Consider the following 225,613-nt stretch of genomic DNA (forward strand, 5'->3'; position numbering starts at 1 on the left):
CGGTTGGGCGGCGCGTCGTTCAAGTGTGACTGGCTTGGAATGGCGGTGTCGGGGATCAGCGGGGCCGAATATATCGAGTTTTTGTCGTTCTTCCCGGAGTGATGCTTAGGTTACGCCGAGGTGACGCATATCATGCCGCCTTTTGCAGCATCGCGCCATGCCGCGAGGGCCGGTTGCGGCACAAAAACAGCAGCACGGGGCCGGTCACCGGCCGCGGGAGCGGCAAGCCGACCCATTCGCCTTATAATGCCCGCTTTACCTGAAAAGTTTCCCGCCGTCCCCGTGAAAGTCTTCCGCGGCCTGCCCAACGCCGAAAGCCGGGCGCCCTGCGCGCTCACCATCGGCAATTTCGACGGTGTGCATCGCGGCCACCAGTCGCTGCTTGCGCGCGCGCGCGCGGCTGCCGACGCGCGCGGCCTGCCGCTGTGCGTGATGACCTTCGAGCCACATCCGCGCGAATTCTTCACCCCGGACAAGGCCCCCACGCGCATCGCGCTGCTGCGCGACAAGCTGGAAAGCCTGCGCCGCAATGGCGTGGACCGCGTGGTGGTGGAGCATTTCAACGCCCACTTTGCCGGCCAGTCGCCGCAGGAATTCGTGGAGAACGTGCTGTGGCACGGACTGCACGCGCGCTGGGTGCTGGTCGGCGACGATTTCCGCTTCGGCGCCAAGCGCGCCGGCGATGTTGCCTACCTGCAGGAAGCGGGCCGCCGCTACGGCTTCGATGTCGAGCAGATGGGCTCGGTGTCCGAAGGCGGCATCCGCATCTCCAGCTCGGCAGTGCGCCAGGCGCTGGCCGACGGCGACCTGGAGCACGCGCGGCGCCTGCTGGGCCACGGCTATGCCATCAGCGGCCACGTGATCCACGGACGCAAGCTGGGCCGCGACCTGGGCTTCCCGACGCTGAACCTGCGCATCTCGCACAAGCGCCCCGCGGTCAACGGCATCTTTGTCGTGCAGGTGCACGGTATTGCCGAGCACCCGCTGCCGGGCGTGGCCAGCATCGGCGTGCGCCCGACCATCGAGGACGCCGGCCGGGTGCTGCTGGAAGTCCACCTGTTCGACTTCAATGAAAGCCTGTACGGCAAGCTGGTGCGGGTGGAGTTCATGAAGAAGCTGCGCGACGAGGCACGCTTCGACAGCCTGGAAGAACTGACCGCCGCGATCGCCAAGGACAGCGCCGAAGCGCGCGCCTTCTTCGGCCTGACCGCGCCGGGCGCGGCCGAAGGCGCGGGCGGCCGCGACTTCGCCACCTCCGCCACCGACCGAATTAGCTAGCGGCCGGCGCCCGCCCACGCACGCTGTTGCGCGGGCCCCGGTTCGCATGCCGCCTGCCCCAGTCTTCACGCGCGCCCGCCGGCCTGTCGCCGGCCGCGCGCCAACCGAATTGCTCCGAGAATCGAAATGTCCGACGACAAACGCGCCAAGCCCGAGAAGAACAAATACCCCGTCAACCTGCTCGACACGCCCTTCCCGATGCGTGGCGACCTGCCCAAGCGCGAGCCGCAGTGGGTCAAGCAGTGGCAGGACAAGCAGATCTACAAGAAGATCCGCGCGGCGCGCAAGGGTGCGAAGAAGTTCGTGCTGCACGACGGCCCCCCGTATGCCAACGGCGATATCCATATCGGCCACGCCGTCAACAAGGTGCTCAAGGACATGATCATCAAGGCGCGCGGCCTGAACGGGCTCGACGCCGTCTACGTGCCGGGCTGGGACTGCCACGGCATGCCGATCGAGATCCAGATCGAGAAGCAGTTCGGCAAGGGCCTGCCGGTGCAGGAGGTCCAGGCCAAGGCGCGCGCGTACGCGACCGAGCAGATCAAGCGCCAGATGGTGGATTTCGAGCGCCTGGGCGTGCTGGGCGACTGGGACCACCCCTACCTGACCATGAACTACAGCAACGAGGCGGACGAGTTGCGCGCGCTCGGCAAGATCATGGAGAAGGGCTATGTGTTCCGCGGCCTGAAGCCGGTGAACTGGTGCTTCGACTGCGGCTCGGCGCTGGCCGAAGCGGAGGTCGAGTACAAGGACAAGGTCGACCTGTCTATCGACGTGGGCTTCCCGTTCGCGGAAGCCGACAAGCTCGCCCACGCGTTCAAGGTGCCGTTCGACCAGCTCGACGGCAAGGCGGGCTGGATCGTGATCTGGACCACCACGCCGTGGACCATCCCGAGCAACCAGGCGCTGAACGTGCACCCGGAGGTCGAGTACGCGCTGGTCGAGACGCCGCGCGGCTACCTGATCCTGGCCACCGAGCGGGTCGAGGAACAACTGAAGATCTACGGCCTGGAAGGCAAGGTCGTTGCCACCACCACCGGCGCGGCGCTGTCGGAGATCCGCTTCCACCATCCGCTGGCCAAGATGGACACCGGCTATGACCGCCTGTCGCCGGTCTACCTGGGCGACTATGTCACCACCGACACCGGCTCGGGCATCGTGCACTCGGCACCCGCCTACGGCGTGGAAGACTTCCAGTCGTGCAAGGCGCACGGCATGCCCGACTCGGACATCATCAGCCCGGTGATGGGCAACGGCGTCTACGCCGGCACGCTGCCGCTGTTTGGCGGGCTGTCGATCTGGGACGCCAACCCCAAGATCGTCGAAGTGCTGCAGGCCTCGGGCAACCTGTTCAACTCGCACAAGTACACCCACAGCTACATGCACTGCTGGCGCCACAAGACGCCGATCATCTACCGCGCCACCTCGCAGTGGTTCGCCGGCATGGACGTGGACCCGGCCGACAACGGCCCCAGCCTGCGCGAGACCGCGCTGGCCGGCATCGACGCGACCGAGTTCTACCCGGCCTGGGGCAAGCAGCGCCTGCACAACATGATCGCCAACCGCCCGGACTGGACGCTGTCGCGCCAGCGCCAATGGGGCGTGCCGATGGCCTTCTTTGTGCACAAGGAAACCGGTGCGCTGCACCCGCGCACGCCCGAGCTGCTGGAAGAAGTGGCCAGGCGCGTCGAACAACACGGCATCGAGGCCTGGCAGACGCTGGAACCGGCCGAGTTGCTGGGCGACGAGGCCAGCCAGTACGAGAAGAACCGCGACACGCTGGACGTGTGGTTCGACTCCGGCACCACGCACTGGACCGTGGTCCGCGGCTCGCACCGCGACGACCTGTACGACGCGACTGCCGATGAAGCCGACGGCCGCCTGGCGGACTTGTACCTGGAAGGCTCCGACCAGCACCGCGGCTGGTTCCATTCGTCGCTGCTGACCGCTTCGATGCTGTATGGCAAGCCGCCCTACAAGGCGCTGCTGACGCACGGCTTCACCGTCGACGGCGAGGGCCGCAAGATGTCCAAGTCGGTCGGCAACACCGTGGCGCCGCAGGACATCACGAACAAGATGGGCGCCGAGATCATCCGCCTGTGGGTGGCCTCGACCGACTACTCGGGCGAGCTGTCGATCTCGGACGAGATCCTCAAGCGCGTGGTGGAAAGCTACCGCCGCATCCGCAACACGCTGCGCTTCCTGCTGTCGAACCTGTCCGACTACGACCACGCGAAGCACGCGCTGCCGGCCTCCGAATGGCTGGAGATCGACCGCTACGCCGTGGCGCTGACCGATCGACTGCAGAAGGAAGTGCTGTCGCACTACGAGGCCTATGAATTCCACCCGGTGGTGGCCAAGCTGCAGACCTTCTGCTCGGAAGACCTGGGTGGCTTCTACCTGGACGTGCTGAAGGACCGCCTGTACACCACCGCGCTGGATTCGAAGGCCCGCCGCGCGGCGCAGAACGCGCTGTACCACATCACCCAGGCGATGCTGCACTGGATGGCGCCGTTCCTGTCGTTCACCGCCGAGGAAGCGTGGCAGGTGTTCGCCCACGGCACCGAGCACGCCGATACCATCTTCACCAGCACCTACTACACGGTGCCCGAAGTGGACGACGACTCCGACGACCTGCTGCAGAAGTGGCACACGTTGCGCGAAGTGCGCGCGGAAGTGACCAAGCAGCTCGAAGCGGTGCGCGTGGAAGGCGAGATCGGCTCGTCGCTGCAGGCCGAGCTGACGATCCAGGCCGGCGGCCCGGTGCTGGAAGCGCTGCAGAGCCTGGGCGACGACCTGCGCTTCGTGCTGCTGACCTCGTCGGCCAAGGTAACGCACGCGCCCGAGGCCGGCGACCTGCTGGTGACGGTGACCCCGTCGGCGCACGCCAAGTGCGAGCGCTGCTGGCATTACCGCGCCGATGTCGGCCACAACCCGGACCACCCCACCCTTTGCGGGCGCTGCGACAGCAACCTGTTCGGCGCCGGTGAACACAGGAGCCATGCCTGATGGCATCGACCACGTCCCGCTCATCCCGTTCATCCCGGCCGGCGCGCCGCGGCAGCAGCGCCGCCAGCAACACCACCCCGCTGCTGTGGCTGGCCTTCGCGCTGCTGGTGGTGGTGCTCGACCAGTTCTTCAAGATCGTCATCGTGCGCACCTTCACCTATGGTGAATCGCGCCCGGTGACGAGCTTCTTCAACCTGGTGCTGGTCTACAACAAGGGCGCGGCGTTCAGCTTCCTGGCCGATGCCGGTGGCTGGCAGCGCTGGTTCTTTACCGGGCTGGGCATCGTCGTGGGGGCGTTCATCGTGTGGCTGCTGTACCGCCACACCGGGCAGCGGCTGTTCTGCTTCGCGGTATCGCTGATCCTGGGCGGCGCGGTCGGCAACGTGATCGACCGCGTGATCTACGGCCACGTGGTCGACTTCCTGGACTTCTACGTGCGCAACTACCACTGGCCGGCCTTCAACGTGGCCGACTGCGCGATCACGGTCGGCGCGGTGCTGCTGATCGTGGATGAGTTGCGACGGGTGCGGCGGCACTGAGTGCCATCTGACCTTAGCAGGTGACGCCGGGGCCGCGAACGCGGCCCCGGCGTCATCCGCGCCCAGCCGGTATCATGCCGATTCACACCTTTTGACGAGCCTTTCCATGGATTTGCGCGGCAAGCACATCGTTCTCGGCCTGACCGGCGGCATCGCCTGCTACAAGTCGGCCGAACTGGTCCGCCTGCTGACCAAGGCCGGCGCCACCGTGCAGGTGGCGATGACCGAGGCGGCGACGCACTTCATCACGCCGGTCACGATGCAGGCGCTGTCGGGCCGCCCAGTGTTCCTGTCGCAGTGGGACGCCCGCATCGACAACAACATGGCGCATATCGACCTCTCGCGTGAGGCCGACGCCATCGTCATCGCTCCCGCCTCGACCGACTTCATGGCACGCCTGGCCAACGGCCTGTGCGACGACCTGCTGAGCACGCTGTGCATCGCGCGCGACTGCCCGCTGCTGGTGGCGCCTGCGATGAACCGCCAGATGTGGGCCGCGCCCGCCACCCAGCGCAACGCCGCACAGTTGCGCGCCGACGGCGTAATGATCCTGGGTCCCGGCAGCGGCGACCAGGCCTGCGGCGAGGTCGGCGACGGCCGCATGCTGGAGCCGGAAGAGCTGCTCGACGACATCATTGCCTTCTTCCAGCCCAAGCCACTGCAGGGCAAGCGCGTGCTGATCACCGCCGGTCCGACCTTCGAGGCGATCGACCCGGTGCGCGGCATCACCAACCTGTCATCGGGCAAGATGGGCTTCTCGATCGCGCGCGCGGCACGCGAGGCCGGCGCCGAGGTGCTGCTGGTGGCGGGCCCCACCGGCCTGCCGACACCGCGCGGCGTGGTGCGCACCGACGTGCGCAGCGCGCAGCAGATGCATGACACGGTGATCGCGCAGCTGCCCGGCGTGGACATCTTTGTCGCCGTCGCCGCCGTGGCCGACTGGCGCCCGGCCGAGGTCTCGCAGCAGAAGCTGAAGAAGGCCAACGACACCGACACGCCCACGCTGCAGTTCGTGCAGAACCCCGACATCCTCGCCACCGTCGCGGCGCGTGCCGACGCGCCCTACTGCGTCGGCTTTGCCGCCGAGAGCGAGAACCTGGAGCAGTACGGCGAGCAGAAGCGCCAGCGCAAGGGTGTGCCGCTGCTGGTCGGCAATATCGGTCACCATACCTTCGGCCTCGACGACAACGAGATCGTGCTGTTCGACGCCGCCGGCATGACGCGCTTGCCGCGCGCCGACAAGCTGTCGCTGGCGCGCCAACTGGTCGCGGCCATCGGCCAGCGCCTGCCCGGGCGCGCGCGCCCCTGATCGCGGAGGCTGCCATGTCCGGGAACAAACCACGCCTGCGTCTGTCGGTGCTCGACCAGAGCCCGGTGATCGCAGGACACACCGCACGCGATGCGCTGGCGGCCACCGTCGAGCTGGCACAGATGGCCGACGCGCTCGGCTACACCCGCTACTGGTGCGCCGAGCACCACGGCCTGCACGGCGTCTGCAACCCGGCGCCGGAAGTGATGCTGGCCCGCTTGGGCAGCGTCACGCAACGCATCCGGCTGGGCTCGGGCGGCGTGATGCTGCCCTATTACAGCCCGTTCAAGGTGGCGGAGCAGTTCCGCATGCTCGAAGGCCTGTTCCCGAACCGGATCGACCTCGGCGTGGGCCGCGCGCCCGGCGGCGACATGCGCACCGCGCAGGCGGTGGCGATGGGCCAGTACGACCGCGGCGCGCAGTTCGAGGAACAGGTGCGCGACCTGTCCATGCTGCTGCGCGGCGAAGTGCCGCCCGGCCACCTGGCCGAGGGCGTGCTGCTGCAGCCGGTGATCGACACGCAGCCGGAGCTGTGGGTGCTGGGGTCGAGCGACTACGGCGGTGCGCTGGCGGCCCGACTGGGCCTGCGCTTTGCCTTCGCACACTTCATCAACGCGCATACTGGCCACCTGGTGGCGCAGCAATACCGCAACGATTTCACGCCTGGCTACGATGCGCAGCCGTACAGCGCCGCCGCCATCTTCGTGATCTGCGCCGACACCGACGCGGAGGCCGCCGAACTGGAACGCGCGGTTGACCTGCGCCGCCTGCAGATGGCGTACGGCGTCAACGCGCCGATCCCGTCGCTGACGCAGGCCGCCGAGTTCTCGCCCACCGAGCGCGACCGCCTCGTGATCGAACGCGAACGCCCGCGCACCATCTGCGGCACGCCCGAACGCGTGGCCGCGCGCATGGAAGCCTTGCGCGAGCAGTTTGCCGCCGACGAGCTGATCGTGCTGAGCGTCACCGCCAGCTATGCGGCGCGGCTGCGCACCTACGAACTGCTGGCGCAAGCGTTTGCGCTGGACGGCGCGGCCTGAGCCGCGCGTCCGGTATCATGCGCGGCTGCCGACCTGTCTGTTGAACCGAATTCCCGAGATTGCCATGACCCAGCCACTGAACCCGACCGTCGAAATCAAGGTGCTCGACGCACGCCTGAACGAATGGGGCCTGCCCGCCTACCAGAGCGAGATGGCCGCCGCCATCGACCTGCACGCCTGCGTCGACGCGCCCGTGTCGATCGCACCGGGCACCGCCGCGCAACTGGTGCCGGCCGGCATCGCCGTGCATATGGGCAACCCGTACATGGCCGCGACCATCGTGCCGCGCTCGGGGCTGGGCCACAAGAAGGGCCTGGTGCTGGGCAACTCGATCGGCGTGATCGATGCTGACTACCAGGGGCAGATCATGGTCAGCGTGTGGAACCGCAACGCACCCGGCACCGAGCCGATCGTGATCCAGCCGGGCGAGCGCATTGCGCAGATGATGTTCGTGCCGGTACTGCGGCCGGTGTTCTCGACGGTGGAAGAATTCAGCGAGGACAGTGCGCGCGGCGCGGGCGGATTTGGCTCGACGGGCGTGCATCTCGCCAAGGCCGGCGCCTGACGCTGCGCCTCTCGCACGAGAAAAGACTGGCGCCCTCAGGGGCGCCAGTTTGCCTTTCAGCCCTGCTGCTCGAACAGCAGCGCCACGCCACTGGCCGCCTCGGCCGGCACCAGCGTCTCGCGCGGGCCCAGGTCGTGGGTCGGCACACCCTCGGCGCGCCAGCCAGCTCGCGCCGCGGCCAGGTCATCGGTGCGCAGGCGGATTGCCGCATAGCCCGGCCTGTCGCGCCGCACATAGGCGGTCCCGGTGGCAGACGCCAGCGCCTGCGGCGTGCTGACCACCAGCGTGGCGTCGTCCAACGCCAGGCTGCAGACATGCTCGCTGAGCTGCGTCAGTTCGCCGCCGGTCAGTTCCGCATAGGCCCGCGCCGCAGCATCGACCAGTGCGGGCGCCACCACCAGGAACATGGTCGCGATGCTTTGCGCGCCGTTGGCGTGCGCAGTCCACTCGGGCCGCCACAGCAGCTCCGGCGTGCGATGCTCGCAAACGAAGTAGCGCGCGCCCGGCGCATCGTCCAGCGCGGTCACGCGGAAGGTGGCGGGATGCTCGCTGCCATCGTCCAGCCGCACCGGGCGCGAGAACTCGATCGGATCCGAGGTATGCCAGCCGGACCCGCGCAGCCGTGCCGCCGTGGCAAAGGCGTCCGCGCTCTTGCACGACATCGCCGCGCAACCGCCCACGCGCGTCTGCGCATCCCAGTAGTACTGGCGGCTGGGAGTGGGCGCGGTGACGTGCAGCAGCTCGATATAGTCGCGCCGCAGCATGATGCAGTGGTTCTGCGATCCGAGCGTGTGATAGCCGCGCGGCGTCAGCGTAAAGCCGAGCCGGCGCCAGGCTTGCGCTGCGGCATCCAGGTCTGGGCACACCACTACGGCGTGGTCGAACATTTCCGGTTCCGTTGCCATCGACTTCCTTTAAGTCTCTAGCGGCGGCGCGCTTGCGCGCCGGTCGCCGTCATTCGAACTGGATATTGGCCTTGCGCGCCACCGCCTGCCATTTGTCGTGCTCGTGGCGCACCAGGTTGCCGAGCTGGGCCGGGCTGCTGCCCACGATCTCGAAGCCTTGGGCGGCCAGCGCATCGACCACGCGCGGCTGGCGCAGTGATTCCACCAGTGCGTCATGGATGCGCGCGACCGTCTCCGCCGGCAGGCCCGCCGGGCCGAACACGCCGATCCAGGAGTATGCCTCGAAGCGCTTGATGCCCTGCTCGGCCACGGTCGGCACCTGCGGCAGCTGGCGCAAACGGCTGGTACCGGTCACGCCCAGAACCTTGATGGTGCGGGCGGCCACATGCGCCTGCACTGCAGCATAGCTGCTAAAGAAGATATCGACCTCGTTGGACAGCACCGCCTGCACCGCCGGGCCACCGCCCTTGTAGGGCACGTGCAACATGTGCACGCCGGCTTCGGTCGCCAGCGCCTCGGCCGCGAGCTGGTTCAGGCTGCCGATGCCGGACGAGGCATAGCGCACGCCATCGGGCTTGGTCTTGGCCAGCGCCACCAGGTCGCGCACATTGGCCGCTGGCAGCGACGGATGCGCGGCGATCACCAGCGGGAAGCGCACCAGCTGTGAGATCGGCGCAAAATCGCGGAAGGTGTCGTAAGGCAGCTGCTTGTAGGCGAAGGGATTGATCGCGTGCGTGTCGAAGGCCATCAGCAGCGTATTGCCGTCCGCCTTCGCGCGCGCCACGGTGCTCGACGCGATCAGCCCGCCGGCGCCCGGCTTGTTGTCGACCACCACGGTCTGACCCAGCGCCGCCTTCAGGCCGGGCTGCAGCTGCCGGGCGACGATGTCGACACTCCCGCCCGGCGGGAACGGCAACACCATCGCGATCGGGCGGTTGCCCGCCGGCGCCTCGGCCGCGGTGGCGGCAGCGGCGGCATGCAACATCGGGACGGGCATGGCACCCAGCGGCAGGATCTTGAGCAGCAGGCGGCGGCGCCGCGTGCGTTCGGCAGAGGACATCGGGTATTTCAGGCGTTGGCAGCCGCAAACCCGGGCCCGACGGACACGGCCGGCGACCGCCGGGACAAAAGAAAAGGGCGGCATGACTGCCGCCCCCCTATTTTGCCCGATGATCGGCCACGTTGCAGGCAACGCGGCCGATAGCCGGCCAGGCACTTCCGCGGTCAGGCTTCGGCGCGCTGCTCTTCCGGCGCCTCTGGCGGTTCCGGCTCGATCTCGGAGAAATCGAGCTTGATCTGGTTCTGCTCGTCCAGGTCCACCACCACCTTGCCGCCCGAAACCAGCCTGCCGAACAGCAGCTCGTCGGCCAGCGCCTTGCGGATCATGTCCTGGATCAGGCGCTGCATCGGGCGCGCGCCCATCAGCGGATCGAACCCCTTGTGCGCCAGGAACTTGCGCAGCTTCTCGCTGAAGCTGGCTTCCACCTTCTTCTCGTGCAGCTGCTCTTCCAGCTGCATCAGGAACTTGTCGACCACGCGCAGGATGATTTCCTCGTCCAGCGAGCGGAAGCTGATGGTGGCATCCAGCCGGTTGCGGAATTCCGGCGTGAACATGCGCTTGATGTCGGCCATCTCGTCGCCCTGCTCGCGCGAGCCGGTGAAGCCGATGGTGGCGCGGTTCATGGTCTCCGCTCCCGCATTGGTGGTCATGATGATGATCACGTTGCGGAAGTCGGCGCGCCGGCCGTTGTTGTCGGTCAGCGAACCATGGTCCATCACCTGCAGCAGGATATTGAAGATATCCGGATGCGCCTTCTCGATTTCGTCCAGCAGCAGCACGCAGTGCGGCTTCTTGGTGACGGCCTCGGTCAGCAGGCCGCCCTGGTCGAAGCCGACATATCCCGGCGGCGCGCCGATCAGGCGGCTCACCGCGTGGCGTTCCATGTACTCGGACATGTCGAAACGCAGCAACTCGATGCCCATGATGAAGGCCAGCTGCTTGGCGACTTCGGTCTTGCCCACGCCGGTCGGACCGGAGAACAGGAACGAGCCGATCGGCTTGTCGGTCTTGCCAAGCCCGGCACGCGACATCTTGATGGCAGACGACAGCGCCTCGATCGCCGGGTCCTGGCCGAACACCACCGACTTCAGGTCGCGTTCCAGCGTCTGCAGCTTGCTGCGGTCGTCCTGGTTCACGCTCTGCGGCGGGATGCGCGCAATGCGCGAGACGATGTCCTCGATCTCGCCCTTGCCGATGGTCTTCTTCTGCTTGGACTTCGGCAGGATGCGCTGCGCCGCGCCGGCTTCGTCGATCACGTCGATCGCCTTGTCCGGCAGGTGGCGGTCGGTGATGAAGCGGGCCGACAGCTCGGCCGCGGCGGTCAGTGCCGAGGCCGCGTACTTGACGCCATGGTGCTCTTCGAAGCGCGACTTCAGGCCGCGCAGGATCTGCACGGTCTGGTCCACCGAGGGTTCGACCACGTCGATCTTCTGGAAGCGCCGCGACAGTGCCGCGTCCTTCTCGAAGATGCCGCGGTACTCGGTGAAGGTGGTCGCGCCGATGCACTTGAGCTGGCCCGACGACAGCGCCGGCTTGAGCAGGTTGCTGGCGTCCAGCGTCCCGCCCGAGGCGGCGCCCGCGCCGATCAGCGTGTGGATCTCGTCGATGAACAGGATCGCGTTGGGATTGTCCTTGAGCGACTTCAGCACGCCCTTCAGGCGCTGCTCGAAATCACCACGGTACTTGGTGCCGGCCAGCAGCGCGCCCATGTCGAGCGAGTAGACGGTAGCCTTTTCCAGGATGTCCGGCACCTCGTTCTTGGTGATGCGCCACGCCAGGCCCTCGGCGATCGCGGTCTTGCCGACGCCGGCCTCGCCCACCAGCAGCGGGTTGTTCTTGCGCCGGCGGCACAGCACCTGCACCACGCGCTCGACTTCGCTTTCGCGGCCGATCAGCGGGTCGATCTTGCCGGCCTTGGCCAGCGAGTTCAGGTTCTGGGTGTACTGCTCGAGCGGGCTTTCCTTGCCGTCGCCACCCTCGCCCTCGCCAGCCGCATCGCCATGCTTGGCGGGCTCGGACTGGTCCTTGCGGATACCGTGGCTGATGAAATTCACCACGTCCAGGCGCGTCACGCCCTGCTGCTGCAGGTAGTAGACCGCGTGCGAATCCTTCTCGCCGAAGATGGCGACCAGCACGTTGGCACCCGTCACTTCCTTCTTGCCGTTGGAAGTGGACTGGACGTGCATGATCGCGCGCTGGATCACGCGCTGGAAGCCTAGCGTGGGCTGGGTATCGACCTCGTCGGTACCCGGGACCACAGGCGTGTTGTCCGCAATGAAGTTCTTAAGGCTGGTGCGCAGGTCCTCGATATTGGCCGCGCAGGCGCGCAAGACTTCAGCTGCCGTGGGATTGTCGAGCAATGCCAGCAGCAGATGCTCCACGGTTATGAACTCGTGGCGTGCCTGCCTGGCTTCGACGAATGCCATGTGCAGGCTCACTTCCAATTCTTGCGCAATCATGCTTCCTCCATCACGCACTGCAGGGGATGCCCCGCCTGCCGCGCGTGCGTTGACACCAGCTCGACCTTTGTCGCCGCAATATCCCTGGTGTAGATACCGCAGACGCCCTTTCCTTCCCGGTGCACGGTGAGCATGATCTGCGTCGCCGTTTCCCGGTCCCTGCTGAAATACTGCTGCAGGATCATCACTACAAACTCCATCGGAGTGTAGTCGTCATTAAGCAGCACCACCTTGAACATGGCAGGCGGTTTGAGCGCCTGCTCTTTACGCTCCAGGATGGTGCCTGCTTCGCGTTGTGGGACATTCGCAAGCCGTGTAGCCATGGCTTTATTCTAACCCTTACTCGCAACTCTGCAATTTGGGGAAAAGGCGCCGGATTCAAGAGCCGGGTCGCCGGATTCCTGTGGTAAAAAGGCGCAGGCATTTACGCCGGAGCGCGCCGGAGGCATTGAAAAGCACGTCGCGGATGCCGTCGGGACAGCCCGCACGGCTTGCCTGGCGCCAGCCGTCACGGTACCACCAGGCGTCGTCCCATTCCCACCACACCCTGCGCGCAGTGGGGATTCCGCCAGCTTGACAGTATCCGGCTTTGCCAGAAGAATCGATCGCACACCTGCCACCGGCCACCGAGCCAAAGCAACAAGCCAAAGGCAGGTGATCCGTGAGCAGGGAGGCCCACGGCCCGCGGCGGCGAGTCAGCTTCGAGACTGGCCGCCACGCGATTTCACCTCGCCGCGCGTCATCGCCGGCCGCAAGTCAGTACGCGGCCGGTCATGGCGCCGCAGTTCGTGTCATCTGGCTGGCGTGGCTTCCCCGCTTTGAAATCTGCTATTTCGTTGGGGGAGTATATGGCAAGCGGTATCGTCAAATGGTTCAATGACGCCAAGGGTTTCGGGTTCATCAAGCCGGACGAGGGCGAAGAAGAACTGTTTGCGCACTTTTCGGCTATCCAGATGTCCGGCTTCAAGACGCTGAAGGAAGGTCAACGCGTCTCGTTCGAGGTGGTGCAGGGCCCTAAGGGCAAGCAAGCCACCAACATCCAGGACGCCAGCTAAAGCGCGCCGCGACCGCATCCCGGCCGTCAGAGCCGCGAGCGGTCAACCAGGGTGCGGGGGGAGCTCCCCCGGGACGGGATCGCTGCCAGCGTCCGCCTTGCCGCCACCGGCGGCCGGGCAGGCGCTGGCGCGCACCAGCAGCACGCACCGCATCCGACAGAAAGCCCGGCCTCGTGCCGGGCTTTCTGGCTTGGGGCCCTGGCCTTTGCTCCGCGCCGGTCCGCGCCGGCTCAGGCCCAGCCTTCGATCTTCAGCCCGCTGGCCTGCTCGGCCTCTTCCTTTGTGACCTTGCGCACAGTTTGGCCGAAAGTCCAGACATGGCCCTCGGGGTCCCGGGCTGTATAAGACCGGTCGCCGTAGAACTCGTCCTGCGGTTCGCGCACGATCACCGCGCCCGCCGCGCGGGCGCGCGCGCAATGCTGGTCCAGCCCTTCCTGCAGGTGCACATGCACGGTCTGCGTGTTCTTGCCGTCGACCGACGCGGGGCTGGCGGTGAAGTCCGCCCATTCGCTGCCGACCATCAGGTAGCTGTCACCGAAACGCATCTCCGAATGCACCAGCTGCCCCTTCTGGTCGCGGATCACCATGACGCGCCGGAAGCCGAAGGCGTTTTCAAGCCAGTCCAGCGCCTTCACCGGATCCTTGTAGAAGAGGGCCGCGCCAAAGGCGGTACGGCGGAAGGGATCGTCCATGTCAGTCTCCCCGGGCCCCAGGCCCGTCAGTTCAATCCCAGACGTTCTAGGCAAGGCCGGCGCCCGGCGCAAGAAGAAAACCCCGGCGCCTACCAGGCGGCGCCGGGGTTTTCCTTGGCAGGATGCCCGCCACAGCGGGAGTCCGCGCTTACATATTGTCGATCATCACCTGGCCGAAGCCGGAGCACGAGACCTGCGTCGCGCCTTCCAGCAGGCGTGCGAAATCATAGGTGACCTTTTTGGACAGGATCGACTTTTCCATCGACGCGATGATCAGGTCCGCGGCCTCGGTCCAGCCCATGTGGCGCAGCATCATTTCCGCCGACAGGATTTCCGAGCCCGGGTTGACGTAGTCCTTGCCGGCGTACTTGGGCGCGGTGCCGTGGGTGGCTTCGAACATGGCGACCGAGTCGGACATGTTGGCGCCCGGCGCGATGCCGATGCCGCCGACCTGCGCGGCCAGTGCGTCGGAGATGTAGTCGCCGTTCAGGTTCAGCGTGGCGATCACCGAATATTCAGCCGGACGCAGCAGGATCTGCTGCAGGAAGGCGTCGGCAATGGCGTCCTTGACCACGATGTCCTTGCCGGTCTTCGGGTTCTTGAACTTGCACCACGGGCCGCCGTCGATCAGCTCGGCGCCGAATTCCTTTTGCGCCAGCTCGTAGCCCCAGTCACGGAAGCCACCTTCGGTGAACTTCATGATGTTGCCCTTGTGCACCAGCGTCACCGACGGCTTGTCGTTGTCGATGGCGTACTGGATCGCCTTGCGCACCAGGCGCTCGGTGCCCTCGCGCGAGACCGGCTTGATGCCGATGCCCGAGGTCGCCGGAAAGCGGATCTTCTTCACACCCATCTCGTTCTGGAGGAAGTTGATGAGCTTTTTCGCCTGTTCGCTTTCCGCCGCCCACTCGATGCCGGCGTAGATGTCTTCCGAGTTCTCGCGGAAGATCACCATATCGGTCTTTTCCGGCTCGCGCACCGGTGAGGGCACGCCCTTGAAGTAGCGCACCGGGCGCAGGCAGACGTACAGGTCCAGCTGCTGGCGCAGCGCCACATTCAGCGAACGGATGCCGCCGCCCACCGGCGTGGTCAGCGGGCCCTTGATCGAGACCACGTAATCCTTGAGCACGTCCAGGGTTTCGTCCGGCAGCCACACGTCCGGCCCGTAGACCTTGGTCGACTTCTCGCCGGCATAGATCTCCATCCAGGCGATCTTGCGCTTGCCGCCGTAGGCCTTGTCCACGGCCGCGTCGACCACCTTGATCATCACCGGCGTGATATCGAGGCCCGTACCGTCGCCTTCGATGTAAGGAATGATCGGATTGTCCGGGACATTCAGCGAAAAGTCCTGGTTGACCGTGATCTTTTCACCGGCCGGAACCTTGATGTGTTGGTACATGACGTCTCCAGTGCGGAACGGTTGTGACTGCCGCCGGTGCGTGGCCGGGCGGCGAGATTCGGGAGATGGCGCTGGCAATTGTAGCCGGGCATCGTTGCGCGCCCGTGCTGCGCCGCACCACTTCAGCCTTGTTTCAGGCTGGTCTCAGTCTTATATAAGACACAAGACTAATTTCGTATTATGCAGCAATTTTTCATCATCCGCCAATCCTGGCGGGCCGATCCCGCCCGCTGCGGGGCACGGCTGCGGCATACTTGCGCCCCATGACCCTGATCGCCCTGAACAAGCCGTTCGGCACCATGAGCCAGTTTTCGGAACACCCGACGCGCCCGACGCTGGCCGCGTGCGTGACCGTGCCCGGCGTCTACCCCGCCGGGCGGCTCGATGCGGACAGCGAGGGACTGCTGCTGCTGACCGAGGACGGCGCGCTGCAGGCCCGCATCGCCGATCCGCGCCACAAGCTGGAGAAGACTTACCTGGCCCAGGTGGAAGGCATTGCCGACGCGGCCGCCCTCGCCCGCTTACGGGCCGGGGTTGACCTGGGCGACTTCGTGACGCAGCCGGCCACCGTGCGCGCGATCGACGCGCCCGAATGGCTGTGGCCGCGCCATCCGCCGGTGCGTTTTCGCGCCGCGATCCCGACCTCGTGGCTGGAACTGAAGATCCGCGAAGGCAAGAACCGGCAGGTCCGCCGCATGACCGCCGCGGTCGGCTTCCCGACGCTGCGGCTGGTACGGGTCGGCATCGGCCCGCTGGACCTGCGCACTCTCGGACTTGGGCCGGGGGAATCCTGCGAGGTCGATCCCGCCGTGTTGGGGCTGGGCACGCCCGCGGCGCCTCGCTCCCGTCCCGATCCCGCGCGCCGCCCCCATGTATCAACCACCAGACAGGCGAACGCCGCCAAGCGGCGTCCACGTTACAAAAGCTAACAAATCGAACGTCAACGCTGGCGACATCGGCCTCGTTCTTGTCAGGGACACGTCCAATCACGCGTCACAACTTCCGACTGTTCTTATCCTTCGAGGTAATCGTCATGAAAAAACTGATCGCTGCTCTGGTTGTTGGCCTGTTCGCCACCGGAGCCTTCGCCCAGGCTTCGGCACCCGCTGCCGCCGACGCTGCAGCGCCCGCGGCCACCAAGGAAGCACCGAAGACCGCCAAGAAGAAGACCAGCCACAAGAAGCACAGCAGCAAGAAGGCCGCCACCGCTTCGGCGCCGGCCGCGCAGTAAGCTGCGCCCCCCTGCCGGCTGTTCGCATGGCAGGGAGCGAAAAAAAGGCAGGCCGCCGCCAGGCGCCTGCCTTTTTTGTTGCACACGGCGCCCGCCAGGAAAAGCCGCGCGGCACGCATCGGCTTGGCCGGCGTGCGCTATGCTTGCGGCTGCCTTTGTCTGCGCCAGTCACTGCGCCCGTCTGCGCGCCACTTCAGACCGAACACCATGTCCTTCCTGTCCAAGACGCTGTTGTCACGCTGCTTACCTGTTGCCGGCATGCTTGCCGCGCTGAGCGCGGGGATCGCCCATGCGCAGGCCGCACTGCCCGTGGTGCCGCTCACCGCCGGCATGTACGCGATCCAGGCTGAGGTCGCCGCCACGCCGGCGGCACGCGAGCAGGGGCTGATGTACCGCAAGAGCATGGCGCCCAACGCCGGCATGCTGTTCGTGTTCGAGCAGAAAGCGGGCCACTGCTTCTGGATGCGCAATACCGAACTGCCGCTGTCGATCGCCTTCCTGGCCGACGACGGCACCATCGTCAATATCGAGGACATGGCACCGCGCAGCGAGGACAATCATTGCCCGAAGGCGGCAATCCGCTATGCACTGGAGATGAACAAGGGATGGTTCGCGCAGAAGGGCCTCAAGGCCGGCGCGAAGATCGGCGGGCTGCCGCAGCCGCGGCAGTGAGCGATGCCGGCGCGGGCGCCGGCATCGGCGTCGCGCGACTCAGTCGCGGAAGTTGTTGAAGTCCAGCGGCGCCTCGGACACGTCCTTGCGCAGCATCGCGATCACGTTCTGGAGGTCGTCGCGCTTGGTGCCCGACACGCGCACCGCGTCGCCCTGGATGCTGGCCTGCACCTTGATCTTGCTGTCCTTGATCATGCGCACGATCTTCTTGGCCAGGTCGCCGGTCACGCCCTTCTTGATCGTGATTACCTGCTTGAGCTTGTCGCCGCTGATCTTGTCGGTCTTGCCGTAGTCCAGGAAGCGCACGTCCACGTTGCGCTTGGCCATCTTGCTGATCAGCACGTCCTTGACCTGGCCCAGCTTGAAATCGTCGTCGGCAAAGGCGGTCAGTTCGTTTTCCTTTTGCTCGACCCGGGCGTCCGAGCCCTTGAAATCGAAGCGGGTCGAGATTTCCTTGTTGGCCTGCTCGACAGCGTTCTTCACCTCGACCATGTTCGCTTCGCACACTACGTCAAACGACGGCATTGCATTCTCCTTGTGATCCATATGCACGGTGGCGGCCGCTGGCAATGGCGGCACTTCCGTATAATCCAGCCTACCTCGCAGTTCCGGGTCGCCTGCACACCACCAGCGGCGGCCGCGTCACCTTTCCTCTTGCATGGCAGATTTCCACGAATTCTATCCCCTGCGTCGCCACAATACATTCGGATTCGACGCGCGCGCGCGCTTTGCAGTGCACGTGCGCAGCGAGGCCGACCTGACGGCGGCACTGGCCGATCCGCGCGCCGCCGGCCTGCCGCTGGTGGTGCTTGGCGGTGGCAGCAACGTGGTGCTGACGCGCGACCTCGAGGCACTGGTGCTGTTGATGGAAATCCCCGGCTACCAGGGGGAAGATGCCGACGACGCATGGCTGGTCACCGCCGGCGCGGGCGAGAACTGGAACGCGCTGGTCAACCGCACCATCGCCGACGGCATGCCCGGCCTGGAAAACCTGGCGCTGATCCCCGGCACCGCGGGCGCCGCGCCGATCCAGAACATCGGCGCCTACGGGGTCGAGCTGCGCGAGCGCTTCGAAGGCGTACGCGCCTATGACCGCCACACCGGCGCATTCGTGTGGCTGGACCTGCGGGCCTGTGGCTTCGGCTACCGCGACAGCCTGTTCAAGCGCGTCGGCGCCAGCCGCTACATCATCACGGCGGTGACGCTGCGCCTGCGCAAGGCATGGCAGCCGGTGCTGTCGTATGGGGAACTGGCGCGCGAGCTCGACGGACAGGCCGCGCCCGATGCGGCCATGGTGCGCGACGCCGTGGTCGCGATCCGCTCGCGCAAGCTGCCCGACCCCGCGCAAGTCGGCAATGCCGGCAGCTTCTTCAAGAACCCGCTGGTCAGCGCGGCACAGCGCGATGCCCTGTTGCAGGCCCATCCGGACCTGGTCAGCTACGCGCAGCTGGACGGGAGCTACAAGCTGGCTGCTGGCTGGCTGATCGACCGCTGCGGCTTCAAGGGCGTCAGCGACGGCCCGGTCGGTGTCTACGGCAAGCAGGCCCTGGTGCTGGTGCACCACGGCGGCGGTACCGGCGCGATGCTGCTGGCGCTGGCCAATCGCATCGCCGATACCGTCGAGGCCCGTTTCGGCGTACGCATCGAGCCCGAGCCGGTAGTGCTCTGAAGCGCCGCGGCTTCGGCGATCAGTCGCGCGGTCAGGCGCTCAGTCAGAGTCAGGCGAAGTGGCAGACGTAGTCCAGCGTCTCCTGCACCTCGATATCGAAGCTGCTGTTGCCCGGCACGCTGAACTGCTGGCCGGCGCCATAGGTCTGCCAGTCTTCCGAACCGGCCAGGCGCACGCGGCAGGTGCCGGCGTTGATTTCCATGATTTCCGGCGCGCCGGTATTGAAGGTCAGCGCGGCCGGGAAGATCACGCCCAGCGTCTTGCGGGTGCCGTCCGGGAACAGCACAGTGTGGCTCACGCACTTGCCGTCGAAATACAGGTTGGCTTTCTTGACGACCGACACGTTGTCGAACTGGCTCATTTCCATCTCCTGGCTTTGTCTTAAGACGTAAAAAGAGGGGCCATCGCGGCCCCTCCCCTGTTCACCCCGCGCGCGCTCAGTAGCGGCCGCAGAGCAGGTATTCCATCAGCGCCTTCTGCACGTGCAGGCGGTTCTCCGCCTCGTCCCAGACCACGCTCTTGGGGCCGTCGATCACGGCGGCCTCGACTTCCTCGCCGCGGTGCGCTGGCAGGCAGTGCATGAAGAGCGCGTCGGGCTCGGCGCGGTCCATCATCGCGGTGGTGACCATCCAGTCCTTGAAAGCGCGCTTGCGGGCGTCGTTCTCCGCCTCGAAGCCCATGCTGGTCCAGACATCGGTGGTGACCAGGCTCGCGCCCTGGCAGGCGGCGAGCGGATCGTCAAAGACCTTGACCAGCCCGGCGGCGGACGCCGGCACCATGGCCGGATCGAGCTGGTAGCCCGGCGGCGCCGAGAAATGGAAGGTGAAGCCCAGCCGTTCGGCCGCCTGGATCCAGGTGTAGGCCATGTTGTTGGCATCGCCGATCCACGCCACGGTCTTGCCGCGGATGCTGCCACGCTGCTCGATATAGGTGAAGATGTCGGCCAGCACCTGGCACGGGTGGTATTCGTTGGTCAGGCCATTGATCACCGGCACGCGCGAATGCGCGGCAAAGCGGTCGATGATGTCCTGGCCGAAGGTGCGGATCATGATGATGTCGACCATGCGCGAGATCACCTGCGCCGCATCCTCGATCGGCTCGCCGCGGCCCAGTTGCGAGTCGCGCGTGTTCAGGAACACAGCATGACCGCCGAGCTGGTGGATGCCGGCCTCGAACGACAGGCGCGTACGCGTGGAATTCTTCTCGAAGATCATGGCCAGCGTGCGGTCGTGCAGCGGGTGCCAGGTCTCGTAGTTCTTGAACTTGGCCTTCAGGATCCGCGCGCGATCCAGCAGGTACTCGTACTCGTCGGGAGTGAAGTCGCTGAACTGGAGGTAATGCTTGATCGGGGTTGAGCTCATAAAACAAAGAAGGCGGCTCGGTGGGGACGCGCCGTCATGAAGTGTTCATGACCCAAGCGCGCCGCGGAGCCGCCTTTTCGCGTCGCATACGCAATTTAACTGCAGGAATCATAAGGGATTATTTCTGCTTTGGCGAGCCCGGGACAACCCGCCCCGATTGACGCGCCCCGCTCGTTGACAGGTTCCTGACAGGATTTCGCCCTTATGCGCAACTCTTATATAAGATATAATACCTGCTGATTCACGCGGGGCCCGGCATACCCATGCCGCTGCCCGCCGCCGGCATCAAAAGTGCCCCCGCAGAGACCGACGCCCCGCCTTCCCGGCTGGAAAAAGCGCGAACCAAACGCGCACCGGCCGCGTCAAACGGGCGCCCGTTCCGCGGGTTTACCGTCGAGTCTTCAGCCCCACCCGCAGTCTCCAGCCTCATGAACCCCAACGTTCGCGAATACTTTATCCAAGGCATTACCAAGGAAGGCAAGACCTTCCGCCCGAGCGACTGGGCTGAACGGCTGTGCGGCGTGATGGCGCAGTTCCGCCCCGAGGGCGACACCGGCGATCCCCGCCTGACCTACTCCCCCTATGTGCGCCCGATCTTCGCCGGCAACGTCAAGTGCGTGGTGGTGGATGCGCGACTGCGCGACATTGAACCCAAGGCGCTGGACTTCGTGCTGAATTTCGCGCGCGACAACAACCTGCAGATGGTCGAGGCCTGCTCGCTGGAATAAGCAGCACAGCGGAGCAACAGAAAAACAAAAAAGCTCGTCGGATGACGAGCTTTTTTGTTGACTGATGCCTGGGCACCCGCCGGTGCTGGACCGCCTCAGCGGCCCGGAGCAGCTATCAGACAGCCATGGCCTTGATGGCAGCCGACAGGCGCGACTTGTGACGGGCGGCCTTGTTCTTGTGCACGATCTTCTTGTCGGCGATGCTGTCGATCACGGCTTGCGAGTTCTTGAAGATCTCGGCAGCAGCAGCCTTGTCGCCGGCGTCAATGGCCTTGCGGACCGCCTTGACGGCGGTGCGCAGACGCGAGCGCAGGCTGGAGTTGTGAGCGTTCTGTGCAACGGCCTGGCGGGCGCGCTTGCGAGCTTGTGCGGAATTTGCCATTTCGAAAATATCCTGAATTCAGATGCGTGCCGCGGGGGACACAACAATTAAGTCATATCGAGCGACCCGGGATGCACTGACACACGAATCCGGAACGCAACTGTCCTTGTGAATCGGCAATTATACACAGATGCTGACGCGCCACGCAACACCGCCGAGACTTTGCCGCCTCAGGGCGGGCCGGGCGTCGGACCGATCCGTATAATATGCGCCACATCACGCCGGTGCGCGTGGCGCGCGGGCAACTTTGCCGCCCGGCGCGCGTCTGAGAGGCGTCCGCGGCGCCTGACGCGCGGCGCTGCCGCCCTTCTCGGCCCGCCTGCGCCCGACCGGGGCCTGCACCGATCCACCCGTCCCGCATCGACCCTCACCTTGAACCTGCTCAAAGCGCTCGCCACCATCAGCAGCCTGACGATGCTCTCGCGCATCACCGGCCTCGTGCGCGAGATCCTGATCGCCCGCGCCTTCGGCGCGTCGGAGATGACCGACGCGTTCAACGTGGCCTTCCGCATCCCCAACCTGCTGCGCCGCATCTTCGGCGAAGGCGCATTCTCGCAGGCCTTCGTGCCGATCCTGGGCGAGTATCACGCCAAGCGCGGCGACGCGCCGACCAAGGCGCTGATCGACTCGGTCGCCACGGTCATGACCTGGGTGCTGATGGGCGTGTCCCTGCTCGGCGTGATCGGGGCGCCGCTGGTGATGACGGTGGTGGCCACGGGCTTCCGCGGGCAAAGCGAGACCTATACCGCCGCGGTGTTCATGACGCGAGTGATGTTCCCCTATATCGGGCTGATCTCGCTGGTGGCGCTGGCCTCGGGCATCCTCAACACCTGGCGCAAGTTCGCCGTACCGGCGTTCACGCCGGTGCTGCTGAACCTGTGCCTGATCGTCGCGGCGCTGTTCGTCGGCCCGCATATGGACCAGCCCATCTACGCGCAGGCCTGGGGCGTACTGATCGGCGGCGTGCTGCAGCTGGCGATCCAGGTGCCGGCGCTGCGGCGCCTGGGCGTGATGCCGCGCCTTGGCTTCAACCTGCGCGCGGCCTGGTCGGACGAAGGCGTGCGCCGCATTCTGCGCCAGATGGGGCCGGCGCTGCTGGCGGTGTCGGTAGCGCAGGTGAGCCAGATCATCAACACCAATATCGCCTCGCGGCTGGTGGCGGGCAGCGTCTCTTACCTGACGTATGCCGATCGCCTGATGGAGTTCCCGACCGCACTTCTAGGCGTAGCGTTGGGCACGATCCTGCTGCCCAGCCTGTCCAAAGCGAACGCGAGCGGGGATCACGCCGAGTACTCCGGCCTGCTCGACTGGGGCCTGCGGCTGACCTTCCTGCTGGCGGTGCCGTGCGCGGTGGGGCTGTTCGTGTTCGGCGCGCCGCTGACGGCGGTGCTGTTCAATTACGGCAAGTTCGACGCGCACGCGGTCGAGATGACGCGCCAGGCGCTGGTGTCGTATGGCACCGGCCTGCTCGGGCTGATCGCCATCAAGATCCTGGCGCCGGGCTTCTATGCGCGCCAGGACATCCGCACGCCGGTCAAGATCGCGGTGCTGGTGCTGGTCGTCACGCAGGCGTGCAACGTTGCGTTTGTGCCGTGGATCGGCCACGCGGGCCTGGCGCTGTCGATCAGTGCCGGCGCCACCCTCAACGCGCTGCTGCTGTTCTTCGGGCTGCGCCGGCGCGGCCTGTACAAGCCGGCGCCGGGCTGGTGGCTGTTCCTGGCGCAGCTTACGACCTCGGTGCTGCTGCTGTCCGGCATGCTGCTCTGGTTCACGCGCAACTTCGACTGGATCGGCCTGGGCGCCACGCCGCTCTTGCGCATCGCGCTGCTGGCTTCCTGCCTGGTACTTGCAGCGGTGGTCTACTTCGGTACACTGTGGCTCATGGGACTTCGCTTCTCCGCCTTCAGGCGGCGCGCCGGCTAGCCGTGGTGACCCACGCTGCGCGCGGCACCGACGGCTGCACCGGGAAACCGATATGACTTCCACCAAAGTCCTGGATTACTTCGCCAGCCTCGTGGCGGACGAGAACGGCATCCCGCTGACCGAAACCGCGCTGTCCATCGCGCAGGACGCCTACCCCGACCTGGACCTGCAGGCCGAGCTGGCGGCGCTGGACGTGCTGGCGCTGCGCCTGAAACGCCGGATCGCCGAAGGCACCCCCGCGATCCAGCGGCTGCGCCTGCTGAACCATTTCTTCTATCGCGACCTGGGCTTCGGCCCGAACGCGAACGACTACTACGATCCCGACAACTCCTACCTGAACGTGGTGGTGCGCCAGCGGCGCGGCATCCCGATCTCGCTCGCGGTCCTCTTTATTGAGCTGGGCCAGCAGATCGGCCTGCCGCTCAAGGGGGTGTCGTTCCCCAACCACTTCCTGCTGCGCATGACGATCCCGGCCGGCGAAGTGGTGCTGGACCCTCTTACCGGGGAAACCCTGTCGAAGGAACAACTGCAGGAAATGCTGGATCCGTACCTGGAGCGCGAGGGCATCACCGATGCCAGCCAGGTACCGCTGGGCCTGTTCCTGCGCGCGGCCAGCCACCGCGAGATCGTCGCGCGCATGCTGCGCAACCTGAAGGCGATCTACCTGCAGGAGTCGCGCTGGCAGCGGTTGCTGGCAGTGCAGAACCGACTGGTGATCCTGCTGCCGGGATCGATCGAGGAAGTGCGCGACCGGGGGTTGGCGTACGCCAACCTGGAGTGCTTCCGTCCCGCGCTGGCCGACCTGGAAGCCTATGTCCTGGCCCGGCCGGATGCGGCCGATATCGGCCAGATCCGCGAGCGCATGCCCGCGCTGCGGATGATGAGCCGCAGCCTCAACTGAAGAGGCCGCGGCAAGACGGCAACGGTCTCAGCGCTCGACGCGCGAAGGCCGGCGGCGATTGCCGCGCACCAGCTTCCACAGCCCGCCCAGCACCAGCGGCACCACTGCCGCGCCGATGCCGGCCAGCACGATCAGGTTCAGGTACTGGCGGATAAACGGCAGGTTGCCGAAGAAGTAGCCGGCGAACACCAGGCCCACCACCCAGGCCACGGCGCCGACCACGTTGAACATCTGGAAGCGCGCAAAGGTCATCTGCGACACCCCCGCCACGAACGGCGCGAAGGTACGCACGATCGGCACGAAGCGCGCGAGCACCAGCGTCTTGCCACCATGCCGCTCGTAGAAATCATGGGTGCGGCGCAGCGCATCCTGGTCCAGGAAGCGCCACTGGTGCTCGAACACCTTGGGGCCGATCCAGCTCCCCACCATGTAGTTGACGGTATTGCCCGTGATCGCGGCCGTCAGCAGCAGGCCGATCAGCGCCCACTCGTTCATCGCGCCGGTTGCACAGAAGGCGCCCGCGATAAACAGCAGCGAGTCGCCCGGCAGGAACGGCACCACCACCAGCCCGGTTTCCGCGAACACGATCAGGAAAAGGATGGCATAGACCCAGTGGCCGTACTGGTCGATGACCGTGCCCAGGTATTTGTCGACGTGCACCAGCATGTCGATGAGCTGCAAAGCGAGATCCAAGTCGTTCCCCGTTATGTTGGTTAGTGTGGCCGATTCCTTGGCCTGAATCATACAAGAGCCGCCACGCGGATCCGCCACCTTTGGCACCCCTGCGCCACCGACTCTGCGCGGACGGCCACGTATAATCGCCGGATGCCAGACACCGCCTCCCGCACCGACCTTCCCACCGCCTTGCGCACCACCCAGCTGCCGCGCCCGATCCGGCCGCTGCCGGACCAGCTCATCAGCCAGATTGCCGCCGGTGAAGTGGTGGAACGCCCGGCCTCGGTGGTCAAGGAGCTGCTCGAAAACGCACTCGATGCCGGCGCCACGCAGCTTGGCATCCGGCTGGAGGAAGGCGGCGTGCGGCGCATCGTCATCACCGACAACGGCTGCGGCATCCCTGCCGCCGAGTTGCCGGTGGCGCTGATGCGTCACGCCACCAGCAAGATTGCCTCGCTCGATGAGCTGGAATCGGTGCTGACGCTGGGCTTCCGCGGCGAGGCGCTGGCCTCGATCGCGTCGGTTTCCCAGCTGGCGCTGACCAGCCGGACCGCGGCCGATGCCCATGCCACGCAGGTCAGTGCCGATACCGGCACGGTGCAACCCGCTTCCGGCGGGGTCGGCACCACGGTCGACGTGCAGCACCTCTACTTCAACACGCCGGCGCGCCGAAAGTTCCTCAAATCGGAACAAACCGAACTGGGCCATTGCCTGGAGATGGTCCGGCGCGTGGCGCTGGCGCGGCCCGACGTGACCATCTCGGTCCACCACAACGGCAAGCCGCTGGAGCACTGGAACGCCGGCGACGTCGCCACCCGTACCGCGCAGGTGCTGGGCAGCGACTTTGCCAAGGCGCGGCTACCGCTGGACGAGCAGGCCGACACGCTGCACCTGTACGGTTTTGCCGGCCTGCCCACTGCCTCGCGCGGGCGCCCGGACCAGCAGTACTTCTTTGTCAACGGCCGCTTCGTGCGCGACAAGCTGCTCAACCACGCGGTGCGCAGCGCCTACCAGGACGTGCTGCACGGCGACCGCTTCCCCTCCTATGTGGTTTGCCTGGACCTGCCGCCGGAGATGGTCGACGTCAACGTGCACCCGTCCAAGATCGAAGTGCGCTTTCGCGAATCGCGCGCCGTGCACCAGTTTGTCTATCACGCGGTGCAGCGCTGCCTGGCGCGGCAGGCCGGCGAGAACGGCGACAGCTTGCACACCGACAGCGACGGCGAGATAAGCGAGCCGCCGGGCGGTTTCGCTCCTGCCGGCGCACGCGATGCCCGGCCCGGCTACTCGGGCGGTAGCGGTGGCGGCCAGTGGATCAACTACTCGGCGGCACGCCAGACCGAACTCGGCATCGCCCAGCCGCGCCAGGCCTACCTGGGCATGGTGCGCGATGCCACGGCGCCGGCCGCACGTCCGTATGGCGCGTTCCCTGGCGCCTCGGCGCAGCCCCCGGCCTGGCTTGCCGATGCGCAAGCGGCGCGAGCCGACGATCCGCCCAGCCTGCTGGACCGGTTGCCGCCCGCGGGGCGCAGCGATCCGGGCGCGCCGGAAGATGCCCCCGACGACCACCCGCTCGGCTACGCCATCGCCCAGCTGCACGGCATCTACGTGCTGGCGCAGAATGCGCGTGGCCTGGTGCTGGTGGACATGCACGCCGCACACGAACGCATCCTGTACGAGCAGATCAAGGCCGGCCTGGACGCGCGCGACCTGGCCGTGCAGCCGCTGCTGATCCCGGTCACGCTGCCCGCCAGCCCGATCGAGATCGGCGTGGCCGAGGAACACCAGGGGACGCTGACGCTGCTCGGCTTCGATATCGCGCCGGTGTCGCCCACCACGCTGGCGGTTCGCGCCGTGCCCGCGCTGCTGCAACAGGCCGATGCCGAGGCGCTGGCGCGCGACGTGCTGCGCGACCTGCACGCCTTTGGCGGCTCGCGCGTGCTGGCCGAGCGGCGCAATGAGCTGCTGGCCACGCTGGCCTGCCACAGCGCGGTGCGCGCCAACCGCAAGCTCACCGTCGAGGAAATGAACGCGCTGCTGCGCCAGATGGAGCAGACCGAGCGCGCCGACCAGTGCAACCACGGCCGCCCCACCTGGGTGCAACTGACCGTGACCGAGCTGGACCGGCTGTTCCTGCGCGGGCAGTAAGCCGCCTGCCACGCCCTCTCAAACACACCCCATTCGATGTCCGCCGTACCCCAAGATCCCGCCACGCATCCGCCCGTGGTCTGCCTGCTCGGCCCCACCGCCTCCGGCAAGACCGCGGCCGCGCTAGCGCTGGCCGCCGAGGCGCCGGTGGAGATCATCAGCCTGGACTCGGCACTGGTGTATCGCGAGATGGATATCGGCACGGCCAAGCCCACGCGCGAAGAACTGGCCGCCGCGCCGCACCACCTGATCGACATCATCGACCCGGCCAACAGCTACTCGGCCGCGCAATTCGTCACCGATGCCGAACGCCTGATTGGCGAGATCCGCGCCCGCGGCCATGTGCCGCTGATCGTCGGCGGCACCATGCTCTACTACAAAGCGCTGACGCAGGGCCTCAACGACCTGCCGCAGGCCGACGCCGCGCTGCGCGCGGAGCTGGACCAGCTCGCCGCCGAGCGCGGCTGGCCGGCACTGCATGCGATGCTGGCGGAGGTCGACCCGGTCACCGCGGCGCGGCTCGCGCCCAACGATGCGCAGCGCATCCAGCGCGCGCTGGAGATCCACCGCCTGTCGGGCCAGCCGATGTCGGCGCTGCTGGCGCGCCAGGCCGAAGGCCGCACCTTTGCCGGCGCGGCGGACCAGCGCTACCGCGTGATCGCGCTGGAGCCGTCGGACCGGCTGGCGCTGCATGCGCGCATCGCCCAGCGCTATGACGCGATGCTGGCCGGCGGCTTTATCGAAGAAGTCGAGCGGCTGCGCGCCCGCGGCGACCTGCATCCGGGGCTGCCGTCGATCCGCTGCGTGGGCTACCGGCAGGTGTGGGAATACCTGGATGGCGAATCCGACTTTGCCACCATGCGCGAGCGCGGCATCGCCGCCACGCGCCAGCTGTGCAAGCGGCAACTGACGTGGCTGCGCAGCACGCCCGAGCGGCTGGTGGTGGACTGCCTGGCGCCCGGCTACGTGGACCAGGTGCGCAGGCTGGCGGACCTGCATTGACGGCGATGCAAGCCGAGTGATGCTCAGGCGATAATCGCAGTCTGTTCACTGCTGCGCAAACACCGAGCATGTCCAAGCCCGCCTTCACCATCCGCCCCGCCACCGCCGCTGACAGCGAAACGCTGTTCAACCTGATCCTGGCCCTGGCCGAGTACGAGAAGCTGACCCATATCGTCGAAGCCACGCCGCAGAAGATCCAGGACGCGCTCTTCGGCGCCACGCCGCATGCCGAGGCCGTGCTGGTCGACGTCGAGTCCGAAGGCGGCCGCCAGGCGGTGGGCTTCGCCCTCTTCTTCCACAACTTCTCGACCTTCCTGGCCAAGCCCGGCCTGTACCTGGAAGACCTGTACGTCGACCCGGCCTGGCGCGGCCATGGCCTGGGCAAGGCGCTGCTCAAGCACCTGGCCGCGCTGGCGGTCACGCGCGGCTGCGGCCGCTTCGAATGGTCGGTGCTGGACTGGAACCAGCCGTCGATCGACTTCTACCAGGCCATGGGCGCCGACGTGCTGCCCGACTGGCGCATCTGCCGTGTGACGGGCGAAGCGCTGGCGAAGCTGGGCACTGCAAAGTAATACGGCGCGCAGCAACCGGTCCACCGCCGGTGTTATACACTTGACGGCATGCCGCCATACAATAGTGGCACCGAATGTCTTTTTTCCGGGCCGTCAACGCTAACCGCCATGCCACGAACCAAAGCCGACCAACCCGCCGTTGCTGTCTCCGACGGTGCGAATGAAACCGACGCAGACAATGCGCGCGGCGCGTCGGTGGAGGAAATCGCCGACCGCATCCTGACCGCGATCTGGGAGCACCGGCTGCCCCCGGGCACCAAGCTGGTCGAGGAAAAGCTGGGCGGCGTGTTCGGCGTGAGCCGCACCAAGGTACGGCTGGCCTTCGGCAAGCTGGCGCATGAGGGCGTGCTGACGGTGCATCCCAACCGCGGCACCTTCGTCTCCAGCCCGAGCGTGGCCGAAGCGCGCCAGGTGCTGCACTCGCGCCGCCTGCTGGAGCCCGCGCTGGTGCGCGACCTGGCCGGCGCAATCGGCAAGCCCGGGCTGCGCGCGCTGCGCGACACCACGCGCGAGGAAGCGCAGGCGCGCGACAGCAACGACCGGCGCGCCATCATCCGGCTCTCGGGCGAATTCCACTGCCGGCTGGCGGAAATGACGGGCAACCAGTACCTGGGCAAGTACATGCGCGAGCTGTGCTCGCTGACCTGCCTGATCATCGCGCTCTATGACGCGCCGGGCGTGCCGTCATGCCCGCACCATGAACACGACGATATCGTCGATGCGCTGGAGGCCGGCGACGGGGATCGCGCCGCGCAGCTGATGGCCGAGCATCTCGGGCATGTCGAGAGCACGCTGCGGCTGCAGGCGCCGGACGAGGAAAAGGTCGACCTGGAAGCGGTGTTCGCCGCGGTCTGAGCCGCGGCCAGTGGGAAGGCGCTTAGCGGTGCTCGATGCGCGCCGCCAACGCGTCCGGCAAACCCAGCGTGGGCTTGGCATCCGGGCGCCGGAACGTGCCCGCGGTAGCCTTGCGCGGCTGGAGCGCGACCAGCGCCTCGGCCTGCTTGACGGCGGCGGCCATCTGGTCGACCACTGGCACCGGGATGCGGTCGCGCACGCGCGCGGCCAGGCCCGCCAGCGGTGCGCCCGCCAGGATCACCACGTCGGCCTCATCCTCCACCACCGCGCGGTTGGCCAGTTCCACCAGCACCGCCTCCTTCTCCTCCTGCACGTCCGACACTGAGGCAAAGCTGCCGTCGAGCATGCGGATGCCGGCCAGCCGGCCGCGCAGGCCGTGCATGTCCACGCACTCCTCGTACCAGGGCCCGAGCGCCCGCGCGAAGGTGACGATGGCAAAGCGCCGCCCCAGCATGCAGGCCGACAGCATGGCCGCCTCGGCCATGCCTACCACCGGCAGGTCGAACAGTTCGCGCGCGCCCATCAGGCCGGGGTCGCCGAAGGCGGCGATGATGGCGGCGTCGAACTGGCCGTGGTGCTCGGCCAGCATTTCCAGCGCGATGGCGCCGCCGATCTGGGCCTCGGCACGCGTGGCGATATAGGGGACGCCGCGGCTGGCGGTCAGCGGCACCAGTTCGGTACCGGGCGCAGCCACGGCGGTGGCGGCGTGCATCAGCCGATCGGTGATGCCCTCGCTAGTATTGGGGTTGAGAACGAGGATTCGCATATCGGTTATCCGGCAGGATTGAGCAGCGGCGCCAGCAGGCTTTCGGCCAGCCGGGCGGCGGCCAGCACGCTGCGGTCGGCGCCGCGCGGGCCGGCGATCTGCAGGCCCACCGGCAGGCCGTCGCGGCCGCTGCCGCAAGGCACCGAGATCGCCGGTGCCAGCGCGTGGTTGAAGAATGGGGTGAACACCGCGTGGGCGCGCGGTTCCACCGCGACGCCGCCGATGCGTTCCGGCCCGAGCCGGTCGTTGCGCCAGGCCACGCATGGCGTGGTCGGGCACAGCAGCAGGTCGTAGCGGGTAAAGAACCCGGCCACCGTCAGCGCGATCTGGTGGCTGGCTTCGCGGGCACGCGCCACGTCGGCGCCGCTCCAGGCCAGCCCGCGTTCGATCTGGCGCGCGATATCGGGATCGAACACATCGGGGTCGCGGCGCCATGGCTCGCCATAGAGATTGGCCAGGCCCACGTGCTGCAGCGGCATCAGCGCGGCCTCGTCGGCGCCGGCGGGCCATACCGGGTCGGCGCGCTCGACGCTCAGGCCGGCCGCCTGCAGCCGGACCACGGCCTGCTCGAACGCTTGCGCGACATCGTCGTCGACCGGCGTATCCAGGCCCAGGCGCGGGCTGATTGCGATCCTCAGCGTATGCAGCGGCCGCGCGGCGCCCGGCGTGAACCCGAGCGTATCGGGATCGCGCGCATCGGCACCGGCCAGCACCTCGAACATCAGCTTCGCATCGGCCACCGTGCGCGTGATCGGCGCAATCACCTGGATGCCGTTGAAGGCATGGGGAAAGCCGACCGAGTCGGGGATCGCGCCGTAGGAAGGCTTGAAGCCGACCACGCCGGCATGCGCGGGCGGGCGCCGGCTGGAGCCGCCGCCATCGGTGCCCAGCGCCAGCGGCGCCATGCCGGCGGCAACCGCCACCGCGCAGCCGCCCGACGAACCGCCGGCGGTGAGCGTGGCATCGAGCGGATGGTGCGTCAGGCCATAGACCTTGTTGGTGGTCAGGCCCTTGCAGGCGAACTCGGAGGTATTGCCCATGCCGAGCACGATCGCGCCCGCCTGGCGCAGGCGCTCGACGGCAATGGCATCGGCCGGCGCGACAAAGTCGCGGTACAGCTGCGAGCCCTGCGTGACGCGGCGGCCCTGGCTCCAGATCACGTCCTTGACGATCACCGGCACGCCTGCCAGCAGCGGGCGTTCGCCCTGTGCCAGGCGCGCGCGCAGTTGCGCGAGGTCGGCGTCGACCAGGTCCTGGCGTTGTTCGAAGACGGCGTTCAACTGGTCGTTGCGCGCCGCGATGCGGGCCTGGAAGGCAGCAACCACCTCGGCGGGGTCGAGGCGGCCGGCGACAACGCGGCCCGCGATGGTGGCAGCGTCCAGGCGGTTGGTGAGTTCCATATTGGCAGTGTCGGTCAAAGCTTCAGCAAGGCAAAGGCGGTCTTTACAAGCTGCCGCCGGAAGTCCGGTAGCGCGGCCGCGCCATTTCCGGCAACGCGCACGGCAGGAACTGCCCGTGGCCGGCCTCGGCGCGCACCTCGCCCTCGTGCGCCACCACCTTGCCGCGCACTAGCGTGGTCACTGGCCAGCCAGTCACGCGCAGGCCTTCGTAAGGGGTGTAGTCGACCGCATGGTGCAGGTCGGCGTTGCGGATCACCACCTCGCGCTGCGGGTCCCAGATCGCCAGGTCGGCATCGGCGCCGATGGCGATGGTGCCCTTGCGCGGATGCAGGCCGTACAGCTTGGCGGGATTGGTCGAGGTCAGCGCGACAAACTGATTGACCGAAATGCGCCCGCCATTCACCCCGGCGGAGAAAAGCAGCGGCAGCCGCGTTTCCAGCCCCGGGATGCCATTCGGGATGTACTGGAACGGCACCTCCTTGCCGCCGGGCATCTTGCCCTGCGGGTCCTCGTAGCGGAACGGTGCGTGATCGGACGAAAAGATCGTGAACAGGCCATCGCCCAGGCCGTCCCAGATCACCTCCTGGTTGCTGCGGTCGCGCGGCGGCGGGCTGCACACGCACTTGGCGCCGTGGTAGCCGGGCTGGTCGAGGTCGTCGGCGGTCAGGAACAGGTACTGCGGGCAGGTCTCGGCAAAGATCTTCATGCCGCGGTTGCGCGCCCAGCGGATCTGCTCGACCGCTTCCTTGCCTGACACATGCACGATCAGGATCGGCACGTCGACCAGTTCCGAGAAGGTGATGGCACGGTGCGTGGCCTCGCGCTCGATCGCCATCGGCCGGGCCAGCGCGTGGAAACGGGGGGCGGTATTGCCCGCCGACTCCAGCTTTTCGGTCAGCCAGGCGATGCAGTCGGAGTTCTCGGCATGCACCATCACCAGCGCGCCTTCCTGCCGGGCCACCGACAGCACCTCGAGAATCTCGCGGTCGTTCAGCTTGAGGTCGTCGTAGGTCATGTAGACCTTGAACGAGGAATAGCCCTCGCGGATCAGCCCCGGCAACTCGTCGCGCAGCACCGCCTCGGTGGGATCGGCCACGATCAGGTGGAAGGCGTAGTCGACCACCGCCTTGCCGTCGGCGCGGCGGTGGTAGTCGCTGACCGCGGCGCGCAGCGAATGGCCCTTCTCCTGCGCGGCGAACGGGATCACGGTAGTGGTCCCGCCGCACGCCGCCGAGATCGACCCGGTGCGGAAGTCGTCGGCCATCTTGAGGCCGTCCGGCATCGGCTGGTCCAGGTGGCAGTGCGCATCGACGCCGCCCGGCAGCACCAGCTTGCCGCTGGCGTCGATGGTCTGAGCGGCCTCGCCCAGGTCATGGCCGAGCTGCACGATGCGGCCGCCGGCGATGCCGATATCGCACTGCATGGTGTCGCTGGCGGTCACCACGGTGCCGTTGCGGATGATCAGGTCGAACTGTTTCACGATACTGCTCACGAGAGGATTGGTACTACCGCACTCAGCGGTCCGCGTCGGACAGGTGCATGCGATTGGTTTCACGCGCGGCAGCCGCGGCGACTGCGATCAGCGCGCACACCACCGCCAGGTAGATCGCCACCGGCGCAGTGCTGCCAAAGCGGTCGAGCAGGCCGATCGCGATCAGCGGAGCCAGCGCGCCACCGAACACGCCGGCAAACTGGAAGCCGAGCGAGGCACCAGTCACGCGCACCCGGGTGGCGAACAACTCCGGCAGGAACGACGCCAGCGGCGAGAACATGAACGACACCAGCACCATGCCGACGAACGAAGCCAGCATGATCAGCGCCGGGCTGCCCGTCTTGACCAGCGTGAAGAAGACAAAGGCCCACACCGCACCGCCGATGCCGCCGATCATCAGCACCGGGCGGCGCCCGATGCGGTCGGCCAGGAAACCTGCCACCGGGATAAACAGGATCTGCGCCACCGCGCCCAGCAGCACGGCATTGAGCGCGATGCTCTTGGGCAGGCCCAGCTTGGTCGGCACGAAATACAGCAGGAACAGCGTGAACACGTAGAAGGCGATATCGCCGCCCAGCCGCGCGCCGAAGGCGATCAGCAGCTGCTTCTTGTAGTTGCGCAGCACTTCCATGATCGGCGCGCGCGCTTCGGCGTGCGATTCCTCCAGCTTCTCGAACATGCCGGATTCACGCACATTGGAGCGGATGTAGAGGCCGACGCCGACCAGCAGCGCCGACAGCAGGAACGGCACGCGCCAGCCCCAGCTCAGGAACGCTTCTTCCGACACCTGCCAGGTCACCAGCGCGAATACGCCGTTGGCCAGCAGCAGCCCGATTGGCGCCGCCAGCTGCACCAGGCTGCCGAGGATGCCGCGCCGCTTACCTTCAGGGTCTAGCTCGTTGACCATGATCGCGGCCCCGCCCCACTCGCCGCCCAGCGCCAGGCCCTGCACCACGCGCAGCAGCACCAGCAGCACCGGCGCCAGCGCGCCGGCGGCGGCATAGGTCGGCAACAGGCCGATGCCGAAGGTGGCCAGGCCCATCATCAGCAGCGTGATGATGAGGATGGACTTGCGGCCCATCTTGTCGCCGAAGTGGCCGAAGATCGCCGCGCCCAGCGGCCGCGCCACGAAGGCCACGCCGTAGCTGGCAAAGGACAGCAGCGTCGCGGTCAGCGGGTCGCTCTGCGGGAAGAACAGCTTGGGGAAGACCAGCGCGGCGGCCGATCCGTAGATGAAGTGGTCGTAGAACTCGAGCGTGGTGCCGGCGAGGCTCGCCCCGGCAACACGCGCGACGGATTGCTTCTGGGGCGACGCGCCTTTTGCCGCGGCGTCGATGCTGACTGCTTGCATGGTGGATCCTCCAATGGTCCTGGCCTGCCCCTGGCGTGCCGGTGGGTCCCCACGTCGCGCCAAGGCGTTGTCTCCGGACGCGGCATGCGTGTGCCGCGTCTTTGCTCAGTACATTAGGCGATAAACCGCCATACAATCAAGATAAATATTGTTTGTCAGATTTGGTGCAGATGCATGCTGGGTTTTGGTGCGATGCACGAAAACGGGCCTCGCGCGCGGGAAACGGCACATCGATCCCCGATATGCCTTGCAGACGCCGCTTCGGGCACTGGCGTGGGTGTATTGGATCGGGATAAACCCTTAAATGACGGACGATGAACGAAAAAAACGGCGCATGCCCAAGGCATGCGCCGTTCTTGCGGAAAACCGTCGCTACGTCAGACTACGATGGTCTGCGCCTCGCCCTCGGCGCGTTCGCGGATCTCGCCGATCTGCCACACGGCCTCGCCGGCTGCCTGCAGGTGGCGGATGGCGCGTTCTGCGTCTTCCTTCGCCACGATCACCACCATGCCAATGCCGCAGTTGAACACGCGGTGCATTTCATCGTCGGCCACGCGGCCCTGCGCCTGCAGCCACTGGAACAGCGGCGGCAGCGTCCAGGCGTCGCGCTTGAGCACGGCGGTGACGTTCTGCGCCAGCACGCGCGGCACGTTCTCGGTCAGGCCGCCGCCGGTGATATGGGCCATGCCCTTGACCGGCAGCGTCTCGATCAGCGACAGCAGCGGCTTCACGTAGATGCGCGTGGGCGCCATGATGGCGTCCTGCAGGCGCTGGCCGTGGAAGTCGGCGTTCAGGTCCGGCTTGGCCACCTCGATGATCTTGCGCACCAGCGAGTAGCCGTTGGAGTGCGCGCCCGACGAAGCCAGGCCCAGCACCACGTCGCCCGGGGTGATGGTGCTGCCGTCGATGATCTTCTTCTTTTCGACCGCGCCGACCGCAAAGCCGGCCAGGTCGTATTCGCCGTCCGGGTACATGCTCGGCATCTCGGCGGTTTCGCCGCCGATCAGCGCGCAGCCGGCCAGTTCGCAACCGCGGGCGATGCCCTGGATCACGGTGGCGGCGGTGTCCACGTCCAGCTTGCCGCAGGCAAAGTAGTCGAGGAAGAACAGCGGCTCGGCGCCCTGCACCAGGATGTCGTTGACGCTCATCGCGACCAGGTCCTGGCCGACGGTGTCGTGGCGGTTGAGCTGGAAGGCCAGCTTGAGCTTGGTGCCCACGCCGTCGGTGCCGGACACCAGCACCGGCTCCTGGTATTTCTTCGACAGCTCGAACAGCGCACCGAACCCGCCGATGCCCGCCATCACGCCTTCGCGCATGGTGCGCTTGGCGAACGGCTTGATGCGGTCGACCAGCGCGTCGCCGGCATCGATGTCAACACCGGCGTCGCGGTAGGAAAGGCCTGCCTGGCCGGCGGTCGGGGATGCGCTCATGGGAACCTGCTTGTCCTGGAGGAAATAAAGTGAGGAATTCGGCCCTCGGGCCAGCACAGCTTCCGTCGTTTGGCATCGGAAGGCGGGCGCGAGTCCAGTAGAATCGCAATTTTAACGGATAGAGGCCCCCGGCTTCCAGTTTCCGGCCACATTCGCGCCGCAAACCCGCCAAGTCGCCCAGGCACCTCGCCCAAACCCCTATTGATGAATGCCCCGCTGCTGAACCAAGAGACCAAACGCATCCTGCTCTGGATCGCAGTGACCATTGCGCTGTTCGCCGCCATCATCGCGCTGGCGCCGGTGCTGACGCCGTTCCTGTTCGCGTTCATCTTCGCCTATATCCTGAACCCCGGGGTGGACTGGCTGCAACGCCGCCGGATCCCGCGCGCGGTCGGTGTGACGCTGATGATCCTGCTGCTGACGGTGATCTTCGTGATGCTGGTGCTGCTGCTGATCGCGGTACTCCAGCGCGAGATCCCGCAGATCCGCGAACAGTTGCCGATCCTGCTGAAGAAACTCAACTCCGTGGTCTCGCCGCGGCTGGCGGAGTTCGGCGTGCGCATCCGCTTTGACTTCCCGGGCCTGCGCAACATGCTGTCGGACCACTTCTCGGCCAGCCCGGAAGACCTGCTGGTGGTGCTGCTGAACTATGTCAAGATGTCAGGCTCGGCGCTGATTACCGTGGCCGGCATCATCTTTATCGTGCCGATCGTCATGTTCTACCTGATGATGGACTGGCACATGGTGATGCGCCGCATCGAGGGCGTGGTGCCGCGCCGCTGGGTGCCCAAGGTGCGCGAGCTGACCAACGAGACCGACGCGCTGCTGTCGCAATACCTGCGCGGCCAGATCCTGGTGATGGTGATCCTGGCGGCGATCTATTCGATCGGCCTGACCGTTGCCGGCTTCGAAATCGGCGTGCCGGTGGGGGTCTTCACCGGGCTGGCGGTGTTTATCCCGTATATCGGCTTTGGCATCGGGCTGGTCATGGCGATCGTGGCCGCGCTGCTGCAATTCGGAAACTGGTACGGGCTGGCCGCGGTGGCGGTAGTCTATGGCTTCGGCCAGTTTATCGAGAGCTTCTACCTGACGCCGCGCCTGGTGGGCGAGCGCATCGGGCTGCACCCGCTGGTGGTGATCTTCGCGCTGCTTGCCTTCGGCCAGCTGTTCGGCTTCTTCGGCGTGCTGCTGGCACTGCCGACCTGTGCCGTGCTGCTGGTCGGGGCGCGGCAGCTGCGGCGGATTTACCTGGCCAGCGACCTGTACCGAAAATAACGGCTGCCCCGCCCGTCACCCGCAAGTTAGCCATACGTCATGTTCCCGCGTCCCAAGCAACTTTCGCTCGAGCTGGGCAGCCCGCCGCCTTCGACTTTCGAGAATTTCGTGGTGGCGTCCAACCGCGAGTCGGTGCAGCGCCTGCAAGCGCTGCCCGCTGCGGTCGCGCAGGAGCGCGCCACCGACCGGCTGGTCTACCTGTGGGGCGAGGTCGGCTGCGGCCGCACCCACCTGTTGCACGCCGTGTGCGAGGCCGCGCCCCAGCACGGCATCCGCAGCCGCTACCTGAGCCCGCACCATCCGCTGTCCGACTTCCTGTTCGATCCCTGGTGCCAGCTCTATACCGTGGATGACGTCGAGCTGCTGGACGAGGCGCGCCAGATCGCGGTGTTCTCGCTCTACAACGAGGTGCGCGCCCACGTTCGCACCGCGCTGGTGGTCGCCGGCGGGCTGGCCCCCCGCGCGATGCCGGTGCGCGAAGACCTGCGTACGCGCCTGGGCTGGGGCCTGGTGTACCAGGTCGCGCCACTGTCGGACGACGACAAGAAGGCCGCTGTGCTGCAAGCGGCACGCGAACGCGGCCTGCAGCTCTCGCCCGAGATCACCCACTGGCTGGTGACCCGCCACTACCGCGACATGCCGAGCCTGATGGCGCTGCTGGACGCGCTCGATACCTACTCGCTGGAACGCAAGCGGCCGGTCACGCTGCCGCTGCTGCGCGAAATGTTCGCTGAATTCCGGGATTAGCCGGGACTAACCCCTGGCGCCAGGCCCCAAGCCGCGCCCGGGGTTAGTCCTGCCCGACTCCCTTCACGCCTTAAGGTAAAATCGCCGCCCATGAATCTGGCACTCTTTGACCTCGACCACACCCTGATCCCGACCGACAGCGACCATGAATGGGGCCGCTTCCTGGTCCGCCTGGGCGTCGTCGACGAGGAAACCTACCGGCAGAAGAACGACGAGTTCTATGGCCACTACAAGGCCGGCACCCTCGATATCCAGGCCTTCCTGCGCTTTGCGCTGGCGCCGCTGGCGGCCAACCCGAGAGACCGGCTCGACGCCATGCGCGCGCGCTTCATGCACGAGGTGATCGATCCCGTGATCACCCCGCAAGCCCGCGCGCTGGTCTACAAGCACATCGAGGCCGGCGACCTGTGCGCCGTGGTGACCGCCACCAACAGCTTCGTCACCGCGCCGATTACCGCGGCATTCGGCATCAAGCACCTGATCGCCACCGAGCCCGCCACCATCGACGGCAAGCCGGAAAGCCAGTTCACCGGCGAAGTCCACGGCGTGCCCAGCTTCCGCGAAGGCAAGATCACCCGCGTCGAATCCTGGCTGAAGAGCCAGGGCGCGCAGTGGAACCACTTCGAAAAGACCACCTTCTACAGCGACTCGGCCAACGACCTGCCCCTGCTGGAAAAAGTCTCCGAGCCGATCGCCACCAACCCGGACGATCGCCTGCGCCACCACGCCGCCGCGGCAGGCTGGCGCATCATGGATCTGTTCTGACGTGATCAAGAAGCTCATTACCCGGCTGCTGGGCAAACCCGGCCCCAAGCTGCGCCGCACTGGCCGCGCCCATACGCCGCGCATCGTCGGCGCCGACGAACACCAGATCGACCCGACGCTGCTGTCTCGCAATGCCGTCAAGGTCACATCCACGCTGCAGCAGGCCGGCTACCAGGCGTTTATCGTCGGCGGCGCGGTGCGCGACCTGCTGCTCGGCATCAAGCCCAAGGATTTCGACGTGGCGACCAACGCCACGCCCGACCAGGTGCAGGCGCTGTTCCGGCGCTCGCGCATCATCGGCCGCCGCTTCCAGATCGTGCACGTGACCTTCTACGGCGGGCGCGAGCAGGAAATCATCGAAGTCTCGACCTTCCGCGCGCTGGTCGACGCCATCGCCAGCGAAACGCTGCCCGAAGGCCGCCGCCTGAAGCGCGCCGAGCTCGACAGCAAGACCCATGCGATCGACGCCTCGGGCCGCGTGCTGCGCGACAACGTGTGGGGCTCGCAGGCTGAAGACGCGGAACGCCGCGACTTCACCATCAACGCGATGTACTACGACCCGGCCGCGCAGACCGTGCATGACTACCATCACGGCATGGAAGACATCCGCGCGCGCACGCTGCGCATGATCGGCGACCCGGTCACGCGCTACCGTGAAGACCCGATACGGATGCTGCGCGTGGTGCGCTTTGCCGCCAAGACCGGTTTCGACATCGACGAGGCCACGCGCCACCCGATCGCCGGCCTGGCCTCGCTGATCCACAACGTGCCCAGCGCGCGTCTGTTCGACGAGATGCTCAAGCTGCTGATGTCCGGCCACGCCTGGGCCTCGCTGCAGGAGTTGCGCAAGGCGGGCCTGCACAAGGGCCTGCTGCCGCTGCTGGACGTGGCGCTGGAGCAGCCGATGGGCCAGCGCTTTGTGCAGCTGGCGCTGGACAACACCGACCGCCGCGTGCAGGCCGGCAAGCCGGTTTCGCCCGGCTTTCTCTTTGCCGCGCTGCTCTGGCACCACGTGCTGCAGCGCTGGAACAAGCTGCGCGACGAGGGCGAGCACGCCATCGCCGCGCTCAACGCCGCCATGGATTCGGTGTTGGAAAAGCAGACCGGCCAGCTCGCGATCCAGCGCCGCTTTGTCACCGACATGCGCGATATCTGGGGCATGCAGCCGCGCTTCGAGAAGCGCGTGGGCCGCATGCCGTTCCGGCTGCTGGAATCGCCGCGCTTCCGCGCCGGTTTCGACTTCCTGCAGCTGCGCTGCCAGTCTGGCGAGCTGCCGGAAGAGCTGGCCACCTGGTGGCAGGACTTCCAGGACGCCGACCCGGGCGAGCGCGAAGGCCTGATCGAGGCGGCGCGCGGCGCACGCGGCCCGGGTGGCGAGGGCGGCCAGGGTGCCGAGGGCGAGGGCCCTGCGCGCAAGAAGCGCCGCCGACGCAGTCCGCGGAAATCGGATAAAGTTTCTTCCCGGAGCGACTCGGACGCGGGCGAGGCAGCACATGCCGGCCCCGGCCAGCCGGAGGAAACGTAAATGACTCTCGCCTTCATCGGCATCGGCGCCAATCTTGGCGATGCCCGCCAGGCTATCAAGGACGCCATCGTGTGCCTGGCCCAGCAGGTCGGCATCACGGTGTTGGCGCGTTCCTCGCTCTATCGCACCGCGCCGGTCGATGCCGGCGGCGACGACTACTACAACGCGGTGGTCAAGGTGCAGACCTCGTTCACCGCGACGCAGCTGCTGCGCATCTGCCACCACATCGAAGACCAGTTCGGCCGCGAGCGCCCGTTCCGCAACGCGCCGCGCACGCTCGACCTGGACCTGCTGCTGTTCGGCGACGAGCAGCACGACGACGAACACCTGACCGTGCCGCACCCGCGCATGACCGAGCGTGCTTTCACGCTGGTGCCGCTGCTGGAGCTGGACGCCGCGCTGTCCATCCCCGGCCGCGGCCCCGCCGCCGACTTCCTGGCTGGCGTTGGCGCACAGCGCATCGAGAAGGTTTCCACCTGCAAGTGCCTGCGCATGCAGGCCGCCGCCGGCAATGCCGGCACCCCCGGCTGAACGCGCACGGCGGCACCAGCCACCCCCACTAGCCTGAAGCGCCATGCTCGATCACCTGCGCCGCATCGTCGTCGAAGGCCCCGTCGGGTCCGGCAAGACCTCGCTGGCCCAGCGCCTGGCGCGCACGCTGCACGCGGGCGAGCTGCCCGACTGCGCGCGCCGGAGCCCCTTCCTCGAACCCTTCTACCGCGATCCCGCACGCCATGCGCTGGCAATGCAGCTGTGGTGCCTGACACAGCGCGCCGTCCAGCTGCAGCAGTGGCAGGCGGCGCTGCTGGCCGGCCAGCGCATGGTCACCAACTTCCTGATCGCCAGGGACCGGCTGCACGCGGCGCTGACGCTGTCCGAGGACGAGCTGGCACTCTACGACGCCATCGCCGCGCGCTTCAGCCTGCCGCCGCAGCGCGCCGACCTGGTCATCATGCTGCAGGCCACGCCATCGCTCTTGCGCGAGCGCATCGTGCGCCGCGGCGAGCCCGGCGAGGCCGGCATCGATGAAAACTACCTGCAGCGCCTGACTGACGCCTACGGTGAACTGTTCCACCGCTACGACGAGGCGCCCGTGCTGATCGTCGACACCGCCCATTTCAATCCGGTGGACAATGACGACGATTTCCGTACACTACTGTCGCGCATCGAAAATATGCGCGGCCGCAAGGCCTTCCTGAATCTTGCTGCGCCCTGACAGGCCACGCCTGCCAGACACAACACAATAACGACGGCAGTCGTTGCCCTGCAGGGTCGCCCGGCGCCCGCAGCGCAGCAACGGCACAACCAGCCGTCACATTCGGGCACTGCCATGAGCTACCTCCTCGACCCCTCCCGCAAGACCATCACGATTCCCAAACTGCAGGCGATGCGCGACGCCGGCGAGAAAATCGTCATGCTGACCGCCTATGACTCCAGCTTCGCCGCGCTGCTCGACTACTGCGGCGTTGAAATGATCCTGGTCGGCGACTCGCTGGGCAATGTGATGCAGGGCCAGCAGACCACGCTGCCGGTCACGCTGGAACAGATGGCCTACCACACCGAATGCGCGGCGCGCGGCAACCAGACCGCGTTGCTGGTGACCGATCTCCCGTTCGGCACCTACCCGACGGCGGAGACTGCCTTCGCCAGCGCCGTTACGCTGATGAAGGCCGGCGCGCAGATGGTCAAGCTCGAAGGCGGCGACTGGCTCGCGCCGATCGTCAAGTTCCTGGTCGAGCGCAGCATCCCGGTGTGCGCGCATATCGGCCTGACGCCGCAGTCGGTGCATGCGCTCGGCGGCTTCAAGGTGCAGGGCAAGACCGATGCCGGCGCGGCCCAGCTCAAGCGCGACGCGCTGGCGCTGCAGGCCGCCGGTGCCCAGGTGATTTTGATGGAGGCGGTGCCCGCGGTGCTGGCCGGCGAAATCACGCAGCTGCTGAAGGTACCCACCATCGGCATCGGCGCGGGCGTGGACTGCACCGGCCAGGTGCTGGTGCTGCAGGACATGCTCAATATCTACCCGGGCCGCAAGGCCAAGTTCGTGCGCAACTTCATGGAAGGCCAGACCTCGATCGAGGCGGCCGTGCGCGCCTACGTGGCCGCCGTGAAGGACGGCAGCTTCCCCGCCCCCGAGCACACCTTCTCCGCCTGACGCGGTGGAGATCGCATCGGCCACCGCGGATGCGTTCCGCCTGCTGGCCAGCGGCGATGCGGCGCTGTGGTTTATCGTCTGGACCTCGCTGATGGTGGCGGTGCTGGGGCTGGCGATCGCCACGGTGCCCGCCATCGCCGCCGCCTGGCTGATCGCCACGCGGCAGTTCCCGGGGCGGCGCGCGGTGGTGGTGGTGGCGCAGGCCTTCCTGTCATTCCCGACTGTGCTGGTCGGGCTGGTGCTCTACCTGCTGCTGACGCGCCAGGGACCGCTGGGCAGCCTGCAACTGCTGTTCACGCCATCGGGCATGGTGATGGGGCAGGCAGTGATCGGTTTCCCCGTGGTGCTGGCGTTTGCGTTGTCGACCTTGCAGGGCGCCGACGTGCGCCTGCGTGAAACGGCCTGGGTGCTCGGCGCCGGGCGCTGGCGCACCTTTGTCACCGTGATCCGCGAGATGCGTTTTGGCCTGATGGCCGCGGTGGTCGCCGGCTTCGGCCGGGTGATTGCCGAGGTGGGCTCGGCGCTGATGATCGGCGGCAATATCGAAGGCTCGACGCGCACCATCACCACTGCGATCGCGCTGGAAACCAGCAAGGGCGAGTTCGCGCAGGGCATCGCGCTGGGCATCGTGCTGGTGGCGCTGGCGCTGCTGGTCAATATCGGCATGGCGTGGCTGCAGGGCGCCGGAGGATTCCGTCGATGATGCCTGCAGACAGCATTCACGCGCCGCTGCTGACCGTGCGCGGGCTGGCGCGTTCGATCGGCCTGCGCCGGCTCTTTGCCATCGACGATCTGGTGATCCCGCGCGCCACCGCGATCGTGCTGACCGGCATGAATGGCGCCGGCAAGACCACGCTGCTGCGCATGCTGGCCGGGCTGGATCCGGCGCCGGGCGCTATCGCGCAGTGGACCGATGCACAGGGTCAACTGCACACCGCACCGCTGGACCCGCTGCCGCCGGCGTTGCGCCAGCGTATCGCTTACCTGCATCAGCACCCTTACCTGTTCCGCACCTCGGTGCGCGAGAACATCGCCTACGGCCTGCAAGCGCGCGGCATGCCGCGCGACGAGATCGCGCGCCGCGTGGGCGACGCGCTGGGCTGGGCCGGCGTGTCGCACGTGCAGGACACGGCGCCTGAATACCTGTCCGGCGGCGAGATCCAGCGTGTGGCGCTGGCGCGCGCCAAGGTGCTGGAGCCGGAGTTGCTGCTGCTCGACGAACCGACCTCGAGCCTGGACGGCCATGCGCGCGAGCAGGTGATCGCGCTGGTCAGCGACCTGGCCACGGAGGGCCGCACCGTGGTGATGGTCTGCCACGACCGCGAGCTGATCAATTTGCCGGGCGTGGTGCGCTGGAAGCTGGGCGACGGCGTGCTGGACCAGCATCACCCGTAGCGGCTGCATTTACGGTTGCAGCGTCGCCGGCATTGCGCCGCGCAGGGCGTTGACCACCACGATGGCCTCGGCGCGCGCGAGCATGGCGCGGGTCACTACGGCCTCTTCCACGGTTTCGCCGGGCGCGCCCAGCGCCGCCCCGCCCTCTCCCAGCACCACTGCGCGCATCACGCCGGGCAGGATGTCGGCCGACAGCGGCGGCGTCAGCCAGCGGCCATCGATGCGGACGAAGACCGAGCTGCGGCCGCCTTCGAGCAGCTCGCCACGGGTGTTGAAGAAGAGCCGGTCGAAGCCGCCGGCGCGTTCCGCGGCCTGCCAGCCGGCGTCGAAGGCCGCGCGGGCGCTGGTCTTGTGGCGGCGCAGCGGATCGGCATCGGGTAGTGGCTCGGTGGCGATGTCGATCCTGACCGGACCGGCCGGCATCGGTGCCACCGCGCCGCTGGCAAACGCCAGCGCGCCGCGCTTGTCCGCGCTCATGCGCAGGCGCCATGTCCCCGCGCCCAGCTGCGCCACTTGCGCGGCCACCGCGTCGCGTGCCGCATCGGCATCGAAGGCAAAGCCGAACGTGTGCGCCGAGGTGCCAATGCGCGCGATATGCCGCGCGAGGTACAGGCACTCGCCGCCCTGCACGCGCATGGTTTCGAACAGCGTAAAGCCGGGGTCGTGCCGCGTCAGGAAGCGCGCCTTCCAGCCGCATTCGTCGAATTCCTCCGCGGCGACGCTGTCGTGGACGATGCCGCCGCCCACGCCCATTTCACCCGCGCGCAGGCCGTTGTCCGCGAGGGGCGCCAGTACCAGCGTGCGGATTGCCACCGACAGCGCGAACGGTCCCGCGGTGCCTTCAGCAGCTGGCGCATCGATCCAGCCGATCGCGCCGGTGTACAGCCCGCGCGGCGTGCCTTCCAGGTCGGCGATGATCTCCATGGTGCGCCGCTTGGGCGCGCCGGTGATCGAGCCGCACGGGAACAGTGCTGCCATCAGCGCTGCAAAACCGGTGCCGGACTGCGCCGTCGCGGTCACGGTGGAAGTCATCTGGAGCACCGCGCCGAACGGCTGCACGGCGAAGCGCTCGGGCACCGCCACGCTGCCTGGCTGCGCGATGCGGCCGAGGTCGTTGCGCAGCAGGTCGACGATCATCACGTTCTCGGCGCGGTTCTTGGCGTCGGCGGCCAGTGTGGCGGCGGCTTGGGCGTCGCGCGCGGCATCGCCGGAGCGCGGTGCGGTGCCCTTCATCGGCCGGGTCAGCAGGTGACCGTTACCGTCGTGGCGGACGAACAATTCAGGGGACAGCGACAGCACCCAGCTGTCGCCGGGCATCCGCGCCAGCGTGCCGTATGGCACCGGCTGCGCGGCGCGCAGCGCGGCGTACAGCGCTATCGGGTCACCGAAGGCGCCGAAGCGCAGGCGCTGGGTATAGTTGACCTGGTAGGTGTCGCCGGCTTCGATCCACTGGTGGATGCGGGCGATGGCGTCGTTGAAGGCTTCGCGGGGGGTGTCGGAGGCGACGCCCATCATGCCGGCTGGCTTCTGTTCTGCCTTGGACTGGAGCCAGGCGGCGACACCTGCGGCATCGAGCAGGCGCAGGTCGCGGAACCACAGCAGGCGCAACGCGCCGTCGTGGAAAGGCATCGCGTTGCCGGTGTGTACCGGGGCATCGACCAGCGCGCCGCCGAACTCGTACGGGGCGAACAGCGTCGCGTGCCAGCCTGCGCGCCAGCCGTCGGCGAGCATCGAATCAAGCTGCGCAATGTCGCTGCCGGTGGGTAGCATGTCTTCGCGGACGAAGCCGGTGTAGAGGCGCGACGCCGCTTCCACCGCCGGAGCCGTGGCATCGTCAAGAAGAACGAAGACGTCTTCTCTCCCTGGCTGGGTGCTCTCCTCTCCCGCGCGCGGGAGAGGAGCCGGGGGAGAGGGCGGGGGCTGGATACTTGCTACCACGGCGAATTCTTCAGGGAAAAGACAGGACGACCATGCATTATCGCGCGCCGAAAGCTGTGGGAGTCCATTTGGGCGTCATTGGCGATGCCACCGCCTGCCCTCTCCCCCGCCCTTCTCCCGCAAGCGGGAGAGGGGAGCAAACCGGCGGAATGCGGACCGCCCCACGCCGGGCACACGCATGCAGTTTTCTCATTTATGAGAAATCCGCAAACCGCATCCACAAAAAACAAAACCGGCCACGCTCACACGTGGCCGGCCTTATGCCGCTAAGCCAGATCAGCTGAAGAAACTCTTCACCTTATCCAGCCACGACTGCTCCTGCGGGCTGTGGCGCGACCCACCCTCATGCACCGAGCGGTCGAACTGGCGCAGCAGTTCCTTCTGCGCCTCGGTCAGCTTGACCGGCGTCTCCACGTTCACATGCACGTAGAGGTCGCCCGGATAGCCCGAGCGCACGCCCTTGATGCCCTTGCCGCGCAGGCGGAAGGTCTTGCCGGACTGGGTGGCTTCAGGCACCGGGAAGCTGGCCTTGCCGCTCAGCGTCGGCACTTCCAGGTCGCCGCCCAGCGCCGCGGTGGCGAACGAGATCGGCATCTGGCAGTGCAGGTCGTCGCCGTCGCGCTCGAACATCGGGTGCGGCTTGATGTGGACTTCCACATACAGGTCGCCCGGGGGGCCGCCGTTGATGCCCGGCTCGCCGTTGCCGGACGAGCGGATGCGCATGCCTTCGTCGATGCCGGCCGGGATCTTCACTTCCAGCGTCTTCTGCGACTTCAGCTTGCCCTGGCCGTGGCACTTGGTGCACGGCTTGGGAATGTACTTGCCGCTGCCGTGGCACTTCGGGCAGGTCTGCTGCATGGTGAAGAAGCCCTGCGACACGCGCACCTGGCCGGCGCCGTGGCAGGTCGGGCAGGTTTCCACGCTCGAGCCGGGCTCGGCGCCGTTGCCGTGGCAGTGGTCGCAGTCGTCCCAGTGCGGCACGCGGATCTGCGCCTCGTGGCCGTGCGCGGCCTGCTCCAGCGAGATCTCCATGCTGTAGCGCAGGTCGGCGCCGCGATAGGCCTGCGGGCCGCCGCCGCCGCGACGTCCGCCAGCCTGCTGGCCGAAGATGTCGCCGAAGATGTCGCCAAAGGCCTCGGCGAAACCGCCATAGCCCTGCGCACCGCCGAACCCGCCCGCCATGTTGGGGTCGACACCGGCATGGCCATACTGGTCGTAGGCCGCCTTCTTCTCCGGGTCGGAAAGCATCTCGTAGGCCTCTTTGACCTCCTTGAATTTTTCCTCGGCGACCTTGCCGTCCTTGCCCTCCGGATTGCGGTCCGGGTGGTACTTCATCGCGAGCTTGCGATAAGCCTTCTTGATCTCGTCGTCGCTCGCGTTCTTGCCTACCCCGAGCACTTCGTAATAGTCACGTTTTGCCATGGTGGCTCATTACCTTTTGGCCGGCACGCACATGCGGCGCGATACCGGCGAATAGCAAAAAAGCCGAGCGAGGCATCCGACGGCGGTTTCCCGCTGGGTCCGATGGCCGCGCCCGGCGTCGGGACGGGAGCGGTGCCGGCCAGTGCCTGCACCGCCGCCCGCTGTCCCGATTACTTCTTGTCGTTGACTTCCTTGAACTCGGCGTCCACAACGTTGTCGTCCTGCGGTTGCGCCTGCTGGCCACCGGCCGCGCCGGCACCGGCAGCAGCACCGGCCGTGGCACCTTCGCCAGCCTTGGCCTGCATGTCGGCGTAGACCTTCTCGCCCAGCTTCTGGCTGACTTCGGACAGCGCGTTGACCTTGGCATCGATCTCGGCCTTGTCGCCGCCGCGAGCGGCGTCTTCCAGTTCCTTGATCGCGGCTTCGATCTTTTCCTTCTCGCCGCCTTCCAGCTTGTCGCCGTATTCGGTGAGCGCCTTCCTGGTCGAGTGGATCAGCGCGTCGGCCTGGTTGCGGGCGTCAGCCAGCTCGCGGGCCTTCTTGTCTTCCTCGGCGTTGGCCTCGGCGTCCTTGACCATGCGCTGGATCTCGTCTTCCGACAGGCCCGAGTTCGCCTTGATGGTGATCCGGTTTTCCTTGCCAGTCGCCTTGTCCTTGGCGCCCACGTGCAGGATGCCGTTGGCGTCGATGTCGAACGACACTTCGATCTGTGGCGTGCCACGCGCTGCGGGCGGAATGCCTTCCAGGTTGAACTCGCCCAGCAGCTTGTTGCCGGAGGCCATTTCACGCTCGCCCTGGAACACCTTGATGGTCACCGCCGGCTGGTTGTCGTCGGCGGTCGAGAACACCTGCGCATGCTTGGTCGGGATGGTGGTGTTCTTGGTGATCATCTTGGTCATCACGCCACCCAGAGTCTCGATCCCCAGCGACAGCGGCGTCACGTCCAGCAGCAGCACGTCCTTGCGGTCGCCCGACAGCACCGAGCCCTGGATCGCGGCACCGACGGCCACGGCTTCATCCGGGTTCACGTCCTTGCGCGCTTCCTTGCCGAAGAACTCCTTGACCTGTTCCTGCACCTTGGGCATGCGGGTCATGCCGCCGACCAGGATCACGTCGTCGATGTCGCTGACCTTGACGCCCGCGTCCTTGATCGCGGTGCGGCACGGCTCGATGGTGCGCGTGATCAGCTCTTCGACCAGCGATTCCAGCTTGGCGCGGGTCATCTTCAGGTTCAGGTGCTTCGGACCCGAGGCATCGGCCGTGATGTACGGCAGGTTGATCTCGGTCTGCTGCGAGCTCGACAGTTCGATCTTGGCCTTTTCAGCGGCTTCCTTCAGGCGCTGCAGCGCGAGCACGTCCTTGGACAGGTCCACGCCCTGGTCCTTCTTGAACTCGCTGATGATGTAGTCGATGATGCGCTGGTCGAAGTCTTCGCCGCCCAGGAAGGTATCGCCGTTGGTCGACAGCACTTCGAACTGCTTCTCGCCATCCACGTCCGCGATCTCAATGATCGAGATGTCGAAGGTACCGCCGCCGAGGTCATACACGGCGATCTTGCGGTCGCCCTTCTCGTTCTTGTCCAGGCCGAAGGCCAGCGCGGCCGCGGTCGGCTCGTTGATGATGCGCTTGACGTCGAGGCCCGCGATGCGGCCGGCATCCTTGGTAGCCTGGCGCTGCGAGTCGTTGAAGTACGCCGGCACGGTGATCACGGCTTCGGTCACCGGCTCGCCGAGATAGTCCTCGGCCGTCTTCTTCATCTTGCGCAGCACTTCAGCGGAAACCTGCGGCGGGGCCAGCTTCTGGTCGCGCACCGACACCCATGCGTCGCCGTTGTCGGCCTTGACGATGGAGTACGGCATCAGGCCGATGTCCTTCTGGACTTCCTTCTCTTCGAACTTGCGGCCGATCAGGCGCTTGACCGCGTACAGCGTGTTACGCGGGTTGGTGACGGCCTGGCGCTTGGCTGGCGCGCCGACCAGGATCTCGCCGTCTTCCATGTAGGCGATGATCGACGGGGTGGTGCGTGCACCTTCCGAGTTTTCGATGACCTTGGGGGTGTTGCCCTCCATGATCGCGACGCAGCTGTTGGTGGTACCGAGGTCGATACCGATGATCTTACCCATTTATTCTCTCCTCTTGAGCCATCGCTATCCGCGCGACTGCAATTCAACCTGAGGCCGAAATGTGGCCGGCCGGGGTCTTTTCAAGGGCAGAAGCGGCAAATCCGAGTAATTTTCTCAGTTTCTGCACGCTCTCAACGGCATCCGCCGCCGCACCTTGAGCCACCCGCGCGGCTCGCGCGCCATAAGTGAACCTACCATTACATTTTCTGCCGGTTCAGGTGGCCTGCCGATCTCGCTGCCACAGCACGTCCGAGCCGCCGCCGGCCCGGTTCAGCACCCGCGCCAGCACGAACATCAGGTCCGACAGCCGGTTCAGGTACTGGCGCGGCGCCTCGTTGAGCGCCTCGGCCGCGCCCAGCGCCACCAGCGACCGCTCGGCGCGCCGGCACACCGTGCGGCACACGTGGGCCTGCGCCGCGGCGCGGCTGCCGCCGGGCAGGATGAACTCGGCCAGCCGCGGCAGGTTGGCGTTGTAGTCGGCCAGCCAGGTGTCGAGCTGGGCCACCTGCTCGGGCTTGAGCAGCGTATAGCCGGGGATGGAGAGTTCGCCGCCCAGGTCGAACAGGTCGTGCTGGATATGCAGCAGCGCGGCGCGCACGTTGTCCGGCAGCGCCTCGGTCAGCAGCACGCCGACGTGGCAGTTCAGCTCGTCGACGTCGCCGATGGCGGCGATGCGCAGGCTGTCCTTGCCGGTGCGGGTGCCGTCGCCCAGGCCGGTGGTGCCGGCGTCGCCGGTGCGGGTGGCAATCTTGGACAAGCGGTGGCCCATACCGGTCTCCTTCCTTGTATGCGTGGATGCCCCGCGCGGGGCGCGCCGGGGGAAATGGCGCACATTATCGCGCCAGAGCACGCGTATGAGCGAAGGCCTTGTGGTTCTACCCCTTGGGCGGGGTCGCTGTGCGGCTATCGGCCAGTCCCAGGCGCGCAAGGGTGCATGAGCCGCCGCGCGGCGTAGAATGCCTGTATTCGTATATTCGTCGTCCATTCGATAACCGGGTCGCGCCCTGCCTGCCATTCCGGAGATGTTTCCGGACCGCCGCAACAGGCACCACCGCCGCGCCGACCCGCCGGAGACCCGCATGAACCATCCCACGCCTGCCGCAGCGCTCGCCCGCCGTCCCCTGCCCCCCGCCTTCAGCGAAGCCCTCGCGGCGCGCTTCGGCGAGCGCTTCACCACCTCGGCCGGCGTGCGCGAGCACCACGGGCGCGACGAGTCGCCGTTCCCGCCGGCCGCGCCCGATGCGGTCGTCTTCGCCCACAGCACCGAGGAAGTGGCCGACGTGGCGCGCCTGTGCAACCAGCACGGCGTGCCGCTGATCCCCTACGGCGCCGGCTCGTCGCTGGAAGGCCACCTGCTGGCCGTGGCCGGCGGCGTCAGCCTGGACCTGTCCCAGATGAACAAGGTCCTGGCGGTGCAGCCCGAGGACCTCACCGTGACCGTGCAGCCTGGCGTCACGCGCAAGCAGCTGAACCAGGAAATCAAGGACTCCGGCCTGTTCTTCCCGATCGACCCGGGCGCGGACGCCTCGCTGGGCGGCATGTGCGCCACGCGCGCCTCCGGGACCAACGCGGTGCGCTACGGCACCATGCGCGAGAACGTGCTGGCGCTGACGGTGGTGACCGCCGACGGCCGCGTGATCCGCACCGGCACGCACGCGCGCAAGTCGTCGGCGGGCTACGACCTGACCCGGCTCTTTATCGGCAGCGAAGGCACGCTCGGCATCATCACCGAGGTGACGGTGCGGCTCTATCCGCAGCCGGAGGCGATCTCCGCCGCGGTGTGCGCCTTCTCCAGCATGGGCACCGCGGTGCAGGCCGTGATCGAGACCATCCAGCTCGGCGTGCCGGTGGCGCGCGTGGAGTTTGTCGATGCGCTGGCGATCCGCGCGATCAACCGCCACGACAACCTGACCCTGCCCGAAACGCCGCACCTGTTCTTCGAATTCCACGGCACCGAGGCCGGTGTGCGCGAGCAGGCCGAGACCGTGCAGCAGATCACTTCCGAGCACGGCGGCCAGGGCTTCGAATGGGCCACGCGCCCGGAAGACCGCAGCCGGCTGTGGAACGCGCGCCATACTGCGTACTTCGCCATGCTGCAGCTCAAGCCAGGCTGCAGGGCGGTGACCACCGACGTGTGCGTGCCGATCTCGCGCCTCGCCGACTGCGTCACCGAAACCGAGAAGGACCTCAACGCCTCGGCACTACCCTGCCCGATCGTCGGCCATGTCGGCGACGGCAACTTCCACGTCGCGATCCTGGTCGACCCGGACAAGCCCGAGGAAATGGCCGAAGCAGAAACCATCAACCAGCGCATCGTCGAACGCGCGCTGGCGATGGGCGGCACCTGCACTGGCGAGCATGGCGTGGGCCTGCACAAGAAGGGCTTCCTGGTGCAGGAGCACGGCGAGGACGCGCTCGACCTGATGCGCGCGATCAAGGACGCGCTCGACCCCAACCACATCCTGAACCCCGGCAAGATCTTCAGCGCCACGCGCGGCGGCGCGCAGTAAGGCGCCGCGGTCAGGCACACAACGGATGGCCTCCATGTTCAACCGCGTCCCGCCACTGCACCTGCTGATCGCGTTCGAGGCCGCGGCGCGCCTGGGCAGCTTTGCGCGCGCGGCCGAGGAGCTTTCGGTAACGCCCAGCGCGGTGTCGCACCGTATCAAGAACCTCGAGGAGCTGTGGGGCGAGGACCTGTTCGTGCGCGCCAACGCGGCGCTGCGGCTGACCGCGGCCGGCACGCGCTACCTGCGCAATGTGCAGGACGCGCTCAAGTCGCTGAACGAACTGGCGCGGCCCGAGTACAACAAGCTGCGCACGCGGCTGCGCGTGGCGATCCCGCCGACCTTCGGGCGCCAGCACCTGGTGCCGCGTCTGCCGGAGTTCGGCGCGCTGTACCCGCATATCGACCTGGAGCTGCACCTGGCGATCCCGTTCCTCGACGTCAAGGCCGAGGACACCGATGTCGAGATCCGTTACGGCACCGGCCGCTACCCGGACCTGAAGACAACGAAGCTGCTGGTCGAGCCGGTATTCCCGGCGTGCGGGCGCGAGTACTACGAGCGCGTCAACGGCCGCGCCATCACCAAGCCCGAGCACCTGCACGGCCTGGTGTTGCTGCGCAGCCCGCTGGAACCTTGGAAGCCGTGGTTCGAGACCGCCGGGCTGGACTGGCCCGAGCCGCAGACAGGTCCCCAGTTCAACGACATCGGCCTGATGCTGGAGGCGATCGCGTCCAACCAGGGCGTGGCGCTGGTGCGCCAGCGCATGGCGCGGCACTGGCTGTCGCTGGGGCAGATGGTGCGGCTGCTCGATATCGAGTCGGTGTCGCCGCACGGCTACTACATCGTCGAGCGCGAGCAGGCACCGCTCAAGCCGGAGGCGCGCTATTTTGTCGACTGGCTGCTGAGCCTGGACTGGTAGGAGACTGAGCGCATGGAAATCCGCCTGTTGACCCCCGCCGACGCCGCCGCTTTCCAGGCGCTGCGCCTCGAAGGCCTGGCCGAAGCGCCGGAGGCCTTCGCTGCCAGCCTGGAGGAGGAACAGGACCTGCCGCTCGATACCGTCGCGGAGCGCCTGGCCGCCGGCGAAGACAAGGCCGTGTTCGGCGCCTTCGACGGCGCGGCGCTGGCCGGCGTGGTCGGCGTGATGCGCGAGCTGAAGCAAAAGCATCGCCACAAGGCCTTTATCTGGGGCATGTACGTGGCGCCGGGCTGGCGCGACCGCAAGCTGGGCCGCGCACTGATGGACCGTGTCATGCAGCAGGCCGCCGCCATGCCGGGCGTGCGCCAGGTGACGCTGTGCGTCAATGCCGGCAGCACGGGCGCAGTGCGGCTGTACGAGTCGCTCGGCTTCGTAAAGGTGGGGCTGGAGCCGGATGCGTTGTACGTCGCGCCGCACTTCCACGACAAGCTCGACATGGTCTGCCGCCTGCCGCAGGTGCCCGCACGCTGAGCCCTGCGCGAGCCGCCTTCCCTGCACCCGCGCCGCGGTGCTACGCTGGATTTGCAGCCTGGATGGCACGCCCCGGGCGCGCAGCCATGATGAGCATTTTTGATCGGCCTGCCGTGCGGAATTCACGTCCCCCGTGGTCCCCGCGGCAAGTGCCCTGCGCTATAGTCACCCGTCCCCCCGGCGGGCATGCCCTGCACCGCCGCGACCGGCACGCCGCATGATCGGCCTGCCCCACAGGAGTCGTCATGAATGCCCCGAACGAAGCCCAGACGCTAGCCACTGACAGCGCCGGTGCGCACGCAGCCGCTGAAGGCCGCCGCAGCGCGCTGCTGGCCGGCCTGGCGCAGATCCTGCCCGACGCCGCGCTGCTGTGGAAGGCCGAGGACACCGTTCCCTACGAATGCGACGGCCTGGCCGCGTACCGCCAGGTGCCGATGGCCGTGGCCCTGCCCGACACCGAGGAACAGGTCTGCGCGATCCTGCGCCTGTGCCACAAGCTGGGCGTGCCGGTGGTGCCGCGCGGCGCCGGCACCAGCCTGTCGGGCGGCGCGATGCCGATCGCCGAGGGCCTGGTGCTGTCGCTGGCCAAGTTCAAGCGCATCCTGTCGGTCGATCCATATTCGCGCACAGCGGTGGTCCAGCCCGGCGTGCGCAACCTGGCGATCTCCGACGCCGCCGCGCCCCATAACCTGTACTACGCACCGGACCCGTCCTCGCAGATCGCCTGCACCATCGGCGGCAACGTCAGCGAGAACTCCGGCGGCGTGCACTGCCTGAAGTACGGCCTGACCGTGCACAACGTGCTGCGCGTGCGCGCGGTGACGATGGAGGGCGAGGTGGTGGTGTTCGGTTCCGAGGCGCCCGACGCGCCCGGCCTGGACCTGCTGGCCGTAATGATCGGCTCCGAAGGCATGCTGGGCGTGGTCACCGAGGTCACCGTGCGCCTGATCCCCAAGCCGCAGCTGGCGCAGGTCATCATGGCCAGCTTCGATGACGTGGAGAAAGGCGGCAATGCGGTCGCCGACGTGATCGCCGCCGGCATCATCCCGGCCGGGCTGGAGATGATGGACAAGCCCGCCACCGCCGCGGTCGAGGAATTCGTGCGCGCCGGCTACGACCTGGAAGCCGCCGCCATTCTGCTGTGCGAGTCGGATGGCACGCCCGAGGAAGTCGCCGAAGAGATCGAACGCATGAGCGAAGTGCTGCGCGCCTCCGGCGCCACCCGCATCACGGTGTCGCAATCGGAGGCCGAGCGGCTGCGCTTCTGGAGCGGCCGCAAGAACGCCTTCCCCGCCGCCGGCCGGATTTCGCCCGACTACTACTGCATGGACGGCACCATCCCGCGCAAGCATATCGGCACGCTGCTCAAACGCATCGAAGAAATGGAGCGCAAGTACGGCCTGCGCTGCATCAACGTATTCCATGCCGGCGACGGCAACATGCATCCGCTGGTGCTGTTCGATGGTGCGGACCAGGACGAATGGCACCGCGCCGAGCTGTTCGGCGCCGACATCCTGGAAGCCTGCGTGGAGCTGGGCGGCACCGTCACCGGCGAGCACGGCGTGGGCGTGGAGAAGCTCAACTCGATGTGCGTGCAGTTCTCGCCGACCGAGCGCGACGCCTTCTTCGGCGTCAAGGCCGCGTTCGACCCCGCGCGTCTGCTGAACCCCGACAAGGCCATCCCCACGCTGGCGCGCTGTGCCGAGTACGGCAAGATGCACGTGAAGAAGGGCCTGCTGCCGCATCCCGAGCTGCCGCGCTTCTGAGCAACGCCCTGAACCATGCCCGACCCACGCCGACGCCAGCACCAGGAAGCCGTCACCCGCCAAGTGCTGGGCCAGCCCGAGACCGGCTGGCGCCAGCGCTGGTACACCATCATCTTCGAGGCCGATACCCGCGACGGGCGCATCTTCGACGTCGCGCTGCTGATCGCCATCGTCGCCAGCGTGATGGTGGTGATGCTCGACAGCATGGCGGCGGTGAACCAGCGACTGGGCCTGGTGTTCACGGTGCTGGAGTGGACCTTCACGTTGTTCTTCACCGCCGAGTACGTGATGCGCGTCCTGGTGGTGCGCCGTCCGTGGCGCTATGTGTTCAGCTTCTACGGGATCATCGATTTCGTCTCGATCATGCCGACCTGGCTGGCGGTCTTCCTGCCGGAGCTGCATTTCCTGATCGACGTGCGCCTGTTGCGGCTGCTGCGCGTGTTCCGGATCCTGAAGCTGACGGTGTACTTCGAGGAAGCCGAGATCCTGTACCGCGCGCTGGTCAACAGCCGGCGCAAGATCTTCGTGTTCCTCGGTACGGTGTTCATCATCACCGTGATCCTGGGCACGGTGATGTATGTGGTCGAAGGCCCCCAGCATGGCTTCAACAGCATCCCGCTCAGCATGTACTGGGCGGTGGTGACGCTGACCACGACCGGCTTCGGCGACATGGTGCCCAAGACCGCGCTGGGGCAGTTCATCACCTCGCTGACCATCCTGCTGGGCTACGGCATCATCGCCTTCCCCACCGGCATCGTCGGCGCGGAGCTGGCCGCCAGCATCCTGAAGCGGCCGCTGACCACGCGCACCTGCACCCATTGCCTGACCGAGGGCCACGAGCCCAACGCGATGTACTGCAAGCACTGCGGCAACCCGCTGCCCGAATACCAGAACGACAGGCCGGAAGTGCCCGGCGGCCACGACGGCACGCCAGCACGCTGAGCCACGCAACCTCCCCACCGCCAACACATATGCAAGCCACACTCGACGCCTTCCGCGACGCCGTCAGGCAAGCCACCGATACCCGCACCGCGCTGCGGCTGCGCGGCGGCGGCAGCAAGGACTTTTATGGCCAGCCGCCCGAAGGCCAGGTGCTGGACACGCGCGCCTACGCCGGCATCGTCGACTACGACCCGGCCGAGCTGGTGATCACCGCGCGCTGCGGCACGCCGCTGGCCGAGATCGAGGCCGCGCTGGCCGAGAAGCGCCAGACGCTTGCGTTCGAGCCGCCCCACTTCGCGCTGCCCGGCCAGGCCAGCTGCGCGACGCTGGGCGGTGCCGTGGCCGCGGGACTGTCGGGCCCGCGCCGGCAATCGGTGGGCGCGCTGCGCGATTTCGTGCTGGGCGCGCAGTTGATGGACGGACGCGGCGAGGTGATGAACTTCGGCGGCCAGGTGATGAAGAACGTGGCCGGCTATGACGTGTCGCGGCTGCTGGCAGGCTCGCTCGGCACGCTCGGGCTGATCCTTGAGGTCTCGCTGAAGGTGCTGCCGGCACCATTTGACGACGCCACGCTGCGCTTCGAGCTGGCCCAGGCCGAGGCGATCGAGCACCTGAACCAGTGGGGTGGCCAGCCGCTTCCCGTGGCGGCGTCCGCGTGGCATGACGGCTTGCTGCATGTGCGCCTGGCCGGCGCCACCGCTGCGGTGCGCGCCGCGTGCGCGAAGCTGGGCGGCACGCGTGTCGATGGCGCCGAGGCCGCGGCGCTGTGGCAGTCGCTGCGCGAGCAGACGCATCCGTTCTTCGCCCCGGCGCTGGCCGGCCGCGCACTGTGGCGCCTGGCGGTGCCGACCATCGCCGCGCCGCTGGAGCTGCCCGGCACGCAGCTGATCGAATGGGGCGGCGGCCAGCGTTGGTGGCTGCCCGAGGATGGCGCGCACGGCACCGATGCGCAGACCGTGCGAGGGGTGGCGCAGGCCGCCGGCGGCCACGCCACGCTGTTCCGCAACGGCGACAAGTCGGTGGGCGTGTTCACGCCGCTGTCCTCGCCGCTGGTCGCGATCCACCGCCGCCTGAAGGAGACCTTCGACCCGGCCGGCATCTTCAATTCGCAACGCATGTATCCCGGGCTCTGATCCGGCCCACGTTCCCACGCCCAGGCAAACCCTCCCCACACCATGCAAACGACCCTGGCCGATTTTCTCCGCAACACGCCCGAAGGCGAAGAAGCCAAATCCATCGTCGGCAAATGCGTGCATTGCGGCTTCTGCACCGCCACCTGCCCGACCTACCAGTTGCTCGGCGACGAGCTGGACGGGCCGCGCGGGCGCATCTACCTGATGAAGCAGGTGCTCGAAGGCCATGCCATCACCGAAAGCACGCGCCTGCACCTGGACCGCTGCCTGACCTGCCGCAACTGCGAATCGACCTGCCCGTCGGGCGTGCGCTACGGCCGGCTGGTCGATATCGGCCGCAAGCTGGTGGACGACAAGCTGGAGGAAGAAGGCATCCAGCGCCCCGCCAGCCAGCGCATCGCGCGCTGGGCGCTGCGCGAGGGGCTGACGCGCCCGGCGCTGTTCGGCACGGCAATGCGGCTCGGCCAGATGGTGCGCCCGCTGCTGCCGGCCACGCTGCGCAGCAAGGTGCCGGCGCCCAGCCGCACCGCCGCGCCCGGCGCCTGGCCGCGCAACGAGCATGCGCGCAAGATGCTGTTGCTCGACGGTTGCGTGCAGCCGGCGATGTCGCCCAACATCAATGCCGCCACCGCGCGCGTGTTCGACCGTGTCGGCGTACAAATGGTGGTGGCGCGCGAGGCCGGCTGCTGCGGCGCGATCCGCTTCCACACTGGCGACCACGACGGCGGCCTCGACAATATGCGCCGCAATATCGACGCCTGGTGGCCGCATATCGAGGCCGGCGCCGAGGCCATCGTGATGAATGCCTCCGGCTGTGGCGCGATGGTCAAGGACTATGGCCACCTGCTGCGCCTTGATCCCAAATACGCCGAGCGTGCGCGCCGCGTGTCGGCGCTGACGCGCGACCTGTCCGAGATCCTGCCCGACTTTGCGGACGAGCTGCATGAGCTGGCCGGCGCCGTGCCGCGCGACAGCCGACGCGTGGCCTACCACCCGCCGTGCACGCTGCAGCACGGCCAGCAGATCCGCGGCAAGGTCGAGGCGCTCTTGACCGGCCTCGGCGTGGAGGTCAAACTCTGCGCTGACAGCCACCTGTGTTGCGGCTCGGCGGGCACATATTCAGTGCTGCAGCCGGAACTGGCCTACCGCCTGCGCGACGACAAGCTCGCCAAACTGCAGGCCACGCAGCCCGAAGCCATCGTGTCGGCCAATATCGGCTGCATCTCGCACCTGCAGAGCGGCACCGAGACGCCGGTGATGCACTGGATCGAACTGGTCGATCGCATGGTCGGCTAGCGCGGGCCCCGGGGACCGGGGTGATGTGGCTGTCTCCCCTCTCCCATAAATGGGAGAGGGGAGGAACAGCGCAACCCACGACCGCCCCCCATGCTCCAGACCTTTGCCATCCTGCTGGTTTTCCAATCCGTCGGCGAGGTGATCAGCTACGCGCTGCGCCTGCCCGTCCCCGGCCCCGTGCTGGGCATGATCCTGCTGTTCGGCTGGCTAGTCTTCGACGACCGGCTGTTGCCCATCATCCAGGGCACCACCAGCGAACTGCTCAAGCACCTGTCGCTGCTGTTCGTCCCCGCCGGCGTCGGCATCATGGTCCATGCCAACCGCATCGAAGGCGAATGGATGCCGATCCTGGTGGCGCTGGTGGTGTCCACCTGGCTGGCCATCGCAACCACCGCCGTGGTCACACGCATGCTGATGCGCAAGCGCACCGATGCCCCGCACGCCAAGGGGGAGCAGGCATGATGACGCCCCGCCTCAACGAGATCTGGGTCTACCTGGCCGCGAGCCCGCTGGTCGGGTTGACCGCCACGCTGCTGGCCTATGTGTTCGCATTCCGCATCTACGAGAAATCGCGCTTCTCGCCGCTGGCCAATCCGGTGATGATCGCGGTGGCATTGCTGGTCACGGTGCTGACCGTCACCGGCACGCCCTACAAGACCTACTTCGACGGCGCGCAGTTCGTGCACTTCCTGCTCGGGCCCGCCACGGTGGCGCTGGCGGTGCCGCTGTACATGCAGCTGCCCAAGCTGCGCACCCATGTGTTCCCGCTGCTGGTCGGGCTGGTGGCCGGCTCGGTGGTGGCGGTGGTCTCGGCGGTCGGCATCGCCTGGCTGCTGGGCGCATCGCCCGAGACCGTGCGCTCGCTCGCGCCCAAGTCGGTAACGATCCCGATCGCGATGGGCGTGGCCGAGAAGATCGGCGGCCTGCCGTCGCTGACCGCGGTGCTGGTGATGGGCACCGGCATTATCGGTGCGGTCAGCGCCACCGGCTTGCTGAACCTGCTGCGCATCCGCGACTACAGCGTGCGCGGCTTCGCCACCGGCGTGGCGGCGCATGGCATCGGTACCGCGCGCGCCTTCCAGGTCAACCAGGAAGCCGGCGCCTTCGCCGCGCTCGGCATGGGCCTGAACGGCGTTCTGACGGCGATCCTGGTGCCGGTGATGGCGGCCTGGATGCCGCACTGACAAGCTCCTGACAGGACGCTGTCAGCAGGCCCCGCGCATGATTCGAGCTCCCATCCCCCCTTACCAGGAAGCAAGGAGCCCATCATGAGCAACCGCCTGATCAACTGGCTGGAAATCCCCGTGGTCGACATGAACCGTGCCATCGGCTTCTACGAGCAGGTCTTCGATATCCAGCTGCGCCGCGAAACCATGAGCCAGGTCGACATGGCCGTCTTTCCGCACCCGGATCCGGGCGGCGCGCTGGTGGCCGGCGAAGGCTACCGCCCCAGCAACTACTACGGCCCGGTGCCTTACCTGCATGCCCCGCAGCTGGACGCGCTACTGGAGCGCGCCGCGCAGGCCGGCGGCAAGACCGTGTTCGGGCCGCTGCGCCTGCCGGGCGAGATCGGCCGCATCGCCCATATCACGGACAGCGAAGGCAACCGCATCGGGCTGCACGAGCCCGTGGCCGGGTAGCCCTGTGGCCAAGGCTGACCGATGAGCCGCCGCGCCGACCGCCTGTTCCAGATTGTCCAGGTGCTGCGCGGCCGCCGCCTGACCACGGCGGCGCTGCTGGCGCAGCGGCTCGGCGTGTCGGAACGCACTGTCTACCGTGATATCCAGGCGTTGTCGCTGTCAGGCGTGCCGGTCGAAGGCGAGGCCGGCATCGGCTACCGGCTGCGCGCCGACTTTGACGTCCCGCCGCTGATGTTCAGTGCCATGGAAGTGGAAGCGCTGGTGGCCGGCCTGCGGCTGCTGAAGGCCTGGGGCGGCGGCGCGCTGGCCGCCGCGGCCGATCCCGCGCTGGAAAAGCTGATGGCCGCGCTGCCGCCGCCGCGCCGGCTGGCGGCGCAGCAGAGCCGCGTGTTCGCGCCGGAATACGTCAACCAGGCGCAGGTGCGCGAGGCCTTCGACGTGGTACATGGCGCGCTGGGCGAACAGAAGCTGCTGCTACTCGATTACTGCGACGCGCAGCAGCGCATCACCGAGCGCGTGGTGATGCCGCTGGGCCTGTTCTTCTGGGGCAATGCCTGGCTGCTGGCGGCGTGGTGCACCACGCGCGAGGACTACCGCAGCTTCCGGCTCGACCGCTGCCGCGCCATCCGCATGCTGGACGACCATTTCCACGAAACGCCGGACCGCTCGCTCAACGGTTTCCTGCGTGCGGTGCGCGCCAGCGGAGTCTAGTGTAGCGTTCTGTTCTTGATGGAACTTATATGAATTCGGCGTCTCCAATGCCCTACTGCGATACAGCGTGGAGAGAGCGAGTGCGAGTTGCCCCCGAGATCATGTTGACCGACGAGGAGCGAACCAAGTTGACGAGGCTGGTTCGGTCGAAGCTCACGAGCGTGAGGCTGGCGCAGCGCGCGCGCATTGTGCTGCTGGCCGCCAACGGATTGCAGAACAAGGACATCGCCGAGCAGTTGGGAGTCGGACGCGTGCAGGTCTCGCGTTGGCGTGAGCGGTATGCGCAATCGGGGCTGGCCGGTATCGAACGCGACTTGCCGCGCGGTGCGCCGCCGGTGAAGGTGGACACGGCGCGGCTGGTGGAGCTGACCACTCAAACGAAGCCCGTGGCGGCCACGCACTGGAGCACGCGCAAGATGGCCGCCGAGTTGGGCGTGAGCGCCAGCACCGTCATGCGCCATTGGCACGCCCACGGGTTGAAGCCGCACATCGTGCGCGGCTTCAAGGTCTCGCGCGATCCGCGGTTCGTCGAGAAGCTTGAAGACATCGTTGGCCTCTACATGTCGCCACCCGAGCACGCGCTGGTGCTGTGCTGCGATGAGAAGAGCCAGGTGCAGGCGCTGGATCGCACGCAGCCCGGCTTGCCGTTGAAGAAGGGACGTGCGGCCACCATGACGCACGACTACAAGCGCAACGGCACGACCACGCTGTTTGCCGCGCTCAACGTGCTCGATGGCCAGGTCATCGCCCAGTGCCAGCAGCGCCACCGCCATACCGAGTGGCTGAAGTTCCTGCGCAAGATCGACCGCGAGACGCCCAAGGACAAAACGCTGCATCTGATCGCCGACAACTACGCCACCCACAAGCATCCTGCGGTGCAAGACTGGCTGGCCAAGCATCCGCGCATCAACATGCACTTCACGCCCACCTCGGCGTCATGGCTGAACATGGTCGAGCGGTTCTTTCGCGACATCACGACCGAGCGACTTCGCCGCGGCGTATTCACCAGCGTGCCGGAACTGGTCGACGCCATCAACGAGTACATCGCTCACCACAACACCAACCCCAAGCCGTTCATCTGGACCAAGAGCGCTCGCGACATCCTACAGAAGGTCATTCGCGCCAACCGCCGCTTAAGTTCCAAACAGAATGGAACATTGCACTAGCCGGCGTTCACGCGCCGGGGTCGGACAGCAGCTTCTCGATATCGGCGCGCAGTTCTTCCGGCTTGGTGGTCGGCGCGTAGCGCTTGAACACCGTGCCGTCGCGGCGCAGCAGGAACTTGGTGAAGTTCCACTTGATGCCCTGCGTACCGAGTACGCCACGCTTCTCCGTGGTCAGCCACTGGTACAGCGGATGCGCATCGGTGCCGTTCACGTCGATCTTGGCGAACATCGGGAAGCGCACCGCAAAGCGCGATTCGCAGAACTGGCCGATCTGCTGCGCGTCGCCCGGCTCCTGCTTGCCGAACTGGTTGCAGGGGAAACCCAGCACCGCCAGGCCGCGCTCCTTGTATTCGTCATAGACCTTCTGCAGCCCTTCGTACTGCGGGGTGAACCCGCATTCGCTGGCGGTGTTGACGATCAGCATCACCTTGCCCTGGAACTGCGACAGCGGTACCGGCTCGCCGGCCAGCGAGGTGGCTTCAAACTGGTAGACATTGCTCATGGCAGACTCCTTGTGCGTGGCCGAAGCATACCGCCAAGCGCGCCGGCGTGCACTGGTCTGATGGCTCTAGATGACGTTGAGGTGCTCGGTACCGGCACCCAGGTCCGTATCCCGGGCGCGCTTGCTGTGCAGCTTGATCATCAGGCGCAGGTCGTTGAGCGAGTCCGCGTTGCGCAGCGCGTCTTCGTAAGTGATCTTGCCTTCCTCGTGCAGCTCGAAGAGCGCCTGGTCGAACGAGATCATGCCCTGCTCGCGCGATTTCTTGATGACTTCCTTGAGCTCGTGGATCTCGCCCTTGAAGATCAGATCGGCCACCAGCGGCGTGCCGATCATGATTTCCACCGCCGGCACACGGCCCTTGCGGCCGGCGCGCGGCAACAGGCGCTGCGAGACCATCGCCTTCAGGTTCAGCGACAGGTCGATCAGCAACTGCTGGCGCTTTTCCTCGGGGAAGAAGTTGACCACGCGGTCGATCGCCTGGTTGGCGTTGTTGGCGTGCAGCGTGGCCAGGCACAGGTGGCCGGTTTCCGCGTACTGCATCGCGTACTCCATGGTCTCGCGGTCGCGGATTTCGCCGATCAGGATCACATCAGGCGCCTGCCGCAGCGTGTTTTTCAGCGCCACATGCCAGGACTCGGTATCGATGCCGACCTCGCGCTGCGTGACGATGCAGTTCTGGTGCGCATGCACGTACTCGATTGGGTCCTCGATGGTGATGATGTGGCCGTACGAGTGCGCGTTGCGATGGTCCAGCATCGCCGCCAGCGTGGTCGACTTGCCCGAGCCGGTGGCGCCGGTGACGATCACCAGCCCGCGCTTGGACATCACGATCTCATGCAGCGTCGGCGGCAGGTCCAGGTCCGCCACCGAGGGGATGCGCGTGTTGATGGTACGCACCACCATGCCGGCCTTGCCCTGCTGGATAAACGCCGACACGCGGAAACGCCCGGCCTTGGGCGCGGTGATGGCGAAATTGCATTCGCGGCTGGTGTCGAAGTCCTGCACCTGGCGCTCGTTCATCACCGAGCGCACCAGGCCCAGCGCCTGTGTCGGGTTCAGCGGCTGCTGCGACACCGGCGTGATCTTGCCGTCGACCTTGATCGCCGGCGGGAAGTCCGAGGTGATGAACAGGTCCGAGCCGCGGTTGCTGACCATCAGCTCCAGCAGGTCGTTGATGTACTTGGAAGCGGATTCGCGATCGAGCATGGCGGTGTCCTGCGGGAGTGCGGCCGCTGCGCGCGGGCAGCGGCCAGTAGGCATGGCATGGGCCTCAGCCCATGAACGCGTCCGGATTCTTGGCGATGGCGCGCGCGTCGTTGTAGCTGATGACGCTGCGCTTGATCAGGTCCGACAGGCACTGGTCCAGCGTCTGCATGCCCAGCCCGCTGCTGGTCTGCATCATCGAGTACATCTGCGCGATCTTGTTCTCGCGGATCAAGTGGCGGATCGCGGGCGTGGCGATCATGATCTCGTGCGCGGCGGTACGGCCGTTGCCATCGCGGGTCTTCAGCAGCGTCTGCGAGATCACCGCCTCCAGCGATTCCGACAGCATGGTGCGCACCATGTCCTTTTCTTCCGGCGGGAACACATCGACCACACGGTCGATGGTCTTGGCCGCGGAGCTGGTGTGCAGCGTGCCGAAGACCAGGTGGCCGGTCTCGGCCGCGGTCAGCGCCAGGCGGATGGTCTCCAGGTCGCGCAGTTCGCCCACCAGGATCACGTCCGGGTCTTCACGCAGTGCCGAGCGCAGCGCGTTGGCAAAGGAATGCGTGTGCGGGCCCAGCTCGCGCTGGTTGATCAGGCTCTTCTTTGAGTTGTGGACGAATTCGATCGGGTCTTCCACCGTCAGGATGTGACCCATGTCGTTATCATTGCGATGGTCGACCATCGCCGCCAGCGTGGTGGACTTGCCCGAGCCGGTCGGCCCGGTCACCAGCACCAGCCCGCGCGGCTTCATGCACAGGTCGCCGAACACCGCCGGTGCGCGCAGCTCCTCGAGCGTCAGGACCTTGGAGGGAATCGTACGGAACACCGCGGCGGCGCCGCGCTGCGTGTTGTAGGCGTTGACCCGGAAGCGCGACAGGCCGGCGATCTCGAACGAGAAGTCGATCTCGAGCCGTTCTTCGTAGATCTTGCGCTGGGTGTCGCTCATGATGTCGTACACCATGGCGTGGACATCCTTGTGCGCCATCGATGCGACGTTGATCCGGCGCATATCGCCGTGGATCCGCACCATCGGCGGCATGTCCGACGAGAGATGAAGATCGGACGCCTTGTTCTTGACGGCGAAAGCCAATAGCTGCGCGATGTCCATCTATAATGACCCCACCCTGAATAGTTATCAGTACTTTGTCGTACTTCTTTTGTATGTTCGCCGGATTATGTCTGTAATTGCCGCCAACTTGCAAGCCGTGCACCAGCGCATCGCGGCGGCCGCACAACAGGCCGGCAGACAGCCTCAGGATATCGCCCTGCTGGCCGTTTCCAAGACCGTTTCCCCCGACCGTATCCGGGCCGCCTTCGAGGCCGGCCAGCCTGCCTTTGGCGAGAATTACGTCCAGGAAGGCGTGGACAAGGTCGCCGCGCTGGCCGACCTGCGCAGCCGGTTGCAATGGCATTTCATTGGCCCGCTGCAAAGCAACAAGACCCGGCTGGTGGCGGAGTATTTCGATTGGGTGCACGCCATCGACCGGCTCAAGATCGCCGAGCGGCTGTCGGCGCAGCGCCCGGCCGGGATGGCGCCGCTGCAGGTCTGCATCCAGGTCAATATCAGCGGCGAAGCCAGCAAGAGCGGCGTCGCGCCGGCCGAGGTGCCGGCGCTGGCGCGCGCCGTCGCCGCCCTGCCCGGCCTGCGGCTGCGCGGGCTGATGGCAATCCCGGAGCCCGAGGACGATCCCGCCGCCCAGCGCCGCCCGTTTGCCGCCATGCGCGTGCTGCTGGGTACGCTGCGTGAAGACGGGCTGGACGTCGACACCTTGTCGATGGGCATGTCGGGCGACATGGAGGCCGCCATCGCCGAGGGCGCCACCCTGGTGCGGATCGGCACGGCCATTTTCGGCGCACGCGCCTGACCCGCTCCCAAACCAAGACACTACTGAGACAACCATGCTCGACACCCTCACCTTCGGCTTTCTTGGCGGCGGCAATATGGCCACCGCACTGATCGGCGGCCTGATCGCCCGCGGCGTGCCTGCTACCTCGATTCGCGTGGTCGATCCCTTCCCGGAGGCGCAGCAGCGGCTGGTGCGCGACCTCGGCGTGCATGCGTCCGGCGCGCCGGACGCCGCCTTCGGCGACAGCGATGTGCTGGTGCTGGCGGTCAAGCCGCAGCAGTTCCGCGATGCCGCGGCGCAGCTGCTGCCGCACCTGCCGGCCGGCGGCAAGGGCAATCTGGTGATCAGCGTGGCTGCCGGGATCCGGCTGCAGGACATGCAGCGCTGGCTGGGCGGGCGCACCCGCCTGGTGCGGGCGATGCCGAATACGCCGGCGTTGGCGGGGATGGGGATGACGGGGCTGGCGGGGCCGGCTGGGTTGTCGTCGGAGGATCGCGACATTGCCAGCGCGGTGGCGCAGGCGGTCGGCAAATGCGTATGGGTGGAGAGCGACGACCAGATCGACGCGGTCACTGCGATTTCCGGAAGCGGTCCGGCTTATGTCTTCTACTTTGTCGAGGCGATGGAGCGTGCTGCGACCGAGCTCGGCCTGACTGCACAGCAAGGCCGCGAGCTGGCGGTGGAAACCTTCCGCGGCGCCGCGGCGCTGGCCGGGCAGTCGCCGGAACCGGTGTCGACGCTGCGCGAGCGTGTCACGTCCAAGGGCGGTACGACCTATGCGGCGGTGACGGCGATGGAGGCGGCAGGAATCGGTGATGCCTTCGTGCTCGCTATGCATGCGGCGGCGGCGCGGGGTAAGGAGATGGGGGCTGAGTTCGGGAAGGATTGAGGGGCGGGTACGGGGCCTGGGGCTCGTTGCTCGACGGGTCTCGCGGATGACATGTTGTCACTGTTGAACCGAGGGATTCAACAGCTGCAACATGTCATCCGGGGGGTGTCGATCATCGACAAATCGCAAACCAATTCACCGAACCACGTAAGCCACCGCCGTCCCCGCAAACACACAAGCCCCCAGCCAGTTGTTATGCCGGAACGCCGCAAAACAGCGCATACGGTCGCGATCCCGAATCAGCGTGTAGTGGTAACCAGCACACCCCCCCGCCGCCACCAGCCCCACCCAATACGGCCACCCCAGCCCCAGCAGCACGCCAGCCCACGCCATCAGCGCGAGAAACGCGGCATAGCAGATCATGATCGCCGCCACGTCAAACCGCCCAAAGGTAATCGCCGACGTCTTCATCCCAATCAGCAGATCATCATCCCGATCCACCATCGCATACGCCGTGTCATAGGCAACAGCCCAGAAAACATTGGCCAGCAACATCACCCAAGCCACCAGCGGCACCTGGTCCTGGATCGCGGCAAACGCCATCGGAATGCCAAAACCGAACGCAATACCCAGGTAAGCCTGCGGAATCGCAAAGAACCGCTTGAAGAAGGGATAGGTCCCCGCCACCACCGCCGCCACCACCGCCAGCCACTTGGTCAGCGCATTCAAAGGCAGCACCAGCGTGAACGCCACCAGCGCCAGCACGGCCGCCACCGCCAGCGCTTCCCACGCGGCGATCTTGCCTGCGGTCAGCGGCCGCTCCTTGGTGCGCTTGACGTGCTTGTCAAAGTCGCGGTCGGCCCAATCATTGATGGCACACCCAGCCGACCGCATCAGGAACGTCCCCGCCACGAAAATCCAGAACAGCCCCCACGACGGCGGCCCGCCCGCCGCCATCCACATGGCCCACAGCGTCGGCCACAACAGCAGCAGCGTGCCGATCGGCTTGTCGATGCGCACCAGGCGCGCGTAGAGGGAAAGACGTTCAAGCATGGGAGCGGGAGGCAACGACGGGGAGGTATGCACAGCGCAGATCCGGGAAGAGGCGATTCAATGAAAACGCGCCGCAGCCCGGACGGTTGCGACGCGCAGTGCCGGCCGCCACAGAGGAGCAGCCGGGGCAGCCGGAAGTGACCGCAAGGCCCTCAGGCCAGCATCGAGCGCAGCATCCACGCGGTCTTTTCGTGCGTCTGCATGCGCTGGGTCAGCAGGTCGGCCGACGGTTCGTCGCCGGCTGCGTCGACCACCGGGAAGATCGAGCGCGCGGTACGCACCACGGCTTCCTGGCCTTCCACCAGCTTGCGGATCATGTCGGTGGCCTCGGGCACGCCGTCTTCCTCCGCGATCGACGACAGGCGGGCGTACTCCTTGTAGGTGCCCGGTGCCGGGTAGCCCAGCGCGCGGATGCGCTCGGCGATCGAATCCACTGCGAGCGCCAGTTCGTTGTACTGGGTCTCGAACATCAGATGCAGCGTATTGAACATGGGCCCCGTCACGTTCCAGTGGAAGTTATGGGTCTTGAGGTAGAGGGTGTAGGTGTCCGCCAGCAGCTTGGACAGGCCTTCCGCGATCTTTTTGCGGTCCTTGTCGGAAATACCGATATTCACACTCATCTCATTCTTCTTTGCCATGGTAGATACGCTCCGTTCTGGTAAAGCACGAGGAGCGCCGCCGGGCTCACCATGGATCTGGGACCGGGCGGCGCGTTACCCCGCATTATTGCACTAGCCAGCGATCCCGGCCAAACCCCGGGCCACCTCGGCGAACATCACGGCCGCGCCGAGCACGATCACGGCGGCGCCGATCTCCTTGCGCCACAGCTTGTGGCGCAGCCGCGCGGCGTCGGCACGCTCAGGCTGATCATGCCCGTCGTGCCACAGTTGCCGCCACTCGTCGATAAACAGCCGGATCATCGCCATCATCGTTCTCCGCGGCGCGGCAGCCCGTGCGGGCCGCCGCGCCAGATTGCCGCTTACTTCAGGTCAAGCGCGCGCTTCACGCCCTCGCCGTAGGCCGGGTCAGCCCTGGTGAAGTGCTCCAGCTGCACGCGCACGATCTCCGCGGGTACGCCCTGCATCGACGCCGCGATATTGGCGAACAGGCGCTGGCGCTGGCCTTCGTCGAACAGCCGGAACAGCGCGCCCGGCTGGCTGTAGTAGTCCGAGTCCACGCGGTGGTCCCAGCGGTCGGCGGCGCCGTCCAGCGCGAGCGGCGGCTCCATCGCGCGCTCGCTGGCGCCGTAGGCGCTTTCGCGGTTGGGCTCGTAGTTCAGCTTGCCCCCCTGGTTGCCGTCCACGCGCATCGCGCCATCGCGGTGGAAGGTGTTGTGGAACGGGCATATCGGCGCGTTCACCGGGATCTGGTGGTGGTTGATCCCGAGGCGATAGCGCTGCGTGTCGCCATACGAGAACAGCCGCCCTTGCAGCATCTTGTCGGGCGAGAAGCCGATGCCCGGCACGATATTGGCCGGATTCATCGCCACCTGCTCGACCTCGGCAAAGTAGTTGTCGGGGTTGCGGTTGAGCTCGACCACGCCCACGTCGATCAACGGGTAGTCCTTGTGCGGCCACACCTTGGTCAGGTCGAACGGGTTGATGTGGTACCTGGCCGCATCGGCTTCCGGCATGACCTGCACGCGCAGGCTCCAGCGCGGGAAGTTGCCCTGTTCGATGTTCTCGAACAGGTCGCGCTGCGCGCTTTCGCGGTCCGTGGCCACGACCTTGGCCGCTTCTTCATTAGTCCAGCTGGCGATGCCCTGCTGCGACTTGAAGTGGAACTTGACGTAGAAGCGCTCGTTGTTGGCGTTGATGAACGAGTACGTATGCGAGCCGAAGCCGTGGATCTGGCGGTAGTTCTGCGGCAGGCCGCGGTCGCTCATCAGGATGGTGACCTGGTGCAGCGATTCCGGATGGCGCGACCAGAAGTCCCACACCGCGATCGGATCGCGCAGGTTGGTGCGCGGGTTGCGCTTCTGCGTGTGGATAAAGTCGGGGAACTTGAGCGGGTCGCGCACGAAGAACACCGGGGTGTTGTTGCCGACCACGTCCCAGTTGCCTTCGTCGGTATAGAACTTGACCGAGAAGCCGCGCACGTCGCGCTCGGCGTCGGCCGCGCCGCGCTCGCCGGCGACGGTGGAGAAGCGGATAAACAGCGGCGTTTCCTTGCCGATCTCGGCAAACACCGAAGCCTTGCTGTATTGGCTGATGTTGTGCGTGATCTTCAGCGTACCGTACGCGCCGGAGCCCTTGGCATGAACGCGCCGCTCGGGAATGACCTCGCGGTCGAAGTGGGCGAGTTTTTCGAGGAACCACACGTCCTGCAGCAGCATCGGTCCGCGCGGGCCGGCGGTCTGCGAATTCTGGTTATCGGCGACCGGTGCGCCGGCTGCGGTAGTGAGAGTGTCTTTCTTGCTCATCTTGTCCTTCTTGTGGGTAGCTGAACGGAATCGGCGCGTCAGTTCGCGGCCGCGTAGCAGGCAAGACAATCGAGCAGGCAGCGCCCCATGCGGGAAAAAATCGGGCGCTCAGGGATGGTGCCTGGAATGAATCGGGCGCTGCTGCTCATCATCGGTCTCCCTGGCTGATCGACGCGTCGCGCATCGACGAGACCAAGTGTACAAAGAGGCTATCAAGTAGAGAATTTAATTATTTATACCTATGTGTTAGGTCAAATCTATCTCTCTTGCCGACCGCGAGACCAACAAAAAAGGCCGCAGCGGAAGGAATTCCGTGCGGCCTTTTAAGTACCCGGTAAAGCAATCAGGCAGCTTCTGCCAGATCCTTGGCGTCGAGCCTGCGCACGCCCTGCAGGTCGCACGCGGCCACGGCATTGGCCAGCGCTTCCATTGCCGGCAGACGGGTAAAGCTCTTGCGCCAGGCCAGCACCACCCGGCGATCCGGCACGGGATCGGCAAACGGCACATAGGCCAGCATGTCGCCCTTGGCCTTCATGTCAGGCACCGAGGTGCGCGGCAGCACGGTGATGCCGACCCCGCTGGCGACCATATGGCGGATGGTCTCCAGCGACGAGCCCTCGAAGGTCTTCTGGATACCGTCGGCCGCCTGCGAGAAGCGCGACAGCTCGGGGCACACGCCCAGCACATGGTCGCGGAAGCAGTGGCCGCTGCCGAGCAGCAGCATGGTTTGCCGCTTGAGTTCATCCGGGTCGATCGCGCGCGCCTGCGCCAGTTCGTGGCCGCGCGGCACGGCGACGACAAAGGGCTCGTCATAGAGCGGACGCACCGTCAGGCCGGAATCGGCGAACGGCTCGGCCATCACCGCGCAGTCGATCTCGCCCTGCTTGAGCAGCTCGATCAGCTTGTGGGTGTAGTTCTCCTGCAGCATCAGCGGCATCTGCGGCACGGTCTCGATCATCTGCTTGACCAGCGACGGCAACAGGTACGGCCCGATGGTGTAGATCACGCCCACGCGCAGCGGGCCCGCCAGCGGGTCCTTGCCCTGCTTGGCAATCTCGCGGATGGCCATGGTCTGTTCGAGCACACGCTGGGCCTGCGCGACGATCTGCTCGCCGATGGACGTCACCGACACCTCGGAGGTGCCGCGCTCGAAAATCTGCACGTTGAGTTCGTCTTCCAGCTTCTTGATCGCGACCGACAGGGTCGGCTGCGAGACGAAGCAGGCTTCGGCGGCCCGGCCGAAATGGCGCTCTCGCGCCACGGCGACGATGTACTTGAGTTCGGTGAGCGTCATGACTTATCGAGTTGCGGTAGGCGATAGATTTTACCTTCGATTGCCGCTTCTGTCAGAGCGCCAACGCATTGTGTCGACGCATGCGAAGCATCGCGCACCTGGACAGGCGCCGGTCAGGCTTTCAGATAGTGCTCGCGCCCGCCGAGCCAGCGCGAAAGGTGTGCTTCGACCGCTTCCGGAAAGCGCTCCAGCATCAGCTCGGCCGCCTCCTGCGCGTATTCCACCAGCCATGCGTCGGTCTGCAGGTCGGCAAAGCGCAGCATGGCCTCGCCCGACTGGCGTGCGCCCAGGAACTCACCGGGGCCACGGATTTCCAGGTCGCGCCGCGCGATCTCGAAGCCGTCGGTGGTCTCGCGCATGGTCGCCAGCCGTTCGCGCGCGGTCGGCGACAGCGGCGCCTGGTACATCAGCAGGCACACCGATTCGGCGCTGCCCCGCCCCACCCGCCCGCGCAACTGGTGCAGCTGGGCCAGGCCAAAGCGCTCGGCATGCTCGATCACCATCAGCGAGGCATTGGGCACGTCCACGCCCACTTCGATCACGGTCGTGGCCACCAGCACCTGCATGCGGTTGGCGCTGAAGTCGTCCATCACCGACGCTTTCTCCGCCGGCGGCAGGCGGCCGTGCACCAGGCCCACTCGCAGGTCAGGGAGCGCGGCGACCAGCGTCTCGTAGGTCTCCACCGCGGTCTGCAGCTGCAGCGCCTCGCTTTCCTCGATCAGCGGACAGACCCAGTAGACCTGGCGCCCTTCCGCGGCGGCATGGTGCACGCGCGCGATCACCTCGTCGCGGCGCGCATCGTTGACCAGCCGCGTGACGATGGGCGTGCGGCCCGGCGGCAGTTCGTCGATCACCGACACGTCGAGGTCGGCGTAATACGTCATGGCGAGCGTGCGTGGGATCGGCGTGGCCGACATCATCAGCTGGTGCGGCACCGTGTCCGGCGCCGGCACATCGCTGGCACCCGCCTTGCCGCGCAGCGCCAGCCGCTGCGCCACGCCGAAGCGGTGCTGCTCGTCGACCACCGACAGGCCCAGCTTCGCAAAGCGCACGGCGTCCTGGATCAGCGCATGGGTGCCGATCACCAGCTGCGCCTCGCCCGATTCCACGCGCGCGGCGGCCTCGCGCTTCTCGCGCGCCTTCAGGCTGCCGGCCAGCCAGACCACCGGCACGCCCAGTGGCTCCAGCCACGCGGACAGCTTGCGGTAGTGTTGCTCGGCCAGGATTTCGGTGGGCGCCATCAGCGCCGCCTGGTAGCCGGCGTCGATCGCCTGGCACGCCGCCAGCGCGGCGACGATGGTCTTGCCGCTGCCGACATCGCCCTGCAGCAGCCGGTGCATCGGGTGCGGCCGCGTCATGTCGGCGGCAATCTCCGCGACCACGCGTTCCTGCGCGCCGGTCAGCCGGAATGGCAGCGCGGCCAGGAAGCGGGTCAGCAAACCGCCCTCGCGGCGCGACATGGTCGGCGCGGTCTTCTCGCGCCGCGCCGCGTGTGCGCGCCGCAGCGAAATCTGCTGCGCAAGCAGCTCGTCGAACTTGATGCGCTGCCAGGCCGGGTGCGAGCGGTCGGCCAGCGCGGCCTCGCTTTCCTGCGGCGGCGGCGCATGCAGCAGGCGCAGGCAGTCGGCCAGCGGGCGCAGGTGCAGCCGGGCCAGCGGCCCTTGCAGCACCGCCTGCGGCAGCGTCTCGGGCATGGGTGTGCGCGACAGCGCGCCGCCGATGGCCTTGCGCAAGTAGGCCTGTGCGATACCGGCGGTGGATGGATACACGGGTGTCAGGCGGTCCGGCAGCGCTTCGCCGTGCACCACCGGGCGCACCGTCGGGTGCACCATCTCGGCGCCGAAGAAACCGCCGCGGACCTCGCCGCGCACGCGCAGGCGCACGCCCTCGGCCATCTGCTTGGTCTGGCTGCCGTAGAAGTTGAGGAAGCGCAGCGTCAGTTCGCCGCTGTCGTCGGCGATCTTGACCACCAGCTGGCGGCGCGGCCGGAACGTGACTTCATTGGAGATGACCTCGCCTTCGACCTGCGCCGGCTGGCCCGCCCCGGCGCGGCGGATTGCGTCGGCGATCGGTGCCAGCGTGGTCTCGTCCTCGTAGCGCATCGGCAGGTGCAGCACCAGGTCGACGGGACGGCGCAGGCCCAGCTTGGCCAGGCGCGCGGCCGCCGATGATGTGCCCGAAGCTGTAGCCTTGCCCTTTGCCTCGCCAGCCTTGCCACGCGCGGGCGCCGCCGCTTCCTTGGCGGCATCGGCAGGGTCCTGGATCGGGTCGGCGGCGGTTCCGGGCATCGGCAACAAAATTGGCAGCAGTCGCTGCGGTTTCGGCTTGGGCGGCTGGCTCGGGCCGGCAAATAGCGGGTATCACACCCGGCCCGGCGTCTGGCGGGCCCGTGGCCTTACAATATCGGATTCGCCGATTGTACCCATGCCGGCTGTCGCCAAGGGCAGCGGAGTGCCGCTTTGTGCCCCACTTAGCCTCTCCGGCCCGCATGGCTGCCGGCCGCCCCCCGCCGTTTCCACGATGTTGACGCTCTCCGATTTCGATTTTCCGCTGCCGCCCGAACTGATTGCCCAGAGCGCGCTGCCCGACCGCAGTGCCAGCCGGCTGCTGGTGGTCGAACGGCTCGCGCCCGCCGACACCGCCGACGCGGTGCGCCTGGTCGATCGCGCCTTCAGCGATATCGTCGACTACCTGCGTCCCGATGACCTGCTGGTGTTCAACGACACGCGCGTGATCAAGGCGCGCTTCTTCGGCCACAAGCCCAGCGGCGGCAAGATCGAGGTGCTGGTCGAGCGCATCGTCGACAGCCACACCGTGCTGGCCCAGGTGCGCGCCTCCAAGACGCCCGCCGAGGGCAGCACGCTGCATCTGGCCGACGACGCCTTCGCCGTCACCGTGGGGCCGCGCGTGGACCAGTTCTTCACGCTGCGCTTCCCCGAGCCGGCGCTGGACCTGATCGAGCGCTACGGCCGCCTGCCGCTGCCGCCGTATATCACGCACGACCCGGACGCCTACGACGAGACCCGCTACCAGACCGTCTACGCGCGCAGTCCGGGCGCCGTGGCCGCACCCACCGCAGGGCTGCATTTCGACGATGCGCTGTTCGCGCGCCTCGATGCCGCTGGCGTGCGCCGCGCCTTCCTGACGCTGCACGTGGGCGCTGGCACGTTCCAGCCGGTGCGCACCGAGAACCTGGCCGAGCACAAGATGCACTCGGAGTGGTACGCGATCTCCGAGGAACTGGCCCAGGCCGTGCGCGACACCCGCGCCCGCGGCGGCAGCGTGATCGCGGTCGGCACCACCTCGCTGCGCGCGCTGGAATCGGCCGCGCAGGCCGACGGCACGCTCGCCGCCGGCAGCGGCGACACCGATATCTTCATCACGCCCGGCTACCGCTTCCGCCTGGTCGATGCCCTGATCACCAACTTCCACCTGCCCAGGTCGACGCTGCTCATGCTGGTCTCTGCGCTGTCCGGTGTGGAAGCCATCCGCGCCGCCTACCGCCATGCGGTCGAGCAGCGCTACCGTTTCTTCAGCTACGGCGACGCCATGCTGCTGACGCGCCAGCCCGCCGCCGGCCCCGAGGCCTGAACCCAGAACTACCCGCCATGCTCAACTTCGAACTCATCACCACCGACGGCAACGCCCGCCGCGGCCGCGTCACGCTGAACCACGGCGTGGTCGAGACGCCGATCTTCATGCCGGTCGGCACCTACGGCTCGGTCAAGGCCATGTCGCCGCTGGAACTGAACGAGATCGGCGCGCACATCATCCTTGGCAACACCTTCCACCTGTGGCTGCGCCCGGGGCTGGACGTGGTCAAGGCCCACGAGGGCCTACACAAATTTATCGGCTGGGACAAGCCGATCCTGACCGATTCTGGCGGCTTCCAGGTGTTTTCGCTGGGCGATCTGCGCAAGATCACCGAAGATGGCGTCACGTTCGCATCACCGGTCAATGGCGACAAGCTCTTCCTGTCGCCCGAGATCTCGATGCAGATCCAGCGCACGCTGAACTCCGACATCGTGATGCAGTTCGACGAGTGCACGCCCTACGAGATCGACGGGCGCCCCGCCACGCACGAGGAAGCGGCCAAGTCGATGCGCATGAGCCTGCGCTGGGCCAAGCGCTCGCGCGACGAGTTCGAACGCGTGGCCAACCCGAACGCGCTGTTCGGCATCGTCCAGGGCGGCATGTACGAGGACCTGCGCGATGAATCGCTGGCGGGGCTGTCCGAGCTGGATTTCCACGGCTTTGCCATCGGCGGCCTGTCGGTGGGCGAGCCCAAAGAAGACATGATGCGCGTGCTGGAGCACGTGGCGCCGCGCCTGCCGGCCGACAAGCCGCACTACCTGATGGGCGTGGGCACGCCGGAAGATCTGGTGGCCGGTGTGGCCGCGGGCGTCGACATGTTCGATTGCGTGATGCCCACCCGCAACGCGCGCAACGGCTGGCTCTTCACCCGCTACGGCGACGTCAAGATCAAGAACGCGGCGCACCGCAACGACCCGCGCCCGCTCGATGAAAGCTGCGCCTGCTACACCTGCCGCAACTTCTCGCGCGCCTACCTGCACCACCTGCACCGCGTGGGCGAGATCCTGGGCGCGCGCCTGAATACCATTCACAACCTGCACTACTACCTGCAGCTGATGCGCGAGGTGCGCGAATCGATCGAGCAGCACCGTTTCACCGACTTCCGCCGCCAGTTTGCGGCCGATCGCGCGCGCGGCACGCAGTGAAAGCGGGCGCCGGCGCGAACTTTCCCGCCGGCGCCGGTCGAATAGCCCGGGTCATGCACCGGTGAACGTGCGGACAGCGCGCGGAAACTGGCGCCGCCCCGAGTCGCCCCGGAATCACCCCGAACAAACCCGTATTCCGCCCTAGAATGCCTGAGGCGGGCAGAATGCGAATGGTAGAATGCTCGATTAACTGACTGACTTTTGTGACGGAGAACCAACGTGTTGATTTCTAACGCATTTGCCCAGACCGCCGGTGCCGGCGGCGCGGCTGGCGGCCTGATGAGCTTCCTGCCCATCATCCTGATGTTTGCGGTGCTGTGGTTCATCATGATCCGCCCGCAAATGAAGCGCCAGAAGGAATCAAAGGCGATGCTCGAAGCGCTGGCCAAGAACGATGAAGTCGTCACCGCCGGCGGTATCCTGGGCCGCGTGACCAAGGTCACCGACCAGTACGTCGGTCTGGAAATCGCCACGGGCACGGAAATCACCGTGCAGAAGAACGCCGTGACCACGGTGCTGCCGAAGGGCTCGCTGAAGGCGCTCTGATCCGCCGAGCGCCCACGCGACTCCCGCCTTTGTCTTTTCCGGCATGCCCGTTCGCGCATGCCCCGGCAGCCGCCTGATCCAGCCCGACGAAGCCCCGGCGGCTTCCATCCGTGGCTGCCAGGCGGCTGTTTGCCAAACCGGTTCGGCGCCGCCGACGTGGCGCGCCACGCCTGCGCCGGCCCCGCCAACCGCTGAATGACTGGCCCGAGATGAATCGTTATCCGCTTTGGAAGTACATCGTGATCCTGGTGGCCCTGGCCATCGGCATCATCTATACCTTGCCGAACTTCTTCGGCGAGGCGCCCGCCGTGCAGGTGTCTTCGGGCAAGGCCACGGTCAAGGTCGACTTGTCCATGCAGAAGCAGGTCGAAGAGATCCTGGCGCAGAACCAGTTCCGGCCTGACGGCGTGTTCTTCGACATTTCCGGCCAGTCGGGCTCGGTCAAGGCGCGTTTCCGCACCACCGACGAGCAGCTCAAGGCCAAGGACGTGCTGTCGCGCTCGCTCAACCCGGTCCCCGCCGACCCCACCTACGTGGTTGCGCTGAACCTGCTGTCGGGCTCGCCGCACTGGCTGACCGCCATGCACGCGCTGCCGATGTACCTGGGTCTGGACCTGCGCGGCGGCGTGCACTTCCTGCTGCAGGTCGACATGAAGGGCGCCGTCGACAAGAAGCTCGACAGCCTGGCCGGCGACGCGCGCACGCTGCTGCGCGACAAGGGCATCCGCCACGGCGGCATCGACCGCGACGGCGAGCGCCTGACGGTGCGCTTCAACAATGCCGACGAAGCCAACCGCGCCCGTGCCGTGCTGGCCGAGAACCTGCGCGAAGTGGCCTTCGCCATGGACGGCAACAACATCGTCGGCACCTTCACCGAGGCCGCGCGCAAGGCCGTGCAGGACGCCGCGGTCAAGCAGAACATCACCACGCTGCACAACCGCGTGAACGAACTGGGCGTGGCCGAGCCGGTGATCCAGCAGCAAGGCGCCGACCGCATCGTGGTGCAGCTGCCGGGCGTGCAGGACACCGCCAAGGCCAAGGACATCATCGGCCGCACCGCCACGCTGGAAGCGCGCCTGGTCGACAACGACGCGCCGCGCAGCCCGCGCCCGGGCGACCCGGTCCCGTTCGGCAGCGAACTCTTCACGCAAGGCAACGGCGCCCCGGTGGTGCTGAAGAAGCAGGTCATCTTCACCGGCGATCGCATTGAAAGCGCCTCGGCCGGCTTCGACCAGAACCAGCAGCCTTCGGTCAACATCAAGCTCGACGCCCAGGGCGGCCGCGTGCTCCGCGACGTCTCGCGCGAGAACCTGAAGAAGCCGATGGCGATTGTGCTGTTCGAGAAGGGCAAGGGTGAAGTGCTGACGGTGGCGACGATCCAGTCCGAACTGGGCTCGAGCTTCCAGATCACCGGCTCCTATTCGACCGAAGCCGCCAACGACCTGGCCCTGCTGCTGCGCGCCGGCTCGCTGGCCGCGCCGATGGAAATCATCGAAGAGCGCACCATCGGCCCGTCGCTGGGCGCCGACAACATCCAGAAGGGTTTTGACTCGGTCGCCTACGGCTTTGCCGCGATCGGCGTGTTCATGATCCTGTACTACATGCTGTTCGGCGTGTTCTCGGTGCTGGCGCTGGGCGTGAACCTGCTGCTGCTGATCGCCGTGCTGTCGATGCTGCAGGCCACGCTGACGCTGCCGGGCATCGCCGCCATCGCGCTGGTGCTGGGCATGGCCATCGACGCCAACGTGCTGATCAACGAGCGCATCCGCGAGGAACTGCGCGCGGGCGCGTCGCCGCAGATGGCGATCGCGGTCGGCTTCGACCGCGCCTGGGCCACCATCCTGGACTCGAACGTGACCACGCTGATCGCCGGCCTGGCGCTGCTGGCCTTCGGTTCGGGCCCGGTGCGCGGCTTTGCCGTGGTGCACTGCCTGGGCATCCTGACCTCGATGTTCTCGGCGGTGTTCTTCAACCGCGGCCTGGTCAACCTCTGGTACGGCCGCAAGAAGAAGCTGCAGAGCGTGGCCATCGGCCAGATCTGGAAGCCGGGCAACGCCACCGACACGCCGGTCGCCAAGTAAAGCGGGCGGCAGAGCCGATCAGCAACAACTAGCAGTACAGAACAGGATTCAACATGGAATTCTTCCGCATCCGGCGCGACATTCCGTTCATGAAGCACGCGTTGGTCTTCAACGTGATTTCCTTCCTGACGTTTGCCGCCGCCGTGTTCTTCCTCTGGCACAAGGGCCTGCACCTGTCGATCGAATTCACCGGCGGCACGGTGATGGAGGTCAGCTACCAGCAGGCTGCCGACCTGGAAAAGATCCGTGGCCAGGTGGGCAAGCTGGGCTATACCGACGTGCAGGTGCAGAACTTCGGCACCTCGCGAGACGTCATGATCCGCCTGCCGCTGCAGAAGGGTCCGGACGGCAAGCCCGTCACCTCGGCCCAGCAGAGCGAGCAGGTGATGACCGCGCTGCAGGCCGCCTCGCCTGACGTGAAGCTGCAACGGGTGGAGTTCGTCGGCCCGCAGGTGGGCAAGGAACTGGCCACCGACGGCCTGCTGGCCCTCTTGTGCGTGGTGGCCGGCATCGTGATCTACCTGTCGTTCCGCTTTGAGTGGAAGTTCGCGGTGGCGGGCATCATCGCCAACCTGCACGACGTGGTCATCATCCTGGGCTTCTTCGCCTACTTCCAGTGGGAATTCTCGCTGTCGGTGCTGGCGGCGGTGCTGGCGGTGCTGGGCTACTCGGTCAACGAATCGGTGGTGATCTTCGACCGGGTGCGCGAGAACTTCCGCAAGTTCCGCAAGATGACCACCCACGAGATCATCGACAACGCGATCACCAGCACCATCTCGCGCACTATCATCACCCACGGCTCGACCCAGATGATGGTGCTGTCGATGTTCTTCTTCGGCGGCCCCACGCTGCACTACTTCGCGCTCGCGCTGACGGTGGGTATCCTGTTCGGTATCTACTCGTCGGTGTTCGTGGCCGCGGCGCTGGCGATGTGGCTGGGCGTCAAGCGCGAGGACCTGGTCAAGGGCGACAAGAAGTCAGATTCGACCGACCGCAACGACCCCAACTACGGCGCGCAGGCCTGACGGCCCGAACGCAGGCAAAAGAAGCCGGCAAAGAAATGGCGCCCCGCGGGGCGCCATTTTCATTGCGTGAAGCGATCCGGAGATCAGACTTGCTCGGCGAAGCGCTCGATCCACGCCGCCAGCCGGTCGGCCGCGAAGCTCTCGCTGCGTGGGCCCGTGCGGCACACGATGGTGTCACCGTCGCGCGCGAACTTCACCGCGCCGCCGACCTCCTCCAGCCATAGCAGGCTCGCCAGCCAGGCCGCGTGCGGCGCCGACACGGGCTTGCCCACCGGCTGCGCCAGGAACTCGGCCAGCGTGGCCGGTGCGGTCCACACCACGGTGTCGCCGTCGCGGCGCACCACCTCGCTGCCGAGCGCGTCGGCGATCACCGTCGGGGCATCGGCCGCGCCCTTGCCCGCGTTGGCGCTACGCAGTTCCGCCAGGCGCGTGCCCACGGCATGGCCGAAGCTGCCGCTACGCTCGGATTCCGCGCGTACCAGGTCGGCGTAGTCCATGCGCTGCCAGTCCGGCTCGGCGTTGCGCGCGCCGGCCAGGTCGACCGCCGCCAGGTAGGTTTCCACCGGCTGGAAGCGGCCGGGGCCGATGAGGCTGGCGCACAGTGCGTGCAGCATGCCGATGCGGGTGGCCACGGTCTGGGTCTGCAGCACGGCCAGCTTCTCGCGCACCAGCTGGTCGCGTTCCTTGCGCAGGCCGGACAGCTCCAGCGCCTGCTTCAGTTCCATGCGCAGCGCCGTGATGTCCCACGGCTTCTTGATATAGCGGTGGATCTGGCCCTCGTTGACCGCTGCGACGGTCTGGTCGAGCTCCGAATACGCCGTGGTCAGGATGCGCACGATATGCGGGTAGCGCTCGCGCGCATAGCGCAGCAGTTCGTTGCCGTACTCGCCCGGCATGCGCTGGTCAGACACCAGCACGGCCAGGCTGTCGGCGTGGGCATCGAGCAGCGCCTTGCCCTCTTCCACCGAGCCGCCGGTCACCACCGGCGCCAGCGCACCGATGGCGCGCTGGAAGTACTTCACGGCGGTCGCCTCGTCATCGACGAACAGAATCGCCGGGGGTGGTGCCTGGGTGGCAATCAGTTCGCTCATCGGTCACTCCTAATCATTCGATGCTTGTAATTTGGAAAGTCCAGCGTCACCGTGGTCCCGGCTCCGGACGCGGACGCGATCCGGATGCCGCCGCCGAAGGATTGCATGACGCGGTTGCAGAAAATCATGCCCAGGCCGCTGCCGCCGGCGCTGGCGTGGGTGGTGACGGGATCGACCAGCAGGCGCTCCATCACCTCGGGCGGGATGCCGGGGCCGTTGTCGCAGATGCGGATTTCCTGGCTCGGCTGGGCCACCACCACGAAGCGCAGCGACGGCGCGGCCACGTCGGCCAGTGCGCGCAGCGCGTTGCTCATCACCGACGACAACACCAGCGCCACGCAGTTGGGCAGCGTCTGCACCGGGAAATCGCCGTGCACCTCGACCTGCACCCACTGGCGCTGCTCGCCCGCGAACGGATAGGTATCGAGCAATGACGCTACCAGCGCACCCGCGCTGACTTCGGCCGCCGGCTCCGGCCGGGCCACCGGGCTGCCGGCGCTGCTGCGCACGGACTGCAGGAACGACGACAGCACCGCCAGGCAATACTGCGCATTGTCGTGCATGGCGCTGGCCGCCTGGCCGACCTCGCCCAGACGCTGCTCGCTGTACTCGCCCGCGACGCGGCTCTGGATGCCACGCGCAAAGTTGGCGATGGCCGCCAGCGGCGTGTTCAGCTCATGCGCCAGGAACGCCAGCGTCTCATCGATTGCCATCAGCCGGTGCTGGCGCAGCGCGCGTTCGCGGTGGCGCTCGCCGGCCTGGCGCAGCACCTCGCGCACGTCGGTGACGCTCAGCGGCTTTTCCAGGATGCGGAAGACTTCGCCGGAGTTGACGGTCTGCAGCAGCACATCCTTGTCGGCGTAGGCCGTCACCAGGATCCGCACGATCTGCGGGTAGTCCTGCGCAACCTGGCGCAGCAGGTCGCCGCCGTCGCGCCCCGGCATGCGGAAATCCGTCACCAGGATCGCGATGCGCGCGCTCTCGGCGCCCAGCAACGCCACGCCCTCGTCGGCGCTCGCGGCGAGCAGGACTTCGTATTCGCCGCCGACCGCGCGCGCAAAGTACTTGCGCGCCATGTCCTCGTCATCGACGTAGAGAATGGTCGGCCGCGCTTGCTGGACTTCGCTCATGGTCGCTTACTCCGCGCGTGGCAGGTCGAAGCTGAACGCCGCCCACTGGCCCAGCTCGCTCTCCGCAAAGAGCTGGCCGCCGTGGCGCTCGATCACCGCGTAGCTGATCGACAGTCCAAGCCCCAGCCCCTGCCCCACTTCGCGCGTGGTGAAGAACGGTTCGAACACGCGCGCCAGATGTTCCGCCGCGATGCCGGGGCCGTTGTCGCGCACTGTCACATGCAGCCGTCTCTCGGCCCAGCGCACCGTGGTATGGATCGCGGGTTCCTGCGTGCCGGCCTTGCGCATGGCCAGCGCCGCGTTGGAGAACAGGTTGATCAGCACGCCGATGACGGCGGCTTCGTCGCCCATCACCAGCGTGTCGTCGGGCAGTTCGCGCGTGACCTTGACCCCGCGCAGCTCGTGCGCGGTCAGCCGGATCGACGAATCCAGCGCCTTCTCGAACAGGAACGGCGTGCCTTCGACCTCGGCGCCCGGCTTGCGGTAGGCGAACGTCTTCAGGTCGGACACGATATGCTGGATGCGCTGCATGCCCTGCTTGGCATCGACCAGGCATTCGGTCAGCGACTCGCTTTCCTTGGCCTGCGGCTCTTCCATCGCCACCTCGATCGCCATCAGGCAGAAGTTGACCGGGTTGTTGACCTCGTGCAGCAGCCCCGCCGCCAGCGTACCGATGGCGGCCATCTTCTCCTGCTGCAGCATCTGGCCCTTGATGTCGACCAGCTTGCGGTTGATTACCTCGAGCTCGGCGTTCTTCTCGGCAACCTCGGCCTTCAGCCGGAACAGCATGAAGCGCGCGCGCTCGTTGAAGAAGGTGTAGACCCCGCTGGCCGCCGCGGCGAACAGCAGGAACAGCGAATTGACGATAAAGGTGCCGACCGGCTCGATGCCGCCAGGGTGGAACAGGCACGCCAGCACGTACAGCAGGTACGAGAGCACGCCGAACACCAGGTTCTGCCACAGCCCGAATGGCAGCGCGATGCCGGAGGCGAAGATCGCCAGGTTGAGACCGACATAGTAAGGAGACTGCACCCCTTCGGTCTGCGAGATCATCCACGCGATCATGATCTGCGGCAGCATCAGCCAGGTCAGCGTCAGCCATGGCGCGAAGCGCCGGCCCGCGGCGCTGTACAGCATCACCACGACGCCCGCGATCAGCAGCGACACCACCACCCGCGCCACGGCGAAGGCGAGCTGCTGCTGCGGATACTGGCCATAGTCGAGTCCGACCCCGAGCATGACCAGCACGATTGCGGTGTAGGCGCCGCCCCGGCTGAACGCCAGGCGAAAGTCGGCCAGCTCGGACTGGTAGCCGGCGTAGAGTTGGTTGGTGCTCATGGCGTGGTCCGCAGGGACTGCCTCAGTCAATGGTGGCTTCCGCGAACACGTTGACGCCGGTGGCGTCAACGTAGATGCGGTGCGAATGCGAGTTCTCGGGCAGCAGCTGTGCCATGCCGGGGTCGTCGCGGTAGATCAGGTACCACTCCAGCAGGTGTTCCATGCCGAATTTCTCAGGATTGTTGGCGTGGACGTTGGTCACCAGGATTTGCCCGCCCGGGCGCGAACGCGAGGCGAAATACTGCAGCAGCCGCGCGCACACCTTGTCGGACAGGTAGTCGAACAGGCCCGCGCAGTAGACCGCGTCGAACTCCCGCGCACTGATATCGTCAGGCGAGATGCGCCGCTTGAGCAGTTCGTGCACCGACTGGTGCACCATCTCCACGGAAACCTTGCGCCCGGCGCTGCTGGCAGCGTGCTCGATCGAGCTGCGCGTGTATTCCAGCGTCTCTTCGCTGAAGTCGACCAGCTGGAATGACAGCAGCTCCGGATTAGGATACTCGCGCACGAAGCGCTGGATCTCGAAAGCCGGCCCGCAGCCCACGTTGAGCACGCGGAACGGCCGGCCCTCGGCGCGCGCGCGTTCGGCCTGGCGGGTCAGGAAATCGACCAGCAGGTCGATGCGGTTGCGGTGCGCGGTCGCCACCGCCGCCTTCAGGAAGGCGGTGTTGACGATCTGGAAGTAGGTGGTCGGCCCCTGTTGGGGGTCGCCCAGGATCTGGTTCACCATCTCGTAGTCGCCGGCATAGCCGAGCGGCTTGGTGAAGGTGCGGTACACGAACGGCGCGCGCAGCAGCAGCGGGTGCAGTGCCGACTGGGCATAGGTGCGGTGCACCGGCGCGATCTCCGGGTCGACGCGCTCGGCCTCGCCCTCGAGCCAGTCGAGGTACGTCTTGGTCTTGACCATGATCGGCGTGGAGAGCTCGTAGAACACGTCTTCGCGCAGCTTGCCTTCCTTCTTGGGCAGCGATTCGGTCAGGTCCACCTGCTCGACCCAGCGCGACACTTCAGACAGGAAGGCGCGCATCTCGTTGACCACGATCTGGTAGTCGCGCCGGATATTGAAACGCGTGTCCCAGTCCTGCACGAAGAGCTCGGCTTCGCGCCCCACCGACTTGGGCTCGTTGTTCAGGTCGGACAGCTCGCGCCACTCGTCGATCAGCGTCAGCGACACCACCGCGGTCAGGCCGGTGTTCACCAGGCTCATCACCACGGCCTTGCCGAGATAGGCGTTCTTGGCGCCCATGCGGACGCTGAGCTCGCTCAGCACCTCGCTGACCTGCACGATCGAATACGGGTTGTAGATCTCCATCACCAGAGACTTTCTCTGGAGATTGATGATCGTGCCGCGCACCTGCTCGCCCTGCGAGTTGCGGAAACTAACTACCGGATCGATTTGCGTTTTGGAATACACGGTATTGCCCAGGGAAATCCGAGAAACGCTGCGAAGGCCATACTGCCAGGGCGGAACGGCCGGGTACAGCAGGAGGGGGCGAAGGGGTCGCGGGGACGGCTACCGGTATCGGGACGTGCAGCGAATACTCATAGGGAATGCGCTATAGCCTGTTGGCGGGCCGCGGCACCCCGCCTTGGGAGGGTGCGCCGGCAGCCCTTATCGTCTTGGAATTGCCGCGGCCCATTGTACTGTGGCAATCGCGCCGCGTACACCAAGTGCCCCCTGAGCCCCTCGTACGCGGGGAGAATGGAACAATCGGTCGAACCAGCTGCTGAAAAGCAAAAAAGGCCGGCAAAATGCCGGCCTTCATGGTCACCGCGGCCCTGACGGACCGGGCGATAGCGCTCGCTTGTCCTTACTCTGCGCGCACGCCTTCCACCTGGATGGCGAGCTTCACTTCGGGCTTGAAGCCCATCTTCACGCCGTAGTCCAGGCCGAAGTCGGCGCGGTTGAAGGTACCGACGGCGTCGGCGCCGCAGGCTTCGCGCTTGAGCATCGGGTGCTGGATGCACTTGAACTCGCGGATCTCCAGCTTGACCGGCTTGGACACGCCGCGCAGCGTCAGCACGCCATCGACTTCGGTCGGCACGTCACCCTTGAACTTGGAGAACTTGCCCTTGTAGGTGGCCTCGGGGAAGGCTTCCACGTCGAACATGTCGGGGCCCTTGGCGTGCTGGTTCAGCTTGGCGTTGCCGAAATCGATCGAAGTCGCGTCGATCTTGACCTCGACCGAGCCGTTCTTGGCGGCACGGTCCAGCGTGACCACGCCGCTGGACTTGTCGAACTTGCCGCGCCAGGTCGACAGGCCGCCCAGGTGGTCGGCCTCGAAGCTCGGGTAGGTGTGGGTCGGATCGAGGTTGTACGTCACGGTATTGGCCGAAGCCACGCCGAAGGCGGCGGTTGCGGAAATGGCCGCGACGGCGGCAACGAGGGAACGCAGTTTCATGGAATCTCCCGACAAAAGGTTGGGCGGAACGTCTGTTGGTACGTCGTTAAGTACGTCGTTGGGTACGGCTTGGGTACGCCGGCAAGTGCCGGCCTTGCTCTTACTTCTTCGCGGCCTGCACGATGCGGAACTTGATCTGCACGTCGTCGGCCACCACGGATGTGTCCTTCCACTCGCCGTCGCCGATATTGAACGCGGTGCGCTTGATCGGCAGCGCGCCTTCGAACACCTGGGCCGAGCCCTCCTGGCGATAGGTGGCAGGCACCACCACGTCCACGGTCTTGCCCTTGATGGTCAGCTTGCCGGCCACGTCGTACTTGCCCGGCGTGCCGTTCTTGATGGTGGTCGACTGGAACACGGCCTTCGGGTACTTCGCGGCATCGAACCAGTCCTTGCCCTTCACTTCCTTGGTGGTCTCCGCGTCGCCGATTTCGAAGCTTGCTACATCGATCTCGACCTTGGCCGACGAGGTCTCCAGCTTGGCCGGGTCGAAGTTGACCGCGGCGTCGAATTTCTTGAACTTGCCCTCCATCGGCACGCCGATCTGGCGTGCGACCGCAGTGACCGAACTCTTGGCAGCGTCGACCTGCGCCCAGGCCAGGTTGGCGGCGATGCCGGTGGCAGCCAGGACGGCGGCGATGACAAGCGAGCCGCGGCGGGCATTGCTGCGGGAAGTGCGTTCCATCTCAAATGACTCCTGTCAGGGTCGGCGCAACGCGCCGCGGTACGGAAAATAGTTCGGTTAGCGCAGATCAGCGCAGGAACGGCAGCATCCGGCCCAGCGTGCCGTCGCGGTCGACGAACTGGTGCTTGACCGCCGCCGCCGCATGGACGAAGACCACGGCCGCCATCAGGTAGTTCAGCCAGACATGGGCAAACTTGAGCACTTCCTTCAGTTCGTCGTTCTTCTCCAGCAGTACCGGCATCTTCCACAGGCCCAGGTAGACCACCGGCACGCCGGCGGCCAGGCTGTACAGGTAGCCGGTGATGGGCACCACCAGGATCAGCACGTACAGCAGGTGATGCGCGCCGGTGGCGGCCTTGGCCTGCCAGGCCGGTGTGCCGGGCGCGACAGCCGGCGCCGGGTGCGTTGCACGCCACAGTACGCGCAGCACGGCGATCGCAAAGATGGTCACGCCCAGCCACTTGTGCCACGAGTAGAGCTTGAGCTTGGTCGGCGTCAGCCCCGGAATGCCGGTCATGTACAGGCCGAGCCCGAACGCAGCAAAGATGGCCAGCGCGACCAGCCAGTGCAAGGCGATCGCAGTGGCACCGTAGCCGGTCGGGGCATTGGCGGTAGAACGCATCGGATTCCTCTCGCCCGTGTCACGGGCCTTTCACAATTTTGGGGACGACACCGACGGGAGCCAGCCCGCCCGTGTGCTTAGGATTCTCGCATTATTGCGCTCGGATGTGCGCCGGTGCAGGACAGTCCTTCATTAAGTTATTCAAATGCTTTGAAGCGACATTCAGCCGCAAGCGGCACAAAGCCGCAGCGCGGCCGCGTGCGCTGCCCTGCACGGCGGCCCCGGAAGGCAAAGAGCCATCCTCGCGGATGGCTCTTTGCTTGCGGCTGCGGCCCCAGTGGGGGGCCGGGGGCTTGCGTCAGATGCGCTCGGCCAGCACCACGGCCTTGCCGATATAGCTGGCGGGCGTCATCTCCAGCAGCAGCTTCTTGGCGTCGTCCGGGATCGCCAGGCCGTTGATAAAGGTCTGCAGCGCCTCGCGCGAGATGCCCTTGCCGCGGGTCAGCTCCTTGAGCTGCTCATACGGGTTGGGCACGCCAAAGCGGCGCATCACGGTCTGCACCGGCTCGGCCAGCACTTCCCAGCAGTTGTCGAGGTCTTCGTCCAGGCGCTCGGGATTGGTTTCCAGCTTGCCCAGGCCGCGCAGGCAGGCCTCGTACGCCAGCAGGCTGTAGCCGAAGGCCACGCCGATATTGCGCAGCACGGTCGAGTCGGTCAGGTCGCGCTGCCAGCGCGACACCGGCAGCTTCTCCGACAGGTGGCGCAGCACGGCGTTGGCCAGGCCCAGGTTGCCTTCAGAGTTTTCGAAGTCGATCGGGTTGACCTTGTGCGGCATGGTCGACGAGCCGATTTCGCCGGCCTTGGTCTTCTGCTTGAAGTAGCCCAGCGAGATATAGCCCCAGACGTCGCGGTTCAGGTCGAGCAGGATGGTGTTGGCGCGGGCGACCGCGTCGAACAGCTCGGCCATGTAGTCGTGCGGCTCGATCTGGATGGTGTACGGGTTGAAGGTCAGGCCCAGGCGGGTCTCGATCACCTGCTTGGAGAACGCTTCCCAGTCGAAGGTCGGGTAGGCCGACAGGTGCGCGTTGTAGTTGCCCACCGCGCCGTTCATCTTGCCCAGCAGCTCGACCTGCTCGATGCGCTGGATCGCGCGCGCCAGGCGCGCGGCCACGTTGGCCATTTCCTTGCCCAGCGTGGTCGGGCTGGCCGGCTGGCCGTGGGTGCGCGACAGCATCGGCTGCGTTGCATTGAGCTTGGCCAACTCAACCAGGCGGGCGTGCACGCGCTTGAGCGCCGGCACCACCACGGCCTCGCGAGCGCCCTTGAGCATCATGCCGTGCGAGGTGTTGTTGATGTCTTCCGAGGTGCAGGCGAAGTGGATGAACTCGCTGGCGGCTTCCAGCTCGGCATTGCCCTTGACCTGTTCCTTGAGCCAGTACTCGACGGCCTTCACGTCATGATTGGTGACGGCTTCGATTTCCTTGATGCGAGCGGCGTCGGCCTCGCTGAACTTGTCCACCAGCGCCAGCAGCGCGGCCTCGGAGGCGGCCGAGAACTTCGGCATGTCGGGCAGGCCGGCCTGCGCCAGCGCGATCAGCCAGTGCACCTCGACCTTGACGCGGTTGCGCATGAAGGCCGCCTCGGACAGCCATTCGCGCAGCGCGTCGGCCTTGGCGGCGTAGCGGCCATCGATCGGAGACAGGGCGGTGAGCGGCGAAAGCGAAGAGGAGGTCATGCTGGAAACCGGGAAAGGGAGGAAAAAGGGGACGTACGGGTCGCGCCGCGGGGGCTGGCGCGCTGCAAGCGTTGAATCGGAAGGGGATCGGAAAAGCGCCCGATGCGCCGCACGGAGCGGACCGCCGGCGCTGCGCAACGCGGGATTTTACCACCCCCGCCCCCACTCCGGGGCAGCGGTCAAGTGCCGCCTTGGGGCATCGGTGCGCGAGCCCGCATTCGCCTTGCGCCGCGGGTATACTCGCGCTCGCCGTTCCATTAGCCTGTTATGAAGTGCATCGGGCCAGCAGGCGCGCCCCGCCGCCGCTGCCACGGAGCGACGATGCACTTCATAACACGCTCAAGGGGAGAACATGAAGCTGTATGCGTCCCGAACCAGTCCCTACGCGCGCAAGGTGCGCGTGGTGATGGCGGAAAAGAAAATTGACTACCAGATGATCGAAGAGGACGTCTGGTCGCCCGAGACGAAGATCGGCCAATTCAACCCGCTCGGCAAGGTGCCGTGCCTGGTCATGGAAGACGGCGGCGCGATCTTCGATTCGCGCGTGATCGTCGAGTATGTCGATACGCTGACGCCGGTCAGCCGCATGATTCCGCAAGGCGGGCGCGAGCGGCTGGAAGTGCGCTGCTGGGAAGCGCTGGCCGACGGCCTGCTCGACGCCGCGCTGCTGGTGCGCCTGGAGGCAACCCAGCGCGAGGCGCACGAGCGCAGCGAGCGCTGGGTGCAGCGCCAGCGCGGCAAGATCGAGGCGGCGCTGGTGGCGATGGCCAACGGCCTGGCCGACAAGCCCTTCTGCACGGGCACGCATTATTCGCTGGCCGATGTGGCGGTGGGCTGCGCGCTGTCCTACCTGGACTTCCGCTTCCCCGAGATCGCCTGGCGCGAGCGTCATGCAAACCTGGCGGCGCTGGAAGAAAAGCTGTCCAAGCGGCAGTCCTTCATCGATACGGAACCGCCGCGCGGCTGAGGCGCAACGGTTCACGAAAAAACACCCGCTACGTGCTCCCGGTACGTGCGGGTGTTTTTCTTTCTTCGGCCAGCGGTTACTGGATGATGCCGCCGCCCAGGCACACGTCGCCGTCGTACAGCACCGCGGACTGGCCGGGCGTCACCGCCCACTGCGCCTCGGCAAATCCGAGCGTCAGCGCATCGCCCTCCACCGCCCGCACCGTGCAGGCCGCATCGCTCTGGCGGTAGCGCGTCTTGGCCGCCATCGCCGCACCTGCCGCCGGCGGCTCGCCTGCCACCCACGACAGGTCCGACGCATTCAGCACCGGCGTCAGCAGCCACGGATGGTCGTGGCCCTGCACCACGTAAAGCGTATTGTTCGCCATATCCTTGCGCGCCACGTACCAGGCGTCGCCATTGCCGTCGCGGCTGCCGCCCAGCCCGATGCCCTTGCGCTGGCCCAGCGTGTAGAACGCCAGCCCGATATGCTCGCCCACGACCTTGCCGTCCGGCGTCTCCATCGGGCCCGGCCTGGTCGGCAGGTAGCGGTTCAGGAAATCGCGGAACGGGCGCTCGCCGATAAAGCAGATACCGGTGGAGTCTTTCTTCTTCGCGTTGGGCAGGCCGATTTCGGCAGCGATCTCGCGCACGCGCGTCTTAGGGATCTCGCCCAGCGGGAACAGCGTGCGCGACAGCTGCGCCTGGTTCAGCCGGTGCAGGAAATAGCTTTGGTCCTTGGTGTGGTCCAGTGCCTTGAGCAGCTCAAACTTGCCCGCCGCATTCTGGCGCACGCGCGCATAGTGGCCGGTGGCGATGGTTTCCGCGCCGAGCGACATCGCATGGTCGAGGAAGGCCTTGAACTTGATCTCGGCATTGCACAGCACGTCTGGATTGGGCGTGCGCCCGGCGGAGTACTCGCGCAAGAAATCGGCAAAGACGCGGTCCTTGTACTCGGCGGCGAAGTTGACCGCCTCCACGTCGACGCCGATCAGGTCGGCCACCGACACCACGTCGAGCCAGTCCTGGCGCGTGGAGCAGTACTCGCTGTCGTCATCGTCCTCCCAGTTCTTCATGAACAGGCCGATGACCTCGTAGCCCTGCTGCTTGAGCAGCCACGCGGTGACCGACGAATCGACCCCGCCCGACATGCCGACGACAACGCGCTTTTCCTTCCCGCTCACGGCTGCGCTCCAACTTCCAGCACCGACGGATGCGTGTACAGCGCGTCCAGCGCATAGCGCTTGCCGGCCAGGTAGTCGTCGACGCAGGCCATCACCAGCGGCGAACGGTGGCGTTCCTGGCAGGCGCGCAGTTCCTCCGCGCTCATCCACACTGTGCGCACGATGCCGGTATCGAGTTGGCGGCCCGCGTCGAGCGAGCCCAGGTCGCCGGTAAAGGCAAAGCGCACATAGGTCACGTCCGAGCCGGTGCGCGACGACAGCGATCGGCCCATATAGCAGCCCAGCAGCGCGCGCGGCTCGAAGGTGTGCGCGGTTTCTTCCAGCGTTTCGCGGATGACGGCGCGGATCAGGCTTTCACCCGGGTCCAGGTGGCCGGCGGGCTGGTTCAGCCGCAGCCCGTCCGCGGTTTCCTCTTCCACCAGCAGGAAACGGCCGCCGCGCTCGATCACGGCGGCAACGGTCACGCTGGCATTCCAATCACTTGACATGATGCTCAATTTTTAGGCAATCCCGCATTCTACCGGTTGCCGGCCTATCCTGCAGCGCCGCGAACCCCGCAACCTGCGCCACATCAGGCACCCTGCGGGCGCCGAAACGCCCGCTTGGCGCCACCCTCAAAACCCGACCGGCCGGTCACCATTGAACGTCAGAATCCTGTAAGCTGCGAAAAAATTGTGCGCTGCGGATGAGCCATTGCGACGCGCAATGGGCCAGACGTCGGCCCGCCCAACCAGATACGACGCCAGCTAAAGGAGAAATTGACGATGTACATCGGCATCCCGCAGGAGACGCGGGCCGGCGAGACTCGTGTCGCCGCCACCCCGGAGACCGTCAAGAAATACGTCGCCCAGGGCCACAAGGTCGTGGTCCAGGCCGGCGCTGGCGTGCGCGCCAGCCAGCCGGACGGCGCGTATGAGGCGGTCGGCGCCACCATCGGCACCGCCGCCGAGGCACTCGGCGCGCAGCTGGTGCTCAAGGTGCGCGCACCCGAAGCGGCCGAACTGGCGCAGATGAAGCCGGGCGCCGTGCTGGTCGGCATGCTCAATCCCTTCGATGCCGAGAACAACGCGCGCATGTCCGCCGCGAACATCACCGCCTTTGCCCTGGAAGCCGCCCCCCGCACCACGCGCGCGCAGAGCATGGACGTGCTGTCGTCGCAGGCCAACATTGCCGGCTACAAGGCCGTGCTGGTGGCCGCGCACCACTACCAGCGCTTCATGCCGATGCTGATGACCGCCGCGGGCACCGTCAAGGCGGCGCGCGTGCTGATCCTCGGCGCCGGCGTGGCTGGCCTGCAGGCCATCGCCACCGCCAAGCGGCTGGGCGCGGTCATCGAAGCCTCCGACGTGCGCCCCGCGGTCAAGGAACAGATCGAATCGCTCGGCGGCAAGTTCCTCGACGTCCCCTTCCTCACCGACGAAGAGCGCGAGATTGCGCAGGGCGTGGGCGGCTATGCGCGCCCGATGCCGCCGGACTGGATGAAGCGCCAGGCCGAACTGGTGCACCAGCGCGCGATCCAGGCCGACATCGTCATCACCACCGCACTGATCCCCGGCCGCAAGGCGCCGGTGCTGCTGCAGGAAGCGACCGTGCAACAGATGAAGCCGGGCTCGGTGGTGGTCGACCTGGCCGCCGCGCAAGGCGGCAACTGCCCGCTGACGGTGGCCGACGAAGTGGTCGAACGCCACGGCGTCGTGCTGATCGGACACACCAACCTCGCCAGCATGGTCGGGGCGGACGCCTCGGCGCTGTACGCGCGCAACGTGCTGGACTTCCTCAAGCTGGTCATCGACAAGGACGGCCAGTACACGCTGAACCTTGAGGACGACATCGTCGCCGCTTGCCTGATGTGCAGGGACGGCCAGGTCGTGCGAGAGGCGGCGTGATTTCACGGGGCGCCGGGCGCGCCCACCAGCTTTCGCTTTACATATAAGGACGTATCACCCATGCAACGCATCATGCTCCGCGCCAAGCTCCACCGCGTCACCGTGACGCAGGCGGACCTCAACTACGAGGGTTCGTGCGGCATCGACCAGGACCTGCTGGACGCTGCCGACATGAAGGAGTTCGAGAAGATCGAGCTGTACAACGTGAACAACGGCGAGCGCTTCTCCACCTACATCATCAAGGGCGAGCGCGGCAGCGGCGAGATCTCGCTGAATGGCGCCGCGGCGCGCCGTGCGCACCTGGGCGACCAGCTGATCATCTGCACCTACGCGCCGATGACCGACGAGGAAATCGCCACGTACAAGCCCAAGGTCATCCTGGTGAACGAGAAGAACGGCATCAAGGAAATCAAGAAAGTCTGAGGTTTTCTCCCCTCTCCCGCAAGCGGGAGAGGGGGCACGAAATGGGTCATTCAGAGCCAATGATCCTTGGCACCCGCTGACAGCGGGGCGCCATCCTGGTCGTTCGCAATACAGCAATAAGAATTCAGTAAAACGCGCGGCATCCCGGATTCAAAGCAACGGAGGAGAAGTCGATGGAGATGGTGAACCACACGGTGATCAACCTGATCATCTTCGTGCTGGCGATCTACGTGGGTTACCACGTGGTCTGGACGGTCACGCCGGCCCTGCATACACCCCTGATGGCGGTGACCAACGCGATCTCGGCCATCATCATTGTCGGCGCGATGCTCGCCGCGGGCCTGACCGAAGGCGGGGTCGGGCGCGTGATGGGCACGCTGGCGGTGGCACTGGCCGCGGTCAATGTGTTCGGCGGCTTCCTGGTCACCCAGCGCATGCTGGAGATGTTCAAGAAGAAAGAGCCGAAGGCCAAGGCCCCTGAGGCCAAGCAGGCGCTGGCCAGGGAGGGTGCGTGATGACCGGTCTCGTCAGCATGAACCTCGTCACCCTGCTCTACCTGGTGGCCTCGGTCTGCTTTATCCAGGCGCTCAAGGGCCTGTCCCACCCGGCTTCGGCGCGCAAGGGCAATGCCTTCGGCATGATCGGCATGGCGATTGCGGTGGTGACCACGCTGGTCCTGATTATCAAGCTCAAGAATGATTTTCTGGCGGCCGGCACGGCCCAGTCGTCGGTGGGCACGGGCCTCGCGCTGATTTTCGCCGCGCTGGTGGTGGGCGGCGGCATCGGCGCCTACGTAGCCAGGAAGGTCCAGATGACCAAGATGCCGGAACTGGTCGCGGCGATGCACTCGCTGATCGGTCTGGCCGCGGTCTTCATCGCCGTGGCGGCGGTGGCCGAGCCGGCCGCGTTCGGCATCGCGCCGGCGGGCTCGCACCTGATCCCGCTGGGCAACCGCATCGAGCTCTTCATCGGCTGCTTTGTCGGCGCCATCACCTTCTCGGGCTCGGTGATCGCCTTCGGCAAGCTGGCCGGACGCTACAAGTTCCGCCTGTTCCAGGGCGCGCCGGTGGTGTTTGCCGGCCAGCACTGGCTGAACCTGCTGCTGGCGGTGGCGATGGTCGGCTTCGGCATCATCTTCTTCATGTCGCAGGCGTGGCTGCCGTTCCTGATCATGCTGGCGATCGCCTTCGTGCTGGGCGTGACCATCATCATCCCGATCGGCGGCGCCGACATGCCGGTGGTGGTGTCGATGCTGAACTCGTACTCGGGCTGGGCGGCGGCGGGCATCGGCTTCTCGCTGAACAACCCGATGCTGATCATCGCTGGCTCACTGGTGGGTTCCTCCGGCGCGATCCTGTCATACATCATGTGCCGGGCGATGAACCGCTCGTTCTTCAACGTGCTGCTGGGCGGCTTCGGCGGCGACGCGTCGGCTGGGGCAGCCGCCGGCACGCAGGCGCAGCGCAACGTGAAGTCCGGTTCGGCCGACGATGCCGCCTTCCTGATGGGCAACGCCGAAACGGTCATCATCGTGCCGGGCTACGGCCTGGCCGTTGCGCGCGCCCAACACGCGCTCAAGGAACTGACCGAGAAGCTGGCGGAAAAGGGCGTGACCGTGAAATACGCGATCCACCCGGTGGCGGGCCGCATGCCGGGCCATATGAACGTGCTGCTGGCCGAGGCCGAGGTGCCGTACGACCAGGTCTTCGAAATGGAAGACATCAACAGCGAGTTCGGCCAGGCCGACGTGGTGCTGGTGCTGGGCGCCAACGACGTGGTCAACCCGGCGGCCAAGAACGACCCCAAGTCACCGATCGCCGGCATGCCGATCCTGGAGGCGTACAAGGCCAAGACCATCATCGTCAACAAGCGCTCGATGGCGGCCGGCTATGCCGGGCTGGACAACGAGCTGTTCTACATGGACAAGACCATGATGGTGTTCGGCGACGCCAAGAAGGTGGTCGAGGACATGTTCAAGGCGGTCGACTGAGACCGCCCCGCCCGCGGGCGCCGGGGGCCTCCCCGGCCGCCTGCGGCGCCGTGCCTTGCAAGGCAGCCACGGCGCGCTATACTGGCCTGCGAATGCGCACACAGGCTTGCCGTTTGCGCCGAACCCTGCCCGCCGGCCCCGAGGCCAACGCACCATGACCTTCAACCCGCACGACAGGAATCTGTCGGTCTTCCATCACCCGGTGCTGACCGTCCTGGTCGATGACAGCAAATCGTTCATCGACAGCCTGGCGTTCCAGATGGATGCCTCGCGCGCGGTCATCACCTTCACCGACCCGCGCGAAGCGCTGCAATGGATCCGGGAGGCCTACGCCACCCGCTTCCCGGGCTTCCTGCCGGTGCGCGTCACCCACGACGACCTGACCTTCCTGACCGAGCGCCGCACGGTGCAGCTCGACATCGACCGCATCTACCGCCAGATCCACGACGTCAACCGCTTCCTGCAACCGGGCGTGATCGTGGTCGACTATTCGATGCCGCAGATGGACGGGCTGGAGTTCTGCCAGGCGTTGCAGGACCTGCCGTGCAAGACCATCCTGCTGACCGGCACCGCGGACGAGAGCATCGCCGTGCAGGGCTTCAACCACGGGCTGATCGACCGCTACGTGAAGAAGCACGACAGCAATATGGTGGAGCGGCTGGACCAGGAAATCGATGCAATGCAGCACGCGTACTTCGCCACGCTGTCGCGCACGCTGCGCGAGCTGCTGACGCGGCATTCGTTCTCGTTCCTGTCCGACCCCGCCATGACCGAGCGCGTGCGCCAGATCACCGCGCGCTATGGCTTTGTCGAGTATTACCTGTACCCCAACCCGGCCGGCATCCTGATGCTGACCGCGCAGGGCCATGCCACGCTGATGGTGATCGAGACCCGCGCGGGACTGATGACCCAGGTGGAATCGGCCGAGGCCTACGACGCCCCAGCCGCGCTGATCGAAGGCCTGCGCGAAGGCCGGCTGGTGCCGTTCTTCTGGCCGGGCAACGGCATGTACACGCCGGCCTGCATCGACTGGGAGCAATATTGCCTGCCAGCCGAGCACTGCGAAGGCAACGAAGAGTTCTTCTACGCACTGTTCGACCTGCCGCGCCACCTGCTGCAGGAGCCGGTGGTCAGCCTGCAAGGCTTCCTGGCCGACCTGGCGCGCAACCCTGAGGCGATGACGGGGCGCAAGCGCCCCTGACGGCGGCCCCGCCGCTCAGTCCGCCTGCGGCGCCCGGTTGGCGCCGCGCACCATGTCAAAGCGGAACAGCCGACATTCGATATTGCCGTTGTACAGCGGCGTGCGGCGCGATTCCTTGAGCCGCAGCCGGCGCGGGAAATTCAGGTCGCCGGTAAAGACCCACGCCTGCCAGCCCGCGAAATGCTGCTTGAGCGTGGTGGCGAATGCGCTGGCGAACTGGTTCGCGGCGGCCTCTTCCACCTCGTCGCGCGGCGCCTCTTCCTCCGGCGTGCGGCGCTGCCCGCGCACCGCGATCCGTTCCCCGTACGGCGGGTTCATCAGCAGCAAACCCGGCTCTTCGTAAGGCGGCTGGATAAAGCGCGCGTCGACCTGCTTGGTGCGCGCCTCGCCCGGCAGGCCTGCGCGTTCCCAGTTGGCGCGCGTGATCGCCAGCATGTCGGTGGAGATGTCCGACCCGACCACCTGCAGTTCATCGGCCGAAGCCAGCATGCGTGCGCGCTGCGCGTCGGTCTTGAGCTTCTGCCAGGCCTTGGTGTCGACGCCCTTGAGCCATTCGAAGGCAAAGCTGCGGCTGCCGCCCGGCGCGATGCCCAGCGCTACCTGCGCGGCTTCGATCAGGAACGTGCCGCTGCCGCACATTGGGTCGTAGAACGGCTGGAAGGTCTGGCCCGGCACCCAGCCCGCCAGGCGCAGGATGCCGGCGGCCAGGTTTTCCTTCAGCGGCGCCTCGCCCTTCTCGGTGCGCCAGCCGCGCTTGAATAGCGGCTCGCCGGTGGTGTCCAGGTACAGCGTGCAGTCGCGCTCGGTCAGGTGGGCATAGATGCGCACATCCGGGCTGACGGTGTCGACGCTCGGGCGCGCCCCCAGGCGTTCGCGCATGGCGTCGCAGACGCCGTCCTTGACCCGCAGCGCGGTGAAATTCAGGCTGCGCAGCGGCGACTTGTGCGAGGTGATATCCACGCGCAGCGACTCATCCGGCGAGAACCACTGCTCCCAGCGCACGCCGCGCGCCAGCGTATAGATGTCGTCCTCATGCCGGTAGCCGCGCGCGGCCACCCGCATCAGCACGCGGCTGGCGATGCGCGAATGCAGGTTGACCGCGTAGGCGGCGGCCATCTCGCCCGAGAAGTTGACCCCGCCGGGCACTTCCTGGTGCACCGTGAACGGCGCCAGCGCGGCCATGCCGGGCCGGACGGCAATCTCGCGCAGTTCTTCGGCGAGCGCGCTCTCCAGGCCGCGCGGGCAAGGGGCAAAGAAGGCTTGGGTCATGTGTGGGTTTCCTGCAAACAAAAACGTCCGCCGTAGCGGACGGGACATATCCGATAGCTTAGATCACGCCGCCGCCAGCGCGCGGTCGAGGAAGTCGAGCCGGTCCTGGCCCCAGTGGGCCAGGCCGTCATATACATACCACGGCGCACCGAACACGCCGGCCGAGATCGCATCCTGCGTGTTCTGCGCATAGGCCGCCTGCACAGACTGCGCCTCGCTGGCCTTGAGCAGGCTGGCGCCGTCCAGGCCGGTCTCGCCGGCGATCTGCGCCAGCGTGGCGGCATCGGCGATATTGCGCTGCTGCGCCCACACCGCCGCGCCGATGGCGCCGGTCAGCTGCATCGCACGCGCGGTGCCGTGCGCGAGCTGCGCCGCGATGAGCAGCTTGCTGGCCGCGTCACCCGACACCGGGAAGAAAGTCGGCTGCGGGTGCAGCGGCACGCCGAGGAATTCGCTCCAGCGCGCCAGTTCCACCAGCCGGTAGGCCTGGCGCTGCGGCGGGCGCTGGGCCAGCGGCACGCCGCCCGAAACGGAAAACACCTTGCCTAGGTCGCACGGCTTCAGGTTCACCTGCGCGCCGTGCCGCTCGGCGATGGCCGTGAAGCGGGCATGGCCCAGGTAGACGAACGGCGACTGCGGCGTCAGGTAGTAGTCGACCAGCTTGCTCATCTCAGTCTCGCAACAATGTTTGGCGATGGTCAGGCTCAGAACGGCTTGACCACCACCAGGATCACCACCGCCAGCAGCACCAGCACCGGCAGCTCGTTGAACCAGCGATAAAACTTGTGGGAGCGCGTATTGCGTCCCGCCTCGAACTTGCGCAGCAGCACGCCGCAGCCGTGGTGGTAGCCGATCAGCACCAGCACCAGCCCCAGCTTGGCGTGCATCCATCCCTGCCCCGCGCCGCGACCGATGCCGTAGCCCAGGTACAGCCACAGCCCGAACACCAGCGCCGGCACCGCCAGCATGGTCATGAAGCGGAACAGCTTGCGCGCCATCAGCAACAGTCGCTGTGTGCTGGCGGCGTCGGTCTCCAGCGCCAGGTTGACGAAGATGCGCGGCAGGTAGAACAGGCCGGCGAACCATGAAACGACGAAGACGATATGCAGCGCTTTAACCCAGAGCATCGGGAGGGAGACGTTCGAGAACGGTTGTTATTGTTGTTGGCGCGCGGTACGCACGTAAGTCAGGTGCGGATTTCGCCGTGCCCGAAGACCACGTACTTCAACGAAGTCAGCCCTTCCAGCCCGACCGGGCCACGCGCGTGCAGCTTGTCGTTGGAGATGCCGATCTCCGCGCCCAGGCCATACTCGAAGCCATCGGCAAAGCGCGTCGAGGCGTTGATCATCACGCTGGCGGAGTCGACTTCGCGGATAAAGCGCATGCCCGTCGAGTAGTTCTCGGTGATGATCGAGTCGGTATGGTGCGAGCCGTATTCGTTGATATGGGCGATGGCCTCGTCCAGTCCCGCCACGGTCTTGATGGCGAGGATCGGCGCGAGGTATTCCAGGCGCCAGTCTTCCTCAGCGGCATCGACCAGGCCGGTGAAGCCAGCGGCTTCCAGCGTGGCGCGGGTGGCCGGGCATACGCGCAGTTCGACGCCCTTGTCCTGGTAGATGCGGCACAGCGGCGGCAGCGCGGCGGCAGCGATGTCCTGCGACACCAGCAGCGTCTCCATGGTGTTGCACGGGGCGTAGCGCTGGGTCTTGGCGTTGTCGCAGACGCGCACGGCCTTGTCGAGGTCGGCATCGGCGTCGATATAGACGTGACAGATGCCATCCAGGTGCTTGATCATCGGCACGCGCGCTTCTTCCATCAGGCGCGCGATCAGGCTCTTGCCGCCGCGCGGCACGATCACGTCGACGTACTCGGTCATGGTGATGAGACGGCCGACGGCGGCGCGGTCGGTGGTCCCGATCACCTGCACGGCCTCGGACGGCAGCCCGGCTTCGGCCAGGCCTTCGGCCACCAGCGCGGCCAGCGCGGTGTTCGATTCGATCGCCTCGGAGCCGCCGCGCAGGATGGTGGCGTTGCCCGACTTCAGGCACAGCGCCGCCGCGTCGATGGTCACGTTGGGGCGCGACTCATAGATGATGCCGATCACGCCCAGCGGCACGCGCATCTGGCCGACCTGGATGCCGGTCGGGCGGAACTTCATGTTCGAGATCTCGCCGATCGGGTCGGCCAGCCCGGCGATCTGCTCCAGGCCCGCGGCCATGGTGGCAATGGCCTTGTCCGACAGCGTCAGGCGGTCGACGAAGGCGGCGTCCTGGCCGTTGGCGCGGGCGCGCTCGACATCGCGCGCGTTGACGGCCTTGAGCTTGTCGGCATCGCGGCGGATAGCGGCAGCGATGGTCAGCAGCGCACGGTTCTTGTCGGCCGTGGAGGCACGCGCCATCGCGCGCGACGCCGCGCGGGCCTGGCGGCCGACGCGGTCCATGTATTGGTTGAGGTCGAGCTCGTTCATGTTCGTGGCCTTGGGGATGGCCGTCAGTGTGTGTGTTCCTCCCCTCTCCCGCACGGCGCGAGAGGGGAACAAACCTTCAGGGGAGCAAACCCTCAGCGTGCGATCATCAGCGCCAGCTGCTGCAGGCCGTCCCATGGCTCGGCCGGCAGCGCGCTGCTGCCCGGTGGCGGCAGGTCGGACAGGCCCTTGACCTGCCGGTCCAGCCGCGCGGCCATGGCCAGCGCCGCTTCCAGCCGTGGCTGCGCCAGCCGCTGCGCGGCCTGCGGCACCAGCCGCTCGCGCGGGCCCCAGACGCGCAGCTCGCGCATCAGTACGCCCGCCGGCTTGCCGGCCGCGAGGCCTTGCCGGACCTTGGATAATACGCGAATTTCCTCGGTCAGCGCCCACAGCACCAGCACCGTGGCCTCGCCCTCGCCGCGCAGCCCTTCGAGCATGCGCACCAGGCGCGGCACATCGCCCGAAAGCATCGCCTCGGACAGCTTGAAGACGTCGTAGCGGGCCACGTTCAGCACCGCGTCCTGGACCTGGTCGAAGCTCAGTTCGCCTGGCGGGTACAGCAGCCCTAGCTTCTGGATTTCCTGGTGCGCGGCCAGCAGGTTGCCTTCCACCTTGTCGGCGATGAACTGCAGCGCGCGCCGCCCGGGCTCGCCGCCCTCGACGCGCTGCTGCTGCAGCGCCAGCCGCTCGCCGACCCAGGCCGGCAGCCGGGTGCGGTCCACCGTGTCGACCTTGATCGACACGCCGGCGCCCTCGAGCGCCTGAAACCACGCGGACTTGGAAGTGGCGAAATCCAGGCGCGGCAGCGTGACGATGAGCACCACGTCGGGCGACGGCTGCGCCGCCACGGCGCGCAGCGCCTCGCCGCCGTCCTTGCCGGGCTTGCCCGAGGGAATGCGCAGCTCGACGATCTTGCGGTCGCCAAACAGCGACATCGACTGCTGCGCCTCGACCAGCTGGCCCCAGTGGAAGCCGCGTTCGGCCGCCAGCACCTCGCGCTCGGAAAAGCCGGCTTCGCGCGCCGCCGCACGCAGGCGGTCGACCGCTTCCAGCACCAGCAGGTGCTCGTCGCCGTACACCACGTACAGCGGCGCCAGGCCCTTGGCCTTGGCCTGCTTCAGGTGTGCGTCGAGCCCGTCGAGCTTGAGTTGCATGCGTTGGTCAGATGGCCTTGACGGCGGCCAGCCGGCGCATCAGCTGCTGCACGATATCGCGTTGCATGTCGCGGTACAGCTGCTGTTCTTCGTAGTCCTTGGCCAGCGTGTTGGCTTCGTTGTAGGTCAGGTCGCGCGTCAGTACCAGCTGCGACGGCGGGATCAGTTCCTTGCCGGCGGCGTCGCGCAGCCGGAAGACGAAGCGCTGTGTCAGGCGGTATTCGCGCACCACGCCTTCGGTCGTAATCGACAGGATCGACTTGGTGCGGCTGTCCTGCAGCACGTCCAGCAGCGCGTCGGCTTCCTTCTGGTCTGCCACCACCTGGGTGTCAGACCCGCCGCGGATGGCGCGACGCAGGTCGGCGCCCATCAGCGAATTGGGCGGAATCCCGATATAGAGCCGCTTGAACGCGAAATCCGCGTTGCCGCGCATGTGGAAGCCGCAGCCGGCCAGCAGGCCCATTGCCGGCACCGCCAGCATTGCCGCGAGCACCTTGCGGCGCCCCATGTTCAGTCGCTTCATTCTTGGCGATTCCTTTCGCGCTTACCGGGCTCCAGGCCCTTACAACACAACGTTGACCAGGCGGCCGGGCACGACCACGATCTTCTTGGGCGCCTTGCCTTCGGCAAACTTGGCCACGGTCTCGCTGGCGGCAGCAACCGCCTCGATGGCGGCGCGGTCGGCGTCGGCCGGCACGGTGATGCTGCCGCGCACCTTGCCATTGACCTGCAGCACCAGTTCGATCTCGCTGCGCACCAGCGCGGCTTCGTCGACCTGCGGCCACGGCGCGTCAAGCAGGTCGCCGGCTTCGGCCACGTAGCCCAGCTGCTCCCACAGGCCGTGGGTAATATGCGGCACCACCGGGTACAGCACGCGCAGCAGGATGCCGAAGCACTCGCGGCGCGCGGCCGGCGAAGCGTTCTTGGCGTCGTCCAGCGCGTTCAGCATCTTCATCGTGGCGGAGACCACGGTGTTGTACTGGATGCGCTGGTAGTCGTAGTTGGCCTGCTTGAGCACGCCGTGGATCTCGCGGCGCAGGTCGGCATCGTCGGCCGTCGGCGCGCTGCCGGCACCGTCGCGCAGCGCGGCAGCGTTGGCATAACCGTAGTTCCACACGCGGCGCAGGAAGCGCGATGCGCCCTCCACGCCCGAACCACTCCACTCGAGCTGCTGCTCGGGCGGCGCGGCGAACATCACAAAGAGGCGCGCGGTATCGGCGCCGTACTGGTCGATCAGCGCCTGCGGGTCGATGCCATTGTTCTTGGACTTCGACATCTTCTCGATGCCGCCGATCACCACCGGCTGGCCGTCGGCCTTCAGCGTGGCGCCCAGCGGGCGGCCACGCTCGTCGGTGCGCAGGTCGACCTCGGCGGGGTTGTACCAGTGCTTCTTGCCCGAGGCGTCCTCGCGATAGTAGGTCTCGTTGAGCACCATGCCCTGCGTCAGCAGGTTGGTAAAGGGCTCGTCGAACTTGACCAGGCCCATGTCGCGCATGACCTTGGTCCAGAAGCGCGCGTACAGCAGGTGCAGGATCGCGTGCTCGATGCCGCCGATGTACTGGTCCATCGGCATCCAGTAGTCGTTGCGGGCATCGACCATGGTGGCCGCGTCCGGGCACGTATAGCGCATGTAGTACCAGCACGAATCGATGAAGGTATCCATCGTGTCGGTCTCGCGGCGCGCCGGCTGGCCGCACGACGGGCAGGCGCACTGCAGGAAGCGCGGATCCTTGGCCAGCGGATTGCCGGTGCCGTCCGGCACCAGGTCTTCGGGCAGCACCACCGGCAGGTCCCGCTCCGGCACCGGCACCACGCCGCAGCTGTCGCAGTGGATCAGCGGGATCGGCGTGCCCCAGTAGCGCTGGCGCGAAATGCCCCAGTCGCGCAGGCGCCAGGTCACCTTCTTCTCGCCCAGGCCCTTGGCGCCCAGGTCGGCGGCGATCGCCTCGACCGCGGCCTGGTAGCCGAGGCCGTCGTACTTGCCGCTATGGATGCAGGTACCGTTTTCCTTGTCGGCGTACCACTCCTGCCAGGCTTCGGTCGAATACGGCTGGCCCTTCACGTCGATGACCTGCCGGATTGGCAGCTTGTACTTGAGCGCGAAAGCAAAGTCGCGCTCGTCGTGCGCCGGCACGCCCATCACGGCGCCGTCACCGTAGCTCATCAGCACGTAGTTGCCGACCCATACGTCGACATTGTCGCCGGTCAGCGGGTGCACGACCTGCAGCCCGGTCGGCATGCCCTTCTTCTCCATGGTCGCCATGTCGGCTTCCATGACCGAGCCGTGCTTGCATTCGTCGATGAAGGCAGCCAGTTCGGGGTTGTTCACGGCAGCGTGCGTGGCCAGCGGGTGCTCGGCAGCGACCGCGCAGAAGGTCACGCCCATGATGGTGTCGGCGCGCGTGGTGAACACGTACAGCTTGCCGTCGTTGATCGGCTTGCCGTCCTCGCCCGGGATGTCATGGGTGAAGGCAAAGCGCACGCCCACGCTCTTGCCGATCCAGTTCTGCTGCATCACCTTGACGCGCTCGGGCCAGCCGAGGCCGTCGAGGTCGCCCAGCAGCTCCTCCGCATAGTCGGTGATGCGCAGGTAGTACATCGGGATCTCGCGCTTTTCCACCACCGCGCCCGAGCGCCAGCCGCGGCCGTCGATGACCTGCTCGTTGGCCAGCACGGTCTGGTCTACCGGATCCCAGTTGACGGTGCCGGTCTTGCGGTAGGCGATGCCCTTTTCCAGCATCTTCAGGAACAGCCACTGGTTCCAGCGGTAATAGTCCGGGCTGCAGGTGGCGACTTCGCGCGACCAGTCGATCGCCAGGCCCATCGACTGCATCTGCTTCTTCATGTAAGCGATGTTGTCGTAGGTCCAGGCCGCCGGTGCCACAGCGTTGTTGAGCGCGGCGTTTTCCGCCGGCATGCCGAAGGCGTCCCAGCCCATCGGCATCAGCACGTTGTTGCCGTTCATGCGCAGGTAGCGCGCCATCACGTCGTTGATGGTGTAGTTGCGTACATGGCCCATATGCAGCTTGCCCGACGGATACGGCAGCATCGAGCAGGCATAGAACTTGGGCTTTTCCTTGCCGTCGGGCCCGGCTGCATGCTCCGACACGCGATAGGCGTCGATGGCTTGCCAGTGCTGCTGGGCGGCTTGTTCAACGGCGGAAGGAAGGTATTTGTCTTGCATGGTCGGGACAACAGTCAGGACAACGTCTGCGCGGCTACTGGCCTGCCGGCATCCGGGGGAATCGTTGGAATGTGGGCAGCGGACGCCAGCTGCGCGGCGCCCGCCAACGTGCAATGCGAAAGCAGTCGATTATAACCGTGGGCGCAGGCCGGCTTGCGGCCCGTGCGCCTCACGGCTGCGCCTTACTTCAGGCCGAGCACGTCCTGCATGTCGAACAGGCCGGTGGGCTTGTCGGCCAGGAAACGGGCGGCGCGCACGGCACCGTCGGCATACGACTGGCGGCTGGACGACTTGTGGCTGATCTCGATGCGCTCGCCGATGCCGGCGAACATCACGGTATGGTCTCCGACGATATCGCCGCCGCGCACGGTGGCAAAGCCGATCGAATTGGGATCGCGCTCGCCGGTATGGCCTTCGCGGGCATAGACGGCGCAGGTCTTCAGGTCGCGCCCGAGCGCATCGGCGATCACTTCGCCCATTTTCAGCGCGGTGCCGGACGGGGCATCGACCTTGAAGCGGTGGTGGGCCTCGATCACCTCGATGTCATAGCCGCTCGACAGCAGCTTGGCCGCCACTTCCAGCAGCTTGAAGGTGGCATTTACGCCCACGCTCATGTTCGCGGCAAAGACGATGCCGACCGACTTCGCGCCCTCGGCCAGCGCGGACTTGCCGGCGTCGTCGAAGCCGGTGGTGCCGATCACCATCTTCACGCCCAGCTTCTTTGCCACTTCCAGGTGCGCCAGCGTGCCTTCGGGACGGGTGAAGTCGATCAGGCAGTCGGCCCCCTTCAGGCAGGCTTCCACGTCGGCGGTGATGGCCACGCCGGTATGGCGGCCCAGCAGCAGGCCCGCGTCCTGGCCCAGCGCCGGCGATCCCGGCACGTCGAGCGCGCCCGCCAGGCTCACGCCCTCGGTGTTCAGCACGTGTTCGATCAGCATGCGGCCCATGCGGCCGGATGCGCCTGCGATGGCGATGTTCATGGTGTCTGGCTCAGCGGAATGTGCGCAATGCGCGGAAAGTGAACGAGCCGGTCATGCCTGACCGGCCCGGAAAACTGGGGCGCGCCGCTGCCGGCGCGCCATGCGGCGGATCAGTTGGCCGGCTTGGCGGCCTCGGCCGGCACGCTGGCCGGTGCCGGGGCGGCGGCTGCCGGTGCGGCAGCTTCAGCCGCCGGAGCCGCTGCCCCCGCGGCCGCTTCCGGCGCAGGCTGCTGTACCTGCCGCGGCACGAAGTTCTCCACCGTGGTCTGCGGCTCGGCCTGGGCGGTCGCCGCGCTGGTGGTGGAGATCTTGCCCGGCGTCTGGTCCTTCAGCGCCTTCTTCATGCCGTCGATTTCGGCGATCAGCTCGTATTCGGAGGGCAGCTCGTCGCCGCCAAACTTGACCAGCCGGTCGCCATCGAAGAACACCGTATAGCGGCGCTGCTGTACCACCGAGGCATTGCCGCGGCGGAACGAAAACACGTAGTCCCAGCGGTTGGCGTGGAACACATCGGTCAGCAGCGGCGTGCCGAGCAGGAACTTGACTTGGTCGCGCGTCATGCCTTCGCGCAACTGCGAGGCGGCTTCGCGCGAGACAAAGTTGCCCTGCACAATATTGATCCGGTACGGCGTGATGGCGTTGGCTACCTTGCGCGAGGTGGAATCGTAGGCCGAACAGGCGCCGGCCAGCAGGGCCGCGGCCAGCAGGGAAACAACCAGCGTCGGGCGCATGGCGGACGAACGGGTATAACGCATGTATCTCGCTTCCGGGGAGGGAAAGGAAAAGTGCCGCGGGCCGGAACAACGCAGGCGCCAGATGCGCCGGTTGCACCACATGCGCACGGGGCGCCTGCCGCGGCAACCACATGGGAAGGCAACGCTGCCTGGCGCGGGATGCCTGGCTCGGACATCACGGCCGCGGGCGACTTTTGCTGCCAAAACCCTTATGATTCAACTATCGAGACATTGTACTCTAGGGAGTCACGCCCATGCCGAGTCCGGCTGACCTCAAGAACATCGGCCTGAAGGCAACCGTGCCCAGGCTGAAGATTCTTGAAATTTTTCAGACCAGCGAACAGCGGCACCTGAGCGCGGAAGACGTCTACCGTATCCTGCTGAACGAGCATATGGATATCGGCCTGGCCACCGTTTACCGCGTGCTGACGCAGTTCGAGCAGGCTGGCCTGCTGTCGCGCAACAACTTCGAATCGGGAAAGGCGATTTTCGAACTCAACGAAGGCAAGCACCATGACCATCTGGTGTGCCTCGACTGCGGCCGTGTTGAGGAATTCTTCGATTCCGAGATCGAGCACCGCCAGCAAAGCATCGCGCGCGAGCGCGGCTTTACCTTGCAGGAACACGCACTTTCGCTGTACGGCAACTGCACCAAAACAAACTGTCCCCACAGACCCAAACGATAAGCCGGCACGCCCCTCGCGGGAGATGACGGCCATAAAAAAACCGGCGCCTGGCGCCGGTTTTTTTATGGCCACGAGCCCCGCTCAGGGCGCCTGCAGGTCCTGCAGATCCTGCTCGGTCACCACGCGCGCCGGACGTGCCGGCGGCAGGCCGACGAACTCACCCACCACCTGGCGGAACAGGCTGCGCGCCCACACCAGCATCGGGTGGGTATTGCGGCTGCGGTGCCAGAACATGTTCAGGCCCAGTGTTGTGTTCAGCTCCGCTGGCAGATGGAAGGCCTTCAGCCCGTAGGTCTCGCAGGCCATGTCCTTGGTCAGCGCGTTGACCGTGAAGATCATGTCGGTCTGCGCGGCCAACTCGGCCTGGGCGCGCCAGGAATGCACGGTCAGCGTCGCGTTGCGCTTGAGCCCGCGCTGCTGCAGCGCGTAGTCGAGCGGGATCAGCGACGGCGCCGGGCGCCCCGCACCACCGGAATGCGCCATGAAGATATGGCCACAATCCAGGTATTGCTCGAGCGTGCAGTGGTTCTTCAGTACTGGATGATTCTTGCGCGCGCAAACCCACAGGTTCAGCGACGTCACCATCTCCTCGACGATTTCCGGATGCCGGGTCGGGAACGGCGAAAATGCCAGGTCGAGCTCATTGGCGCGCATCGAAGCCACGTCGGTTTCCCAGGAATGGGACTCGACCAGCTTGATATGCAGGTCCGGCGCCAGTTGCTTGATGCGCAGCACGAAGCGGTTAAATACGGTATCGCCGAGCTCAGCGGCAAAGCCGATGCTCAGCGTGCCGGTGGCGATGGCCGGATCGAAATTGTCCGCGTCACCCTCGTTAATCGACGACCACAGGTCCAGCATGTCGCGGATCTTGGGGCCCAGCTCGAGCGCGCGCGGCGTCGGCGTAAGGCCGTGCGGAACGCGGATGAAGAGTGGATCGTCAAAGATTTCGCGCAGCCTGCCCAGCGAATGCGACACCGCGGGCGCAGTCATATGCATTTTTTCCGCGACGTAAGTGGCGTTCCGCTTACTCAGCAGCTCGGTGAAGATCACTAAAAGCTTTGTGTCTACGTTCACCATGATCAGGCCCCGGTCAGATTTTTCTTAGCAAAGATGGCCCCACCACTTGCGCTGGCTGCACATCAGATTTCAACGACGTCTTAATAGTGTAAGAGGAAAAAACAAGCTCGGAAAGCAAATTCGGCATTTTCGAAGTGACTGTCGAGGTCATTTTTCTGAAAAATGCGGAAATTTTTAGGGTATTGCCTGCATATAGGGACAATTTCCGGACTCCAGCAACCAATATACGGTGGGGGTATATTGACGATCGGTCTTCCATTTTTATCATTCTTTTCTGACGACATCATGTCCGACCCCGCGCCCGCTCCCGCACATTTCCGCCTTCCCGTCGAACTGCCGAAAGCCTATCGCCTGCTCAATCACGGCCCGACCGTGCTGGTCAGTGCCGCAGCCGGCGGCAAGCGCAATATCATGGCCGCCGCCTGGGCCATGCCGCTGGATTTCTCTCCACCCAAGGTGGCGGTGGTGCTGGACAAGAGCACCTGGACCCGCAAGCTGTTGGAAGAGAGCGGCGAATTCGTGCTGCAGGTGCCTACCGTGAGCCAGGTCGACCTGACCGAGACGCTCGGCTCGAGCTCCGGCCTGGCGCTGATGGAGCAGGATGGTACCGACAAGTTCGACGCTTACGGGCTAGGGACTTTCACTGGCATGACGGTCGGCGCGCCGCTGCTCGAGGGCTGCGCCGCCTGGCTGGAATGCCGGCTGCTGCACGAGCCAGCCACACAGCAGACCTACGACCTGTTCCTCGGCGAGGTCGTCGCCGCACAGGCGGACTCGCGCGTGTTCAGCAACGGGCGCTGGCATTTCGACGGGCATGACGGACTGCGCACCATCCACCACGTGGCCGGCGGCCATTTCCTGGTCGATGGCGCGGCGGTCGATGCGCGGCCGCTGGCGCCCCGCCCGGCCGGCTGATATCCCGCTTGTGCAAAAAGAAAAACGCGCCCGAAGGCGCGTTTTTCATTCCGCAAGACTGCAGGGTTACTTGGCCGCGACGCGAACCATTTCCAGCACCTTGTTCGAGTAGCCCCACTCATTGTCGTACCAGCTCACGACCTTGATGAAGGTGCCGTCCAGCGCGATGCCGGCTTCGGCGTCGAAGATCGAGGTGCGGGCATCGCCGCGGAAGTCCGTGGCAACGACCTTGTCTTCGGTGTAGCCCAGCACGCCCTTCAGCGCGCCCTGGCTCTGGGCCTTCATCTCGGCGCAGATTTCTTCGTACGTGGCCGGCTTTTCCAGCTCGACGGTCAGGTCGACCACCGACACGTCCGAGGTCGGCACGCGGAACGACATGCCGGTCAGCTTCTTGTTCAGTTGCGGGATCACCACGCCCACGGCCTTGGCAGCACCCGTCGACGACGGGATGATGTTTTCCAGGATACCGCGGCCGCCGCGCCAGTCCTTGTTGGACGGGCCGTCAACGGTCTTCTGGGTGGCGGTGGCGGCGTGCACGGTGGTCATCAGGCCGCGCTTGATGCCCCACTTGTCGTTCAGCACCTTGGCGACCGGCGCCAGGCAGTTGGTGGTGCAGCTGGCGTTGGAGATGATCGCCTCGCCCTTGTACGTCTCGTGGTTCACGCCGTACACGAACATCGGGGTGTCGTCCTTGGACGGGGCCGACATGATCACCTTCCTGGCGCCCGCGTCGAGGTGCTTCTGCGCGCCTTCCTTGGTCAGGAAGATGCCGGTCGACTCGACCACCACGTCGGCGCCGATCTCGCCCCACTTCAGCTCGGCCGGATCCTTGACCGCGGTCAGGCGGATCTTCTTGCCGTTGACGACCAGGGTGTTGCCGTCGACCGACACTTCGCCGTCAAAGCGGCCGTGCACCGAGTCGTACTTCAGCATGTACGCCAGGTAGTCGGGTTCCAGCAGGTCGTTGATGCCAACGACTTCGATGTCCTTGAAGTTGGCGACGGCGGCGCGGAACACCATGCGTCCAATGCGGCCGAAGCCGTTGATGCCGATCTTGATGGTCATGACTGTCTCTCCTGAGGATCGATTGAAACCGGCGGGCGCCGCACGGGCCGCGCGGCGCACCACGCGGCTCCAGCGCCCGGATGCTTAGATAAGGGTGTCCTTCACCGTTCGGACAACGTTCTCGACGGTAAAGCCGAAGTGCTTGAACAGCACACCGGCCGGGGCCGATTCACCAAAGGTGTCGATGCCCACCACCGCTTGGACCTGGTACTTCCACCAGAAGTCCGTCACTCCCGCCTCGACGGCCACGCGCGGCACGCCGGCCGGCAGCACGCTGGCCTTGTAGGCGCTGTCCTGCTTGTCGAACACGGTGGTAGCCGGGATCGAGACCACGCGCACGTGCACGCCTTCCGCTGCCAGCTGATCGGCGGTGCCGACGGCCAGGCCGACTTCCGAGCCGGTGGCCAGGACCACGGCGTCCGGACGGCCGGTGTCCGGGTTGACGCTGTCGCGCAGCACGTAGCCGCCGCGTGCGATATTGGCGCGGGTGGCCTCGTCGCGGCGCTGGAACGGCAGGTTCTGGCGGCTGAAGATCAGGCAGCTCGGACCGTTCTCGCGGCGGATCGCCTCGGCCCAGGCCACCGCGGTCTCGGTGGTGTCGGCGGTACGCCAGACGTCCATGTTCGGGATCAGGCGCAGGCTGGCGACGTGCTCGATCGACTGGTGGGTCGGGCCGTCTTCGCCGAGGCCGATCGAGTCATGGGTGAAGACGAACAGCGAGCGGATCTTCATCAGCGCCGCCATGCGCAGCGCATTGCGGCTGTAATCCGAGAAAGTCAGGAAGGTCGCACCGTAGGGGATGTAGCCACCATGCAGCGCAATGCCGTTCATGACGGCGCTCATGCCGAACTCGCGCACGCCGTAGTTGATGTGGTTGCCCCAGCCATCGACGCGCACGGGCTTGGTGCCCGACCAGTTGGTCAGGTTCGAGCCGGTCAGGTCGGCCGAGCCGCCGAGGAACTCGGGCAGCACCGGAGCGACGGCTTCGATGGTGTTCTGGCTGGCCTTCCGGGTGGCGATGGTTTCGGCCTTGTCCTCGCACTTGGCGATAAAGGCTTCCACCGCAGCGTCGAACGAACCGGGCAGCTCGCCCTTCATGCGGCGGCGGAATTCGCCGGCTTCATACGGATGGCGCTCGGCGTAGGCATCGAACAGCGCGTTCCAGGCGCGCTCCAGCGCCTGGCCGTTGGCCTTGGCGTCCCAGGCGTCGTAGACGTCGCCCGGCACTTCGAACGGGGCGTGGGCCCAGCCCAGCGCCTCGCGCGTGGCCAGCACTTCGGCGCCGCCCAGCGGGGCGCCGTGCACGTCGTGGCCGCCTTCCTTGTTCGGGGCGCCCTTGCCGATCTTGGTGCGGCAGCAGATCAGGGTCGGCTTGTCGCTGGCCCTGGCCTGCGAGATGGCCATGTCGACGGCGGTCACGTCATGACCGTCGATGCCGCGGATCACGTTCCAGCCGTAGGCTTCGAAACGCTTCGGGGTATCGTCGGCAAACCAGTGCACCACGTCGCCGTCGATCGAGATGCCGTTGTCGTCCCACAGCGCAATTAGCTTATTAAGCTTCAGCGTGCCGGCCAGCGAGCAGGCCTCATGGCTGATGCCTTCCATCAGGCAGCCATCGCCCAGGAAGACATAGGTGTGGTGGTTGACGATGTCGAAGCCGGGGCGGTTGAATTCTTCACCCAGCAGGCGTTCGGCCAGTGCCATGCCGACCGCGTTGGTGATGCCCTGGCCGAGCGGGCCGGTGGTGGTTTCCACGCCCGGGGTGATGCCATATTCCGGGTGGCCGGCGGTCTTGCTGTGCAGCTGGCGGAAGTTCTTCAGCTCTTCGACCGGCAGGTCATAGCCAGTCAGGTGCAGCAGCGCGTAGATCAGCATCGAGCCGTGGCCGTTGGACAGCACGAAGCGGTCGCGGTCGGCCCAATGCGGATTGGTCGGGTTGTGCTTCAGGTGCCGGCCCCACAGCGCCACGGCGATATCTGCCATGCCCATCGGCGCACCGGGGTGGCCGGAATTGGCTTGCTGGACGGCGTCCATGGCAAGCACGCGGATGGCATCGGCCATCAGCTTGGCGGGCTGGGAAGCAAAAGGACTTGTTGCGGGATGGGCAAGGGCGGACATGCGGGCTGGACGGAGACGGTGAGCGGGCGTGGGCCTGACGGCGGGAAAACCGCAATTTTAGCAGAAGCTAGGTGGTTTTCCGGACCGGCCGGCGCGGCTAACGGGTGGGTGGGACGCTCTACCGCCGGTGCCGGCGATGCCGCTCACCTGCCCCAGCCATCCTGTCGGAACTATCCGAGCGTGAACATGCCTGATACTCCACCTATGCAGCGACGCCCCAGCCGCTGCACCGCACTTCGACAGCGCAAGCCCGCACGCGTAAGATGCACACTCGCACCGCGCGGCGCGCCAGCCGCGCCGGGTTTCCCGCATTCCAGGAGACGATCATGACCAGACCGGCCAACACCCCCTGGCTCACCCCCTACCTGACCGTCGCCAACGGCCGCGTCGCGCTGGACTTCTACAGCCGCGCCTTCGGCTTCACCGCCGGCCATGTGGTCGATGAAAACGGCGTGCCGACCCACGCAGAGATGCACTACCAGGGCCAGTTGGTGGTGATGTTCGCGCCCGAGGGCGCCTGGGGCAGCACCGCGCGCACGCCGCGCTCGCTGGGCGTGGAATGCCCGCAGACCTTCTATGTCTATTGCGACGATGTCGACGCAATGCACCAGCGCGCGATCGACGCCGGCGCGGTCAGCCTGATGGCGCCGGCCGACCAGTTCTGGGGCGACCGCTACTGCATGGTCGAGGATCCCGACGGCTACCGCTGGGGTTTCGGCAAGCCGCTGGAACAATCGGCGGGGCAGGCAGGCTGATGGCTCCGCGTTTCTTCGTCGGCGGCACGGAGGCGGTCCTGGCCGCCGAATCCGACTTTTCTCTTCCCGAACTCGTGGTACGCCACGCCCAGGTGCTGCGCCTGGCGCCGGGCGATGCCATTACGCTGTTCGACGGCCGCGGCGGCAGCCATGCGGCCACGCTGGTCGAACTGGGCAAGCGCCACGCCGTCGCGCGCATCGGCGCGCATGACACCGCCGAGGCCGAACCGCCCTTCCGCGTCACGCTGGCGCAGGGCCTGGCGGGTGGCGACAAGATGGACTGGCTGATCGAGAAGGCAGTCGAGCTTGGCGTCGGTGCGATCCAGCCATTGCAGGCCACACGCTCGGTGGTGCGGCTGTCGGGCGAGCGCGCGCAGAAGCGCCAGGCGCACTGGCAGGCGCTGGTACAGGCCGCGTGCGAGCAATGCGGCCGGAATCGCTTGCCGGAGGTCGCGCCGGTCGCTAACTTTGAGACGTGGCTGGCGCAGTCCGGCGGTGCCGGGGCACGGCTGCTGGTGTCGCCGCGCGCGGAGCAGTCGCTGCCGGCGTTCGTGGCGGACCGGCACGATGCGCTGGTCGCCAACGGCGTCACGCTGCTGATCGGCCCCGAAGGCGGCCTGTCACCGGAAGAGGAACAGGCGGCACGGCAGGCCGGCTTCACCGGCGTGTCGCTCGGCCCGCGCATTCTGCGTACCGAAACCGCGGGGCTGGCGTGCCTGGCGACACTCAACGCCTTGCTTGGCGGATTCTGATGGCAACAGCCACCCCGGCTGGCGCCAACCCTGACTGAAAGGAGTCGACCATGGGACTACTCGATAGCGTGCTGGGCGGCGTGCTCGGACAACTTGGCAACGCCCGCAGCGAGGACGGCAGTGCCGGCGGGCTCAATCCGAAGCTGATGATGGCGCTCGGGCTACTGGCGATGCTGGCGATGCGCAAGCGCGGCGAGGCTGGCGATGCGGGCGCGGCGGGTGATTCGGCGGCGCCGGTCGACGATGGCGTGGGCGGACTGGGCAGCCTCGGCGGCCTGCTGGGCGGCATGCTCGGTGGCGGCGCCGGTGCCGCGCCTGGGAACGCCACCGGCGGGCTTGACCTTGGCTCGCTGCTGGGCGGCCTGCTTGGCGGCCAGGGCGGCGCACCGGCCAACAGCCAGGCACTGGGCGCCGCCGCGGGCGGCATCGGCGCGCTGCAGCAGATCCTGGCGCAGGCCGGGCTGGGCGAGCAGGTCAATTCGTGGATCAGCAGCGGTGCCAACCAGCCGGTCACGCCGTCGGCGCTGAGCAATGCGCTGGGCGATACCGGTGCGCTGGAATCGCTGGCGCAATCGACCGGGATGTCGCAGGATGATGTGGCGGCGCAACTGAGCGACGGGCTGCCGGAGCTGATCGACCGTCTGACGCCGCACGGGCATATCCCGGCGCAGGAATAGCGGTCCGGCGCATCGCCAGAAAGCAAAAAGCCCGCATTTGCGGGCTTTTTTCATGGAACACCGTGCAGCCGATCAGGCGAACGAGTAGAACACCCGGAACTGCACCTTGCGCTCGCCCCAGAACTCGGCGGCGTCGCGGAACACGTCGAGCAGCACCTCTCGCCCTTCCTTGTCGAATTTCTGCGCAAGCGGCAGGCCCTCAAGCACGATCACGAAGCCCGGCTGCGGGCCGGCCTTGTAGATCATGTCGGTCAGGCAATCGGCCAGCGCGTCGAAGTTCTTGCCGAAGTGCTTCGGGAACGTGAACGAGATCGCGATCGTTTCCAGGATCTCCGCCTTGCTGGCGCAATGCGCGCAGTTGGCGTACAGGAAATGCTGGCCGAGATCCGCGGCCGCCTGGGCCAGCTCGGGCACGCGGAAGGCGCGGATCGACTGGACGATGTTCGGACGCACCGTCTTGAACAGGTTCATGGCCCCCTCGCTGGTGCCGTCTGCCCAGCCGGCACCGGTCGGCATGGCCACAGGCGCGGTCGCGGGCGGGAGTTTGTGCGTCAGCTCTTGGCGCGGCATCATCAGCACGTTGTCGTATAGGTTCTGGGCCTGCTGCTGAGCCCGCTGCCAGCCATCTCCGGCGCCGCGCTCTTCGCGGGCGGCAAGGGCGTCGCCCAATCCGAAAATGTCAGTCATCATTTGATTATCCGTTTGAAGCTGTTGTAGTGGTCTTCCGTGTAGTAACAATCGTTGGCAGCGCGTTGTTCCCCGCCGCATACGATCCGCTTGGCTCCCCGGTTCCGGCTTCTGGCACTCTTTACCGTGTATTCGCGGTAATACCCGCGTTCTCTTTGCGGCAGGATGCGTTCGTAGTTGCCGAATCGGGACCCGTCCTTGTCATACAGGAAAGGGCCGCCGGCTTCGATGCGGTCCAGGGTCTGCCGTGCATCGTTGGGCAACTGCTGCACTGCAATGGTTCCCATCCCTTCGGTCTGCGCCTGACGCGCCAGCGTCGGTTGCGCCAGGGCCAGCACCAGCGCCGCGCCCGTCATGGAACGGACGAGCATGCGTGTTGCGTGCCGCATCAGAGGTACTTGGAAACCCACGTTGCTTGTCTTGGTTGAACCGGAAATCGAGCCTGCCGCTGGTTGGGTAGACGATCTGTCCGGGCCACCCTGGCCAGCGCCCTGCGCCACCTGGTCAGGAGCGCGATGGATGCCGGCCGCACCGGGGCGCTCATGGCGAGCGCCTATATCAAAGGCGTAAGGTTACGCGCATGCACGGAATTAATCAATCCCGGTCCACGGGCAGCGCTATTTCTTCAATTGTTTCAATATGTTAAGCGTATGTGTGCGCATACTAACTGTTGGCAGATGGACACAAAAAAAGCCGGGCAAGCCCGGCTTTTCGCCACATTTGTGATGCGACGGATTAACGCTTGGCGGCGGCAGCGTCGACGACGACCAGCGAGGTCATGTTGACGATGCGGCGCACCGTCGCCGACGGCGTCAGGATGTGCACCGGCGCCTTCACGCCCAGCAGGATCGGCCCGATCGCGACGTTATTGCCCGCGGCAACCTTGAGCAGGTTGTACGAGATATTGGCCGCATCGATGTTCGGGCACACCAGCAGGTTGGCTTCGCCCTTGAGCGTGCCGTCCGGCACCAGCTGGTCGCGCAGCTTCTGGTCGAGTGCGCTGTCGCCGTGCATTTCGCCGTCGATCTCAAGCTCCGGGGCGCGATCGCGCAGGATGGCGAGCGTTTCGCGCATCTTGCGGGCCGAAGGCGCCTCGGACGAGCCGAAGTTCGAATGCGACAGCAGCGCGATCTTGGGCTCGATGCCGAAGCGCTTCAGTTCCTCGGCGGCCATCAGCGTGATCTGGGCCAGCTCTTCGGCGGTCGGGTCGACGTTGACGTGCGTATCCACCAGGAAGATCTGGCGGCCCGGCAGCACCAGGCCGTTCATCGCTGCGTAGACCTTGTTGGTGCCGCCCAGCACCTGGTCGATATAGCGCAGGTGCGCCGCGGTGTTGCTGACGGTGCCGCAGATCATGCCGTCGGCCTCGCCCTGCTTGACCAGCATGGCGCCGATCAGCGTGGTGCGGCGGCGCAGCTCCAGCTTGGCGTACTCGGGCGTGATGCCCTCGCGCGCCATCATGCGGTAATAGGCGTCGGAGTAGTCGCGGAAACGCTCATCGTGCTCGGGGTTGACCACGGTGAAGTCCACGCCGGCGCGCAGGCGCAGGCCAAAGCGCTCGATGCGGTGCTGCAGCACGGCCGGGCGGCCAATCAGGATCGGGTTGGCCAGCTTTTCGTCGACGATCACCTGCACCGCTCGCAGCACGCGCTCTTGCTCGCCTTCGGCGAAGACAATGCGCTTCTTGTCCATCTCGACCTTGCGCGCGGCGGCGTAGATCGGCTTCATCAGCGTGCCCGAGTGGTACACGAACTGCTGTAGCTGCAGGCGGTAGGCGTCCATGTCCTCGATCGGACGGGCGGCCACGCCGGACTTCATCGCGGCTTCCGCCACGGCCGGGGCCACCTTGACGATCAGGCGCGGATCGAACGGCTTCGGGATCAGGTACTCAGGGCCGAACGACAGGTCCTGGATGCCATAGGCGGTGGCGACGATGTCGCTCTGCTCCTGGCGTGCCAGTTCGGCCAGCGCGTTGGCCGCAGCGATTTCCATCTCGCGCGTGATGGTGGTGGCGCCGCAATCGAGCGCACCGCGGAAGATGAACGGGAAGCACAGGACGTTGTTGACCTGGTTCGGGTAGTCGGTACGGCCGGTAGCCATCACGGCGTCCGGGCGCACTTCCTTGACCAGTTCCGGCGCGATTTCCGGGTTCGGGTTGGCCAGCGCCAGCACCAGCGGCTTGTCGGCCATGCGCTGGACCATGTCCTGCTTGAGCACGCCCGCGGCGGACAGGCCCAGGAAAATGTCGGCGCCGTCGATCACCTCGGCCAGCTTGCGCTTGTCGGTCTTCTGCGAGAAGCGCGCCTTTTCCGGGTCCATCAGCTCGGTACGGCCTTCATAGACCACGCCGGCCAGGTCCGTCACCCAGATGTTCTCGATGGGCAGGCCGATGTCGACCAGCAGGTCCAGGCAGGCCAGCGCGGCCGCGCCGGCGCCCGAGGCAACCAACTTGACCTTTTTGATGTCCTTGCCGACCACCTTCAGGCCGTTGATGATGGCCGCGGCCACCACGATGGCGGTGCCGTGCTGGTCATCGTGGAAGACGGGGATCTTCATCTTCTCGCGCAGCTTGCGCTCGACGTAGAAGCACTCCGGTGCCTTGATGTCTTCCAGGTTGATGCCGCCGAAGGTCGGCTCCAGCGCAGCGATGATCTGGACCAGCTTCTCGGGGTCCTTCTCGTCGACTTCGATATCGAATACATCAATACCGGCAAACTTCTTGAACAGGCCGGCCTTGCCTTCCATCACCGGCTTGGAGGCCGCGGCACCGATGTCGCCCAGGCCCAGCACGGCGGTGCCGTTGGTGATCACGGCCACCAGGTTGCCGCGCGCGGTGTAGCGGAAGGAGTTGGCCTGATCGACAACGATTTCTTCACAAGCGGCGGCCACGCCCGGCGAGTAAGCCAGGGCCAGGTCGCGCTGGTTCGACAGCGGCTTGGTCGGGGTGACGGAGATCTTGCCGGGGGTCGGAAACTCGTGATACTCGAGCGCCGCTTTGCGCAGCGCCTCACGCTGCTGCTGTTTCAGATCGTCTTGGGACGGGGACTGCTGAGGGCTGGTCATCGGCGCATCTTCCAATCGGTGGAGCCGTCATTGACGTGGCGGGGACGATCGGCGGACCGGCTCCACGTGTCCGCCCTTCTCTTCCTTTGGAACCCCGCATTTTATATAGTGAAATACTATTTCACAATAAGCCTTTTGCTTGGGGCACCTTTGCGTTTCGGTACAATATGCCCCAACCTCGGGGCCAACACCAGCAAGCGTAGCGCCGTCCGGCGGAAGCGGGGTGACCCGCTGCGATCATGGCTGTCATGCGCGGCAGTATCTTGCTGAAACGCCCTTGGCACCCCATCCTGACGCGCTGCGCGCGCCGCGGTCCCCTCAGGCTGCCTCCTGCAACGCCCCGCCACCCCACCTGCTTTCCCGTCCTTGCCGGCCGGGCCACTCCTAGTCCACAGCGATGTCCGACCCTCACCCCGCCCAGCTTTCCGAGTTCGACCTGATCCGCCGTTATTTCACGCGGCCGGTGCGCAAGGCCGCGCTCGGCGTGGGCGACGACTGCGCGCTGATCGAGGGCCGCCCCGGCCACCACCTGGCCATCAGCACCGACATGCTGGTCAGCGGCCGGCATTTCTTCCCGGACGTGGCGCCGCGCGCGCTCGGCCACAAGGCGCTGGCTGTGAACCTGTCCGACCTGGCCGCGATGGGCGCCGAGCCGCGCGCCTTCACGCTGGCCCTGGCGCTGCCCGAGGCCGATCCCGCCTGGCTGGCCGACCTGGCCGAAGGCATGCTGGCGCTGGCGGACGCACATGGCTGCGAACTGGTCGGCGGCGATACCACGCGCGGGCCGCTGACGCTGTCGCTGACGGTGTTCGGCGACGTACCGGTGCGCGCCGCCCTGCGTCGCGATGCCGCACGCCCCGGCGACGATATCTGGATTTCCGGCACGCTCGGCGACGCGCGCCTGGCGCTGGGCGACTGCCGCGGCGAATGGCTGCTGCCCGAGCCTGAGTACAGCCAGGTCCGCCCTCGCATGGACACGCCCACCCCGCGCGTGGCGCTCGGCATGGCGCTGCGCGGCGTGGCGCATGCCGCACTCGATATTTCCGACGGGCTGGTCGGCGACCTCGGCCATATCCTGGCGCGCTCACAGGTCGGCGCGCTGCTGGACGTCGATGCGCTGCCGCGATCGGCGGTGCTGGCCAGCCAGCCGGAGCCGATCCAGCGCGAATGCGTGCTGGCCGGCGGCGACGACTACGAGCTTTGCTTCACGGCCCCGGTGGGCAATCGCGACGCCATCGCCGCGATCAGCGAGCGGCTCGCATTGCCGCTGACACGCGTGGGCACGATCACGCCGGAGCCGGCCCTGCGGCTGGTCGACGGTGCCGGCAACCCGACCCGGTACGAGGGCGCCAGCTTCGACCATTTTGCTTCCCCCTGACACCGGGGCACAGGCGTGTCATGATGCCGGCATCGGCGCGCCGCGCGGGCACGGGAGTCCCGCAACATGCAGCGCAGCCGGCCATAACCATAAGCAGCACCCGCATCACACGAGCCAAATTGATGTCCACCTTGCCTCCCGGGGCCGCGCCGCGCGACCCCGCCCTGACCCTGGAAGCCGGCCAGACCGTCAAGGTCACGCGCCCCACCGCCCGCTTCATGCTGGCGCATCCGGCCCACCTGATCGCGTTCGGCTTCGGCTCCGGCCTGTCGCCCCTCAGCCCCGGCACGGTCGGCACCCTCTATGCCTGGCTGTCGTTCGTGGTGATCTCGCTGTGGCTCGAGCCCACCACCTGGCTGTGGATCATCGGCGGCGGCTTCCTGGTCGGCCTGTGGGCCTGCGCCAAGACCGCGCGCGACATGGGCGTGCACGACCACGGCAGCATGGTCTGGGACGAGATCATTGCCTTCTGGCTGGTGCTGACCTTTGTCACGCCGACCGGGTTCTGGGGCCAGTTCGCCGCCTTCCTGTGGTTCAGGCTGTTCGATATCGCCAAGCCCGCGCCGATCGGCTACTACGACCGCACGCTCAAGGGGCCGGGCCTGCGCGGCGGCTTCGGCGTGATGTTCGACGATATCTTTGCCGCCTTCTACACCCTGCTGGTGTTTGCGCTGTGGCGCTCGTTCTGAGCCAACCCGCCACGATCCGCGCGCATCGCCCACTTATTTCTAATAATTTACCCCCGAGCCCATCATGTCCGTCAGCCGCCTGCTCGACCAGCTCGCCATCCAGGCCGGCGTCGCCCTTGCCGACAAATCGCTGATGCTGGCCACCGCCGAATCCTGCACTGGCGGGCTGGTGGCGGCCGCCATCACCGATGTATCGGGCTCGTCCGGCTGGTTCGAGCGCGGCTTCGTCACCTATTCCAACGAAGCCAAGAGCACCATGCTGGGCGTGCCGGCCAAACTGATCCGCGACCACGGCGCGGTCAGCGAGGAAGTGGCGCATGCCATGGCCGAGGGCGCGCTGCTGAACAGCCGCGCCCAGGTGTCGCTGTCGATCACCGGCGTGGCCGGGCCCAACGGCGGCACGCCGGAAAAGCCGGTGGGGATGGTGTGCTTCGGCTGGAGCAACCGCATTACGACCCTTACCGAAACGCAGCGCTTTCGTGGCGACCGCGGGCAGATCCGCCGCCAGGCGGCGGAGCATGCGATGCGGGGGCTGCTGGAGCTGCTGCGAAACGAGGCCTGACACCGCCGACACCAGCCCCTGCACCACCAAATAAAAAACCGCGCCGTTCCCGGTCGCGGTTTTTTTCTGCCCTGCCACCCGGCCTCAGCCGTGGCGATAGCGGTTGATCGTCTCCCGCGTCTGCAGCGCGACATTGCGCGCCGCCGTGGCAAAGTCCTTCTCGCGGCTGGCGTAGAGAATGGCACGCGACGAATTGATCATCATCCCCGTGCCATCCGCCGTGCGCCCGGCCTTGACCGTGGCCTCGATATCCCCGCCCTGTGCGCCGATCCCCGGAATCAGCAGCGGCATATCGCCTACGATCTGCCGCACCCGCGCGATCTCGTTCGGGAACGTCGCCCCCACCACCAGCCCCATCTGTCCGGTGGTGTTCCAGCGCTCGCGCGCCGCCTCGGCCACCAGCTGGTACAGCGGCTTGCCGTCGACCTGCAGGAACTGCACGTCGGAGCCGCCCGGGTTGGAGGTGCGGCACAGCACGATCACGCCGCGGCCCGGATAGGCCAGGTACGGCTGCATCGAATCGAAACCCATGTACGGACTGACCGTGACCGCGTCGGCCTTGTAGCGCTCAAAGGCCTCCAGCGCATAGTGCTCGGCGGTCGAGCCGATATCGCCGCGCTTGGCGTCCAGGATCACCGGGATGCCGGGGTGGGCATCGTGGATGTAGTGGATCAGCTGTTCGAGCTGGTCCTCGGCGCGCTGTGAATGGAAGTACGCGATCTGTGGCTTGAACGCGCAGACCAGGTCGGCGGTAGCGTCGACGATCTCGCGGCAGAACGAGAAGATGGCGCCGCCCGCCCCGGTCAGGGACAGCGGCAGCTTCTGCGGGTCAGGATCGAGCCCGACGCACAGAAGGGAATCGTTGCGCTGCCAGGCGGCAGCAAGCTGCTCGGTGAAAGTCATGGGTACTCGGTATTCCTGGTGGCGCCGGCGCCCCACAGGATCGGCCGGCGCGGTTGGCTGCAGCGGCGTGAAAACCATTCATCCCTTGCAGCATATGTCGCTTCCGGCGATTTTACCCGCTGCGTGCTATCGTTTTGCGCTTCCTCTCAAAACAAAGAGCGGCATCGCGCACAGCCAGCCGCCCTCCCTCCATGTCTCTCGATCGCCGCGGTATTTTCCTGCTTATCGTCCTTACGCTTGCCTGGGGCATCAACTGGCCCATCATGAAGGTAGGGGTGGCGCACTTCCCGCCCCTTGGTTTCCGGCTGCTGTGCATGGCCGGCGGCCTGCTGGCGCTGGGCCTGGCGCTGCGGCTGCGTGGCGACTCGCTGGCGGTACCGCGCCGCGAATGGGGCACGGTGTTCCGCCTGGCCCTTCCCAACATGGTGGTCTGGCACCTGTTTGCCATCGTCGCGGTCAAGATGCTCTCGTCGGGCCGGGCCGCCATCCTCGGCTACACCATGCCGATCTGGGCGGTGGTGTGGGGCCTGGTGTTCTTTCGCGAGCGCATCAGCGGCTGGGCCTGGTTCGGCATCGGCTGCGCGCTGACCGGCACCGTGCTGCTGCTGTCGGGCGAGATCAGCGCGCTGACCGGCAGCCCCGCCGGCACGCTGCTGATGCTGCTCGCCGCGGCCGGCTGGGGCTTTGGCACCCAGCTGATGAAACGCACCCAGACCAGCGTGCCGATCGGCGCCATGACCTTCTGGATGCTGGCGATCACGCTGCCGTTCCTGCTAGCCGGCTCGCTGCTGCTGGAAGACGGCTGGCGCATGCCCACGGCCGTCGAATGGGGGGCGATCGCCTACAACGCGGTGGTGGTCTTCGCCTTCTGCCACCTGGTCTGGTTCGGGCTGGCGCGCAGCCTGCCGCCGGTGGTGTCGAGCCTGTCGATCATGTTCATCCCGGTGGTCGGGGTGTTCTCGGGCATGTGGCTGCTGGACGAGCAGCCGCACTGGCAGGACTATGCGGCGATCGTGCTGATGTTCCTGGCCTTGTCTTCGGTGATGCTGGCGCCGCTGCTGTGGCGCCGGTTGCGGGGCGCCATGGGGTGACGCCGCGACGACGGGGGCCTAGCACAACGGCAGGCCGCGGACGCGGAGATTTCACTTAACAAGCCACCCTTCGTTGGGCTACACTCGCGGCCATCACAATCCCGGAGAAATTACGTGGGCAGTAGCATCGGGTGTTCGAGTTGCCGCAGCAGCGCTGCGACCTCTGCGAATGCCATGTCACTGCGGGCTGCGTAACGACGACCCGCCCGGAGCACCCGGCTCCGCGCCTCGTCGGCCTCGCCCGCAGCAGAACACTGCGGGCGAGTGTCTTTCCGTGCCACCGGCGGCGCCATCCATGCGCGCCGCATCGTTACGGATCTTCCCTCTCCCGGCTAGCCAGCCAACCCAGGCAAACGCCATCGCCTTGTACCGCTTGTGCCGAACGGCAGGCGCGGCACAGCGCGATCACGCTTGCCCGTGGCCCGGCCATTGCGGCTGCGTTGCAGCATAGCGCAAGGCCATGCAGGGCATGACGGAGCACCTGGGATGCGGCGAGCCGCCTGCGCTTGTCTTCGCGCTTGTCTTTGTTTTTCGTCGCAATCAGTAATAAGGAATCCCGGGGATGATCAACCTGTTCGTCCTGCAGAAAGGCCGGCTCGCCCAGGAGCAGGTCGACGAGCGCAATGAGCTGCTGCAACACAAGCCAATCTGGATCGACGTCGTCAATCCCGACGACGAAGAGCTGAACTGGATCAAGGAAGCCTACGGCGTTGCCCTTCCCGAACTGGAAGACCTCGGCGACCTGGAGGCATCGGCGCGCTACTTCGAGGGCGAGGACGAGAATATCCATATCCGCACCGACTTCCTGCTGGACGAGGAAGAGGTGTCGCGCAACGTGCGCGTGGCCTTCGTGCTGACGCGCGACGTGCTGTTCTCCATCCACGACGAAGACCTGCCGGTGTTCCGGCTGGTGCGGTTGCGCGCGCGCATGCGCCCGGGCTCTGTGCGCAATGCCAAGGACGTGCTGATGGACCTGTACGCGACCGACGCCGAGTACTCCGCGGATTCGATCGAGGAAGTCTACGAACGCCTGGAAGAAGCCAGCCGCCGCGTGCTGGCCGAGAACGTGACCGATGCCGCCGCGGCCGACGTGCTGGAAACCATCGCCCGCGAGGAAGACTTGAACGGGCGCATCCGCCGCAACGTGATGGACACGCGCCGCGCAGTGTCCTTCCTGATGCGCAGCCAGCTGCTGTCGGCCGAACAGCAGGACGAGGCGCGCCAGATCCTGCGCGATATCGACTCGATCGAGAACCACACCGCGTTCCTGTTCGACAAGATCAACTTCCTGATGGACGCGACCGTCGGCTTCATCAACATCAACCAGAACAAGATCATCAAACTGTTCTCGGTGGTGTCGGTGGCGCTGATGCCGCCCACGCTGATCGCCAGTATCTACGGCATGAACTTCAAGTTCATGCCGGAGTTGGACTGGGCCGCAGGGTATCCGTGGGCGATTGCGCTGATGGCGGTGTCGGCGGCGATTCCGCTGGTGTATTTCCGCCGCAAGGGCTGGCTTAGCTGACGCCGGGGGGCGTCAGTCCGGCAAGGTGGCCGCCCCCATCCGCCGCGCGATGATCCCCGCCTTGGCGCGGAAATTCACGCGCACATTAGCGCAGTATTCCTTCTTGTCGAAGCACTTGGGCGCCGGCAGCGCCGCGGCCAGGCGTGCGGACTGGCCCACGCTGAGCTTGTCCGCCGTGGTGCGGAAGTAGTGCTGCGCCGCGGCCTGCGCGCCGAACACGCCCTCGCCCCACTCCACCGAATTGAGGTAAATCTCGTAGATGCGCTGCTTGTCGAGCCAGAACTCGAGCATCCACGTGATCGCCAGCTCCTGGCCTTTGCGCAGGTAGTGCTGCTCGGAGGACAGGAACAGGTTCTTGGCCAGCTGCTGCGTGATGGTCGACCCGCCCCGCACGATGCGCCCGCGCTTCTTGTTGCGCTCCCAGGCGTCGAGCATGGCGTCCAGCTCATAGCCCGGGTGGTTGACGAAGTCGGCGTCCTCGCTGGCGATCACCGCGCGCTTGAGATTGCGCGAGATGCGATCGTACGGTACCCATTGCCGGTCGATGCCGCAGTTCCACACGTTGAGGCCGCACAGCCGCCAGCGCTCGGCGCGCATGAACGTGGTCGTCGACGGGTTGATGTATTGCCAGCTTGCGATCTGCACGAAGAAGAACAACTGCATCGCCACCACGCCCGCCGCCACGCAGCCCAGCAGGTAGCCGAGCCAGCGGACCGGGTTGAGCACCGTCCGTGCAGGGGCTGCGCCGCGGCTGGCGCTGGCCGTGCGGTTGCGGTTGGCCACGGCTGGCGGCGCCCCGGTCAGCCCTTGCGTTCGGCCTGCAGCGCGGCGCGCAGCTCGGCCAGCACGGGGGCGGTGCGGGGGCGCACGCCGCGCCAGATGTAGAAGGCTTCGGCGGCCTGCTCGACCAGCATGCCCAGGCCGTCGCTGGTACGCGCGCCGCAGCCCGCGGCGAACTGCAGGAACACCGTGGGCTCGGCGCCGTACATCATGTCGTAGGCGAGCACGCCTTCGCCCAGCAGCAGCTCGGGCACCGGCGGCACTTCGCCATGCAGGCTGCTGGACGAAGCGTTAATCACGACGTCGCAGGCCTCGTCCTCGGACAGGCCTTCAAGCGCATCGAGCCCGCCGCCCCACAGCTCCACGCCGTACTGGTCGGCGGCTTCGACAAACTCTTCCAGCATGTCGCTGGCGCGCGAGGCGGTGCGGTTGGCCACCACGATGCGCGACGGCCGGCATTCGATCAGCGGCAGCATCGCGCCCATGGCCGCGCCGCCCGCACCCAGCAGCAGCACGCGCTTGCCTTCGATCAGCGTGTCGAGGTTGTCCTGGATATCGCACACCAGGCCGATGCCGTCGGTGTTGTCGCCGTGGATCAAACCCTCTTCGATCCACAGCGTGTTGACCGCGCCGGCGGCTTCGGCGCGCTCGGTCAGGCGGTCGGCCAGGTCATAGGCTTCGAGTTTGAACGGCACGGTCACGTTGCAGCCGTAGCCGCCGTCGGCAAAGAACTTGCGCACGGTGTCGGCAAACCCGTCCAGCGGCGCCTCCAGGCGGTCGTATTGCACGGCCTCGCCGGTCTGGCGCGCAAAGGCGGCGTGGATCGCCGGCGAGCGGCTGTGCGCGACGGGGTTGCCGATCACCACATAGCGATCGGACGTGGGCTGGGAGGAATCAGTGGAAGCAGTGGATGTCATCAGCGTGCCTGCAAGCGGGTTTCCAGCCCGCTGCGCGAAAACTTGAAAGTGGAAATGACTTCGAGGATGTCCTGGCGCGCCGCCATTTCCGCCGTGAACGCGCCGAACGGCGCGGCCGCGCGCACGATCGCCACGGCCTGGCGGTCCAGCGCGGGATCGCCCGAACTCTTGACCACGTCGATGGCATCGACGTTGTAGCCGTCGCGGTTGTAGCCGAGCTTGCCCAGCCGGTTGACGTTGATCACCAGGATCAGCTGGCCGTACAGCGGCTTGCCGTTGCGTTGCGGGAAATCGGTGGTACCGCGCGCCTCGATCTTGCGGCGCAGCCGGTCGTAGTACTGCGCGTAGTCGACCGCCTGCGCGCTGGTGGCGGTGAGCTGGAAGCGCTTGGGCCGCTTGGCGTACTGGTCCAGGTTGCGGCCGATCTCGGCCTCGAGCTTGGCCATCTCGTCGGCCGAGGTGCGCTCGTCCTGGCCGCGCTGCGGGGCGTCCTCGCGCCTCTCGCCGGGCTTGAGCGGCTGGTTGCGCACCGCCGGCGCGGGTTCGCGCGCCTGGGTCAGCAGGCGCTGCTGCTCCTGTTCGAGCTGCTCGACGCGGCGCTGCACCTGGCGCACCAGGTCGCCTTCCTGTGTCACGGTCTGAGCCGGCAGCGGCGTGCTGGCACGCTGCTGGTCATGGTCGCCGCCGCCGTCCAGGTTGGCCTGCGCCAATGCGGTCGGGTTGCGCGGCTTCTGCGCCGATTTGGCGTTGACCAGCACCACGTCCAGCGCGGCATCGCTGCGCTTGATCTCGAACACCTCGGGCGCGGCGATCCGCACCATCAGCAGCACCGCATGTACGGCCAGGGAAACGGCCAGCGCCTTGGCCAGCGTACTGCTGTTGTGCCACCTGGCATGCCACCAGTGGCGGGGAGCGGCGAAAGCGGCGTTCACGATGGATGGATGAGGGCTCGGAGGGCTGGGTGCACGGACTGGCCGGGACGGGAGGGGACCGGCAGGCCATGGCAAACCGGGGCCCGCAGGCCCCGGATCAGACTGGCATTGTAAGTGAGCGCCGTCGATTTCCGAAGGCTTCAGCCCGCCGCCGGGCCGCCGGTGTCGCGCTGGGCCGACGGCTCGCCGTTCTCGTCATTGCCGTCCGCGCCCGCGGGTTCCTCCGGCGCCTCGTCCGACACCCCGGCGGCCTGCTCCGCGGCTTGCTCGGCCGCCAGCTCCGCCGCGGCCTCGGCAGCGGCTTCGGCCGACACTTCAGCGGCTTCCTCGTCGCTTTCCAGCTCTTCCTCGGGCAACTCGCCTTCTCCGGCAAAGACTTCCAGCACGCGGCACGACACCTCCAGCGTGATCTCGTCGGTCTCGCCGATCTCCAGCAGCACCTGGGTGCCGCGCTGCGCCTGGGCCAGCTCGGGCACGCGCGTGACCAGCGGGATCTCGGTGAAGCGCACCGCGCCTTCCTTGAGCACCGAGGCCATCATGCGCTCGCGCTTTTCCTGCTTGAGCCAGCGCAGGCACCAGTAGCGCTCCATGGTCGACTGGTGGTCGGCATAGGCGGCATAGGTGCCTTCGAAGTCGGCCACCGCGGCCAGCAGGTCGGCGTCCTTGGGCTTGAACGGCGCCACCAGCTTGGCGGTCACGCCGTGCTGGGCCACCGCCAGGATCTGCCACTGGTTGACCAGGTCGACATAGCGGCGCAGCGGCGAGGTGCTCCACGCGTACTGCGCCACGCCCAGCCCCTCGTGCGGCGCCGGATAGGTCTGCATGCGGGTGCGGTGCATGCCCCACGCCTTCTGCGTGCGGTAGATGCCCGGCACGCCCTGGTCGGCCAGCAGCTTGCCCCAGGTGCTGTTGGCCAGGATCATCAGCTCGGCCACGATCTTGTCCAGCGGCGAGCCGCGCTTGCGCTGCTCGATGCGCACGCGCTGGCTGCCGTCGGCCTGGTCGTCGAGGTAGAAGTTGAAGTCGGCGCGGTTGTGCGTCTCGGGACGCAGGCCGCTGGCCAGGCGCGCCTTCTGGCGCTCGTCGTACAGGTAGCCGGCAAAGTGCCAGAGCTGCGTCAGCGCGTCGCGGAACGGGTAGTCGCCGGTGCCCTGTGAGAGCGAGGCCTCGGTGATGACGTCGTCCAGCAGGTTGTGGCGCAGGTTGGCGGCGATCGGCACCATCTCGGCGCGGGTCTCGCTGCCGGTGATGAGCCACACGCTCGGGTCCACCGTCACGTACAGCGACAGTGCCGGGCATACGCGGCCTTCCTGCAGCGTGTAGCGCTCCACCACCGGGTCGGGCAGCATGGTGATCTTGTCGCCCGGGAAGTAGACCGTGGACAACCGCTGGCGTGCGATCGCGTCGAGCGGCTCGCTACGGCGGATGCCCAGCGCGGGCGCGGCGATATGGATGCCGATGCGCAGCTTGCCGTCGGCCAGCTTCGTCACCGACAGCGCGTCGTCGATCTCGGTGGTGGTGACGTCGTCGATCGAAAACGCTTCCACCTCCGCCACCGGCAGGTCGGCGGGCGGCTCGGGCACGTCGGTATCCGGGAAGCCGGTGCCCTTGGGGAAGCACTCGGCCAGGAACTTGGCCTCATGCAGCGCGCGCGGGCTGGCCACGCCGCCGGCGGCGACCATCAGCCGCATCGGCGTCATGCCCAGCGCGGTGCAGGCCGCGTCCATGGCCTTGAATTCCAGGCTGTTCTTGTCTGGCTTGAACAGGAGCTGCAGCACCTTGTTGCGGAACGATTCCGGCAACGTCAGCGCCTTGAGCTGGTCTTCGTATTCGGCCTGCACCAGCGCCTGCTGGCGCTTGCGCTCGAGCGCGGCCAGCGCCGCCTTGAGCTGGTCTTCGGGCGCGCGCTGGTAGCGGCCGCGCCCCTTGCGGCGGAAGTACACCGGGTTGCCGTGCAGCGCCATCGCCAGCGCCGCCTGCTGCACCGCGCCGGGTTCGGCGCCGTAGTATTCGGCGGCCAGCTCGGCGAAGCCGAACTCGGCCTCGGGCGCGCATTCCCACAGGAAGTCCAGGTCGATCTCCGCCACCATGTCGCCGGTCTGGCGCACCAGCTCGATCGCCGACGGCTGCGCAAACTGCAGCAGCACGTCGCGGGACTTGACCTTGGTGCGCTTGCCGGCCGGCAGCTCCACCTGGTAGGCCTCGCCCTGCTGGTTCAGCACGGTGCCGGCGCGGATTTCGCCGCCTTCTTCGAACAGCAACTGCATCGATCGGTACTTTCAGAAATGCGCGGAACCGCATCGGGGCCGCCACGGGCGGCGCTGGAGCGGTTCCTGTAGGAGAAATGGTGCGGACGGTGCGGACCGGCGAACGAATACGCGGCTGGTCCGGGCTGGTCCGCGCAGGGCGCGCAAGCTGCGCGCCGGGGCGCCCCCCGTAGCATTACGGGCGTGGCCGCAGACCTGGAATGATACCGCACCCCCGGTCCTGCGCCCGGCCGGCGCCGCTTTGGACGCCCCGCCGGGGCGCATCGGGGAGGCCAGGCCTCAGAGCGACATGCCGCCGCTGGCCTCGATCGCCACGCCGTTGACGTAGCTGGCGTCGTCGCTGGCCAGGAAGGCGTAGATGCTGGCGATCTCGGCCGGCTCGGCCAGGCGGCGCAGCCAGCACGACGACTTCATGCCGTCGAGCACCTTCTCCGGCACGGTCTTCACGATCTCGGTATTGACGAAGCCCGGGCACACCGCGTTGACGCGCACGCCCTTGGGCCCCAGCTCGCGCGCCCAGGTCTTGGTAAAGCCGATCACGCCGAACTTGCTGGCCGCGTAGTTGGTCTGGCCGAAGTTGCCGTACAGGCCGACCACGCTCGACGCGTTCAGGATCACGCCCCGGCCCTGTTCGGTCATGATGGTGGCGACGGCCTGGGCGCAGTTGAACACGCCCTTCAGGTTGACGTCGATCACGGCGTCGAACTGCGCCTCGGTCATCTTGACCAGGCGCGCATCCTTGGTGATGCCGGCGTTGTTGACCAGGATATCGATGCGGCCATGCGCGGCAATCGCCGCCGCGACCATGGCGTCGACCTCGTCGCGCCGGGTCACGTCGACCCGGTAAGCCGACACGGTGGCGCCGGTGGCGGCCAGCTTGTCGGCGGCCTCGCGCACGCGCGCCTCCTGCACGTCGCACAGCACGACGATGGCACCGTCGGCGGCAAAGCGCTGCGCGGTGGCAAACCCGATACCGGCGGCGGCACCGGTGATGATGGCAACCCGTCCCTGCAATCTCATCTTGTTTTATCTCTTCGCTTCGGTAGTGCGTGTGAAAACGGGGCCGCGGTCTTTGATGCGCGCAAGCGCGCCCGCCCCGGTCCCCGGGGATGGCCGCGACAGCAGGTCCGGCAAGAAGACCTCTGTCACGAGCATGACGCCGTCGCCGCGCCGGAATACCGAGCGCCGCGCCGGCAGCATGGGCAACGGCCCCATGGCCGGCAGCACGCGCTGCAGCGCCTGGCGCAGCGGATGGTGCGGCAGCAGCCGCGCAAACTGGAAGGGGTCGCGCTCGACCGCCGGATCGACGAACAGCCGCCCGCCCAGCGGGCGCTCGCCCAGCCCGCGCAGGAACGGCCAGTCGCGGCGCGCATGGCGCTGGCGCACCACGGTGTGGGCAAATACGGCGGGGATATCGTCGCAGATCAGCAGCACCTCACGCGTCAGCGCGGGGGTGCGGTTGCCCTGCCCCAGCGCCTGCCATTCGTCGGCCAGCGGCCGCAGCGGGCGCTGCTGCAGGCGGGCCACGCGAAAGCGCTCCGACGCGGCCACCAGCCGCGCGGTCAGCGAGCCGTCATCGCCGGTCACCCAGCGCCGCAGGTTGGGCGTGATGGCAGCATCGAAAGGCAGGTGCGAACTCCAGCCACAGCGGCGCGCGGACTGCGCGCTCATGCCGGGCTTGCGCTTGCCGGCACCTTGCCGTCCGGGCCATAGCCGCAGAAGGCGAGCACATCGTCGACGTAGTCGGCAAATTCGCTGATGCCGTGGTCGCTGCCGTCGATGACGCGCATCTTCGCGCCGGGGCAGGCGGCCACCATTTCACGGTAGTCCAGCACCTCATCGCCGGTGGCGGCGATGAGGTAATAGCGTTCGGGGCGGGTGATGGTGTCCACGCGCAGGTCCAGCAACTCCCGCAGGTGGCGCCGCTCGACCCTGACCGAGCCGCCGCCATGCCATAGCGGCTGCTCGCCCAGGTATTGCTCCAGGTCGGTCCACGGATGGATAGCCGGGTTGAGCAGCACGGTCTTGCAGCCGTAGCGCTCGCCCAGCCAGCGCGCATAGAAGCCGCCCAGCGACGAGCCGACGATGGCGATTTCCTGGTCGCCGCCGGCCTGCGCGGCGCTCTTCGCGGCACGAATGGCGGCCTCAGCCTGCGCGATGGCCATTTCCGGCGAGACATTGAGCGTGGGGCAGGCGTAGTAGCGCCCCACGCCCCACTCGCGCATGCGCTCCTGCACCAGCCGGGCCTTGAACGACTGCGGCGAGGAGCGGAATCCGTGCAGGTATAGCAGCATGGTGGTCCTTCGCGTCGGTCAGCGCTGGGCCAGCGCGTCCAGCAGCTTCTGGTGCACGCCACCGAAGCCGCCGTTGCTCATTACCAGCACGTGGTCGCCCGGCTGAGCCGCGGCGCGCACGACCTGCACCAGCTCCGCCAAGTCCTGGAATGCGCCGGCCTTGGCGCCAAGCGGCGCCAGCGATTCGGCCAGGTCCCAGCCGAGCGCGTCCTTGCCCGCCGGAGCGCCGTAGCCGAACACCAGGTCGGCCTGCTCCAGGCTGGCCGGCAGCTGGGCCTTCATCACGCCCAGCTTCATGGTATTGGAGCGCGGCTCCAGCACGGCCAGGATGCGGGCATTGCCGACACGGCGGCGCAGTCCTTCCAGCGTGGTCTGGATCGCGGTCGGGTGGTGGGCGAAGTCGTCGTAGACAGTCACGCCATTGACCACGCCGCGCACTTCCATGCGGCGCTTGACGTTGGCGAAGCGCCCGAGCGACTCGATCGCCTGCGCCACCGGCACGCCGACGTGGCGCGCGGCCGCGATCGCCGCCAGCGCATTCATGCGGTTGTGGGTGCCCTGCAGGTCCCACACCACGGTGCCGACGACGGCATTGCCAAACCAGACGTCGAAGGCATCCTTGCCGGGCGCAGCCTTGGCGCCGGCCGCATCGCTCTCGCGCCAGTCGCCTACACCGAACTGCTCGACCTCGCTCCAGCAGCCGCGCTCGAGCACGCGGGCCAGGCTCTCTTCCACGCCGTTGACCACCAGCCGGCCCTGGCCGGGCACGGTGCGCACGAGGTGGTGGAACTGGGTCTCGATCGCCGCCAGATCGGGGAAGATGTCGGCGTGATCGTATTCCAGGTTGTTCAGGATCGCCGTGCGCGAGCGGTAGTGGACGAACTTGCTGCGCTTGTCGAAGAAGGCGGTGTCGTACTCGTCGGCCTCGATCACGAAGAAGTCGGATTCGGTCACGCGCGCTGAAATGCCGAAGTTCTGCGGCACCCCGCCCACCAGGAAGCCCGGGTTGTAGCCGGCATCCTCCAGGATCCAGGCCAGCATCGAGGTGGTGGTGGTCTTGCCGTGCGTGCCGGCCACGGCCAGCACCCACTTGCTTGCCAATACGTGCTCTCCCAGCCATTGCGGGCCGGAGACATAAGGCAGGTTGCGGTCGAGGATGGCTTCCATTAGCGGATTGCCGCGCGAGACCACATTGCCGATCACGAACAGGTCCGGCTCCAGCGACAGCTGGGCGGGGTCGAAACCTTCGATCAGCTCGATCCCTTGCGCCTCGAGCTGGGTGCTCATCGGCGGGTAGACATTGGCATCGCAGCCGGTGACGCGGTGACCGGCCTGCTTGGCCAGCACCGCCAGGCCGCCCATGAAGGTGCCGCAGATGCCAAGGATATGAATATGCATGGGTTCCCGGAAAGACATGAAGCAGGCCGGCGAACTCGGCCTGGGGACTCGGCACCCGGCGGCGCACGCGGCGGTTTTGTGCCGCTGGCGAGGCCGGGCAGGAAGCCCACGATTGTACCCGAGCGCCGGCGGCCCTCGCTGCACTGCGGCAGCATGCGGGCACCTGCCGCGGGGGCGTGCTCCGGTATCATGGGGCATGACCCGACGTACCCAGCTTGACCCCTCCCGCCTGCGCGACGAGATCGCCCAGGCCGCCGCCCGCATGATCGCCGAGGACGGTGCCGACTACGCCACCGCCAAGCGCAAGGCCGCGCGCCAGCTGCTGGGCGAACAGCGCGTGCCCGGCGAATGGCTGCCGGACAACGAACAGATCGAAGCCGAGGTGCGCGCCTACCAGGCGCTGTTCCATGCCGAGACCCAGCCCCGCATCCTGGCGCTGCTGCGCCGGCTGGCGGTACTGGCGATGGAAGACCTGGCGCCGTTCCGGCCCTACCTGGTCGGCGCGGTGCTCAACGGCACCGCCACCGAGCACTCTGATATCTATCTGCAGTGCTTCTGCGACAGCCCCAAGGACGCGACGCTGCACCTGCTTAACGCCGGGGTGGACTTCGAAACCAGCGAGAGCCGCCACTTCGGCGGCCGCGGCGAGGTCGAGACCCTCAGCTTCCTGTGGAAGGGCCAGTGGCCCGACCGCCGCGAGGCCAGGCTGCTGGCCGGCGAAGTGCGCGCGGAACTGGGGGCGCCGGTGGGTATCCATATTGCGCTGTATGATGCCGTCGACGAACGCGGCGCCGTGCGGGCCGACGCCTCCGGGCGCTTGGCACGCGCGGACGTGCAGGCGGTGCGTGCGCTGATGGACAAGGCCGACGAGGCCGAACCGGACTGACGCCGGCCGCTCCAACCATCACCCGACACCATGCGCCCCCGTTGGTGCGCCCAACTAACTCCTTGGTCCAGGCCATCCCATGACTGAAACCGTTTCCTCGCCCGCCCGCCGCTCCCGCCTCTGGCTGTGGATCGGGGTTGCCGTGGTCGCCTGCGTCGCCGGCGCGCTGGCCGGCCATTTCGTGTTCTCGCCCAAGCCCGCCGGCGACCAGGCGGTGGAGACCTTCTTCCAGACCCGCCTGCCTGATGCCGCCGGGGCCGACCTGGACCTGGGCAAGCTGCGCGGCAAGACCGTGGTGGTGAACTTCTGGGCACCATGGTGCGGCCCCTGCGTGGAAGAGATGCCCGAACTGACCGCGCTGCATGAGGAATACAAGAACCGGCAGGTGGAGTTTGTCGGCATCGGCATCGATTCCGCCGCCAACATCCAGCAGTTCACCAGGAAGGTACCGGTGGCCTACCCGCTCGCCGTGGCGGGTTTCGCCGGCACCGAACTGTCGCGCAATTTCGGCAATAGTGCCGGGGGCCTACCCTATACCGTGGTGATCAACCCGGACGGCTCGGTGAAGTACCGCAAGATGGGGCGGGTCACCGCCGAGGAATTGCGGGCAGTCCTGCCGCGCACATGACGACATTCTTCCGTGAACTCCGCTGAATTTCGGATTTCTTCGGCGATTTCTGTCAGCTGGCGCATCAAACCAGGCGAAAGTGCTTAAAACGGCATTGGAGTACGACTGGATGCCGCCCGGCCTTGTATCGCCCGCTAGACAAATCACTCTAAGCTACGGTAATCTCCGCGCAATTTCGTTGATCTGGTCGAGCCGCCGTGACTGCAACCCGCTCCCTCCGTCGCTCAGCCCGCTACCGCAAGGTGCTGGTCCTCCATGGGCCGAACCTCAACCTGCTGGGCACACGCGAGCCGGAGACCTACGGGCACACGACGCTTGCCGATATCGACGCGGCCCTGGCCGAACGTGCCACAAAGGCCGGTATTTCGCTGGCATCGTTCCAGTCCAACCATGAAGGGGCGCTGGTCGACCGCATCCACGCGGCACGCGCGGAAGGCGTCGACTTCATCGTTATCAACCCCGCGGCCTATACGCATACCAGCGTGGCGCTGCGCGATGCGCTGGCCGGCGTGGCGATCCCCTTCGTCGAGGTGCACCTGTCGAACGTGCACCGCCGCGAGAGCTTCCGCCACCACTCCTACTTCTCCGACGTAGCGGTCGGGGTGATCTGCGGACTGGGGTGGCAGGGTTACCTGCTGGCGCTGGACTATGCGCTGGCCCAGGAGCAGCCGCCGCCAGGGAGTTCGGGGAGCTGATCCCCGCCAGATTTATTTGAATACATGCGCGCGCCGCCCGGCGGCCTGCGCCCGTTGCGTGTGCTTCGGCACGGCGGGCGCGGATCCCTGGTGGCCGCCACAACGATTTCTTCCGCCGCGGCCGTTCCCGGCAGCGGCCGGACAACCCGATTCAGGAGGATAAAAAGATGGACCTGCGCAAGCTGAAGACGCTTATCGACCTGGTGGCCGAATCCGGCATCTCCGAGCTGGAAGTCACCGAAGGCGACGGCAAGGTACGCATCGTCAAGCAACCGCCGCAAGTCATCGCCGCGCCGATGGCCATGCCGCAGATGCAGGCGCTGCCGGCCGCCCCGGCCGCAGCCCCGGTCGGCGCTGCGCCGGCTGCCGAGCCGGCTGTCCAGCTGCCCGCCGGCCATGTGGTGACCTCGCCGATGGTGGGCACGTTCTACCGTGCGCCCTCCCCCGGCGCCGCGCCCTTCGTCAACGTCGGCGACACCGTCAAGGAAGGCCAGACCGTCTGCATCATCGAAGCCATGAAGCTGCTCAACGAAATCGAGTGCGACAAGGCCGGTGTCATCAAGGAAATCCTGGTCGAAAACGGCCAGGCAGTGGAATACGGCCAGCCGCTGTTCGTCATCGGCTGATCCCCACCGGGATGCCGCGCCGCATGCTGCCATTGGCCACTCGCGTGGCCACCAGGCAGCACCGGCGCGGTCCGCTAATGGCGTTTCGTGACGCCGGGGACGCTGTAGGCATCGCGGCCCGTTCCGTGCAGTTCCATGCAGTTCCGCGCAGTATTGCGGCCACGACGGCTACCCGCCCTGCGGCCGCGCGCCCGATGTGCCTTGCCGGCACGCAGCGGGACCGCTCCTGTTCTCGCAGAGAGAGACCATGTTTGAAAAAATTCTGATCGCGAACCGCGGCGAAATCGCTCTACGCATCCAGCGCGCCTGCCGCGAACTGGGCATCAAGACGGTCGTGGTGTACTCCGAGGCCGACAAGGAGGCCAAGTACGTGCGCCTGGCCGACGAAGCCGTCTGTATCGGCCCGGCCCCGTCGCCGCTGTCTTACCTCAATATGCCCGCCATCATCTCGGCCGCCGAGGTGACCGACGCGCAGGCCATCCACCCCGGCTACGGCTTCCTGTCGGAGAACTCCGACTTCGCCGAGCGCGTGGAGAAATCCGGCTTCGTCTTTATCGGCCCCACCGCCGACAGCATCCGCCTGATGGGCGACAAGGTCTCGGCCAAGCAGTCCATGATCAAGGCCGGCGTGCCGTGCGTGCCCGGCTCGGACGGCGCCCTGCCCGACGATCCCAAGGAAATCCTGGCGACCGCGCGCCGCGTGGGCTACCCGGTGATCATCAAGGCCGCCGGCGGCGGCGGCGGCCGCGGCATGCGCGTGGTGCACACGGAAGCCGCGCTGATCAACGCCGTCAACATGACGCGCGAAGAGGCCGGCCGCGCCTTCGGCAATCCCGAGGTCTACATGGAGAAGTTCCTCGAGAACCCGCGCCATGTGGAAATCCAGATCCTGGCCGACCAGCACCGCCAGGCAATCTGGCTGGGCGAGCGCGACTGCTCGATGCAGCGCCGCCACCAGAAGGTGATCGAGGAAGCGCCCGCGCCGCACATCCCGCGCCGCCTGATCGAGCGCATCGGCGACCGCTGCGCCGAGGCCTGCAAGAAGATGGGCTACCGCGGCGCCGGCACCTTCGAGTTCCTGTACGAGAACAACGAGTTCTACTTCATCGAGATGAACACGCGCGTGCAGGTCGAGCACCCGGTCACCGAGATGATCACCGGCATCGATATCGTGCAGGAGCAGATCCGCATCGCCTTTGGCGAGAAGCTGCGTTTCCGCCAGAAGGACGTGCAGTTCCGCGGCCACGCGATCGAATGCCGCGTGAACGCCGAGGACCCGTTCAAGTTCACGCCGTCGCCGGGCCGCATCACCGCCTGGCACATGCCCGGCGGCCCGGGTGTGCGGGTCGACTCGCACGCGTATGATGGCTACTTCGTGCCGCCCAACTACGATTCGATGATCGGCAAGATCATCACTTACGGCGCCACGCGCGAGCAGGCTATCGCCCGCATGCGCATCGCGCTGTCCGAAATGGTGGTGGACGGCATCCAGACCAACGTGCCGCTGCACCGCGAGCTGATGATGGACGCCAACTTCGTCGAAGGCGGCACCAGCATCCACTATCTCGAGCATCGCCTGGCGGAGCGCGCGAAGGCCTGACGCAACGTTACCCGCAATACACACCGCAGCAAGCACGTAGGAAGCAAGGAAGCCCGTGGCATTTCAGGAATGTGTGATCGAAGTGGCGCAGGACCAGGCCGAGGCCTGGTCTGACGCCCTGTTCGACCTTGGCGCGCTGTCGGTCTCGGTGGAAGACGCCGATGCCGACACGCCCGACGAGCAGCCGCTCTTTGGCGAGCCCGGGCTGGAACCGAAGCAACTCGCGTGGAACCGCTCGCGCGTGGTGGCGCTGTTTGGCGACGATGCCGATCCGGCCGTGGTGGTGGCGGCTGCCGCCAACCAGCTCGGCATCGACCCGGTGCCGGCGTTCGAACTGCGCGCGGTCGAGGACCAGGACTGGGTGCGGCTGACGCAATCACAGTTCGAGCCGATCCGCATCGGCGAGCGCATCTGGGTGGTGCCGTCGTGGCACGACGCGCCCGAGCCCGACGCCGTGGTGCTGGAGCTGGACCCCGGCCTGGCCTTCGGCACCGGCAGCCACCCCACCACGCGGCTGTGCATGCAATGGCTTGAGCAGAACCTGAAGCCGGGCGAGACCGTGCTCGACTATGGCTGCGGCTCCGGCATCCTGGCGATCGTCGCGCGCAAGCTGGGCGCGGGCGACACCATCGGCATCGATATCGATCCCAACGCCGTGGAAGCGTCGCGCTACAACGCCGAGCGCAACCAGGTGCAAGCATCGTTCGCACTGCCCGAGTCGGTGTCCGACGCAAGCTACGACCTGGTGGTCGCCAATATCCTGTCCAACCCGCTCAAGCTGATGGCGGCCATGCTCAGCGCCCGCGTGCGCCCCGGCGGCCGGCTGGTGCTCTCCGGCGTGCTCGAGCGCCAGGCGGATGAAGTTGCCGCGGCCTACGCGCCCTGGCTGCCGCTGACGGTGTGGCGCAGCGAGGAAGGCTGGGTCTGCCTGCATGGCACCCGCCCCTGACCGGTACTGATGGCCGCCGTCAAGCTCGTCACGCGCTGCCCGGCCTGCCGCACCGCCTTCCGGCTGGTCGCCGACCAGTTGCGCCTGCGCCAGGGGCTGGTGCGTTGCGGCCACTGCGAAACGGTGTTCGACGCGCGCGAACACCTGATCGAGATTCCCTTGCCGGCCGGTGGCGCCACGCCTGCCGCGGCCGCGCCCGTTTCCTCCGCAGCACCAGCCCGCGCTGCTTCCGCCCCGGCATCGGCTGGGGCCGCGCCCGCGCCGATGCCAGCTTCCGCGCCGCTCGCGCCCCTTACGCCCCAGACGCCATTCAAGCCCACCATCGATCCTGGCTATGACGTGCCGGCGCTGGACGCGCCGACCATGATGATGTCGCCGGAAGAGATGGACGCACAGGCGGACGCCTCCGCGGCGGCCCCAGCGCAGGCCGGCATGGACGACGACGAGATCGAGCGTGCGGTGCGCGAAGCCAACGAAGCCGTCGCGCAACGCAATGCGCGCGATGCCGAACGGCAGGCCGCGGCCCCGACGGAGGAACCGGCGCAGCCGCCGGCTGCCGTGGGAGTCGGGGCTGAAGTGGAGCCCGAAGCCGAGTCTGAAGCCGAAGCTGAAGTCGAGCCCGAAGCCGAGTCTGAAGCCGAAGCTGAAGTCGAGCCTGAAGTCAAAGCTGAAGCCGACCTTGAACTCGAGCCCGAGGCCGGCGCCGACGCAGCGCCCGCATCAGCAACCCCTGCCGGCCCGAATCACGTCGAGGACACCCCGGCACAGCCGGCATCCGTGGCCGTCCCCTGGCCGACGCTCGATCATGCCGCGCTGGATATGGCGGAACCGGCGGCGGAAAAGCCGGCTGCATCGGAACCGCAAGCCGCGACCGACAAGCCCGCACCATCGCCCGCCGCACCCGCTGCAGCGATCCCCAGCGCCAGCGAATTCCTGCGCGCGGCGTCCGCCGATGCCGCGCCCGCGCCATCGGCGCAAGAGCTGTCTTTCACGCCTGCCAGCGCCGATCGCTTCGATGACGCTGGCGAGGAGGCCGGCGCACAAGACCTCGCCCCCGACACTGGCAGCCAACCCTCTACCGTCACCGGCGGCGCCGTGGCGCGCGAGCAGACCACGCGCCGCTGGGCCCGCACGGAAGCGCCGGCCGGCCCGGTGTTCGCCCCCGACTTCCTGCGCCACGCGCGCGAGCGTGAACGCGAACGCACGCGCGAGCCCCGCCGCGGCACCCGCGTGCCGCGCTACGCATGGCATGCGGCCGCCGTCGTGCTCGCCCTCGCCGGCGCGGTGCAGGCCGCGTACCTCGCACGCGGCCAGCTCGCCGGCCAGTTCCCCATGCTGCGGCCGGTGCTCGAGGCGGCCTGCGCGCCGCTGGGCTGCGACGTGCCGCCCTGGCGCGACATCGACGCGCTGCGTATCGAGAGCTCGCAACTTCAGCGCCAGGACGAAAGCGGCGACGTCTACCTGCTGACGGTGACGCTGCGCAACCAGGGCCGCGCCAGCACCGTGCTGCCGGCCATCGAACTGGTGATGACCGACCTGCAGGACCAGCTGCTGCTGCGCCGGGTGCTGCAACCGGCGGATTACCTCGATCCGACGCAAAAGGCCTTTGCCGCGCAGGGTCTTCGCGCGGGCATGGAACTGCCGGTTCGGGTACGATTCCGGACGCAGCAGGCGCCAGCCAACTACCGCGTGCTGATTTTTTATCCCTGAATTCCCGGCTCGCCGCCGGACCGAATCCGAGTCCGGCAGCGAACCGCGCCCCCACCCGGGCAATGACCGGCCAGGCGCCGGAAACTGAACCGGAAACCATCCAGACATCAAGGAGTAGACATGAGCAACGTCACCCTCGGCGGCAACCCGATCGAAGTCGCAGGCAAGTTCCCGCAGCCCGGCGACAAGGCGCCCGCCTTCTCGCTGGTCGGCAAGGACCTGAAGGACGTCACGCTGGCCGACTTCGCCGGCAAGCGCAAGGTGCTGAACATCGTCCCGAGCCTGGACACGCCGGTGTGCCAGGCTTCGACCCGCAAGTTCAACGAAGCCGCCAGCGGCCTCGCCAACACCGTGGTGCTGACCATCTCGGCTGACCTGCCGTTCGCGATGGGCCGCTTCTGCACCACCGAAGGCCTGACCAACGTGGTGACGCTGTCGACGATGCGCGGCGCCGAGTTCAAGGGCAACTATGGTGTCGACATCAAGAGCGGCCCGCTCGCAGGCGTGACCGCCCGCGCAGTGGTGGTGCTCGACGAGAACGACACCGTCAAGTACGCGCAGCTGGTGTCGGAAATCAAGACCGAACCGGACTACGACGCCGCCCTGGCCGCACTGAAGTAATCCACGCGACCTGACGGCAGCGGCCGCCCGCAGACCCGGGGCGGCCGCTGCTGCTTTCTGCCTTACCGCTTTCGCAGTAGCCTTCCCGCAAGGGATCCACCCCCCTGACCGACCAACCACCTGGAGAGAGCATGGCCAGCCTGATCTGCGGCTCCGTCGCCTACGACACCATCATGACGTTCGACGGACGTTTCCGAGAACATATCCTGCCGGACCAGATCCACATGCTGAACGTGTCGTTCCTGGTGCCCGGCATGCGGCGCGAGTTCGGCGGGTGCGCCGGCAACATCGCCTACACGCTGAAAATGCTCGGCGGCGACCCCATGGTGATGGCCACCGTCGGCTCCGACGCCGAACCGTACCTGGAATACCTGCGCAAGCTGGAGATCCCCACGCAACACATCCGCGTACTGCCGGAGACGTTCACGGCGCAGGCGATGATCACCACCGACCTGGACAACAACCAGATCACCGCCTTCCACCCTGGCGCAATGAGCCAGTCGCAGTTGAATAACGTCAAGGATGCACTGGGCAGCGCCAGCGCGCCGCGCCTGGGCATCGTCGCGCCCGACAGCCGCGAAGGCATGCTGCACCACGCGCGCCAGTTCGCCGACGCGGGCGTGCCGTTCATCTTTGACCTGGGTCAGGCCATGCCCCTGTTCAACGGGGACGACCTGCGGGAGTTCGTTGAACTCGCCAGTTACGTGACAGTCAATGACTACGAGGCGCAGGTCCTGCTGTCGCGCACCGCGTGGACCAGCGCCGATGTCGCCGCCAAGGTCCGTGCCTTCATCGTCACGCACGGCGAGCGCGGCGCCAGCATCTTTGCCGATGGTAGCCAGTACGCGATCCCGGCCGTCCAGGCCGAGCGCATCGTGGACCCGACCGGCTGTGGCGACGCCTTCCGCGGCGGCCTGCTCTACGGCATTGAAAACGGTTTAGACTGGGAAACGACCGGCCGCCTGGCGTCGCTGATGGGGTCGGTCAAGATCGCACAGCAAGGTCCGCAGAACCACTGGTTGTCGCGCGAAGAAATCGGCAACCGGTTCCAGTCTGCATTCGGGTACCGCTACGCCTGACCTGCGGCCAGAGCGTGGCTTTTTTCGGTAACAAGAGATGAACAACAAGCTCCGTGGCGGCGCCGTTGCCGTCCTTGCCCTCGTCACGCTGGTTGCCGGCTGTGCCACGCAGTCCAACTCCAACAGCGTCTACGGCACGGGCCAGGCGCAGCGCGAACAGACCGTGCGCTACGGCGTGGTCGAAGGCGTGCGCGAAGTCTCCATCCAGGGCGGCCAGACCGGCGCCGGCACGCTCGCGGGTGGTGCCATCGGCGGCATCGCGGCCGGCAGCACCATCGGTGGCGGCAATGGCGCGGTGGCCGCAGGCATTCTCGGCGCGATTCTGGGCGGCATCGCCGGTAGCGCCGCCGAGAACAAGATCAACCAGCGCCGCGGCCTGGAAATCACCGTGCGCCTGGACAACGGCGAGATGCGCGCAATCACGCAGGAGGCCGACGAGGCCTTCCGCCCCGGCGAGCGCGTGCGACTGCTGTCTTCGGGCGGCGTGACGCGCGTCACGCACTGAGCGCAAGCGGCCCGGGAGGGCCGCGGCGACGCTGCATCGCAAGCGCCGCACCCGCAAGGGTCGCGGCGCTTTTTCTTTTGGCGTCGAGGTTGGCCTGAAGCCGGCGCGCGCCCATGAAAAAACCCGCCGGGCGGATGCCATCGGCGGGTCGGCAAGACTGGCGTCTTGCGGACCGGATACGCAGTATCCGGTCATGCTGGCACGCGCTGCGTGCCGGTGTGGTTCCTTGCGGAACGTGCAAGCTCCACGCCGTGGCGGCGCAGCTTACGGACGGTTGCCCGTCGGGAACGGCCAGGCAGCAGCCGGGTTCAGCGCGGTCTTGGCAGCCGAAGCGGGAGCCACGGCAGGGGCAGCGGCAGGCTTGGCAGCAGGCGCCTTCTTGGAAGCGGCCTTCTTGGCAGCCGGCTTCTTGGCGGCAGCCTTCTTGGCCGGGGCCTTCTTGGCGGCTACCTTCTTGGTGGCAGCCTTCTTGGCGGCCGGTGCCTTCTTGGCGGCGACCTTCTTGGTTGCGGCCTTCTTGGCCGGTGCGGCCTTCTTGGCGGCTACCTTCTTGGCGGCTACCTTCTTGGTGGCGACCTTCTTGGCTGCCGGTGCCTTCTTGGCTGCAACCTTCTTGGCTGCAACCTTCTTGGCGGCTACCTTCTTGGTCGCGACCTTCTTGGCGGGGGCCTTCTTGGCCGCTGCCTTCTTGGCGGCCGGCGCCTTCTTCGCGGCTACCTTCTTGGTTGCGGCCTTCTTGGCGGCCGGTGCTGCCTTCTTGGCGGCTACCTTCTTCACAGCAGCCTTCTTGGCCGGAGCGGCCTTCTTGGCGGCCGGCTTGGCGGCCTTCTTAGCCGCCGGCTTTTTCTTTGCAGCAGTTGCCATGGATAACTCCTTCACTAGAGAGTGAATATCGAATGACCTAAGTTGGCGACCCGACCGACCCGAGGCGCAAGACAGCAGCGCAGCCCCAGTCGAGCGAGCGATTCATCGGCGTGCGGCGCATTTGCGGCTGCACGCTAATGAATTCGGTTACAGGCGCACCGCCCCTGGCGGTGACTTGGCGGCCGGAGCGAGCCCGCAAGCGGGTCTCGGGCACGTGCCGCGCCCTGGAATATTCGATCAGCCCACGCCGCCCGTTGAGTCGGCGCGCGGCCAGAAATGAGGAGATATCGGACAGCAGGCCTGCGGTGCGGGCATGGCCTCGCGCACGGCAGGCGGCATTCATCATTCGGTGGTAGCTGGCCCAACCCGTCACTGGGCCAAGGGAGACTGCACGCGTTTTAAGAAGCCGGTCCGGCCTGGTCTGCGTCAAAGTTCTCGTGCTCCTCAGCTACTACCTGCATCACTGCATCGAAGCGCGCATCGCGCTCGTCGTTCCATCTTGCTCTTCCTGCTTCTCTGCAATGAAGTGAGACTCTTGTCAAGGCGAATCATAATTCGTTTGCACCATGATGTTAAGAAAAAAGTGCAAAAAAACTTGCCTGCATGCATCGCTCCAACTAGTTCTCACGCGTGTCGTCACGAAGACGTTGCCAATGGCATCGCCATGCATCGCGCGCACGCATGCGGCGACGCGTGTTTCTCTCTCTTGCACACACGTCGCGACACCCTTTCACACCTTCCACGCACGCAGCTTTTACACACCCGCGCGCGACCCGATTACAAGCCGCGCGATGCGCGTCGCAAGCGCGCGCGTAGGTAGCGTCGCGTCTCATCTCGACTTGCGCAAAGCCGCATGGATAAAGGCTTTGCGGGCGATGCACCGCGGCGCGCGCGGCACGCCGCGAGGCGCGCAAGCAGGTTGGCGAGCGCGCGTGAGACTGGCCGCGCGGCGCGTCCTCTGCATGCGTTACACAGTCGGCCGCGCGCTCGATCGCGCCATGGCACCGGAGCCGCGGCATCGATCCGCGCGCGCGTCGCGCGACACGATGCGCGAACCTCGGCGCGAGTGATGCGCGCGCGCAACGGTTTGCATCGGAGCAACAGCGCGAACGCATCGAAAGCGTTGCGATTGAGCAAAGCGACGACGCGAGCGAAGCATTGCGGCAACACATCGGCGGCGCGTCGCACCACACCATCGCCGTCACCATCGCCCCTCGCGCATCCGTCGGTGCGCTTGCTCCTCGAGGGTGCTGGAGGTTGCCGGTCTCGCTCGCACAGTTGGATCGTCAGTCAGGTCCTCAGTTACGTCATCGCTTGCGCCGCCGGTCGTGCTGCGCATGCCGGCGCGCGTGGCACGCGAGGTGCCCGCGGCGCGTCGTACGTCCGCTTAGAGGATTGCTTCAGCGCCCCCGAGGCGATGCCAATTGCTGCGACACAAAAACCTGCAAACCGCACGTGCAGGCGGCTTTGCGGGTAGCGGGCCGGATCAGCGGCAAGGCTTGCGCGCCGTCGCGCCGGATTGCGGCGACGCGCCCGCGCCAGTAGATTGGCGTGCGCGCCCGCCGCTCGCTGGCTGCCCGGATGACCCGATTCGATCCATTGCGGCAGCCGCCGCGCGGCGCACCGCACCGGCATACTGCCGGTGGCCACGAACCTCAAAGGAGACATCATGCGCATCCATCCCACCCTCGCCTGCACCCGACCGCTGTGGCGCGCCGCCGTGCTCGCCGCCGCCCTGCTCGGCAGCGCCGCGGCGATGGCCCAGGCCACGCCGAGCGGCATGTGGAAGACCATCGACGACAACACCGGCAAGCCGCGCGGCCTGGTGGAGATCACCGAGAGGAACGGCGTCTACAGCGGGCGCCTGGTGAAGTCCTTCGTCGAGAGCGACGGCAAGCCGCGCGTGTGCGACAAGTGCACCGACGCGCGCAAGGACCAGCCCGTGATCGGCATGACCATCCTGTCCGGCCTGCGCAAGACCGGCGAGAACGAGTGGAGCGGCGGCGAGATCCTGGACCCCGAGAACGGCAAGGTCTACAAGAGCAAGATCTCGCTGGCCGAGGATGGCAACAAGCTCAACGTGCGCGGCTTCATCGGCATCAGCCTGATCGGCCGTACCCAGACCTGGGAGCGCGAGCACTGAGCACCGCGGCGCGATGGCATGCCGGCGCGGTGGAGACTCAGGGTTTCTCCGCAGGCGCGCTGTTGCATGTCGCCCGCGGCGACGCACGCAACAGTGAGTGCGGATTGATGGACTTGTTCTTGCGCCGACCTGGTCCACGGCACAGACGGTGACATGCCGTCATACGCTGCCGGTTCAAGAGAAGGTTCAGGCAAAAAAAAACCGGACGGTGTCGAGCCGCCCGGTTTTTCTTGTCCACGATACTGCGCTTTACATCCGGTACCGCAGCGTCGCCATCACGCTGCGCGGAGCGCCCGGCATGTTCAGGTTGGGGCTGGTGCCGTGGGCCGAGACGATATAGCCCTTGTCGAACAGGTTGTACACGTTGAGCTGCGCCTCGAACGCGCCGCGGCGGTACCAGGCCATGGCGTCGGCGGTGACATAGCCGGGCAGCGTCACGGTGTTCTGCGGATCGGCGTAGCGCGAGCCCACCAGGTTCACCCCGACGCCCACGCCGAAGCCGTGGCCGAGGTCCTTGGTCAGCCACGCGTTGCCGGAGTGGCGCGGCGTGATAGTGGCGCGCTTGCCTTGCAGCGCGGCGCTCGACTTGGTGATGGTGGCGTCCAGGTAGGCATAGCCGGCCAGCATGCGCCAGCCGCTGCCGAGTTCGGCCGCGCCGGCGATTTCCACGCCGTCGGTGCGCTGCTCGCCGATCGGCAGCAGCGCCGTGTTGGCGGCGTTGGCCACCTTGATATTGCTGCGCTCCAGGCGGAACACCGAGATGGTCGTGCTGGCCTTGCCGTTCAGCCAGTCGTACTTGGCGCCGATCTCGGTGTTGTTGGTGGTCTCCGGCGACAGGTCGGCATTGTTCGCCGCCAGCGCAAAGGCCTCGCCCGAAGGCTGGAACGACTTGCTCCACGACACGTAGTACGACTGCGCCTTCGACGGCTGCCACACCAGGCCCGCGCGCGGGCTCCAGGCGGTGTCGGTGCGCGACAGGTTGCGCTGGCCGGCGATCCGGTTCTGCGTCTCCTGCTGGAAGTTGTCGTAGCGCACACCCACCAGCGCCTTCCACTGCTCGCTGAAGGTGATCATGTCCTGGGTGTAGAACGCCAGGGTATTGAAGATGCCGAGGTTGGAGGTGGTCGGCGTGCCCGGCGCCTGGCGCGGCAGCGTCAGCAGCACCGGGTTGAACAGGTCGAAGACGGCGGTACGGCCGTCGGCACCCAGCACCGGCTTGGTGTTGTTGACCTGGTCCTTGTTCTGCTGCCCGATCTCCATGCCATACAGCAGCTCGTGCTGCATGCCGAGGAAGGACGCCTTCTGGATCAGATCGGTCTGGTTGAACCAGCCATGCTCCTCGCGGCGGACATTGCCGTGGTTCATGGTCAGGGTGCGGGCCGCCTCGTTGACCGTGTTGGTGAGCGTGTTGTTGCGGTCCAGCGAGTAGTGGTAGTAGCGGGTCGCATTGCGGATCGACCAGTTCTCGTTGAAGCGATGGTTGATCGTGGCGGTACCGGAGAACACCCGCGACTGCGAATAGTCGGCGTCGCGCGCATTGGCCGCGCCGTAGTAGCGCGAGGCCGGCACGTCGACCGGACGGCCCTGGAAGGCCGGGATGCCGAAGTCGGTCACGCGGCGATCTTCCAGATAGTCGGCCTGCAGCAGCACAGTGGTCTCGGGCGCCACGCGCAGCTCCAGCGACGGCGCGATCGCCGAACGGTCCAGGAACTGCTGCGAGCGGTAGCTGTTGGCCTTCTGCACCGCGCCGGTCACGCGGAACGCAGCGGCGCCGTCGGCAAACACGCGGCCGACGTCGGCCTCGGCGCGGCGGTCGGCCCACATGCCGTAGCTGAGCGCGAAGTCGGTGACGTCGATGCCGGGCTTCTTGGTCACGCGGTTGATCAGTCCACCCGCCGAGCCGCGCCCGTACAGCACCGCCGCCGGGCCTTTGATGACCTCGACGCGGTCGACGTTGGACATATCGCGGAAGTACAGCGCGTCGTCGCGGATGCCGTCGACGAACTGGTCGGCGATCGCGGTGAAGCCGCGGATCGACACCTGGTCGCGCTGGCCGTCACCGTGGGAGAACGACACGCCCGGCACGTTCTTCAGCGCGTCCTGCATCGAGGTCGCATGCTGGTCGCGCATCACGTCGGCGGTGACCACGTTGACCGTCTGCGGGATGTCGCGCAGCGGCGCCTCGGTCTTGGTCGCGCTGACCGCGTTGGGCGGGTTATAGCCGGCGCCAAGCTCGCGGCTGGCATCGGCCCTGACCGTGACCTCCGGCAACTGCGCCGAAGCGGCTGGCGCGGTCTGGGCCCATGCCAGCATCGGTTGAAAAACGAAGCTCCCCGCTACCGCGGCACAGATCGGGTGAAGTTTTATTCTCATTTCCCTGCTTATTTTCCTGTATTCGCTTGTAATAATTTTTTGAAAAGCGACGCATTATCAATTATGGAAATGAGAGGGTCAACGAGATTGGGAACAATTCGCATTACGCGATCTAAAGTTGTTGTTTTCAGAACGTGTCGTCTTCTCCCCGCTCGTTGTGCGCGATGAATACTTCCTCAGGCCAGTTGTTCGGCCAGCGCATCGCGGGCCTCGGAAATGAGGGCCGACTCGCCGCGCTTGCCGGGCAGCAGGAAGAACTCCGCCTCAGGCAGGCGCGGCAGGCGCAGGCGGGCTACGGTGGCGGCGTCCAGCGGCGCCACGCCGGGCCCCACTGCCGAAGCGTTCAGGCACGACATGCCCAGCCCCGCCGCCAGCGCCAGGTGCAGCCCCGCCACCCCCGAGGCCGAATGCGCGACCTCGTAGGGCAGCCGCTTGCGCTGCAGCAGCTGGATCACGAACTGGTGCAGCGAGCAGGTGTCGGGCAGCAGCACCAGCGGCAACGTTGCAGGAAGCAGCTCGGCTTCGCTCGGCGCTGCCACCCAGGCCAGCGGCTCGCGCCGCAGCACCGTGCCGCGGGTGCTGGCACCCTGCCCCTTGGTGCCGGGGAGCCGCATGCTCAGGCCGATGTCGAAGGCATCCATCTCCGCCGCGGCATCGATCGCCGCGCTCTTCATCACCGTCACGTGCAGGCGCAGGTAGGGGTAGCGTTCGCGCAGCCGGCGCAGCATGCCGGCGATCTCGCCGGGGCGGAAGTAGTCGGTCACCGCCAGGCGCAGTTCGCCCTCGAGCGCGTGGCCGCGCAACTCCTGCAGCGCCAGTTCGTTGAGCGCCAGGATGCGGCGTGCGTGTTCCAGCAGCCGCATGCCCGCCGGCGTGGGGACCGCGCCGTGCCGGCCACGCGCCAGCAGCGGCACGCCGGCGCGCTCCTCCAGCTTGCGCAGCTGCTCGCTGACCGAGGACTGCGACAGGAACAGCCGCGGCGCCGCCGCCGACAGGCTGCCGCTGTCGGCCACCGTGACAAAGGTGCGCAACTGGTCGGTTTCGAATCCACGCATGGCGGTCTCCGGCAAGGTCTGATCGAGGTGAGAGACAGGCGTCTTTGCTTCGGATAATCCGATGGATCACATCGGATATTCCTGCTTTTCCGATATTACACCGCGATCTACCATCACCTCACCAACCCGTTCACACAGGAGCCTGTCATGCCCCATATCGTCCTGCACCTCTCCGGCCAGCCCGATGCCGCCCTGACCCGCCGCAGCGCCACCGCGATCGCCGATATCACCGAGCGCGTGCTCGGCAAGAAGCGCGACGTGATCGCCATCACGGTCCAGTACATTCCCCACGACAGCTGGATCATCGCCGGCGTCCCGCTGTCCGAGCAGGGCTGCAATGCCTTCCACCTGGACATCAGCGTGACCGATGAAACCAACACCAAGGTCGAGAAGGCACAGTTCATCGAGGCCGTGTTCAAGGCCATGTCGGAATTGCTGGGCGAGCTGCATCCGGTCTCGTACGTGCATGTGATCGACGCCCGAGCGGCCGCCTACGGCTATGGCGGACGCACGCAGGAGTACCGGCACCAGCACGGCTGACGCGACTTATCTCTTTCGCATCACGACCGCGAGTCCTAGCGCGATATCTTTGCCGTAACGCTGATCATGACCACCGCGGTGTTCTTTGTGATCGCCGTGTATTTTCTGAGCGGACTGGTCTGAAGCCATCCCGGCGCGCGCGGCTTGTACATTTCGGGTGTTGTTAACTAGTGTGGTTGGGTGCCGCCGGGCACCCGGCCCGGCACCACGGGGAACCAACACATGAGACAAGTCACCCTGCCCGACGGCGAGCGCGTCCCGGCGCTCGGCATGGGAACGTGGAATATGGGCGAATCGCCCGCCGCGCGCGCAGAGGAGATCGCCACGCTGCGCCTCGGCCTGGACCTCGGGCTGCGGCTGATCGATACGGCCGAGATGTACGGCGAGGGCCAGTCCGAAGAGATGATCGGCGAGGCCATCGCCGGGCGCCGCGACGAGGCCTTCCTCGTCAGCAAGGTCTACCCGTTCAACGCCAGCCGGCGCGGCACGATGCAGGCCTGCGAGCGCAGCCTGAAGCGGCTGCGCACCGACCGTATTGACCTCTATCTATTGCACTGGCGCGGCGGCGTGCCGCTGGGAGAGACGGTGCAGGCCATGCAGGCGCTGCAGCGCGACGGCAAGATCCGCCACTGGGGCGTCAGCAACCTGGACCTGGCCGACCTGGAGGAATTGTGGGAGGTGCCAGGCGGCGACCAGCTCGCTGCCAACCAGCTGTTGTACAACCTGGGCCGGCGCGGCATCGAATGGGACCTGCTGCCGTGGCTGCGCCAGCGCGGCGTGCCGGTGATGGCGTATTCGCCGATCGAGCAGTCGCGCCTGCTGGGCCACCCCGGGCTGAAGCGCTTTGCACGCGACCACGGCATGACGCCGGCGCAGGCGGCGCTGGCCTGGCTGCTGGCGCAGGACGGCGTGATCGCCATCCCCAAGACCGGCCGGCGCGAGCGCCTGCAGGAGAACCTGGGGGCGCTGTCGCATCCGCTGTTATCGGCCCAGTTGGCCGAACTCGACCGCATCTTCCCGCCGCCCGACGGCCCGGGCGCGCTGGAAATGCTCTGAGCCGGCCTGTAGCGACTCTGAGCGGTCCCTAAGCGACCTTAAGGCTGGCGAGCCGCGTAGCGCTCGCGCTCGACGTACCGCACCAGGTAGGCGCGCGCCTTCTCGCGGGTGTCGGTGGTGACTCGCGCCGCCGCCTGGCGGGCGCTGTTCTTGCCGTGCGACGACGACATCTGCCCGTCAAGGTATGTGCGGAAGGAATCGTGCATGGCATCCAGGTCGGACTGGCACGCGGCCAGCGCCGCGTTGGCCACGTCCTTCGACTGGCCCTTGGCCGACAGGTTGTCGTCGGCCTTCTGCTTGACGCAATCCATGTACTTGGCGCGCAGCGATTGCCAGCCGCTGCTGTCGCCGGCTGCCGCCGCCGTACCGGCGGCGTCGTTGGAGGAACCCGAAGGATGTGAAGCGCACGCGGCCAGGAAGGCCAGCGGCAGGGCGGTCAGGATCTTTTTCATGAAGGCATCGACCGTGCTATGGCAACGGGGTTCCCGCTTTTTTCGCAATGCGGCGGACCCGGCGCAAGTTTCTCGATTTGTCGTCAATTCCCACTCATCTCCTGCCATGAATCGCATTGCAGCACCATCTTCGTCACAAATGGATACGTGTGTAGGACAAGCTGCCATTTCCTGGAGTGCTTCCGGCGCCTATGCTTCAAAGACAACAACACCCACAGGAGCCAAGATGAAACGTCGAACCTTCCTTTCGGCCAGCGCCGGCCTGGCCCTCGGCAGCATGGCACTGGGTGCCTGTACCACGACCGGGCCCGACACACCCACTGACAAGGGTGCCCGCCGCCGCGAACTGGACTCTGGCGTGGATGCCACGCTACAGCGCCTGTACGGCTCGGTCAACGGCTCGCGCGACCTGGGCAACCGCGCGCGCGGCATCCTGGTGTTCCCCAAGACGCTGTCGGCCGGCTTTGTCATCGGCGGCGAGTACGGCGATGGCGCGCTGCGCTCGGGCGGCGCCACGCGCGGCTATTACCGCCTGATCTCCGGCTCGGTCGGCTGGCAGATCGGTGCCCAGTCCAAGTCGATCATCCTGATGTTCCTGACGCAGGATGCGTACGACAAGTTCGTGCGCAGCCAGGGCTGGACGGCCGGTGTGGATGCCACGGTAGCGCTGGCCACCGTCGGCGCCAGCGGCGTGCTGGACACCAACACCGCCCAGCAGCCCATCGTCGGGTTCGTGATGACCAATGCAGGCCTGATGGCCGGTCTGAGCCTCGAAGGCAGCAAGATCACCAAGCTCGACCTGTAGGGGTAGCTGACCTGCCCCTGGCGCCGCGCAGTCCCCTTGCCGCGCGGCGCCGGCCTGCGATTTTCGCGACCGCGCGCCGCGAGGGGATAGAATTCGTCCCTTTGGCCGAATTCTCATGTGGTTCAAGAACCTGCAGGTCCATCGTTTCTCCACACCATGGTCGCCGAGCGCCGACGAGGTCGAAGCCAGCCTGGCGAAGCACGCCTTCTTCCCCGGCACCAGCCTCGAAATGCAGACGCAGGGCTGGGCCTCGCCCCGTGACAACGGCCAGCTGGTCCACACCGTGGGCCGCCAGATGCTGCTGACCCTGCGCACCGAAAAAAAGCTGCTGCCCACCACCGTGGTCAACCAGGTCACGCGCGCCCGCGCCGCCGAGATCGAAGAGCAGCAAGGCTACAAGCCGGGCCGCAAGCAACTCAAGGAACTGAAGGAGCAGGTCACCGAAGAACTGCTGCCGCGCGCCTTCAGCATCCGCCGCGACACGCGTGTGTGGATCGACCCGGACAACGGCTGGCTCGCCATCGACGCCGCCGCCACGGCCAAGGCCGACGAAGTGCGCGGCATGCTGTTCAAGGCACTGGATTCGCTGCCGCTGGTCAACCTGCACGTCAACCAGTCGCCGGTGGCGGCGATGACTGATTGGCTGTCCGGCGACGCCGCTCCGGCGGGGTTCACCGTCGACCAGGAGATCGAACTGCAGTCCGCCAGCGAGAGCAAGGCCACCGTGCGCTACGTGCGGCATCCGCTCGATGCGGAGGATCTGCAGCGCCATATCGCGGCGGGCAAGCGTTGCACGCGGCTGGCGATGACGTGGAATGACCGCGTGTCGTTCGTGCTGACGGATGGGCTGGTGGTCAAGAAGGTGGCGCCGCTGGATGTCATCAAGGAGCAGGCCGATGGCACGGCTCACGATGAAGATGAGCGCTTCGATGCCGACTTCACCATGATGGCCGGCGAGCTGTCGGGCATGCTCGACGACCTGACCGAAGCACTTGGCGGCGAACGCAAGAGCTAAGACTGATTGCGCGCGCCGCATAGGCGCGCGCTGCCCTCACTCCAGCCAGTTCACCTTGGGGAAGCGCCCGGCAAACCCCTCCGGCATCGGCACGACCTGCTTGTGCACGTAGTCGAAGAACACAAAGCCGGACTTGGCCATCGCGATCAGTGCGCCATCGGCCGGCCGCGTGATGCGGAAAATGATGTCCCCGCCGTACTTGTTGAAGTCCATCACGCCGACTTCGAACTCCAGCTGGTCGCGCGCATGCGCCTCGTTGCGGTACATCGTGGCCAGGTCGGTGACGATGATGCCGACGCCCTCCTGCCTTACGTCCTCGCTGCCGAATTCATACAGGAAGCGCGCCCGCGCCTCGGAGATCATCGAGATCATCGAATCGTTGGCGAGATGGTTGGCCGAGTTGATATCGGTGACGCGCACGGTCAGGTGGGTGGCGTAGCAGAACTGGTCGGCAGGCAGGTCGAGTTTGAGGCGGGCCATGGCAAAGCAAGCTGGAATGGATCGGACGCCGCGCGGCCGGGCCGGCCCGTCAGGGCCGGGGCCGGGGGCGCCGGCGAGGCGCCCATCATAAGGGATGCGCCGGTTCGGATATCGGCCGCGCTCAGGGATTTAGCGGCGGCAAGGCCGGCGCCAGATGGCGATGCCGGTGCGCCGGGGCCGGGGCGGCGTGGCGGCGCAAGGCACCCGCCAGCTGCGTGCCGTCCCAGGGGGCCGCTGTCGTAGCTGCGGCGCCGTACAGGCGGCGTTCCAGGGCGAACACGGCATCTGCCAGTTGCGCATCGCCTGCGGCGGCGGTCCATGCCGTCGGGGCGGTGCCGTGCGCGGCGAGCGTCCAGGTGCCCAGCGCCCTGTACGCCGCCGCCGCATCGCCGGCCTGGCAGGCCTGCAGCACGGCCCCCGGGCGCGCGTCCGGGCTTGCGGCGCGAGCACGCCGATGCTCGGCCAGCCGCCGCCGGAATCGCGCCACGAAAGGCTCCAGCCGTCGCCACAGCAGCGCCGCTGCCAGCACAACCAGCACTGCCACCCCGCCCCACAGCAACGTCCGCCACGGCAAACCGCCCTCGCGCGGCAGCGCACCCGCTGACCCGCCCGGGGCCAGCGCACCAGCGTCTCGAGCGGCGGTCACCACGACCTTGACCGCGGCCGCCTCGGAATGCGCCGGTTGGCGCGTGGCGGGGTCGAACCAGTCCACCGTCACCGGCGGCAGCGTGTAGGTGCCGGTGCGCTCGAATACATAGGTGATGGTGTCCACGCGCGTGCCGCCCGGCCCCGCTGCGCCCTGGGCGTTATCCGACAGCCGTGGGTCGGCGCTGAACATGCGCACGCCGCGCGGTGCCTGGGCGTGCGGCGAGTGGATCATCATGGCCTGGGTCTGTGGCGCGAAGGTGGTAACGGTGCGCACCAGCGCATCGCCCGCATGCAGCCGCACGGCATCGCCCTCGGGCGCGTGGTCGAGCGCCTGCGTCACCACCAGCCGCGCCACCGGCAACAGCGGCCGCGCGGCGCCCGTCCCGGCGGAAATGGTGCCGCCAGCGCCGGCGCGGATCTGCGTTGGCGGGAAGGTGACGCTGCCCTGACGCGGCGCGCCGTCGTCGCCGGCGTAAGTGAAGCGAATCGTCACCGTCGGCAGCCGGAAATCGCCGTCCTGCTCCGCGGTGAAGGTATAGGTCTTGCGGATGCCGGCGTAGGTGACGCCGTCGATGGTTTCGGTGGTGTTCAGCGCGCGCTCGTCGGGCAGCGTGACGACGGCGCCCGGCACCTGCAGCACGGGAAAGTCGGGCGCGGACATGAAGTAGTTGACGCATCGGCGCACAGGGCCTGGTTGAAGCGCACGATGCTGCCCAGCAGCTGCTGCATCGCCTGGCGACTGCGGCGCGGCGTGAAGGTTTCGCTGCCGGCGTCGCCGAACACCACGCCGCCGATGCGGTCGCCCTCGGCCAGCACGCGCCAGGCGGCCAGTGCCGCGGCCTCGGCCGCGCTGACGGACTTCATCGCGCGCCGGCTGCCGAAGAACATATTGATGCGCTGGTCCACCACCAGCAGCACCGGACGGTCCTTCTCCTCGCTGTACACGCGCACGTGCGGCTTGCCGGTGCGCGCGGTCACGCGCCAGTCCATGCTGCGGATATCGTCGCCGGGCAGGTAGAGGCGCAGCTCCTCGAAGGTCAGCCCGCGCCCGCGCACACGCGAGGCATGGCGCCCGGACAGCACGCTGTGCACCGGCTGGCGCGGTAAAAAGTGGAAGTCCCGCGCCGCCACCTCCAATGCCGCCAGCGCGGCGGCGTCAACGCTGACGCCGGGCACGGCCCCGGAAGACCGTGCGAGCGTCGCGGGGGCTGCACGGGCCAGGGCGCGGAACGGCAGGCGCATGGTCATGGCCTCGCTGGCAATCAGGCCACTGCCACCTGCTGCACCAGGCGGTCGATCACGGCATCGGCGCCGATGCCGGCCGCATGCGCCTCGTATGACAGGATCAGCCGATGGCGGAACACGTCGTGCACCACCGCCTGCACGTCGTCCGGCGTGACGAAGTCGCGCCCGTGTAGCCAGGCGTGGGCGCGCGCCACCTTGTCCAGCCCGATCGAACCGCGCGGACTGACGCCCACCTGGATCCACTTGTCCAGGTCGTCGTCCACCGGCTTGGGCGCGCGCGTGGCCTGCACCAGCGCCACCACGTAGCGCGCCACCGCATCGCTGACATGGACAGTATGGATCTCGACGCGCGCGATGAAGACCGCCTCCGGCGCAAGCCGGGTCGCATGGGCCGCACCGGAGGCACCGCCCCCCACCTCTTCCTCGCGCGCCAGCTGCACGATCTCCGCCTCCGCGTTGGCCTCCGGGTAGCCCACGCTGACATGCATCAGGAAGCGGTCCATCTGCGCCTCGGGCAACGGATAGGTGCCCTCCTGCTCGATCGGGTTCTGCGTGGCCATCACCAGGAACAGCGGCTCGAGCTTGTGCGTGGTGCCGCCGACGGTGACCTGGCGCTCTTCCATCGCTTCGAGCAGCGCGGCCTGCACCTTGGCCGGGGAACGGTTGACCTCGTCAGCCAGCACCAGGTTGGCAAACACCGGGCCGGGCTGGAAGCGGAACTCGCCCTTGCCGCCCTCGGTGAAATACAGCTCCGAGCCGGTGATATCCGCCGGCAGCAGGTCAGGCGTGAACTGGATGCGCGACAGCCGCGCGTCGAGGTTGCGCGCCAGCATCTTGATGGCGCGCGTCTTGGCCAGCCCAGGCAGCCCCTCCACCAGCAGGTGGCCGTCGGCCAGCAGGCCCAGCAGCAGCCGTTCGATCATGCGCTGCTGGCCGACGATGGATTCGCCCATGCGCTGCTGCAGGGCCAGGACGTCGTCGCGGGCGCTCATGGCGTGCTCCTCGGCTGGGCCGGTGCGCGGCGGGCAGCGTGGCCGCCGAGGAACCACGCGTAGTAGGGATTGTCTGGGTCGGCGCGCATCACCTGCGTGATATCGCTGGCCCAGGCCTCGCGGTCGCCACGGTAGGCGTCCAGTCCGGCGCGATAGAAGGTGTGCAGCACTTCGCGCTGGTGGCGAACCTCGCGCCACAGGGCATCGTCGGCGCCGGTGAGCGGCGGTTCGCTCTGCAGCGACAGCAGCTTCGACAGCGTTTCCGGGAAGGCCTCCTTGCGCACCCAGCCGGCGTATTCGATGCGCGGGCGGTCGTCGGTCACCGCCGGCGCATCGGCGGCGTACCAGTCCAGGCCGGTGCTGTCGGTGACCCAGGTCGCCATCAGTGCCGCCGGCGTGCGCACGCCAACAGCCTGCAGCGCGGCGGCCACTTCGGGTTGTTCAAAGCGCGCGCGGATGCGTGCCACGTCCAGCTGCAGCGGCGCGAGCGAGCCCACCAGCATCATCTCGTGCAGCTCGGTGGTCCACAGCATCGCGTGCGGGAACACATCAAGGAAGCTGCGCACCAGCATGCGGGTGTCTTCGTCGTTCTGCGTCGGCAGCGGCAGCCACTGCGCCACCAGCCCCCCAGGCTGCAACCGCGATGCCGCCAGCCGGTAGAAATCGGTCGAGTACAGGTTCACCACGCCAGCCGCGGATGGCGGCGGCGGCTCCAGCGTGATCAGGTCGTAGCGCTGCGGGCTCTGCAGCAGTTCGCGCCGCCCGTCGCGCAGGCGGATCTCCACGCGCTTGTCGGCCGCCACGCCGAAGTTGCCTTCGAACTTCGGCACCGCGCGCGCCACCGGTGGCAACAGCTCGGCCACCACACGCTGCTCCAGTCCCGGATACGCAAGCGTGGCGCCCGCCGTGATGCCCGTACCGAGCCCGATCACCAGTGCGGACTTCGGCGTGCCGCCATGCACGATCAGCGGCAGCAGCGCCTGCAGCCGCATATAGCGCTGCGAGGTCATGGCATCGCCGGAATTGGACACGCCCTGGATATAGAGGCGCCGGAAGCGGTTGCTCGGCGAGGTCTGCTCCACCACCGCCACGGTGGCGCCCCGCCCCTCCTCGTAGAACACCAGCTCGCCGCCGCGCGCCCGCGCCAGCAATGTGGCGAGCCGGTCCGCCGGGGCCAGCGCCGCAACGATTACCGCCAGCACGCCCACCATCGGCACCGCCCAGCGCGCCGCCGGACGCACGCCGCTGCCCAGCGCCACCGCGACCACGGCCACGACGGCAGCCGCCACCGCCAGCAGCGACAGCGTCGGCACCAGCCCGATCCACGGCACCATTACGAAGCCGGCCAGCGCCGTGCCAGCGATACCGCCCAGCATATTGAGCGCGACCACGCCGCCCACGCCCGCGCCCACGCGCCGGCTGTCCACGCCCACGCGCAGCACGAACGGGAACGCCGCGCCGAGCAGCAGCGTGGGTACGAACACCACGCACAGCGCCGCCAGGGCAAAGCTGGCGCAGGCGGCCAGCAGCGGGCTCGACGTCAGGCCCTGCACCCAGGCCGACAACGCCGCCTGTGCGTGCAGCAGCCATTCGCCTAGCAGCACGATCTCGAGCAGCGCCACCAGTCCGGCGCCGGCCACCAGCAGCCCGAAGGCGCCCCACGGATCGCGCACGCGGTCGGCATGGCGCGCGGCCAGCGCGCTGCCGATCGCCAGCCCCGCCAGGTAGGTCGCCAGTACCACGGTGAAGGCGAAGGTTCGCGTGCTGAGGAACTGCACGATGGCCTGCGTCCACACCACCTCGTACCCAAGCGCAATGCCACCGGCCGCCGCGTACAGCACCAGCGCCAGCCGGCCGTTGGCGGCGTCGCCGCGCGTAGCGCCGTCCGCAGGCGCATCTGGCACGGCGCCCCCGGCAGCGGCCGGCAGGCGCGACGCCAGCCACCACGCCGCCAGCGCCGCGGCGCCGTTGAGCACGCCCGCCGCCACCGCGCTGCCGAGGATGCCAAGCCAGGGAACCAGAACGAAGCCGGCCAGCAGCGTGCCGGCGATAGCGCCGGCGGTATTGGCCGCATAGAGCCGTCCGCCATGCACGCCGACCCGGCTCGCGGCCGGCGCCAGCGCCCGCATCAGCACCGGCAGCGTGCCACCCATGGCGGCGGCAGGCAGGATCACCAGCACAAAAGGCAGCGCCCACGCCAGCAGCCCGGCTCGCTGCTCCAGCCACGCGAACGGCGCCGCGGCATGCGCCAGCGCCACGGTGGCACCGATTGCCAGCAGCAGCACGCAGAGCTCCAGCCAGGTGTACAGGCGCAGCGGATTGCCGTGGCGGTCGGCCACCCGGCCGAACAGCCAGCCGCCCAGCGCCAGTCCGGCAAAGAAAGCGCTGACGGCGGCGGTGACCGCGTGCACATCGACGCCCACCACCAGCGACAGCTGCCGGATCCACAGCACCTGGTAGACCAGCCCCGCGGCGCCCGAGGCAAACAGCAGCACGGCAAGCCACAGCCATGCCGAAGCGGCCGCTTCATGCTGCCGTGCGGCTGGCCCGTTGCCGGGTTGTGCCGCCGTACCGCGATCCGGAACATTGCCTTGCGTAGCGTGCGACTTGATCATCGTTAGCACCGTTGGATTCGCCATCGCGCGGCATGGCTCGCTGCGCTGTCAGCGATATCTGTCATGCCACCAAATGCAGATCGGCCGGGACGGGCAACGCACTCAGCCCGAAGGCTGCGCGCCACCCGTCGCCGGCCGCCCGCACGCACTGCTGCCGGCGGTAAGCCGCTACTTGCTCTTGCCAGCTGCTCCCGCCTCCAGGCTCTTGTTCAGCGCCTCCATCATCTGGTCGATGCTGAAGCTGGCCGGGCGCTGGCTCGGCGGGTAGTCCTTGAAGGTCTGCAGGAAGGGCGCCACCCGCCATACACCGTACTGCAGCAGATAGGCGTTCTTTGCCTGCCAGTCATAGAACTGGTCGGAAACGATATCGGCGCGCTCGTATGGGTCCATGCGCAGATTGAAGATCTTCGGCGCACGCAGGCAAGTGAAGGGATTGGACCAGACCTCGAAGCCGCCCGGCTTGCGCTGCTCGCAGAAGACGATCTTGAAGTCGTTGTAGCGATACGCCACCAGCATGCCATCGTCATTGAAGTAGAAGAATTCGCTGCGTGGCCCGGTCTTGCTCTGCCCCGTCAGGTAGGGCACGAAGTTGTAGCCGTCCAGGTGCACCTTGAATGATTTGCCGCCAATGCTGGCGCCCTTGAGCAGGCGATCCTTGATATCGCCATCGCCCGCCGCGGCCAGCAATGTCGGGAACCAGTCCAGGCCCGAGATCATCGCGTTGGAAACCGTGCCGGCAGGGACGTGGCCTGGCCAGCGAATCAATGCCGGCACCCGGAAGGCACCTTCCCAGTTGGTGTCTTTCTCGCTACGGAACGGCGTGGTGGCGGCATCCGGCCAGGAGAACTGGTTGGGGCCGTTGTCGGTGGTGTAGATGACGATGGTATTGTCGGCCACCTTCAGGTCATCCAGGGTCTTGAGCAGCTTGCCGACGTGGCCGTCATGCTCGATCATGCCGTCGGCATACTCGTTGCCCGGCATGCCGCTCTGGCCCTGCATTGAGGGGCGCACGTGTGTGAACACGTGCATGCGCGTGGCATTCATCCACACGAAGAACGGCTTGTCCGCCTGCGCCTGCTTGGTCATGAAGTCGACGGCGGCCTGCGTGGTCTCGTCGTCGATCGTCTCCATGCGCTTGCGGTTCAGCGGGCCGGTGTCTTCGATCTTGCCATCGGCGAAAGTACGAAGCACCCCGCGCGGCGAGTTGGCCTTGGTGAAGTTGGTGTCATTCTTGGGGTAGTACGGACGCTCAGGCTCCTCTTCCGCGTTGAGGTGGTAGAGATTGCCGAAGAACTCGTCGAAGCCGTGCGCAGTCGGCAGGAATTCATTGCGGTCGCCCAAATGGTTCTTGCCGAACTGGGCAGTGGCATAACCCAGCGGCTTCAGCGCCTGCGCGATGGTGATGTTCTGCGCCTGCAGCCCAACCGGCGCGCCGGGAACCCCGACCTTCAGCAAGCCGGTGCGCAGCCCGACTTCACCTGTAATGAAGGTGGAGCGCCCCGCGGTACAGCTGTTTTCGCCGTAGTAGTCGGTAAACATCATGCCTTCGCGGGCAATCCGGTCGATATTCGGCGTGCGATAGCCCACCACGCCGAGGCTATAGGCGCTGATATTGGTCTGGCCGATATCGTCGCCAAAGATGACCAGGATGTTCGGCTTCTTGCCTGATGGCGTCGCTGCCACCGGCGAGGCTGCGCCGATTCCCGCCGGCGCGGGTGCCGGCATGGCCACGGGCGGGCTTTCCCGGGCAGGCTGCTGTGCCGCTGGCGGCTGGCCGGGCTGCGCCGGCTGGGCAGACTCGGCGGCCGGCGGTGCCGCCGGCGGCTTCGCCTCGTCGGCCTTCTTGCAGCCAGCGATGGTCATCGCGGCCAGGGCCAGCGCAGCCAGGGCGCTGCGCGCTCCCGACCGCCTGCTTTGTGTTTCGTTGATTCGATGCATCATCGCCTCCGAAGATCACATCAGGCGCAGCCGTACATCAGGCGCGCACGTCATGCGGTTGGCTGCGGCACGTGCCCGTCAGGGCTTGCCGACCGGATAGACCTGCTCCCAGTCCTGCTTCATGCTCACCACGGTCCAGCCCTTCGCCCGGGCCATGTCCAGTGCCTTGTCGAGCTTGCCCACCTTGGACTGGCGGTCATAGGCGAACTCGCGCTCGGCGTCGTCGTGATGCACCAGCACGGCCATGCGCGCGCCGTCGCCGCCGGTGGTGTACTCGAGCATCTGCAGGTCGCCGTCGGAATTGCCCACCGCCAGGATCGGCCGGCGGCCGATATGGCGATAGATGCCGACCGGCTTGCCGGGACCGTCATCGATAAAGTCGAGCCTGGCATCGCGCACCAGCACCGGCTTGCCGTCGCGCACCATGTAGCGCACCGCCTGCGAGGAGCCGATTACCTGCTCGGGCGGGATGCCATACACCGCCTGACTCCACGGCCGCATGAAGTCGATCGTGCCGCCGGAAACGATGTAGGTCTTGAAGCCGTTATCGCGCAGGTAGTTCAGCAACTCGAGCTGCGGCTGGTAAACCAGCTCGGTAAAGGGCCGGTTGAATTTGGGATGGCGTGCCTTGGCCAGCCAGTCGCGGATGGTGCGGTCGTACTCGTCCACGCTCATGCCGCTGTTGGCCTTGGCGATCAGCTCGGCGACCTGCTTCTCGTTGCGCATCAGGGCCTGCATGTCGTTGGCCATCAACGCCTTGAACGCGGGGTTGTTGCGCCACTCAGGATGCTGCGGCGCGGCGGCCCTGACCTGGTCGAGCAGGAAGAAGAACTGGAAATACAGCGGCTGTTCGCTCCACAGCGTGCCGTCGTTGTCGAACACCGCCACGCGCGCTTCAGGCGGCACGAAGGCGGGCGAGCCCGGGCGCGTCACGTCGGCGACGAACTTCAGCAGGGCCTGGCGGGCGGCGCCGTCGCGCCAGGATGGCAGCGCCTGCGCGCTTGGCTGCGCCGCTTGCGGTGCAGCAGCCGGCGGCGCTTGGCTGGTGGCCGGCGCGGTGCAGCCGGCAAGCTGCAGTCCGGCCAGCGCGAGCGCGGCAGCCAGCGCGGCGATGGCCTTGCGCGGGGCGCCGGTGCGCCAAGCACCGGCACCGGACGTACGGGATGCGGGCGTGCCCATGACGGTCACTCCTATGGTCTGTCGTCTGTCACGCGCGGGCACAACTAGTGCGCCGCGGCTTACTGCGGCTGGCCGGCGTTGGCGAGCTGTGCCTGCTTCTGCAGCACGGCCCAGCGGCTGTCGTCCATCACCAGCCGGAAGCCCAGGTGCGACATGCTGTTATAGGGATCGGTCCCGCGTCGCGCGCTGGGCCGGTAGCTGAGGCAGAAATCCTCGTTGCACAGGAACGAGCCGCCGCGCGTGACGCGCTTGGGCGCGTTGACCGGCACGCCGGGCTCGCTCGGGTCCCACGAGGCCAGCGGCCCGGTCGGGTCTTCGATCGCCTGGGCCTTGCCGGCCTCGCGCCGGAACTGGTCGGCGCGGTACCAGTCGGCCACCCATTGCCAGGCATTGCCAGTCATGTCGGCCAGGCCATAGCCGTTGGGCGGGAAGGTGCCGACCGGGCTGGTGCCGATGGCGCCGCCGGCCTTGGGGCTGACCACCGGGAATGGCTGGCTCTGCTGGCCCTGCCAGACATTGGCCATCTGCTTGCCGTCCGGCGCGAACTGGTCGCCCCAGGCGTAGGTGGCCTGCTCCAGCCCGCCGCGCGCGGCAAGCTCCCATTCGGCTTCGGTGGGCAGCCGCTTGCCAACCCACTTGGCATAGGCGAGCGCGTCTTCATACGAGACCTGCACCACCGGGTGGTTGTCCTTGCCCTCGATCGAGCTGCCGGGCCCGCCCGGATGGCGCCAGTCGGCGCCGGACACGTAGCGCCACCAGCGCGAGTAATCGCGCAGCGGCACCGGCTGCGCGGTGCCGACAAAAACCATGCCGCCGGGCACCATGGCACTCGCCGGTGGGCGCGGCGTGCCGGGCGGCAGCTGGACTTTCAGGGTTTCCCATTCGGGCGGGCGCTCGGCCGTGGTCACATAGCCGGTGGCCTCGACGAACTTGCGGAACTCCGCATTGGTGACGTGGTGCTTGTCCATCCAGAACGGATGCACACGCACCTTGTGTGCCGGCTTCTCGTTGGCCTGCGCCATCTTGCTGTCGCTGCCCATCAGGAATTCGCCGCCGGGGACATGCACCATGCCGAGCGGGCCGCGCTTGCCGTCGCCTTCGGTCACAGTGGGCGCGTGGTTCGTGCGCGAATGCGCATACCACCAGCTGGCGCCTGCGCCCGCCGCCACGCCGGCGCAGGCCAGCAAGGCGATCAGCACCTTGCGCCGCAACTGCGGCGCTGCAGCAGAGGCGGGCAATGCCTGCTGCGTGCCGGGGCCGCCGGCCTGCGCCCGCCGCCCGTTTCGCGTGCCATCCCCCATAGGGCTTCCTCCGCCAATGACAAAAGGTGCATCGTGCACCTGCGGCTATCGTCACAGAAAGGTTAGGGAAACGGTATTTAGATTTCTTGCCACACGAGTTGAATTATTTCAGGACTCGCAGCCGTCCCGCGTCGTCCTCTCCGGGTAAATACCGGCCGCCGGCTCGTCCATCCCGCCGATGTGCGGGCGTTGCGGCCGCCCGTACGCTGCGCGAAGCCGTCGCCGCTGCCAGACAGCAGCGCGCGTGCCATGCACCGCCCGCCATGCGGATGGCGTCCACAGGACGCCAATACCAGGAGGAAACACGATGCAATCTGACCGACGCAAAGCCCTGCAGTTGCTGGGCGCAGGCTCCCTCGCCGCCGCCGCTCCGACGCTCTGGCTCGGCCAGGCACGGGCCCAGTCAACCTATCCTGCGCGGCCGGTGCGGCTCGTGGTGCCCTACCCGCCCGGCGGAGCCACCGATGTGCTGGCGCGCACCCTTGGCGATCCGCTCGGAAAACTCTGGCAGCGCCCCGTGATCGTGGAGAACCGGCCTGGGGTGGGTGGCATGATCGGCGCGGACGCGGTCGCCAAGGCGCAGCCCGACGGCTACACGCTGCTGCTGGCGCTGCCCAGCCTGGTGCAGACGCCCTATATGGTGGCCAAGCCGCCGTTCGATCCGCTGCGCGACCTCGCCACCATCAGCCAGCTGTGCACGACCCACCTCGTGCTGGCCGCCAACGGCGCCATGCCGCGCACGCTGCCGGAGGTGGTCGCGCTGGCAAGGTCCCAGCCCGAAAAATATTCCTATGGCACCTACGGCATCGGCACCGGCGCCCATCTCTATATGCAGGTCTTCTGCAAGGCTGCGGGCGCCGCGCTCGTCCATGTTCCATACAAAGGCGAGGCCCCGATCGCCAACGACCTGATCGGCGGCCAGATCTCGATGGGAACGCTGTCGCCGATGACGGTGCGACAGCACGCGCGCAGCGGCAAGATCGTACCGCTGGCTGTCACCGGCAATAGCCGCGCCCCGATGCTGCCGGATGTGCCAACGTTCCTGGAGCTCGGCTACAAAGGGCTGGACGGCCCCGCATGGATGGGCCTGTTCACCACGGCTGGCACGCCCCCGGCCATCGTCGAGAAGATTTCGGCAGACGTCGAAACAGTGATGGCCGCGCCGGAGATCCGGCAGCGCATGGCCGACCTGGGGTTGATCGTCAAAACGTCGCGGCCGGCGGCGTTTGCGGCAGTGGCGAAGGCAGACCAGGCGTACTGGGGCGGCGTGATCAAGGAGTACAACATCCGGCTGGATTGAGCGGATACGCAGCAAGGCCGCGCCGGGCGACCGCGCATCGTAGCGCGTCGCCGCGGGCCCGAACATCACTCAATTGCAGCCGCTCGGCCCACATGGCCACGCGACTGACGATGGGGGTCTTGCTGATGGCCTTTGCCGCCCTGCTGATCCACCAGGCGCGCGGGCAGACCGAGTTCCACTTCCTGGTGTTCGTGTCGCTGTCGCTGCTGCTGGCCTACCGCGACTTCCGCGTGATCCTGCTGGCGGCGGCGGTAATCGCGGTGCAGCACCTGAGCTTCAACTTCTTCCAGCAGTGGGGTTGGAATGCGATCTGCTTCACCCATCCCAGCTTCAACATGGTGCTGTTCCATGCCGCCTTCGTAGTGGCGCAGACCGGCGTGCTGTGTGCGATCGCCTGGCGGCTGGAGCGCGACGCACGCTCCACCGACGAACTCAGCGCGCTGGCCGCGGGCATCGAGCGCGAACCCGGTTACCTGACGCTGCGCGCCGACGGGCACGAGCCCGACAGCGACTTCGCCCGCGCCTTCCGCAAGACGCTCGACACCGTGCGCCAGACGCTGCTGCAGGTGCGCCACGCCGCCGCCAGCGTGGCCGATGCCGCCGGCAATATCCTGGACACCAGCGCCACCGTCGCGCGTCGCACCGAAGACCAGGCACGCACCGTCGAGCACACCATGCAGGACATGCGCACGCTGACGCAAACCGTCCGCGCAAGCGCCGACCAGGCGCGCGGCGCCTGCGAGCTGGCCGAGGCGTCGAGCGCCGTGGTCGCGCGCGGCAGCGGCGAAATCCTGTCGGTCATCCGCACCATGGGCGAAATCAACGATGCCTGCGACAAGATCACCGAGATCATCGGCGTGATCGACAGCATCGCCTTCCAGACCAACATCCTGGCCCTCAACGCGGCGGTGGAAGCAGCACGTGCGGGGGAGCATGGCAAGGGCTTCGCGGTGGTGGCCGGCGAAGTCCGGCAGCTGGCGCATCGGTGCGGCGCGGCGGCCAAGGAGATCCGGGGGCTGATCAGCACCTCGGTCGAACACGCGCGCACCGGCGCCGAGCTGGTCGGCCATACCGGGGACGATGAACGAGGTGGTGGCCAGCATCGGCAAGCTCGCGACGCTTGTGGAATAGCTGGCAACGCTGGGAGACAGCCAGCGCAGCGGCATCGAAGGCATGGCCCGACGCGTGGCGGAAATCCAGGAAGCGTTTCGGGAGAATGCGGCGGTGGTGGCCGGCGCGGCCGAGGCGGCGCGGGCGCAGCGGGGCCAGACGGAGGGGTTGAGCCGGGCGGTGGGAGTGTTCCGGTTGGATAGCCACGGAGGGGCGAGGTCGACGCGGGGCCTCTTCACCCTTTTTTCGCACCTTTTTTGACATAAGTGTCAGAGGGCCGCTGCTGTGCATACAACACCCCATCTAGGCATTTATATCGTTGTTGTTAGTTATTTTTAATACTGATATGCATTAAGTTTCATTCTTGCAACCGCTTGGCCAGCCCGCCTCTTTCATCCTGACCACCGATGGCCTCAGCCAAAAGACTGAGTTGCGGTCACCCCTGCACATGGACCGCCCGATGTCTATCCACACTTTGTCCTAGAACAACAGCCTGATCCGGTACCTTTGGGGCACTCCCCTCATACCGCCTCTGTTCTGTCCCCGATATCGCCTTCTGCAAGTCCGGAACAGGCCCGATGCATTCCTGACGAGGCCCCGGATACCCGACATAGCCCGATATGGATGGCGCGCGCTGCAAGCCGGCGCCTGCAATGCCACCTTTCAATGCGGCCATCTGCTGTGCAGTGCGGCATTGCGCACGCTTCGATATTGACATCACGATTTCCCCGCCAGTCCAAGTAACAACGCTGCAACCGCACATACGGCGGCGGCCGGTGCCCAGCCTTGTCGGCGACTAAGAATTCACAATGAATTCAACGAACTAGAAACCGCTGGCACAACCATCGCTCTCTTATGACGCGGCGTGCATATCGCGACATAACGAAACTGTGATCCCGGGCGGCAGGCATCCGCGGCGCCTCTCCTGCGGCAAGCGTAGGACGGGCGATCTGACAGGCAGATCGTCCGCCGACGCACCGGCGAGACTCCCTTTGCAGGACAAGAGAGAGACCGACATGCCGAAGAAAGTCCTCGCTGTATTCGGGACCCGTCCCGAGGCCATCAAGATGGCACCGCTGATTCACCGGCTGCGGGAATCCAGCAATTTCGAGTTGCGGGTCTGCGTCACCGGACAGCACCGGCAGATGCTGGACCAGGTACTTCGGCTCTTCGAGATCGTGCCGGACTTTGACCTCAACGTGATCAGCCAGGGGCAGAGCCTGTCCGACATCACGACGCGCGTGCTGTCAGGCGTGCACACGGTGCTGGACCGCTTCCTGCCTGAAGCCTTGCTGGTCCACGGCGACACCACCACCACGCTGGCCGCCACGCTCGCGGCCTTCTATCGCAACGTCGCGATCGGGCATGTTGAAGCGGGACTGCGCACCGGCAATCTCAGCGCCCCCTGGCCGGAAGAGATGAACCGGCGCGTGACCGACGTGATGGCGTCCTGGCATTTCGCGCCAACGCTACAGGCACAGGAAACGCTGCTGCGCGAAGGCGTCGATCCGGTACGCATCAGCCTGACCGGCAACACCGGCATCGACGCGCTGCTGCAAGTCAAGGCCCGGCTGGACGCCGATGCCGAAATGCGGTGCCGGCTGGCGAGCCAGTACCCCTTCCTGGACGAGACGCGGCGGATGGTGCTGGTGACCGGACACCGGCGCGAGAACTTCGGTACACCTTTCGAACGCGTGTTCACCGCGCTGCGCACGCTGGCGGACCGCAATGCGGATATCCAGATCGTCTATCCGGTGCATCTGAACCCGTGCGTGCAGGGCCCCGTGCAGGCGATCCTGAGCGGGCACCCGAACATCCACCTGATCGATCCCCAGGACTACCTGCCGTTCGTGTTCCTGATGTCGCGCGCCTACCTGATCGTCACCGACTCCGGTGGCATCCAGGAGGAGGCGCCGGCCTTGGGCAAGCCGGTGCTGGTGACGCGGGAAACCACCGAGCGGCCGGAAGCCGTGGCCGCCGGTACCGCACGGCTGGTCGGCACCGACCCTGCTCGCCTCATCGCCACCGCGGAGCAGTTGCTGAACGACCCCGAGGAATATGCCTGCATGTCGCGCGCGCACAACCCGTTCGGCGACGGCCGCGCCAGCGAACGCATCGTCTTTGCGCTGCAGGCGGCGTCCCCGGAAGCGTATCGGGAATGTGGCGAGTCGGCCGATGCCGGCGTCGTCAGTCTGTAGCGAAAGACAAGGTTCAGAAAAATCAGCGGCCCAGCGCACCAGTACCCAGGCCCGGCCTGGCCGCTTCAAGCAAGAGGAGCAAGTCAATGAAGCGCTCACGTATGACACGGTTTGCGGCAGCGGCAACAGCGGTGCTCTTCACCGCCTCCCTTGCCTCGGCGCCCGCCCATGCCGCACTGACCCAGGATGCCGCCGCGGTGGCGGCCGAGACCCCGCTCTATCTCCCGGCGAGTCCGGCGGATCCCGGCGGGTTGCTGGGCTATGACCACAGCTTCCAGATCGACTTTGCGTACGAGGCGGAGAAGGGCAAGAACAAGGCAGCCCTCAAGGCCCTCAAGGATGAGCTGAAGGCGAGGAAGCCCAAGAAGCTCAAGGCCGGAGCCAAGGTGAAGGCGGGCACATACACGCTCGCGCCGGCGCCTGGAGCCGAACCGGACTGACCGGCTCTGCATGCTCGCGTACGTCGATGCGCCGCGGCGTTTTGCACACCGAGGCAACTTGTAGTCATCGCGCTGGGAGAAGACCGTGCTCTACCAATCCTATTCACTGCTGCGGCGAAGCAGCGTCCTGGTGCTCCAGCTATGCCTGGCACTGGTGCTCGCTTTGCCGGCAATCTCGCACGCCGCCACCAACCAGATCGCACTGCTGGTGCCGGACGGCTTCTCCCTTCCCGATCCGCGCGTGTCGGCCTGGCTCGATGGGGCCGAGGAAGAAGGCCTGAAGATGACCGTCATCACCGACAGCCAGTTCCAGCAAGGCACGACCCCGGCGCAATTCCCAGCCGTGATTCTGCCGGACCAGGTGCACGTGAACGCCAGCGATGCGTTGATCGCGGCGCTGGAGACTTACACCAGCCAGGGCGGCAAGCTGATGCTGGTCTACGACTTCGGCGCGCTGACCTCTACCGGCTTCTACGCGCCGCAAAAGAGCCGGCTCAGCAACCTTGCCGGCGTCGACTACGTGCTCTATGACCAGTTGCTCGGCAACATGATCGGCGTCGGGCCAATCACCGCGCTGGGCACCACGCTAAGGACGCTGCAGGTGCCGCCGGGCAAGTCGATGGTGTGGGACGCGAGCACGACCCCTCCCATCGAAGGGATCTCGGGCTACGTCTATGGCTTCCTGATCTATCCGAGCTTCGTCACGCAGGGCACCTATACCGGCTCCGCGCTGATCACGTCTCCGAACTTCGGGCTGGTGGCAGGGCTGCGCAACTTCGGCTCAGGCAGCGTGCTTTTCGTCAACCTGCCGCTCGCCTACCTGAAGGGACAGACCGACGGCATGCTGATGCACGGCTTCCTGCGCTACTTCGGCGGCAACCTGTTGAAGACGGCGCGGCTTTCGGCGCAGCCCAAGGCGCGCGGCGGGCTGGTGCTGAACTGGCACTTCTGCGCCGGCGACCAGATCGAGCCCGCGGTGGAGATGAATACCTGGGGCACCTTCGACGAGAACAATAGCCCGTTCTCCATTTCCGTGACTGCGGGCCCTGACCAGATCAACTTCGGCGACGCCCAGGGCATCAACCTGTCGCAAAACACTGCGGCAAAGAATTTGATGCTGTCCCTGCAATCGAAGGGGCACAAGATCGGCAGTCATGGCGGATGGATCCACGACTACTGGGGTGCCAACGCCAGCGAGACCAACCAGCCCACCTTCGAACAGTACGTGATGCTGAACAAGCAGAGCGTGGAAGGCGCGACCGGAAGCGCCGCGGTCGAGTACGCCGCGCCGCAAGGCAATACGCCGCAGTGGTCGGTCAACTGGCTCGAAGCCAACGGCAACACCGGTTACTACTTCGTGGGCCATACCGGGATGGCGCCGACGCGCAGCTATCGCGAGGGTGTGCTGTCGAACGACACCATCCGCGCCTTCCCGGTGATGCCGTTCGGGCAGTACGCGACGTTCGAGGAGTTCGAGGAATTTAACGTGCCCGTGGCCGACATCAACACCTGGTACCGGCAGCTCATCGATTTCGTGGCGAAGAACCGCACCAGCCGGCTGATCTACATGCACCCGGCGGGCGCTATCCAATACCCGAAGACGCTCAACGTCATCTTCAACAAGGCCGACAACGTGAAGGCAAACGGACTGTTCAACTGGTACACGATGGACACGCTGGCGAAGTTCGGCCAGCGGCGCCAGCTGACCGTCTGGCAGGCCACCGACAACGGCAACTCGTGGTCGTTCCAGGCCACCCATCCGACAGACATGACCGACATCGCCTGGGTGCTGCCGCGCACGGCATACACGCAGCCGGTGGTGACGCAGGGACTCGGCCAGGTGACATGGGACACCAACAACTGGATCGTGACTTCGCTGGGAGGCACCTCGCTGGCCTTCGTCGCCGGCAAGAAGTAAAGCGCAGGGACTCACCGCGGCCCGCCCCGGGGGCGGGCGCGCGGCAATAACACCCTGCGATGAAAGAACAATGAGGAGGGTCGTCGAGCATGCGTGCGACGTATCGCGTAGTGCTTTCACTGAGCGGGCTGCTCGTTCTTGCCACGCCCGCCCCCGAAACAGAAGCCACGGAAATTCCCGGGCGGGGGGAGGCCTTCGCCCGGGGAACGCCAGAAGCCGTCCCTAAACCGCTGCCCAAGCTCGTGGCCCATGCTGCCGCCGCACCGCCAGGCGCAACGGTGGAACTGGCAATGACGTCGCCGGACACGCTGGAAGAGAACGCGCGCATGGAGCCGGCAATGCGTCCGCCAGCGTGGACCAAGCCACCGGCGCTCGATCCACCGGCGCTCCAGCCGCCGCCGGAGCGGGCAGACTCGCAGGCGATCGTGCCCCCGCTGACGGTCATGCTGTTGCTGATCGTCGGCCTGGTGATCTTCTATGCCGTGCGCCACTACATGTTCACGCTGAACCGGCTGTTCGGCAGGCAGCGCCATCCCTACCTGGACATCGACGTCGCGGACTGGCCAAGCCTGACCGTGCTGGTCGCCGCGCACAACGAAGAGGCCGTGATCGCCGGCTCGCTGATATGCCTGCTGCACGCGGACTATCCCGTCGACCGGCTCACCATCATGCCCGTCAACGACCGCTCCTGCGACCGCACCCGCGAGATCATCGACGACCTCGTGCAGCAGTACCCGGGGCGCATCACACCGTTCCACCGCACCGGCGGCAAGCCCGGCAAGGCGGCCGCGCTCAAGGATGCGAGCGATGCCGTCGCCAGCGACATCATCGTCGTCTTCGATGCCGACTACCTGCCCCCGGTGGGCCTGCTCAAGCAACTGGTGGCACCCTTCTTCGATCCCGAGGTGGGCGCGACCATGGGCCGCGTAGTGCCGATGAACGCGGGCAGCAACCTGCTCACGCGGCTGCTCGACCTGGAACGCTCGGGCGGCTACCAGGTCGACCAGCAGGCCCGCATGAACCTGGACCTGGTGCCGCAGTACGGCGGCACCGTCGGCGGCGTCAGGATGCGGGCGTTGCACAGCGCCGGCGGCTGGCACGATGACGTGCTGGCCGAAGACACCGACCTGACCTACCGGCTCCTGCTGGCCAACTGGAAGACGGTCTACCAGAACTGGTCGGAGTGCTATGAAGAGGTGCCCGAGACCTGGCCCGTGCGGGTGCGCCAAATCATGCGCTGGACCAAGGGCCACAACCAGGCGCTCTATCGGCACGGCTGGAAGATGGCGGTCTGCCGCAACCACGGGCTGTTGGAGAAGATCGACGGCGTGGCGCTGCTCGGCATCTACATGATGGCGCCGCTGATGCTGTTCGGCTGGCTGCTGGCGATCCTGCTGTTCTATGCCGGCGGCCTGCCGCTGTTCGGTGAAGCGGTGATCCTGTTCGCGCTGATGTCGTACGGGACGCTGGGCAACTTTGCCGCCTTCTTCGAGATTGCCGCCGCAGTGTACCTGGACGGCAGCCGCGAACGCATCCGCCTGCTGCCGCTGAACTATTTCGGCTTCCTGGTCAGCATGCTGACCGTGTCGCGCGCCATCCTCAGCCAGGTCGCCTTCGATTACCTGCTCCGCCGCGAACTGCGGTGGGACAAGACCACGCGTTATCGCCAGAGGAGCTGAACATGTGGCCCCTGCTGCTTGGCATCCTCACCATGCTGGTCTTCGGGTTGCCGCTGGTGCCGGCGGTGCTTGAATGGCGGCGCCGGTGCGACGTCCGGCCGCTGGCGATCGATAGCGAACACACGCTGGATGTCGCGGCCGTGGCCGCGGTCTTTCGATCGATGGTCGAGCGGCAGGACGAGAAGTCCGGCCTGCGTGGCGTGGCGCACCCGGTCAGCGCCTTGCGGCCTGTGGTCCACGTGACGGGCACATTCATGCCGACGGCGGCAGAAGCGTTCATCGGCGTCTGTGCGCGCACCATCGTCGCGAGCGGCTCACTGGTGCTTCCGGACAGCTATACGTTTTCCCGGGACATCTACGGCCGGCGCGGTATCGCCACGGGCCGGAGGAATCGCATGCAGGTGCTGCTGTCCGAAGGCGAGATCCTGATGCGCAGCGGCAGCGAACTGCAGCGCTGGGCGCACGCGCGCAGTGTCCATGTCGAGCCGCGGTGCCGCTTGCTCGGACCGCTCTCTGCCCTCTACTCAATTCGTCTCGAAGACGACTGCGAATTTACCTCGGTCAGCGCCGCGGTGATCGGGTTCGGGGCGCGTCATCTTGCCGCGCCGCCCGACATGGACGCCACCGCCCCGCCCGGGGGAGACTGGGCGCATGCCGTGCTGAATCCCCCCGAAGCCTCGCACGGCCGCTGGCTGGTAACGCACGATCTGACGTTTCCCGCCAGCACCCTGTATCGCGGCGACCTTGTCGTGCATGGCGACTTGTGGATCGGCTCCGGCGCGCGCATTATCGGCAGCATCAAGGCAAGCGGCTGCATCTGGTTGGGCTCGCGGGTGCGCATCGACGGTGCACTGATCGCAGGGGGCGCCATTTCCGTGGCCCGCGAGTGCGTCATCGCCGGGCCGGTGGCTTCCGAGCGCGAGATCGATGTCGGGGCGCGCAGCACGATCGGCGCCGCGAACAAGCGCACCACGGTGGTGGCGCCGGTGCTCCACGTGCGGGTTGGCACGGTAGTTTATGGCACGGCATGCGCCCCGGAGGATGGAAGGGTCGTATCCGATAGTCACGTAGCCAAACCATGACGCGCCCTTACCCACCATGAAAACACTGCTCGCGCTGCTCCTGATCCTTGCCACATACGTCCACCAGCCGGCGGGCGCCGCCGAGCTCACGCTGACCGACTACCAGCGTCCCGACGGGGCGATCACGACCTACTTCGCTGGCGACTCGATCGATCCTTATTTTGCGGCCAAGGCACTGCTGGCCGCACAAGACGCGGGCATGACCACCAGAGCCGCCGCCACCCGCTGGATCGCATGGCTGCTGCCGCGCCAGCACGCCGACGGCCGCTTCGACCGCTACTGCATGAAAGGCCAGCGCTTCGTGACCTGCCAGGAGGCTGACGCCGACGACGCGCTGATGGCGGCCTGGATGGAACTGCTGGTCCGCAGCGCGCCGCCCAAGGGCATGCCGCCGGCGTGGCAGGCCAGCTTCGACAAGGCCAGCCGGTACCTGGACACCCTGCGCGACGCTCGCTCCGGCGTCTACTACATCTCGGCCAAGCTCCCGGTGGCCCTGCTGATGGACAACGTGGAAGTCTCAAGCGCCTTCAAGGCTGCCAGCCACTATCGCCAGCGCCACGGAGACGCCGTAGGCGCCGCCGGCTGGAGGCGCAAGGCCGAACAGCTCGACAAGGACATCCTGCGCGTATTCTGGCGCCCCAACCAGGGCTATCTGGTCAGTACCCAGCCTCGCGAGCAGTTCGAGTTCTATCCCGACGCCGTGGCGCAGATCTTCCCCATTCTGGGCGATATCCAGCCCGCGAACCGGCCCCATGCCGTCGCTTACCAGTCATGGATGAACGAGAACCGCTGGGCCTGGTTGCAGATGTCCGAAGTCGATTTCCCCTGGGGGCTGGTCGCCCTGGTCGCCGACAAGATGGGAGACAAGGACGCCATCGCGTGCTGGCGCCTGCGTTCCATCCAGTTCCGGCATGGCAAGCACTGGAATGTCTTGGAGGAGGCACTGTACCTGGCGTTCGAGTCGCGGCTGAGTCCTGAGCAGGCGATTGCGCCGCCTGCGCCAGGCTTGCGGTGTCGCTGATTTGCACCACATCGGGCTAAGACATGCGAAACGCGTCACCACCGAGCGAGCCATTATCGACTGATCGCCGCGAAGCAGTGTATGGTTCAACAGCAGCATGCGGGCCGGAGGGTCCTGACGGGCCCCTCCGGGCGACATCGACCAGAAGATCGACAGGATACGCATGGCGAAGCTCTCGGATACCAGAACCCACGGCGCTCGTGCCCTGCCCCTGCTGGGCATGCTGGCACTGCTTGCCGCCACCGATGTCCGCGCCCAGGCAGAAGCTACCCCGCCAAGGACGTTCGCGCCCTTGCTCACGGGTTTCGTGGAAGGCGGCCTCGGCCACGCCAACCTCACCGGCGACAATGCCAACTGGAACGACCAGTACCTGCGAGGCGGGGTCAACTTCACCCCGAAGGATTACGTGACCGGCGAAATCAGCCACCAGAGCCACTTCGGCGACCAGGGCACGTTCTTCGGGCTGGGCTACACCCGCACCTTCGACGAGAACTGGTACGGCTTCCTGAGCGCCGGCACCAGCGCGGGCGGCTTCTTCCTGCCCGAGGTCCGGGTCGACGGCCTGCTGTTCCGCAAGCTGCTAGAGAAGAAGAACCTGGTCGTGAGCGCCGGCTTCACCTACTACCGCGCCAAGGAGGTCTATACCGACAAGACCTTGCTGCTGGGCCTGACCTACTATTTCGACGCCCCCTGGATCATCCAGCTCGGCGCGCGTCTCAACCGCAGCGATCCGGGCAATGTCCGCTCCAATCGCGGCATAGTCGCCGTGACCTACGGCCGCGACAAAGACCAGTTCATCACCCTGAAATACGACGGTGGCAGCGAAGCCTACCAGCTCACCGGCGAGCAGGCCCTGCTGAGCGACTTCAACAGCCATGAAGTCTCGCTGACCTGGCGCAAATGGTTCACCAAGCGCTACGGCATCAACCTGCGCGCCATTTACTACGACAACCCCTCCTACACGCGCAAGCAAGCGGAAATCGGGGTCTTCGCGGAGTTCTAGCCCGGAGTTCTAGCCATGACGCACCCCACCGGACACACTGTTGCCACACGCGACCAGAGCGACGCCCTTGGCCTGACCGTCCTGTGCCTGGCCCGGCATCGTTCGCTGGACCACCTGACCCTGTCCGTCCCCGCGATCGCGGGAATCCTGCTGGTGCCGGTGGCGTTCAATGTGGCCGAATGGATGCTGCGCGACCGTATCAGCGGGGTGTGGGCGGGGGTGCTGCGCTTCTGGATCGACAAGCTCGGCATCGAGGGCAGCGTCAGTGAGCAATTGACGCGGGTGGCGTGGTTCGACTTCAACCTGCCCTACACCACTGTCGTTGCCCCGGCGCCAGACGTGCTGACCTGGTGCATAACGCTGATCGGCACGCTTGCCGTTTGCCTGATGACGTTTCGGATACGGGACCAGTACCTGCCGCTGCGGTATTTCCTGCTGTTCGCCGTGTTCATCCAGGCCACGGCGCTTCTGTTCTTCGCGGTCGCGCCGCAGAGCTTTCCGTACTCGGCCAGCAGATACGTGGACAACGGCGTGAAGACCTGCGCCAGCTTCTTGTTCCTGTTGCCGTGGGGGCATGCGCTGGTCTACTACATCTTTGACTTCTCGTGGCCGAAGAAGATATTTCTGACACTGCTCACGCTTGTGTTTGTCGTGATCGCGGTGCCGATGCAACTGGCGTTGCACGTTTATCTGATGGTGTCCTGTTCGTTGTTGCAGATGCCACTGCTGTCGTTTGTGTTCGGGCCGACGATGCTGGTGTTTGGGTGTATTGCGTTGTATGGGTGGGCGATGAGTTGGGAGAGGGTTGAGCGAAAGGTGTAGAAGCCGAAGGCGTCGCCTTGGTACGTTGCCCTTATGCCAGGAGCGCGCGCAACTCACGCTTCATCGCAGGAACCGCCAGGCTCGCGCTCTTCGCGAGATTCACCTGCATGGCCATCGCCGCCACCTCAATGAGCCTGGGATCGATCTCGTAGTCCCGCTGCTGCAGCCACACCAGCACATCCCGCAAGTGCCACAGGACGCTGCTGCCTTCGTGCACAGGCGGCGGGAAGGATTCGGGATAGCCGAGCATCAGCTTGCGCATGTTCTGGCGGGACATGCCGACGATGTCGGCGATGTCTGTCAGGCCCACGAGATCGGGGGCGGCTTCGATCAGGATGGCGGAAGGCATTGCACGCCTGGCGTCGGCCAGGGCGCTCAGGACGGCGGCGTTGGCAGATTCGGCTTCGCGGTTGAAGGCCAGCGCAATCCTACCTGTCAGCCCTGTACCAGCGATTGCGTCCTCACATCCTGCTTCGTACAGGCGTTCTACCAGCGTGTCGGGGTCGTTGTCGTCTGGCGACAGTTGGTATTTGAGGGTGAAGGCGTAATCCATGGCTATTCCCTGGTCTGCAATTTGAGCAGCGTTGTCTCTTCGTACGAATGCGAGCAGTTGTCCACGATCCGCCTGATTGCGTTGGCATGGTTGGCCGGACGCTTTGGCGTGCTCCAGATGCTGGAGATACAGAACTCGCCGCAGCGGCATCCCTTGTCGTTGCGAGGGCAGTAGATACGGCCCCACGCATGTCCGTTACCCTTCGCCTTCTCGACGCGCCAGCCTTGCAGTTCGGCATGTCTTAGTGTTGCCTCGATCTCCTTCTTGGGGTGCTTGGCACGGACCATTCGTATCTCCGAGGCTAGAGGGGCAACGAGCGGTTGTCAAGCGACAACCACTAGACAAGCAAATTCCGAGGGGATCGGAGAATTGTCGTTGCACGGGGCTCGGGCGGGCTTGAGAGGAGTCTGCAATCGGCGGCCGTATCAGCCATCAAGCCAAGTGGACGGCATGGGCGGGGGCCTGCGACACGTAGGATGCCTGCACCCCTTCGTCGCGTGGTGGCCAGACAGACCACGCGGAAATATGTGCGGGTGGTATGAGGTGGTGGTGCGGTAGTGCGTCAATCTGTCGGTGATCGCTGACAGAAGAGGTTTTGCTTTGCCATAACTGGCCCGGCGGAAACCATCTTCACGCCGGGCATGCCCCACATTTAACTGCCCTTCCATTCCGGCGAGCGCCGGCTCACGAACGCGTCTACCCCTTCGCGGAAGTCGCTGCTCCCGTAGCACAACCGCACCAGGTCATCCGTATCGGCCACCGCCTCCACGGTCTGGCGCCGCAACGCCTCCTTGACCACCGTCTGCGTAACAGGCGCCAACGCGGCGAGCCGGTCGCATAGCGCAGCGACCTCGCCCTCCAGCGCCTCGGCACCATAAACACCTTCCAGAAAACCGCAGGCCAGCGCGGCGTCGGCATCCAGTATCTGCGCCAGCAGCAGCATGCGCCGCACCGGCTGCAGCCCCCAGGCCGCGCGCAGCTTGGCGAGGTTCAGCGCCGACAGCGTGTTGCCCAGCGTGCGCGCGATCGGCACGCCGAAGCGGGCCTTGGGGGTGGCCACACGGAAGTCGCAGGCAGTGGCGATGGCCAGGCCGCCGCCCACCGCCCAGCCCTCAATGACCGCCACAGTAGGTATCGGCAGCTGTTCGACAAGGCGAATGCCCTCGTCGATGCGCGCTTCGTAGGCAACCCCGTCGTCCCCGTTCGAGAATTGCTGGAACTGTGCGATGTCGGTGCCCGCGACAAAGGCTTCGCCGCCCGCGCCGCGCAGCACCACCACGCGCACGCGCGCACTGCCGTCAGCGGCGAGCGTGCGGCAGTGCGTGGCGAGTTGTTCGTACATTGCCCATGTCATTGCATTACGCGCGGCCGGACGATCGAACGTCAGCGTCGCGACCTGCCCCTGCACCGTCAGCGTGACCTGACCGTCGCTGCCCGGACCGGCTTCGCGCTGGCTCGCCGCTGGTTGACCGCCTCCCGGCGGCAGCGCGGCGTTCATGCGCCGAACGCGCCGGCCGCGGCCAGCGACTGCTGTTCACCCTTCGACAGCCCCAGCTCGGCCAGGACTTCTTCTGTATGCTGGCCAAGCAGCGGCGGCGGACGACGTACCTGCTGCGGCGTGCCGCCCATCTTCACCGCGAAGCCGATATTGGGCACCTTGCCCTCGATCGGATGGTCGATCTCGATGCGCATCTGGCGGTGCCGGCCATGCTCGCTGTCGAAGGCCTGCGGGTAGGTCAGGATCGGGCCGGCCGGGATGCCGACTTCGAGCAGCTGCTCGATCCATGAGTCGGCGCTCTGCTTGGCGAAGGTCTCCTCCAGCGCTGCGATCAGTGCCGGCCGGTTGGCCAGCCGCAGCGCCACGGTGGCAAAGCGCTCATCCGCGAGCAGGTCGGGCCGGTCGAGCGTATTGCACAGCAGCTGCCAAAGCTTCTGGTTGGTGGCCCCCATGACAAAGTAGCCGTCGCCGGCCTTCATCGCCTGGTAGGGCGCGCTCATGCGGTTGGCCGTGCCCAGCGGCTCGGGCTCGCGGCCCGTGCCCCAGTACTCGCAGGTGTCCCACACCGAGAACGCCAGCGCGGAGTCGAACAGCGACGCATCCACGTACTGCCCCTTCCCCGTCTCCTTGGCACCGATGTACGCGGCCAGCATGCCGTAGGTCGCGAACAGCGCGCAGCCGATATCGGCCACCGGCACGCCCGCCTTCACCGGCGGGCCGCCCGGGTAGCCGGTGACGCTCATCACGCCCGACATGGCCTGCGCCATCAGGTCGAAGCCGGGCCGCCCGGCCCACGGTCCAGTCTGGCCAAAGCCCGAGATGCTGACGTAGACCAGCTTCGGATTGATCTTGGCGAGCGTCTCGTAGTCGATCCCCAGACGCTTCATCACGCCAGGACGATAGTTCTCCACCAGAATGTCGGCCGATTCCGCCAGGCGATACAGCACCTGCCGCCCGGAATCGGTCTTCAGGTCCAGCGTGACGCTGCGCTTGTTGCGGTTCATGTTGAGGAAGCCCATGCTGTCCGAGCCCTTCATCTTGAACCCCATCGAGCCGCGCGTCTGGTCACCGCCGTCGGGCGGTTCGATCTTGATCACGTCGGCGCCGAGGTCGGCCAGCAGCATGCAGGCATAGGGCCCGGCCATGACCTGACTGACGTCGAGCACGCGCACGCCGGCCAGCGGCAGGTTGGATGCAGGCGCTTGTGCGCGGGAATCGCTGAAATCTGTCATCGGTTGCTTCCTGGAAAATTCGATATAGCGGCGTGCATGGGCGCGACGGCTCCTGGCCATCAGCTTTCAGCTTTCACGCCGGCGTCCTTCACGACCTTGGCCCACTTGGTGGATTCGGACGCGATGAAGGCGCCGAACTGCTGGCTCGAGCCGCCGGAGTCCTCAGCGCCGAAGCTCTTGAGCCGCTCGGCAACGTCGGGCATGGCCAGCACGCGGTTGACGTCAGCATTCATGCGCTGCACCAGCGCCGGCGGCATGCCCTTCGGGCCCACCAGGCCGTACCACGACGCCGCGTCCAGGCCGGGGAAGCCGGATTCCGCAAGCGTCGGCACATTGGGGTGGCTGGCCGCGCGCTTCAGCCGGGTCTGCGCGATCGCGATCACCTTGCCTTGCTGGATAAAGGGGGTGGCGGCGGTCATCGTGTCGAAGGCATAGTCGATCTGGCCGCCGATCAGGTCCGCCACCAGCGGACCCGAGCCCTTGTAAGGCACGTGTACCACGTCGAGCTTGGCCTGCAGCCGGAACATCTCCAGCGCCAGGTGCTGTGCCGAGCCGATACCGGACGAACCGAAGGAAATCTTTCCAGGCTTCTGGCGGCATAGCGCCACGATGTCCGAAACGCTGCGCACCTTCTGTTCCGGACGGCAGGTCAGCATGTTGGGCGTGACACCCACCATCGAAATCGGCGTGAAGTCAGTGCGCGGGTCGTACTTGACGTCCAGCAGCGCCGGGGCGATCGCATGGCTGTTGACATGCGCCATCAGCAGCGTGGTGCCGTCAGGCGGCTGCTTGGCGACGTAGGCGGCGGCGATCGCGCCGGTCGCGCCGGGCTTGTTTTCCACCAGTACGCTGGTGTTCCACATCACGCCCAGCTTCTGCCCGATCACCCGCGCCAGCACGTCAGTGCCACCGCCGGGGGCAAAGCCCACCACGATGCGTACCGGGCCGGCCATATCCGCAGCGCGCACGAGGCCGGGCATCGCCAGTCCGGCTGTTGCCGCCAGAATAAATTGTCTGCGCTGCATTGCGTGTCTCCGAGCTAGTAGTTATGGAGCCATCATCCGCAATGCGCCCGCCGCGGGCTATCGCTATTTGGGGGATTCAGGTTTCGCGTTTGCACCTCCAGCGCGCTGAGCGCCGCCGAGGAAAGTGCGCCATGGGGCCGGTGGCACAGCACGAATTGTCGTTCTGCCCATGGCTCGGCAATGGGCAGCCGCACGAACCGGCTACCGCCCGCCACCTCGCGCGCAATCGCCTCCGGCATCACCCCGCCACCCAGGTTCTGCGCCACCAGCGCGGCGATGCTGTCGAAGCCCCCCACGCGCATGCGCATGCGCAGCACGCGGCCGGCCTCCTCCGCCAGCCGCTCCAGCCCGATCGAGATTGCCGAGCTTTCGCCGAGCACGATCAGGTCGCAGTCCAGTACGTCTTCCGACATGACCTTGCGGCGCCGGGCCAGGGCATGGCCGCGCGCTACGACCAGCACCAGCCGGTCAGTTCGATAGGGCTCGGTCGGCAGGTCGACTACGCCCAGGCTGCCTTCGTAGATACCTATGTCCACGGTGCCGCGGCGCAGGGATTGCTGGACTTCCAGGCTGTTCATTTCCTGCAGGTCGATGCGGACGCCGGGGCAGGCAGTGGCGCAGCGTTGGATGTCGAAGGGGAGGAACTGGATGACAGCGGACTTCGGGGCGGCTACGCGGACCACGCCAAGGTCGCCGCCGACGAAGGAGGCGGCGTCGTCCTGCATGCGCTGGACCGTGTGGGTGATGCCGCGGGCGTGGGCCAGCAGGGCGCGGCCGGCTTCGGTCAGGGCCATGCCGTGGGGAAGGCGTTCGAACAGGGAGACGCCGAGTTGGGATTCCAGTTCGAGGATGCGGCGGGAGGCGGCGGCTGGGGCCAGGTGGAGGCGTTCAGCGCCGCGGGTGATGCTGCCCTGGTCGGAGACGGCGATGAAAAGCTGGATGGTGGTCAGGTCGAAGTGGAGGCGCGGGGTGCGTGGAGCCGAGGATGTCACGATGGGCCGTGCTTAGGTAGGCGGGCTACCGATGAGGGAAGTGGAAACCGTTTCGAGCGCCTTGGAATGCGGTGCACTGGGCCGTCTGATTTTCCCCTCATCGAGCTGGGTCGGCAACTGCGGATTTCCCGCGTCCGCGAATTCCACCCTCCCAATCGGGAAAGCTCAGATAGTCACCGGCTTGTCGAAGGCACGGTGCCAGCTGTGAATTTCCACGCTTTCGCGAAGGCCTTCGATCCAGAAAGGATCCGATTGAAGCAAGATTTCGACTTCCGAGCGATTGGATGCCCGGACGATCCACAGGCCGCCAACCGCGTCGGCCTCCGCCATTTCGCGCAATGAGCCGGCGATCAGAATCGCGTCGCTGTGCCTGGCGATCCAATCGAGGTGGGCCTGCAAATGAGCACTGCGCAGGTCGAGTTGACCGGGCTTGTCGTGGAAGCGAACGGCGAAAAGCATAAGGTTTTCCAATATTCGTCGAGATCAGTGCCTCGACGGAAATCGGCAACCGCGAAGAAGTCAGCGCTTCGGCCATATAGCGTATCAGCTGATCACCATGCCCGCATGGCGCAGAGGAGACCCACGGCCGAGCGAGACAAAATCATCCGACAAATTCGCCAGACCCTCAAATGGATTCACATTTGCCATTATGATGACATTACATTTCGTCACTCGATGAGCAAATAGATGAGCGCACCAGTCCCAGCTGCCGAATCCCGTATTGCCGTACTTGTCGACTGCGATAACACGACACCGGACATTCTGGAATACGCCCTCCGAGTCGTTGCCCAGTTTGGGCGCGTTGTTCTCCGTCGTGGTTATGGCAATCAGAACACGCTGGGCAAGACGTGGCAGGAAGCGCTAGTTCGACTGGCATTTACGCCGTGCCTTCAGTATCAATACGCGGCCGGCAAGAACACCGCCGACATCGCGTTGGCGCTGGATGCGCTGGAGGCAATGTTCGACCACCGGGCTGACAAATTCTGCCTGGTAACCAGCGACTCTGATTTTGCCTATCTCTGCCGCAAGCTCCGTGAGCGTGGCGCGACGGTCTGCATCGTTGGCGAGTCAAAAACGCCGGAAGCGCTTCGCAATGCCAGCGACCAGTTTTTCGAGTGGAGGCCGGCCGCCACGGCGGCTACCGAGACTGCCGCCGGTGCGCCCGCGCACACGAAGCCGGACGTGCCAAAGCAGCCTGCAATCAAGCGGCGGCCCCGGTTCGTGGTGGAAGCCATCAGCTTGCTTGCGAGCAACACATCTGAAGGCCGCGTGCATCTCAGCGCGCTAGGACAGTACCTCAAGCGTACCGACCCCAGCTTTTCCCCTGCCAGTTACGGGCATTCAGGTCTGGTGGACATGCTGAAGACGTACGACCTTCTCGCTCTGAAAAGAGAGGCAGGTGGTCACTACACGGTAGAATTGGCTGAAATGAGATTGACCGACGCAAACGCCAGTGCCACGACTTCGTTAGCAATAGGCAGTTAGGAGCTCCCTTCGGCGCATTGTGCCTTGCTCTCACTGGCCAACGGCCGACCGGCCCCTGACCTGGCGCCGCGGGGAGATACTCCATGAGTGGGATGGACACCACAGGGTGAAAGGTGACAGATCTATTTCTGATCCCGAATTAGATCTGCCCCTTTTTTCTCTCTCTCCCTGACGTTGCGCATGACTGCCCAAATGCCTGGCGCATGGAGGCCACTGGCTGTCGCGATAGTACGTCCACTTATCGGTGGTCGCTGGCGGAAGAGTTGTTGCTTAGCCTAGTCAATGGTGCTGAACACACCTCTTACAGCGACTCAGCCACGCTCGTCAGCCCGTGGTTCTTTGCGCCCATAGCTCTCGCTATGGCCGGGTAACGCGCAGTCATACAAGACCCGCAAGGGGAAAACTGCGGGCCGTCTGTGAGCGGTGTTCAAGTACCTGGCCGCCCTATGAACAGGGGCGATTCCACATTCTCACAGGAGTTGGCTATGGCAAAGCTATCGGCTCGCGCACAGGTGCGCACTCTCAAGACGGGGCGTACTTCTTATCCGGTTGCTCCAGGCGAAAGCAACAACTTTACTGGGCTACGGGCAATCCCGTGGATTCGATTGCGGGGTGTTTGGCTGGAGAAAGCTGGCTTCAGCGTTGGGCAATTGCTGAAGGTTAAGGTACAGCACAATGGAGGTGACCCGCTTTTTCGGACAGTGCCTATCTTGAGTAAACAGGAGGTGCACTATGCCGAAAACGCGCCCACCGTACAGCACTGTCTTCCGTCAGCAAATGGTTGACTTGGTCCATGCAGGTCGCCGCCCCGAAGATCTGGCCAAAGAATTCGAACCCACGGCTCAGACCATTTACAACTGGGTTGCACAGGCCGAGCGTGACGCAGGCACACGTCATGATGGCCTGACCAGTGCCGAGCACCAGGAGCTCACACGGCTACGCCGTGAGAACCGGCAGCTCAAAATGGAGAGGGAGATACTTGCAAAAGCCGCGGCTTGGTTCGCCCGGGAGACCGACTCGCTGCCCGACAAGGGTACGAATTCATGAAGGCGAACCAAGCTCGTTATCCGCTGTCCACCATGGCCCGGCTGCTTAAGGTCTCGCGCAGTGGGTTCCATGCGTGGAACGGGCGTAGCCCGAGCCCCCGTGTCGTGCGTGACAAGCTGCTGCTGGTGCAGATCCGAGCAATTCACTCGCACTCCTGCGGCACCTATGGCGTGCCCCGGGTACACGCGGCTCTGCTGCGTCAGGGCATCCGGGTGGGGCGCAAGCGCGTGGCGAGACTGATGCGTGAGGCCGGGCTGCGCGGGGCATGCCGGCCACACTTCATCTGCACGACGCACCGCGCAGCGCGGGCCAGACCCGCTGCCGATCTGGTGCAGCGGCACTTCCGTGCTGAGGCCCCCAACCAGCTTTGGGTTGCCGATGCGACGTACATTCCGACCAAGGCCGGCTTTTACTATCTGGCTGTCGTCCTCGACGTATACAGCCGACGCATCGTGGGCTGGGCCATGGACAACCACCTGCGCACCGCGCTGATGTTGCAGGCGCTGGACATGGCGCTCGCGCAGCGACATCCCACGTCGGTGATCCACCATTCGGACCAGGGGTGCCAGTACACGTCGGTGGCCTTTGGCCAACGCTGTCGGGATGCGGGCGTACGCCCCTCCATGGGTTCAGTGGGCGATGCCTACGACAACGCCATGTGTGAGGCCTTCTTTGCCACGCTCGAGTGCGAATTGCTGAACCGCTCGCACTTCGCCACCCACGACGACGCCCGACAGGCGTTGTTCACTTGGATTGAGGGCTGGTACAACTCGCACCGCTTGCACAGCGCCCTGGGCTATCGTTCCCCGCAGGAATTTGAAAAGCTGCCTGTCAATGGCATGAATCCGGCGCTACACCGGGCCTACACTGCCCCATCACAAGGAGGAAACCCATCGACATAAAATTCCAATGCGAATCTGTCCGATGAAACGGGGTAACCCCACAAGAAGGTTGTTATTTCAATAGAGTGAAGCGAACGGCCAAGTCGGTGGCGACCTACGGACGCCCCCTATCGACCCCTCTCAGTCATCCAAGCGCGATGTACCGTAAGGCGGCTTCCAAAGGGTTATCAGTCATCCGTCTCTGCTGTATCGTCCAATGTTACGGCCGGCCTTGAGGAACCGGCGCGGCCTCTGGCTTCGCCTGCTGCAACACCGCGAACAGTGGCGCCTAGCCGCCACCGTGATCGGCGGCCCGGACCGCCGCGCGCAAGGCGCTCGCTGCATTGCGCAGGGTGCTTGGCTGGCATCGATGTTGTCGAGCGATCGCTCGGCATATCAGTGCAGCTTGATGCGGGGATTGGTCCTGCTTCGCAACCAGTGAGCGGCGGTATCCGGTGTCATCCGAAGCGGGCCATGAAGTGTCATCACGTGCATGCGGTAGAGGGACGTGTACATGAGGCGGGCAAGCAGGCCCTCGATAAAAAGCGAGCCACCGACCAGTCCGCCCATAAGGCTTCCCACGGCGCTGAAGTGGCCCAATGACACGAGCGAGCCAAGATCCTTGTACCGGAAAGTCCCCGGCGCTTGCCCATTCAGTCTTGCCTTCAGAGCTGAAAAGAGAAAGGTTGCCTGCTGATGGGCGGGCGGCCTGGGCTCGCGGCGGCACGACGGTCTGCTGATCGGCACAGGTGCAACTGGCGCAATCGCCGAGGGCGAAGATGTCCGGATCCCCTTCGGTCTGCAAGGTGGGGCCGACTACGATTTGGCCGGCCCGATTGACCGGCAGCCCAAAGGTCCGAAGGACTGCAGGAGCCGTGATGCCGGCCGCCCCAGGATCGTCACCGACCAGCCGCGTAGCTAGGGGCGGCGAAGGCCGACTGCCGGAGTTGGTCGACACGAAGCACGTGTTCGTCAAAGCCGGCCCGGGTGAACGACCAGACCGAGAACTACCTAGGGAAACACTGAGAGATGCGAGTGCCTTAGGGGGCTCGTTTTGCGCTATTTCGGCTCCGCCCGGGGCTCTGCTTCGAGTGCCTGATGATACTCAGGAGCGTGCGAAAGTGCGTGAAAGTTTTTCTTATTTCGCATTCCAAAATATTTCATGTCCCGAAGCGGGTCCTGCGCGATAGAGTTGGCCGCGAAGCAGTGCTGTACCGGCGCTTCAATTCGCACACCGCCCGCGCACGGGATCGGGCATGAAAAGGGGAGAACGGCATGAAAAGGAAGACACTGCTGGTCATGGCGATGTTGGCGGCTACCGCGTCCGTCTGGGCACAACCCGAGACGAAGGTCGACGCCACACAGGCGCCTGGACAGGCGAGCGTCACGGGGACGGCGAAGGTAACCGCCAAGGTCGTCAAGATCGACGCGGCGACGCGTACGGTCTCGTTGAAGCGTAAGGACGGCAAGGTCGTAGACCTGGTGGTGGGCGAAGAAGCGAGGAACTTTGACCAGCTCAAGGTGGGCGATGTCGTCAACGCCGAATACAAGGAGGCGCTGAGCCTGAGCCTGAAGAAGGGCAAGGGCCCCCTGTCCATGCATGAGAAAGAGATTTCCGACCGCTCCGCACCGGGTGCGAAGCCGGGCGGAACTGTGGGCCGCGAAGTGACGGCGATGGTCGATGTCGTGGCGGTGAACGCGGACGCCAAGACCGTTACCCTGAAAGGGCCCAAAGGGCGCACCGTCGACCTGATGGTCGAAGATCCGGAGCAGCTCAAGGGCATCAAGAAGGGAGACCGGGTCCAGGTGGACTATACGGAAGCCCTCGCGGTGTCCGTGCAGCCGTCCGACGCCAAATAGGGCACCGCGGGCACAGCCGTCCTCCTCACGGTGACGCAGCGGCCAGCCTCCCCCGCTGCATCACCATGAACATGGCGAGCGCGAACACCTGAAGATCTGCCATGCAAATCGCCATGACGGTCGAATCCAGCAACAACGGAATCAGCAGCTCCGACGGGAGCATATTGCACAGTGCCGCTGATCCGCGCAGCGACGTGGGGATGCTCAGCCGCAAGGGCACTTTCAGAAAGAAGCCGACATTCGAATGTCGGCCTGAGAGGCCGCGCATGAATAGCGCTGCGCCAGAAAGCGGCCACACGAATCAGTACGTAGCATCGTTTCGTCGGCCAGCGTCGGCCGCGCTAGTACTTGATGTCCCGTTTTTCCTGGCGGCCTTCCTGCTTCGTGTCGCGCTTGTCTTGCCGGCACTGGGAGTTGCTTTTCTGGTTTGCAGCGCGGCAGTCGACCTTGCCCGCGCGCGCTTCTTGTTTGGCAGCCTGGTTTGCGTCCCTGCCTTGTTGGCGCTGTTGTGACTGGTTGGTGGCCAGGGCAGCCCCCGATAGCGCCAGGAGTCCGGCTGCGGCCAGCATTGCGCCCGTCCGCCTCCAAAGTCCATTTCTTGATTCGACCATTTTCACCTCCTCCGTGCTGGGTAGAAACGGCGGTCAGTTGTCACACAACACTGCTTTCGCATGCTCGTAGAGAGCCAGGCTGAAGAAGCCTCCTCCGACAAAAGAGCATCCATTGCCCGCGAGAACAAAATTCCCATGCGCAAGCCATTCCTCAAAGGCTGGCAGAAGTGAGACCAAGAACAAAAGCGTATCCGAGTCGTTTCCCCGAGCCCTGAGAACAAGCTCATTGATCTTTGCCCCGCAGCCAGATCAACGAGGCTTGTAGCTGAACTTCTGGCCGCCGATGCTCGCCTCGTACATCAAGCCGCCCTTGGTCACTGTAAATGTCGCCATGCCCTTGTGATAGCCACCCGCGGTCTTGGCGTCTTTCTTGCCGGCGCTCGCACGCGCAGAAGTGCCCGTCGTACTTGTCTGCGCACCCGCAGCCGCCGTGATCGCAACCGCAGAGGCATCTGCGCCAAACTCAAAGTTACCAGTGGTAAATTCCTTGAGCGCCCGTTCATTTTCGAACACGATTATCTCGCTATAGGCTTCGCCGCCAAGCTGCAAGCCCACGGTCACCTGGGTCATCGATGTGTCGCCGATATACTTTCCCTTTTCGTACACATGGCCCTTGCCATGGGCCCCACCTATACCGACAGCTCCCTTACCAATTGTAGGAAATACCGCGTAGCCATAAGCGGATTTGAGGAGTTGGCCACTTTCTCCCGCATTCTTGAAGAGGTTGATCGTGTCGGTATACTCGTCTGCCCGGGCAGAAGAAATCGATAACATCAGCGACAAAACTGCGAGAATCGATATCAGACGTTTAAGCATGATTTATTCTCCATCATGGTTGAAACTCATCGTCAACAGCACTGCCGCGTCACACTCCTGCCCGCCTCTTTTCATCATGCTGCTGCGACAAAAACAGTTAGAGTCGACGCGCGAGAGCTTGTGGTAACTCGATATCAGGATAGACGAGATGCGTTCAGGCTCAGGGAATCTACGATCGAGTAGTAATGCAGTTCGCCCGGATGCAGGTGCTGAGCGAGCGCGGAAGCCACGCCTTGCGGGTCGCCAGTCTCAGGCTCTGGACGGCCCCAGCATCGCCTGATGCGCGGGTCGCGCCCCGCGCGGCCCCAGCATCGCCTGATGCGCGGGTCGCGCCCCGCAGCAGGACGGCTTGGTTGAGCGTTGCGTCGAAGCCAAGGTGGCGCAGTGCACCGATCCGATGAACAGCATGCCGCACCTTGGCTTTCGAGTCGTCATGACGCAGTGAGACTAGGATCAGCGCAAGCCGGCTGAAACTCAGCCATTCCCGTAACGACGCTGCCAACTCGGCGATTGTTCAACGGAAAGTGCCTTGAACTACAGGACTCGGTTCCCCACTCGAGATGGCGGCGAAGGCATACAAGGCCTTCAGCCGGAGCATCGGCGACTATAATCATCTTTCATCACGTGAAGGTCCATTCGAGGGACTCACGCGGCGCAGAAGCCCGATGTAATCGGGAATGTGCGTCCGACCCAAGCGCAGCCCATACTCGCGAGAGGCCACGATGAAATGCATCGGGAGGCACATTCTGGCTGTCGTGATCATCGCCTGCTCGATCGCAGGCTGCGCCGCTACACCTGCCGATGTATCAGGAAGTGATTACCGCAGCCGCGCGGTGACGCGCGTCGATGGCGCATTGCGTGTTTCGGCTGCCGTTCTTTCAGCAGAGGAAAGCGCCGCCGTGTATGGCGTCCCTCTGGCAAAAAAGAAGATTCAGCCGGTATGGGTTGAGGTGCAGAACAACGACGATCGCAATTACTTCCTGCTGTCGCCAGGCATGGACCCGAACTTTTTTCCCGCGTCTGAAGGGGCCGAAGCGTTTGCTGACGGCGCGTCGCATGATGACTCAGCCAGGCTCGAGGCGCGCTTTGGCGCGCTCGCTTTTCGCAGTCCCATCCCACCGGGTGAGACGGTCTCAGGCTTCGTGCTCACCAACCTGAACGCGGCTGTCAAGCTCGTTCAACTGGACCTGGTCGCGAGTAATCGCGCAACGACGTTCTCGATCCTGATACCAGTCCCGGGCTTCCGGGCCGACTACAAGGCCAGTGACGTTTTTCTGCGCGAAGTCTATCCGCCCGACAAAATCGTGAACTACACGGACGACGACGCATTTCGTGTTGCGCTGGAAGCACTACCGTGCTGCTCGACCAACGAAGACAGCTCGAAAAATGGTGATCCGCTCAACCTGGTGATCGTGGGAGGGCTGGACGACGCGTTTCCCGCGCTCGTGCGCCGGGGCTGGCGCCCGACCGAGCAGAAGTGGTCAGGCGCGGTCATGAAGATGATCACGTCGGCCCTGTCCGGCGAGCGTTATGCCAATGCCCCCGTGAGCGATCTGTATGTCTTCGGGCGAGCGCAGGATCTCGCATTGCAGAAGGCGCGGGATACCATCCACCAGCGCAACCATCTGCGACTCTGGCTGACCCCGATGCGCTACCAGGGCAAGGCCGTCTGGATAGGCCAGATTAGCCGCGACATCGGCGTACGTCTTACGACTCACTCGCCAACGCTTGTCACCCACAAGATCGACCCTGACGTCGACGAAGCCCGTGCGGCGCTCACGGAAGACATGGGTTATTCGCAAAATCTCGCCAAGATCGGATTCGTCGGGGGCGTTGGCGCCGCACCGCCGGACGCGCCGCGCGAAAATCTGACGACTGACCTCTACTACACGAATGGATACCGTGTCGTACTGGTGTTCGACCGCGCGCCGACATTGCTATCGGGAATCAGCCTGTTTCCGTGGAATATGGGAGAAGTGCTCAAGTATCCAAACTCGACAACAAACATTGAAATCAAGCCCGGAGCGAAGCCATGAGTGCGTCCGGGCGCCTGTGCATCGTGTTGCGACGCGGTGCATGCAGCGCATGTCTGCTGCTTGCGCTCGGTGCGTGCGCAACGTGGCAGCCGCCCACCGATGCCGGCAACGGTCCGCTGCGCGAGCGCGCCATCAGCGCGACCAGCCGCGACGTGCGTGTCAGTGCGACTGTACTCGGCAAGGAAGACAGCAAGCGCATGCTAGGTGCCGACGTGACCAGGATACGCGTGCAGCCGGTTTGGGTGGAGATCCATAATGGGACGGCACAGCCGCTGTGGCTGCTGCGCTCGGGCACCGACCCCGACTACTTCTCGCCGCACGAGGTGGCATGGTCGTTGCACACGCTGCTCGGCGGGACGACTAACTCGCGCATCGACGCCCACTTCAACGATCTTGGCTTCAGGAACCCCATCCCGCCCGGGCAGACCCGCGCCGGCCTGCTGTTCACCAACCCCGATTTCGTCACGAAGTTCGTCAATGTCGATCTCTTCGGCAGCGATGCCCTGATACCTTTCACGCTGTATCTGCAGGTGCCAGACGACGAGCCCTCTATGGCGGTATCGCGGTCGCCGCTCACATTCCGCTACCCCGAATCCGACATCCGGAACTACACCGACCTGGCGGCGCTGTGGGCCGCACTTGAGACGCTGCCAGCCTGCGCCACGGATGCAAGCGGCGCCGTTCTGGGCGATCCATTGAACGCGGTGATTGTCGGCGATATCAACGACATCAGCTCAGCGGCAGTGCGTCGAAACTACCGGCGCAATCTGCGCCAGACCGACCTCCCTCAGCGGGTGTTCGACCGTCAGCCGGATGTAGTCACGCGCAAGCAGGCGCAGGCCGGAGCACCAGCGATCTGGGTACGCGGATGGCTCACGCCCATTCGGTTCCAGGGGCAACCTGTCTTCGTCGCGCAGGTCGGACGCCCCGTCGGCGGGCGTTTCGCGCGCGCTGACGACCAATCCGTGCGCCTGCAAAGTGACGTCGATGAGGCCAGAAATCTTTTTGTCCAGGACATGATGTATTCGGGCGGTCTGGAAAAGCTCGGCTTCGTGTCTGGCGTCGGTGCTGCTTCGCTGCAACGTCCGCGGACGACTCTGGGTTATGCGACCTACCACACCGACGGGTTACGTGCCGTTCTGTTCTTCGCGACCCGTCCGCTCAGCTTTTCGAATGTGCAGTTTCTCGACTGGGTGCCCTATCTTGAGCAGCGAGAGCATTTCCAAAGCGAGGAGAGCGAGGATGCAGCCCGACACGCTGAACACTGAATCCCAAGCCGACGACGCGACGCCGGCGTTCCGCGTGATCCGTGCATGGTTGGCAAGCTTCGCGTGCTCGACGGCGCTCGCGGCGAGCCTTGTGCTCGGTGCATGCGCATCGAAGCCGCTCGCCCCCTATTCGACCGATACGCCACCGCTCGTGCTGGTGCCGGCGCCCCTCGCCGGGGTGGCGGACAAGCGGGGGCGCTTTCGCGAGATCTACTGTGCCGTGCTCCAGACCCGTGGCCCGGCCCTTCCCGATTACCGTCCTTGCGACGAGGCACTGACCCGTGTGGCTACCGAACCTGCCGGCACGGGCAACCCCGTCGAACTCGGTCCATCGAAACGGCATCTCATTGCAGCGGTCGTGGCTGGCATTGGGTACGAATGCTTCAAGCCCTGGCTGGATCCGCCGGGAACTGTCGCAACCCATCTGCGCGAGTTCGGCTATGATGCGACGATGATCACCGTCGACGCGCTTTCGGGTTCGACGAACAACGCCCGCCAGATCCGCGATGCGATCATGGCCATGCCGCTCGCGGTCGACGAACCGCGCATTGTATTGATCGGCTATTCGAAGGGCGCACCCGATATCCTCGAGGCTGTCGTCACGTACCCCGAGATTCGAAGCCGTGTCGCTGCCGTGGTCAGCGCGGCGGGCGCTGTCGGCGGGTCGCCGCTCGCCAATGATGCTGAGCAGTATCAGGCCGACTTGCTGCGGCACTTCCCGGGTGCGACGTGCTCGTCGGGAGACGGCGGGGCGGTGGAGAGTTTGCGGCCTCAGACCCGCAAGGCATGGCTTGCGCAGCATCCGCTTCCATACGATCTGCCTATCTACTCGATCGTCACGTTCCCGCAGCCAGAGCGCATTTCGTCGATTCTCAAATCAAGCTACAACAAGCTGTCCCGCATCGACGCGCGCAACGACAGCCAGATGATTTTCTATGACCAGATCGTGCCGGGGAGTACGCTCCTGGGCTACGTCAACGCTGACCATTGGGCGCTCGCCGTGCCCATCGCGCGGACACATGACACGATCGGATCGCTGTTCGTCACGCAAAACGCCTATCCGCGGGAGGCGCTGGCAGAGGCTGTGCTCCGTTTCATCGAGGAAGATGCGGCAGTGCCAGCGAGCCATGTTCCTGCCTCCGTGCGTAAGTGGCCGGCGGACTGAGCAAACAGGAGTCAACGTTGTGGACTCTACAAGATCTGCCCGAACGGAAACTGGGCCGTCCCGGCGTGCCACATCCGGATAGCCCACGCCCATGCATTACTGATCGATGCGACCGTAGGCTGTCCGCTTGACATCAGTTTGCGTTCTCGGTGGGAGACAGGTATGGCGGGCGACCAGCCCAACGTAATCCGAACATGAGGGTCCGTTGACGGAGTGGAGCGGTCGTATGAATGAACGCATGACCGCGCCGATAGCAGCCATTTCGCCATTTTTGAGTCGTAGCCAAAAGAAATGGGAGCCTCAGCTCCCATTTCTAGTTCTTGCATGACAGCAGGATGTCTGCCGCTGCTGCCTCAATCCCAGCTCAACGCCCCGCCAGTCTGATACTCAATAACCCGAGTCTCGAAGAAGTTCCGTTCCTTCTTCAGATCGATCATCTCAGACATCCACGGGAACGGGTTCTCTTCGTTCGGGAACAGTTGGTCAAGACCAATCTGCTGGCACCGACGATTGCAGATGAAGCGCAGGTAAGACTTGAACATCGGCGCATTCAACCCCAACACCCCACGCGGCATCGTGTCCTCAGCGTAGCGGTATTCGAGGTCAACCGCTTTCTTGAACAACTCAGTAATCTCAGCCTTAAACTCCGCCGTCCACAGATGCGGATTCTCCAGCTTGATCTGGTTGATCAGGTCGATACCAAAATTGCAGTGCAGCGACTCATCCCGCAGGATGTACTGATACTGCTCAGCAGCCCCGGTCATCTTGTTCTGCCGCCCCATCGCTAGGATCTGCGTAAAGCCCACATAGAAGAACAGCCCTTCCATGATGCAGGCAAACACGATCAGCGACTTCAGCAGCTTCTGGTCATTCTCCGGCGTACCGGTCTTGAACGACGGATCCGTCAGCGTGTCGATGAATGGGATCAGGAACTCGTCCTTGTCGCGGATCGACTGCACTTCGTGGTACGCGTTGAAGATCTCGGCTTCATTCAGGCCAAGCGACTCAACGATGTACTGGTAGGCGTGCGTGTGGATGGCCTCTTCAAACGCCTGGCGCAGCAGGTACTGGCGGCATTCCGGCGCCGTGATCTGGCGGTAGGTGCCCAGCACGATGTTGTTGGCGGCCAGCGAGTCGGCGGTGACGAAGAAGCCGAGGTTGCGCTTGATGATGCGGCGCTCGTCTTCGGTCAGGCCGTTGGGGTCTTTCCACAGGGCGATGTCGCGGGACATGTTGATTTCCTGCGGCATCCAGTGGTTGGCGCAGCCGGCCAGGTACTTTTCCCACGCCCACTTGTACTTGAACGGGACGAGCTGGTTGACGTCGGTGGAGCCGTTGATGACTCGCTTGTCGGCGGCGTTGACGCGGCGGTTGCTTTGCAGGGCGGCGGCGTTGGGATTGTTGCCCAGGATGCCGGGCTGCGTGGCGGCGGGCGGCAGGACGCCTTGCTGGTCGGCCGTGGTGGCGGCAGCGGGTTGCAGGGCAGGCTGCGGGGCAGCTTGCGGGGTGGCTTGAACGTCGTCGTCCCAGCTCAGCATGATGTGATTCTCCGTGATTCGTGGTGGCTGGCTAGGGGGCCAGCAATGGGCGGCAGCACTTCGTTGAGGCGCCGGCCCTCTCCCCCGGCCCCTCTCCCGCGAGCGGGAGAGGGGAGCAAACCGAGGGGTTAGGTAGGACTTACTGGCAGGCTTCGCACTCTTCGAAGCCGGGGTCGCCCGGGCGCATCGTGCAAACCGCGCCCTCGGCTTCCGGCATGACCGGGGCCGAAGCGGCCGCTGCGTCCAGTGCCGAGCCGTTGTCGCTACCCGACGACACCGCATTCAGCGAACCGCGCGACACGGTCGACTTCTCCACGTGCGTGGCAGCCATCGTGCGCAGGTAGTACGTGGTCTTCAGGCCGCGTACCCATGCCAGCTTGTAGGTGTCATCCAGCTTCTTGCCCGATGCACCAGCCATGTAGATGTTCAGCGACTGGGCCTGGTCGATCCACTTCTGGCGGCGGCTTGCAGCCTCCACCAGCCAGGTCGGCTCGACTTCGAACGCGGTGGCGTAGATGTCGCGCAGGTCTTGCGGGATGCGGTCGATACGAGCCAGCGAGCCGTCGAAGTACTTCAGGTCGGCAACCATCACCTCGTCCCACAGGCCGCGTTCCTTCAGGTCGCGCACCAGGTAGTCGTTGACCACGGTGAACTCGCCCGACAGGTTGGACTTGACGTACAGGTTCTGGAAGGTCGGCTCGATGCAAGCGGACACGCCGATGATGTTCGAAATGGTCGCGGTCGGGGCGATCGCGATGCAGTTCGAGTTGCGCATGCCGTGTTGCTTGATGCGGCCGCGCAGCGCGTCCCAGTCCATCGTGCTGGACAGGTCCACTTCCAGGTAGCCGCCGCGCTCTTCGGCCAGCAGCTTGAGCGAGTCTTGCGGCAGGATGCCACGGTCCCACAGCGAGCCTTCGTAGGTGCTGTAGCGGCCGCGCTCTTCAGCCAGCTCGGTCGAAGCCTGGTAGGCGTAGTAGCACACCGCTTCCATCGAGGTGTCGGCGAACTGCACCGCGGCCTTGCTGGAGTACGGGGTGCGCAGCACGTGCAGGCAGTCCTGGAAGCCCATGATGCCCATGCCGACCGGGCGGTGGCGCAGGTTGGAATTGCGCGCCTTCTCGACCGCGTAGTAGTTGATGTCGATGACGTTGTCGAGCATGCGCATCGCAGTGCGGACGGTCTTCTGCAGCTTGGCGTGATCGAGCGTGTAGGTGCCGTCGGCCTGCCTGGCCAGGTGGGCGACCAGGTTGACCGAGCCCAGGTTGCAGACGGCGATCTCGCTCTCGTTGGTGTTGAGCGTGATTTCCGTGCACAGGTTGGAGCTGTGGACGACGCCAACGTGCTGCTGCGGGCTGCGGATGTTGCAAGGATCCTTGAAGGTGATCCACGGGTGGCCGGTCTCGAACAGCATGCCCAGCATCTTGCGCCACAGTTGCAGCGCCGGCAGCTTCTTGAACAGCTTCAGTTCGCCGCTGGCGGCCTTGGCTTCATAGCCGAGGTAGGCCTTCTCGAATTCCTTGCCGACCTTGTCGTGCAGGTCCGGGCACGTGGCGGGCGAGAACAGCGTCCATTCGCCAGCTTCCATCACGCGCTTCATGAACAGGTCCGGAATCCAGTTGGCCGTGTTCATGTCGTGGGTGCGGCGGCGGTCGTCACCAGTGTTCTTGCGCAGTTCCAGGAACTCTTCGATGTCCAGGTGCCACGTTTCCAGGTAGGCGCAGACGGCGCCCTTGCGCTTGCCGCCCTGGTTCACGGCCACGGCGGTGTCGTTCACCACCTTCAGGAACGGCACCACGCCTTGCGACTTGCCGTTGGTGCCCTTGATGTGCGAGCCCAGCGCGCGCACGTTGGTCCAGTCATTGCCCAGGCCGCCGGCGAACTTGGACAGCAGCGCGTTTTCCTTCAGCGCTTCGTAGATGCCTTCCAGGTCGTCCGACACGGTGGTCAGGTAGCACGAAGACAGCTGCGAGCGGCGGGTGCCCGAGTTGAACAGCGTCGGCGTGGACGACATGAAGTCGAACGACGACAGCAGCTGGTAGAACTCGATAGCGCGGCCTTCGCGGTCCTTCTCGTTCAGCGCCAGGCCCATGGCCACGCGCATGAAGAAGGCCTGCGGCATTTCGATGCGGGTTTCATCGATATGCAGGAAGTAGCGGTCGTACAGGGTCTGCAGACCCAGGTAGTTGAACTGGAAGTCGCGGCCGGCGTCCAGCGCGGCGCCCAGGCGCGTCAGGTCGTAGGTGGCGAGCTTTTCGTCCAGCAGCTCGGCTTCGATGCCGCGGGCGATAAACTTGGGGAAGTACTCGGCGTAGCGGGCCGACATTTCCGACTGGGTCACTTCGGCACCCAGGATTTCCTTGCGGATGGTGTGCAGCAGGATACGAGCGGTGACCTGGCTGTAGGCCGGGTCCTTTTCGATCAGGGTACGTGCGGCCAGGATGGCGGAGTCGTACACCTGCGTCATCGGCACGCCGTCGTACAGGTTCTTCAGGGTTTCCTTCAGGATCGGCTCGGCGCTGACCGCATCGCCCAGGCCCGAGCAGGCGTTGTCGATCAGGGCGTGCAGTGCGGCGATGTCCAGCACGTGGGTCACGCCGCCGTCGGTCACGTTGACCGAGAAGCCGCCTTCCTGCACACGGGCCACTGCCTGCGCGCTAGCGCTGGCGCGCTCGTCCTTGCGCTTCTCGCGGTACAGCACGTAGGCGCGGGCCACTTCATGCTCGCCCGAGCGCATCAGCGCCAGTTCCACGTGGTCTTGCACGTCTTCAATATGGAAGGTGCCGCCGTTGGGGCGGCTGCGCAGCAATGCGCGGACCACGGTCTGGGTCAGTTGCTCGACCACTTCGCGCACGCGCGCTGAAGCGGCACCCTGCCCGCCGTTCACGGCGAGGAAGGCCTTGGTCATGGCCACGTTGATCTTGGACGGCTCGAAAGACACCACGGCGCCGTTGCGACGAATGATCTTGTGATCCGGGTAGTTCGTATTGGCGGCGTTGGCGGGGGTCTGCTGCGCGGTCGGTGCGATACCTGCAGCGCCACTCGCGCCCGTGGTGATTTCGTTCTGGGCCGTTTGCATGAGAACTCCTGTTTTTACCCTGGAAATAAGAGACAAAAGAGTCCCTGGCGAAATGCTGCGGAAAGAACATCCGCCCGGCCTAGGCCGGGCATGGACAAACTACCTCTGCGTGAACATTTCGCCAGGGACTCTTGTGATGCGCTGGCCCCGCGGTGGCGGCAAGACGGTGTCGCGATCTGCGCGACGGCCACCTCACACCTGGGCCGGCTCCCCGGTTTGACTACTAGATATAGTGGGTGCTGCTGAAAACTGGGCTAAGTATAGTGAAACGAATCCGAATGACCAGTCTTGACAAGCGCTTTTTCGGGGTCGGTGCCACGGATGCGGCAGCGCCACATGCCCGGGAGGCTAATACTCGCAAGGGTTTCGGCCAAACCGTTCGCAACCGCACATTATTGAAAAATTTTTTTGATTGTTGTGACGGTGCGATAGCCCCTCGCCGGCATGGGGCATGTGCGCCAGGACGGGGCACGCTGGCGTGATGGCAGACGTTACGAATCAGTCACCCGAGTCGGTCACCGGGCCGCAACGATACGGCAGCATAGCCGGCGGCAATGACACTTCTGTGGCAAAGCGCGCCCAGTCGAAATGCGGGCCGGGATCGGTCTTGCGCCCCGGGGCGATATCGCTGTGGCCGGCAATCGCCCGCACCGGGTAGGTGGCGAGCAGCGCCGGCACCAGTGCGGTCACGGTGTCGTACTGGGCGGGGGTGAATGGCAGGTCGTCGCAGCCTTCGATCTCGATGCCGATAGAAAAGTCATTGCAGCGCGCCCGGCCAAAGAAGTCCGATTGCCCCGCATGCCAGGCCCGCTGCGTACACGGTACGAACTGCACCAGCTCGCCCTGGCGCGTGACCAGGAAGTGAGCGGACACCTGCACCTGGTGGATGGTGGCGAAGAACGGGTGCTTGTCCGGGTCGAGCCGGTTCTGGAAGAAGGCTTCGATGTCGCCGCTGCCGAACTGGCCCGGCGGCAGGCTGATGTTGTGCAGCACCACCAGGTCGACCGCCATGCCTGGCGGGCGCTCGTCGAAATTGGGCGACGGCACGCGGCGCGCGGCGGGGACCCAGCCGTCGGCGTCGGGCAGGAAGCGGCGGCTGCGCTCCGGCAATGCGGGCAGCGCGGGCGTGGCGGCGCTGGTCATGACGTGCCCTCGGTAGCGTTCTCGCCCGCTCCCTCGGCGGCGCCGCGGTCGGCGGCGTCCATGGCCTCGCGGATGCCCAGCTGCTGGATGCGGTAGCGCAGCTGGCGCAGGTTCAGGCCCAGCAGCGGCGCCGCCGCGGTGCGGTTGAAGTTGGTTTGTGCCAGCGCCTGCAGGATCAGTTCGCGCTCCACGGCTTCCAGCCGCGCCGCCAGGTCAATCGGGAAGACGATGCCGCGGCAGGCGCGATCCACCGGATCGCCGTCGGTTTCGGGTTCCGGGGCGGCGGCGGCCGGGGCAGGCGGTGCGGGTTCCGGTGCCGATGTCGGGGCCGTCGATAGGACCGCCGTAGGCGGCACGGGCGGCCACATGCCCCCGGCGGCCCAGGGGGCGTAGTGGGCGGCGGGCGCCATGGCGGGGGCCGGCGCGTGCATTAGCCCAGCGCGCTCGGCGCCTGCTTCCAGCGGGCCCAGGTCGGCGACCTCGATCTGCTCGCTCTCGGCAAAGGCGTAGGCGCGCTCGAGCAGGTTCTCCAGTTCGCGCACGTTGCCGGGGAAGCGGTAGGCGGCCAGCCGGTCCAGCGCCGCCGGCGCCAGCCGCTTGGGGCGCGGGTCGCCGTAGCGCACCGCCAGGTGGTCCAGGATGGCGCGCGCCAGCACCGGGATGTCCTCGCCGCGCTCGCGCAGGGTGGGCATGCGCAGCTCCAGCACGTTGAGGCGGTAATACAAGTCCTGCCGGAACTGGCCGGCCGCGACCATCGCCGCCAGGTCCTTGTGGCTGGCGCACATCACGCGCACGTCCACGGCGTCTTCACGGCTGGCGCCGATCTTGCGCACGCGCCGCTCCTGCAGCGCGCGCAGCAGCTTGACCTGCATCGGCAGCGGCAGGTCGGCCACTTCGTCGAGCATCAGCGTGCCGCCGTTGGCGGCCTGGAAGAAGCCGCCGCGCTCGCCGTCGGCGCCGGTGAACGCCCCTTTGACGTAGCCGAAGAACTCGGACTCCATCAGGTTCTCGGGAATGGCGCCGCAGTTGACCGCGACAAAGGGGTGCGCGGCGCGGGCGCTGGTCGCATGGATGGCGCGGGCGGCGCGCTCCTTGCCGCTGCCGGATTCGCCGCTGATCACCACCGGTGCCATGCTGCGCGCCAGCCGCGACAGCGAGCGGCGCACCTCCTGCATGGCGGCGGAGTGGCCGGGCAGCAAGGCCGCGGCGCGGTCGGCGGCTGGGTCGGCCGCGGCGGCATCGCTGTCGCGCTGCTGGCGGCCGAGCGCGTTCAGCACCAGGCTGCGCAGCTGTTCCAGCGATACCGGCTTGGCGATGTAGTCGAAGGCGCCGGCCTTGAGGGCCTCCACGGCGTTGTCGGCGCTGCCGTAGGCGGTGATGACCGCGACCGGCACGCGCTCGGGCGCGGCGGAAAGCTGCCGCACGATCTCGATGCCGAGTCCGTCGCCCAGCCGCATGTCAGTCAGCACCAGGCTGTAGCGGCGCTGCGCCAGCTTCTCGCGCGCCTCGGCCAGCGAGCCGGCCAGCACAACGTCATGTCCCATGCGGCGGATCGAGATATCCAGCAGCTCGCGCAGGTCGGCCTCGTCGTCGATGACGAGGATGGGATCGGGCGCGCTGGACATTCGGGGTGGCATGAGAACGGGATCGGGGGTGGGTCGGGTTGAGCCGGCTCAGGCTGCGGCCGCATCCGCGGTCTCGATGCGCAGCGTCAGCACGAAGGCCTTGGCCGGCAGTGTATCGCGCGCGGCTGGGGCCAGCACGCCGGTACGCTCGATCAGCGCCGGCAGCGACACGGCGCCATAGCGCACCTGCGCATCGTTGACGCCGCACAGCTCGCGCGCCATGAACAGGCCCAGCCCGGTGCCCTGCGCGTTGCTGGTGAAGAATGGCTCGAACAGGCTGCGCTGGTGCTCGCGCGAGACCTCGGCGCCGTCGTTCCAGACGATCAGCTCGGCATGGTGCTGGTCCAGCGCGTGCGCCAGCAGCCGGATCGAGCCCGGCAGCCGGCTGCAGTAACGCCAGGCGTTGTCGAGCAGGTTGCCCAGCACCTGCTGCAGCTGCGAGGTATCGAACACCACCGGCTGGGCCACGTCCACCGTCAGCCGGATGGCGTTGGCGTTGATGTCGGCGCGGCCCGCCGGGCGGGTTTCGCCGGCGTGCGGGCGGCGCGAGCGCATTTCCAGCCGCCAGCGCTCGACGATCTCGGGCAGCGCCTGCGCCAGGTGCACGGTGCTGCGGCCGGTGCGCGGGCGGCGCGACATCTGCAGCACGTCGGACACCACCTGGTCGAGCCGGCGCACGTTGTCGTTGATGATGCGCAGCAGGCGGGCGTCGATATCGACGTCGGCGCCGCCACTGTCTGGCACACCGGGCTCGCGCCTGCCCGAATCGGCCAACAATTCGCTGGCCTGGCTGATTGCCGCCAGCGGGTTGCGGATCTGGTGCGCGATGCTGGCCACCAGCCGGCCCATCGCGGCCAGCTTTTCCTGCTGCACCTGTTCGGCGATGCGTTCCCAGCTTTCGATATGGACCAGCACGGTGTCGCGCATCTCGCTGCGCAGCAGCGCCTCGTCTTCCTGCGACCAGGCCATGGCCTCGTTCTGGGCGATGGCCAGGCGCAGGCGCGCGGCAGCTTCGGGCGAGAGTTCGTTCCAGGTGGCGGTATCGAGGGTGGTCGGCAGAGTACGGCCGTGCGCCAGCGTCGAGCGCAGGCCCGCCAGCCCCGGCAGCACGAAGCGCAGCCGCAGCCGAGTGTGCTGCATGGTGCCGTCGGCCAGCGCCGTGCCGGACGCCATCGGCAGCAATTGCAGGATGCGCGGCACATCGTCCTTGCTGCGCAGCCAGTCGCGCAGCATCTCCATCAGCGGCTGCAGGCGCGGGATGCGGCGCAGGTCGAACAAGACGGCGTCGCCACCGCTGGCGCCCTGCCCCGCAGCGCCACCGAGCCGGCGCGAATAGATCCGTTCATGCGGCTGCACCCCCAGCAGCACTACCGCCGCCGGGTTGGCCGCCACCACCGCGCCGTTGGCGCGCACCAGCATCACGCCGTCCTGCATGTCGTTGACCATCAGCCGGTTGACCAGCTGCTGCAGCCGCAGCTCCTGCTCGCGCGCCAGCGCCAGTCGTTCCTGCGCGATCTGGCGGTTGGCCAGCATATACATCAGCAGCGCGGCGATCATGAACACCAGGCCGAACAGGCCCGAGCCCAGCAGGCCGGCGTCGGCCTGGCGCAGCAGGATGGTGTGGGTGAACGGGCCGCTCATCACCACCAGCGCGGAGATGGCCGCGGCGAACAGCGCGAACAGCAGGCTGGTCAGGGCCCCGGCTTCCAGCGCCGGCAGCAGGAAGATCATGGCCAGGCCGTCGGCCTGCCCGTGGGTGCCGTGCCGCGCCAGCACGTGGTAGACCAGCGCCAGCAGCGCCAGGTCGGCCAGCACCTGCACGCGTACACGCAGATGGAAGTGCCGGCGCCACAGCGTGCCGGCCAGCATCGCCAGCGCAATCACCAGGTAGGGCAACGCGACCGTCATGGCCGCCGCATGCTCGACCGCTCCCAGCGCAAACGGCAAAACTGCGGCGACGGCCGGGGGCTCGCCGCGCTGCATCAGCGCGTAGCCGACCAGCAGCAGGCCGACGGCGACGCGGGTCCAGCAGAAGTAGCGCAGCAGGCGCCAGTGGAATTCGGGTGGTTCGTCCTGGCGCCACAACTGCGCCAGACCGCGCCAGGCGTTCAGCCGCTGCCAGCCCGAGGGACCAGTCGGCGCCGGTCCGGTCATGCGCCGGGACCGCCAGTGGTGCCGGTGCTGGCTTCGTCAGGCAGGTGGCTGCGGCGGCAGTAATGCAGGCCGCGCCAGGCAATGGCCTCGCCTTGCGGCAGGTGTACGCCGCAGTGTGCGCACTGGACCATCGGCTCGGCCGTGGCAGGCGCGGCGGCTTCGGCGGCAGCGCGCTGGCTGGCTTCGCGCGCATGCTGCTGCGCGCGCTGTTGCGCCAGCCGAGCCTCGGCACGGGCTCGCAGCCACCAGATGACGCCCAGCACCACCGCCAGCAGGATCAGGATACGTGCCATGGCAAATCAGATGCGGTGCAAGACGACTTCGATCACGAAGCGGCTGCCGACATAGGCCAGCAGCAGGATGCCGAACGAGGCGATGACCCAGCGCAGCGCCACCTTGCCGCGCCAGCCGCGGAAGATGCGTCCGGCCAGGATGCCGCCGAACATGGCCCACGAGATCAGCGCAAACACGGTCTTGTGGTCGAGCCGGAAGGCGCGGCCAAACAGTTCCTCGGAAAACAGCAGCCCCGAGGCAATGGTCAGCGTCAGCAGCACGAAGCCGGCGCCGATCAGCCGGAACAGCAGCTTCTCCAGCGTCAGCAGCGGCGGCAGCAGGTCCAGCCAGCGCCCCAGCCACTGGCTGGGCTGCGCCTCGCTCGGCCGCGCCGGCGCGTGGCGGAAGCCGTGCAGGCGCCGTTCAGCCAGCAGCATCAGGAAGGCGTGGAAGGCAGCCAGCGTGAACAGCCCATAGGCCACGTTGGCGATGATGAAGTGCAGCTTGAACAGCGGCTGCGCCGCGTAGCCCAGGATCTGCGAGCCTGGGAAGGCCAGGGGCAACAGGCTGGCGACCAGCGCCACCGGGATCACGATCAGCCCCAGACCGGCCAGCGAGAAGAAAAAGCTCTCGATCCAGTAGATGCCCACGCCCAGCCACAGCATGGCCGACAGCGCGAAGGCAAAGCCGAACACCATGCGCTCGGCCGGGAAGATGGTTTCATGCAGCAGCATGCCGTGGCTGGCCAGCGCGGCCAGCATCAGCACGTGCCACCAGGCCGGGCGCGCTTCGCCGTGCGCGCCGCCCGCCGGTGGGATGCCGCCGCCCGGGCCGCCGGGACCGGAAGCAACGAGCACGGCCGAGGCGCCGCCGCCTGCCTGGCCGGCCGCGGTCGCGAGCGGATGGCGCGTGGCCCAGCCGTGCCAGGCCAGGCCGCAATAGAGAAGTGCCGTGAGGGCATACAGTACAATGACCATTTGCGCAGTTTACCTTAGTGCCCACGGACGGTGGCGGCCGGTTGAACCGGTGCTCCAGGCCCCCCGCGTGAGCCGGTCCTGCCCCGATTCTTCTCCGAGCCCTGCTCCGACCTTTCCCCAATTCCTGCCATGCTGGACAATCTCACTCAACGCCTGGCGCGTGTGGTCAAGACCATGCGCGGCGAGGCGCGCCTGACCGAGGCCAACACCGCCGAGATGCTGCGCGAAGTGCGCCTTGCCATGCTCGAAGCCGACGTGGCGCTGCCGGTCGTGCGCGAATTCGTCGCCCGCGTCAAGGAAAAGGCATTGGGCGAGGAGGTCGTCACCAGCCTCACCCCGGGCCAGGCCCTGGTCGGCGTGGTACAGCGCGAGCTGACCGCGGTGATCGGCGGCACCGAAGCCGCTGGTGGCAACAACAAGGAAGCCGAGCTGAACCTGGCCGTGCAGCCGCCCGCCATCATCCTGATGGCCGGCCTGCAGGGTGCCGGTAAAACCACAACCGTGGGCAAGCTGGCCAAGTGGCTCAAGGAAAACAAGAAGAAGAAGGTGCTGACGGTCTCGTGCGACGTCTACCGCCCCGCCGCGATTGCGCAGCTGAAGACGGTTTCCGAGCAAGTCGGCGCTGACTTCTTCCCGTCGCAGCCGGACCAGAAACCGGTCGACATCGCCCGCGCGGCGGTGGACTGGGCACGCAAGCACTACCACGATGTGCTGATCGTCGACACGGCCGGCCGGCTGGGTATCGACGAGTTGATGATGCAGGAAATCGCGGCCCTGCACGCCGAGCTGAAGCCCGCCGAGACGCTGTTCGTGGTCGACGCCATGCTCGGCCAGGACGCGGTCAACACCGCCAAGGCCTTCAACGACACCCTCCCGCTGACCGGCGTGGTGCTGACCAAGCTGGACGGCGATGCGCGCGGTGGTGCGGCGCTGTCGGTACGCCACATTACTGGGCGCCCGATCAAGTTCGTCGGCGTCGGCGAAAAGCTCGACGGCCTCGAGCCCTTCTACCCTGACCGCATGGCCCAGCGCATCCTGGGCATGGGCGACATCCTCGCGCTGGTCGAGGAAGCCCAGCGCGGCGTGGACATGGAAGCGGCCGAGAAGCTGGCCAAGAAGATCAAGAAGACAGGCGACTTCGACCTGGAAGACTTCAAGGCGCAGATCGGCCAGATGAAGAAAATGGGCGGCCTGGGCAGCCTGGTCGACAAGTTGCCGGCGCAGTTCGCCCAGCAGGCACAAGGCGCCAATATGGATCAGGCGGAAAAGCAGGTGGCCCGCATGGAAGGCATCATCAACAGCATGACGCCGACCGAGCGCGCCAAGCCCGAGCTGATCAAGGCCAGCCGCAAGCGCCGCATCGCCGCGGGCGCCGGCGTGCCGGTGCAGGAAGTGAACCGCCTGCTCAACCAGTTCGACCAGATGCAATCCATGATGAAAAAGCTCAAGGGCGGCGGCATGATGAAGATGATGCGCCAGATGGGCGCGATGAAGGGTGGCATGAAGGGCCTCTTCAACCGCTAATTAGCGGTAGTAAGATCGGCAAGCGATCTGCCTTCCCCCGCAAAAGAACAGGAAAGACATCATGATGAGCGCCGTACAGGCCCGCGAGCTGTGGGCCAACTCCGAAGAAATCGTCTCCGCCGAGGAAGTCCAGGCCGCCCTGGACCGCATGGCGACCGAGATCACCGTCAAGATGGGCGATGCCTTCCCGCTGGTGCTGTCGGTGATGGGCGGCGCGGTGGTCTTCACCGGCATGCTGCTGCCCAAGCTGGCCTTCCCGCTGGAGTTCGACTACATCCACCTCTCGCGCTACAACAACAAGACCGTGGGCGGCGAGATGCAGTGGCGCGTGGCCCCGCGCGAATCGGTCAAGGACCGCGTGGTGCTGGTGCTGGACGACATCCTGGATGAAGGCGAAACCATGGCCGCGATTCGCGAGCGCATCCTGGACATGGGCGCCAAGGAATTCCACGCCGCGGTGCTGTGCGAGAAGACGCTGCCCAAGATCAAGCCCATGCACCCGGACTTCTGCGGCTTTGCCGTGCCGGATCGCTATGTGTTCGGTTGCGGCATGGACGCCAAGGGCTACTGGCGCAACCTGGACGCGATCCGCGCCCTGTTCTGATCACGTAAATACAGGCACCCGCCGGGGTGCCTGCCCTGGGCGCCCGCTTCAGGCCCCCAGGATCGGCCACAGCGAGGCCAGCAGCAAAGCTGCCATGCCGATATTGAAGGCGCGCAGCACGCGCGGGCGCGCCAGCCAGCGCCGCAGCGCCGAGCCGCACAGCGCCCACATCGCGACGCTCGGCAGGTTGACCACGCCGAAGATCCCCGCCAGCAGCAGCACGTTGAGCCACAGGTTGCCGTGCAGCACGTATGTGCTGCACGCGCCGACCGCCATCACCCAAGCCTTGGGATTGACCCACTGGAATGCCGCGGCGGCCAGGAAGCCCATCGGCCGCCCGACCTTCTGGTCCTGCACGCCGCCGGAGGTGGCCAGCTTCCACGCCAGCCACACGAGGTAGACCGTCGCCACCACGCGCAGCACCTGCCAGGTCCACGGAAAGGCGTGGAACAGCGATCCCAGCCCCAGCCCGACCAGCGCCACCATCAGCGCAAAGCCGATGCTGATACCCAGCACGTGCGGCACCGTGCGCGCAAATCCGAAGTTCACGCCCGAGGCGAGCACCATGGTGTTGTTGGGACCGGGGGTGATCGACGACACCAGCGCAAAGCCGGCAAACGCGGCAAAGACACCGGTTCCGGCGGCAAGTTGGGACACTTCCATAACTGACTCCAGGGCATTCAGGGAATCAGTCTACGGTCAGCCAACGGTACAGTACCGGTACACTTTGACGGAAATCCGCCGATACAGGGACGCTTCCGGCCGCCGTTCAGTTTTCTTCCGGCTTATGGCGATCCATTCCTGGTAACTGCCCTTGTCGGCAAACCCGGCGTTGGCGGGCGCAAAGCCGGCCACGCGCAGCGGCGTGCCGGGAGCCTGGCTGTATACACCGACGATGCCATTGTCCGGGCCGGGGACGATGCCCCACTCGCCGCTTTCCGTCAGCGGGTCGCGCCAGGCCCGGCGCAGGTAGCGCGCCACCACCGGCTGGCGCGGATCGAGTACCAGTTCGTCAAGGCCTTTCGGATACTGCCCGGCCGGGTTGGCATCGTAGTAGGCGCGGATCGCGCGGCGAATTCCCGACATAGCCGGCCAGCAGCGCGATGATCAGCAGCACCACCAGCAGTTCGAGCAGCGTAAAGGCAGCCTGCGTCGCGCGCGCGCCAGCCGCGTAAACCTGTGCTGCGCTGTCGATGCCCGGGAACCTGCTTGCGGCCATGGTCAAACCTGGTTTTGAGTTGCCGCGGTATGCGGAGGTGAAGGGAATTCTAGTCGCTAAAACAATCGACTGAAAAGAAATTTACTGAGTTGTTCCAACACAATAAATATAACAATGCTTAATCAAAAAACGACACGGTAACGGTACCTGTCCGCATACATTTGACCACCCGTTTTTTGCGCACTTTGCCCCATTTATGGGACAGCATTCATGCGCGCAGAGCAGAGCAAATGTCACCGCTAATTGCCAGAAAAGCCAATAAAGACACCAGATTTCTGGACATACATGAAGCGATACCACGGCCGACGGAAATGCTCCGCAATCCGTTGCATGGTGAATTTCACGAATTTCTGAAACTATAGAAACGGTCGAATTATTTTAGTAATTTCAGAAATTTCCGAAAACCTTGCGATCGATAATTCAATACCGGCTAGGCGACAAGGAGATTGCCATTGGCACGCACCATGATCGGCACCGGAAAATCAAGCCAGCGTCGGGGCACGTGCAGTGCGGCCCGACTGATTTGCACGCGCCATCGCCAGCGTGTCCCGGGTACTTCGCCGGGAACGATGGCCAGTCACCGGAGACTACGCATGAAGATCAAGCAGACCGTTTTCCCCGTCCTGCTGCTGGGCAGCGGCTTCCTTGCCCTCCCCGCGCGGGCGCACGGCGTGGTGGAGTTCCCGATCGCGCGGCAGCTCAAGTGCTTCCAGGACGGGGGCTTCTGGTGGCCTGCGGACGGCTCGGGCGTGCCCAATGCCGGTTGCCGCGAGGCCTTCCGGCGCAGCGGCACCTATCCCTTCCAGCAATGGAACGAGGTGACGGGCTTCCCGCAGGACTACAACAGCCAGGCCTCGGTCGAAGAGGCGATCAAGGACGGCACGCTGTGCAGCGGCGGCGACCCCAAGTAGGCCGGGCTGGACGTGCGCTCAACCCAGTGGCACAAGACGCCGATCAAGCCCGAGAAGGGCAAGATCCGCATGATGTACTACGCCACGGCGGCGCATAACCCGTCGTTCGTGCGCATCTACCTGACCAAGGCGTCCTATGCCTACAGCGAGCCGCTGCGCTGGTCGGACCTGCAGCTGGTCTACAGCGGGGCAGCGCCGGCGACGCAGACCATCGGCGGCAAGCGCTACTACGTCTATGACGTGCCGATTCCGGCCGGGCGCACCGGCAGTGCGGTGCTCTACACCCGCTGGCAGCGCCAGGATGCCGGGCGCGAGGGCTTCTACAACTGCAGCGACGTCACCATCGAGAACACCGCCGGCGTGCCTACCGACGGCTTCCCGTGGTTCGATGGCGGCTTCTTCATCAAGCAGGGCTTCGAGCCGGTGCCCGGCGACCAGGTGCGCTTCCGCGTGCTCGGCAGCGATGCCGGCGGCAAGGAGCGCGTGGACGAGCGCCTGGCCATCACGGCGCAGAACGCGCCGCAGTCCGCATGGGGCCCGCAGCTGGCCAGCCTGCTCAACGGCAAGTACGGCACGCTGCTGCGCATCGGCGAACGCCAGGGCAACGAAGTCGTCTTCAACACGGCCAACCTGCAGGCCAACGTGATTTACCTTAAGAACGAGAAGGACTCGGCGCAGCTGTCGATCCTGTCGCCGGATGCGCCCACGCCGGCGCCCTCTCCTGCGCCTGCGCCCTCTCCTGCTCCGACGCCAGCGCCGGCTCCCGCACCGACTCCGGCACCGACTCCGGCGCCTGCACCGGCCCCGGCGCCGGGCCAGTACCCGAAATGGCCCGATGGCATCGGGCACCTACAAGCCTAGCGTCCACGTGACCCACCACCACACCATGCACTTGTCACCGCTTGCCCACCTGTTGATTGGCCACCTTGGGGAACTGGGCAGCCATTGCGGCCTTACCCGCACGGCCAGCCAGATCCTGAGCCTGCTGTATATCGCCTCGCGGCCGCTGAACGCCGACGAGATCGCGCACGCACTGAACCGCTCGCGCTCCAATATCAGCGTGGGGCTCAGGGAACTCGATTCCTGGAACCTGACCCGGCCGTCCCATGCCGATGTCCCGCGCGACCGGCGCGAGTACGTGCGCGTGCCGGCAGATGTCTGGGTCAACTTCCGCACCCTGGCGGCCGAGCGCAAGCGCCGCGAGATTGATCCCGCCGTAGCGGCCTTGCGCGCCCTCAGGCAGGAAGCCGGGGCGGCCGGCGACGACGCCCACCTGCTGGCGCGCATCGATGCGTTGCTGGAGTTGCTGGCGCTGCTGGGCACCTGGCTCGACGGCACGCAGCGGCTGGACGACGATGCCCTGCGCCGCGTACTACGCCACGGCACGGTGCAGGATCCGCCTTGAGATGAGACCAGTGCCAGCAGATGGATCAGCTGGCGCCGGCAGGCAGGCTCACGCCTCGCTGCGGTATGGCCGTTCGCGCAGCCATTTGGTGGCGATCCATTTCTCGCCCGACGCCACCGGCAGGCCGGCGTGCAACGTGCGGTCGTCGAGCTTGCCGTCGGGCAGCAGGTAGCTGAAGTACACGGCGTTGCCCTTGACCGGCGCCACTTCCAGGCGTACGCGCGGGAACGCGGTGGCGCCGCCCGCCTCGGGGGTGTTCAGGTAGATCACCAGCGTGGCGATGCGCTGGCCGCCTACGGACAGCTGGCGCGCCTCGCCGGGGCGCTGCGGATTGAAGTAATCGAAGTGCGGCTGGTACTCGCCGCCGGGCTTGTAGTTGAGGATCTGCAGCCCTTCGCCATGCTCTGCCGGCACGCCGGTGACCGCGGCGATGCGCGCCTCGATGCGCGAAATCAGCGCGTGCTCGCCCACCTGGAACATCGCGCCCATGCTGGTGCGGGCGTCGATCAGGTTTTCGTCGCCGGTATCCGGGTTGACCACCGGCGAGCGCGCCAGCCGGCCGCGCGACAGCGCCACCAGCGCATCGCATTCCTCGTCGGTCAGCAGATGCTGGAACAACCGGATGCGCGGCGATGCCAGCTGGAACAGGATCGGGATCTCGCGGTCGCCGCCGTGCGCTACGTAGACCTGCGGCTCGGCCTCGGCCGCAGCGACGGGCGCCTTGCCGCGCGCCGCCGGCTTCGCGGGTGCGTCGGCGCCTGCATCCTGCCCGAATGCCGCCGCCACGGCCTGGCGCGCAAAGGCATCGTCATAGCCCGAGCGCAGCATCGACAACACCAGCGCATCGGCGCCGAAGCCCTGCGCGATATGCCGGGCCAGCCATTGCTCGAGTTCGGGCGAGGATTCGGTATAGCCGGCCTTGCCGCCGACTGCGGATGCTTCGCGGATCATGAGGGATTGGCGACGCGCCGGGGCGAGAAGGGATTGCTTTGGGGTGGCTCGGATACAGGCGATAGCGGCGCGCGCGGGGGCGACGGGGCGATCTCGGGATCGCCGGCGACGGTGACCGAGGCTTCGGAATATTGCCAGCGCTTCCACGCCGCCAGCACCGCGTTCGGGTACTCCGGCCGGCCGCGGCTGCCATTGTAGCGGCCCAGCGCGAGGTACAGGTCGCCCTGCTCGCGGTCGAGGTAGTAGCGCAGGATGGTGCAGCCGTAGCGCAGGTTGCTCTGCAGGTGGAACAGCTTGCGCGGGTCGTTGTCGCCGATGGCTCGCACCCAGAACGGCATCACCTGCATCAGCCCGCGCGCACCGGCGGAGCTGATCGCGTACTTGCGGAAATTGCTCTCGACCTGGACCAGGCCCAGCACCAGCGCGGGCTCCAGCCCGGCGCGCTTGGCCTCGTAGTAAGCGGTCTCGATCAGCTCGACGCGCACCTGCGGCTCGGGGATGCGCGAAGACAGGCGCGAGGACATTTCGCCCAGCCATTTCAGGTAGGCCAGGCGCTCGCCGCCCGAAGCAAAGACCGGTCGCGTGGGCCGGTCATCGGCGATGGCGGCGGCCAGTGCGCCGCGCACGGAATCGGCCAGGTCTTCTTCCTTCTGCGCGCCGGCCTGGACGGCCGTGGCGGCCAGCGCCAGCAGCAGCCCGCCGGCAAAGCGGCAGGCAACGGCCACGGGCTGGCGCCACGCGGGGCGTCGGCCGGCGTCGGTCATCCCCGGTGCGGCGCGCATGGAGGTCAGTTCGCCAGATGGTTGCGCACGTGGCCGACCACGTCGGCCACGCTGACCGCGGTGGCCTGCGCGTCACGCCGGCCCTGGTACTCGACCTTGCCTTCCTTCAGGCCGCGGTCGCCCACCACCACGCGGTGCGGCACGCCGATCAGTTCCCAGTCGGCGAACATCACGCCGGGGCGCTCGCCGCGGTCGTCGATGATGACGTCCACGCCGGCCGCCAGCAGCTCGGCATGGATGCGGTCGGCCTCGGCCTTGACGGCTTCGGAGCGGTCGTAGCCCACCGGGCAGATCACCACCGCGAACGGCGCGATCGCTGCCGGCCAGATAATGCCGCGCTCGTCGAAGTTCTGCTCGATCGCGGCGCCCAGGATGCGGGTGACGCCGATGCCGTAGCAGCCCATCTGCATCGGCTGAGTCTTGCCGTTCTCATCCAGGAAGGTGGCGTTCATGGACTCGGAATAGCGCGTGCCCAGCATGAACACATGGCCCACCTCAATGCCGCGGCAGATTTCCAGCGTGCCCTGGCCGTCCGGCGAGGCGTCGCCGGCGACCACGTTGCGCAGGTCGGCGACGACCGGCTCGGGCAGGTCGCGGCCCCAGTTGACGCCGGTGTAGTGGTAGTCGCGATAGTTGGCGCCGCAGACGAAGTCGCTCATGTTGGCGACGGTGCGGTCGGCCACCACCTTGACCGGCTTCCTGGCGCCGATCGGGCCGAGGTAGCCCGGCGGCGAGCCGAAGGCATCGACGATCTCGTTCTCGGTGGCGAAGCGGAAGTCGGCCAGGCCCGGCACCTTGGAGGCCTTGACCTCGTTCAGTTCATGGTCGGCGCGGATCAGCAGCAGCCAGATTTCGGCGCCGGCTTCGGTATCCTTGGCCAGCACGATCGACTTGACGTTGCGCTCCAGCGGGATGCCCAGGAACTCGGCCACGTGCTCGCACTTGGTCTTTTCCGGGGTAAAGGTCTTGACCAGGTCTTCCTTGGGCGCGGCGCGCTCGGCCAGCAGCGGCAATGCCTCGGCGGCCTCCATGTTAGCCGCGTAGGCGGAGGTCGGGCAGTAGACGATGGCGTCTTCACCCGTCTCGGCGATGACGTGGAACTCATGCGAGCCCGAGCCGCCGATGGCGCCGTTGTCGGCCGCCACGGCGCGGAATTCCAGCCCGAAGCGGCGGAAGATGCGCACGTAGGTGTCGTACATGTTCTCGTACGACTTGCGCAAGCCGTCGGTATCGCGGTCGAAGGAATAGGCGTCCTTCATGGTGAACTCGCGCCCGCGCATGATGCCGAAGCGCGGCCGGCGCTCGTCGCGGAACTTGGTCTGGATCTGGTAGAAATTGACCGGCAGCTGCTTGTAGCTGCGGATTTCGCCGCGGGCGATATCGGTCACCACCTCTTCCGAGGTCGGTTGCACCGCGAAGTCGCGCTCGTGGCGGTCCTTCAGGCGCAGCAGCTCCGGGCCCATCTTGTCCCAGCGGCCGGTTTCCTGCCACAGCTCGGCCGGCTGGATCACGGGCATGGACAGTTCCACCGCGCCGGCGCGGTTCATCTCCTCGCGCACGATGTTCTCGACCTTGCGGATCACGCGCAGCCCGATCGGCATGTAGCTGTAGATGCCGGCGCCTAGCTTCTTGATCATGCCGGCGCGCATCATCAGTTTGTGCGACACGATTTCCGCGTCGGCGGGCGCTTCCTTGAGGGTGGAAATGAAGAATTGCGAGGCTTTCATCCGTTGTTTCTCTCGAGGCCGCCAGGAATCCCGGCAAATCCGGGGGAGCTGCGGCACTGATTTGTCGCGCACGCGCCTGAAACTGCCCTTCTGCTCGGGGAAAACCACCATCCCCCCTTCTGAGCCCGGCTGCGCGCTTCCTTTATAATCAGCGTAATTCTAAAGGATTCGAGGTGCAGTCATGCTCGATCGTGAAGGCTTTCGCCCGAACGTCGGCATCATCCTCCTCAACGCACGCAACGAGGTTTTCTGGGGCAAGCGAATCGGCGAACACTCCTGGCAGTTCCCGCAAGGCGGCATCAAGTACGGCGAAACGCCGGAACAGGCCATGTACCGCGAACTGCATGAGGAAATCGGCCTGCTTCCGGAGCACGTCAGGATCGTTGGTCGCACGCGCGACTGGCTGCGTTACGAGGTGCCGGACAAGTTCATCCGCCGCGAGATCCGCGGCCACTACAAGGGCCAGAAACAAATCTGGTTCCTGCTGCGCATGGCCGGCAGGGACTGCGATATCCACCTTCGCGCCACCGACCATCCGGAGTTTGACGCCTGGCGCTGGAGCCATTATTGGGTGCCGCTGGAGGCGGTGATCGAGTTCAAGCGCGATGTCTACCAGATGGCGCTGACGGAATTGTCGCGCTTTTTGAACCGGCACCCGCGCGTGCCGCTGAGCCCCTATGGCACGCACGGCGCCCATGGTGCGCATGGCATGCACGGGCGCTACGGCGGGCCGCGCAGCCAGATGCAGGGCCGAGGTGGCCAGCCGGGGCAGCCGGCGGTGGCCGGGGCCGACTGCGATGGCGCGGCGGAACCTGAGCCTGCCCCTGCGCCCGAACCTGAAGCCCAGCCTGTATCTGTTTCGCCGGCCGCAGCGCCGGTATCCACCTCACGGAGCACTGATGACTAGTTTCACCGGCCCGGGCCGCGACCGCGGCGGCCTGCGCGCTGCCGGACTGCTGCTTGCCGCGGCCAGCCTTGCGCTGGCCGGCTGCAAGACCACTGGCAAGCAGATGGCAGAGGAAGAGAGCACGTGGCTCAACCCGTTCGCGCCCAAGACCTTCGAGGAGGCCAAGGCGATGCTGCCGCCGCTGCCGCAGGACGCCGACCTGATCCCGTTCTCGGTATCGGGCACCGGCAGCCTCTCGTTCGCGGTGGACAGCAAGTCGGTCTCGGTCGGCAAGGACAACGTGGTGCGCTATACCGTCGTCACCACCAGCCGGAGCGGCGCGCGCAACGTGACCTTCGAAGGCATGCGTTGCGACGCGTTCGAGCGCAAGCTCTACGCCACGCTGCCGGCCGGCGCCAAGGAATGGATTCCGAACCTGAGCGAATACGGCGAGAACTGGCACCGCATGGAAACCCGGGTGAGCAACGCCTATGCCGCGACGCTGGCGACCGATTTCTTCTGTGAAGGCCGCACGGTGGCCGGCAAGCCGGATGACATGGTGCGCGAGCTGAAGTCACGGGCGCCGAGCAATCGCTGACACCGGAAGCGTCGATACGAAAACGGCGGGACTGTCATCCAGTCCCGCCGTTTTTTCTTATGCGCTTGTTGCCTGTGCCTCAGACCAGCACCAGGTTATCGCGATGGATCAGCTCAGGCTCGTTCAGGTGGCCGAGCACGGATTCGATCTCGGAAGAGGGCTTGCGTGCGATCAGCCGCGCCTCCGCGCTGGAATAGTTGGTGATGCCGCGCGCGACCTCGCGCCCCTGCATGTCGACGCAGGCGATCACCTCGCCGCGGGCGAACTCGCCCTGGACTTCCACCACGCCGATCGGCAGCAATGACTTGCCGCCACTGGTGAGCTTCTCGACCGCGCCGTTGTCGATCACCACGCGCCCGCGCAGCTGCAGGTGGTCGGCCATCCATTGCTTGCGCGCGGTCAGCCGGCCGGTTGGCGCCAGCAACTGGGTGCCGATGGCCTCGCCGGCGGCCAGGCGCTCTAGCACGTTGGCTTCGCGCCCGGAGGCGATGGTGGTGTGGGCACCCGACTTGGCCGCGCGCTTGGCCGCCAGGATCTTGGTCAGCATGCCGCCGCGGCCGATCGACGTGCCGGCGCCACCGGCCATCGCTTCCAGCTCGGGCGTGCCGGCCAGCGCCTCGTCCACGAACTCGGCGGCCGGGTCCTTGCGCGGGTCGGCGGTGTACAGGCCGCGCTGGTCGGTCAGGATCACCAGCGCGTCGCCTTCGATCAGGTTGGTCACCAGCGCGCCCAGCGTGTCGTTGTCGCCGAACTTGATTTCGTCGGTGACGACGGTGTCGTTCTCGTTGATGATCGGCACCACGCCCAGCGACAGCAGCGTCAGCAACGTGGAGCGCGCGTTCAGGTAGCGCTCGCGGTCGGCCAGGTCGGCGTGGGTCAGCAGCACCTGCGCGGTGCGGATGCCGTAGCGGCCGAACTGGCTTTCATAGACCTGCGCCAGGCCCATCTGGCCGACGGCGGCGGCGGCCTGCAACTCGTGGATTTCCTTCGGGCGGCGCACCCAGCCCAGGCGCTGCATGCCTTCGGCGATGGCGCCAGAGCTGACCAGCACCACTTCCTTGCCCGCCACGCGCAGCTTGGCGATCTGGGCAGCCCAGCGGGCGATGGCGTCGTGGTCCAGCCCCTTGCCATCGTTGGTGACCAGGCTGGAGCCGACTTTGACGACGATGCGCTTTGCCTGCGCGATGACCGATTGCATGGCGGGAATCCTGTCTCCCGGGCAGCCGGCGGCGGGCGCCGCGCCCGAATTGTCCGTATGTAGTGTGCTGCGGTGAGGCCAGCCGTCGGCGGCCCCTTGCTTATGCCTCGCGCTCGCCCTGGTCGACGTTGTGCAAGCGCTCGTCCAGGCGGATGTCCGGCTCGGCCAGCGCCGCGGCCTCTGCGGCCTTGATCGCCAGCAGGTGGTCCTTGATCGCGTAGATCAGGTCGCGACAGTTTTCGCCGGTCAGCGCCGAGATCTGGAACACCGGGCCCTTCCACTTGTAGCGCTTGAGGAAGTCCTTCACCTTCGTGACGCGCTCTTCCTCGGGCACCATGTCGAGCTTGTTCAGCACCAGCCAGCGTGGCTTGTCGTACAGGGTCTCGTCGTATTTCTTCAGTTCGTTGACGATGGCCTTGGCTTCAGCGACCGGGTCGACCGCCTCGTCGAACGGCGCCAGGTCGACGATATGCAGCAGCAGGCCGGTACGCTGCAGGTGGCGCAGGAACTGGTGGCCCAGGCCCGCCCCTTCTGCCGCGCCTTCGATCAGGCCGGGAATATCGGCGACCACGAACGACTGCTCATGGTCCACGCGCACCACGCCCAGGTTGGGGTGCAGGGTGGTGAACGGGTAGTCCGCCACCTTCGGGCGCGCATTGGAAATATGCGAGATAAAGGTCGACTTGCCGGCGTTGGGCATGCCCAGCAGGCCGACGTCGGCCAGCACCTTCAGCTCGAGCTTGAGCATGCGGCGCTCGCCCGGCTTGCCGTCCACCTGCTGGCGCGGCGCGCGGTTGGTACTGGACTTGAAATGGAGGTTGCCCCACCCGCCCATGCCGCCTTCGGCCAGGCACACGCGCTGGCCGTGCTCGGTCAGGTCGGCGATCACCTCGCCGGTGTCCATGTCCATAATCAGCGTGCCCACCGGCATGCGCAGGGTGACGTCTTCGCCAGCCGCGCCGTAGCAGTCGGAGCCGCGGCCGTTCTCGCCGTTGCGCGCCACGTGCTTCCTGGCGTAGCGGAAGTCGATCAGCGTATTGATATTGCGGTCCGCCACGGCGAACACGCTGCCGCCCCGGCCGCCATCGCCACCATCCGGGCCGCCGAAGGGCACAAACTTCTCGCGCCGGAACGAGGCGCTGCCATTGCCGCCGTTGCCGGCGATGGCTTCGATTCGGGCTTCGTCGATGAACTTCATGATGGGTTTTCCGTGATGGAGCGGCGGGCTGGCGGCCGGATGCCGCCTGCCCTGCCGGGCGCACCGCAAAAGGCGCTATCGAAACGAGCGAAACGAGCGAGGCGAACCTCAAGACCGCGCCAGCATCGTTTTGATAGTGCCTCTAATTGTGGCCAGAAAAGAAAAAGCCCCGCAAGCGTTGCGGGGCCTTCATCCTGCAAAGGCTGTTATCAGGCCGCCGGGACGACGCTGACGTGCTGCTTCTTGGCAGGGCCCTTGACGGCGAACTGCACGTGGCCGTCCACCAGGGCAAACAGCGTGTGGTCCTTGCCCACGCCGACGTTGTCGCCGGCATGCACGCGGGTACCGCGCTGGCGGATGATGATGCCGCCGGCGTTGATGGCCTGGCCACCAAACACCTTCACGCCCAGACGCTTCGATTCGGAATCACGGCCGTTCCGCGTGGAACCGCCGCCTTTTTTCTGTGCCATGTCTTACTCCTGTCGCTTTACCTGGTTACGCTCGATCGATCAGGCAACGATCGCTTCGATGCGCAGTTCGGTGTAATTCTGACGATGGCCCTGACGCTTCTGGTAGTGCTTGCGACGGCGCATCTTGAAGATCTTCACCTTGTCGTGACGACCTTGGGAGATAACGGTAGCTTTGACGGAAGCCCCGCTAACCAGCGGCGTACCAAACTTGATTTGGTCGCCGGCGCCCACTGCGAGCACCTGGTCGAGCGTGATTTCTGCGCCAATGTCTGCCGGTATCTGTTCTACTTTCAGTTTTTCGCCAGCAGCAACCTTGTATTGCTTGCCGCCGGTTTTTACGACCGCGTACATTGTCGAACCTCTCGGATGTGAATAAAACGCCGAATGCCGGCACTGGGCGCACCCTGCGCGGCCGGTCAATGCACGGCCTGGCGCGTGGGCGGGCTCACTGCGGCCCGGTTATCTCCCGCCGGTCAGCACCCGCAAAGCGAGCGTAGCAACCGGAGGAAACCGGGAATTGTAAACGAGGTTGGGGAAAAGCGCAAAGAAAACAGGCACATAGCCTGTGGGCGGCGGCATCGCCACAAAGCGAGGGCGCCCGGCTCAGGTCAGGTCGGCGAGCAGGAATCCCGCCAGTGCGGCAAACGCCACCCACAGGGCGGTGCGGCGCAAATGGCGGCGAGATACGGGCTTGTCCATGCCCGAATTATAGATGCGCGCCACGCGAACACCCTGCGCGCATACCCTGAGCGGCCATCTTTAGAATGCGCTGCATGCGTAGAACGGCGTGGGCTTCGCATATAATCGTCCGGTTTTGCGTAACGGTGATCATCTTGTCCCAGCCTTCCGCCACTGCCTTGCTTGCCCCGGTCGCTGCAGACATGCGCGCGGTCGATGCTGTCATCCGCCAGCGGCTGTCTTCTGAAGTCCCGCTGATCGAGCAGATCGGCGAATACATCATCGGTGCCGGCGGCAAGCGCCTGCGCCCGGTGATCCTGTTGCTGACGGCGCGCGCGCTGGGCTACGACGGCCACCGCCACCATGAGCTGGCCGCCGTCGTCGAATTCATCCACACCGCCACGCTGCTGCACGACGACGTGGTCGACGAGTCCGAACTGCGGCGCGGCCGCGATACCGCCAACGCGGTGTTCGGCAACGCCGCCAGCGTGCTGGTGGGCGACTTCCTTTACTCGCGCGCATTCCAGATGATGGTCGATGCTGGCAGCATGCGTATCATGGAAATCCTGTCCAACGCGACCAACGTGATCGCCGAGGGCGAGGTCCTGCAGCTGCTGAACATGCACGACCCGGATGTCACCATCGAGCGCTACCTGCAGGTGATCCGCTACAAGACCGCCAAGCTGTTCGAGGCCGCGGCCCAGTTGGGCGCGGTGCTGGCCGGCGCCGACGCGGAGATGGAAGAAGCCGCGGCCGAGTACGGCCGCCGCATCGGCACCGCCTTCCAGCTGATCGACGACATGCTCGACTACACCGCCAGCGCGGAGCAGATGGGCAAGAACGCCGGCGACGACCTGCGCGAAGGCAAGCCCACGCTGCCGCTGCTGCACCTGCTCGAGCACGGCACCGCCGAGCAACGCCAGCTGGCGCGCGACGCCATCGTCCAGGGCGGCACCGAGCACTTTGACGCGGTGTTCGCCGCGATCCACGCCAGCGGCGCGCTGGAGGTCACCTTCGAAGCGGCACGGCGTGAGGCCGAGGCTGCGGAAAAAGCGGCGATGCAATTCCCCGCGTCGGAGTTGAAAGAGACCCTGATCCAGCTCTGCTCGTCCTCGCTGCAGCGACTGTCTTAACGGGAACGTGGCGCAGGCAACGGAAGCGGGACGAAGTGCGATTTTGCCTGCCCCTCTTCCCTTTCAAAAAAAACGCTGCTAAACTTGCCTTCTTTGCTGCTGACGACCAAACTTAACGGTTAAGCGTTAGCCAGCAAGACTAAATCGGGGTGTAGCTTAGCCTGGTAGAGCGCTACGTTCGGGACGTAGAGGCCGGAGGTTCGAATCCTCTCACCCCGACCAGATTTAAAGAGCCGAATCGACGTGAGTTGATTCGGCTCTTTGTCTTTGTGCCGGCCATTCGGGCCACGGCGTGTCCCCCACACGCCAGATCGGCTGCGCCGCTACCGTCCGATCAACCCTTGATCGCCTCGCGCTGACGCTTGAACGCCCTCAGGTCGGCTACGCAGAAAAGCTGCCTACGTCCCACTTCGACACGAGCATTCAGCTTGCCATCCCGCACCAGGCGGCGGAAGGTGGCGATCGAGACTTCCATGTATTCGGCGGCCTCGGCGGTGGTGAAATCACCCCTTCTCCCCGCGCAAGTAGGGTTGCGCTTGTGTCGCGCAAACGCCAACACCGCGCTGTCGTCGCCTTTACAAAAAGTGACCCCGGCGGCAAACTGCCCCGATCCGGGGACGTGGGACCGTCCCGCCCCCTCCGTGGCCAGCGGCCACCGTCCAACCGCACAGCGCACCTGCCATGACACTCGGTCTTGCCCTGGCCCAGAGCCGGCGTATCGCGCCCGCCCTGCTTGCTCAGCTGGAGCAGGCCGCGCGCGAAAAGCAGTCGCAGCTGATCGACGAAATCGTCGGCAGCGGCACCATGAGCGCGCACGACCTGGCGCTGTTCGCGGCGGACAAGTACCAGCTGCCGCTGCTGGACCTGGCGCAGTACAACCTCAACAAGGTGCCGCCGGCGCTGGCCGGCAACCGTGAGTTCCATGCGCACCGCCTGCTGCCGCTGGGCCGGCGCGAGAACCGGCTGGTGCTGGCAACATCCGACCCGTCCAACCAGGCCGGGCTGGATGCGATCAAGGAAAAGTACAAACTGCCGGTCGAAGCGGTGGTGGTTGAGCACGACAAGCTGATGAAGCACGTGCGCTCCGCCGGCGAGGCGCTGGGCACGCTGAAGAACATCTCGCCGGTACAGGTCGAGCGCAAGCTGATCGAGTACGACCCGGTAGCCGCCGCCAGCGCCCAGCGCAACCGCACTGCCGCCGAGGCCATCGACGACGCCCCGGTGGTGCGCTTCCTGCAGAAGCTGCTGACCGAGGCCTTCCATCGCGGTGCGTCCGACCTGCACTTCGAGCCGTTCGAAACCTTCTACCGTATCCGCTTTCGCGTGGACGGGGTGCTGCAGGAAGTCGCGCGCCCGCCGCTGGATATCCGCGACAAGATCGCTACCCGCATCAAGGTGCTGTCGCGGCTGGATATCTCTGAAAAGCGCGTGCCGCAGGATGGCCGCATGAAGCTGCTGCTCTCGCTGCCCAAGGACAAGGACGCCAAGGAGACGGTCGAGAAGGCGGTGGACTTCCGCGTGTCGACGCTGCCGACGCTGTTCGGCGAGAAGATCGTGATGCGGATTCTCGAATCGTCATCCGACAAGCTCGACATCGACCAACTCGGCTACGAGCCGGAGCAGAAGGCACTGCTGCTGGACGTGATCAAGCGCCCCTACGGCATGGTGCTGGTGACCGGCCCGACCGGCAGCGGCAAGACAGTGTCGCTGTACACCTTTCTGAACCTGCTGAACCAGGGCGATATCAATATCTCCACTGCGGAGGACCCGGCCGAAATCCAGCTGCCCGGCATCAACCAGGTCAACGTCAATGACAAGGCCGGGCTGACCTTTGCCGCGGCGCTGCGCTCGTTCCTGCGCCAGGATCCGGACATCATCATGGTCGGCGAAATCCGTGACCTGGAAACCGCCGATATCTCGATCAAGGCCGCGCAGACCGGCCACCTGGTGCTGTCCACGCTGCACACCAACGACGCGCCGACCACGCTGACGCGGCTGATGAACATGGGCGTGGCGCCCTTCAACATCGCGTCAAGCGTGCTGATGATCACCGCGCAGCGGCTGGCACGCCGGCTGTGCACCTGCAAGCGCCAGGGCGATTTGCCACACCAGGCGCTGCTCGACGCCGGGTTCCGCGAGCAGGATATCGACGGCAGCTGGCAGCCCTTCCATCCGGTCGGATGCGAGCGCTGCAACGGCAGCGGCTACAAGGGCCGCTGCGGCATCTACCAGGTCATGCCGATCACGGAGGCCATGCAGCAGATCATCCTGTCGCACGGCACGGCCTTGCAAATCGCGGAGCAGGCGCGCAAGGACGGCGTGCTATCGTTGCGCGACGCGGGGCTGCTGAAGGTAAAGCAGGGCGTCACGTCACTCGAAGAAGTGCTGGCGACCACGAATATTTAGTCGGACACGTAGGGCACAACGTAAATACAAGACGTAGAACAAACGTCATTTACATCGGGGGTCAAAATCATGGCGACGCGCGCACCAGCGGCGGGCGCCCGGACGGCAGCGCCGTCACGGGCGAAATCAGGGAAGGGGCGCAAGGCACCCACCCAGTACATCTTTGAGTGGGAAGGCAAGGACCGCAAGGGCAAGACCTTCACCGGTGAGCTGCGCGCCGAGAACCAGGCCGAGGTCACCGCCACGCTGCGCAAGCAAGGCCTGACCATCGTCAAGCTGAAGAAGCGCAAGGCCGCGCGCGGGCGCAAGATTACCGAGAAGGACATCGCCTATTTCACGCGGCAGTTGTCGACCATGCTCAAGGCGGGTATCCCGTTGCTGCAGTCGATCGACATCATCGCGCGCGGGCATGTTAACCCCAACTTCACCCAGCTGCTGTCGGACATCCGTTCCGACATCGAAGCCGGCAGCAGCATGGCGGCGGCGTTCCGGCGCCATCCGAAGTACTTCGACACGCTCTACTGCAACCTGATCGATGCCGGCGAACAGGGCGGTATCCTCGATGCCCTGCTGGAGCGCCTGTCGCTCTACATGGAAAAGACCATCGCGCTGAAGAGCCAGATCAAGTCGGCGATGATCTACCCGATCGCGGTGCTGACCGTGGCCTTTGCCGTCACGGTGATCCTGATGCTGTTCGTGATCCCGGCGTTCAAGGGCGTGTTCTCGAGCTTCGGCGCCAATCTGCCGGCGCCGACGCTGGTGGTGATCGCGATCTCGGACTTCTTTGTCCAGTACTGGTATCTGGTGATCGGCGTACCCGTGGGCGGCATCATCTTCTACCTGCGCGCCCTGAAGAAATCCGAGAAAGTGCAGCGCGCCACCGACCGCGTGCTGCTGAAGCTGCCGATCTTCGGCAGCCTGTTCCGCAAGGCGGTGATCGCGCGCTGGACGCGCACGCTGGCGACCATGTTCGCCGCCGGCACGCCGCTGGTGGAATCGATGGAGTCCGTCGCCGGCGCCGCCGGCAACTGGCTCTACTACGACGCCACGCGCGAGATCGAGCAATCGGTGCGCATCGGCACCAGCCTGACCAATGCGATGCAGGCGACGCATGTGTTCGACAACATGGTGTTGCAGATGACGCAGATCGGCGAGGAGTCGGGTGCGCTCGACAATATGCTGCTGAAGGTCGCCGAGTTCTACGAGCGCGAGGTCGACGATGCCGTGGCCGCGATCTCCAGCCTGATCGAGCCGCTGATTATCGTGGTGCTGGGCGTGCTGATCGGGGGCATGGTGGTGGCGATGTACCTGCCAATCTTCAAGCTGGGACAGGTGGTGTAAGGGATGGCTTTGGCATTCTCCACCTCGCCTTTCCCGACCGGCAGCGGGCAGCTGCTGCACGCGCTGGCGGCGCTGCCGCCGGCCTTCATGGTCGCGGTGGCGGCCCTGCTGGGGCTGGTGGTCGGCAGCTTCCTCAACGTGGTCATCCACCGGCTGCCGCGCATGATGGAGCGCGACGAGGCCAACTATATCGCCGAACTGCGCGGCGACCCGCTGCCCTATCCCGCCCGCTACAACCTGATGGTGCCGCGCTCGGCCTGCCCGCATTGCGGGCACGCGATCGCGCCGTGGGAAAACGTGCCGGTGCTGAGCTGGTTGCTGCTGCGCGGGCGCTGCTCGGCCTGCAAGACGCCGATCAGCGTGCGCTATCCGCTGGTGGAGCTGGCCTGCGGCCTGCTGAGCGCGCTGCTGGCGTGGCGCTTCGGGCCGGGCTGGCAGACATTGGCCGCGCTGGTGCTGGTGTGGTCGCTGCTGGCGCTGACCATGATCGATGCCGACACGCAGCTGCTGCCCGACCAGATCACGCTGCCGCTGCTGTGGCTGGGCCTGCTGCTGAACCTGGGTGGCCTGTTCGTGCCGCTGGCCGATGCGGTGATCGGCGCCGCCGCCGGCTACCTGGTGCTGTGGGTGGCGTACTGGCTGTTCCGGCTGGTGCGCGGCAAGGAAGGCATGGGCTTCGGCGACTTCAAGCTGATGGCCGCGCTGGGCGCGTGGTTCGGCTGGCAGGCGCTGCCGGCGCTGGTGCTGTTGTCGTCGGTCGCGGGTGTGGTGTTCGGGCTGGCCAGCATCGCGCTGCGCCGGCAGGAGCGTGATACACCCTTCCCCTTTGGCCCCTTCATCGCGCTGGCGGGCGTGGTGGTGCTGGGGTTCGGCCCGGGCGTGCTGCCGCTGGCGCTGCCATGAAGCCGGCGTGGTGACCGTCCGACGCGAACGCGTGAAGCTGGTATCGTGACGGCAACATCGCCATCGAACCCTTCACAGAATCCCACATGCTGGAAATCGGACTGACCGGCGGCATCGGCAGCGGCAAGACCCGCGTGGCCGACATGTTCGCCGCGCGCGGCGCAGCGATCATCGACACCGACCTGCTCGCGCACGAGATCACCGCCCCGGGCGGGCGCGCCATCCCGGCGCTGGTCGAGGCCTTCGGCCCCGGCTGCCTTCGCCCTGACGGCGCCATGGACCGCGACGCGATGCGCGGGCTGGTATTCGCCGACCCGGCCGCCAAGGCACGGCTCGAAGGCATTACGCATCCGCTGATCCGCGCTCTGACCAACGAACGCGCGCAGGCCGTGCGCGACGCCGGCGAGCATCCCTATCTGATCTATGTGGTGCCGCTGCTGGTGGAGTCGGGCTCGTGGCGCGAACGGGTGGGCCGCGTGCTGGTGGTCGACTGCAGCGAGGCCACGCAGGTGGCGCGCGTGATGTCACGCAACGGCTTCAGCCGCGAGCAGGTCCAGGCCATCATGGCAAAGCAGGCCACGCGCGGCGCGCGCCTGGCATGTGCCGACGACGTCATCGACAACGACGGCCCGGTGGAGGCGCTGGTGGACCAGGTCGACCGGCTCGACCGCTACTACCGTGAACTGTCCGCGGCCGGCGAGGTCCATCCCGAGTCCGGCGTATAACAGCAAAGTCGGCGTGCCAGCGCACCGCATCATGCACATGACATTGTCCTCGGCCCTTGTCTCGCATAGAATGCGCTGGAACATGCCGGGAAATAGCCGCATACTGCACGGATCGACACATGATGCGCCACTCGATGCGACTCGAGGCGCCCCATGTTTGGCATCTCCCCGCGTTTCCCGGGCCACATTCTGCACCGGGCGAGCTCCTGCCACGGAGCTCGCCCGACGCCCTGCACGGACATAGCACTTGATTCTGTACGAATATCCTTTCAACGAACGCATCAGGACGCTCCTGCGCCTGGAGGACCTGTTCGATCGGCTGGATTACTTCCTCGCCCAGGATCATGCCCAGCAGCACCATGTCGCGCTGACCACGCTGTTCGAGATCATCGACGTAGCGGGCCGTGCCGATCTCAAGACCGACCTGATCAAGGAACTGGAACGGCAGCGCCAGGCGCTGGCGCCGCTGCGCGCCAATCCACAGATCCATCAGGAAACGCTGGACGCCGTGATCGGCGAGATCGAGCAGGGCATCGCCATGCTCAACCAGACCGTGGGCAAGGCCGGCCAGCTGCTGACCGACAACGAGTGGCTGACCAGCATCCGCAGCCGCGCCATCATCCCCGGCGGCACCTGCGAGTTCGACCTGCCGGCCTACTACGCCTGGCAGCACCGCCCCGCCGAAGACCGCCGCGCCGATATCCTCAAGTGGGCGCGCCCGCTGGTGTCGCTGCGCATGGGCACCACCATCGTGCTGCGCCTGCTGCGCGAAGCCGGCCAGAGCGGCAAGGTGATCGCCACCGGCGGCAGCTACCAGCAGATGCTGTCCGGGCGCAGCTACCAGCTGATGCAGGTCTACCTGGATGATTCGCTGCTGGCGTTCATCCCGGAAATGAGCGCCAACAAGTACATGCTGTGGGTGCGCTTCACGCAGCAGGACGGCGACCTGCGGCCGCGCTCGGTCGATGCGGATATCCCGTTTCTGCTGAAACTCTGCAATTTCTGAAGTCGATTCCTGAAGCCTGCTTTTAGCGCTATGCCTGCCGTCGTCAAATGTCCCACCTGCGGCACCAATGTACCCTGGGTGCCCGACAACAAGTTCCGCCCCTTCTGTTCCGAACGCTGCAAGCAGATCGACCTCGGCGCGTGGGCGTCCGAGAAGTACGTGATCGGCAGCAAGCCGGGCGAAACGCCGTCCGCCGACCTGAGTGAGGAAGAGGACGACTGAGCGTCCCCTCTCACCGGCCAGACGCTTCAGTGCGCCGCCGCCAGCACGCGGCGGTAGAAGCCCACGCCTACCAGCACGAACACCGCCAGGCCCAGCTACTGCGCGGTCGCTTCAAACCCCGCCCCCACCAGCGCCAGCGGCGCATCCTTGCCCGACAGGCCGATCACCGCGGCCAGCATCACGCCGACCAGCTTTCCCCGACGATCAGGCCCGAGGCCAGCAGCGTGCCGCGCCGCTCGGCGTGCTCAAGCGCCAGCTTGACGTCGTCCCCGCGCGCGGTGGCGCGGCGGCGCTCGGCCCGCAGCAGCAGCCACGACAGCATCGCCCCGACCACCAGCGCCGAGCTGATGGTCGGCGGCAGGTAGATGCCGATCCCGACCGCCAGCACCGGCAGCCGCACCCCGTCGCCGCGGCGGACCTTCAGCCCCAGGTAGATGTTCGAGGGGGTGAACACGACCGTGATGAGCGCACCGGGGATAATGCCGCGCAGGGTCAGTTCAGGCAGGGAGATGTCGTCGGCGATACGGTCGACGCGAAGCATGCAGGTTCCTTTCCTTGGACTGGCGGCGCAGAAGCGGGCGCCGCGGCAATGGCAAGGTCAGTCGTTGCGCGCTTCCTCGGCCAGCCATTCCACCACCGGGATGGTGGCGGGCAGCAGCGGCCCGACTGTCACGGGCGTTTGCTGCCAGGAAAAGGCCTGGCCTTCGCGCCCGACGGGATCGCCCCGCCAGGCCGTGACCTTGCAGAAGTACAGCCGCACATAGGCGTGCGGGTAGTCATGTTCGAGGGTATGCCAGCGCTCGCATTGCGTTACGTCAAGGCCCAGCTCTTCATGGAGTTCTCTGGCCAGCGCGGCCTCTACCGACTCACCGGGCTCCAGCTTGCCACCGGGGAATTCCCAGTAGCCTTCGTAGGGCTTGCCCGCAGGGCGTTGCGCCAGCAGGAAGCGGCCGTCGGGCTGCACCATCACGCCCACGGCGACCTCGGTGACCTTGCGCGGAGGATTATCAGCCGTTTCTGCGGGGCTTTGCATGGACACGCTCATGCCTTGGCGTCGCCGTTCACGTCGGCGATAAAAGGCTTGCCATGCTTGCCGCCCCAGTCGCGCGCGAACTGCCAGGCCACCCGGCCCGAGCGCGAGCCGCGCTCCAGCGCCCACACCAGCGCATCGCCGCGCGCCGCGGCGATGTCCTCGTCGGTGCAGCCGAAGTGCTTGAGCCAGTGGCCGACGATGGTCAGGTACTCGTCCTGCTTGGGCGGGTAGAACGACAGCCACAGCCCGAAGCGCTCGGACAGCGAGATCTTCTCCTCGACCACTTCACCGGGGTGGATCTCGCCGTCGTCGGTGTGGCGGTAGGTCTCGTTGTCCTTCATGTACTCCGGCAGCAGGTGCCGGCGGTTGGAGGTGGCGTAGATCAGCACATTGTCCGACTGCGCCGCGACCGAGCCATCCAGCGCCGACTTGAGCGACTTGTAGCCCGACTCGCCCTCCTCGAACGACAGGTCGTCGCAGAAGATCACGAAACGCTCGGGGCGCTGCGAGACCAGCTCGACGATATCGCCGAGGTCGCCCAGGTCATCCTTGTCCACCTCGACCAGGCGCAGCCCGTCCTTGACGAAGGCGTTCAGGCAGGCCTTGATCAGC

At 66.4% G+C, this 225,613-nt stretch carries 212 protein-coding genes, 1 tRNA gene and 3 pseudogenes (1 of these 216 running past the window's edge); 109 read left to right on the top strand and 107 right to left on the bottom strand.

The window, feature by feature from the left end; translation table 11 throughout:
* The first annotated feature begins 282 nt into the window (after positions 1–282).
* The 6 genes from AC10V3_RS16980 (at position 283) to dut (ending at position 7,740) form a co-directional block, all read left to right on the top strand.
* A complete protein-coding gene (locus AC10V3_RS16980) occupies positions 283–1,278 on the top strand; it encodes a bifunctional riboflavin kinase/FAD synthetase (protein ID WP_041681144.1) in 996 nt (331 codons plus the stop codon).
* A gap of 126 nt (positions 1,279–1,404) precedes the next feature.
* Positions 1,405–4,287, top strand: a complete 2,883-nt coding sequence (gene ileS, locus AC10V3_RS16985) for an isoleucine--tRNA ligase (RefSeq protein ID WP_349606292.1) — start codon at positions 1,405–1,407, stop codon at positions 4,285–4,287.
* Positions 4,287–4,826 carry a signal peptidase II gene (lspA, locus tag AC10V3_RS16990; RefSeq protein WP_022536471.1) on the top strand — a complete coding sequence of 180 codons (540 nt, stop codon included), beginning with the start codon at positions 4,287–4,289 and terminating at the stop codon, positions 4,824–4,826. Before ileS ends, lspA begins: the two co-directional genes overlap by 1 nt.
* 106 nt (positions 4,827–4,932) lie before the next feature.
* A complete protein-coding gene (coaBC, locus tag AC10V3_RS16995) occupies positions 4,933–6,135 on the top strand; it encodes a bifunctional phosphopantothenoylcysteine decarboxylase/phosphopantothenate--cysteine ligase CoaBC (protein ID WP_349606293.1) in 1,203 nt (400 codons plus the stop codon).
* A 14-nt stretch (positions 6,136–6,149) separates the two neighbouring features.
* The gene (locus AC10V3_RS17000) at positions 6,150–7,175 is read left to right on the top strand and encodes an LLM class flavin-dependent oxidoreductase (RefSeq protein ID WP_022536473.1); all 1,026 of its coding nucleotides are present in this window, start codon (positions 6,150–6,152) and stop codon (positions 7,173–7,175) included.
* A gap of 64 nt (positions 7,176–7,239) precedes the next feature.
* Positions 7,240–7,740 (top strand): dUTP diphosphatase, encoded by a 501-nt coding sequence (dut, locus tag AC10V3_RS17005; protein WP_349606294.1) that lies wholly within the window; start codon positions 7,240–7,242, stop codon positions 7,738–7,740.
* Positions 7,741–7,796: 56 nt separating this feature from the next.
* Here dut and AC10V3_RS17010 read toward each other — a convergent pair whose 3' ends face one another.
* The 4 genes from AC10V3_RS17010 to clpS form a co-directional block, all read right to left on the bottom strand.
* Positions 7,797–8,645, bottom strand: coding sequence for a VOC family protein (locus AC10V3_RS17010; RefSeq protein WP_022536475.1), 849 nt, complete (start codon positions 8,643–8,645; stop codon positions 7,797–7,799).
* Between the two features lie 49 nt (positions 8,646–8,694).
* Entirely contained in the window at positions 8,695–9,705 is a 1,011-nt protein-coding gene (locus AC10V3_RS17015; protein WP_022536476.1) for a tripartite tricarboxylate transporter substrate binding protein, read from the bottom strand.
* A 164-nt stretch (positions 9,706–9,869) separates the two neighbouring features.
* Positions 9,870–12,164: an ATP-dependent Clp protease ATP-binding subunit ClpA gene (gene clpA / locus AC10V3_RS17020; RefSeq protein ID WP_022536477.1), complete on the bottom strand. Its 2,295-nt coding sequence runs from the start codon at positions 12,162–12,164 to the stop codon at positions 9,870–9,872.
* Positions 12,161–12,487, bottom strand: coding sequence for an ATP-dependent Clp protease adapter ClpS (clpS, locus tag AC10V3_RS17025; protein WP_010814998.1), 327 nt, complete (start codon positions 12,485–12,487; stop codon positions 12,161–12,163). Before clpS ends, clpA begins: the two co-directional genes overlap by 4 nt.
* A 525-nt stretch (positions 12,488–13,012) precedes the next feature.
* Between clpS and AC10V3_RS17030 the strand changes: the two genes are divergently transcribed.
* On the top strand, positions 13,013–13,219 hold the full coding sequence (locus AC10V3_RS17030) for a cold-shock protein (protein ID WP_010814999.1): 207 nt from the start codon (positions 13,013–13,015) through the stop codon (positions 13,217–13,219).
* Between the two features lie 230 nt (positions 13,220–13,449).
* On the opposite strand, the gene AC10V3_RS17035 is transcribed toward AC10V3_RS17030, so the two are convergent.
* On the bottom strand, positions 13,450–13,911 hold the full coding sequence (locus AC10V3_RS17035; RefSeq protein ID WP_349606299.1) for a VOC family protein: 462 nt from the start codon (positions 13,909–13,911) through the stop codon (positions 13,450–13,452).
* 148 nt (positions 13,912–14,059) lie between these two features.
* Positions 14,060–15,310 carry an NADP-dependent isocitrate dehydrogenase gene (icd, locus tag AC10V3_RS17040; protein WP_490922651.1) on the bottom strand — a complete coding sequence of 417 codons (1,251 nt, stop codon included), beginning with the start codon at positions 15,308–15,310 and terminating at the stop codon, positions 14,060–14,062.
* Positions 15,311–15,573: 263 nt separating this feature from the next.
* On the opposite strand from icd, the gene AC10V3_RS17045 reads away from it, so the two are divergent.
* From AC10V3_RS17045 to AC10V3_RS17055, 3 genes are all read left to right on the top strand, one after another.
* Entirely contained in the window at positions 15,574–16,239 is a 666-nt protein-coding gene (locus AC10V3_RS17045; RefSeq protein ID WP_022536481.1) for a pseudouridine synthase, read from the top strand.
* 104 nt (positions 16,240–16,343) lie between these two features.
* On the top strand, positions 16,344–16,541 hold the full coding sequence (locus AC10V3_RS17050; protein WP_349606302.1) for a hypothetical protein: 198 nt from the start codon (positions 16,344–16,346) through the stop codon (positions 16,539–16,541).
* Positions 16,542–16,748: 207 nt separating this feature from the next.
* The gene (locus tag AC10V3_RS17055; protein ID WP_041681146.1) at positions 16,749–17,213 is read left to right on the top strand and encodes a DUF192 domain-containing protein; all 465 of its coding nucleotides are present in this window, start codon (positions 16,749–16,751) and stop codon (positions 17,211–17,213) included.
* 39 nt (positions 17,214–17,252) lie between these two features.
* Here the strand turns inward: AC10V3_RS17055 and AC10V3_RS17060 are convergent, their stop codons facing one another.
* Positions 17,253–17,738, bottom strand: a complete 486-nt coding sequence (locus AC10V3_RS17060; RefSeq protein WP_022536484.1) for a YajQ family cyclic di-GMP-binding protein — start codon at positions 17,736–17,738, stop codon at positions 17,253–17,255.
* Positions 17,739–17,871: 133 nt separating this feature from the next.
* Here AC10V3_RS17060 and murB point away from each other — a divergent pair, with 133 nt between their 5' ends.
* Positions 17,872–18,882: a UDP-N-acetylmuramate dehydrogenase gene (gene murB / locus AC10V3_RS17065; protein ID WP_490922653.1), complete on the top strand. Its 1,011-nt coding sequence runs from the start codon at positions 17,872–17,874 to the stop codon at positions 18,880–18,882.
* A gap of 49 nt (positions 18,883–18,931) precedes the next feature.
* Here the strand turns inward: murB and ppnP are convergent, their stop codons facing one another.
* Together ppnP and argF are read right to left on the bottom strand one after the other, a co-directional pair.
* Positions 18,932–19,243: a pyrimidine/purine nucleoside phosphorylase gene (gene ppnP, locus AC10V3_RS17070; RefSeq protein ID WP_010815007.1), complete on the bottom strand. Its 312-nt coding sequence runs from the start codon at positions 19,241–19,243 to the stop codon at positions 18,932–18,934.
* A gap of 76 nt (positions 19,244–19,319) precedes the next feature.
* Positions 19,320–20,243: an ornithine carbamoyltransferase gene (gene argF / locus AC10V3_RS17075; RefSeq protein ID WP_022536487.1), complete on the bottom strand. Its 924-nt coding sequence runs from the start codon at positions 20,241–20,243 to the stop codon at positions 19,320–19,322.
* Positions 20,244–20,671: 428 nt separating this feature from the next.
* Between argF and AC10V3_RS17080 the strand changes: the two genes are divergently transcribed.
* A complete protein-coding gene (locus tag AC10V3_RS17080; protein WP_041681147.1) occupies positions 20,672–20,971 on the top strand; it encodes a DUF3579 domain-containing protein in 300 nt (99 codons plus the stop codon).
* A 115-nt stretch (positions 20,972–21,086) separates the two neighbouring features.
* Here the strand turns inward: AC10V3_RS17080 and rpsT are convergent, their stop codons facing one another.
* Positions 21,087–21,353: a 30S ribosomal protein S20 gene (gene rpsT, locus AC10V3_RS17085; protein WP_022536489.1), complete on the bottom strand. Its 267-nt coding sequence runs from the start codon at positions 21,351–21,353 to the stop codon at positions 21,087–21,089.
* 372 nt (positions 21,354–21,725) lie between these two features.
* On the opposite strand from rpsT, the gene murJ reads away from it, so the two are divergent.
* The gene (gene murJ, locus AC10V3_RS17090; RefSeq protein ID WP_041681148.1) at positions 21,726–23,276 is read left to right on the top strand and encodes a murein biosynthesis integral membrane protein MurJ; all 1,551 of its coding nucleotides are present in this window, start codon (positions 21,726–21,728) and stop codon (positions 23,274–23,276) included.
* Positions 23,277–23,328: 52 nt separating this feature from the next.
* Positions 23,329–24,177, top strand: coding sequence for a SirB1 family protein (locus AC10V3_RS17095; protein ID WP_022536491.1), 849 nt, complete (start codon positions 23,329–23,331; stop codon positions 24,175–24,177).
* A 27-nt stretch (positions 24,178–24,204) separates the two neighbouring features.
* Here the strand turns inward: AC10V3_RS17095 and AC10V3_RS17100 are convergent, their stop codons facing one another.
* The gene (locus AC10V3_RS17100; protein ID WP_349606335.1) at positions 24,205–24,858 is read right to left on the bottom strand and encodes a VTT domain-containing protein; all 654 of its coding nucleotides are present in this window, start codon (positions 24,856–24,858) and stop codon (positions 24,205–24,207) included.
* Between the two features lie 144 nt (positions 24,859–25,002).
* Between AC10V3_RS17100 and mutL the strand changes: the two genes are divergently transcribed.
* From mutL to AC10V3_RS17120, 4 genes are all read left to right on the top strand, one after another.
* The gene (gene mutL, locus AC10V3_RS17105) at positions 25,003–27,000 is read left to right on the top strand and encodes a DNA mismatch repair endonuclease MutL (protein ID WP_022536493.1); all 1,998 of its coding nucleotides are present in this window, start codon (positions 25,003–25,005) and stop codon (positions 26,998–27,000) included.
* A 36-nt stretch (positions 27,001–27,036) separates the two neighbouring features.
* Entirely contained in the window at positions 27,037–28,002 is a 966-nt protein-coding gene (miaA, locus tag AC10V3_RS17110; RefSeq protein WP_022536494.1) for a tRNA (adenosine(37)-N6)-dimethylallyltransferase MiaA, read from the top strand.
* A gap of 68 nt (positions 28,003–28,070) precedes the next feature.
* Entirely contained in the window at positions 28,071–28,574 is a 504-nt protein-coding gene (locus tag AC10V3_RS17115; RefSeq protein ID WP_454752410.1) for a GNAT family N-acetyltransferase, read from the top strand.
* Between the two features lie 108 nt (positions 28,575–28,682).
* Entirely contained in the window at positions 28,683–29,429 is a 747-nt protein-coding gene (locus tag AC10V3_RS17120; RefSeq protein WP_454752411.1) for a GntR family transcriptional regulator, read from the top strand.
* Between the two features lie 22 nt (positions 29,430–29,451).
* Here the strand turns inward: AC10V3_RS17120 and AC10V3_RS17125 are convergent, their stop codons facing one another.
* From AC10V3_RS17125 to purM, 5 genes are all read right to left on the bottom strand, one after another.
* The gene (locus AC10V3_RS17125) at positions 29,452–30,195 is read right to left on the bottom strand and encodes an aspartate/glutamate racemase family protein (protein ID WP_022536497.1); all 744 of its coding nucleotides are present in this window, start codon (positions 30,193–30,195) and stop codon (positions 29,452–29,454) included.
* Positions 30,196–30,200: 5 nt separating this feature from the next.
* Entirely contained in the window at positions 30,201–31,595 is a 1,395-nt protein-coding gene (locus AC10V3_RS17130; RefSeq protein WP_454752412.1) for an amidase, read from the bottom strand.
* A 43-nt stretch (positions 31,596–31,638) separates the two neighbouring features.
* Positions 31,639–33,075, bottom strand: coding sequence for a dihydropyrimidinase (gene hydA / locus AC10V3_RS17135; protein WP_041681149.1), 1,437 nt, complete (start codon positions 33,073–33,075; stop codon positions 31,639–31,641).
* A gap of 34 nt (positions 33,076–33,109) precedes the next feature.
* Positions 33,110–34,438, bottom strand: coding sequence for an MFS transporter (locus AC10V3_RS17140; protein WP_022536500.1), 1,329 nt, complete (start codon positions 34,436–34,438; stop codon positions 33,110–33,112).
* Positions 34,439–34,815: 377 nt separating this feature from the next.
* Positions 34,816–35,868, bottom strand: coding sequence for a phosphoribosylformylglycinamidine cyclo-ligase (gene purM / locus AC10V3_RS17145; RefSeq protein ID WP_022536501.1), 1,053 nt, complete (start codon positions 35,866–35,868; stop codon positions 34,816–34,818).
* A 204-nt stretch (positions 35,869–36,072) separates the two neighbouring features.
* Between purM and AC10V3_RS17150 the strand changes: the two genes are divergently transcribed.
* The 9 genes from AC10V3_RS17150 to AC10V3_RS17190 all read left to right on the top strand — a co-directional run bounded on the left by AC10V3_RS17150 (position 36,073) and on the right by AC10V3_RS17190 (position 43,727).
* A complete protein-coding gene (locus AC10V3_RS17150; RefSeq protein WP_022536502.1) occupies positions 36,073–37,143 on the top strand; it encodes an AI-2E family transporter in 1,071 nt (356 codons plus the stop codon).
* 39 nt (positions 37,144–37,182) lie between these two features.
* Positions 37,183–37,890 (top strand): DnaA regulatory inactivator Hda, encoded by a 708-nt coding sequence (hda, locus tag AC10V3_RS17155; RefSeq protein WP_022536503.1) that lies wholly within the window; start codon positions 37,183–37,185, stop codon positions 37,888–37,890.
* A 90-nt stretch (positions 37,891–37,980) separates the two neighbouring features.
* Positions 37,981–38,655 carry a histidinol-phosphatase gene (locus AC10V3_RS17160; protein WP_022536504.1) on the top strand — a complete coding sequence of 225 codons (675 nt, stop codon included), beginning with the start codon at positions 37,981–37,983 and terminating at the stop codon, positions 38,653–38,655.
* A gap of 1 nt (position 38,656) precedes the next feature.
* The gene (pcnB, locus tag AC10V3_RS17165; RefSeq protein ID WP_022536505.1) at positions 38,657–40,180 is read left to right on the top strand and encodes a polynucleotide adenylyltransferase PcnB; all 1,524 of its coding nucleotides are present in this window, start codon (positions 38,657–38,659) and stop codon (positions 40,178–40,180) included.
* Positions 40,181–40,711 carry a 2-amino-4-hydroxy-6-hydroxymethyldihydropteridine diphosphokinase gene (gene folK / locus AC10V3_RS17170; protein ID WP_022536506.1) on the top strand — a complete coding sequence of 177 codons (531 nt, stop codon included), beginning with the start codon at positions 40,181–40,183 and terminating at the stop codon, positions 40,709–40,711.
* 43 nt (positions 40,712–40,754) lie between these two features.
* Positions 40,755–41,396: a deoxynucleoside kinase gene (locus tag AC10V3_RS17175; RefSeq protein WP_022536507.1), complete on the top strand. Its 642-nt coding sequence runs from the start codon at positions 40,755–40,757 to the stop codon at positions 41,394–41,396.
* Between the two features lie 114 nt (positions 41,397–41,510).
* Positions 41,511–42,332, top strand: a complete 822-nt coding sequence (panB, locus tag AC10V3_RS17180) for a 3-methyl-2-oxobutanoate hydroxymethyltransferase (RefSeq protein ID WP_022536508.1) — start codon at positions 41,511–41,513, stop codon at positions 42,330–42,332.
* 4 nt (positions 42,333–42,336) lie between these two features.
* Complete coding sequence (locus AC10V3_RS17185; protein WP_022536509.1) at positions 42,337–43,035, top strand: ABC transporter permease; 699 nt, start codon at positions 42,337–42,339, stop codon at positions 43,033–43,035.
* Complete coding sequence (locus AC10V3_RS17190; RefSeq protein ID WP_022536510.1) at positions 43,032–43,727, top strand: energy-coupling factor ABC transporter ATP-binding protein; 696 nt, start codon at positions 43,032–43,034, stop codon at positions 43,725–43,727. Before AC10V3_RS17185 ends, AC10V3_RS17190 begins: the two co-directional genes overlap by 4 nt.
* Before the next feature lie 9 nt (positions 43,728–43,736).
* Here the strand turns inward: AC10V3_RS17190 and AC10V3_RS17195 are convergent, their stop codons facing one another.
* The 4 genes from AC10V3_RS17195 to AC10V3_RS17210 form a co-directional block, all read right to left on the bottom strand.
* The gene (locus tag AC10V3_RS17195; protein ID WP_490922660.1) at positions 43,737–45,665 is read right to left on the bottom strand and encodes a chorismate-binding protein; all 1,929 of its coding nucleotides are present in this window, start codon (positions 45,663–45,665) and stop codon (positions 43,737–43,739) included.
* Positions 45,666–45,941: 276 nt separating this feature from the next.
* A complete protein-coding gene (gene dnaJ, locus AC10V3_RS17200) occupies positions 45,942–47,087 on the bottom strand; it encodes a molecular chaperone DnaJ (protein ID WP_022536512.1) in 1,146 nt (381 codons plus the stop codon).
* Between the two features lie 170 nt (positions 47,088–47,257).
* Positions 47,258–49,210, bottom strand: a complete 1,953-nt coding sequence (dnaK, locus tag AC10V3_RS17205) for a molecular chaperone DnaK (protein WP_022536513.1) — start codon at positions 49,208–49,210, stop codon at positions 47,258–47,260.
* 214 nt (positions 49,211–49,424) lie between these two features.
* Positions 49,425–49,979: a cob(I)yrinic acid a,c-diamide adenosyltransferase gene (locus AC10V3_RS17210; protein WP_041681150.1), complete on the bottom strand. Its 555-nt coding sequence runs from the start codon at positions 49,977–49,979 to the stop codon at positions 49,425–49,427.
* A 310-nt stretch (positions 49,980–50,289) separates the two neighbouring features.
* On the opposite strand from AC10V3_RS17210, the gene AC10V3_RS17215 reads away from it, so the two are divergent.
* The 12 genes from AC10V3_RS17215 (at position 50,290) to AC10V3_RS17270 (ending at position 61,821) form a co-directional block, all read left to right on the top strand.
* Complete coding sequence (locus tag AC10V3_RS17215) at positions 50,290–51,720, top strand: FAD-binding oxidoreductase (protein WP_454752414.1); 1,431 nt, start codon at positions 50,290–50,292, stop codon at positions 51,718–51,720.
* A 25-nt stretch (positions 51,721–51,745) separates the two neighbouring features.
* Positions 51,746–52,636, top strand: a complete 891-nt coding sequence (locus AC10V3_RS17220) for a LysR substrate-binding domain-containing protein (RefSeq protein ID WP_022536516.1) — start codon at positions 51,746–51,748, stop codon at positions 52,634–52,636.
* Between the two features lie 12 nt (positions 52,637–52,648).
* Positions 52,649–53,167 carry a GNAT family N-acetyltransferase gene (locus tag AC10V3_RS17225; RefSeq protein WP_022536517.1) on the top strand — a complete coding sequence of 173 codons (519 nt, stop codon included), beginning with the start codon at positions 52,649–52,651 and terminating at the stop codon, positions 53,165–53,167.
* Positions 53,168–53,412: 245 nt separating this feature from the next.
* Positions 53,413–54,933, top strand: a complete 1,521-nt coding sequence (locus tag AC10V3_RS17230) for an FAD-linked oxidase C-terminal domain-containing protein (RefSeq protein WP_349606315.1) — start codon at positions 53,413–53,415, stop codon at positions 54,931–54,933.
* A gap of 15 nt (positions 54,934–54,948) precedes the next feature.
* Positions 54,949–55,875, top strand: a complete 927-nt coding sequence (locus tag AC10V3_RS17235; RefSeq protein ID WP_490922662.1) for an ion transporter — start codon at positions 54,949–54,951, stop codon at positions 55,873–55,875.
* Between the two features lie 29 nt (positions 55,876–55,904).
* On the top strand, positions 55,905–57,008 hold the full coding sequence (gene glcE / locus AC10V3_RS17240) for a glycolate oxidase subunit GlcE (protein WP_022536520.1): 1,104 nt from the start codon (positions 55,905–55,907) through the stop codon (positions 57,006–57,008).
* A gap of 42 nt (positions 57,009–57,050) precedes the next feature.
* Positions 57,051–58,304 carry a glycolate oxidase subunit GlcF gene (glcF, locus tag AC10V3_RS17245; RefSeq protein ID WP_022536521.1) on the top strand — a complete coding sequence of 418 codons (1,254 nt, stop codon included), beginning with the start codon at positions 57,051–57,053 and terminating at the stop codon, positions 58,302–58,304.
* Positions 58,305–58,394: 90 nt separating this feature from the next.
* Positions 58,395–58,766, top strand: coding sequence for a CidA/LrgA family protein (locus tag AC10V3_RS17250; protein ID WP_022536522.1), 372 nt, complete (start codon positions 58,395–58,397; stop codon positions 58,764–58,766).
* Positions 58,763–59,488 (top strand): LrgB family protein, encoded by a 726-nt coding sequence (locus AC10V3_RS17255; RefSeq protein WP_349606316.1) that lies wholly within the window; start codon positions 58,763–58,765, stop codon positions 59,486–59,488. The genes AC10V3_RS17250 and AC10V3_RS17255 overlap by 4 nt, the downstream gene beginning before the upstream one ends.
* Positions 59,489–59,572: 84 nt before the next feature.
* Positions 59,573–59,944 (top strand): VOC family protein, encoded by a 372-nt coding sequence (locus AC10V3_RS17260; protein WP_022536524.1) that lies wholly within the window; start codon positions 59,573–59,575, stop codon positions 59,942–59,944.
* A gap of 21 nt (positions 59,945–59,965) precedes the next feature.
* Positions 59,966–60,655, top strand: coding sequence for a helix-turn-helix transcriptional regulator (locus AC10V3_RS17265; protein WP_022536525.1), 690 nt, complete (start codon positions 59,966–59,968; stop codon positions 60,653–60,655).
* Positions 60,656–60,735: 80 nt separating this feature from the next.
* A complete protein-coding gene (locus AC10V3_RS17270; RefSeq protein ID WP_041681043.1) occupies positions 60,736–61,821 on the top strand; it encodes an IS630 family transposase in 1,086 nt (361 codons plus the stop codon).
* A gap of 7 nt (positions 61,822–61,828) precedes the next feature.
* Here AC10V3_RS17270 and AC10V3_RS17275 read toward each other — a convergent pair whose 3' ends face one another.
* The 3 genes from AC10V3_RS17275 to AC10V3_RS17285 form a co-directional block, all read right to left on the bottom strand.
* Entirely contained in the window at positions 61,829–62,323 is a 495-nt protein-coding gene (locus AC10V3_RS17275) for a glutathione peroxidase (RefSeq protein WP_022536526.1), read from the bottom strand.
* 66 nt (positions 62,324–62,389) lie between these two features.
* A complete protein-coding gene (locus tag AC10V3_RS17280; protein ID WP_022536527.1) occupies positions 62,390–63,529 on the bottom strand; it encodes a PilT/PilU family type 4a pilus ATPase in 1,140 nt (379 codons plus the stop codon).
* Positions 63,530–63,593: 64 nt separating this feature from the next.
* Positions 63,594–64,637, bottom strand: coding sequence for a type IV pilus twitching motility protein PilT (locus tag AC10V3_RS17285; protein ID WP_022536528.1), 1,044 nt, complete (start codon positions 64,635–64,637; stop codon positions 63,594–63,596).
* Positions 64,638–64,704: 67 nt separating this feature from the next.
* Here AC10V3_RS17285 and AC10V3_RS17290 point away from each other — a divergent pair, with 67 nt between their 5' ends.
* Positions 64,705–65,394: a YggS family pyridoxal phosphate-dependent enzyme gene (locus AC10V3_RS17290; protein ID WP_022536529.1), complete on the top strand. Its 690-nt coding sequence runs from the start codon at positions 64,705–64,707 to the stop codon at positions 65,392–65,394.
* Between the two features lie 34 nt (positions 65,395–65,428).
* Positions 65,429–66,265 (top strand): pyrroline-5-carboxylate reductase, encoded by an 837-nt coding sequence (gene proC, locus AC10V3_RS17295; protein WP_022536530.1) that lies wholly within the window; start codon positions 65,429–65,431, stop codon positions 66,263–66,265.
* 135 nt (positions 66,266–66,400) lie between these two features.
* Here proC and ubiA read toward each other — a convergent pair whose 3' ends face one another.
* From ubiA to recG, 6 genes are all read right to left on the bottom strand, one after another.
* Entirely contained in the window at positions 66,401–67,258 is an 858-nt protein-coding gene (gene ubiA / locus AC10V3_RS17300; protein ID WP_041681151.1) for a 4-hydroxybenzoate octaprenyltransferase, read from the bottom strand.
* 152 nt (positions 67,259–67,410) lie between these two features.
* Entirely contained in the window at positions 67,411–67,896 is a 486-nt protein-coding gene (locus AC10V3_RS17305; RefSeq protein ID WP_022536532.1) for a Dps family protein, read from the bottom strand.
* A gap of 93 nt (positions 67,897–67,989) precedes the next feature.
* On the bottom strand, positions 67,990–68,187 hold the full coding sequence (locus AC10V3_RS17310) for a hypothetical protein (RefSeq protein WP_041681152.1): 198 nt from the start codon (positions 68,185–68,187) through the stop codon (positions 67,990–67,992).
* 50 nt (positions 68,188–68,237) lie between these two features.
* Positions 68,238–69,680, bottom strand: coding sequence for a catalase (locus AC10V3_RS17315; protein ID WP_490922664.1), 1,443 nt, complete (start codon positions 69,678–69,680; stop codon positions 68,238–68,240).
* Positions 69,681–70,023: 343 nt separating this feature from the next.
* Positions 70,024–70,974 carry a LysR substrate-binding domain-containing protein gene (locus tag AC10V3_RS17320; protein ID WP_022536535.1) on the bottom strand — a complete coding sequence of 317 codons (951 nt, stop codon included), beginning with the start codon at positions 70,972–70,974 and terminating at the stop codon, positions 70,024–70,026.
* A 113-nt stretch (positions 70,975–71,087) separates the two neighbouring features.
* On the bottom strand, positions 71,088–73,262 hold the full coding sequence (recG, locus tag AC10V3_RS17325; protein WP_022536536.1) for an ATP-dependent DNA helicase RecG: 2,175 nt from the start codon (positions 73,260–73,262) through the stop codon (positions 71,088–71,090).
* Positions 73,263–73,494: 232 nt separating this feature from the next.
* Here recG and queA point away from each other — a divergent pair, with 232 nt between their 5' ends.
* The 5 genes from queA (at position 73,495) to secF (ending at position 79,365) form a co-directional block, all read left to right on the top strand.
* Positions 73,495–74,565 carry a tRNA preQ1(34) S-adenosylmethionine ribosyltransferase-isomerase QueA gene (gene queA / locus AC10V3_RS17330; protein ID WP_022536537.1) on the top strand — a complete coding sequence of 357 codons (1,071 nt, stop codon included), beginning with the start codon at positions 73,495–73,497 and terminating at the stop codon, positions 74,563–74,565.
* Between the two features lie 17 nt (positions 74,566–74,582).
* On the top strand, positions 74,583–75,713 hold the full coding sequence (gene tgt / locus AC10V3_RS17335) for a tRNA guanosine(34) transglycosylase Tgt (RefSeq protein ID WP_349606321.1): 1,131 nt from the start codon (positions 74,583–74,585) through the stop codon (positions 75,711–75,713).
* A gap of 219 nt (positions 75,714–75,932) precedes the next feature.
* A complete protein-coding gene (yajC, locus tag AC10V3_RS17340; RefSeq protein WP_022536539.1) occupies positions 75,933–76,259 on the top strand; it encodes a preprotein translocase subunit YajC in 327 nt (108 codons plus the stop codon).
* 209 nt (positions 76,260–76,468) lie between these two features.
* On the top strand, positions 76,469–78,340 hold the full coding sequence (gene secD, locus AC10V3_RS17345) for a protein translocase subunit SecD (protein WP_022536540.1): 1,872 nt from the start codon (positions 76,469–76,471) through the stop codon (positions 78,338–78,340).
* Between the two features lie 53 nt (positions 78,341–78,393).
* Entirely contained in the window at positions 78,394–79,365 is a 972-nt protein-coding gene (secF, locus tag AC10V3_RS17350) for a protein translocase subunit SecF (RefSeq protein ID WP_022536541.1), read from the top strand.
* An 83-nt stretch (positions 79,366–79,448) separates the two neighbouring features.
* Here secF and AC10V3_RS17355 read toward each other — a convergent pair whose 3' ends face one another.
* From AC10V3_RS17355 to purB, 8 genes are all read right to left on the bottom strand, one after another.
* Complete coding sequence (locus tag AC10V3_RS17355; RefSeq protein WP_022536542.1) at positions 79,449–80,456, bottom strand: response regulator; 1,008 nt, start codon at positions 80,454–80,456, stop codon at positions 79,449–79,451.
* Positions 80,453–81,586 (bottom strand): hybrid sensor histidine kinase/response regulator, encoded by a 1,134-nt coding sequence (locus AC10V3_RS17360; protein ID WP_022536543.1) that lies wholly within the window; start codon positions 81,584–81,586, stop codon positions 80,453–80,455. The genes AC10V3_RS17355 and AC10V3_RS17360 overlap by 4 nt, the downstream gene beginning before the upstream one ends.
* Positions 81,587–81,592: 6 nt before the next feature.
* Positions 81,593–82,924: a sensor histidine kinase gene (locus AC10V3_RS17365; RefSeq protein WP_022536544.1), complete on the bottom strand. Its 1,332-nt coding sequence runs from the start codon at positions 82,922–82,924 to the stop codon at positions 81,593–81,595.
* Positions 82,925–82,946: 22 nt separating this feature from the next.
* Positions 82,947–84,338, bottom strand: coding sequence for a class I SAM-dependent methyltransferase (locus AC10V3_RS17370; RefSeq protein WP_022536545.1), 1,392 nt, complete (start codon positions 84,336–84,338; stop codon positions 82,947–82,949).
* 397 nt (positions 84,339–84,735) lie between these two features.
* Positions 84,736–85,326 carry a YceI family protein gene (locus tag AC10V3_RS17375; RefSeq protein WP_022536546.1) on the bottom strand — a complete coding sequence of 197 codons (591 nt, stop codon included), beginning with the start codon at positions 85,324–85,326 and terminating at the stop codon, positions 84,736–84,738.
* A gap of 100 nt (positions 85,327–85,426) precedes the next feature.
* Entirely contained in the window at positions 85,427–86,011 is a 585-nt protein-coding gene (locus AC10V3_RS17380; RefSeq protein ID WP_022536547.1) for a YceI family protein, read from the bottom strand.
* Between the two features lie 67 nt (positions 86,012–86,078).
* A complete protein-coding gene (locus AC10V3_RS17385) occupies positions 86,079–86,633 on the bottom strand; it encodes a cytochrome b (protein WP_022536548.1) in 555 nt (184 codons plus the stop codon).
* A 298-nt stretch (positions 86,634–86,931) separates the two neighbouring features.
* On the bottom strand, positions 86,932–88,308 hold the full coding sequence (gene purB, locus AC10V3_RS17390) for an adenylosuccinate lyase (RefSeq protein WP_022536549.1): 1,377 nt from the start codon (positions 88,306–88,308) through the stop codon (positions 86,932–86,934).
* Between the two features lie 352 nt (positions 88,309–88,660).
* Here purB and AC10V3_RS17395 point away from each other — a divergent pair, with 352 nt between their 5' ends.
* Positions 88,661–89,275, top strand: coding sequence for a glutathione S-transferase C-terminal domain-containing protein (locus AC10V3_RS17395; protein ID WP_022536550.1), 615 nt, complete (start codon positions 88,661–88,663; stop codon positions 89,273–89,275).
* A 76-nt stretch (positions 89,276–89,351) separates the two neighbouring features.
* On the opposite strand, the gene mnmA is transcribed toward AC10V3_RS17395, so the two are convergent.
* Both mnmA and AC10V3_RS17405 read right to left on the bottom strand, forming a co-directional pair.
* Positions 89,352–90,437 carry a tRNA 2-thiouridine(34) synthase MnmA gene (gene mnmA, locus AC10V3_RS17400; protein ID WP_022536551.1) on the bottom strand — a complete coding sequence of 362 codons (1,086 nt, stop codon included), beginning with the start codon at positions 90,435–90,437 and terminating at the stop codon, positions 89,352–89,354.
* Entirely contained in the window at positions 90,434–90,925 is a 492-nt protein-coding gene (locus tag AC10V3_RS17405; RefSeq protein ID WP_022536552.1) for an NUDIX hydrolase, read from the bottom strand. The genes mnmA and AC10V3_RS17405 overlap by 4 nt, the downstream gene beginning before the upstream one ends.
* A 276-nt stretch (positions 90,926–91,201) precedes the next feature.
* Here AC10V3_RS17405 and AC10V3_RS17410 point away from each other — a divergent pair, with 276 nt between their 5' ends.
* The 5 genes from AC10V3_RS17410 to AC10V3_RS17430 all read left to right on the top strand — a co-directional run bounded on the left by AC10V3_RS17410 (position 91,202) and on the right by AC10V3_RS17430 (position 95,937).
* Positions 91,202–92,323, top strand: a complete 1,122-nt coding sequence (locus AC10V3_RS17410; protein ID WP_022536553.1) for a Re/Si-specific NAD(P)(+) transhydrogenase subunit alpha — start codon at positions 91,202–91,204, stop codon at positions 92,321–92,323.
* 60 nt (positions 92,324–92,383) lie between these two features.
* The gene (gene panD / locus AC10V3_RS17415) at positions 92,384–92,746 is read left to right on the top strand and encodes an aspartate 1-decarboxylase (protein ID WP_012353832.1); all 363 of its coding nucleotides are present in this window, start codon (positions 92,384–92,386) and stop codon (positions 92,744–92,746) included.
* A gap of 173 nt (positions 92,747–92,919) precedes the next feature.
* Positions 92,920–93,261: an NAD(P) transhydrogenase subunit alpha part 2 gene (locus AC10V3_RS17420; RefSeq protein ID WP_022536554.1), complete on the top strand. Its 342-nt coding sequence runs from the start codon at positions 92,920–92,922 to the stop codon at positions 93,259–93,261.
* Entirely contained in the window at positions 93,261–94,736 is a 1,476-nt protein-coding gene (locus tag AC10V3_RS17425) for an NAD(P)(+) transhydrogenase (Re/Si-specific) subunit beta (protein ID WP_022536555.1), read from the top strand. The genes AC10V3_RS17420 and AC10V3_RS17425 overlap by 1 nt, the downstream gene beginning before the upstream one ends.
* Positions 94,737–94,890: 154 nt before the next feature.
* Entirely contained in the window at positions 94,891–95,937 is a 1,047-nt protein-coding gene (locus AC10V3_RS17430; protein ID WP_022536556.1) for a response regulator, read from the top strand.
* A 15-nt stretch (positions 95,938–95,952) separates the two neighbouring features.
* On the opposite strand, the gene AC10V3_RS17435 is transcribed toward AC10V3_RS17430, so the two are convergent.
* The 9 genes from AC10V3_RS17435 to AC10V3_RS17475 form a co-directional block, all read right to left on the bottom strand.
* Positions 95,953–97,206 carry a THUMP domain-containing class I SAM-dependent RNA methyltransferase gene (locus tag AC10V3_RS17435; protein WP_454752420.1) on the bottom strand — a complete coding sequence of 418 codons (1,254 nt, stop codon included), beginning with the start codon at positions 97,204–97,206 and terminating at the stop codon, positions 95,953–95,955.
* A gap of 63 nt (positions 97,207–97,269) precedes the next feature.
* Positions 97,270–97,875 carry a 2-hydroxychromene-2-carboxylate isomerase gene (locus AC10V3_RS17440; protein ID WP_022536558.1) on the bottom strand — a complete coding sequence of 202 codons (606 nt, stop codon included), beginning with the start codon at positions 97,873–97,875 and terminating at the stop codon, positions 97,270–97,272.
* Between the two features lie 35 nt (positions 97,876–97,910).
* Complete coding sequence (locus AC10V3_RS17445; RefSeq protein ID WP_022536559.1) at positions 97,911–98,333, bottom strand: CopD family protein; 423 nt, start codon at positions 98,331–98,333, stop codon at positions 97,911–97,913.
* A 59-nt stretch (positions 98,334–98,392) separates the two neighbouring features.
* Positions 98,393–99,673: a glutamate-5-semialdehyde dehydrogenase gene (locus AC10V3_RS17450; RefSeq protein WP_022536560.1), complete on the bottom strand. Its 1,281-nt coding sequence runs from the start codon at positions 99,671–99,673 to the stop codon at positions 98,393–98,395.
* 92 nt (positions 99,674–99,765) lie between these two features.
* Positions 99,766–100,824 carry a DNA polymerase III subunit delta gene (holA, locus tag AC10V3_RS17455; protein ID WP_349607136.1) on the bottom strand — a complete coding sequence of 353 codons (1,059 nt, stop codon included), beginning with the start codon at positions 100,822–100,824 and terminating at the stop codon, positions 99,766–99,768.
* Between the two features lie 7 nt (positions 100,825–100,831).
* Positions 100,832–101,347 (bottom strand): LPS-assembly lipoprotein LptE, encoded by a 516-nt coding sequence (locus AC10V3_RS17460; RefSeq protein ID WP_022536562.1) that lies wholly within the window; start codon positions 101,345–101,347, stop codon positions 100,832–100,834.
* 39 nt (positions 101,348–101,386) lie between these two features.
* Positions 101,387–104,008, bottom strand: a complete 2,622-nt coding sequence (gene leuS / locus AC10V3_RS17465) for a leucine--tRNA ligase (protein ID WP_041681153.1) — start codon at positions 104,006–104,008, stop codon at positions 101,387–101,389.
* 182 nt (positions 104,009–104,190) lie between these two features.
* Positions 104,191–104,988 carry a 4-hydroxy-tetrahydrodipicolinate reductase gene (dapB, locus tag AC10V3_RS17470; RefSeq protein ID WP_022536564.1) on the bottom strand — a complete coding sequence of 266 codons (798 nt, stop codon included), beginning with the start codon at positions 104,986–104,988 and terminating at the stop codon, positions 104,191–104,193.
* Between the two features lie 110 nt (positions 104,989–105,098).
* Positions 105,099–105,743 carry an outer membrane protein assembly factor BamE gene (locus AC10V3_RS17475; RefSeq protein ID WP_022536565.1) on the bottom strand — a complete coding sequence of 215 codons (645 nt, stop codon included), beginning with the start codon at positions 105,741–105,743 and terminating at the stop codon, positions 105,099–105,101.
* 233 nt (positions 105,744–105,976) lie between these two features.
* On the opposite strand from AC10V3_RS17475, the gene fur reads away from it, so the two are divergent.
* Positions 105,977–106,408: a ferric iron uptake transcriptional regulator gene (gene fur / locus AC10V3_RS17480; protein WP_022536566.1), complete on the top strand. Its 432-nt coding sequence runs from the start codon at positions 105,977–105,979 to the stop codon at positions 106,406–106,408.
* Positions 106,409–106,489: 81 nt separating this feature from the next.
* Here fur and AC10V3_RS17485 read toward each other — a convergent pair whose 3' ends face one another.
* Entirely contained in the window at positions 106,490–107,485 is a 996-nt protein-coding gene (locus tag AC10V3_RS17485; RefSeq protein WP_022536567.1) for a LysR family transcriptional regulator, read from the bottom strand.
* 285 nt (positions 107,486–107,770) lie between these two features.
* Here AC10V3_RS17485 and AC10V3_RS17490 point away from each other — a divergent pair, with 285 nt between their 5' ends.
* Positions 107,771–108,400 (top strand): flavin reductase family protein, encoded by a 630-nt coding sequence (locus AC10V3_RS17490; protein ID WP_022536568.1) that lies wholly within the window; start codon positions 107,771–107,773, stop codon positions 108,398–108,400.
* Positions 108,401–108,466: 66 nt separating this feature from the next.
* On the opposite strand, the gene gap is transcribed toward AC10V3_RS17490, so the two are convergent.
* A complete protein-coding gene (gene gap / locus AC10V3_RS17495) occupies positions 108,467–109,465 on the bottom strand; it encodes a type I glyceraldehyde-3-phosphate dehydrogenase (protein ID WP_022536569.1) in 999 nt (332 codons plus the stop codon).
* An 84-nt stretch (positions 109,466–109,549) separates the two neighbouring features.
* Complete coding sequence (gene tkt, locus AC10V3_RS17500; RefSeq protein ID WP_022536570.1) at positions 109,550–111,583, bottom strand: transketolase; 2,034 nt, start codon at positions 111,581–111,583, stop codon at positions 109,550–109,552.
* A 326-nt stretch (positions 111,584–111,909) separates the two neighbouring features.
* Between tkt and AC10V3_RS17505 the strand changes: the two genes are divergently transcribed.
* Genes AC10V3_RS17505 through AC10V3_RS17515 form a run of 3 tightly spaced genes read left to right on the top strand, consistent with a single transcriptional unit; the run spans position 111,910 to position 113,767 of the window.
* Positions 111,910–112,338: a VOC family protein gene (locus tag AC10V3_RS17505; RefSeq protein ID WP_022536571.1), complete on the top strand. Its 429-nt coding sequence runs from the start codon at positions 111,910–111,912 to the stop codon at positions 112,336–112,338.
* The gene (locus AC10V3_RS17510; protein WP_022536572.1) at positions 112,338–113,090 is read left to right on the top strand and encodes a 16S rRNA (uracil(1498)-N(3))-methyltransferase; all 753 of its coding nucleotides are present in this window, start codon (positions 112,338–112,340) and stop codon (positions 113,088–113,090) included. Before AC10V3_RS17505 ends, AC10V3_RS17510 begins: the two co-directional genes overlap by 1 nt.
* A 50-nt stretch (positions 113,091–113,140) precedes the next feature.
* On the top strand, positions 113,141–113,767 hold the full coding sequence (locus AC10V3_RS17515) for a YidB family protein (RefSeq protein ID WP_022536573.1): 627 nt from the start codon (positions 113,141–113,143) through the stop codon (positions 113,765–113,767).
* Positions 113,768–113,839: 72 nt separating this feature from the next.
* On the opposite strand, the gene AC10V3_RS17520 is transcribed toward AC10V3_RS17515, so the two are convergent.
* The 3 genes from AC10V3_RS17520 to AC10V3_RS17530 form a co-directional block, all read right to left on the bottom strand.
* On the bottom strand, positions 113,840–114,457 hold the full coding sequence (locus tag AC10V3_RS17520; protein WP_022536574.1) for a barstar family protein: 618 nt from the start codon (positions 114,455–114,457) through the stop codon (positions 113,840–113,842).
* Positions 114,454–114,825 (bottom strand): guanyl-specific ribonuclease, encoded by a 372-nt coding sequence (locus AC10V3_RS17525; protein ID WP_041681155.1) that lies wholly within the window; start codon positions 114,823–114,825, stop codon positions 114,454–114,456. Before AC10V3_RS17525 ends, AC10V3_RS17520 begins: the two co-directional genes overlap by 4 nt.
* Before the next feature lie 364 nt (positions 114,826–115,189).
* The gene (locus AC10V3_RS17530; protein WP_022536576.1) at positions 115,190–117,517 is read right to left on the bottom strand and encodes an NADP-dependent malic enzyme; all 2,328 of its coding nucleotides are present in this window, start codon (positions 117,515–117,517) and stop codon (positions 115,190–115,192) included.
* Positions 117,518–117,914: 397 nt separating this feature from the next.
* On the opposite strand from AC10V3_RS17530, the gene thiL reads away from it, so the two are divergent.
* The 3 genes from thiL (at position 117,915) to AC10V3_RS17545 (ending at position 120,146) form a co-directional block, all read left to right on the top strand.
* Positions 117,915–118,895: a thiamine-phosphate kinase gene (gene thiL, locus AC10V3_RS17535; protein ID WP_022536577.1), complete on the top strand. Its 981-nt coding sequence runs from the start codon at positions 117,915–117,917 to the stop codon at positions 118,893–118,895.
* A gap of 122 nt (positions 118,896–119,017) precedes the next feature.
* On the top strand, positions 119,018–119,584 hold the full coding sequence (locus tag AC10V3_RS17540; RefSeq protein WP_022536578.1) for a phosphatidylglycerophosphatase A family protein: 567 nt from the start codon (positions 119,018–119,020) through the stop codon (positions 119,582–119,584).
* Positions 119,585–119,648: 64 nt separating this feature from the next.
* Complete coding sequence (locus tag AC10V3_RS17545) at positions 119,649–120,146, top strand: CinA family protein (protein WP_022536579.1); 498 nt, start codon at positions 119,649–119,651, stop codon at positions 120,144–120,146.
* Positions 120,147–120,230: 84 nt separating this feature from the next.
* Here the strand turns inward: AC10V3_RS17545 and pyrF are convergent, their stop codons facing one another.
* Positions 120,231–121,049 carry an orotidine-5'-phosphate decarboxylase gene (gene pyrF, locus AC10V3_RS17550; RefSeq protein ID WP_041681156.1) on the bottom strand — a complete coding sequence of 273 codons (819 nt, stop codon included), beginning with the start codon at positions 121,047–121,049 and terminating at the stop codon, positions 120,231–120,233.
* A gap of 191 nt (positions 121,050–121,240) precedes the next feature.
* Here pyrF and AC10V3_RS17555 point away from each other — a divergent pair, with 191 nt between their 5' ends.
* Both AC10V3_RS17555 and corA read left to right on the top strand, forming a co-directional pair.
* Complete coding sequence (locus tag AC10V3_RS17555) at positions 121,241–122,140, top strand: DMT family transporter (protein WP_022536581.1); 900 nt, start codon at positions 121,241–121,243, stop codon at positions 122,138–122,140.
* Between the two features lie 562 nt (positions 122,141–122,702).
* Positions 122,703–123,665: a magnesium/cobalt transporter CorA gene (gene corA / locus AC10V3_RS17560; protein ID WP_022536582.1), complete on the top strand. Its 963-nt coding sequence runs from the start codon at positions 122,703–122,705 to the stop codon at positions 123,663–123,665.
* A 12-nt stretch (positions 123,666–123,677) separates the two neighbouring features.
* Here corA and mtgA read toward each other — a convergent pair whose 3' ends face one another.
* From mtgA to mpl, 8 genes are all read right to left on the bottom strand, one after another.
* Positions 123,678–124,448 (bottom strand): monofunctional biosynthetic peptidoglycan transglycosylase, encoded by a 771-nt coding sequence (mtgA, locus tag AC10V3_RS17565; RefSeq protein WP_022536583.1) that lies wholly within the window; start codon positions 124,446–124,448, stop codon positions 123,678–123,680.
* Positions 124,449–124,465: 17 nt separating this feature from the next.
* Positions 124,466–125,362 carry a shikimate dehydrogenase gene (aroE, locus tag AC10V3_RS17570; RefSeq protein ID WP_022536584.1) on the bottom strand — a complete coding sequence of 299 codons (897 nt, stop codon included), beginning with the start codon at positions 125,360–125,362 and terminating at the stop codon, positions 124,466–124,468.
* Positions 125,362–126,294 carry an energy transducer TonB gene (locus AC10V3_RS17575; RefSeq protein WP_022536585.1) on the bottom strand — a complete coding sequence of 311 codons (933 nt, stop codon included), beginning with the start codon at positions 126,292–126,294 and terminating at the stop codon, positions 125,362–125,364. The genes aroE and AC10V3_RS17575 overlap by 1 nt, the downstream gene beginning before the upstream one ends.
* A 140-nt stretch (positions 126,295–126,434) precedes the next feature.
* Complete coding sequence (locus tag AC10V3_RS17580; RefSeq protein WP_022536586.1) at positions 126,435–128,561, bottom strand: ribonuclease catalytic domain-containing protein; 2,127 nt, start codon at positions 128,559–128,561, stop codon at positions 126,435–126,437.
* A gap of 279 nt (positions 128,562–128,840) precedes the next feature.
* Positions 128,841–129,581, bottom strand: coding sequence for a 3-oxoacyl-ACP reductase FabG (fabG, locus tag AC10V3_RS17585; RefSeq protein ID WP_490922671.1), 741 nt, complete (start codon positions 129,579–129,581; stop codon positions 128,841–128,843).
* Positions 129,582–129,587: 6 nt separating this feature from the next.
* Positions 129,588–130,232, bottom strand: a complete 645-nt coding sequence (locus AC10V3_RS17590; protein ID WP_349607140.1) for a chorismate--pyruvate lyase family protein — start codon at positions 130,230–130,232, stop codon at positions 129,588–129,590.
* On the bottom strand, positions 130,229–130,855 hold the full coding sequence (locus AC10V3_RS17595; protein ID WP_454752425.1) for a YqiA/YcfP family alpha/beta fold hydrolase: 627 nt from the start codon (positions 130,853–130,855) through the stop codon (positions 130,229–130,231). The genes AC10V3_RS17590 and AC10V3_RS17595 overlap by 4 nt, the downstream gene beginning before the upstream one ends.
* 18 nt (positions 130,856–130,873) lie before the next feature.
* Positions 130,874–132,253 carry a UDP-N-acetylmuramate:L-alanyl-gamma-D-glutamyl-meso-diaminopimelate ligase gene (gene mpl / locus AC10V3_RS17600; RefSeq protein WP_454752426.1) on the bottom strand — a complete coding sequence of 460 codons (1,380 nt, stop codon included), beginning with the start codon at positions 132,251–132,253 and terminating at the stop codon, positions 130,874–130,876.
* A 196-nt stretch (positions 132,254–132,449) separates the two neighbouring features.
* Between mpl and AC10V3_RS17605 the strand changes: the two genes are divergently transcribed.
* The 10 genes from AC10V3_RS17605 (at position 132,450) to AC10V3_RS17650 (ending at position 141,552) form a co-directional block, all read left to right on the top strand.
* On the top strand, positions 132,450–133,139 hold the full coding sequence (locus AC10V3_RS17605; RefSeq protein WP_022536591.1) for a hypothetical protein: 690 nt from the start codon (positions 132,450–132,452) through the stop codon (positions 133,137–133,139).
* A gap of 79 nt (positions 133,140–133,218) precedes the next feature.
* Positions 133,219–133,767 carry a TlpA family protein disulfide reductase gene (locus AC10V3_RS17610; protein WP_022536592.1) on the top strand — a complete coding sequence of 183 codons (549 nt, stop codon included), beginning with the start codon at positions 133,219–133,221 and terminating at the stop codon, positions 133,765–133,767.
* Positions 133,768–133,964: 197 nt separating this feature from the next.
* Entirely contained in the window at positions 133,965–134,462 is a 498-nt protein-coding gene (gene aroQ, locus AC10V3_RS17615) for a type II 3-dehydroquinate dehydratase (protein WP_349607141.1), read from the top strand.
* A gap of 167 nt (positions 134,463–134,629) precedes the next feature.
* Entirely contained in the window at positions 134,630–135,088 is a 459-nt protein-coding gene (gene accB, locus AC10V3_RS17620; protein ID WP_022536594.1) for an acetyl-CoA carboxylase biotin carboxyl carrier protein, read from the top strand.
* A 247-nt stretch (positions 135,089–135,335) separates the two neighbouring features.
* Entirely contained in the window at positions 135,336–136,688 is a 1,353-nt protein-coding gene (gene accC / locus AC10V3_RS17625) for an acetyl-CoA carboxylase biotin carboxylase subunit (protein ID WP_022536595.1), read from the top strand.
* A 55-nt stretch (positions 136,689–136,743) separates the two neighbouring features.
* Positions 136,744–137,637 (top strand): 50S ribosomal protein L11 methyltransferase, encoded by an 894-nt coding sequence (gene prmA, locus AC10V3_RS17630; protein ID WP_454752427.1) that lies wholly within the window; start codon positions 136,744–136,746, stop codon positions 137,635–137,637.
* Positions 137,638–137,646: 9 nt separating this feature from the next.
* Positions 137,647–139,347, top strand: a complete 1,701-nt coding sequence (locus AC10V3_RS17635; RefSeq protein WP_490922673.1) for a zinc-ribbon and DUF3426 domain-containing protein — start codon at positions 137,647–137,649, stop codon at positions 139,345–139,347.
* Positions 139,348–139,467: 120 nt separating this feature from the next.
* Entirely contained in the window at positions 139,468–139,968 is a 501-nt protein-coding gene (gene tpx, locus AC10V3_RS17640) for a thiol peroxidase (RefSeq protein ID WP_454752429.1), read from the top strand.
* A 131-nt stretch (positions 139,969–140,099) separates the two neighbouring features.
* Positions 140,100–141,047, top strand: coding sequence for a carbohydrate kinase family protein (locus AC10V3_RS17645; protein ID WP_022536599.1), 948 nt, complete (start codon positions 140,100–140,102; stop codon positions 141,045–141,047).
* Between the two features lie 37 nt (positions 141,048–141,084).
* Positions 141,085–141,552: an outer membrane lipoprotein gene (locus AC10V3_RS17650; RefSeq protein ID WP_022536600.1), complete on the top strand. Its 468-nt coding sequence runs from the start codon at positions 141,085–141,087 to the stop codon at positions 141,550–141,552.
* Between the two features lie 264 nt (positions 141,553–141,816).
* On the opposite strand, the gene AC10V3_RS17655 is transcribed toward AC10V3_RS17650, so the two are convergent.
* Positions 141,817–142,416 carry a histone H1-like DNA-binding protein gene (locus AC10V3_RS17655; RefSeq protein ID WP_490922674.1) on the bottom strand — a complete coding sequence of 200 codons (600 nt, stop codon included), beginning with the start codon at positions 142,414–142,416 and terminating at the stop codon, positions 141,817–141,819.
* 1,669 nt (positions 142,417–144,085) lie between these two features.
* Between AC10V3_RS17655 and AC10V3_RS17660 the strand changes: the two genes are divergently transcribed.
* A complete protein-coding gene (locus tag AC10V3_RS17660; RefSeq protein ID WP_022536602.1) occupies positions 144,086–144,559 on the top strand; it encodes a DUF2147 domain-containing protein in 474 nt (157 codons plus the stop codon).
* Between the two features lie 249 nt (positions 144,560–144,808).
* Here the strand turns inward: AC10V3_RS17660 and AC10V3_RS17665 are convergent, their stop codons facing one another.
* Together AC10V3_RS17665 and AC10V3_RS17670 are read right to left on the bottom strand one after the other, a co-directional pair.
* Positions 144,809–146,932: a TonB-dependent receptor gene (locus AC10V3_RS17665; RefSeq protein ID WP_022536603.1), complete on the bottom strand. Its 2,124-nt coding sequence runs from the start codon at positions 146,930–146,932 to the stop codon at positions 144,809–144,811.
* A 176-nt stretch (positions 146,933–147,108) separates the two neighbouring features.
* Positions 147,109–147,987: a LysR family transcriptional regulator gene (locus tag AC10V3_RS17670; protein ID WP_454752433.1), complete on the bottom strand. Its 879-nt coding sequence runs from the start codon at positions 147,985–147,987 to the stop codon at positions 147,109–147,111.
* Positions 147,988–148,134: 147 nt separating this feature from the next.
* On the opposite strand from AC10V3_RS17670, the gene AC10V3_RS17675 reads away from it, so the two are divergent.
* Positions 148,135–148,527, top strand: a complete 393-nt coding sequence (locus tag AC10V3_RS17675) for a tautomerase family protein (protein ID WP_022536605.1) — start codon at positions 148,135–148,137, stop codon at positions 148,525–148,527.
* 222 nt (positions 148,528–148,749) lie between these two features.
* Positions 148,750–149,583: an aldo/keto reductase gene (locus tag AC10V3_RS17680; protein WP_454752434.1), complete on the top strand. Its 834-nt coding sequence runs from the start codon at positions 148,750–148,752 to the stop codon at positions 149,581–149,583.
* 38 nt (positions 149,584–149,621) lie between these two features.
* On the opposite strand, the gene AC10V3_RS17685 is transcribed toward AC10V3_RS17680, so the two are convergent.
* On the bottom strand, positions 149,622–150,035 hold the full coding sequence (locus AC10V3_RS17685; protein ID WP_022536607.1) for a hypothetical protein: 414 nt from the start codon (positions 150,033–150,035) through the stop codon (positions 149,622–149,624).
* Between the two features lie 226 nt (positions 150,036–150,261).
* Between AC10V3_RS17685 and AC10V3_RS17690 the strand changes: the two genes are divergently transcribed.
* Together AC10V3_RS17690 and AC10V3_RS17695 are read left to right on the top strand one after the other, a co-directional pair.
* Positions 150,262–150,840 (top strand): BPSL1445 family SYLF domain-containing lipoprotein, encoded by a 579-nt coding sequence (locus AC10V3_RS17690; RefSeq protein WP_022536608.1) that lies wholly within the window; start codon positions 150,262–150,264, stop codon positions 150,838–150,840.
* A 115-nt stretch (positions 150,841–150,955) separates the two neighbouring features.
* Complete coding sequence (locus AC10V3_RS17695) at positions 150,956–151,855, top strand: recombination-associated protein RdgC (protein ID WP_454752435.1); 900 nt, start codon at positions 150,956–150,958, stop codon at positions 151,853–151,855.
* 36 nt (positions 151,856–151,891) lie between these two features.
* Here AC10V3_RS17695 and AC10V3_RS17700 read toward each other — a convergent pair whose 3' ends face one another.
* The 8 genes and pseudogenes from AC10V3_RS17700 to AC10V3_RS17735 form a co-directional block, all read right to left on the bottom strand.
* Entirely contained in the window at positions 151,892–152,335 is a 444-nt protein-coding gene (locus AC10V3_RS17700) for a thioesterase family protein (RefSeq protein ID WP_022536610.1), read from the bottom strand.
* A 121-nt stretch (positions 152,336–152,456) separates the two neighbouring features.
* Entirely contained in the window at positions 152,457–153,644 is a 1,188-nt protein-coding gene (locus AC10V3_RS17705; protein ID WP_490922675.1) for a BatD family protein, read from the bottom strand.
* A gap of 11 nt (positions 153,645–153,655) precedes the next feature.
* Positions 153,656–154,225: pseudogene (locus AC10V3_RS17710) on the bottom strand (DUF58 domain-containing protein); the annotation flags it as partial.
* A gap of 20 nt (positions 154,226–154,245) precedes the next feature.
* Entirely contained in the window at positions 154,246–155,220 is a 975-nt protein-coding gene (locus AC10V3_RS17715; RefSeq protein ID WP_490922676.1) for an AAA family ATPase, read from the bottom strand.
* A complete protein-coding gene (locus AC10V3_RS17720; RefSeq protein WP_490922678.1) occupies positions 155,217–157,835 on the bottom strand; it encodes a fused MFS/spermidine synthase in 2,619 nt (872 codons plus the stop codon). The genes AC10V3_RS17715 and AC10V3_RS17720 overlap by 4 nt, the downstream gene beginning before the upstream one ends.
* A 168-nt stretch (positions 157,836–158,003) precedes the next feature.
* Positions 158,004–159,773 (bottom strand): arylsulfatase, encoded by a 1,770-nt coding sequence (locus AC10V3_RS17725; RefSeq protein ID WP_454752438.1) that lies wholly within the window; start codon positions 159,771–159,773, stop codon positions 158,004–158,006.
* Positions 159,774–159,851: 78 nt separating this feature from the next.
* Positions 159,852–160,952, bottom strand: coding sequence for an HAD family hydrolase (locus AC10V3_RS17730; protein WP_490922680.1), 1,101 nt, complete (start codon positions 160,950–160,952; stop codon positions 159,852–159,854).
* A 59-nt stretch (positions 160,953–161,011) separates the two neighbouring features.
* Positions 161,012–162,253, bottom strand: a complete 1,242-nt coding sequence (locus tag AC10V3_RS17735; RefSeq protein WP_454752440.1) for a formylglycine-generating enzyme family protein — start codon at positions 162,251–162,253, stop codon at positions 161,012–161,014.
* A gap of 307 nt (positions 162,254–162,560) precedes the next feature.
* Here AC10V3_RS17735 and AC10V3_RS17740 point away from each other — a divergent pair, with 307 nt between their 5' ends.
* From AC10V3_RS17740 to AC10V3_RS17785, 10 genes are all read left to right on the top strand, one after another.
* Positions 162,561–163,553, top strand: a complete 993-nt coding sequence (locus AC10V3_RS17740; RefSeq protein WP_454752441.1) for a Bug family tripartite tricarboxylate transporter substrate binding protein — start codon at positions 162,561–162,563, stop codon at positions 163,551–163,553.
* Positions 163,554–163,645: 92 nt separating this feature from the next.
* A complete protein-coding gene (locus AC10V3_RS17745) occupies positions 163,646–164,866 on the top strand; it encodes a methyl-accepting chemotaxis protein (RefSeq protein ID WP_490922681.1) in 1,221 nt (406 codons plus the stop codon).
* An 813-nt stretch (positions 164,867–165,679) separates the two neighbouring features.
* Positions 165,680–166,861: a non-hydrolyzing UDP-N-acetylglucosamine 2-epimerase gene (gene wecB / locus AC10V3_RS17750; protein ID WP_490922682.1), complete on the top strand. Its 1,182-nt coding sequence runs from the start codon at positions 165,680–165,682 to the stop codon at positions 166,859–166,861.
* An 86-nt stretch (positions 166,862–166,947) separates the two neighbouring features.
* A complete protein-coding gene (locus tag AC10V3_RS17755) occupies positions 166,948–167,301 on the top strand; it encodes a hypothetical protein (protein ID WP_022536621.1) in 354 nt (117 codons plus the stop codon).
* Positions 167,302–167,386: 85 nt separating this feature from the next.
* Positions 167,387–169,219 carry a polysaccharide deacetylase family protein gene (locus tag AC10V3_RS17760; protein WP_490922684.1) on the top strand — a complete coding sequence of 611 codons (1,833 nt, stop codon included), beginning with the start codon at positions 167,387–167,389 and terminating at the stop codon, positions 169,217–169,219.
* Between the two features lie 290 nt (positions 169,220–169,509).
* Positions 169,510–170,898, top strand: a complete 1,389-nt coding sequence (locus tag AC10V3_RS17765) for a glycosyltransferase family 2 protein (RefSeq protein WP_490922685.1) — start codon at positions 169,510–169,512, stop codon at positions 170,896–170,898.
* Between the two features lie 2 nt (positions 170,899–170,900).
* On the top strand, positions 170,901–171,980 hold the full coding sequence (locus AC10V3_RS17770) for a bactofilin family protein (RefSeq protein WP_022536624.1): 1,080 nt from the start codon (positions 170,901–170,903) through the stop codon (positions 171,978–171,980).
* A 16-nt stretch (positions 171,981–171,996) separates the two neighbouring features.
* Entirely contained in the window at positions 171,997–173,001 is a 1,005-nt protein-coding gene (locus AC10V3_RS17775; RefSeq protein ID WP_022536625.1) for a hypothetical protein, read from the top strand.
* Positions 173,002–173,164: 163 nt separating this feature from the next.
* Complete coding sequence (locus AC10V3_RS17780; RefSeq protein ID WP_022536626.1) at positions 173,165–174,004, top strand: YaiO family outer membrane beta-barrel protein; 840 nt, start codon at positions 173,165–173,167, stop codon at positions 174,002–174,004.
* 15 nt (positions 174,005–174,019) lie between these two features.
* Positions 174,020–174,826: a hypothetical protein gene (locus AC10V3_RS17785; RefSeq protein ID WP_022536627.1), complete on the top strand. Its 807-nt coding sequence runs from the start codon at positions 174,020–174,022 to the stop codon at positions 174,824–174,826.
* A 31-nt stretch (positions 174,827–174,857) separates the two neighbouring features.
* On the opposite strand, the gene AC10V3_RS17790 is transcribed toward AC10V3_RS17785, so the two are convergent.
* From AC10V3_RS17790 to AC10V3_RS17820, 7 genes are all read right to left on the bottom strand, one after another.
* Complete coding sequence (locus tag AC10V3_RS17790) at positions 174,858–175,379, bottom strand: helix-turn-helix transcriptional regulator (RefSeq protein WP_022536628.1); 522 nt, start codon at positions 175,377–175,379, stop codon at positions 174,858–174,860.
* Between the two features lie 2 nt (positions 175,380–175,381).
* On the bottom strand, positions 175,382–175,666 hold the full coding sequence (locus AC10V3_RS17795; protein WP_490922688.1) for a hypothetical protein: 285 nt from the start codon (positions 175,664–175,666) through the stop codon (positions 175,382–175,384).
* Positions 175,667–176,031: 365 nt separating this feature from the next.
* On the bottom strand, positions 176,032–176,877 hold the full coding sequence (locus tag AC10V3_RS17800) for an enoyl-CoA hydratase/isomerase family protein (RefSeq protein ID WP_490922690.1): 846 nt from the start codon (positions 176,875–176,877) through the stop codon (positions 176,032–176,034).
* The gene (locus AC10V3_RS17805; RefSeq protein ID WP_490922692.1) at positions 176,874–178,109 is read right to left on the bottom strand and encodes a CaiB/BaiF CoA transferase family protein; all 1,236 of its coding nucleotides are present in this window, start codon (positions 178,107–178,109) and stop codon (positions 176,874–176,876) included. Before AC10V3_RS17805 ends, AC10V3_RS17800 begins: the two co-directional genes overlap by 4 nt.
* 59 nt (positions 178,110–178,168) lie before the next feature.
* A complete protein-coding gene (locus tag AC10V3_RS17810; RefSeq protein WP_022536632.1) occupies positions 178,169–179,134 on the bottom strand; it encodes a Bug family tripartite tricarboxylate transporter substrate binding protein in 966 nt (321 codons plus the stop codon).
* Positions 179,135–179,166: 32 nt separating this feature from the next.
* Positions 179,167–180,126 (bottom strand): LysR family transcriptional regulator, encoded by a 960-nt coding sequence (locus tag AC10V3_RS17815; protein ID WP_490922694.1) that lies wholly within the window; start codon positions 180,124–180,126, stop codon positions 179,167–179,169.
* 165 nt (positions 180,127–180,291) lie between these two features.
* Positions 180,292–180,585 carry a YciI family protein gene (locus AC10V3_RS17820; RefSeq protein ID WP_454752446.1) on the bottom strand — a complete coding sequence of 98 codons (294 nt, stop codon included), beginning with the start codon at positions 180,583–180,585 and terminating at the stop codon, positions 180,292–180,294.
* Between the two features lie 228 nt (positions 180,586–180,813).
* On the opposite strand from AC10V3_RS17820, the gene AC10V3_RS17825 reads away from it, so the two are divergent.
* The 3 genes from AC10V3_RS17825 (at position 180,814) to AC10V3_RS17835 (ending at position 183,560) form a co-directional block, all read left to right on the top strand.
* A complete protein-coding gene (locus tag AC10V3_RS17825; RefSeq protein WP_490922695.1) occupies positions 180,814–181,611 on the top strand; it encodes an NYN domain-containing protein in 798 nt (265 codons plus the stop codon).
* Positions 181,612–182,096: 485 nt separating this feature from the next.
* A complete protein-coding gene (locus AC10V3_RS17830) occupies positions 182,097–182,396 on the top strand; it encodes a SymE family type I addiction module toxin (protein WP_490922697.1) in 300 nt (99 codons plus the stop codon).
* Positions 182,344–183,560 (top strand): IS3 family transposase gene (locus AC10V3_RS17835; protein WP_414225148.1). Its coding sequence is split into 2 segments (ribosomal slippage): positions 182,344–182,593 and positions 182,593–183,560, totalling 1,218 coding nucleotides; the frame shifts between segments, so codons are not numbered across the junction. The genes AC10V3_RS17830 and AC10V3_RS17835 overlap by 53 nt, the downstream gene beginning before the upstream one ends.
* A gap of 375 nt (positions 183,561–183,935) precedes the next feature.
* Here AC10V3_RS17835 and AC10V3_RS17840 read toward each other — a convergent pair.
* Positions 183,936–184,428, bottom strand: a pseudogene (locus AC10V3_RS17840) (FAD-dependent oxidoreductase); the annotation flags it as partial.
* 386 nt (positions 184,429–184,814) lie between these two features.
* On the opposite strand from AC10V3_RS17840, the gene AC10V3_RS17845 reads away from it, so the two are divergent.
* Complete coding sequence (locus AC10V3_RS17845; protein ID WP_435385933.1) at positions 184,815–185,399, top strand: hypothetical protein; 585 nt, start codon at positions 184,815–184,817, stop codon at positions 185,397–185,399.
* A gap of 25 nt (positions 185,400–185,424) precedes the next feature.
* On the opposite strand, the gene AC10V3_RS17850 is transcribed toward AC10V3_RS17845, so the two are convergent.
* The 3 genes from AC10V3_RS17850 to AC10V3_RS17860 all read right to left on the bottom strand — a co-directional run bounded on the left by AC10V3_RS17850 (position 185,425) and on the right by AC10V3_RS17860 (position 186,826).
* Positions 185,425–185,667, bottom strand: coding sequence for a hypothetical protein (locus AC10V3_RS17850; protein WP_490922698.1), 243 nt, complete (start codon positions 185,665–185,667; stop codon positions 185,425–185,427).
* Positions 185,668–185,740: 73 nt separating this feature from the next.
* Positions 185,741–186,010, bottom strand: coding sequence for a hypothetical protein (locus tag AC10V3_RS17855; protein WP_013953073.1), 270 nt, complete (start codon positions 186,008–186,010; stop codon positions 185,741–185,743).
* A 249-nt stretch (positions 186,011–186,259) separates the two neighbouring features.
* A complete protein-coding gene (locus tag AC10V3_RS17860) occupies positions 186,260–186,826 on the bottom strand; it encodes a lipid-binding SYLF domain-containing protein (RefSeq protein WP_490922699.1) in 567 nt (188 codons plus the stop codon).
* Positions 186,827–187,548: 722 nt separating this feature from the next.
* Between AC10V3_RS17860 and AC10V3_RS17865 the strand changes: the two genes are divergently transcribed.
* Genes AC10V3_RS17865 through AC10V3_RS17875 form a run of 3 tightly spaced genes read left to right on the top strand, consistent with a single transcriptional unit; the run spans position 187,549 to position 191,295 of the window.
* Positions 187,549–188,862: an LssY C-terminal domain-containing protein gene (locus AC10V3_RS17865; RefSeq protein WP_490922701.1), complete on the top strand. Its 1,314-nt coding sequence runs from the start codon at positions 187,549–187,551 to the stop codon at positions 188,860–188,862.
* On the top strand, positions 188,859–190,130 hold the full coding sequence (locus AC10V3_RS17870) for an LssY C-terminal domain-containing protein (protein ID WP_490922702.1): 1,272 nt from the start codon (positions 188,859–188,861) through the stop codon (positions 190,128–190,130). Before AC10V3_RS17865 ends, AC10V3_RS17870 begins: the two co-directional genes overlap by 4 nt.
* The gene (locus AC10V3_RS17875; protein WP_490922703.1) at positions 190,105–191,295 is read left to right on the top strand and encodes a lipase family protein; all 1,191 of its coding nucleotides are present in this window, start codon (positions 190,105–190,107) and stop codon (positions 191,293–191,295) included. The genes AC10V3_RS17870 and AC10V3_RS17875 overlap by 26 nt, the downstream gene beginning before the upstream one ends.
* Positions 191,296–191,648: 353 nt before the next feature.
* Here the strand turns inward: AC10V3_RS17875 and AC10V3_RS17880 are convergent, their stop codons facing one another.
* From AC10V3_RS17880 to AC10V3_RS17910, 7 genes are all read right to left on the bottom strand, one after another.
* A complete protein-coding gene (locus tag AC10V3_RS17880) occupies positions 191,649–192,833 on the bottom strand; it encodes a ribonucleotide-diphosphate reductase subunit beta (protein WP_022536640.1) in 1,185 nt (394 codons plus the stop codon).
* 139 nt (positions 192,834–192,972) lie between these two features.
* Complete coding sequence (locus tag AC10V3_RS17885) at positions 192,973–195,909, bottom strand: ribonucleoside-diphosphate reductase subunit alpha (protein WP_022536641.1); 2,937 nt, start codon at positions 195,907–195,909, stop codon at positions 192,973–192,975.
* Between the two features lie 498 nt (positions 195,910–196,407).
* Positions 196,408–197,052 (bottom strand): 1,6-anhydro-N-acetylmuramyl-L-alanine amidase AmpD, encoded by a 645-nt coding sequence (gene ampD / locus AC10V3_RS17890; protein ID WP_022536642.1) that lies wholly within the window; start codon positions 197,050–197,052, stop codon positions 196,408–196,410.
* Positions 197,049–198,689: a sigma-54-dependent transcriptional regulator gene (locus AC10V3_RS17895; RefSeq protein WP_022536643.1), complete on the bottom strand. Its 1,641-nt coding sequence runs from the start codon at positions 198,687–198,689 to the stop codon at positions 197,049–197,051. The genes ampD and AC10V3_RS17895 overlap by 4 nt, the downstream gene beginning before the upstream one ends.
* A 36-nt stretch (positions 198,690–198,725) precedes the next feature.
* The gene (locus AC10V3_RS17900) at positions 198,726–200,831 is read right to left on the bottom strand and encodes a sensor histidine kinase (RefSeq protein WP_022536644.1); all 2,106 of its coding nucleotides are present in this window, start codon (positions 200,829–200,831) and stop codon (positions 198,726–198,728) included.
* On the bottom strand, positions 200,828–201,124 hold the full coding sequence (locus AC10V3_RS17905; protein ID WP_022536645.1) for a PP0621 family protein: 297 nt from the start codon (positions 201,122–201,124) through the stop codon (positions 200,828–200,830). The genes AC10V3_RS17900 and AC10V3_RS17905 overlap by 4 nt, the downstream gene beginning before the upstream one ends.
* Before the next feature lie 6 nt (positions 201,125–201,130).
* Complete coding sequence (locus tag AC10V3_RS17910; protein ID WP_022536646.1) at positions 201,131–202,081, bottom strand: cytochrome C assembly family protein; 951 nt, start codon at positions 202,079–202,081, stop codon at positions 201,131–201,133.
* Between the two features lie 129 nt (positions 202,082–202,210).
* Here AC10V3_RS17910 and ffh point away from each other — a divergent pair, with 129 nt between their 5' ends.
* Positions 202,211–203,605 (top strand): signal recognition particle protein, encoded by a 1,395-nt coding sequence (gene ffh / locus AC10V3_RS17915; protein ID WP_022536647.1) that lies wholly within the window; start codon positions 202,211–202,213, stop codon positions 203,603–203,605.
* Between the two features lie 61 nt (positions 203,606–203,666).
* On the top strand, positions 203,667–204,209 hold the full coding sequence (locus AC10V3_RS17920; protein WP_022536648.1) for a hypoxanthine-guanine phosphoribosyltransferase: 543 nt from the start codon (positions 203,667–203,669) through the stop codon (positions 204,207–204,209).
* Between the two features lie 48 nt (positions 204,210–204,257).
* Here AC10V3_RS17920 and AC10V3_RS17925 read toward each other — a convergent pair whose 3' ends face one another.
* The 3 genes from AC10V3_RS17925 to AC10V3_RS17935 are packed head-to-tail and all read right to left on the bottom strand — an operon-like array spanning position 204,258 to position 205,428.
* A complete protein-coding gene (locus tag AC10V3_RS17925; RefSeq protein WP_022536649.1) occupies positions 204,258–204,872 on the bottom strand; it encodes a LysE family translocator in 615 nt (204 codons plus the stop codon).
* 36 nt (positions 204,873–204,908) lie between these two features.
* Positions 204,909–205,295 carry a hypothetical protein gene (locus AC10V3_RS17930; RefSeq protein ID WP_022536650.1) on the bottom strand — a complete coding sequence of 129 codons (387 nt, stop codon included), beginning with the start codon at positions 205,293–205,295 and terminating at the stop codon, positions 204,909–204,911.
* Positions 205,222–205,428, bottom strand: coding sequence for a prepilin-type N-terminal cleavage/methylation domain-containing protein (locus AC10V3_RS17935; protein ID WP_454752454.1), 207 nt, complete (start codon positions 205,426–205,428; stop codon positions 205,222–205,224). The genes AC10V3_RS17930 and AC10V3_RS17935 overlap by 74 nt, the downstream gene beginning before the upstream one ends.
* Positions 205,429–206,021: 593 nt before the next feature.
* On the opposite strand from AC10V3_RS17935, the pseudogene AC10V3_RS17940 reads away from it, so the two are divergent.
* The 3 genes and pseudogenes from AC10V3_RS17940 to AC10V3_RS17950 form a co-directional block, all read left to right on the top strand.
* Positions 206,022–206,666 (top strand): annotated as a pseudogene (locus AC10V3_RS17940) (lytic polysaccharide monooxygenase auxiliary activity family 9 protein); the annotation flags it as partial.
* 33 nt (positions 206,667–206,699) lie between these two features.
* Entirely contained in the window at positions 206,700–207,200 is a 501-nt protein-coding gene (locus AC10V3_RS17945; protein ID WP_454752600.1) for a hypothetical protein, read from the top strand.
* Positions 207,175–207,744: a GbsR/MarR family transcriptional regulator gene (locus AC10V3_RS17950; protein WP_454752455.1), complete on the top strand. Its 570-nt coding sequence runs from the start codon at positions 207,175–207,177 to the stop codon at positions 207,742–207,744. The genes AC10V3_RS17945 and AC10V3_RS17950 overlap by 26 nt, the downstream gene beginning before the upstream one ends.
* Before the next feature lie 48 nt (positions 207,745–207,792).
* Here the strand turns inward: AC10V3_RS17950 and AC10V3_RS17955 are convergent, their stop codons facing one another.
* From AC10V3_RS17955 to AC10V3_RS17965, 3 genes are read right to left on the bottom strand one after another with little or no spacing between them, the layout of a single operon-like run.
* Positions 207,793–208,695, bottom strand: coding sequence for a 2OG-Fe(II) oxygenase (locus AC10V3_RS17955; protein WP_454752456.1), 903 nt, complete (start codon positions 208,693–208,695; stop codon positions 207,793–207,795).
* On the bottom strand, positions 208,692–209,477 hold the full coding sequence (locus AC10V3_RS17960) for a lytic transglycosylase domain-containing protein (RefSeq protein WP_022536654.1): 786 nt from the start codon (positions 209,475–209,477) through the stop codon (positions 208,692–208,694). The genes AC10V3_RS17955 and AC10V3_RS17960 overlap by 4 nt, the downstream gene beginning before the upstream one ends.
* 5 nt (positions 209,478–209,482) lie before the next feature.
* A complete protein-coding gene (locus tag AC10V3_RS17965; RefSeq protein WP_022536655.1) occupies positions 209,483–211,204 on the bottom strand; it encodes a proline--tRNA ligase in 1,722 nt (573 codons plus the stop codon).
* A 181-nt stretch (positions 211,205–211,385) separates the two neighbouring features.
* On the opposite strand from AC10V3_RS17965, the gene AC10V3_RS17970 reads away from it, so the two are divergent.
* Complete coding sequence (locus AC10V3_RS17970; RefSeq protein ID WP_022536656.1) at positions 211,386–212,111, top strand: RNA pyrophosphohydrolase; 726 nt, start codon at positions 211,386–211,388, stop codon at positions 212,109–212,111.
* On the top strand, positions 212,104–212,688 hold the full coding sequence (locus AC10V3_RS17975) for a CNP1-like family protein (protein WP_022536657.1): 585 nt from the start codon (positions 212,104–212,106) through the stop codon (positions 212,686–212,688). Before AC10V3_RS17970 ends, AC10V3_RS17975 begins: the two co-directional genes overlap by 8 nt.
* Positions 212,689–212,767: 79 nt before the next feature.
* On the opposite strand, the gene proB is transcribed toward AC10V3_RS17975, so the two are convergent.
* The 4 genes from proB to rplU form a co-directional block, all read right to left on the bottom strand.
* On the bottom strand, positions 212,768–213,886 hold the full coding sequence (gene proB, locus AC10V3_RS17980) for a glutamate 5-kinase (protein WP_022536658.1): 1,119 nt from the start codon (positions 213,884–213,886) through the stop codon (positions 212,768–212,770).
* 100 nt (positions 213,887–213,986) lie between these two features.
* Complete coding sequence (gene obgE / locus AC10V3_RS17985) at positions 213,987–215,084, bottom strand: GTPase ObgE (protein ID WP_022536659.1); 1,098 nt, start codon at positions 215,082–215,084, stop codon at positions 213,987–213,989.
* Positions 215,085–215,293: 209 nt separating this feature from the next.
* Positions 215,294–215,554, bottom strand: coding sequence for a 50S ribosomal protein L27 (gene rpmA / locus AC10V3_RS17990; protein WP_011299102.1), 261 nt, complete (start codon positions 215,552–215,554; stop codon positions 215,294–215,296).
* A gap of 39 nt (positions 215,555–215,593) precedes the next feature.
* On the bottom strand, positions 215,594–215,905 hold the full coding sequence (gene rplU / locus AC10V3_RS17995; protein WP_006576525.1) for a 50S ribosomal protein L21: 312 nt from the start codon (positions 215,903–215,905) through the stop codon (positions 215,594–215,596).
* Between the two features lie 530 nt (positions 215,906–216,435).
* Between rplU and ispB the strand changes: the two genes are divergently transcribed.
* Both ispB and AC10V3_RS18005 read left to right on the top strand, forming a co-directional pair.
* A complete protein-coding gene (gene ispB, locus AC10V3_RS18000) occupies positions 216,436–217,365 on the top strand; it encodes an octaprenyl diphosphate synthase (protein ID WP_051369817.1) in 930 nt (309 codons plus the stop codon).
* A 145-nt stretch (positions 217,366–217,510) separates the two neighbouring features.
* A tRNA-Pro gene (locus AC10V3_RS18005) sits at positions 217,511–217,587 on the top strand.
* A gap of 112 nt (positions 217,588–217,699) precedes the next feature.
* Here AC10V3_RS18005 and AC10V3_RS18010 read toward each other — a convergent pair.
* Positions 217,700–218,053, bottom strand: a complete 354-nt coding sequence (locus tag AC10V3_RS18010; protein ID WP_349607169.1) for a helix-turn-helix domain-containing protein — start codon at positions 218,051–218,053, stop codon at positions 217,700–217,702.
* On the opposite strand from AC10V3_RS18010, the gene pilB reads away from it, so the two are divergent.
* The 6 genes from pilB (at position 218,047) to AC10V3_RS18040 (ending at position 223,968) form a co-directional block, all read left to right on the top strand.
* Positions 218,047–219,771, top strand: coding sequence for a type IV-A pilus assembly ATPase PilB (gene pilB, locus AC10V3_RS18015; RefSeq protein WP_349607170.1), 1,725 nt, complete (start codon positions 218,047–218,049; stop codon positions 219,769–219,771). The genes AC10V3_RS18010 and pilB overlap by 7 nt on opposite strands.
* Positions 219,772–219,840: 69 nt before the next feature.
* Positions 219,841–221,112 (top strand): type II secretion system F family protein, encoded by a 1,272-nt coding sequence (locus tag AC10V3_RS18020; protein WP_022536664.1) that lies wholly within the window; start codon positions 219,841–219,843, stop codon positions 221,110–221,112.
* 3 nt (positions 221,113–221,115) lie between these two features.
* Positions 221,116–222,015 (top strand): prepilin peptidase, encoded by a 900-nt coding sequence (locus tag AC10V3_RS18025; protein WP_022536665.1) that lies wholly within the window; start codon positions 221,116–221,118, stop codon positions 222,013–222,015.
* 86 nt (positions 222,016–222,101) lie between these two features.
* Positions 222,102–222,740 (top strand): dephospho-CoA kinase, encoded by a 639-nt coding sequence (gene coaE, locus AC10V3_RS18030; RefSeq protein WP_022536666.1) that lies wholly within the window; start codon positions 222,102–222,104, stop codon positions 222,738–222,740.
* Positions 222,741–222,987: 247 nt separating this feature from the next.
* Entirely contained in the window at positions 222,988–223,746 is a 759-nt protein-coding gene (gene zapD / locus AC10V3_RS18035; protein ID WP_022536667.1) for a cell division protein ZapD, read from the top strand.
* 30 nt (positions 223,747–223,776) lie between these two features.
* Positions 223,777–223,968 carry a DNA gyrase inhibitor YacG gene (locus tag AC10V3_RS18040; protein ID WP_022536668.1) on the top strand — a complete coding sequence of 64 codons (192 nt, stop codon included), beginning with the start codon at positions 223,777–223,779 and terminating at the stop codon, positions 223,966–223,968.
* A gap of 178 nt (positions 223,969–224,146) precedes the next feature.
* On the opposite strand, the gene AC10V3_RS18045 is transcribed toward AC10V3_RS18040, so the two are convergent.
* The 3 genes in view from AC10V3_RS18045 to AC10V3_RS18055 are tightly spaced (at most 57 nt apart) and all read right to left on the bottom strand, a layout consistent with a single transcriptional unit that may run on beyond the window.
* Positions 224,147–224,509: an OPT/YSL family transporter gene (locus tag AC10V3_RS18045; protein ID WP_022536669.1), complete on the bottom strand. Its 363-nt coding sequence runs from the start codon at positions 224,507–224,509 to the stop codon at positions 224,147–224,149.
* Between the two features lie 57 nt (positions 224,510–224,566).
* Positions 224,567–225,013 (bottom strand): NUDIX domain-containing protein, encoded by a 447-nt coding sequence (locus tag AC10V3_RS18050; protein ID WP_022536670.1) that lies wholly within the window; start codon positions 225,011–225,013, stop codon positions 224,567–224,569.
* Positions 225,010–225,613: the 3' portion of an ATP-binding protein gene (locus AC10V3_RS18055; RefSeq protein WP_022536671.1), read on the bottom strand. 302 nt of this gene lie beyond the right edge of the window; 604 of the gene's 906 nt are visible here — the last part of the coding sequence; its start codon lies beyond the right edge, outside the window — the gene reads right to left on this strand; it ends in the stop codon at positions 225,010–225,012. Before AC10V3_RS18055 ends, AC10V3_RS18050 begins: the two co-directional genes overlap by 4 nt.

It is taken from the genome of Cupriavidus sp. PB-02 (genome assembly GCF_058252315.1).

Excerpts from the sequence above, each read along its gene's own strand:
- ileS (WP_349606292.1), top strand. The coding sequence starts at position 1,405 with ATGTCCGACGACAAACGCGCCAAGCCCGAGAAGAACAAATACCCCGTC.
- lspA (WP_022536471.1), top strand. The coding sequence starts at position 4,287 with ATGGCATCGACCACGTCCCGCTCATCCCGTTCATCCCGGCCGGCGCGC.
- coaBC (WP_349606293.1), top strand. The coding sequence starts at position 4,933 with ATGGATTTGCGCGGCAAGCACATCGTTCTCGGCCTGACCGGCGGCATC.
- AC10V3_RS17000 (WP_022536473.1), top strand. The coding sequence starts at position 6,150 with ATGTCCGGGAACAAACCACGCCTGCGTCTGTCGGTGCTCGACCAGAGC.
- dut (WP_349606294.1), top strand. The coding sequence starts at position 7,240 with ATGACCCAGCCACTGAACCCGACCGTCGAAATCAAGGTGCTCGACGCA.
- AC10V3_RS17010 (WP_022536475.1), bottom strand. The coding sequence starts at position 8,645 with ATGGCAACGGAACCGGAAATGTTCGACCACGCCGTAGTGGTGTGCCCA.
- AC10V3_RS17015 (WP_022536476.1), bottom strand. The coding sequence starts at position 9,705 with ATGTCCTCTGCCGAACGCACGCGGCGCCGCCGCCTGCTGCTCAAGATC.
- clpA (WP_022536477.1), bottom strand. The coding sequence starts at position 12,164 with ATGATTGCGCAAGAATTGGAAGTGAGCCTGCACATGGCATTCGTCGAA.
- clpS (WP_010814998.1), bottom strand. The coding sequence starts at position 12,487 with ATGGCTACACGGCTTGCGAATGTCCCACAACGCGAAGCAGGCACCATC.
- AC10V3_RS17030 (WP_010814999.1), top strand. The coding sequence starts at position 13,013 with ATGGCAAGCGGTATCGTCAAATGGTTCAATGACGCCAAGGGTTTCGGG.
- AC10V3_RS17035 (WP_349606299.1), bottom strand. The coding sequence starts at position 13,911 with ATGGACGATCCCTTCCGCCGTACCGCCTTTGGCGCGGCCCTCTTCTAC.
- icd (WP_490922651.1), bottom strand. The coding sequence starts at position 15,310 with ATGTACCAACACATCAAGGTTCCGGCCGGTGAAAAGATCACGGTCAAC.
- AC10V3_RS17045 (WP_022536481.1), top strand. The coding sequence starts at position 15,574 with ATGACCCTGATCGCCCTGAACAAGCCGTTCGGCACCATGAGCCAGTTT.
- AC10V3_RS17050 (WP_349606302.1), top strand. The coding sequence starts at position 16,344 with ATGAAAAAACTGATCGCTGCTCTGGTTGTTGGCCTGTTCGCCACCGGA.
- AC10V3_RS17055 (WP_041681146.1), top strand. The coding sequence starts at position 16,749 with ATGTCCTTCCTGTCCAAGACGCTGTTGTCACGCTGCTTACCTGTTGCC.
- AC10V3_RS17060 (WP_022536484.1), bottom strand. The coding sequence starts at position 17,738 with ATGCCGTCGTTTGACGTAGTGTGCGAAGCGAACATGGTCGAGGTGAAG.
- murB (WP_490922653.1), top strand. The coding sequence starts at position 17,872 with ATGGCAGATTTCCACGAATTCTATCCCCTGCGTCGCCACAATACATTC.
- ppnP (WP_010815007.1), bottom strand. The coding sequence starts at position 19,243 with ATGAGCCAGTTCGACAACGTGTCGGTCGTCAAGAAAGCCAACCTGTAT.
- argF (WP_022536487.1), bottom strand. The coding sequence starts at position 20,243 with ATGAGCTCAACCCCGATCAAGCATTACCTCCAGTTCAGCGACTTCACT.
- AC10V3_RS17080 (WP_041681147.1), top strand. The coding sequence starts at position 20,672 with ATGAACCCCAACGTTCGCGAATACTTTATCCAAGGCATTACCAAGGAA.
- rpsT (WP_022536489.1), bottom strand. The coding sequence starts at position 21,353 with ATGGCAAATTCCGCACAAGCTCGCAAGCGCGCCCGCCAGGCCGTTGCA.
- AC10V3_RS17095 (WP_022536491.1), top strand. The coding sequence starts at position 23,329 with ATGACTTCCACCAAAGTCCTGGATTACTTCGCCAGCCTCGTGGCGGAC.
- mutL (WP_022536493.1), top strand. The coding sequence starts at position 25,003 with ATGCCAGACACCGCCTCCCGCACCGACCTTCCCACCGCCTTGCGCACC.
- miaA (WP_022536494.1), top strand. The coding sequence starts at position 27,037 with ATGTCCGCCGTACCCCAAGATCCCGCCACGCATCCGCCCGTGGTCTGC.
- AC10V3_RS17115 (WP_454752410.1), top strand. The coding sequence starts at position 28,071 with ATGTCCAAGCCCGCCTTCACCATCCGCCCCGCCACCGCCGCTGACAGC.
- AC10V3_RS17120 (WP_454752411.1), top strand. The coding sequence starts at position 28,683 with ATGCCACGAACCAAAGCCGACCAACCCGCCGTTGCTGTCTCCGACGGT.
- AC10V3_RS17125 (WP_022536497.1), bottom strand. The coding sequence starts at position 30,195 with ATGCGAATCCTCGTTCTCAACCCCAATACTAGCGAGGGCATCACCGAT.
- AC10V3_RS17130 (WP_454752412.1), bottom strand. The coding sequence starts at position 31,595 with ATGGAACTCACCAACCGCCTGGACGCTGCCACCATCGCGGGCCGCGTT.
- AC10V3_RS17140 (WP_022536500.1), bottom strand. The coding sequence starts at position 34,438 with ATGCAAGCAGTCAGCATCGACGCCGCGGCAAAAGGCGCGTCGCCCCAG.
- purM (WP_022536501.1), bottom strand. The coding sequence starts at position 35,868 with ATGAGCGCATCCCCGACCGCCGGCCAGGCAGGCCTTTCCTACCGCGAC.
- AC10V3_RS17150 (WP_022536502.1), top strand. The coding sequence starts at position 36,073 with ATGAATGCCCCGCTGCTGAACCAAGAGACCAAACGCATCCTGCTCTGG.
- hda (WP_022536503.1), top strand. The coding sequence starts at position 37,183 with ATGTTCCCGCGTCCCAAGCAACTTTCGCTCGAGCTGGGCAGCCCGCCG.
- AC10V3_RS17160 (WP_022536504.1), top strand. The coding sequence starts at position 37,981 with ATGAATCTGGCACTCTTTGACCTCGACCACACCCTGATCCCGACCGAC.
- folK (WP_022536506.1), top strand. The coding sequence starts at position 40,181 with ATGACTCTCGCCTTCATCGGCATCGGCGCCAATCTTGGCGATGCCCGC.
- AC10V3_RS17175 (WP_022536507.1), top strand. The coding sequence starts at position 40,755 with ATGCTCGATCACCTGCGCCGCATCGTCGTCGAAGGCCCCGTCGGGTCC.
- panB (WP_022536508.1), top strand. The coding sequence starts at position 41,511 with ATGAGCTACCTCCTCGACCCCTCCCGCAAGACCATCACGATTCCCAAA.
- AC10V3_RS17190 (WP_022536510.1), top strand. The coding sequence starts at position 43,032 with ATGATGCCTGCAGACAGCATTCACGCGCCGCTGCTGACCGTGCGCGGG.
- dnaJ (WP_022536512.1), bottom strand. The coding sequence starts at position 47,087 with ATGGCAAAACGTGACTATTACGAAGTGCTCGGGGTAGGCAAGAACGCG.
- dnaK (WP_022536513.1), bottom strand. The coding sequence starts at position 49,210 with ATGGGTAAGATCATCGGTATCGACCTCGGTACCACCAACAGCTGCGTC.
- AC10V3_RS17210 (WP_041681150.1), bottom strand. The coding sequence starts at position 49,979 with ATGGGCCACCGCTTGTCCAAGATTGCCACCCGCACCGGCGACGCCGGC.
- AC10V3_RS17215 (WP_454752414.1), top strand. The coding sequence starts at position 50,290 with ATGAACCATCCCACGCCTGCCGCAGCGCTCGCCCGCCGTCCCCTGCCC.
- AC10V3_RS17220 (WP_022536516.1), top strand. The coding sequence starts at position 51,746 with ATGGCCTCCATGTTCAACCGCGTCCCGCCACTGCACCTGCTGATCGCG.
- AC10V3_RS17225 (WP_022536517.1), top strand. The coding sequence starts at position 52,649 with ATGGAAATCCGCCTGTTGACCCCCGCCGACGCCGCCGCTTTCCAGGCG.
- AC10V3_RS17230 (WP_349606315.1), top strand. The coding sequence starts at position 53,413 with ATGAATGCCCCGAACGAAGCCCAGACGCTAGCCACTGACAGCGCCGGT.
- AC10V3_RS17235 (WP_490922662.1), top strand. The coding sequence starts at position 54,949 with ATGCCCGACCCACGCCGACGCCAGCACCAGGAAGCCGTCACCCGCCAA.
- glcE (WP_022536520.1), top strand. The coding sequence starts at position 55,905 with ATGCAAGCCACACTCGACGCCTTCCGCGACGCCGTCAGGCAAGCCACC.
- glcF (WP_022536521.1), top strand. The coding sequence starts at position 57,051 with ATGCAAACGACCCTGGCCGATTTTCTCCGCAACACGCCCGAAGGCGAA.
- AC10V3_RS17250 (WP_022536522.1), top strand. The coding sequence starts at position 58,395 with ATGCTCCAGACCTTTGCCATCCTGCTGGTTTTCCAATCCGTCGGCGAG.
- AC10V3_RS17255 (WP_349606316.1), top strand. The coding sequence starts at position 58,763 with ATGATGACGCCCCGCCTCAACGAGATCTGGGTCTACCTGGCCGCGAGC.
- AC10V3_RS17260 (WP_022536524.1), top strand. The coding sequence starts at position 59,573 with ATGAGCAACCGCCTGATCAACTGGCTGGAAATCCCCGTGGTCGACATG.
- AC10V3_RS17265 (WP_022536525.1), top strand. The coding sequence starts at position 59,966 with ATGAGCCGCCGCGCCGACCGCCTGTTCCAGATTGTCCAGGTGCTGCGC.
- AC10V3_RS17275 (WP_022536526.1), bottom strand. The coding sequence starts at position 62,323 with ATGAGCAATGTCTACCAGTTTGAAGCCACCTCGCTGGCCGGCGAGCCG.
- AC10V3_RS17280 (WP_022536527.1), bottom strand. The coding sequence starts at position 63,529 with ATGCTCGATCGCGAATCCGCTTCCAAGTACATCAACGACCTGCTGGAG.
- AC10V3_RS17285 (WP_022536528.1), bottom strand. The coding sequence starts at position 64,637 with ATGGACATCGCGCAGCTATTGGCTTTCGCCGTCAAGAACAAGGCGTCC.
- AC10V3_RS17290 (WP_022536529.1), top strand. The coding sequence starts at position 64,705 with ATGTCTGTAATTGCCGCCAACTTGCAAGCCGTGCACCAGCGCATCGCG.
- proC (WP_022536530.1), top strand. The coding sequence starts at position 65,429 with ATGCTCGACACCCTCACCTTCGGCTTTCTTGGCGGCGGCAATATGGCC.
- ubiA (WP_041681151.1), bottom strand. The coding sequence starts at position 67,258 with ATGCTTGAACGTCTTTCCCTCTACGCGCGCCTGGTGCGCATCGACAAG.
- AC10V3_RS17305 (WP_022536532.1), bottom strand. The coding sequence starts at position 67,896 with ATGGCAAAGAAGAATGAGATGAGTGTGAATATCGGTATTTCCGACAAG.
- AC10V3_RS17310 (WP_041681152.1), bottom strand. The coding sequence starts at position 68,187 with ATGATGGCGATGATCCGGCTGTTTATCGACGAGTGGCGGCAACTGTGG.
- AC10V3_RS17315 (WP_490922664.1), bottom strand. The coding sequence starts at position 69,680 with ATGAGCAAGAAAGACACTCTCACTACCGCAGCCGGCGCACCGGTCGCC.
- AC10V3_RS17320 (WP_022536535.1), bottom strand. The coding sequence starts at position 70,974 with ATGACGCTCACCGAACTCAAGTACATCGTCGCCGTGGCGCGAGAGCGC.
- recG (WP_022536536.1), bottom strand. The coding sequence starts at position 73,262 with ATGCCCGGAACCGCCGCCGACCCGATCCAGGACCCTGCCGATGCCGCC.
- queA (WP_022536537.1), top strand. The coding sequence starts at position 73,495 with ATGTTGACGCTCTCCGATTTCGATTTTCCGCTGCCGCCCGAACTGATT.
- tgt (WP_349606321.1), top strand. The coding sequence starts at position 74,583 with ATGCTCAACTTCGAACTCATCACCACCGACGGCAACGCCCGCCGCGGC.
- secD (WP_022536540.1), top strand. The coding sequence starts at position 76,469 with ATGAATCGTTATCCGCTTTGGAAGTACATCGTGATCCTGGTGGCCCTG.
- secF (WP_022536541.1), top strand. The coding sequence starts at position 78,394 with ATGGAATTCTTCCGCATCCGGCGCGACATTCCGTTCATGAAGCACGCG.
- AC10V3_RS17355 (WP_022536542.1), bottom strand. The coding sequence starts at position 80,456 with ATGAGCGAACTGATTGCCACCCAGGCACCACCCCCGGCGATTCTGTTC.
- AC10V3_RS17360 (WP_022536543.1), bottom strand. The coding sequence starts at position 81,586 with ATGAGCGAAGTCCAGCAAGCGCGGCCGACCATTCTCTACGTCGATGAC.
- AC10V3_RS17365 (WP_022536544.1), bottom strand. The coding sequence starts at position 82,924 with ATGAGCACCAACCAACTCTACGCCGGCTACCAGTCCGAGCTGGCCGAC.
- AC10V3_RS17375 (WP_022536546.1), bottom strand. The coding sequence starts at position 85,326 with ATGAAACTGCGTTCCCTCGTTGCCGCCGTCGCGGCCATTTCCGCAACC.
- AC10V3_RS17380 (WP_022536547.1), bottom strand. The coding sequence starts at position 86,011 with ATGGAACGCACTTCCCGCAGCAATGCCCGCCGCGGCTCGCTTGTCATC.
- AC10V3_RS17385 (WP_022536548.1), bottom strand. The coding sequence starts at position 86,633 with ATGCGTTCTACCGCCAATGCCCCGACCGGCTACGGTGCCACTGCGATC.
- purB (WP_022536549.1), bottom strand. The coding sequence starts at position 88,308 with ATGACCTCCTCTTCGCTTTCGCCGCTCACCGCCCTGTCTCCGATCGAT.
- AC10V3_RS17395 (WP_022536550.1), top strand. The coding sequence starts at position 88,661 with ATGAAGCTGTATGCGTCCCGAACCAGTCCCTACGCGCGCAAGGTGCGC.
- AC10V3_RS17405 (WP_022536552.1), bottom strand. The coding sequence starts at position 90,925 with ATGTCAAGTGATTGGAATGCCAGCGTGACCGTTGCCGCCGTGATCGAG.
- AC10V3_RS17410 (WP_022536553.1), top strand. The coding sequence starts at position 91,202 with ATGTACATCGGCATCCCGCAGGAGACGCGGGCCGGCGAGACTCGTGTC.
- panD (WP_012353832.1), top strand. The coding sequence starts at position 92,384 with ATGCAACGCATCATGCTCCGCGCCAAGCTCCACCGCGTCACCGTGACG.
- AC10V3_RS17420 (WP_022536554.1), top strand. The coding sequence starts at position 92,920 with ATGGAGATGGTGAACCACACGGTGATCAACCTGATCATCTTCGTGCTG.
- AC10V3_RS17425 (WP_022536555.1), top strand. The coding sequence starts at position 93,261 with ATGACCGGTCTCGTCAGCATGAACCTCGTCACCCTGCTCTACCTGGTG.
- AC10V3_RS17430 (WP_022536556.1), top strand. The coding sequence starts at position 94,891 with ATGACCTTCAACCCGCACGACAGGAATCTGTCGGTCTTCCATCACCCG.
- AC10V3_RS17435 (WP_454752420.1), bottom strand. The coding sequence starts at position 97,206 with ATGACCCAAGCCTTCTTTGCCCCTTGCCCGCGCGGCCTGGAGAGCGCG.
- AC10V3_RS17440 (WP_022536558.1), bottom strand. The coding sequence starts at position 97,875 with ATGAGCAAGCTGGTCGACTACTACCTGACGCCGCAGTCGCCGTTCGTC.
- AC10V3_RS17445 (WP_022536559.1), bottom strand. The coding sequence starts at position 98,333 with ATGCTCTGGGTTAAAGCGCTGCATATCGTCTTCGTCGTTTCATGGTTC.
- AC10V3_RS17450 (WP_022536560.1), bottom strand. The coding sequence starts at position 99,673 with ATGAACGAGCTCGACCTCAACCAATACATGGACCGCGTCGGCCGCCAG.
- holA (WP_349607136.1), bottom strand. The coding sequence starts at position 100,824 with ATGCAACTCAAGCTCGACGGGCTCGACGCACACCTGAAGCAGGCCAAG.
- AC10V3_RS17460 (WP_022536562.1), bottom strand. The coding sequence starts at position 101,347 with ATGAAGCGACTGAACATGGGGCGCCGCAAGGTGCTCGCGGCAATGCTG.
- leuS (WP_041681153.1), bottom strand. The coding sequence starts at position 104,008 with ATGCAAGACAAATACCTTCCTTCCGCCGTTGAACAAGCCGCCCAGCAG.
- dapB (WP_022536564.1), bottom strand. The coding sequence starts at position 104,988 with ATGAACATCGCCATCGCAGGCGCATCCGGCCGCATGGGCCGCATGCTG.
- AC10V3_RS17475 (WP_022536565.1), bottom strand. The coding sequence starts at position 105,743 with ATGCGTTATACCCGTTCGTCCGCCATGCGCCCGACGCTGGTTGTTTCC.
- fur (WP_022536566.1), top strand. The coding sequence starts at position 105,977 with ATGCCGAGTCCGGCTGACCTCAAGAACATCGGCCTGAAGGCAACCGTG.
- AC10V3_RS17485 (WP_022536567.1), bottom strand. The coding sequence starts at position 107,485 with ATGGTGAACGTAGACACAAAGCTTTTAGTGATCTTCACCGAGCTGCTG.
- AC10V3_RS17490 (WP_022536568.1), top strand. The coding sequence starts at position 107,771 with ATGTCCGACCCCGCGCCCGCTCCCGCACATTTCCGCCTTCCCGTCGAA.
- gap (WP_022536569.1), bottom strand. The coding sequence starts at position 109,465 with ATGACCATCAAGATCGGCATCAACGGCTTCGGCCGCATTGGACGCATG.
- tkt (WP_022536570.1), bottom strand. The coding sequence starts at position 111,583 with ATGTCCGCCCTTGCCCATCCCGCAACAAGTCCTTTTGCTTCCCAGCCC.
- AC10V3_RS17505 (WP_022536571.1), top strand. The coding sequence starts at position 111,910 with ATGACCAGACCGGCCAACACCCCCTGGCTCACCCCCTACCTGACCGTC.
- AC10V3_RS17510 (WP_022536572.1), top strand. The coding sequence starts at position 112,338 with ATGGCTCCGCGTTTCTTCGTCGGCGGCACGGAGGCGGTCCTGGCCGCC.
- AC10V3_RS17515 (WP_022536573.1), top strand. The coding sequence starts at position 113,141 with ATGGGACTACTCGATAGCGTGCTGGGCGGCGTGCTCGGACAACTTGGC.
- AC10V3_RS17520 (WP_022536574.1), bottom strand. The coding sequence starts at position 114,457 with ATGATGACTGACATTTTCGGATTGGGCGACGCCCTTGCCGCCCGCGAA.
- AC10V3_RS17525 (WP_041681155.1), bottom strand. The coding sequence starts at position 114,825 with ATGCTCGTCCGTTCCATGACGGGCGCGGCGCTGGTGCTGGCCCTGGCG.
- AC10V3_RS17530 (WP_022536576.1), bottom strand. The coding sequence starts at position 117,517 with ATGACCAGCCCTCAGCAGTCCCCGTCCCAAGACGATCTGAAACAGCAG.
- thiL (WP_022536577.1), top strand. The coding sequence starts at position 117,915 with ATGTCCGACCCTCACCCCGCCCAGCTTTCCGAGTTCGACCTGATCCGC.
- AC10V3_RS17540 (WP_022536578.1), top strand. The coding sequence starts at position 119,018 with ATGTCCACCTTGCCTCCCGGGGCCGCGCCGCGCGACCCCGCCCTGACC.
- AC10V3_RS17545 (WP_022536579.1), top strand. The coding sequence starts at position 119,649 with ATGTCCGTCAGCCGCCTGCTCGACCAGCTCGCCATCCAGGCCGGCGTC.
- pyrF (WP_041681156.1), bottom strand. The coding sequence starts at position 121,049 with ATGACTTTCACCGAGCAGCTTGCTGCCGCCTGGCAGCGCAACGATTCC.
- AC10V3_RS17555 (WP_022536581.1), top strand. The coding sequence starts at position 121,241 with ATGTCTCTCGATCGCCGCGGTATTTTCCTGCTTATCGTCCTTACGCTT.
- corA (WP_022536582.1), top strand. The coding sequence starts at position 122,703 with ATGATCAACCTGTTCGTCCTGCAGAAAGGCCGGCTCGCCCAGGAGCAG.
- aroE (WP_022536584.1), bottom strand. The coding sequence starts at position 125,362 with ATGACATCCACTGCTTCCACTGATTCCTCCCAGCCCACGTCCGATCGC.
- AC10V3_RS17580 (WP_022536586.1), bottom strand. The coding sequence starts at position 128,561 with ATGCAGTTGCTGTTCGAAGAAGGCGGCGAAATCCGCGCCGGCACCGTG.
- fabG (WP_490922671.1), bottom strand. The coding sequence starts at position 129,581 with ATGAGATTGCAGGGACGGGTTGCCATCATCACCGGTGCCGCCGCCGGT.
- AC10V3_RS17590 (WP_349607140.1), bottom strand. The coding sequence starts at position 130,232 with ATGAGCGCGCAGTCCGCGCGCCGCTGTGGCTGGAGTTCGCACCTGCCT.
- AC10V3_RS17595 (WP_454752425.1), bottom strand. The coding sequence starts at position 130,855 with ATGCTGCTATACCTGCACGGATTCCGCTCCTCGCCGCAGTCGTTCAAG.
- mpl (WP_454752426.1), bottom strand. The coding sequence starts at position 132,253 with ATGCATATTCATATCCTTGGCATCTGCGGCACCTTCATGGGCGGCCTG.
- AC10V3_RS17605 (WP_022536591.1), top strand. The coding sequence starts at position 132,450 with ATGACCCGACGTACCCAGCTTGACCCCTCCCGCCTGCGCGACGAGATC.
- AC10V3_RS17610 (WP_022536592.1), top strand. The coding sequence starts at position 133,219 with ATGACTGAAACCGTTTCCTCGCCCGCCCGCCGCTCCCGCCTCTGGCTG.
- accB (WP_022536594.1), top strand. The coding sequence starts at position 134,630 with ATGGACCTGCGCAAGCTGAAGACGCTTATCGACCTGGTGGCCGAATCC.
- accC (WP_022536595.1), top strand. The coding sequence starts at position 135,336 with ATGTTTGAAAAAATTCTGATCGCGAACCGCGGCGAAATCGCTCTACGC.
- AC10V3_RS17635 (WP_490922673.1), top strand. The coding sequence starts at position 137,647 with ATGGCCGCCGTCAAGCTCGTCACGCGCTGCCCGGCCTGCCGCACCGCC.
- tpx (WP_454752429.1), top strand. The coding sequence starts at position 139,468 with ATGAGCAACGTCACCCTCGGCGGCAACCCGATCGAAGTCGCAGGCAAG.
- AC10V3_RS17645 (WP_022536599.1), top strand. The coding sequence starts at position 140,100 with ATGGCCAGCCTGATCTGCGGCTCCGTCGCCTACGACACCATCATGACG.
- AC10V3_RS17650 (WP_022536600.1), top strand. The coding sequence starts at position 141,085 with ATGAACAACAAGCTCCGTGGCGGCGCCGTTGCCGTCCTTGCCCTCGTC.
- AC10V3_RS17655 (WP_490922674.1), bottom strand. The coding sequence starts at position 142,416 with ATGGCAACTGCTGCAAAGAAAAAGCCGGCGGCTAAGAAGGCCGCCAAG.
- AC10V3_RS17660 (WP_022536602.1), top strand. The coding sequence starts at position 144,086 with ATGCGCATCCATCCCACCCTCGCCTGCACCCGACCGCTGTGGCGCGCC.
- AC10V3_RS17665 (WP_022536603.1), bottom strand. The coding sequence starts at position 146,932 with ATGAGAATAAAACTTCACCCGATCTGTGCCGCGGTAGCGGGGAGCTTC.
- AC10V3_RS17670 (WP_454752433.1), bottom strand. The coding sequence starts at position 147,987 with ATGCGTGGATTCGAAACCGACCAGTTGCGCACCTTTGTCACGGTGGCC.
- AC10V3_RS17675 (WP_022536605.1), top strand. The coding sequence starts at position 148,135 with ATGCCCCATATCGTCCTGCACCTCTCCGGCCAGCCCGATGCCGCCCTG.
- AC10V3_RS17680 (WP_454752434.1), top strand. The coding sequence starts at position 148,750 with ATGAGACAAGTCACCCTGCCCGACGGCGAGCGCGTCCCGGCGCTCGGC.
- AC10V3_RS17685 (WP_022536607.1), bottom strand. The coding sequence starts at position 150,035 with ATGAAAAAGATCCTGACCGCCCTGCCGCTGGCCTTCCTGGCCGCGTGC.
- AC10V3_RS17690 (WP_022536608.1), top strand. The coding sequence starts at position 150,262 with ATGAAACGTCGAACCTTCCTTTCGGCCAGCGCCGGCCTGGCCCTCGGC.
- AC10V3_RS17695 (WP_454752435.1), top strand. The coding sequence starts at position 150,956 with ATGTGGTTCAAGAACCTGCAGGTCCATCGTTTCTCCACACCATGGTCG.
- AC10V3_RS17700 (WP_022536610.1), bottom strand. The coding sequence starts at position 152,335 with ATGGCCCGCCTCAAACTCGACCTGCCTGCCGACCAGTTCTGCTACGCC.
- AC10V3_RS17705 (WP_490922675.1), bottom strand. The coding sequence starts at position 153,644 with ATGTCCGCGCCCGACTTTCCCGTGCTGCAGGTGCCGGGCGCCGTCGTC.
- AC10V3_RS17715 (WP_490922676.1), bottom strand. The coding sequence starts at position 155,220 with ATGAGCGCCCGCGACGACGTCCTGGCCCTGCAGCAGCGCATGGGCGAA.
- AC10V3_RS17720 (WP_490922678.1), bottom strand. The coding sequence starts at position 157,835 with ATGATCAAGTCGCACGCTACGCAAGGCAATGTTCCGGATCGCGGTACG.
- AC10V3_RS17725 (WP_454752438.1), bottom strand. The coding sequence starts at position 159,773 with ATGCATCGAATCAACGAAACACAAAGCAGGCGGTCGGGAGCGCGCAGC.
- AC10V3_RS17730 (WP_490922680.1), bottom strand. The coding sequence starts at position 160,952 with ATGGGCACGCCCGCATCCCGTACGTCCGGTGCCGGTGCTTGGCGCACC.
- AC10V3_RS17735 (WP_454752440.1), bottom strand. The coding sequence starts at position 162,253 with ATGGGGGATGGCACGCGAAACGGGCGGCGGGCGCAGGCCGGCGGCCCC.
- AC10V3_RS17740 (WP_454752441.1), top strand. The coding sequence starts at position 162,561 with ATGCAATCTGACCGACGCAAAGCCCTGCAGTTGCTGGGCGCAGGCTCC.
- AC10V3_RS17745 (WP_490922681.1), top strand. The coding sequence starts at position 163,646 with ATGGCCACGCGACTGACGATGGGGGTCTTGCTGATGGCCTTTGCCGCC.
- wecB (WP_490922682.1), top strand. The coding sequence starts at position 165,680 with ATGCCGAAGAAAGTCCTCGCTGTATTCGGGACCCGTCCCGAGGCCATC.
- AC10V3_RS17755 (WP_022536621.1), top strand. The coding sequence starts at position 166,948 with ATGAAGCGCTCACGTATGACACGGTTTGCGGCAGCGGCAACAGCGGTG.
- AC10V3_RS17765 (WP_490922685.1), top strand. The coding sequence starts at position 169,510 with ATGACGTCGCCGGACACGCTGGAAGAGAACGCGCGCATGGAGCCGGCA.
- AC10V3_RS17770 (WP_022536624.1), top strand. The coding sequence starts at position 170,901 with ATGTGGCCCCTGCTGCTTGGCATCCTCACCATGCTGGTCTTCGGGTTG.
- AC10V3_RS17775 (WP_022536625.1), top strand. The coding sequence starts at position 171,997 with ATGAAAACACTGCTCGCGCTGCTCCTGATCCTTGCCACATACGTCCAC.
- AC10V3_RS17780 (WP_022536626.1), top strand. The coding sequence starts at position 173,165 with ATGGCGAAGCTCTCGGATACCAGAACCCACGGCGCTCGTGCCCTGCCC.
- AC10V3_RS17785 (WP_022536627.1), top strand. The coding sequence starts at position 174,020 with ATGACGCACCCCACCGGACACACTGTTGCCACACGCGACCAGAGCGAC.
- AC10V3_RS17790 (WP_022536628.1), bottom strand. The coding sequence starts at position 175,379 with ATGGATTACGCCTTCACCCTCAAATACCAACTGTCGCCAGACGACAAC.
- AC10V3_RS17795 (WP_490922688.1), bottom strand. The coding sequence starts at position 175,666 with ATGGTCCGTGCCAAGCACCCCAAGAAGGAGATCGAGGCAACACTAAGA.
- AC10V3_RS17800 (WP_490922690.1), bottom strand. The coding sequence starts at position 176,877 with ATGAACGCCGCGCTGCCGCCGGGAGGCGGTCAACCAGCGGCGAGCCAG.
- AC10V3_RS17805 (WP_490922692.1), bottom strand. The coding sequence starts at position 178,109 with ATGACAGATTTCAGCGATTCCCGCGCACAAGCGCCTGCATCCAACCTG.
- AC10V3_RS17810 (WP_022536632.1), bottom strand. The coding sequence starts at position 179,134 with ATGCAGCGCAGACAATTTATTCTGGCGGCAACAGCCGGACTGGCGATG.
- AC10V3_RS17820 (WP_454752446.1), bottom strand. The coding sequence starts at position 180,585 with ATGCTTTTCGCCGTTCGCTTCCACGACAAGCCCGGTCAACTCGACCTG.
- AC10V3_RS17825 (WP_490922695.1), top strand. The coding sequence starts at position 180,814 with ATGAGCGCACCAGTCCCAGCTGCCGAATCCCGTATTGCCGTACTTGTC.
- AC10V3_RS17830 (WP_490922697.1), top strand. The coding sequence starts at position 182,097 with ATGGCAAAGCTATCGGCTCGCGCACAGGTGCGCACTCTCAAGACGGGG.
- AC10V3_RS17845 (WP_435385933.1), top strand. The coding sequence starts at position 184,815 with ATGAAAAGGAAGACACTGCTGGTCATGGCGATGTTGGCGGCTACCGCG.
- AC10V3_RS17850 (WP_490922698.1), bottom strand. The coding sequence starts at position 185,667 with ATGCGCGGCCTCTCAGGCCGACATTCGAATGTCGGCTTCTTTCTGAAA.
- AC10V3_RS17855 (WP_013953073.1), bottom strand. The coding sequence starts at position 186,010 with ATGGTCGAATCAAGAAATGGACTTTGGAGGCGGACGGGCGCAATGCTG.
- AC10V3_RS17860 (WP_490922699.1), bottom strand. The coding sequence starts at position 186,826 with ATGCTTAAACGTCTGATATCGATTCTCGCAGTTTTGTCGCTGATGTTA.
- AC10V3_RS17865 (WP_490922701.1), top strand. The coding sequence starts at position 187,549 with ATGAAATGCATCGGGAGGCACATTCTGGCTGTCGTGATCATCGCCTGC.
- AC10V3_RS17870 (WP_490922702.1), top strand. The coding sequence starts at position 188,859 with ATGAGTGCGTCCGGGCGCCTGTGCATCGTGTTGCGACGCGGTGCATGC.
- AC10V3_RS17875 (WP_490922703.1), top strand. The coding sequence starts at position 190,105 with ATGCAGCCCGACACGCTGAACACTGAATCCCAAGCCGACGACGCGACG.
- AC10V3_RS17880 (WP_022536640.1), bottom strand. The coding sequence starts at position 192,833 with ATGCTGAGCTGGGACGACGACGTTCAAGCCACCCCGCAAGCTGCCCCG.
- AC10V3_RS17885 (WP_022536641.1), bottom strand. The coding sequence starts at position 195,909 with ATGCAAACGGCCCAGAACGAAATCACCACGGGCGCGAGTGGCGCTGCA.
- ampD (WP_022536642.1), bottom strand. The coding sequence starts at position 197,052 with ATGACCAGCGCCGCCACGCCCGCGCTGCCCGCATTGCCGGAGCGCAGC.
- AC10V3_RS17895 (WP_022536643.1), bottom strand. The coding sequence starts at position 198,689 with ATGCCACCCCGAATGTCCAGCGCGCCCGATCCCATCCTCGTCATCGAC.
- AC10V3_RS17900 (WP_022536644.1), bottom strand. The coding sequence starts at position 200,831 with ATGACCGGACCGGCGCCGACTGGTCCCTCGGGCTGGCAGCGGCTGAAC.
- AC10V3_RS17905 (WP_022536645.1), bottom strand. The coding sequence starts at position 201,124 with ATGGCACGTATCCTGATCCTGCTGGCGGTGGTGCTGGGCGTCATCTGG.
- AC10V3_RS17910 (WP_022536646.1), bottom strand. The coding sequence starts at position 202,081 with ATGGTCATTGTACTGTATGCCCTCACGGCACTTCTCTATTGCGGCCTG.
- ffh (WP_022536647.1), top strand. The coding sequence starts at position 202,211 with ATGCTGGACAATCTCACTCAACGCCTGGCGCGTGTGGTCAAGACCATG.
- AC10V3_RS17920 (WP_022536648.1), top strand. The coding sequence starts at position 203,667 with ATGATGAGCGCCGTACAGGCCCGCGAGCTGTGGGCCAACTCCGAAGAA.
- AC10V3_RS17925 (WP_022536649.1), bottom strand. The coding sequence starts at position 204,872 with ATGGAAGTGTCCCAACTTGCCGCCGGAACCGGTGTCTTTGCCGCGTTT.
- AC10V3_RS17930 (WP_022536650.1), bottom strand. The coding sequence starts at position 205,295 with ATGTCGGGAATTCGCCGCGCGATCCGCGCCTACTACGATGCCAACCCG.
- AC10V3_RS17935 (WP_454752454.1), bottom strand. The coding sequence starts at position 205,428 with ATGGCCGCAAGCAGGTTCCCGGGCATCGACAGCGCAGCACAGGTTTAC.
- AC10V3_RS17950 (WP_454752455.1), top strand. The coding sequence starts at position 207,175 with ATGGCATCGGGCACCTACAAGCCTAGCGTCCACGTGACCCACCACCAC.
- AC10V3_RS17955 (WP_454752456.1), bottom strand. The coding sequence starts at position 208,695 with ATGATCCGCGAAGCATCCGCAGTCGGCGGCAAGGCCGGCTATACCGAA.
- AC10V3_RS17960 (WP_022536654.1), bottom strand. The coding sequence starts at position 209,477 with ATGCGCGCCGCACCGGGGATGACCGACGCCGGCCGACGCCCCGCGTGG.
- AC10V3_RS17965 (WP_022536655.1), bottom strand. The coding sequence starts at position 211,204 with ATGAAAGCCTCGCAATTCTTCATTTCCACCCTCAAGGAAGCGCCCGCC.
- AC10V3_RS17970 (WP_022536656.1), top strand. The coding sequence starts at position 211,386 with ATGCTCGATCGTGAAGGCTTTCGCCCGAACGTCGGCATCATCCTCCTC.
- AC10V3_RS17975 (WP_022536657.1), top strand. The coding sequence starts at position 212,104 with ATGACTAGTTTCACCGGCCCGGGCCGCGACCGCGGCGGCCTGCGCGCT.
- proB (WP_022536658.1), bottom strand. The coding sequence starts at position 213,886 with ATGCAATCGGTCATCGCGCAGGCAAAGCGCATCGTCGTCAAAGTCGGC.
- obgE (WP_022536659.1), bottom strand. The coding sequence starts at position 215,084 with ATGAAGTTCATCGACGAAGCCCGAATCGAAGCCATCGCCGGCAACGGC.
- rpmA (WP_011299102.1), bottom strand. The coding sequence starts at position 215,554 with ATGGCACAGAAAAAAGGCGGCGGTTCCACGCGGAACGGCCGTGATTCC.
- rplU (WP_006576525.1), bottom strand. The coding sequence starts at position 215,905 with ATGTACGCGGTCGTAAAAACCGGCGGCAAGCAATACAAGGTTGCTGCT.
- ispB (WP_051369817.1), top strand. The coding sequence starts at position 216,436 with ATGCGCGCGGTCGATGCTGTCATCCGCCAGCGGCTGTCTTCTGAAGTC.
- pilB (WP_349607170.1), top strand. The coding sequence starts at position 218,047 with ATGACACTCGGTCTTGCCCTGGCCCAGAGCCGGCGTATCGCGCCCGCC.
- AC10V3_RS18020 (WP_022536664.1), top strand. The coding sequence starts at position 219,841 with ATGGCGACGCGCGCACCAGCGGCGGGCGCCCGGACGGCAGCGCCGTCA.
- AC10V3_RS18025 (WP_022536665.1), top strand. The coding sequence starts at position 221,116 with ATGGCTTTGGCATTCTCCACCTCGCCTTTCCCGACCGGCAGCGGGCAG.
- coaE (WP_022536666.1), top strand. The coding sequence starts at position 222,102 with ATGCTGGAAATCGGACTGACCGGCGGCATCGGCAGCGGCAAGACCCGC.
- AC10V3_RS18040 (WP_022536668.1), top strand. The coding sequence starts at position 223,777 with ATGCCTGCCGTCGTCAAATGTCCCACCTGCGGCACCAATGTACCCTGG.
- AC10V3_RS18045 (WP_022536669.1), bottom strand. The coding sequence starts at position 224,509 with ATGCTTCGCGTCGACCGTATCGCCGACGACATCTCCCTGCCTGAACTG.
- AC10V3_RS18050 (WP_022536670.1), bottom strand. The coding sequence starts at position 225,013 with ATGAGCGTGTCCATGCAAAGCCCCGCAGAAACGGCTGATAATCCTCCG.